This is a genomic window from Cypionkella sp. PAMC25878, assembly GCF_058135695.1.
The window spans coordinates 4553033-4774181 of sequence record NZ_CM176871.1; the positions used below are offsets into that span (position 1 = coordinate 4553033).

A 221149-nucleotide genomic window follows, 5' to 3' on the forward strand; every position below is an offset into this window, starting at 1 on the left:
GCCGATGATCGAAGATGCGGGCCTAAGCGAACGTCTGGGTGAGGTGATTTTGTACCACGCGCTCTCGGCCCTCGCCCGCTGGGATCGCGCCGGGTTAAATGTGCCAACCGTGGCCGTGAACTTCTCATCGCCGGAACTGCGCAACCCGCGTCTGGCCGAAAAATTGAAATGGGAGTTGGATCGCTTTGATCTGGAGCCCAAGCGACTGTCGGTTGAGGTGTTGGAAAACGTCGTCGCTCAAACCGACAATGACATCATCGTCTCAAACATCGCAGCGCTGGCGGCGTTGGGCTGCGGCATTGATCTGGATGATTTCGGCACCGGTCACGCCTCGATCACCTCGATCCGCCGCTTTGCGGTGCGCCGCATCAAGATCGACCGCAGCTTTGTCACCCGGCTGGATGAGGATCGCGAACAGCAAAAGATGGTGGCGGCGATCCTGTCGATGGCCGAGCGGTTGGGGCTGGAAACCTTGGCCGAAGGGGTTGAGACCCCCGGCGAACATGCCATGCTGTCACAATTAGGTTGCGGAGATGTGCAAGGCTTCGGCATTGCCCGCCCGATGCCGGTGGATGAGACGATGGAATGGATCGCCCGTCACCGTGCCAAGGTCGGGGCGATTCCGCGCATCGGCTCACGCGCCCGTTAGGGTCAAATCGGCGCGCACACCGCGAATTGCGCGGCAAACCCGGCGCGAAGCCCTTTGAGTCGGGGAAAACCGCTTGACCTTTGCGCCCCCCTATCGTTGAACCACGCCTGACCCTGAACAGGAATGGTGCTTGTCCCGATGGACGATCAAAACAAGAATCTCATCCTCGCAACCGTGCTTAGCTTTCTGGTGATCCTTGGTTGGTTCGTCGCAGGCCCGATGCTTTTTCCGCAATGGTTTCCCGCTGAGACCCAAGCGCCGCTGACCCCGGTTGCCGCGACACCCGAGGCTCCGGCCACTGCGGCCCCGGCAGGCACCGTGGCCTCGACCGAGCCTTTGCCGGAAGCGCCGCGGCTGACCATCGACACCCCGAAACTGTCGGGCTCGATCTCGATGCTGGGCGGGCGGTTCGACGATCTGTCACTGAAAACCTACCATGAGACGATTGAACCAAACTCGCCTACCGTCAAACTGCTGTCGCCTGTCGGCCAGACCACGCCCTATTACGCGGTGTTTGGCTGGGCGCCGGGTGTTGGTTTGACCGCCGAAGACGTGCCGGGTGCTGCGACCGAGTGGAAAATCGCAGCAGGCGGCACTTTGTCGGTGGGTCAGCCGGTGACGCTGCAATGGGAAAACACCAAAGGCCTGAAATTCCTGCGCACCATCGCGGTGGACGAGGATTTCATGTTCTCTGTGACCGATCAGGTGCAAAACACCGGAACGGCGGCTGCAAACCTGTATTCCTACGGCCAGATCGTCCGCCAAGGCCTGCCGAAACTGCAAAATATCTATGTGGTACACGAAGGTCTGGTGCGCCGCACAGATGGCAGCCTTGAAGAACTGAAATATTCTAAATTCGCCTCGATGACCCCGAATGAACGTGAGGGTTACCCTGCCGAAGTGACCGAGGCCACCAAGGATGGTTGGATCGGCTTCACCGACCACTACTGGATGACCACTCTGGTGCCCGAACAAGGCAAACCCTATACCGCAGTGGCGAAATATCTGCCCGGGTCGGACATCTATCAGGCCGAGGTGCGCCAGCCTTTGATGACGGTTGCCCCCGGTGCAACCATGGAAACCACCACCCGGATGTTTGCGGGCGCGAAAGAATGGGAAACCATTCGCGCCTATCAGGATAAGGCAGGCATCGCCGGTTTCATCGATTCGATCGACTGGGGCTGGTTCTACTTCCTGACCAAACCGATCTTCTTCGTGCTGCATTGGCTGCACGGTCTGATCGGCAACATGGGCCTTGCGATCATCGGGCTGACCTTCTTCCTGAAACTTCTTGTGCTGCCGCTGGCCTATAAATCCTACGTCTCGATGGCGCGGATGAAGGAATTGCAGCCTGAACTCGAGGTGCTGAAAGAGCGTGCAGGCGACGATAAGCAAAAGCTGCAAAAGGACATGATGGCGCTGTATAAAGAGCGTAAAGTGAACCCTGCTGCGGGCTGTTTGCCGATCTTCATCCAGATTCCGATCTTCTTCTCGCTGTATAAGGTGATCTTCGTCACGATTGAATTACGGCAATCGCCGTTCTTCGGCTGGATCCGCGACCTTTCCGCACCCGACACCTCGTCGATCTACAACCTGTTCGGCGCTTTGCCTTGGGGTGCCCCCACGCCGCACACTTTGCTGGCAACCATCTTCATCGGCGTGCTGCCGATCCTGCTGGGTGTGACGATGTGGCTGCAACAGAAACTGAACCCGGCCCCGGCCGATCCGGTGCAGCAACAGCTGTTCGCTTGGATGCCGTTCGTGTTCATGTTCATGCTCGGCGGTTTCGCCAGCGGTCTGGTGATTTACTGGATCACCAACAACACCATTACCTTCACCCAGCAATATCTGATCATGCGCAGCCACGGTCACAAACCGGATATTTTCGGCAATATCAAATCCGGCTTTAGCAAGAAAAAGCCCGTCGAGGTCGCCAAGAAATGACCAAACGGCTGGCGCAAATTTGCCGCCACCCGATCAAGGGACACGGACGCGAAGCCCTCGCGTCCGTTCGTCTTTTGGCGGGGGAGTGTCTGGCTTGGGATCGGCATTGGGCGGTGGCGCATGAGGCGGCGAAACTCGTACCCGGTTGGAATCGCTGCGTGAATTTCGCGCGGGGCGCGAAGGCTCCGGCGCTGATGGCGATCACCTCCAGCTTGGATGAGGCGACCGCGACCGTTACCCTGAACCATCCAGAGCGCGGTGAGATCAGCTTTCGCCCGGATGATCCCGCCGATTTGCCTCGGTTTCTGGACTGGGTGACGCCGCTGAATCCGCCCGATCGTGCGCAGCCAGTAGCGATTGCGACCGCCGGGCGCGGCATGACGGATACCGCCCTGCCCGCGCTGTCGATCCTATCCACCGCCTCACTGGCAAATCTGTCGGCGCGGATGGGGATTGAATTGTCGAGAGACCGCTGGCGTGGTAATCTTTGGCTCGACGGGGCGGGCCCTTGGGCCGAATTGGCTTGGGTTGGCCAGAACATCCGTATCGGCGGCGCGGTGTTGCGGGTTGAAGAACGCATTGAGCGGTGCAGTGCCACCACCGTTGATCCTGAAACTGGCCGCCCGAACGCACCGACGCTGCAAGCGTTGAACCAGCATTTCGGCCATCAGGATTTCGGCGTCTATGCTGTGGTTGTGGAAAGCGGGCCGATTGCGGTCGGCGATGAATGGAGATTGGCATGAGCAGCCTAGAGTTCACCTTGGCCCCCGAGCCGGAATTCCCCTCGCGTGAGGCCGGCCGCTTACTGTTCGCAGGCCCGGTTGATTTCGTCAAAGGCGTGGTCGCAATGTCGGGTCTGCCCGAACCAGATCGGTTGGAGGTCTGCTTTGCGGGCCGCTCGAATGTCGGCAAATCCAGCCTGATCAATGCTTTGACGGGCCGTAAAAACCTGGCTCGCGCCTCGAACACGCCGGGACGGACGCAAGAGATCAACTATTTTGCCTTGGGCGAGATGAACCGTTTTCTGGTCGATTTGCCCGGCTATGGCTATGCCGAGGCGCCGAAGCCGATTGTCGCAAAATGGCAGGCACTGCTGAAGGCCTATCTGGCGGGGCGGCAAACTTTGCGCAGGGCGTTTGTTTTGATCGACACAAGGCATGGCGTGAAGGCTGTGGATGAGGAGATTATGGATCTGCTCGACCGCTCGGCTGTGACGTTTCAAGTCGTGATGACCAAGATGGATAAGGTTTCTGCGGCGGAGCGCGACGCGAATATCGAGCAGGTTAAAGGCGCGCTGGCGAAACATGCTGCGGCTTACCCGGAATTGGTGGTGACCAGTTCGGAAAAGGGCGATGGTATTGAGACTTTGCGGGCGATCATCGCGACGCTGGTATAGGCAGGCGATTTCTGCGCAGAAATCGTGCCGGAATTCGCGCGAATTCCGGTTTCAGACGTGCTGGCCGCCGTTGATCTGGATCTCGGTGCCGGAGATATAGCTCGACTGCTCGGAACACAGAAACCAGATCGCGTCGGCAACCTCTTTCGGTTGACCCAAGCGGCGCATCGGCAGTTGATCTACGATTTTATCGGTCCCGGGGGAGAGGATCGCGGTTTCCACCTCTCCCGGAGCAATCGCGTTGACCCGCACGCCGAGGGGACCGAAATCGTGGGCCATCTCGCGGGTGAGCGCCGCCAGCGCGGCTTTCGACGTGGAATAGGCGGCACCCGCGAAGGGATGCACCCGGCTTCCCGCAATCGAAGTGACGTTCACCACCGAACCTTTTGCGGCGGCGAGTTCGGTTTGCAGGCCGCGGGCGAGGATCACGCTTGCGAAGAAGTTGACGTGGAAGACTTGGCCCCATGTCCGCAGATCGGTCTCTAGGGTGTTCAGCCGTTTGCCACCCTCACCTTTTGGAGAGATTCCGGCATTGTTGACGAGGGCGTGGAGTTTTCCGTTCAGCTTAGCCTTGATCGTCTCCATCGCGGCGATGGTTTTGTTGGGGTCAGCCAGATCAATCTGGATGTGGTTCTCCTCTCCCCCCGGCCACGGGCAGCGCGGATCGAAGGGGTGGCGCGAGCAGGTCAGCACGCGCCAGCCTTCTGCCCCGAAACGTTTGACGGTGGCGTGGCCGATTCCCCGGCTGGCTCCGGTCAGGACGAGGGTTTTCTGCTCGGGCATCATGGCCTCCTTGTCTGGGGCTCAAGCTAGGGCATTGCGGGGCGATTGCAAGCCTGTCCGCGTGTGGACACTGGTCCAGCTTACATCATTTCAATCACTTAGCGGGGGGCCGTTTACGGGAAATTAACCTCTGCCCAGACACAAAAGCTTTGCTTGGCAGGGGGGGCTAAAGGGGCTATCAGGCAAAAAATCCTGGAGTCTTCCCCATGCAAAAGCAGACCCTGACCATGAATGATGCGATCAACACCGCCAAGATGCTGTCCGAGGCCCTGCCCTATCTGCAACGCTTTGAGGGCGCGGTGGTGGTGGTGAAATTTGGCGGCAATGCGATGGGCGATGATGCCGCGATGGCAGAGTTTGCCCGCGATGTGGTGCTGATGCGGCAGGTTGGGGTGAACCCGGTTGTGGTGCATGGCGGCGGGCCGATGATCAACGAAATGCTGGCCAAACTGGGCATCAAATCGGAATTCGTGCGCGGCAAACGGGTGACCGACAAGGCGACGGTGCAGGTCGTTGAGATGGTCCTGTCGGGTCTGGTCAACAAGCGCATCGTACAGGCGATCATGGACGCGGGCGGACGCGCGGTGGGGATTTCCGGCAAGGATGATGACCTGATGGTTTGCGTCGCCGATGATCCTGAACTCGGCTTTGTTGGCCGTCCGGTGGAGATGAACGTGCAGGTTTTGCGCGATTTGTACAATGCGGGGATTATTCCCGTGGTCGCTCCGGTGGCGACCGGGATGGCAGATAATGAGACGTTCAACGTCAATGGCGACACCGCGGCGGGGGCGATTGCCGGGGCGTTGCAGGCCGATCGGTTGCTGTTGTTGACCGATGTGCCGGGGGTGAAAAACGCCGCAGGCGAGGTGATGACCCAGATCACCCCGGAAGAAATCCGGCAAATGACGGCGGATGGGGTGATCTCGGGCGGGATGATCCCGAAAACTGAAACCGCGCTTGCGGCGATTGAGGCGGGGACGCGGGCGGTGACGATTCTCGACGGGCGGATTCCCAATGCCTGCCTGTTGGAACTGTTCACCGATCACGGCGCAGGCTCGCAAATTCGCTCCAGCACGCCGCGCGTCAAGCCGCATGTGAAGCGCTAAGGGCTTTCATACTGGCTGAAATACCCCCGCCGGAGGCTGCTGATGCCAACCCAAAGAGCCTCCGGCGGGAGTATTTCAGCCAATGTGAAAGCGCTTGCCTTCATCTTTAGTCAGCCTAGGCTGCTTAGCGGAGGCTGCGATGAAATATGAAGTTATGCTGCGCTTGTCGGTGTTTTTCAGCCTGTTTGTGGTGTTTGCCGGGCTGGAGGCTTTGGCGCCAAAACGCAAGCGGGTGCTGGAGCGCGGGCGGCGCTGGCTTACCAATCTGTCGATAACGGTGTTGAACACGCTGGCTTTGCGGGCGCTGTCGGTGGCTTTGCCGTTTCTGGCAGTCGGCGCGGCAGTGGATGCGTGGTCGATGGGTTGGGGTGTGCTGAACCGGGTGGCGTGGCCGCTGTGGGTTGAGGTGTTGATCGCTCTGCTCGTGTTGGATTTTGCGATTTGGGCGCAGCATTGGTTGACGCATAAGGTGCCGTTTTTCTGGCGGTTTCACCGGATGCACCATGCCGACCGCGATATGGATGTGACCACGGCTTTGCGGTTTCATCCGGTGGAGATTTTGGCCTCGATGGGGCTAAAAATCGGGTTGATCTATGCTTTGGGGCCGCAAGCGGTGGCAGTGGTGTTGTTTGAGATTTTGCTCAATGGCATGGCGTTGTTCACCCATGCCAATCTGCGGCTGCCTGTGTGGTTGGACGCAGTGGTGCGGTTGGTTTTGGTGACGCCAGACATGCATCGGGTGCATCATTCGGTGGTGCGGGCCGAGCATGACAGCAATTTTGGCTTTGCCTTGTCGGTTTGGGACAGGATCTTTCGCACCTATCGGGCGCAACCTGCGGCGGGGCATCAGGGCATGGTGGTGGGGCTACAATGGCAAGACGAGAAACCGGCACGATTGGGGTGGAGCCTGTGGCTGCCGTTTCGTTAAGCGCGATTGAGGACTTGGCGGCGCGGCATCATCTGGCAGTGTTGGGCGGGTTTTGTTGTGAGGATGAGGCTGGGTTGCCTGCGGGCACACGCTCGGTTCTGCTGCTCGGGCCTTCGGAGCCGGGGTATTGGGCGCATGTGAAGGCACAGCCCGAGTGGGGTAAGCCGGACCCGATTGATCGCTGGTCGCGCCGCGTGATTGGTGGGATGGCGTGTGATCTGGGCGCGAAGGCGCTGTTTCCGTTTGGCGGCGCGCCCTATCATCCGTTTTATCAATGGGCTTTGCGGACCGGGCGGATGTGGGACAGCCCGGTGCGATTGCTGGTGCAGGCGGAACAGGGCCTGATGGTGTCATTTCGTGGGGCGCTGGCTTTGAAGCAGCGGGTGGAAGTTCCGGTTGCGGTGTCGCCCTGCGAGGGCTGTGCGCGGCCATGTCTGGATGCTTGTCCGGTGAAGGCGTTGGATGGGGCGGGCTATGATGTGCCTGCCTGTCGCGCCTATTTGAGCGGGCCAAGTGGCGGGGATTGCATGAATTCCGGCTGCGCTGTGCGACGGGCTTGCCCGGTGTCACAAGGCTATGCAAGACTGGCAGAACACTCGGCTTATCACATGGGAACATTCCACACATGAAACGCCTTATTTTGACGCGCCACGCCAAGTCGGCTTGGGATGATCCACTTACGCCGGACCACGACCGGCCTTTGAATGAACGGGGGAAGGCGGCGGCGGCAGATTTGGGGCAGTGGCTGGCCTCGCGCGGGTATGTGCCGCAGAAGGTTTTGTGCTCGGATGCCGTGCGGACTCGGCAGACTTGGTCGGGGATTGCACCGGCTTTGCCTGCAACTCCGTTGATGGAGTTGAAGCCCGCGCTGTATCACGCCGGGGTGGATGTGATGCTGGCGGTTTTGAAGCACGCGCAGGCGGATGTGGTGATGATGATCGGGCACAATCCGGGGATTGCCGAGTTTGCCGAGAAGTTGGTGGCGAAGGCCCCACTGAATGCGGAGTTTGGCCGCTATCCGACGGGGGCGACACTGGTCGTTGATTTCGCGGTCGATGCTTGGGATCAGATTGAACTGGGCCAAGGCGTGACGGTGGATTTTGTTATCCCGCGCGAGATGGTGGTTTAGGGAGGTCCCGAGTTGGGACCTCCTAGAGATTATTGCTAGATCAATCGGTTAGGTTTTGACGATAAGGAATTGTTAACGAAAAAGGCGCCTAGGGAGGGGCGCCTTTTTGTTTGTGTTGGGTGGTGTCAGTGCCCGAGAATCTGCGACAGGAACAGCTTGGTGCGTTCCGACTGCGGGTTGTTGAAGAACTCGCGTGGCTCGTTTTGCTCGACGATTTGGCCTTGGTCCATAAAGATCACCCGGTTGGCGACAGCTTGCGCAAAACCCATTTCGTGGGTGACGCAGAGCATGGTCATGCCTTCTTCGGCGAGCGAAATCATGGTGTCGAGTACCTCTTTGATCATCTCGGGGTCCAAAGCCGAGGTCGGCTCGTCAAACAGCATGATGCGGGGTTTCATGCAGAGTGAGCGCGCGATGGCGACTCGCTGTTGTTGGCCGCCCGAGAGTTGACCGGGGTATTTATGCGCCTGCTCGGGGATTTTCACCTTATGCAGGAAATACATCGCGGTTTCTTCGGCTTCTTTTTTCGGCACCTTGCGGACCCAGATTGGGGCCAGCGTCAGGTTCTCAAGGATGGTCAGATGCGGGAACAGGTTGAAGTGCTGGAACACCATGCCGACTTCCGAGCGCACCTTGTCGATGTTCTTGAGGTCTGAGGTCAGTTCGGTGCCATCGACGATGATCTGGCCCTGCTGGTGTTCCTCTAGTCGGTTGATGCAGCGGATCAGGGTGGATTTACCCGAGCCGGAGGGGCCGCAGATAACGATACGTTCGCCCTTGTTCACCGTCATGTCGATGTCGCGCAGCACATGGAAGGTGCCATACCACTTGTTCATATTGGTGATTTGAATTGCCACCTCGTCAGAGATTTGCATCTTGCTGCGGTCGATTGCGGGGTCTGCCATGATGTAAGTCCTTGATTTAGCGGTGATCAGTCTTCAGCTTGTTCTCCAGATACATCGAGTACCGGGACATGCCGAAGCAGACGATAAAGAAGATTGCGCCGACGAAGATGTAGGGCTCCCAGTAGATGCCCTTCCACGCGATGTCGGCGCGCACAATGGTGGTGATGCCGCGCAACGGATCGGCGAGGCCGACGAAGGACACCAGCGTTGTGTCTTTGAACAGGCCGATGAAGGTCGACACGATGCCGGGGATCGAGATTTTCAGCGCTTGCGGCATGATGATCAGCCGCTGCGCCTGCCAGTAATCCAGACCCAAAGCGTCGGCAGCTTCATACTGGCCGCGTGGCAGGGCGGCGAGGCCGCCGCGCACCACTTCGGCGTTATACGCGGCCGAGAAGATGGTGACGAGGATGACGACGCGCAGGATCAGGTCGAACTTGGTTTGCGGCGGCAGGAAGTATTGCAGCAGCAACGACGCGGTGAACAGCATGGTGATCAAGGGCACGCCGCGGACGAATTCGATGAAGCCGACCGAGAGGGTTTTGACGAGGAACATGTCAGAGCGGCGACCGAGGGCGAGCAGGATGCCCAAGGGCAGCGAGATCGAGATCGATGAGACGCCGATCACGAAGGCCAACAGGAAGCCACCGAATTTGTCGGAGTTGACGTAGGTGAGCTGGAACGGAAGCAGCGCTTGCCAAGCCTCAGACACATAGGATTGCAGGAACAACCACCACAGGCAGGCGGCAATAAAGCCGATGCTGGCGCCCATCACCGGCCCCAGTTTGGGGGCTACGAGGCCATAGATCACGACCATAACGGTGAAGCCCAAAAGGGCGGTGATCGGGCCCCAGATCGAACCGCCCCAGAGCAGCCAAAGCGCGACGAAGGGGAACAGCAGGGTGACGATCAGCAACAGGCGCGGTTTGATCGCGGCGAGGGCGGCCATTAGGGCGATGGCAAGCACGGTGTGGAACGAGAAGCCATCTGCGCCGATCAGGCAGAGCACGGTGAGGGCTCCGACCACGCCGCAGAGTTTCGACATCGCGCTTTTGTTGTCAGAGTACAGCACCGGGGCGAGGGCGACAAACAGCAGACCGAAGGCGAGGATCGGACGCCACCACAGGCTGGGCGGGTAGAAGCCGAAGATGAACTGCGACCAACGTTCACGGATCATCGCCCAGCAGGCACCCGAAGCATCGGGGCCCGCGCTTGCGGCGACGATTTTGCGGCAATCGGCCATCGAGTTGGCGTCACTCCATACCCCATTGGCGAGCCACGGCCATGACAGGGCGATCAGTTGATAGAGCGTCCAGATCGCAAGCAACGTCAGGATGGTGTTGAATGGGCCCTTGAACAGGTTCTCACGCACCCAGCGGATTACGCCGCTTTGCGAAATGGGTGGGGCCTGCGGGGCAAGCATGTCTTTGCGGATGTAAGAGAGAGACATCTTAACGCTCCTTCAGTTTGACAGAGGCGTTATAGGCGTTCATCACCGCAGAGATGATCAGGCTGATGATCAAATAGATCAACATCATCAGGGTCATACACTCTAGCTCTCGCCCGGTCTGGTTCAGGGTGATGCCGCCCAAAGTGCCGCGCAGATCGAGGTAACTGACGGCAATGCCAAGCGAGGTATCCTTGGTCAGCGAGAGATATTGCGAGATCAGCGGCGGGATGATCACCCGCAGGGCTTGCGGCAGGATCACCAAGCTCATGGTGCGACCGGGGCGGATGCCGAGGGCAGCGGAGGCTTCGGACTGGCCACGGCTGATGGCTTGGATGCCAGCGCGGACGGTTTCGGCGATCACCGAGGCGTAGTAGAGCGTCAGCGCGATGGTCAGAGCGGTGAAGGAATGGGCGATGTTGATGCCGCCCTTGAAGTTGAAGCCTTTGAACACCGGATATTCCCAATGCAGGCCCATGGCGAACAGCAGGGCTACGACCGGGACGAACAGGATCAGCACGGATTTCCACCAGATCGTGGGGCGGATGCCGGTGGCTTCTTGGATGACTTTGGTGCGGCGGCGCAGCAGGATATTGGCGTAGATCGAGGCCGCAACCACCGCGATGACGGCGATCAGTGACAGGCTGATCGGCATGAAGCCCAGATGCACGGTCGGCAGCGGATTGGTCAGCAGCGGCAAGGGCACGTTGGTGCCGCGGTTGGTCACAGCGATGGTGTCGAAGAAATTCATATGCGCGGCAGAGGTTTGGCCTTCGACGAGTTTGAAGGCTTTCGGCTCGGGCCGGGTCTCTGAGAACACCACATAGACGAGGATGATCCAGAGCAGCAGAGGGACGTTGCGGAAGATCTCAATGTAGACGGTCATCAAACGGGCGACGAGCCAGTTTTTCGAGAGCCGCAGCACGCCGATGATCACGCCGAGGATGGTCGACAGGATACAGCCGACCAAGGCGACGACGAGGGTGTTGCACAACCCGACCAGCAGGGCGCGGAAGTGGGTGTCATCGTTGGTGTAGGGGATCAGGTGTTGATCAATGTCGTAGCCTGCGCGGTTCCACAGGAAGCCAAAGTTGATGTCTTTGTCCTTGGCCGCAAGGTTCACGATGGTGTTGTTGGCCAACCACGCCACACCCAGCGCGAACAGGATCAGAACGATCACTTGGATGGTGTAGCTGCGGTAGCGGGTGTCGTAAATCAGCATGCCCAACCGAAAGTTTGCTTTCGGTGGCTCGGTCGCGAGCGTCATATGTATTCCCCCTGCCCTGCCGCTGCCGGGCTTTTGCCGGTCGTTTGGGGTGGTCCCCTGCGGTCAGGTGATGTGCCGGATCAAGGTGAAACGGGCGCGGATTTCCCCGCGCCCGAGTGGTCAGGTCAGATTACCGGAACGGCGGAGCGTATTGCAGACCGCCTTGGGTCCACAATGCGTTCAGGCCGCGTGCCAGACCGATTGGGGTCGAGGTGCCGATGTTGGCTTCAAAGATCTCGCCGTAGTTGCCGGACGCGGCGATGGCGCGCTTGGCCCATTCCTTGTCGAGACCCATCATCGCGCCCATGTCGCCTTCAAGACCAAGCAGACGCTTGACTTCCGGGTCGGTGGTCGATGCGCCAACGGTGTCGATATTGGCTTTGGTGATGCCTTTTTCTTCAGCTTCGAGCAGCGCGTAATAGGTCCAACGGACGATATCGCCCCAGTTGTTGTCGCCATGACGTACGACCGGGCCGAGCGGCTCTTTCGAGATAATTTCTGGCAGGATGATGTGGTCAGCCGGGTTTGCCAGCGAAGCGCGCGACGCAGCGAGGCCCGAGGCGTCAGTGGTGTAGGCGTCGCAAGCACCGGCGTCATACTGGCGCAAAGCTTCCGAGTCGTCGCCGACGGTGACTGGGGTGTAGGAGATGTTGTTGGCTTTGAAGAAGTCAGCCAAGTTCAGCTCGGTCGTGGTGCCGGTCTGGATACAGACGGTGGCGCCATCAAGTTCTTTCGCCGAGGACACGCCCAGCTCTTTTTTCACCATGAAGCCTTGGCCGTCATAGTAGTTCACCGCAACGAAATCGAACTTCAGGTCGGTGTCGCGCGAGAAGGTCCAGGTCGAGTTACGCACCAGAACGTCAACTTCGCCGGAAGCCAGAGCGGTGAAGCGGGTCTCACCGGTGGTGGGGACGTATTTCACTTTGGCAGCGTCGCCCAGAACGGCAGCGGCAATGGCTTTGCACAGATCAACGTCGAAGCCGACGTAAGCGCCGGTTGCATCCGGGGCACCGAAGCCGGTCAGACCGACGTTCGCGCCGCAGATCAGCTCGCCGCGCGCTTTCACGTCATCGAGCGTGCCGGCAAATGCCGCGCCCGCAAGGACCGTGGTGGCCGCAAGTGCGCCGAAGAATACGGATTTTTTCATTCTTACCTCTTCCTGGTTTCCGCCCGTTTTTCGGGCGAAGGTTATATGCCCTGCACAAGTTACAGGTGCCTTCCCGAGTGACGGCAAGCGCCGCCAGTGTCAGTGATACTCGGACATAGCGATGCAATCGGTCAAGCAAAACTGCCAATATAACGGATTTTACCGCTATCATAACGCTTTGGGGCAGTCAGACAGACAGAATGTGCAAAGAAGCAGCAAGATGGGAGAAGATTGTTACCCGCACAATACGAAGAATCGTGCCGCTTCGGCCAGTGCCTGCCGTTTAAGCGATTCTAACGCCGCCGCATCTTCGTCGACGCCCCAGAGTTCGTTCTGCCAAGTCTCGTCGATTCGGCTTAACGACCATGCCTCGTCCAACGACAGGCGACCTCGGGTCACCGCAAGGGCGAGGATCAGCGAGCCTGAAATCGCGATCAGATCATGCACGGCGGCGAGTTGAAATGGGGTGAAGGCATGGACCTGCGCCGTCAGTTTGGCGATGGAAGCTTCCGGCTGCCGTATATGCATCACGCCAGCGGTGGCGATCAGGGGGCTGCGCAGGGCGGCGGCGGACCAAGCCAGCAGTGGGTCCCATGCGTCAGCCTGACGGTCGATCAGTTCTTGCGGGCCAGTGGCGCGGTAGCAGAGCAGATCAGTTTCGCCGTAGCGGGCAAGGTCATGCGCGACGGCGGCGAATTGGATCGCGACATTGTCGATGGCGGAATTGGCGGCGCGGGTGGCGGGCATGGTTTCGGGTTTGACGCGGCCTTGTTGGGCATCCCATTCGGCGGCAATCACTTCGGCCATCGCCATTGTCGGCAGAACCAGCAAGCGTTTGGCCGGGGTTTTGACCGCCCGGCCATCAAGGGTTACGCTGAAACCGCCGTCGCAGGGCCCTGCAATGGCTTGTTTCCAAAAGCGTTTTGCCGTCCAAGCGCTCATTCAGCACCCGAGAACGGATCGGCGGGCACTTGGTTTTCGCCCCAATCAAGGGTCTTCCACGTGCGGGCCATATGCTCGGGCAGTGGTGCTGTGAAGGTCATCATTTTTTTCAGGATCGGGTGTTCGATGGTCAACATGCGGGCGTGCAGGTGCAGCTTGCGGGAGATATCGCCGCCGATGCTGGCCCCCCAACCGTCACCCATATTCTCGGTGCCGGAGACGCCATATTTGCTGTCGCCCAAGATCGGATGGCCGATCTCGGCCATATGGGCGCGCAACTGGTGAGTGCGGCCAGTGACAGGCTCCAGCGCCATCCACGACAGGCGCGAGCCGAGGAACCACAGGGTGAAATAATCGGTCTGGGCGCGTTTGGCATCGGGGTGTTCGGCCATTTTCGCGGGGTGGATACAGATCATCTTTTCGTCGCCGTGACGACCGCCGCCGGATTTTTGCAGCCCGTATTTGATCGAACCTTTGCGCGGGTGCGGCACGCCCGCGACGGCGGCCCAATAAATTTTGCGGGTGAGACGGTGGCGCAGGGCTTCGCTGAGCGCACGCGCCACGCGGTCGGTGCGGGCGAGCATCAACAGGCCCGAGGTGTCTTTATCGAGGCGATGCACCAGTTTGGGGCGCTCTTTGTAGCCGAATTTCAGGGCTTCGGTCAGGCCATCAACATGGCGGTCGCCTTGGCCGGAGCCGCCTTGCGACGGCAGGCCGGGCGGCTTGTTGAGGATGATGATATGCTCATCCTTCCACAGCACGGCGTTCTGGATCATTTTCTCATCGGCGGCGGAATAGCTGCCCGCGCGGCGGGCAACCGGGGCTGCGGCATCGGGCAACGGCGGGATGCGGATGGTCTGGCCGGGGGCGACGTGATCCGACGCCTTGCAACGCGAGCTGTCAACGCGGACTTGCCCGGTACGACACATCTTTTCGACATGGCCTTGGGTGACTTGCGGAAAACGTCGCTTGAACCAGCGGTCGAGGCGCTGTTCGCCTTCGTCTTCGGTGACAGTGATCAGTTGAACGTCGCTCATGCGAGGGCTCCACGGGCTAGGGCTGCGCCAAGGGCGACGGCTATGAGAGAGAGGGTGACGGAGGCCAGCATATAGGCTGCGGCCTGCGGGATTTGGCCGGATTGCCAGAGTTTTAGGGTGTCGAGCGAGAAGGCGGAGAAGGTGGTGAAGCCGCCCAAGACGCCGGTCATCAGCAGGGGGGAGAGGTTGGTGCGGCTAAGGGTGACGAAAAAGATGCCCATGACAAAGCTGCCCGCGATGTTGACGAAGGCGGTGGCCCAAGGCGCGCCGAGGGTCGAGATGCACAGGTGGCGCAAAACCGAGCCAATGGCGCCGCCGAGGGCGACTTGGGAGAGCGTGTAGAACATCAGGTTTCATTGGGCGCAGGCGGGGGATTTGTCAACTGCGCTTGGGTTGGGGGATGGTGTTGAATACCGTTGGCGGTGGGTGATGGTGAGGGCGGAACGCGCCGGGGGATATTTAGGCCAGTACGAAATTGTTAGCCGTCATTTCTTTTGGCGCGGAGTTTGACGAAATAGTCGATGCGTTTTTTCAACTCACGCTCAAAACCGCGCTCGGGTGGGGTGTAGTAGATCGGGCGCTTCATGTCGTCGGGGAAATAGTTTTGGCCGGAGAAGCTGTCTTCGGCGTCGTGATCATAGGCGTAGCCCGCGCCGTATCCGATGTCTTTCATCAGTTTGGTGGGGGCGTTGCGGATGTGCAACGGTGGCGGTTGGCTGCCTGTTTCACGCGCGGCTTGACGGGCGGCTTTGTAGGCTGTGTAGACCGCGTTCGATTTGGGGGCGAGGGCGAGATAGACGAGGGCTTGCGCGAGGGCGAGTTCGCCTTCGGGAGAACCGAGGCGTTCGTAGGTGTTCCAGGATTCGAGGCAGATTTGCTGGGCTTGCGGGTCGGCGAGGCCGATGTCTTCGACGGCCATGCGGGTGATGCGGCGGGCGAGAAAGCGCGGATCTTCGCCGCCTTCCAGCATGCGCGCGAACCAGTAGAGTGCTGCGTCGGGGTCTGAGCCGCGCACCGATTTGTGCAGGGCCGAGATCAGGTTGTAATGTTCTTCGCCGGATTTGTCGTATTTGCTGGCGCGGCGCATCAGGCGGGTGGCGAGTTGGTCGCGAGTGAGCGGTTTGTCGAGTTTCCACGCGGCGATTTGCTCGATCAGGTTCAGCAAAGCGCGGCCATCTCCGTCGGCCATCTCTATCAGCGCTTCGCGGGCGTCTCCGGTGAGCGGGAGTGCGCGGTTCAGGTCTTTCTCGGCGCGTTGGGCGAGCAGCTCAAGGTCAATCAAATTGAGGCGTTCAAGGATGATGACTTGGGCGCGGGAGAGGAGAGCGGCATTGAGCTCGAAACTGGGGTTTTCGGTGGTGGCACCGACCAGAAGAATGGTGCCATCTTCCATATAGGGCAGGAAGCCGTCTTGCTGGGCTTTGTTGAAACGATGGATTTCATCGACAAAAAGCAGGGTGCCTTGGCCGTTTTGGCGGCGAATTTTGGCGGATTCGAACATTTTGCGCAGGTCAGGCACGCCAGTGAAGATCGCGGAGATCTGCACGAAGGCAAGGTCGGATTCATGGGCGAGCAGGCGCGCGATGGTGGTTTTACCGACGCCGGGCGGGCCCCAAAGGATCAACGAGGACAGGCTATGGGCAGCGATCATCGCGCCTAAGGGGCCATCGGGGCCGAGGACATGACCTTGGCCGATCACCTCGGACAGCGTGCGCGGACGCAGACGGTCTGCCAAGGGGCGCGGGGCCTCTGGCACGGGTTTTCCGGGGGTGTCGAAAAGGTCTGACATGCGGGGAGTTTACGCGGCAAAGCGGAGCGGGGGAAGGCGGATTGCGCCCAAGCTGTTGGGGCGGGGGAACTGGCTCAAGCGGGCAGAGGAGATTGCGTTGGGGCAGCTGATTGGAGAAACCTCATTTGAGCCCAAACCAGACCTTCATCAAACCTCCGATTTGATAGCAGCACGCATCGAGTGTCGACTTTGCTCAATCAGCCGCAGCAAAATGCGCCATCTGATCCGCATGCGCCTTTTGGAAGGCTGGTCTTTCCGTGGCCCGCACAACGTAATCTCGACAGGCGGGATAGTCTGCCAAGCCTTCAAACCGGTCGACGAGACGCAGCACATCCGCCATGAGGATGTCAGCCACCGAGAAGCGCCCAGCCAGCCATTCACCCCCTGCAAGCACCGTTTCCATATGCGCTAGCCGGTGGGTCAGAAAATCGTCGAAAAACTTCCACATCTGCGTTTCGCCTGTCTCACCGGAAAACTTGAAAAAAGACCATGGCTGACTTGCTGCCTCAACCGATGCTAGTGCGGCAAAAAGCCATTCTTTGACTTCGCTGCGGCCTCGCGGATGGGTAGGCATTAATATCTCGCTGAGCTCGCCCAGGTGCAGAAGGATCGCACCGCTCTCGAAAATCGTGAGCTCGCCATCAGTCAACCAAGGTATCTGACCGAAGGGCTGATGAACCAAATGTGCAGGCTGCCGGTCCCTGAAGGGTGTGCTTTCGACGCGATAGGGCAAGCCAGCCTCTTCTAACGCCCAACGCACCCTTAAGTCGCGCACAAAGCCGCGCGGCATGTCTGGAACCCAGTCATAGGTCGTTAGGATCAGGTGATTCATTGGAGACTCCAAGGAAATCGGCAGCCTATCGACGAGACCATCCTGCCTCAACCTTCACCTTTTGTTTGGCAGAGTAAAGCACTCCCAATGACAGCTCCGTCCCACATAGCTGACCCACGCCGCCACGAGTCATCATATCCCACCGAATAGGGGCAGTTTCGTCACCACTTCCACCTGCCCCGCTGCGTGATATCGGGGGCTGCGGGCGGCCCTGCTCCCCATAGGCCGCCGCAGGTTTGGTCAGTGCTTGGTCAGGCTGAAATCCATCTCGACCACTTGGTTGTCGATGGCGTCGATTTCCATCACCGGACCCATCGCCTTCATCTTGACACCGACGCGATCGGCCCAACGGGGCCAAGTGGCCGCGAGCAGGGTCAGGCAGTGCGTCGCCCCCAGGCTGCGCACGGTGTCACCGAGTTGGGCGATCAGCTGCGCATGGACGCGGCGGCGGATCGAGGAGGGCACGTCATGGGCGACGAACAGGCGGCTCGATTCCCAGATGTGATCGCCGATGGGGGCCGGATCGGTCAACAGGTTGGCCGGGATCGTGTCCAGCAGTCCGCGTTGTGCGTCGCGGATCATATAGCTGTAGATGCCGCATTTCGCGGTGGTGGGCGTCAAGCGGTTGCCGGCCAGAACCCGACCCTGATCGTCATGCACGACAACCCAGCGGCTGGCGGGGGTGTCGTATTGGTCGTATTCCATCCCCAAAGCTTCGGGCAGATCCCATTTGTTGTGGACGATGAACAATTCACGCCGGGCGCGAAGCATATTCGCGAACAGCTCTCCATGGTTATGGAGGTTGGCAAAAGACAGTGTGGTGGTGAGCATTGTGGTCTCCGTTATGTTCAGATGGCAGTCGGAACATCGCGGAGGGGGTTTTCAGATCAGCCGATAATCCTTTGCGCGTTGAATGGCTTCGGCTGTGGTGCGCGCCATCAAACGCACGCGCGCCGATGTGACACGCGCTTTGATCGCACTTTCTGAAATACCCAGTTTCGCCGCAGCAGCAGTAAACCGGTCCCCCCCAGCGATACAGCGTAGAGCCTCGATCTGAGCTTTGGTCAGCTCTTCAGGTGGCTCTGTCACGTCATGCAGCCGGTGCACAATGGTGGCGATGGCTGCAATTTCATGGTCCTCAAACTCCCGGTCAGGCCGGGCGAATGAGGCGATGGATCGGGATTTGACCGGGCCACAAGCAACTGTGGCGCCATAGTTCAGGCCGTATTTTGCGGCTTCTTTGAACAGGCCAAACGGGTCTGGCAGGGCAGAGTCGCTCCAACGGATGGTGCCTGTGGCACTGAAGCCCCAAGCTACCATTGGATCGCGCAGGACGAAGCCTTTTTCGGTGTAGTAGTCGAGCCAGCGCTGATCATAGGTTTGGTAGGTGACCAGAGGTGCTGTGAAACGGATATGCAACCCGACGAAGTAACCGGCGGGAGACATAAGCGAAAGTTGGTGTAACTCGACATCTATACCTAGCTTTACTGACATGTTTTGACGATCTCTCGATTCATTTACAACTTTAGGCAGTTCGGCGGGTGGCTACTATACTCGTATCGGCAACAGGCTATTTCCAATTCACCATCAATCAGCAGAACGGATGCGAAGGAAAGCAATGTTTGAAAATTGGTCTTCGCTATCATGGTTAACGCAGCGTCAACCGTGGTATGGCGCTTGACAGATATGAAAAAACCCGCCGATTGGGGCGGGTTTTTCTAAAGCGATTTGCGGCGGGCTTACGCCTCGAACGCGTCCTCGGCGGCGGTGCGGGCGTGGTCGGCTGCACCTTTCGCGTTCGGGTCACGGTCGACAAATTCGATGATCGCCATCGGCGCCATGTCGCCATAGCGGAAGCCGGCTTTCAGCACGCGGACGTAACCGCCCTGACGGTCCTGATAACGCGGGCCGAGGATTTCGAACAGGCGCGCGGTGTGGATGTCTTGCTTCAGCTGCGAGTGCGCTTGCCGGCGGGCATGCAGATCGCCGCGCTTGGCAAGGGTGATCAACTTTTCGATGATCGGGCGCAGTTCTTTGGCTTTCGGCAGGGTGGTTTTGATCTGCTCGTGCTCGATCAAGGAACCGGCCATGTTGGCGAACATCGCTTTGCGGTGTTCGTGGGTGCGGTTTAGTTTGCGGTAACCATTGGCGTGACGCATCGGAATCTCCTATTCGCGTGTTTTACTTTGTCCGGCAGGGCCTACGTGCGGTCCCGCTCACCTTGGGGCGTTGTTGCCCATGTTTTCCCCGGCAGTCCGGGCATTTGTAGTTGGGCGAGGTTGCCCTCGCCCATGTTCTTAGAACTGGTCTTCGAAACGCTTGGCCAGATCTTCGATGTTTTCCGGCGGCCAGTCTTCGACTTCCATGCCCAGATGCAGACCCATGCCCGACAGCACTTCCTTGATTTCGTTCAAGGACTTGCGGCCGAAGTTCGGGGTGCGCAGCATTTCTGCTTCGGTTTTCTGGATCAGATCGCCGATATAGACGATGTTGTCGTTCTTCAGGCAGTTTGCCGAACGCACCGACAATTCCAACTCGTCTACCTTCTTCAGCAGCAGCGGGTTGAATTCAAGCCCAGCATCTTCGACGCCTTTGCCCGCAGCTTCCGGCTCGTCGAAGTTGACGAACACGGCGAGCTGGTCTTGCAGAATGCGCGCAGCGTAGGCCACAGCGTCTTCCGGGGTCAGCGAGCCATCGGTTTCGATTTTCATCGTCAGTTTGTCGTAGTCCAGCACCTGACCTTCGCGGGTCGGAGTGACTTCGTAGGACACTTTTTTCACCGGCGAATAGATCGCGTCAATCGGGATCAGGCCGATTGGCGCATCTTCAGGGCGGTTCTTGTCAGCAGCGACATAGCCTTTGCCGGTGTTCACGGTCAGTTCCATGAACACATCAGCGCCGTCATCGAGGTGGCAGATGACATGGTCTTTGTTCAAGACTTCGATGCCGTTGGTTTCCGAGATGTCGCCAGCGGTGACAACGCCCGGACCTTTGGCAGAGATCGACAGCCGTTTCGGGCCTTCGACTTCCATCTTCAGCGAAACGCCTTTCAGGTTCAGCACGATGTCGGTGACATCTTCGCGCACGCCAGCCACGCTGGAGAACTCGTGCAGAACGTTGTCGATCTGCACCGAGGTGATCGCGCCGCCTTGCAGCGACGACATCAGCACGCGGCGCAGCGCGTTGCCAAGGGTCAAGCCGAAGCCGCGCTCCAGCGGTTCAGCGAACACGGTGGCGGTGCGTTGTGCATCGGCCCCCGGCTTCACGACGAGCTGCGTCGGTTTAATCAGTTCAAGCCAATTTTTGTGGATCATGTGACCGCCTCCATACTTGTCTTCTGCTCATGTCCTAAGCAGAGGACGCCCGAGGTTCAGAAATGCAGAAATCGGGCCGTGCAGACATCGCACGACCCGACCAATAGTGATGCCTTAGACGCGACGGCGCTTCGGCGGACGGCAGCCGTTGTGTGCCAGCGGCGTCACGTCACGGATCGAGGTGACGTTCAGGCCAACTGCGGCCAGAGCGCGCAGTGCGGACTCACGGCCCGAACCCGGACCTTGCACTTCGACTTCAACCGTCTTCATGCCATGCTCTTGCGCTTTGCGGCCTGCATCTTCTGCTGCCATTTGCGCCGCGTAAGGCGTTGATTTCCGCGAGCCTTTGAAGCCCATGGTGCCCGAGGACGACCAGGAAATCGCGTTGCCCTGAACGTCAGAGATCAGGATTTTGGTGTTGTTGAACGAAGAGTTCACATGAACCACGCCGGCGGCGATGTTCTTGCGTTCTTTTTTCTTCGTGCGGGATGCTTTGGTATCGCGTGCCATATCTAAACGCCCCTCTTATTTCTTCTTGCCAGCAATGGCCTTAGCGGGGCCTTTGCGGGTGCGAGCGTTGGTGTGGGTGCGCTGACCGCGGACCGGCAGGCCCTTACGATGACGCAGGCCACGATAGCAGCCGAGATCCATCAGACGCTTGATGTTCATCGAGGTTTCGCGGCGCAGATCGCCTTCAACCGTGACGTTTGCGTCGATGTATTCGCGAATCTGCAGCACTTCGGCATCCGAAAGCTGGTTGACGCGACGGGCGCGGTCGATGCCAACAGATGCACAGATTTGCTCTGCGATATGCGGGCCAACGCCGGTGATATAGGTGAGCGCGATCGGAACCCGTTTCGCGGTCGGGATGTTAACGCCAGCAATACGTGCCAAACGTGTATTCCTTCATGGTTGCGGTTCCGTAGTGCCAGAACCTTTTTTCACAACACCGCCTTGGGCCGAAACCGGAGGGCGATTCGAATCCTTATCAAATAAGGAATCCCGCAAGCGATTCCGCTGCGGGACGCCGTGCTTTATGGGCTTTTGACCATATCGTCAAGGGCTGCAGGCAAGTTAGTTACGCTTTGTCAAGAACTTTGGCGATAGCGCCCGCAACCGCGTCCATTTCCGCCAAGCCATCCACCGCCGACAGCTGCCCCTTGGCGTAATAATAGCCGATCAGTGGCGAGGTATCGCGGTAATAGGCCAGCATCCGGGTGCGCAGCGCATCTTCGGTGTCATCGGCGCGGCGCTTCATATCGTGGCTGCCGCAGACGTCACAGATGCCCGCCAGCTTGGTCGGGTGGTTGGTGTCGTGGTAGACAGCACCACAGTTGCCACAGGTGTAGCGGCCGACGATACGGGCCTTCAGCGCCTCATCATCGACCTTAATCTCGATCACCGCATCCAGCGTCTCACCAACGCGTGCCATCAGCTCGCCCAAGGCATCGGCTTGTTTCAGCGTGCGGGGAAAGCCGTCAAAAATATAGCCGCCCGGCGCATGGGTTTGCAGCTTTTCCTCAATCAGTCCGATCACGATATCATCGGTGACAAGGTGGCCCTTGTCCATCACCTCGGCAACCAGACGGCCCATCTCGGTGCCAGAGGTCTTGGCCTCGCGCAGCATATCGCCCGTGGACAGCTGCACCATGGCGCGCTCATCCACCAAGCGCTTGGCTTGGGTGCCTTTACCAGCGCCGGGTGGCCCGAGGAGGATGATATTTGCCATGGGTCGCCTTTCTGTCAAAGAAAAGGCCCGGCGGGGTGCGCCGGGCCTGAAGTCATAGCCCGATCACCGCCGCGCGGGCGGACGGTTGGCCGTGCTGCGCTTTTTGCCGCGCAGTTGCGATTTCTCAATCAGGCCTTCGTATTGATGCGCCAGTAGATGCGACTGGATCTGGTTGATCGTATCCATCGTCACCGACACCACGATCAGCACCGAGGTGCCGCCGAAGTAGAACGGGATCGAGAACTGGCTGATCAAGATTTCCGGCAGCAAGCAGACGAGTGCCAAGTAAGCCGCGCCCAACACCAAGATGCGGTTGACGACGTAATCGAGATATTCCTCGGTTTTCTTGCCGGGGCGGATGCCGGGGATAAAGCCGTTCTGGTTCTTCAGGTTGTCGGCCACTTCATCGGTTTTGAACGCCACGTTCGCGGTGTAGAAATACGCGAAGAACACGATCATCGAAACGAAGAACAGCAGGTAGAGCGGCTGACCATGGCCGAAATACGCCAAGATCGTCGACATGATCGGACCGGTATTGGCACCCGAAAAGGTTGCTATCGTGGTCGGCAGCAGCAGCAAGGACGAGGCAAAGATCGCCGGAATCACGCCTGCCGGGTTGACCTTGATCGGCAAATGGCTTGAGCCGCCATCATAGACCTTCATGCCGACTTGGCGGCGGGGGTATTGGATATGGATCTTGCGCAAGGCGCGTTCCATGAACACCACAAAGGCGATCACGCCGACGACCATCACCAACACACCCAGGATCACTGGGGTCGAGATCACGCCCGCGCGGCCTTGGCTGAAGAACTGTGCCAAAGCGTGCGGAATCTCAGCGACGATGCCGGTGAAGATGATCAGCGAAGTGCCGTTGCCGATGCCGCGGGCGGTGATCTGCTCACCCAGCCACATCAGGAACATCGTGCCCGCGACCAGAGTGATCACGCAGGAGACCACGAAATACATGCCAGGCGTATGGGCGAGCCCACCTGCCTCAATAGACTTAGCGATGCCGAAGCCTTGCAGGATCGCCAGACAGACTGTGCCGTAGCGCGTCCACTGGTTCATCTTCTTGCGGCCCGCGTCGCCTTCTTTCTTCATCTGCTCCAGCGCCGGAATCATCGACGCCAAAAGCTGGATGATGATCGAGGCCGAGATATAGGGCATGATCCCCAAGGCAAAGACACCCATCCGCTTGATGGCTCCACCGGTGAACATCGACAGCATACCGCCGATGCCCTGCCCCGCGTTATCCATGAAATGGCGCAGCTGCGTGCCGTCAATGCCCGGAACCGGCACATAGGTGCCCAAGCGGTAGACCATCAACAGGCCAATGGTGAAGAAAATCCGGCTACGGAGATCCGTCGCCTTGCCAAGCGTACCCCAGCTGAGGTTCGCGGCCATCTGTTCGGCAGCTGAAGCCATGCCCAGTTCTTTCTGCGTAAGCCCGATATGGGAAGCGCCGCCAAACCGTTTCCGGTCGGCGGCGCGGGAAACATAAGCCGATGTAAGCGGTCTAGCAACCGCTCACAAGGCGTTAGTTATGCTTTGCGGACCGCTTTGGTGAAAGCTGCCAAGACAGGTGCCACGGTCAGGGTGCCGCCAGCGGCTGCAACGGCTTCAACAGCGGCTGCAGATGCGCCCGTCACGTTCAGTTTGACCGCCGAAGTGATTGATCCCTTGTTCAGGATACGGATGCCGTCACGCTTGTGACCGGTGAGGCCCGCGTCCACCAGCATATCCTCGGTGATCTCAACTTTCGCGTCGAGTTTGCCCAGACCGATGAATTTCTCGATCAGGCCGAGGTTGATCACGGCAAAGCGATCTTGGTTCGGCTTGTTGAAGCCGCGCTTCGGCAGACGGCGATACAGTGGCATCTGGCCGCCTTCGTAGCCGCCAATAGCGACGCCCGAACGCGATTTCTGACCCTTGATACCACGGCCAGCGGTTTTACCCGAGCCCGAACCCGGACCACGCGCCACGCGCTTTTGCTTTTTGGTTGCACCGGGATTGTCGTGCAGTTCATTCAATTTCATGTCGCATACTCCTATGCCGGAAAGCCCTTGCCTGCGACGGGCAAGAGCAACGCGGCTGTTTGTGATTCTTATGCCGATAGGTGAGGCATCGGGCGCGTATAGAGGGGATGGGGGTGGGGATCAAGTGGTGGCTTACAATCCGAGCCGTAAGCCTACAGACTTAGTGGCAATGCACTTTGCCCGTTGATTTCTGCATATGACAACATTGCCCTGGAGGTGAACTTTTGCGGCAACCACCACCATGTTCGACCTGCTGGTGTCCAGAGGACGCGATCATGAGGGTTTGTGCTGTTGCCGCAACGCCGACAGATGGCAGAAACAAGAATCCCATGATAGAAAGAACTCGCATCGAACACCTACGTTAACAAAGATTAATAGAACGTTAATAATCGTTAACACGGATGCGGTCGCAAAGATAGAACGTCAGGTTTTTGCCTACATGCGAAAGCGATGCCCTCGGACCACCTACCCAACTAGACTCCCCCCACAAATCCTGCGTATCTGCGGGCTGTTTTGCTCGGGGGCTGTCATGGCGGTGGATACCAATTATCGGGCGGGGATTAAGCTGCTGTTCAAGAATGAATGGGGCAGCTTGGTCGCGAGTTTTGCGCGGTTTGAATATGCGCTGAAGCTGGCGGGGTATTTGAAGTATGAAAAGCCCGGCACCTCGGCGGAGGCCGGTTGGGCCGGGTTTGCGGGCGATCTGGGCGATGGGTTTCTGGCGCATTGCCGGGCGTTGCCAGAGGTTCAGGTGCTGTTCAACGCGCCGCCTCGGCTGTTGAAGGTCGATATGGATCGGGCGGTGTCTTGGAAAAAGGCGCGGGCGGTGAATTCGGTTTCGGATTTCTTTTTGGTGGTTCAGGACGTGCGCGGCAGTTTGTTCCACGGCGATGCAAAGGTGCATGGCGAGCGCGACGGTGAGCGGATTGAGGCGGCTCAGGTGGTGTTGGATGAGGCTTGGGGTTGGGCCTTGCAGGACAAGACCAACGCGCGGCTGGTGCAGTTTTGTGAGGCGTTTCGGTTTACGCAGTAGGGCGATTATGCATGGTGCGTAAAATCACGCACCCTACGGATGCAAAATGCAAAACGCCCCGACCTTACGGCGGGGCGTTTCTGGTAGGGTGCGTGATGTCACGCACCGTTTCCTTGACTTAACCGCGCTCTTCGATGATCGTCACAAGATGCGAGATCTTGTTGACCATGCCACGGATGGAAGGCGTGTCTTCCAGCTCGCGGGTGCGGTTCATTTTGTTCAGGCCAAGACCTTTCAGGGTCGCGGTCTGTTTGGCCGGGCGGCGGGCAGCCGAAGCCACCTGCTTAACCACGATGGTCTTTTTCACAGCATCGGTCATGTTCAAGCCTCCACAACTTCAGCGGCGGGCTTGTTCAGGATCTCTGCCACTTTCTTGCCACGGCGTGCCGCGACTTGACGAGGAGAGGTTTCCGACTTCAGCCCGTCGATGGTGGCGCGGATCATGTTGTAGGGGTTCTGCGAGCCGATGGACTTTGCCACCACATCTTGCAGGCCCAACATTTCGAACACAGCGCGCATCGGACCACCGGCGATGATGCCAGTACCGGCAACAGCCGTCCGCATCACCACTTTACCGGCGCCATGACGGCCTTCCATGTCGTGGTGCAGGGTGCGGGCGTCTTTCAGCGGCACGCGAATAAGCTGGCGCTTTGCCTGCTCGGTCGCCTTGCGGATCGCTTCCGGAACTTCCTTAGCCTTGCCCTTGCCGAAGCCGACACGGCCTTTTTGATCGCCTACCACCACCAGCGCTGCAAAGCCAAAGCGTTTGCCGCCCTTAACGGTTTTCGACACCCGGTTGATCGCGACCAAGCGGTCAGCGAATTCCGGGGTTTCTTCCGGCCGGTTATCGCGGCGATCATTGCCACCACGATTGTCCCGACGGTTATCACGTTCTGCCATTTTTCAACTCCTCAGAACTGCAATCCACCTTCACGGGCAGCCTCGGCCAAAGCCTTGATCTTACCGTGAAAGAGGAAACCGCCGCGGTCGAAGTAGCACACTTCAACACCGGCCTTTTTGGCCCGCTCGGCGATTGCCGAACCGATTTTCGTCGCTGCTTCGACGTTGTTCTTGCCGACCACACCGAATTCCTTCTCCAAAGTGGAGGCGGAGGCGATGGTGACGCCCTTCACATCGTCGATCAGCTGCACGCTGATGTTTTTGTTCGAGCGGTGAACGGACAGGCGCAGGCGCCCATGCGAAGTCGCTTTGATTTTGTTCCGAACGCGCTGACGGCGCTTCAGGAACAGGTCTCTCTTGGTGTTTGCCATGATTGTGTCCCTTACTTCTTCTTGCCTTCTTTGCGGAACACGAACTCGCCCTTATAGCGGATGCCTTTGCCCTTGTAGGGCTCGGGCTTGCGCCATTCGCGGATGTTCGCAGCGACCTGACCAACGAGCTGTTGGTCAATGCCTTCCACAATGATTTCAGTGTTCTTCGGCGAGGTCACGGTGACCCCGGCTGGAACGGCGAAGTTGACTTCATGGCTGTAGCCGAGCGACAGTTTCAGGATGTTGCCAGCCATCGCAGCGCGGTAACCCACGCCTTGAATTTCCAGCTCTTTCTTGAAACCAGCGGTGACGCCAGTGACGAGGTTTTCAACCATCGACCGCGCCATGCCCCACTGCTGACGCGCACGCTTCGAAGTGCCACGCGGGGTCACTTTGATGCTGCCTTCGTCGATCGTGAGCGTCACGTCGTCGGTTGCGGTGAAGCTGCGGGTGCCTTTCGGACCTTTCACTTCGATGGTTTGACCTGACACGGACGCCGAAACGCCCTTGATCAGTTCTACGGGTTTTTTGCCGATACGAGACATGCCACCCTCCTCAGAACACGGTGCAAAGCACTTCGCCGCCAACATTGGCTGCGCGCGCATTTGCATCTGACATCACGCCTTTCGGCGTGGACACGATGGAGATCCCGAGACCGTTACGCACGGTCGGAATTTCCTTAACGGACATATATACCCGACGGCCGGGCTTGGACACGCGTTTGACTTCGCGGATCACAGGCACGCCTTCAAAGTATTTCAGGCTGATTACCAGCTCGCCTTGACCGTTATCGGTCTTGGCGCGCTCGAAACCGCGGATGTAACCTTCGCTTACGAGCACGTCCAGAACCCAAGCGCGCAGTTTCGAGGCAGGGGTCGACACGGTCGATTTGCCACGCATTTGCGCGTTACGGATACGGGTAAGCATGTCGCCGATAGGATCGTTCATCATCATTTGGCGACCTCCTTACCAGCTCGACTTGACCATGCCGGGGATCTGGCCGAACGAGGCGAGATCACGCAGCATGATGCGCGAGAGTTTGAGCTTGCGATAATACGCATGCGGACGGCCGGTCAGTTGGCAACGATTGTGCAAACGGACAGCCGACGAGTTGCGGGGCAGCTCGGCCAGTTTGATGGTCGCTTTGAAGCGCTCATCCACCGGTTTCGCTTGGTCGTTGATCACCGCTTTCAGTGCTGCGCGCTTGGAAGCATGTTGCTTCACCAGCTTCTCGCGCTTCACTTCGCGGTTCACCATGGATTTTTTTGCCATTGTCAGGTTCCTCGCGCGATCAAGAAGTGAAGGGCATGTTGAATTGCTTCAACAGTGCCTTCGCTTCCGCATCGGTCTTAGCGGTGGTGCAGATGATGATGTCCATGCCGAGCACTTCATCGACTTTGTCGAATTCGATTTCGGGGAACACCAGTTGCTCTTTGAGGCCCATGGCGTAGTTGCCACGGCCATCGAACGAAGTCGGCTTCACGCCGCGGAAGTCGCGGACGCGCGGCAGAGCAATGGTGATCAGACGGTCGAAGAATTCGTACATCCGGTCGCCGCGCAGGGTCACTTTGCAGCCAAGCGGCATTTCTTCACGCACGCGGAAACCAGCAATGCTGTTCTTCGCGTGGGTGATCACTGCCTTTTGACCGGCGATGAGAGTCATCTCTTCGGCGGCTTTCTTGACCTTTTTGGTGTCCTTGACGGCTTCACCAACGCCCATGTTCAGAACGATCTTGTCCAGACGGGGCAGTTGCATCGCGTTCTTGTAGCCGAATTCTTCCATAAGCGCCGCGCAGATGCGGTTCTTATAGTCAGCCTTCAGACGCGGGGTGTAGGTGGCTTGGTCGAGCATCAGATCGCCTCCCCGGTGGTTTTAGCGAAGCGCACTTTCTTGTCGCCTTCCATACGGAAGCCAACGCGGGTTGCTTTGCCTTTGCTGTCCAGCAATGCGAGGTTCGACAGATCAATCGGCATCGGCTTTGCGATGCGACCGCCTTGCGAGGTCTGGCTTTGCTTGGTGTGACGGATCGCCATGTTGGCGCCCTCAACCAAGGCTTTGTTGGCGGTCGGGTTCACGGACGAAATCTCGCCCTTTGCGCCCTTGTCCTTGCCGGTCAAGATGACGACGGTGTCGCCCTTTTTAAGCTTCGCAGCCATCAGAGCACCTCCGGAGCCAGCGAGATGATTTTCATGAAGTTCTTCGCGCGGAGTTCACGCACCACTGGCCCGAAGATACGCGTGCCGACGGGTTCACCCTGGTTGTTCAGGATGACAGCAGCGTTGCGGTCAAAACGGATTGCGGTGCCGTCTTCACGGCGAACTTCTTTGGCGGTGCGAACAACAACGGCTTTACGCACGTCGCCCTTTTTCACACGGCCTTTCGGAATGGCTTCCTTGACCGACACCACGATGATGTCGCCCACGGATGCATAGCGGCGATGCGAGCCGCCCAGAACCTTGATGCACTGAACCCGGCGAGCGCCGGAGTTATCAGCAACATCCAGATTGGTCTGCATCTGGATCATTTGGTTTCTCCCGACCTTTGGGCATCATTGCCCAGGGTTTCGTATTCAGAAAAAGACGAAAGCCGTTGCTTATGCAGCAACGACCACCGTCCAGCGTTTGGTCTTCGAGATCGGTGCGCATTCTTCAATGCGGACAGAATCCCCGGTCTTGTAGGTGTTGTTCTCGTCGTGCGCGCGATATTTCTTCGACTTACGAATGGTCTTGTGAAACAGCGGGTGCTTGAAGCGGCGTTCCACCAGAACGGTGATGGTTTGCTCGTTCTTGTCCGAGGTGACGACGCCTTGCAGGATACGTTTCGGCATGGTGTCTACTCCTCAGTTCGCAGCCGCTTGCGCGGCTTTCTGGTTCAGCACGGTCATGATGCGTGCCACTTCGCGGCGAACAGCGCGCATACGCGAGGTGTTTTCCAGCTGGTTGGTCGCAGCTTGGAAGCGCAGGTTGAACGCTTCTTTCTTGAGGGCCACAAGGCTTTCACGCAGCTGCTCGGGCGATTTGCCCAATAGTTCCTTGGCGGTCATGCGCCTGTTCCTTTTTCAATCACCAGAGCGCCCCTACCTTGCGGCAAGGTCACGCTGAACCCGGTGGATCAATGTAAAACCACCGATTCCGAGTCGCCTCGGAGCCGTGGATGGCTGCGTATAGGGGATGAGGGGGGATAGGGCAAGGGGTTATCTGTTTGCGACAAACGATCCCCTACCAATCAGACCACGGATAAGGAGAGCAACGGCCACGCCTCCCAAAACAAACCAGATCGTGTTTCTCGCCAGCACCAGCCACCCATAGGGCGTCAAGATACCGTCGACCTCCTGGACGTAAATCCCACCCCCGATTTGCGAAGATATATCGGGATTAACCGACTCCATCCAGCCATACAGTCTACCAATCGCGATTCCGACCAAAGCGATTGAAGCTGCGATTGTGCTGCCCCACCCGATCGCGCCCAGCCAAGATATTGGCCGCAGCATTATTCGCCATAGGATTGGAGCGGCGACACACCAACACGCAAGGAAAGCGATTGGAAGTCCAATAATCGCAGCCGGTAGCAGGATCGTGGGTTCGAACAAGGCCGGCCAAACGACCGAGAACCACCCAAGCACTGCGGACGCATTGACCGCCAACGCCCACTGTCTTCTTGAGTATGCTCTTTGCGCATCCATCTGGCGTTTCAACCTCCCGCAAACTTTGGCTTTGACGTTGAACAAGGGCAGCATCCGAGTCAACCGCCCGTGCCCGTATGTCAGCATCTGATAAGGCCCCTGCCCTGCTGATTGGTTGCCCCAAAATGAAAAACCCCCGCTGTTTCCAGCGGGGGTTTTATTCTGAACCGGGTGACGGCCCGCGCGTTTCCGAGGAAACGCGCTACACCGCACTGGTTTTGCTCAAGGGCAAAACCTCACCGGTTTTTGCGCCTTGGCGCAAAAACCTTACCAGTCTTCGCGTGCCACGACGCGGGTCGTGACCGGAAGTTTCATTGCGCCGAGGCGCAGGGCTTCACGGGCGATGATCTCGGACACGCCGTCGATCTCGAACATGATGCGGCCCGGTTTGACCTTGGCTGCCCAATAGTCGGTCGAGCCTTTGCCTTTACCCATCCGCACTTCGGTGGGCTTGGACGAGACTGGAACATCCGGGAAAATCCGGATCCAGACGCGGCCTTGGCGTTTCATGTGGCGGGTGATCGCGCGGCGGGCCGCTTCGATCTGACGGGCCGTCACACGTTCTGGCTCGGTGGCTTTCAGCGCAAAGGAGCCGAAGTTCAGCAAAAAGCCGCCCTTCGCTTCGCCGTGGATACGGCCTTTGTGCTGCTTGCGGAACTTAGTCCGTTTTGGTTGCAACATCTGTCTTCTCCCTTACGCGCGTTCGCGGTCGCGGCGAGGCGAACGCGGTGCTGCACCTTCTTGCGCTTCGGCAAGACGGCGATCATGGGCTTGCGGATCATGCTCAAGGATTTCGCCTTTGAAGATCCAGACCTTCACCCCGATGATGCCATAGGCAGTCGTGGCTTCGGACAGAGCATAGTCGATGTCAGCGCGCAGGGTGTGCAACGGCACACGGCCTTCACGATACCATTCGGTCCGCGCGATTTCGGCACCGCCAAGACGGCCACCGACGTTCACACGGATGCCGAGGGCACCCATACGCATCGCGTTCTGCACGCCACGCTTCATGGCGCGACGGAAAGACACCCGGCGTTCCATTTGCTGTGCGATCGACTCGGCGACGAGTTGCGCGTCAACTTCTGGCTTGCGCACTTCGACGATGTTCAAGTGAACATCCGACTTGGTGAACGCTGCCAGTTTCTTGCGCAGAGTTTCGATATCGGCGCCTTTTTTGCCGATGATCACGCCCGGACGTGCAGTGTGAATGGTCACACGGCACTTTTTGTGCGGACGCTCGATGATCACGCGGCTGATGCCAGCTTGCTTGCACTCTTCATGCACAAACGCGCGCATTTTGAGATCTTCCAGCAGCAGGTTGCCGTAGTCTTTCGATTCAGCGAACCAGCGGCTGTCCCAGGTGCGGTTGACCTGAAGACGCATGCCGATCGGATTGACCTTCTGACCCATTATGCAGACTCCCCGACTTGACGCACAATGATCGTCAGCTCGCTGAACGGTTTCATGATTTTGCCGAAACGGCCACGCGCACGCGGGCGGCCACGTTTCATCACCAGGTTTTTGCCAACCCAGGATTCAGCCACGATCAGGCTGTCCACGTCGAGGTTGTGGTTGTTTTCCGCGTTGGCAATCGCCGACTGCAGGCACTTCTTCACGTCACCAGCGATGCGGCGCTTCGAGAAGGTCAAATCGGCCAAAGCCTTTTCAACTTTCTTACCGCGGATCAGGCCAGCGACGAGATTCAGTTTTTGCGGCGAGGTACGCAGCATACGGCTGATTGCCATCGCTTCGTTTTCCGCCACGCGACGGGGGTTCTTTTCCGTGCTCATGGCTTATTTCCTCTTGGCTTTTTTGTCGGCCGAGTGGCCGTAATAGGTCCGGGTCGGCGAATATTCACCAAACTTCTGACCAATCATCTCTTCGGTCACATTCACCGGGATGTGCTTTTTGCCGTTATAGACAGCAAAGGTCAGCCCAACGAATTGCGGCAGAATAGTAGAGCGACGCGACCAGATCTTGATCACTTCGTTCTTGCCCGAGGCTTTCGCAGTTTCTGCCTTTTTCAAGACATAACCGTCGACGAACGGGCCCTTCCAAATAGAACGTGCCATTTATCAGCGCCCTTTCTTCGCGTTACGCGACCGGACGATCAATTTGTCCGAAGCCTTGGCCTTACGGGTCTTGTTACCCTTGGTGCCTTTGCCCCATGGCGTCACCGGATGGCGGCCGCCCGAGGTCCGACCTTCACCACCACCATGCGGGTGGTCGATCGGGTTCATTGCAACACCGCGCACGGTCGGGCGAACGCCCTTGTGACGCATACGGCCTGCTTTACCGAAGTTCTGGTTCGAGTTGTCGGGGTTGGACACAGCACCGATGGTGGCCATGCATTCCTGACGCACCAGACGCAGTTCGCCCGAAGACAAACGGATCTGCGCGTAACCACCGTCACGACCCACGAACTGAGCGTAGGTGCCAGCAGCGCGTGCCAACTGGCCGCCTTTGCCCGCTTTAAGCTCGACGTTGTGGATGATCGTACCGATTGGCATCCCCGAGAACGGCATCGCATTGCCCGGCTTCACGTCGGTCTTAGCGCCAGCGATAACGCTGTCCCCAATGGCCAAACGCTGTGGTGCCAGGATGTACGAAAGTTCGCCATCCGCGTAACGGATCAGAGCGATAAAGGCGGTACGGTTCGGATCGTATTCGATCCGCTCAACGACCGCTGCAATATCGAATTTTGTGCGCCTGAAATCGACCACGCGGTAGAGACGCTTGGCGCCCCCGCCCTTGTGCCACATCGTGATACGTCCGGTGTTGTTCCGGCCACCTGTCTTGGTCAAACCCTCAGTAAGGGCTTTGACCGGGCGGCCTTTCCACAATTCCGAACGGTCGATCAGAACCAACCCGCGTTGGCCAGGCGTCGTCGGCTTATACGACTTAAGTGCCATGCTTTCTGTCTTCCGTCAGCTGTTGAGTCTTAGATGTAGACCCAAGGTTATAGGGCTCCGTAGATCCCCGAGATAAGGTGCTTCTTGGTCGGACCAAAACGCACCGATTGTCGTAAAATTCCACGGCCCCGGAGAACCGGGGCCGTGGGATTCGCTGCCAATATCAGAGGCCCGTCGAAACGTCGATAGAGTTTCCGGCTTCCAGCGTGACATAGGCTTTCTTCTTGTCGCTACGCTCACCAGCGCGGCCACGGAACTTCTTGGCCTTGCCTTTGGTGATCGTGGTGTTGACTGCTTTCACCTTCACAGAGAAGATGTTTTCAATCGCTTCTTTGATCTGCGGCTTGGTCGCATCCATCGACACCTGAAAAACAAACGCGTTGTTTTCCTGAGCCATAGTGGCTTTTTCGGTGATCACTGGCTTTTTGATCAGGTCGTAGTGTTGCGGTTTAATGCTCATTTCAGACGAGCCTCCAAAGCTTCGATACCCGCTTTGGTGATCACCAAGGTGTCACGTTTCAGGATATCATAGACGTTTGCGCCCATGGTCGGCAGCACGTCGATGCCTTCGATGTTGCGAGCAGCCAGCGCGAAATTCGCGTCAACGCTTGCGCCGTCGATGATCAGAACGCGCTTCCAACCCAACTCGGACACATGTTTTGCAAGGATCGAGGTTTTGGCTTCGGCCATGGTGGCCACGTCCAAAATCACCAGCTCGCCTGCTTTGGCTTTCGCCGACAAAGCATGACGCAGACCCAGAGCGCGGAATTTCTTCGGCAGATCATGGGCGTGCGAACGCGGGGTCGGGCCTTTGACAACGCCACCGTGACGGAAGATCGGAGCTTTCTTGGAACCGTGGCGTGCGCCGCCGGTGCCCTTTTGCTTGTAGATCTTCTTGGTCGAGTAGGACACTTCGGCGCGGGTCAGCGTCGAGTGGGTGCCTGCTTGCATCCGGGCGCGCTGCCAACGGACGACACGGTGCAGAACGTCTGCGCGCGGGTCGAGGCCGAACAGAGCTTCGTCGAGGTCGATGGTGCCAGCTTTGCCGCCATCAAGTGTGATTACGTCAAGTTTCATGCTTCACCCCCTTCAACTGCCACTTCGACAGCCGGAGCAGTGGTTTGCGCCGCCATACGGATCGCCGCAGGCAAAGGCAGACCAGCCGGAGCCGCTTTCTTCACTGCGTCTTTGATGGTGACCCAGCCGCCCTTGGTGCCGGGGACTGCGCCTTTGATCATCAGCAAGCCACGCTCGGCATCCGTGCGGATGACTTGCAGGTTCTGGGTGGTGCAGCGCACAGCGCCCATGTGACCAGCCATTTTCTTGCCTTTGAAGACTTTACCCGGATCCTGACACTGGCCCGTGGAGCCGTGCGAACGGTGCGAAACCGACACACCGTGGGAAGCCCGCAGACCCCCAAAGTTGTGACGCTTCATAGCACCCTGGAAGCCTTTACCGTTGGTCGTGCCAGCGATGTCAACGAACTGACCTGCAAGGTAGTGGTCAGCGGTGATTTCCGCGCCGACTTCGATCAGGTTGGCAGGCGACACGCGGAACTCGGCGATCTTGCGCTTTGGCTCGACATGAGCTTTGGCGAAGTGGCCGCGCATGGCCGCGGTGGTGCGCTTGGCTTTCGCCAGACCAGCACCAAGCTGAACAGCGGTGTAGCCATCGCGGTCAACGGTGCGTTGCGCCACGACTTGCAGGTTGTCGAGTTGCAGAACGGTCACCGGAACTTGGGTGCCGTTCTCAAGGAACAGCCGGGTCATGCCCAGCTTTTTAGCGATAACGCCAGAACGCATGTTATCTACCTCCCTTAAACTTTGATCTCGACATCCACGCCAGCGGCGAGGTCGAGCTTCATCAGCGCGTCCACGGTCTGGGGGGTCGGATCAACGATGTCGAGAAGACGCTTGTGCGTGCGGATTTCCCACTGGTCGCGCGACTTTTTGTCGATGTGCGGACCACGGAGAACCGTGAATTTCTCAATTTTGTTCGGCAGCGGAATCGGCCCGCGCACAGTGGCGCCGGTGCGTTTCGCGGTGCTTACGATTTCTGCGGTGCTGGCGTCCAGCACGCGGTAATCGAAGGCTTTCAACCGAATACGGATGGTTTGACCTTGCATGTGTTCTTCCTTCTGAACGTAGACGGGGCAACAGGCCCGGCCCATAGGTTCACGTTGTTTTCAGTAGTCTGGTCTTGAAAGTCTGCGGCGCACCCCGAAAGGTGCGCCGCTGGTGGTCCCTTATAGTGCGCGGTCCCCGTTGAAAAGGGGATTCGCGACCTATTTACTTGATGATTTTCGACACCACGCCTGCGCCGACGGTGCGGCCGCCTTCGCGGATGGCGAAGCGCAGTTTTTCTTCCATCGCGATCGGCGCGATCAGGGTCACGTCGAACTTCAAATTGTCGCCCGGCATCACCATTTCGGTGCCTTCTGGCAGCTCAACCGTCCCGGTCACATCCGTGGTGCGGAAGTAGAATTGCGGGCGGTAGTTGGCGAAGAACGGCGTGTGACGACCGCCTTCTTCCTTGGTCAGAATGTAGGCTTCTGCCTCAAACTTGGTGTGCGGGTTGACCGACTTCGGCTTGCACAACACTTGGCCGCGCTCAACGCCTTCACGGTCGATGCCGCGCAGCAGGATGCCGACGTTATCGCCTGCTTCCCCACGGTCCAACAGCTTGCGGAACATCTCGACGCCGGTACAAACCGACTTCTTGGTGTCGCGGATGCCCACGATTTCAACTTCGTCGCCGACGTTGATCACGCCGCGCTCGATACGACCCGTCACAACCGTGCCACGACCCGAGATCGAGAACACGTCCTCGATCGGCATCAGGAACGGCAGATCGACCATCCGGGTCGGGGTCGGGATGTAGCTGTCAACCGCTGCCATCAGGGCGCGGATCGAGCTTTCGCCGATTTCCGGGCGCAGGCCGATCATCGCCTGGTGCGCCGAGCCTTTGATGATCGGAATGTCATCGCCGGGATAGTCGTACGAGCTGAACAGCTCGCGCAATTCCATCTCAACCAGTTCGACCAGTTCTTCGTCGTCCACCAGGTCGATTTTGTTCATGTAGCACACCATGTAGGGAATACCCACCTGGCGACCCAACAGGATGTGTTCACGGGTTTGTGGCATCGGGCCATCCGAGGCAGCACAGACCAGAATAGCGCCGTCCATCTGAGCCGCACCGGTGATCATGTTTTTCACATAGTCAGCGTGGCCGGGGCAGTCGACGTGGGCGTAGTGGCGGGCTTCGGTTTCGTACTCAACGTGAGCGGTCGAAATCGTGATGCCACGCGCACGCTCTTCCGGCGCACCGTCGATTTGGTCGTAGGCACGGAATTCACCAAAATATTTGGTGATCGCTGCCGTCAAAGTGGTCTTGCCGTGGTCAACGTGGCCAATCGTGCCGATGTTGACGTGCGGTTTGTTCCGTTCAAACTTTGCCTTTGCCATGATGGCCTCCTGATTAGATCGGATGCGGTGGGGTCGAACCCCACCCTACGAGTGGTAGGGCGGGGTTAGCCCCCGCCACACCGGTTATGCGTATTTCTTCTGGATCTCGTCCGAGATGTTCTGCGGAACGGCATCATAGTGGTCGAAGGACATCGCGAAGGTTGCACGACCAGAGGTCATGGAACGCAGCGTGTTGATGTAGCCGAACATGTTCGCCAAAGGCACCATAGCGGCGATGACGTTCGCGTTGCCGCGGCTGTCTTGGCCGTTGATCATGCCCCGACGCGAGGTCAAGTCGCCGATGACGCCGCCAGTGTATTCTTCTGGGGTGACGACTTCGACTTTCATGATCGGTTCCAGCAGCTTAGCGCCGGCTTTCTTCAGACCTTCGCGCATCGCAGCGCGTGCCGCGATTTCGAACGCAAGAACGCTACTGTCCACGTCATGGTAAGCCCCGTCGATCAGCGACACTTTGAAGTCGATCACCGGGAAGCCTGCGAGCGGACCGGAATCCATCACCGACTTAATGCCTTTTTCAACGCCGGGGATATATTCCTTCGGCACCGAACCACCAACCACTTTGGCCTCGAACGAATAGCCTTCGCCCGGTTCCGTCGGCGAGATGATCAACTTGACGCGCGCGAACTGGCCAGTACCACCGGTTTGTTTTTTGTGCGTGTAGTCGATCTCATGCTCGCGCGAGATGGTTTCACGATACGCCACCTGCGGCGCGCCGATGTTGGCTTCAACCTTGAATTCGCGACGCATACGGTCAACGAGGATGTCGAGGTGAAGTTCGCCCATGCCCTTCATGATCGTCTGACCCGATTCAATATCGGTTTCGACGCGGAAGGACGGGTCTTCGGCTGCCAGACGGGCCAAAGCGATGCCCATCTTTTCTTGGTCGGCCTTGGTTTTCGGCTCAACCGCGATCTCGATCACCGGGACCGGGAAGGTCATGGTTTCGAGAACGACGGGATGCGCCGGATCACAAAGCGTGTCGCCGGTAGTCGTCTCTTTCAAGCCGCCCAAAGCGATGATGTCGCCCGCAAACGCTTCAGCGATTTCTTCACGGTCAATCGCGTGCATCATCATCATACGACCAACGCGCTCTTTACGCTCTTTGGTCGCGTTCAGCATCGGATCGCCTTTTGCAAGGGTGCCCGAATAGATGCGCGTGAAGGTGAGCGAGCCCACGAAGGGGTCGTTCATGATCTTGAACGCCAGCGCCGAGAACGGCTGCTCGTCAGAGGCCGAACGCGAGATGTTACGGGTTTCCGACTCATCACCGGGTTTGAAGCCCATGTAGGGCGGCACGTCGAGCGGGTTCGGCAGATAGTCGATCACCGCGTTGAGCAGAGGCTGCACGCCTTTGTTCTTAAACGAAGATCCAGCCATCACCGGCACGAAGTCGATTGCCAGCGTGCCCTTACGGATCAGCGCGCGCAGCGTGTCAACATCGGGCTCATTGCCTTCAAGATAGGCTTCCATCGCCGCATCGTCTTGACCCACTGCGTTTTCCAGCAGGTTCAGACGCCATTCGTCGGCAGAAGCTTGCAATTCGGCGCGGATCGGTTGACGGACCCAGGATGCACCAAGGTCTTCACCCTGATAAACCCATTCTTCCATCGTCACGAGGTCGATGATGCCTTCCAGCTTGTCTTCCGCGCCGATCGGAAGAACGATCGGCATCGCATTCGCGCCGGTGCGGTCTTTGATCATCTTCACGCAGTTGAAGAAGTCAGCGCCAGTTTTGTCCATCTTGTTGACGAAGACAATCCGCGGAACCTTGTAGCGGTCGGCTTGACGCCAAACGGTTTCGGTCTGCGGCTCAACGCCTGCGTTGCCGTCCAGCAGAACGACAGCGCCATCAAGCACCGCCAGCGAACGCTCAACTTCAATGGTGAAGTCAACGTGGCCGGGGGTGTCGATGATGTTAAAGCGGTACTTGTCCGAGCGTGCATGCTCGAGGTTCGGATCAATCGTGCGCTCCCAGAACGTAGTGGTCGCAGCCGAGGTGATCGTGATCCCGCGCTCTTGCTCTTGCTCCATCCAGTCCATCGTCGCGGCGCCGTCATGGACTTCGCCGATTTTATGGGACTTGCCGGTGTAGAACAGAATACGCTCGGTCGTCGTGGTTTTACCCGCGTCGATGTGAGCGATGATGCCGAAATTGCGGTAGCGTTCCAGCGGAAATTCGCGTGCCATGATGCCCTCTTACCAGCGGTAGTGGCTGAATGCTTTGTTCGCATCCGCCATCTTATGGGTATCTTCGCGTTTCTTAACAGCCGTACCACGGTTGTTCACAGCATCCGACAATTCTGCAGCCAAACGCTCTTCCATGGTGTTTTCGTTGCGCTTGCGCGCAGCAATGATCAACCAACGGATAGCCAGCGCTTCGCGGCGCTCGGTGCGGACTTCAACCGGAACCTGATAGGTTGCACCACCGACGCGGCGCGAACGCACTTCGACGGAAGGTTTGACGTTTTCCAAAGCTTCATGGAAGCACTCGATCGGCTGACGCTTCAGACGGGTCTGAACCCGCTCAAGTGCGCCATACACGATACCTTCTGCGACCGACTTTTTGCCGTCGAGCATCAGGTTGTTCATGAATTTGGTCAGAACCCGATCGCCATACTTGGCATCAGGCAAAATCTCGCGTTTTTCAGCGGCGTGACGACGTGACATTGTTTATCTCCTCACTTCGGACGCTTAGCGCCGTATTTCGAACGACGCTGGCGACGCTCTTTGACGCCTTGCGTATCGAGAACACCGCGAAGGATGTGGTAGCGCACGCCGGGCAAATCCTTGATACGGCCGCCGCGGATCAGAACCACAGAGTGTTCCTGAAGGTTGTGCTTTTCACCGGGGATATAGCAGATCACTTCGAACGAGTTGGTCAGACGCACTTTGGCGACTTTCCGCATAGCCGAGTTCGGCTTTTTCGGAGTGGTGGTGTAAACGCGCGTACAAACGCCACGTTTCTGCGGGCAAGATTCCAAGTGCTGCGACTTGGACTTGCGGACGTTAGGCTCCCGCGGTTTGCGGATGAGCTGTTGAATAGTCGGCATTCAGCTACCTCGTGTTGCCCCAATCAAGGGACTGTCAATACTCGCCCCGCATAACGGGGCACTGCTTCTCGACGCCCTTTTGTGCGAACCACAAAAAGGTAAAACCGCAGACGACACCCCGAGGGGGCGTTGCGGTGGAATTCCAGAGGATCGGAGTTTGAACCCGGATCATGACCACATCAAGCGTAGAATCCTTGGCTCAAAAGAGAGAGGGAGCCTTGGATAGCGCGGCTGATAGACAGAGTCGGTCGGGATGTCAACAGCCGCAGGGGTTAGCGGCTGGATGTGGCTTGGTTCAGCATCAGGCGGGCGAGCACGGCGGCGATCAGGCTGATCAGCAGGATGGAAAGCAGCACATCCGACAGAAAATGACCACCGGACGCCACGCGTTGCCATGCAACGAAGCCGAGGCTCGCAAGCGAGAGGGCTTGGGCTGTACGGTAAAGTGGTTGGCTTAGGCGGTGGCGGTAACGCAGCAGAATCAGCAAGGCGGCGATGGTCAGGGCGGTGGTGCCTGCCCCCTCGCCCGAGACGAAGGAACAGTTCTTGGCGCATTGATCGCTGATCTGCCACGCTGGGCTGAAATGAGCCGTGCCGCCGAAGTCGATCACGTTGGAGGGACGGGCGCGGCCCCAATAGGCCTTGAACCCAGCGTTTACGATAAGGCCCGGCCCGATCAGGAACAGCGCGAGGATGTAGCCCCACAACCAGCCCGAGGTTTTGCGCCACAGTGCCAAAGCCAGCAGAATCAAAGCCAGCAGTGGCATCAGCAAAGTGCCATCCCAAAGCACATTGCGCAGACCTTCGACCCAAGCGTTCTGCTTGATCGCAAAGCCGCTCGCCCCCGGCAAACTGGCGTCATGGAAATACCCCGTCACCGCAAGGTCGATCCCCGGCCAGATGCCGAAGACCAGCAGGGTCAGACCGATCAGACCGACAAGCACCGCGATGACGCTATTGCTGGGCATTGGCACATTCGGCGGGCACGAGGTAAGCCGCTAGCCCGGATTTGCGATAAGCGCCCCCCGTGGCATCCAGCGGGAAAACTAGGCTGGCGCAAGCGGGGGCGGTTTGGGTGATCCACAGCAGCGGCCCGGTCAGATCCGTGGGCAAAGGATAGCGCTGTTCATAGTGGTTTTGCGCGCGGCCTTTCGGGCGGGGGGCGTAATACGTCAGCCTCTCGGATTGCCCGGTGTAGAACAGATCCGCCAGCACAGAACGGTTGTCGGCAAGGATCGGCGGATTGCCCTGTCCTTGCGCGATGGCGATGATCTGACGGCTCATCGCGGCGCGGCCGAGTTGGCGTTCAATCAGTGGTGCGCCTTGCCACTGGATGCCGGTGAAGATGGTCAGCAGTGGCAGGGTGATGCAGAACACGGCGTTTATGGCGAAAGAGGCCGCCAGCCAGCGCGGTCGGTTTTGCAGCAGGCCGATGGCGAGCGGGATTCCCGCAAAATAGGCGGCGACGGCCCAGTTGGCTTGCGCCGTGCCCAGCAGGGCTTGCACCGTCACCACCAGCAGAGGCGGCAGGATGAAAGCTGCTTGGCTCGGCAGTTTGCGGATTGCGAGCAGCGTTGCCGCAAAGATCACCGGGCCAGCGACGGCGAATTGGCTGAAGATGAACTCCGCCGCACTGGCGAAGTTCAGCGCCGCGAGGGGATTGTCTTGCCGCACCCAGCCGACATTATCGACAGTGTGCGACAGCGTAGTGAACTGGTGCGAAATGTTCCAGATCAGGTTGCCTGAAATCACCACAGCGAAAGCCAGCAACATCAGCGCGGCATTGCGCCAGCCAATCCGGCCCTCGGGGCGCAGGGCGGCGAGGACCACCCCGATCAGGAAGTAAATCGCCGCGTATTTCGCCATGAAAGCCGCACCAATCGCCGCCCCTGCCCATAGCGCGAACTTCGGCGCGCGGGTTTCCAATATGCGGTGATGGGCATACAGGGCGGCGGCAAAGAAGGGCGCCATCACGGTATCGGTGGAGATCAACAGGGAACCAAGCGCTGCAAACGGCACCGTGGCATAGGCCGCAGCCGTCAAGATTGCAGCACGCGGGCCATACAGGCGTGCCGCCCATGCGCCGAGGATCAGCGCGGTTGCGCCATGCAGAAACGCCCCCGGCATCCGCACCCAGAACGTGCTGTCGCTGCCTGCAAGGGTCGTCACAGCGCCGATCAACCAGCCGATCAGCGGCGGTTTTGAGTAATATCCGAAGGCAAATTCCTGCCCCCAAAGCCAATATTGCGACTCATCGACGTAAAGATCGGTGTGATCAAACGCCAGCAAGACCCAGCGCAGCAGAGTGATGGCCGCGACGATCAGCAGCGCCGGGCGGAACCAGTCTGCGGTTTCGCTACGTTTAGAAAACATCTGTCTCAGCACGTTTGTGGATCAGCCACAAGTTCCGGCTGTAGACCACCACCCCCGGCAACTGGCCAAGGATGATCACCAGATCGAGTTTATGGATGCCATACGCCAGCACGATCAGACCGCCGATGATCGAGAAATACCAGAACGCCACCGGCATCACCGACTTGCCCGCTCGCTCGGACGCGATCCATTGCACGATAAATCGCCCGGTGAACATCAACTGACCCAGCAGCCCGACGGTCAGCCAGATAATATCAGTGGCCGAACTCGCGCCCAGCTTGGTCAGCAGATCGTGCATCATTTGGCATCACGCAAAGCCGTATCGGGCACAACCCGCGCCTTCTTGCGGCGACGCAACAACCACGCGACCCCGACCAGATCCACAATCCCCACCAAAGCCCGCTGGATGTTGGAGTAGTTCGACCGCCCTGCCCCGCGTGGGCGGTGGCTGACATCCACATGCGCGACCTGCCAGCCGTCACGGTTAAACAGCGCGGGCAAATAGCGGTGCATGTGATCGAAATACGGCAGATCAAGAAATGCCTGCCGTTGAAACGCCTTCAGCCCGCAGCCAGTATCCCGCGTGCCATCCTGCAATATCCAGCCGCGCAGACCGTTGGCAAATTTTGAGGCCCATTTCTTCGACCAAGTATCCTGCCGCCCGACCCTCTGCCCCGCCACCAGACCAATCCGGTCCGTGGTGTCATTTAGGATCGGGGCCACCAGCTTTGGCAATTCCTCGGGCGGGTTTTGACCGTCACCGTCCAAGGTGCAGATCACCGGCGCAGTTGCGGCTTTCACGCCGGAATGCACCGCAGCGCTTTGACCGCCAGAGCGGTCATGCCGGACAATCCGCAGATGCGGCATGGTGGCGGCGCGGGCCTGCAGAACCGCCACCGAATTGTCGGTGGAGCAATCATCGACCACGATGATTTCAAACGGTTCGTGGCCTGACAGCGCGCGGTCGATGCCTTCAACAAGCGCGACGATATTCTCGGCCTCATTCTTGGCGGGGATCACTACGGAAATACGGGTCATTGGGTTCCTGACCTTAAAGGCCTGCGCTTTGGCCGAGTCTATAGGCCAGCCACTGCGGCCTTGCAAACTGTCACGCGACGCTGCGGGCAAGTTGGCGCAGTTTTCGCTCGCGCAGCAGGGTGTAGATGCCGGTGGCGACCACAATCGCAGCACCAATCAGGGCGTAGCCATCCGGGAAGGTGGCGAAAAACACCCAGCCGAGGATAATCGCCCAGAGCAGCGACATGTAGCGGAACGGGGCGACAAAGCCGATGTCGCCGACCCGCATGGCGCTGACCGAACAGATATAGCCAACGATCACCATGCTGCCTGCGCCCAGCAGTTGCAGGGCTTGCAATGGGGTGATGGACTGCCAGCCTTCAATGGCGGAACCGATGAAGCCCATCACCATCACGGCAAAACCCGCACCCAAGGCGACCACTTGCGAGGGCACGGTGCCGCTGAGGCGGCGCACCGAGAGGTCGCGGAAGACCACGGTGGCGACGGAGCCGAGGCCCAGCACCGACCAGATCGTGAAACCCTCCATCCCCGGTCGGATGATCAGCATCACGCCGAGAAAACCGATGAAGATCGCCAGCATCCGCCGCCAGCCGATGTGGTCTTTGTAATACAGGGCAGCGGCGAGGGTGACGGCGAGCGGGGTGACTTGCATCACGGCGGAAAGCGTGGCGAGCGGCATGTGCTTCAGCGCGGTGAGAAACAGGATGGTGGCGGCGACGTCGGCGAGCGAGCGCAGCGCAATCAGGGCGCGGTCATGCGGGGCTGCGGGCAGGCGCAACCCGCCACTGGCACGAGCGAGGATCAGCAGGCCGAGCACGGCCACAGTGCCGCGCAGGGCGATGGTTTGATAAAGCGGGAGTGCGTGGGTTAGGGACTTCATGATGGCGTCGTTCACCGTGAAGGCAAACATCGACAGGTTCATATAAAGCGCGCCGCGCAGGTTGTCTGAAATGGCCATTGGTCCCCCCGGCGGCAGGGGTATCAGGTGGCGATGGTGGAGGGAAGGGGGAGGGTTGGGGTGAGGCATTGCGGCTGGTCCCAACTCGGGACCTTTTTTATGTGTTTTGATTCAATAGGATGGGTGTGTGGATTTAAGGATTTGTTAACAATTTCACCCAGATTCACGATGCCTCACGGTCGTTGCACCGAACTCGCCCCCGCGCTATGGCAGCCGTGCCATCGCCCGCTTATGGCCGCGAATGGCGGTCGGAGCGAAGCCAAAGCGATCGCGGAACCGCATGGCAAACCGCGAGGCCGAGGCATAGCCCACGTTATACGCGATGTGGCTGATCGGCTGGTTTGTCGATTGCAGCAGTTGCATCGCCATTGCCATGCGGGCATCGACCAGAATGTCGCCAAAGCTGGTGCCCGCCGCCGCCAGATGGCGGCGCAGGGTGGCCTCGCTCATCGCCAGTTCGGCGGCGATCTCGACCGCCTTCCAATCATGGCCGAGCTTGCCATTCAGCAAAAGCCGCACCTTTTGGTCGAGTTTTGGCGGTGGGGCAGCGTCAAACCGGATGTCCGTGTCGGACAGCCAGAGCAGAACCTCGGTCATGCGATGGCGGGCCACATCCGCGCTGAGACGGTGGGTTTCGCCGATGGCTTCCATCGCTCGATCAATCGCCCCGGTGAAGAAACGGTCGGGTTTGACAATCTGCGCGCGGCGCAAGGCGGGGATGCTGGGGTCGACCGGAAAAGCCGCGAGAATATCGGGAGCCCAGACCAGCCAATGCGCCTCATACGCGCCGTGGCTGGTCGTCGTGTTGGTGATATCCAAGCTCTGCCCGGCGGCGAGAGCGACGGCTTGGCCGCCGGTGATCGTCCATTCTGCCGTCTCGGTCTGTAGGATCTTGGTGCCGGATCGCACGAAGATTAGCGTCGGCTGATCACACCTGACCCGTACAAACCGCAGGGTGTTGCGTTGCACGACGCGCGCGGTGATGCCGACGCCGGGACGCTCGACAATCGAACGGCCGCGATCCGCATCTCCCTGTTGCATCAGCGCCCCGCCGTCAGCGTCAGCGTGGCTTTGGCCAAAGCATTTACCGTGGTCATATAGCCCACCAACGCGCCCGAAGCATTCGGCGGCAGCTCTAGCTTTTCGACCCCCAACGCCGTGACAGTGATCACATAATGATGCATCTCACCCACCGGCGGGCAGGGTCCACCATAGGCCGGGATCCCGGCATCCGAATTCATCTGCACGGCCCCCGTCGGCAGGGTTTGCGCGCCCGCGCCGATGCCTGCGGGCAGTTCATTTGCCGTAGCCGGGATGTTGGTGACCACCCAATGCCACCAACCCGAGCCGGTCGGCGCCTCTGGATCATAGATCGTCACCACGAAGCTTTTGGTGGCTACGGGTGCGCCGCTCCACGCGATTTGCGGCGAAAGGTTGCCCCCGGTGCAGCCAAAGGAATCGGCGTAGTTCTTGTCGGTGAACGCGCCGGCGGCGGCATCAGCGCTGGTTACGGTGAAATCTGCCGCCCGTGCGGCGTTGAGGCTTATCAGCACCGCGCCAGTTGCCAGCGAAAGGGTTGCCTTGATCATCGTCATCTCCATCGTCTGCTAGATTTGCACAATATGGGGTGAAATTGGCAATAGTTTTGCGCTGGATTTGACATTTTTAGCGCCGAGGCGATCAATGTGGGATTGGCTTGGTGATTGGCTTGAGTGGAGGGGCGGCGGGTTGTACCCGTGCCGCGGCAGTTCTTTGGGGGCAATTTTGTCGGATATGTTGAACGCTCCGCGGGGGATATTTGGGCCAAGATGAAATTGGAGAGAGTGCATTTGGGTGGTGGGGCGCGGGGTTTGATGCCCCGCGCCCTGCCCGGTTACAGCGTCAGCGATGAGATGAAATCGCCGCCAAGGATGGCGAGGGCGATCAGGGCTGCGATGGTCAGTTTCAGAGTGTTGCTTTTCATTTGGACCTCAGAGGAGTTCGGGGAGCAGGGCACCAGCGGCGGCGAGACCGCCTAGACCAAGGGCGACGATGATCCAGTTGATCAGGATTTGTTTGCCGCTTTCGACCGGATAGTCGGGCGGGGGCGAGCCTTGTTCGGGCGGAGGGGGGACGTTGGTTTTGGGTTGCGCACTCATTGGCTTTCCTTGCGTTACATGCGTCAGCCGCAGGCAGGCAGGCAGGGCCAGCTTACGGCAGGTCAGATCAGGGCTGGGCGTGGCGGCACGGGCGGTGCGCGGGCCTGCCAGCCAAGCTGGATCTGAGTAACGGTTGGAAGTGTGGGCTGTGGCACATCCAGCAGCCGGAAGCCGGGGCGATGGGATGGCAGCGGTGGTGTGGTGCTGCCGAGCAGCGGGATGCTGCGTGCCCGTGTTTCGGGCAGAGCGGGTTTGACGAAGCTGGGTTTCAGGGGCGCAGCGAGGGCCAGCGGGGTCTGCACGCTGACGGCAGCTTGGCCCATGGGGTGCAAGCTGGCCTGTTGGTAGGGCAGCACGGCCAGCAGCAGCGGCAGGGCGACCCAGAGGCCGAACCGATTGAGCAGGGTCAGGAACTGGCGCGCTTGGGGGTGCATGGGCCTCGGGTCGATTGGATTGCCCTTTGTCTCAGCTTTGCGCTGGAGGGTCCAGTCGGCAAACCTTGCAGTGGCGGCGGGTTGCCCGCAGGTTTTTGGGCAAATATGCAAAAGGCCCCTTGGTTTCCCAAGGGGCCTTTGCTTTTCATGTCAGACGATCACTCGTCGCGGCTGTCCGCCGCGAAGGCTGACGGCGCTGCCACCGCAATCGGTGCTGCCAAGGCTGCCGCGATTTCGGCTTCGGACCGGCGCGCGTCGATCACCACGGTATCGCGGTCGGCTGCCACGGCTTTCACCACACGGGTTGCCCCGCCGGTGCCTGCCGGGATCAGACGGCCGACGATGACGTTCTCTTTCAGGCCGACCAGTTTGTCGCGCTTGCCCTGCACCGAAGCCTCGGTGAGAACCCGCGTGGTTTCCTGGAACGACGCCGCCGAGATGAAGCTGCGGGTTTGCAGCGACGCCTTGGTGATCCCCAAAAGGATCGGTTCAGCGGTAGCCAAACGCATACCATGCGAAGCGGCTTTGTCGTTGGCCTCGTCAAGCTCGTGCTTGTCGACGTTTTCGCCTTTGAGCAGCGTGGTCTCCCCGGAGTCGAGGATCTCAAACTTCTGCAGCATCTGGCGAACGATCACCTCAATGTGCTTGTCGTTGATCTTCACACCCTGCAGACGATACACGTCCTGCACTTCGTCGATCATGTAGTTCGCCAGCGCTTCGACACCCAGAATACGCAGGATGTCATGCGGCGCGGGGTTACCGTCCATGATGTAATCGCCCTTCTGGACGAAATCGCCTTCCTGCACCGGAATATGCTTGCCCTTCGGGATCATATATTCCTGCGCTTGCAGCGTCTCGTCTACAGGCTCGACCGTGATGCGGCGCTTGTTCTTGTAGTCTTTGCCAAAGCGCACATAGCCATCGGCTTCCGCGATGATGGCGTGATCTTTCGGGCGACGGGCTTCGAACAATTCGGCCACGCGGGGAAGACCCCCGGTGATGTCCTTGGTCTTGGCACCTTCGCGCGGAATACGCGCCACAACGTCACCCGGCACCAGTTCTTGGCCGTCTTCGACCGAGAGAACTGCATCCACCGACATCGGATAGCTGATCGGATGGCCGCCGTCATTGCGCACTGGTTCGCCCGTAGCCGGGTCCATCACGATGACTTCGGGCTTCAGATCGCCACCTTTCGGGGCCGAGCGCCAGTCAGACACGATCTTCTGTGTCATGCCTGTCGCATCATCGGTATCTTCGCGCACCGAGATGCCCGCGATCAGATCCTTGAACCGGGCAACCCCCGCCTTTTCGGCGATGATCGGCAAGGTATAGGGGTCCCATTCGAACAGTTTGGTGCCACGCTTCACTTGGGTGCCGTCTTTGGCATGCAGTTTCGCGCCATAGGTCAGCTTGTGCACGGCGCGGTCTTGGCCCGCTTCGTCCACGATGGCGATCGACATGTTCCGGCCAATGACAATCTGCTCACCGTTCACATTGGTCAGCAGGTTGGCGTTGCGGAACTCAATCTTACCCTCTTGGCTGGCTTCCAGGAACGACTGTTGGCCACCCTGCGCGATACCGCCGATGTGGAAGGTCCGCATCGTCAGCTGGGTGCCGGGTTCGCCAATCGACTGCGCCGCGATGATGCCGACGGCTTCACCAAGGTTGACCAAAGTGCCGCGTGCAAGGTCACGACCGTAGCACATGGCGCAAACGCCTTCTTCGGCGTCACAGGTCAGCGGGCTGCGGATACGGGCCGAAGCCACGCCCGCATTGTGGATCGCATCGGCACGACGCTCGTCGATCAACTCGCCGCGCGCCACCAGCACTTCGCCGGTCAACGGCACCACGATGTCATCGGCAGCCACCCGGCCCAGCACGCGCTCGGCCAGAGATTGCACGACTTCGCCATCGTTCACCGCCACGTCAGCGGTGATGCCACGGTCGGTGCCGCAATCATGGCTCCGCACGATGCAGTCTTGCGCCACATCGACCAGACGGCGGGTCAGATAGCCGGAGTTTGCCGTCTTCAACGCGGTGTCCGCGAGGCCCTTACGAGCACCGTGGGTCGAGTTGAAGTATTCCAGAACCGTCAGACCCTCTTTAAAGTTCGAGATGATCGGCGTTTCGATGATCTCGCCCGACGGTTTGGCCATCAGACCACGCATACCGCCCAGCTGTTTCATCTGCGCCGGCGAACCCCGTGCCCCAGAGTGCGACATCATATAGACCGAGTTCGGCTCTTTTTCCGCGCCCGCATCATCGTAATGCACAGCAGAAATCGACGACATCATGTCGGCAGCCACTTTGTCGGAACATTTCGACCAAGCATCGACCACTTTGTTATACTTCTCGCCCTGCGTGATCAGGCCGTCCATATACTGCTGTTCGAACTCTTTCACCTGATCGCGGACTTCGTTGACGATCGGCCATTTGGTGTCCGGGATCAGCATGTCGTCTTTACCAAACGAGATGCCAGCCTTGAACGCCTCACGGAAGCCGAGGCCCATGATCTGGTCGCAGAAGATCACCGATTCTTTCTGGCCGCAGTAGCGGTAGACAGTGTCGATGACGGTTTGCACGTCTTTTTTCCGCAGCAGACGGTTAACGAGGTCAAACGGTGCTTTGGCGTTCAGCGGCAGAAGGTTGCCCAGACGCAGACGGCCGGGGGTGGTTTCAAACCGCTTCCAGACGATATTGCCATGCTCATCGACCTGACGCAGACGACCTTGGATTTTGGCGTGCAGATGCACCGAACCAGCGGCCAAAGCGTGTTCGACTTCGTCGATGTCGGTGAAGATCATGCCTTCGCCGACCATGCCTTTACGCTGCATGGTGGTGTAGTAGAGGCCGAGAACCATATCCTGCGACGGAACGATGATTGGCGCGCCGTTGGCGGGCGACAGAACGTTGTTCGTCGACATCATCAACACGCGGGCTTCCAACTGGGCTTCCAGCGAAAGCGGCACGTGCACAGCCATTTGGTCGCCGTCGAAGTCAGCGTTGAAGGCCGAGCAGACCAGCGGGTGCAGCTGGATAGCCTTACCTTCGATCAGGATCGGTTCAAACGCCTGAATGCCCAGACGGTGCAAGGTCGGCGCACGGTTCAGCAGAACCGGGTGTTCGCGGATCACTTCATCGAGGATATCCCAAACTTCGGGACGCTCTTTTTCGACCAGCTTTTTCGCTTGCTTCACGGTCGAGGAAAGCCCTTTGGCCTCCAGACGTGAGTAGATGAACGGCTTGAACAGCTCCAACGCCATCTTCTTCGGCAAGCCGCACTGGTGCAGCTTGAGTTCCGGGCCGGTCACGATAACCGAACGACCCGAGAAGTCGACGCGCTTGCCCAAAAGGTTCTGACGGAAGCGGCCCTGTTTGCCCTTGAGCATATCGGACAGCGATTTCAGCGGGCGCTTGTTGGTGCCGGTGATGACACGGCCACGACGGCCGTTGTCGAACAAAGCATCGACCGCTTCTTGCAACATGCGCTTTTCGTTGCGCACGATGATATCGGGCGCACGCAGTTCGATCAAGCGCTTCAGACGGTTGTTACGGTTGATGACGCGACGATAGAGGTCGTTCAAGTCAGAGGTCGCAAAGCGGCCACCATCCAAGGGAACCAGCGGACGCAGTTCCGGCGGAATGACCGGAAGAACGGTAAGCACCATCCATTCCGGGCGGTTGCCGGATTCGAGGAAGGACTCAACGATCTTCAAACGCTTGATGATCTTTTTCGGCTTCAATTCGCCGGTGGCCTCTTTGAGGTCCGCCCGCAGCTGTTCAGCCGTGGTTTCCAGATCAATCGCGGCCAGCATTTCGCGGATGGCTTCAGCGCCGATATTGGCGGTGAACGCATCTGCGCCGTACTGGTCTTGTGCGTCGAGATATTCTTCTTCGGTCAGCTGTTGCTGATAGGTCAGGTCAGTCAGACCCGGCTCGATCACGACGTAGTTTTCGAAGTAGAGAACGCGTTCCAGATCCCGCAGGGTCATGTCAAGCATCAGACCGATGCGGCTTGGCAGCGATTTCAGGAACCAGATGTGTGCAACCGGCGAGGCCAGTTCGATGTGGCCCATCCGCTCACGGCGGACCTTTTGCAGCGTGACTTCAACACCGCATTTTTCGCAGACAACGCCGCGATATTTCATGCGCTTGTATTTGCCGCAGAGGCATTCGTAATCCTTGATCGGGCCAAAGATACGCGCGCAGAACAGACCGTCACGCTCGGGCTTGAACGTGCGGTAGTTGATGGTTTCGGGCTTTTTGATCTCACCGAAAGACCACGACAGAATACGTTCCGGCGAGGCCAAGCTGATCTTGATCTCATCAAACGTCTTGACGGGCGCAACCGGGTTGAACGGGTTGGTCGAGAGTTCCTGGTTCATTTCAATTCCTAAGAATGTGGGTTGCGGGGGAAAGGCAGTCGATTTTCGCGCGAAAATCGTGAACGAAATTCGCGCGAATTTCGGCTACCTATTCTTCCTCCGCATCCAGGAGTTCCATGTTGAGGCCCAAACCGCGGACCTCTTTGACGAGAACGTTGAACGATTCTGGCACGCCAGCTTCGAAATTGTCCTCGCCCTTGACGATCGACTCGTAGACCTTGGTGCGGCCTGCAACGTCATCCGATTTCACCGTCAGCATTTCCTGCAAGGTGTAAGCGGCGCCGTAAGCCTCCAGTGCCCAGACCTCCATCTCGCCGAGACGCTGGCCACCGAACTGGGCTTTACCACCCAACGGCTGCTGCGTGACCAAGGAGTAAGGCCCGGTCGAGCGTGCGTGCAGCTTGTCATCCACCAAGTGGTGAAGTTTCAGCATATACTTCACGCCGACGGTGACCTTACGGGCGAATTGCTCGCCCGAGCGGCCATCGAACACCACCGACTGGCCCGACGTATCAAAACCAGCGCGGGTCAGCGCGTCATTCACGTCAGCCTCTTTCGCACCATCGAACACCGGCGATGCAATCGGCACACCTTTGGTCACGTTGCCTGCCAGCTCCAGGAAATCAGCCTCAGAGCGATCCGCGAAGGATTCCTCATAGGTTTCATCACCATAAGCATAGCGCACAGCCTCGCGCACGGGGGTCATGTCACCCGAGCGGCGATACTCTTTCAAAGCATCGTCGATGCGGATGCCCAGACCACGCGCAGCCCAGCCCATATGCGTCTCAAGGATTTGGCCGACGTTCATCCGCGATGGAACCCCAAGCGGGTTCAGCACGAGATCAACTGCGGTGCCATCTGCCAAGAACGGCATGTCTTCTACCGGAACAACCTTGGAAACCACGCCTTTGTTGCCGTGACGACCAGCCATCTTATCGCCCGGTTGCAGCTTGCGCTTCACCGCGACGAAGACTTTGACCATCTTCATCACACCCGGAGGCAGATCGTCGCCGCGACGGACCTTTTCAACTTTGTCGTCGAAACGGTTGTCCAAGGCACGCTTTTGCGCCTCAAACTGGTCGTGCAGGGCTTCAACGTCTTTCGCGTCAGCCTCGCCTTCCAGTGCCAACTGCCACCACTGGCCGCGCGACAGCGTGCCCAGCAATTCAGCGTCGATGGTCGAGCCAGCCTTGATACCTTTCGGCCCTTTCACGGCAACTTTGCCAGTGATCAGGGTTTTCAGGCGCGAGTAGATGTTCCGCTCAAGGATCGCGAGTTCGTCGTCGCGGTCACGCGCCAGACGTTCGACTTCTTCACGCTCAATTTGCAAAGCACGTTCGTCTTTATCGACGCCGTGACGGTTGAAAACCCGTACTTCGACGATTGTGCCAAATGCACCCGGCGGCAGTTTCAGCGAGGTGTCGCGCACGTCCGAGGCTTTTTCACCAAAGATCGCCCGCAGCAGTTTTTCTTCCGGAGTCATCGGCGATTCACCTTTGGGGGTGATCTTGCCGACCAGAATATCGCCCGGCAGCACGTCAGCGCCGATGTACACGATGCCCGCTTCGTCAAGGTTGCGCAGGGCTTCCTCACCGACGTTCGGGATATCGCGGGTGATTTCCTCTGGCCCGAGTTTCGTATCGCGGGCTGCGACTTCGTATTCTTCGATATGGATCGAGGTGAACACGTCGTCTTTCAGAATACGCTCCGAAATCAGGATCGAGTCTTCATAGTTGTAGCCATTCCACGGCATGAAGGCCACGATGACGTTCCGACCAAGGGCGAGTTCGCCCAAGTCGGTGCAGGGGCCGTCCGCGATGACTTCCGAACGCAGCACCGTGTCGCCAACCTTCACCAGCGGGCGCTGGTTGATGCAGGACGATTGGTTCGAGCGTTTGAACTTGCGCAGACGGTAGATGTCGACGCCCGGCTCTCCGGGTTCCAGCATTTCGGTCGCGCGCACAACGATACGCGTCGCGTCAACCTGGTCGATCACGCCCGAGCGGCGGGCCATGATGGCCGCCCCAGAGTCGCGCGCAACCACGGCTTCAATGCCGGTGCCCACGAACGGCGCATCAGCTTGCAGCAAAGGCACCGCCTGACGTTGCATGTTCGAGCCCATCAAGGCGCGGTTAGCGTCGTCGTTTTCAAGGAACGGGATCAAGGATGCCGCGACCGAAACCAACTGTTTCGGCGACACGTCGATCAGGTCGATGGCTTCCGGCGGGTTCAGCATGAAGTCACCGGCTTTACGCGACGAAATCAGATCGTCGGTGAAGCGGCCTTCCGCATCCTGTGCCGCGTTTGCCTGCGCCACGGTATGACGCATTTCTTCGGTGGCCGACATGTAGACGACTTCATCCGTCACCTTGTTGTCGATCACCTTGCGGTACGGGGTCTCGATGAAGCCATACTTGTTCACGCGGGCAAACGTAGCCAGCGAGTTGATCAGACCGATGTTCTGACCTTCTGGCGTTTCAATCGGGCACATCCGGCCGTAGTGGGTCGGGTGAACGTCGCGCACTTCAAAGCCTGCACGCTCGCGGGTCAAACCGCCTGGCCCCAGAGCCGAAAGACGGCGCTTGTGGGTGACTTCCGACAGCGGGTTGGTTTGGTCCATGAACTGCGACAGCTGGCTGGAGCCGAAGAATTCGCGCACCGCAGCAGCAGCCGGTTTGGCGTTGATCAGGTCTTGCGGCATGATCGTGTCGATCTCGACGGAAGACATCCGCTCTTTGATCGCGCGTTCCATACGCAAGAGACCAACGCGGTACTGGTTTTCCATCAATTCGCCAACCGAACGCACCCGGCGGTTGCCGAGGTGGTCGATGTCATCGATCTCGCCCTTGCCATCACGCAATTCGGTCAAGGCTTTGATACAAGCAACAATATCGGCACGGTCAAGCGTGCGCTGAGTATCCGGGCGGCCCAGATCCAGACGCATGTTCATTTTCACCCGGCCAACAGCCGACAGATCATAACGCTCGGAATCAAAGAACAACGTGTCGAACAGCTGGCTTGCCGCTTCAACGGTCGGCGGCTCGCCCGGACGCATCACGCGGTAGATGTCCATCAGTGCTGTATCACGGCCCATGTTCTTATCGGCGGCCATGGTGTTGCGCATGTAGGGACCGACGTTGACGTTGTCGATGTCCAGCACCGGAATCTCGGTGATGCCTTGATCGAGCAACAGCTTCAGCGAACCACCCTTAGGCTCGCCGTCGCGGTCGTATTCCATCGTCAATTCGTCGCCAGCTTCGACCCAAATCTCGCCGGTTTCTTCGTTGATGATGTCTTTGCTGACATAGCGGCCAACGATGTGATCGTACGGCACCAGCAGGTCGGTGACCTTGCCGGTTTTCGCCAGATCGCTTGCCATCCGCGGCGTCATTTTCTCGCCGGCCTTGCAGATCACTTCGCCGGAATCGGCATCCACGATATCATAGGTCGGGCGGGTGCCACGGATACGGTCCGGGAAGAACTTGGTAACCCAGCCTTTGTTCTTTTGGAACTTGAACATGACGGTCTGGTAATAGGCATCCATGATGCCTTCCTGGTCCATGCCCAACGCATACAGCAGCGTCGTCACGGGAAGTTTCCGGCGACGGTCGATACGCGCGAACACGATGTCTTTGGCGTCAAACTCAAAGTCCAGCCACGAGCCGCGATACGGGATGATCCGGCAGGCGAACAGCAGCTTGCCGCTTGAGTGCGTCTTGCCCTTGTCGTGGTCAAAAAACACGCCGGGCGAACGGTGCATCTGGCTGACGATCACGCGCTCGGTGCCGTTCACAACAAACGTTCCGTTACCGGTCATCAGGGGCATGTCGCCCATGTAAACGTCTTGCTCTTTGATGTCTTTGACCGACCGAGCCCCGGTGGTTTCGTCAACATCAAACACGATCAAACGCAGGGTAACTTTCAGCGGCGCGGCATAGGTCATATCGCGAGACTGGCACTCGTCCACGTCATACTTGGGCTTTTCCAGCTCATACTTGACGAATTCAAGCACGGCGGTCTCATTGAAGTCCTTGATCGGGAACACCGATTGGAACGTGCCCTGAATGCCTTCGCCATCCAGCGGCTTGTCACTGTCGCCAGAGCGCAGGAACAGATCATAGGAAGATTTTTGAACCTCAATCAGGTTCGGCATTTCCAGAACTTCACGAATTTTACCGAAATAACGGCGGATTCGTTTCTGGCCAACGTAAGCTTGCGCCATGTGCGTCGTAACCTTTCAATTTCGCCGGCAGGCTTTCCGTCGGGCCACGGAAAGCGCGCCGATTGGCGAGAGGGGGTCTAGGTTCTATTCATGCCACCCGTCCCTTAGGGTGGCTCCCGAACCTTAACCGCACCTTGGAATGGGCTTTCGCAAAAGCGCAGTCCAAGACGCGATTAGCTGGGCCGGAGGTTGCCCCCCGACCCAGCCATCAATCAGAACCGAGGCGAACCCCGGCGCAAATTACTTCAGTTCAACTTTGGCGCCAGCGGCTTCCAGAGTTTTCTTGAAGCCTTCAGCGTCAGCTTTGCCAACGCCTTCTTTGACTTTGCCGCCGGCCTCAACGAGGTCTTTAGCTTCTTTCAGGCCCAGACCGGTGATGGTGCGGACTTCTTTGATGACGTTGATTTTGTTCGGACCAGCTTCGGTCAAAACAACGTCAAACTCGGTTTGCTCTTCAACCGGAGCAGCTGCAGCAGCCGGGCCAGCAGCCATCATGACAGCGCCACCAGCAGCTGGCTCGATGCCATAGGTGTCTTTCAGGATGGTTTTCAGTTCTTGCGCTTGCAGCAAGGTCAGGCCAACGATTTGTTCGGCCAATTTGTTCAGATCAGACATTTCATGTTCCGTTCAGTTAAGATGGTTCCAACGAGGTGGGGGATCAACCCCACGCGAGTCCGAAGATTAAGCGGCTGCTTTTTCTTCGATGGTTGACAGAATGCTCGCGATGTTGCTTGCAGGCGCGCCAATTGCACCAGCGATAGCAGCCCCGGGCGCACCGATGCACGAAACGATCTGAGCGATAAGCTCTTCACGCGACGGCATGGAAGCGACGGCTTTGATACCGGCCTGGTCCAGAACCGTGTCACCCATTGCACCACCAATGATGACGAACTTGTCGTTCGTCTTGGCATATGCTTCGCAGACCTTGGCCGCAGCCACGGGATCTTCCGAATAGGACAACATGGTCATGCCCGTCAGCAGCGCGCCCATCTTTTCAGACGGCTTGCCACCAAGGGCGATCTTGGCGAGCGTGTTCTTGGCAACGCGAACGGACCCACCTACGTCACGCATTTTTGCGCGCAGGTCCTGCATCTGTGCAACTGTCATACCCGCGTAGTGGGCGACCACTACAACGCCAGAGCTTGCGAAGATTTGGCCGAGTTCATCGACCACTTTCTCTTTCTGGGCTCTATCCACAGTTTCACTCCAAGGTTGGGGGTTTCCCCCCGGCTCAATTAAGCCCGTCTGATGACGGACATCGGGTCCTTGCTACGGTTCCCGAGCCAAAATCGCATGCTGCGACATCATCTCGTTCCCCATCTCGGGCAGGATATTAAGGCGTTTGCGCGCCACCGGCCGTCTCGGACAGGATGGGGCTTGCGGGTTTGCACCCCTTCGCCCCACCATCCCTTCCCCGAGGGGTTGGGAATTTCGTTTCGCACGGTGGGGTAAAACCCCACCCTACGGCGTGGTAGGGTGGGGTTTTACCCCACCAAACCGATTATTTCGCAGCAGCCGAAGCCAGATCCAAAGCAACGCCCGGGCCCATCGTCGAGGCCAGCGATACCTTTTTCAGGTAGGTGCCTTTAGCGCCAGTCGGACGTGCACGGGTCACGGCCTCGACGAAAGCGCGGATGTTCTCGGCCAGTTTCTCATCCGAGAAGCTGACTTTGCCGATGCCAGCATGGATCACGCCAGCTTTTTCGACTTTGAACTGCACTTCACCGCCCTTGGCAGCTTCAACGGCCGTTTTCACGTCCATCGTCACGGTGCCAACCTTCGGGTTCGGCATCAGGTTGCGCGGCCCAAGGATTTTGCCCAGACGGCCCACCAGCGGCATCATGTCCGGCGTTGCGATGCAACGGTCGAACTCGATTTTGCCGGATTGGATGGTTTCCATCAGGTCTTCTGCGCCAACGATGTCAGCACCAGCGGCTTTGGCTTCATCAGCCTTGGCACCACGGGCGAACACAGCGACGCGCACGGTTTTGCCAGTGCCGTTCGGCAGAGCAACCACGCCGCGGACCATTTGGTCTGCGTGACGCGGGTCAACGCCGAGGTTCATCGCAATTTCCAGCGTCTCATCGAATTTCGCCGAAGCCGCACCCTTGATCAACGCAACAGCGTCTTCCACGGTGATCAGCGATTTGCCTTCAAAAGCCTTCTGCGCAACGGCAGTCCGTTTACCAATCTTGGCCATGACTTACCCTTTCACTTCGATGCCGCAGGATTTCGCCGAACCCATGATCACCTGCATCGCGGCCTCAACAGAGTTCGCGTTCAGGTCTTTCATTTTGGTTTCAGCAATCTTGCGGACCTGTGCCAGCGACACAGCGCCGACAACCGTGTGACCCGGCTTGACCGAGCCTTTGGCGCGGTTGCGCTTGCCAACCGGCGGCAGGCCAGCAGCCTTTTTCAGCAGGAACGAGGCAGGCGCGGTCTTCAGCTCAAGGCTGAACGACTTGTCCTGATAATATGTGATGACGACCGGAGTCGGGGTGCCCAGTTCCAGATCAGCGGTTTTCGCGTTGAATTCTTTCACGAAAGCCATGATGTTCAGGCCGCGCTGACCCAGCGCGGGGCCAACCGGCGGGGATGGGTTGGCTTGGCCCGCTTTCACTTGCAGCTTCAAGCTGCCGATAATCTTCTTGGCCATCTGGCCTCTCCTTTATCACTGCGAACGCTCGGTATTGAGCGATGCGGTTTAGTGGTTCGGGTTGTCACCGGGTTACCCTCGGCGCGCCCCTCCCACGCGATGCACTTAGATGTTTTTCGACACCTGAGTGAATTCCAATTCCACCGGGGTGGCGCGACCAAAGATCGACACCGACACCTTCAAGCGGCTGTGTGCCTCATCAACGTCCTCGACCATGCCGTCAAAGCCTTCGAACGGGCCGTCAGTAACCTTGACCTTCTCGCCGGTTTCAAAGCGGATCAGGTTGCGCGGCGCTTCCAGACCTTCTTCGACACGGTTCATGATCAAGTTCACTTCGGCATCGCGCATCGGCATCGGTTTGCCTTGCGGCCCCAAGAACCCGGTGACGCGGTTGATCGAGCTGATCAGGTGATAGCCTTGGCTCGACATTTCCATCCGCACCAAAACATAACCCGGCATGAAACGACGCTCTGACGTCACTTTCTTGCCGCGGCGCACTTCGATCACTTCTTCGGTCGGCACCAACACTTCGTCGATTTCGTCGCCAAGATTGGCTTCAAGCACGGCCGTTCTGATCTGCTCGGCAACTTTCTTCTCGAAATTCGAGAGAACGCTTACCGAATACCAACGCTTGGCCATGCCACTTCCACCTTGTCTGCCCGGCCGCCTCTGCGCCCGAATGTTCTGTATTTACAAGCGGTTAATCCGCCCTGCCCGTCTTGAGCCCCGAACAAAAAACAGCGCGCAACCCGAATCGCTGCGCGCCTTTGTCCTTTGGATTGGGGCGGAATACCGCCCCAGACCGTCAATTTCAAGGGAATTCGCCCCGCCTCGGCCAGATTTGACCTGACGAGTTTAGTTTAGAACCCGGTGACGATCATCGTCAGGCCCAGCCGGATCACATAATCCACCAAACTGAAGAACGTCGCGGTCAATGCTGCCATGATGAACACCATCACGGTGGTCAGCATCACCTCGCGGCGCGACGGCCAAGCGACCTTGGCCACCTCGGCGCGGACCTGCTGCATGAACTGGACGGGATTGATCGTTGCCATTTTCGGATTCCGCGCTTTCTAAGATGTTCCCGGCGAGATACGCGCATCACGCCGGGATTTCAAGCGGCAAGCCTTACCGCGTCACGATGGGGGGCCGAGTGTTACTCCGCAGCCCTGCGCGGCAAGCGCCAGTTCGGGCGGATGAAGTGGCAGGTATACCCCGTCGGCAAGCGTTCCAGATAATCCTGATGCTCGGGCTCGGCCAGCCAGAACGGCCCCGCAGCGGCAAGTTCCGTCACCACTTTGCCCGGCCAGAGCCCGCTTGCATTCACATCCGCAATCGTATCCAACGCCACTTCTTTCTGCGCCTCGGAGGTATAGTAAATCCCTGAGCGATAAGACGGCCCGCGATCATTTCCTTGCCGATCCGGCGTAGAGGGATCGTGGATCTGGAAGAAAAACTCCAGCAGTTCGCGATAGCTGACCACTGCCGGATCAAAATCAATCGCAATGCCCTCGGCATGAGAGCCATGGTTGCGATAAGTCGCGTTCGCCACATCGCCGCCAGTATAGCCCACGCGCGTGCTGATCACGCCGGGGCGCTTGCGGATCAGATCCTGCATACCCCAGAAACAGCCACCAGCCAGAATTGCGGTCTCTTGCGTCATTTCACATCCTCCACTTGGTCAATGTATTGGCCATAGCCTTCGGCCTCCATGTCGTCGCGATGCACAAACCGCAGGCTGGCCGAGTTGATGCAATAGCGCAAACCACCTCGGTCGCGCGGCCCATCCGGGAACACATGCCCCAAATGGCTGTCGCCATGGGTCGAGCGCACCTCGATCCGCATCATCCCCAAACTGCCATCGCGCAACTCCGCCACATGGGCGGGCTCAATCGGCTTGGTGAAACTGGGCCAACCGCAGCCGCTCTCAAACTTATCCGATGACGCAAACAGCGGCTCGCCGGAAACGATATCAACATAAATCCCCGGCTCGTGGTTATCGAGATACTCCCCCGTCCCCGGCCGCTCGGTGCCATTGCGCTGCGTGACGCGAAACTGCTCAGGAGACAGGGCGGCGATACGGTCGGCGGATTTGGTGTAAGTCGTCATGGCGCACTCCCTTATGATCCGATCTGGAATATGGGGCGATCTAGGCCAAGTTTCCACCACCATCGCAGGCTTGTGTAGCATTGAAACAATGGGAAAACAGGCCTGGCAGGAGTTGGGGGACTCGAACCCACGACCCTCGGTTTTGGAGACCGATGCTCTACCAACTGAGCTAAACTCCTAAGGCCTGCGGTGGGGTTACGGCAGCCTAAGGGGGAAATCAAGGGGGGAATCGGGGTTGGCGCGCAGAAAGCGTGACGCTATGCACAGCGCCAGCCCAAACCACGGATACCCCAGATGATTCCCACCCGCTTTGCCCACATTGTCTTCGGCCTGATCCTGTCAGGGCTGATGTCGTGCTTTGTGTCCGGCCTGTCGACCTTTCGCACCATTGGCCTTGTCGATCATTTCCTGCTGGAGTGGATGGGCAACTGGGTGACCTCTTGGGCGCTGGCGTTTCCGACCGTGCTGGTGATCGCGCCGATCACCCGCCGCATCGTCGGGCGGCTGGTCAAGCAGGCTTAGGCCGCAACCGGGCGATAGCAACGCACCACGCCCGAGACAGAATGGCTGATCGTGGTCACCGTCACCGTGCTGCCCTCGCGCGTGGTCACCGTGCTGGTCGCAGGCGCGCTTAACGCCAGTTGAATGGTCTGCACCGGGCCAGAACGCGGCGGAATGTTCTGCTCGATCACCTCAACCATCCCCGGCGAGATCACGCTGATCACCAAGCCGGAATGATGCGGCAAACCCCGCCCCTCGGTGCGGGAGTTCTCCGAAAAACTGGTGCCATCCAGGCTGGTCACGTCAATCCGCGTGATTTGCGTCCAGGTATAGCCTTGATATTGCACCACATCGCCCGCCTGCAACGCGGCCACATTGATCGCTGTGCCCCAGACATAAGACACGTTCGGGCCGAAATTCGGCGTCTGCGGGGTCGAGGATTTGCCCCCTGCCCCGACAATAGCCGCCTCCACCAACGTCCAACACTCCCCATCGCCATAGCGCCCGGACTGGCGTTGCGCAAAAGCGATGGCAGTGGCGGCGGTATAGGGCATGATCTGCTCCGTGGATTGATGATGAAATGCGCCTGTGTGGGCTGAAAATATGCGGCCCATGCGGAGAGGCTAGCAGGTTTCGCGCGACGTGTCTGCGGCGTTGCGCTAGTGGTGAGGTGGAAGCCTCCGGCGGGGATATTTGAGCGCAGAGGATGACCGAAACACGTCAGGTTCATCCTCTGCGCTCAAATATCTCCGCCGGAGGCATCTTAGGCTTTAACAAGCGTCCACCAAAAAGCAAAAACGCGCGAGGTTGCCCCCGCGCGTTCTTTAACGTCAAGAAAAGCCTAAGCTTACTTGATGATTTTCGACACCACGCCTGCGCCGACGGTGCGGCCGCCTTCGCGGATGGCGAAGCGCAGTTTTTCTTCCATCGCGATCGGCGCGATCAGGGTCACGTCGAACTTCAGGTTGTCGCCCGGCATCACCATTTCGGTGCCTTCTGGCAGCTCAACCGTCCCGGTCACATCCGTGGTGCGGAAGTAGAATTGCGGGCGGTAGTTGGCGAAGAACGGGGTGTGACGGCCGCCTTCTTCCTTGGTCAGAATGTAGGCTTCTGCCTCAAACTTGGTGTGCGGGTTGACCGACTTCGGCTTGCACAGCACTTGGCCGCGCTCAACGCCTTCACGGTCGATGCCGCGCAGCAGGATACCGACGTTGTCGCCTGCTTCACCACGATCCAACAGCTTGCGGAACATCTCGACGCCGGTGCAAACCGACTTCTTGGTGTCACGAATACCCACGATTTCAACTTCGTCGCCAACGTTGATCACGCCGCGCTCGATCCGACCGGTCACAACCGTGCCACGACCCGAGATCGAGAACACGTCCTCGATCGGCATCAGGAACGGCAGATCGACCATACGGGTCGGGGTCGGGATGTAGCTGTCGACAGCCGCCATCAGCGCGCGGATCGACGACTCGCCAATGTCAGCGCGTTCGCCGATCATCGCCTGGTGCGCCGAGCCTTTGATGATCGGAATGTCATCGCCGGGGTAATCGTACGAGCTGAACAGCTCGCGCAGTTCCATTTCCACCAGTTCGATCAGCTCTTCGTCGTCGACCAGATCGACCTTGTTCATGTAGCAAACCATGTACGGAATGCCGACCTGACGGCCGAGCAGAATGTGCTCGCGGGTCTGCGGCATCGGGCCGTCCGAGGCTGCGCAAACCAGGATCGCGCCGTCCATCTGTGCCGCACCGGTGATCATGTTTTTCACATAGTCAGCGTGGCCGGGGCAGTCGACGTGGGCGTAGTGGCGGGCTTCGGTTTCGTACTCAACGTGAGCGGTCGAAATCGTGATGCCACGCGCACGCTCTTCCGGCGCACCGTCGATTTGGTCGTAGGCACGGAATTCACCAAAATATTTGGTGATCGCTGCCGTCAAAGTGGTCTTGCCGTGGTCAACGTGGCCAATCGTGCCGATGTTGACGTGCGGTTTGTTCCGTTCAAACTTTGCCTTTGCCATGGTCGGGGCGCCCTATCTTTGCGGGCCCATCAGCAGGCCCAATCTACACGGGCGGGCACTTAACCGTCTGGCCGGGGAAAATCAAGGGGCCGAGCATGCGGCACGCCCAGATCGGGCCCAGATGGGGCGGTCCTAGCACGTAACCTTAACGTGCGAGTTTGACGCGTCCCGCTTTGATGGCGGGGCTGTCGGCGGCGACGATGGCGTTGTTGCGCGGCGAAAGGAGCACCAGCACGTTCTGCGAAAAGCCCTCAATCGTCTCACGATAGTCGTTCTGGGCTGTGGGGGCCACCGCCGCCCCAATCGGCCCGCCGACGCGGACCCGTTGCGAAGTGGCAAAAACAGCAGTTGGGGCCACGATCTGCCGACCCGTCGTAGCATCAGTCACGGTGAGGGTGCCCTTCACATAGCTCGCCCCGCCCAGCATCATTTCCTGCATCCGCGACATCAAACGCACCTCTGTCACCGTCACCCTCACATCGGCATTGCCCTGCGGGATCGGCAGCAACTTGCGCTGCAGGGCGTGCGTCAGATCGGCATTGATCTGCGCAGGCGGCACATCAAACGCCATCTTGCGCCCGGCAACGCCAGCGATCGCTGCGGTATCGACCCTGACGTTGCGGACGACAAGATTGGCCGCCGCCTGATCCTCTAGTATATGCGGCGCAGTACAGCCCAGCAGGGCCAACACACTCAGCACGGCAACGAGGCGCATGGTTATGGGGTTCCTGTTTTGGGAACCGTTTTGCTTGGCACGGGCAGGATGGGCAGGGGTTTAACCGGGGTCGGTTTGGCTGGGGCCGGCTTGGCAGGCGTAAGTTTAACGGGTTTCGCCGGAGGCGTCACGGCGGTGGGTGTAACCGCCGGAGTCACCACAGCAGGCGCCGTGACCGCAGGCTTTCCCGTAGCCGGGGTTGCCGCCGCCTTGCCCTTCGGGGGCAGGCCGAACCATTCAGGATTGTCCAGCAGCCATTTCTCCACCGATTTCGCGGCGTTATAGGACAGAATCTCCATCTGCTTTTTCTTGTTCTGCGTCACACCCGAGCCGATGACGGTTTCCGGCGACATATGCTCAAAGATGGTCAGCTGCTTGCCCTCTGGGTTCAGCTTTTTGCGCGCCGCGTCGTCCCAGATATTGGCGGTCACCACCAGCACCGATTTTGGCTTCAGCACCAACGGCACGCCCGGAGGCGCCAAAGCGTAGCCGTCGATGGAAATCCCAATGTTGTAAAGCTTGTCGCCCTCATAGCGGCCAAAACGGTCATCCACCGCCTTCTTGATCGCCGCCTCCCAATCTTCCTTGCTGGCATCGCGGGAGATCGGCACCTTTTGCACATTATCCGCGACGGCAATGTTCAGACCAAGGCGGAAATCCCCCAAAGGCACCGGCGGCTCTTTCAGGTCATTGGTCTGGCAGGCCGCCAGAGCACTCAAACCCAGCCCAAAAGCAAGCAAACGAAGCACACGCATAAACGATTCCCTTTGGGGAGTATGGCATTGCTTTTTGGGATAGCGGGGCTTGGCCTGCAAAGCAACCGCAAGCGCAGCGACGGGGAACCGTTGTCTCGCGAAGACGTTACCAAAGCGCAGACGACAAGTCTGCGCAATGCGATGGAGGGTGTGATGTTCCCGTATCTGCGTTTGATCTTGGTACATCTTTGGGTGGCCTGCACGGCCGGGGTCGTCCTGATCGCGGCGCTCTCGCTAGGCTTTGTATCGGTGGCAACTTTCGTATGGGCTGGTGTGATTGGGATCGTGTTGGGCGTGCCCGCAGGATTGCTGAACTGGGCTTACCTTCGCCCGCGTCGCTCGCGGCAAATTGGCTGGAACTGGCGGCTCGCAGACTGGGTGCGTGACACGAAAATTTGATCTGCGTACCTGCAATCATTGCGGAGCAACCGCAAAGATCAACCTATGCGCCTTCGCTCCCGAGATTCAGACCGAATCCCGCGCCAAGGCGCAAGCCCGCTCGGCGACCGCGTCGCCATCGTGACGGATATCACGTGCCGCACCTCCCACTTGCACCCCATCGCCTTTTTTCCCGGTCACGGTGACGTGAAGCAGCGAGGGCGCGCCCATATACTCGCCCTGCCGGATGGTAAAGTTGCCCGGCCCCCGACCGAGATCGACTAGCAAGCCGCCCAAGGCCGCAGCCGCAGCGCCTGTGGCAGGGTCTTCCTCCACGCCGCCCACCGCAAAGGCATTGCGGGCGACGAAAGTGTCGGCATCTTCGCGGTAAAGCAGACTGATCGTGGTCAGGCCTTCGCGCTGCATCAGAGCCAGCATCGGTGCAAAATCATACTGCATGCCGGCAAGGGTCGCGCGATTGTGCAGCGCCAGCACGGCATGAGTTGCCCCGGCATGGGCAAGATGCGGCTTTAAGTCAGGATCGACATCGGCCTCGGACAATCCAAACTGCTGCAGCAGATCGGCCCGCAGTGCCCACGGCATCGGCTTTGACCATGTCGGCGGTGAGGTCAGCACCGCCTGCCAGCCGTCAGGGGTCAATTCAGCCTCAACAGAAATCCGCGCCTGTGACAGTTGCAGATCATAGCGCCCCGCCCCGAACCGCTGCCCCAAGGCACAGCCCAGCGCAATCGTGGCATGGCCGCAGAACGGCACCTCGGCTTGCGGAGCGAAATAGCGCACCTGCCACGCATCGCCATCCCGCGCGGCAAAGGCGGTTTCCGAATAGCCGACCTCGCGCGCAATCCGCTGCATCTCCGCGCGGGCAGGCAGCGCCTCGCCAATCACCACCCCCGCTGGGTTTCCGCCCTGATCGCCCAAAGCAAAAGCTGCAATCCGTTCTATCTGCATCACGTCCCCGCTTGGCCATTCGAAGACCGCAATCTGCCAGACGCCCCCTTCCGCGACAAATTCCGATTTGTGGGCTGAACTATCATGCGCCCGAATGTCCCCTTTGCCGCTGGCCAGCCCCGGCCTATCTTCTGTGCAAAGGAGACCACCATGTCCTATTCCGCCGCCAATCCTGCGCGCGTCCCCCTCGGCAGCACGCCGCTTGGCATCCTGGGTTCCCTCAAAGCCGCCCGGCGCAATGTGCTGGAACTGATCCCCGAAGCCGCCACGCATGCGCCGATCCTGTCGGGCACCACCGGCAAGCGCTGGCATATGGTGATGGACCCGGAAACCCTGCGCCACATCCTGCGCGACCGGGTGAATGATTATCCGAAATCGCTGGTGACCAAGCTGATCCTCGGCCCCGCCATCGGCGACAGCCTGTTCGTGGCTGAAGGCGAGCATTGGATGTGGCAGCGCCGCGCAGCCGCCCCGGTATTCACCCATCGCAATGTGGCGGCCCTCGCCCCGGTAATGAGCCATGCCGCCGAGCGTTCCGCCGCCCGCATTGCCGCCAATTTGGGCCGGGGTGCCGATATGTTCGCCGAGATGGTCACGGCGACCTTCGAGGTGATCTCCGATGTGACCTTCTCGGGCGGTGCCGGGTTCGACCGCGCCTCGGTGCATAAAGCGATTGAGACCTACATCGGCCAAACCGCCAAAATCTCATTGCTGGATATTCTCGGAGCCCCCACTTGGGTGCCCCGCCCCGGTCGCATGGTAGCCAGCCAAGGCATCCGCGAGATGAAACGCGTCGCCGATGCCGCCATCGACCAGCGCCGCAGCGATGGCGCAAAAGCCACGCCTGATCTTCTGGACCTGCTCTTGAAGGCCGAAGACCCCACCAGCAACCGCCAAATGTCCACGGCGGAGTTGCGCGATAACCTGCTGACCTTCATCGTCGCGGGCCATGAGACCACCGCCCTGACCCTGTCTTGGGCGCTTTACCTCTGCGCCTTCGCCCCCGAGATCCAAGCCGAAGCCCGCACCGAGGCGCAAGCCGCCTTGGGTGATCGCGCCGCCACCGTCGCCGATATCGCCAGCCTCCCCCTCACCCGCCGCATCGTCGATGAAGCCCTGCGGATGTATCCCCCCGCCGCCTTCCTGTCGCGCACCGCCCAAACCAATGACACCCTGCTGGGTCGCGCGGTCCGCAAGGGCGACACCGTCATCCTGCCGATCTACGCCCTGCACCGTCACCATGCCTTGTGGAAAGACCCCGACGCCTTCAACCCCGCCCGCTTTACCGACCCAAAGGCCATCGACCGCTTCGCCTACCTGCCGTTCGGTGACGGCCCGCGCATCTGCATCGGCGCATCTTTTGCGCTGCAAGAGGCCGTGATTATCCTCGCCACCCTGCTTGCGCGCTTCAAATTCACCCGCATCCCCGGACGCGACCCCAAGCCGGTGATGATCCTGACCCTGCGCCCGGAAGGCGGCGTCTGGCTCCAGATCGACGCCGCTTGAAATTGGGGCTTGAGGCTTGCCAAACACACACCCCGTCGCAATAGTTTCCGCAACCCCAAACCTTCCCAAGCGAAGCCGGAGTCCTGCGATGAAAGCCCTGATCCTAACTGCCCTGCTGGCCGCCCCGGCCACAGCGCAAGAAACCAATGTTACCCTGCACATCAGCTTCGACGCAGCCTCTGCCACCAAACTGCAAGAAGCGGGCGAGATGGTCATCATCTCCAGCTATTTCTGGGGCGATCCTGCGACAGGCAATGTGCTGCCGGTCAATGAAATGGGCCAGCTTTATCTTGGCGGCGAACAGGCCACCGTCTGGCCGAATGAGCAAACCATCTCCATCGGCCACAGCCTTGCCGGCGCGCCCGTCGGCAATGTCGAAGCGCCGATGGTCAATGTGAACGTCTATTCGGCTCGCATCACTTCCGAGGATAACCTCTTGGATTGCGGCATCGTCGATGGCCCCACCGATGCGCTGTCAAAAACTACCCAAGACATCACCTGCAAACTGATCGGAGACTGAGATGCAACCCGAAGCCATGGCCCTGCACATGGGCCTCGACCTGCCCGACTTTGACAAAATCGGCTATTACGGCGCCGATTATGGCACGATGAAGCCCTATCATCGCGTAGGATCCCTGCTATTTCTGTCGGGCCATGTCGCGCAGATCGGCACCCAGATCACCCACAAAGGCCGCTTGGGCCAGAACCTGACCACCGAACAAGGCTACGCCGCCGCCCGCCAAACCGGGCTGAACGTGCTGGGCGGCATTCGTCAGGCGGTAGGTTCACTCGATAAAGTCAAATCCATCGTCCGCACGCTGAATTTTGTGGTCTGCACGCCCGAATACGAAGACGTCCACAAAGTCTCCTCCGGCATGTCCGACCTGTTCGTCGAGGTGTTCGGCCGCGACATAGGCCTCGGCGGACGCGCCACCATTGGCATCATGGCGCTGGCGAATGGCGTCTGCTTTGAGACTTGGGCGACGGTGGAAATCGCCGACTGATCCCGCTCCCAGCCGCCCCGGCGCAGGCCGGGGCCTCGAGCCGTCAAGCGCAACCCAAGGGGCCCCGGATCAAGTCCGGGGCGGCGAGGAAGGCGGAAAAGTCAGCGCAGCAGGCCTGAACCGCTCAAGCCTTATCCCGCACCTTCATGGCATTGTTCAGCCCCTGAAACACCTCAAACCGTCCGGTCTTGCGCAGCAAATCCGACAGCTTGGCCGAGCCATAGGATCGCGGATCAAAGTCAGGATGCAGTTGCGTGATCACCTGCCCCAACTGCCCCAAGGAATAATCATCCTGATCCGGGTCGATCTTTTTCATCGCATCGCTGATCAACGGAATGGCCTGCGCCGCCGATTGCTTACCTGCCGCCACAGGTTCACTGCGCGCAGCATCCGGCTTGCCGGGCTTGGCCTCCACCACCTCGGCCCCGCTGATGATATTCTCGATAAACACAAACCGATTGCAGACTTTCCGCAGGGAATCCGGCGTCTTAGACTCGCCAATCCCGATCACCTGCAAGCCATCCTCGCGGATGCGGCTGGCCAACCGGGTGAAATCGCTGTCCGATGACACCAGCACAAAGCCGTCGACCTTGCCCGCGTGCAAAATATCCATAGCGTCAATCACCAGCCCAATATCGCTGGCATTCTTGCCCTTGGTATTGGCCGACTGCTGATGCATCACCAGCCCCAAATCCCGCGCGGCTTCCTTCCACTGGGTCAACGCTTGACTAGACCAATCACCATAAACCCGCCGCAAGGATGGGTCGCCAAAGCTGGCAATCTCATCCAAAATCGCCACCGCATGGCGCGCTGGCACATTGTCGGCGTCGATCAAAACCGCCAACCGAGGCGTGCGCCCGGCAATCGTTGTCATATTGGCAGACATAAGGTCCTCGCTTTTCCTCTGGTGATGCCCGAAAAACCCGCAATCCGATAGAGCAAACTGCCAAAGCCAATTCGCTAAAACTTACCTAAAATTGTCATCCTCTCTGCTCAAATATCCCACGGGGGAGTCCGCTTGACTGTTCCAAGCGGACGGGGGTGTGAAACCACCTCCCGGCCTGCAAAACCGCCCCGGTCAGCACACCACCTCAATCAAAAACGGCCCACGCCGCGCCATAGCCCCGGCAAACGCGCTCACAAATTCATCCGCCGTCACCGCCCGCACCGCATCGACCCCATGGCCCTGCGCCAGCGCAACCCAATCCAGCGACGGCTCCACCATATCAAACATCCGGTTCACATTGCGGCCGACATCCGCGACGCCAACATTCACCAACTCGCCATGCAGGATTTTATAAGTGCGGTTGGCAAAGATCACCACACACACATCCAACCCCTCGCGCGCCATCGTCCACAGGCTTTGCAGCGTATACATCGCCGAGCCATCGCCCGACAAAGCCAAAACCTTGCGCTCCGGGCAAGCCACCGCCGCCCCCACCGCCGCAGGCAGGCACTGCCCGATCGCGCCGCCCATCGTCACCAGCACGTCATGGCCACGCGCGCCGACCATCGGCAGGCCCACAGGCTGACCCGAGGTGATCGCCTCATTCACCACAACTGTGTCTTCCGGCATCAGATGCGCAATCGCTTGGCCGACCTTCTCAAGGCTCATCGCCCCCGATGGCAGTACAGGCAGATCGAGCGCCTGAAACGCTTCGTCCGGCAGATCATCCGAAGCCCCCAACTCCCGCGCAATCTCGCGCAAGGTCCAAGCGTAATCCATGTCGATAGAACACAGCTCAATCACCCGACACTCCGGCGATTCCGGCAGGCTCGGCTTGCCCGGATAGGCGAAAAACGCGGTGGGGCGCTGGGTGCCACACAACACCAGCACCGACTTATCCGCCAGAATCCCAACGTTGGTATCCACCTCATAAGCCAGCCGCTGCATCAGCACCGACCCCGCCCCCCGCCTTGAACGGGCCGAGAAAAACGGTGCCATCAACCGACAGCCCGAAGCCCGCGCAATCCGCGCCGCAACCAGCCCAAGATCGGTATACAAAGCCGCCCCATCCACCATCAAAGCCGCACCCGGCAGCATCAAAGCCCGCGCCGCCACCGCCACATCTTCTGTCCGGGGCCGCCGCAACGCAGGTGCCGCCGCCGCCGCCGCCGCACCCTCGGCCGCCTCCCAAGCCGTATTGGCGGGCAGGATCAATGTCGCAATCTGCCCATTGGCCGACCGCGCCGCCTGCACCGCTGCCGCGCCATCGACAGCCACCTGCGCCGCATCGCCAGAAACCCGCGTCCAATGCGAAATCGCCTGCGAAATCCCCACCGTGTCGCCCTTCAACGGGCTTTCGTGCTTCAGATGATAGCTGGCATGATCCCCCATGACGTTGACGATGCCGGACTGCGCCTTGCGGGCATTGTGCAAATTGGCAAAAGCATTGCCGAACCCCGGTGCCAGATGCAGCAAAGTCGCCGCCACCCGCCCCGACATCCGGTAATAGCCATCCGCCGCACCGGAAACCCCGCCCTCAAACAAACACAGAATGCAGCGCATTTCAGGATGCCGATCCAAGGCCGCCACGAAATGCATCTCCGACGTGCCGGGATTGGCAAAGCAAACCTCCACCCCCGAGGCCAGCAGCGTCTTTACCAAACTCTCAGCACCGTTCATCGTGATCTCCCCCTGTTGCCGCCAATCTGCGCGGGGGACGCGGCGAGATCAAGCGATCAACGCCACCGCCTGCGCCCCCAGCACCGCCAAAGCCTGCGCAGGCGCGATACCCAGCAACAGCCCGCGCTGACCCGCATTGATCCAGACCTTTTCCGCCCCGCAAGCCGAGGCTTCAATCGCCACCGGAACCACCCGTTTGGGGCCGAACGGAGAAATCCCGCCCACGCGATACCCGGTCAGCTTCTCGGCCTTCGGCACCGCCATCATCGCCGCCGCCTTGCCACCAAACGCCACGGCCACCTTCTTCATCGACAACTGCCGATCCGAGGGGATCACGCAGCACGCAGGCTTGCCATCCACCTCGACCATCAGGGTTTTTAGGGTCAGGGCAGGATCCAGACCAAGCGCGGCTGCGGCGGCAAGGCCCACCGCCTCTGCATCCGGGTCATAGGTATAGGGATGCAGGGTGAAGGCGATCCCTTTGGTTTCCAGAAATTTCACACCCAGAGTCGCGGCCATTGCGGTGCCTCACTTTACGAATTCGGCATCGTTGTGCAGGATTTCGCGGTCAGGAACACCGCCGCTTTGCGGATCACATGCGGATCGCCGGTCAGAAAAAACCTACCCTTGGAAATCTGGCCCTGCAACCGTGGCTCGGCGACCAGATTGCCACAGATAAAAATCGAGATCACCCGCCCTTGCGGACTTTGCGTAAAGATCGCCAACGCCTCAACCCACTCTGGCGTCACCGTTACGTCCAGCGCATCCTGATTGTTGAAATCCTTGATCACTGTGGCGCTTGCAATCGCCTTGGGCGGCAAATCCAAAGCCTGCGTGTCAAACTCGAAATGCAAAAACCCCTCGTCGCCAGCAAAGGCAACGAAGGGAGTCATAATACAAGCAATGAGGGCAAGGGCGTTTGATTTCAACGCCTTGCCCATTTGATTAATACACCACCACCGCCCGAATGCTTTCGCCGGAATGCATCAGGTCAAACCCCTTGTTGATGTCTTCCAGCGGCAGGATATGGGTGATCAGGCTGTCGATCTCGATCTTGCCATCCATATACCAATCGACGATTTTCGGAACGTCCGTACGGCCGCGTGCGCCTCCGAAGGCGGTGCCTTTCCAGACCCGGCCTGTGACCAGTTGGAACGGCCGGGTCTCAATCACCGCTCCCGCGGGCGCCACGCCGATGATGATCGACTGACCCCAACCGCGATGGGTACATTCCAGCGCATCGCGCATGACTTTGACATTGCCGGTGCAATCAAACGAGTAATCCGCGCCGCCGATCTTATCAAACGCGGTCTTGGTCAGATCGACAATCGCCTGCACCACCGAACCTTCGATTTCTTTCGGGTTGATGAAGTGGGTCATCCCGAACTTCTCGCCCCAAGCCTTCTTGTCGTTGTTCAGATCAACGCCGATGATCATCCGCGCGCCCGCCATTTTCAGACCCTGAATGACGTTCAGACCAATGCCGCCCAGACCAAACACCACGGCGGTCGCGTCATGTTCCACCTTGGCGGTGTTCAGCACAGCGCCAATCCCGGTGGTAACCCCACAGCCGATGTAGCAAATCTTGTCAAACGGCGCATCCTCGCGCACCTTGGCCAAGGCAATTTCGGGCACAACCGTGTGGTTGGCGAAGGTCGAGCAGCCCATGTAGTGATGGATCGGCGTGCCATCCAGCATCGAGAACCGCGAGGTGCCATCCGGCATCAGCCCCTGCCCCTGCGTCGTGCGAATGGCAGTGCAAAGGTTGGTTTTCTGGCTCAGGCACGAAGGACATTCCCGACATTCCGGGGTGTACAGCGGGATGACGTGATCGCCGACTTTCAGCGATTTCACACCGGGGCCAACGGCAATGACCACGCCCGCACCTTCGTGCCCCAAGATCGCCGGGAACAGCCCTTCCGGGTCGGCACCCGACAGGGTGAATTCGTCAGTATGGCAAATACCGGTGGCCTTGATTTCCACCAGAACCTCGCCCTCTTTCGGGTCGGCGAGGTTAACCTCCATGATTTCAAGCGGTTTGCCTGCGGCAATGGCGACGGCTGCACGGGTGCGCATGGGGGGATCCTCCGAGGTGGTTTGGGCCAGATAAAATTTGCGCCAAACTGGGCCAACCCGCGAAAAATTGCAACGCTGGAAACGACCTGTTTCGGGTTGTTGCCGCTTTCGTGGTTGCTGCAGCGGCGCGGGGCGGGCTAAGAATGCGAGATAATTTGTAGGAAGTTCCGCGCGCGCATGGTTGCCTTGTTTTCCCCTTTTCTGCGCCGGAACATGGTGGGTGTTCTGGCTGCGGCTTGCCTCACGGCTTGTGCCATGGGCGGGCAGGTGCGGATGGGGCCGGTGTCGAAAATGCTGAAACCGCAGCCAGATCTGTGCGGCGCGGCGGCCCTGATCGACGTGGTGGGTCAGCCGTTTACCCAGCTCGCCGATCATCCGCTGGCAGGCCCGCTGCGGGTGTTGTGGCCTGAGCAAGAAATCACCGATGAGGTCGTCCCCAATCGGCTCAATGCAGAAGTCACTAACGATCAGCTGATCCTGCGGCTATCTTGTGGGTAGTCAATAAAAAGGTGCCGCCATGCGTTTCTCTGCTCTGCTGCTTACCCTGCCCATCGCCCTGATGGGCTGCCTGCCCGAACCAGAACCATCCGCGACCGAGCCCTCGCCCATCGAAGATGCCTGTGAGGCCAGTGGCTTGCAGGATTTGGTCGGACAAAGCGCGAAAAAGCTGGAAGTGATGCGCTTCGCCCATACGGTGCGGATCATCCGGCCCGGCATGGCGGTGACGATGGATTATTCGCCCGAACGGCTGAACATTGAGGTCAATGCCGCCGAGATCATCACCCGCGTCAGTTGCGGCTGAACCCACTGGCCGCAGGAGCAAGTCCTGCGGCCAGTGCGATTGAATGGTTACTTGCTCGCCACGCGGAAGGTGGTGTGGCAATCCTTGCAGGCGCCGCCAATCGCGCCCATCCCGGCTTTGATGCCCTCCGCCGAGGCCACATCCAACGCGGTCGCGGCAGTGTTCAAGGCGTTGGCCTTGCCGACGAAATCATCCCAATTCGTCCAAATCTCGGGCTTGGCGCCCGAGGCCGGATCGTTGCCCGCTTTCTCAAACTTGACATGAACATCGGCGGAACCCGCGACCAAAGTGGCCTTGGCGGCTTCAGCGGCAGTGGCGTCATAAGCGACCTCACCCGAGGCCATGCCGCCCAAGGCTTTGGCGGCACCGCCGAAGGACTTCATCAGATCCTTCTGGGCAATCACTAAGGGATCGGTGGCCTCAACTTCAGCAAAGGCGATACCTGCGAAAAGGGTCAATGCGGTGGCGAGGGCTTTGGTGGCTAAACGCATGAGAGAACTCCGGGTTGAGACAAGAGGCTCAGTATAGCCAAAGCTTTGCAGACGGGAACAGACTTTGGTCTGATCGGGCGGAAATGAGGGCTGTGGTTCTGACCGGGAAACAGGAGCCGCCTCGGGGCCCATCGAGGGCCCGCTCGGCGGCGCTGCCGGGGAATGGATGGGAAGCCGGGCGCGGGCTGTGGCGTTGCATTTGAGTATTTGTCAAAGAGCAAATCCCGTTAGCGAAGCGTTAACTCAAACCTGCGAATTTATCTCCACGGTACAGGGAGGAGTCCCGATGACCGTAAAGAGCAAGTCGCCCCGGCCCGCCTGCATAGCTTCCAGCGGATCGGATCGGTGCCGCGTGGCCGGGGCGCGATCTTTGCATTGCTCTTTTGCAAATACTCAAACGCAACCTGCCCGCCAGCGCACCGCTGGGCAGCCCTCCCCCGGCAGCGCTGCCGAGCGGGCCCTCGATGGGCCCCGAGGCGGCACCCCGGTTCGGGTCAACGCAGGGCCTGCAGAATCTCCAGGCTCGGGTAGCCATCCGGAACCAGACCGCGCGCGCGCTGAAATGCCTTCACCGCCGCCACGGTCAGCGGGCCGACTTTGCCGTCGGCAGTGCCCGCATAGACGCCTGCAGTCAGCAGCCGCGATTGCATTTCCTTGCGTTCGTCCAGCGTCAGGGCGCGCAGATCGCGCGGCCAGCTGGCTGTGAACGCTGGCCCACCCGCGATGCGGTCGGCAAGATGGCCGACCGCTATCACGTAAGCATCGGCTTTGTTATAGGCTTCAATCGCGGCGAAATTGTCGTAGACCAGAAACGCCGGGCCGCGTGCGCCTGCGGGCAACAGCAGCGAGGCCCAGCCGGAGGCGGGCAGGCGTGTTGCATTGGGTAAGGTCACGCCCATTTCCGCCCAAGTGCTCAATGGTTTTTGCGTGCGGTTCCCGGCCAAGCCATAGTCAAAGCCTGTGGGCAAGCGGACCTCATCGCCCCAGCGTCCGTCCTTCTTCCAGCCTGCGTTGGCGAGGTAGGCGGCGGTGGAGGCCAAGGCATCTGCCGGATCATCGCTCCAGACATCCGGCTTGCCCGACCCGTCAAATTTCACTGCCAGTTTCAGATAGGACGAGGGCATGAATTGGGTATGCCCCATCGCCCCCGCCCAGCTTCCAACCATTGCGGAGGGTTTGACCACACCCGATTGCAGGATTTGCAGGGCCGCGATCAGCTCGGCTTCAAAAAACGCCCCGCGCCTTGTGTCATAGGCCAGCGTCGCCAAAGCGCTGGGCGTGTCGATGTCGCCGCGCACCAAGCCAAAGGCAGATTCCAACCCCCAGATCGCCAGAACCACATGTTTATCAACACCATAGCGCGCTTCGATCTGATCGAGCAGCGGGCCATGCGCTTTCAACGCCTTTTGCCCCGCCACAATGCGATCTTCCGATACCGCTTTGTCGAGGTAATCCCAGATCGTCTTGGTGAATTCATCCTGCTTGCGGTCACGCTCGATCACCGGTGGTAAGAAATGCACCCCGGCCATCGCGGTATCAAACGTGGCCGCAGAAATCCCCGCCGCCAAGGCCCGGCCCCTAAACCCGGCGATCCATGCCTGCAATCCGGCCTCGCTGCCATTCTCGATCACGTCGCTTGCCCCTGCACTTGCCGCCGAATCCACAGATTCCTCCGTCATATCCTGCGCAGTGGCACCTGTTGAGCCGAAAGCAAGCACCAGCACTACAATGCGGAAGTATCGGATCAACGGGGCACCTATTTTGCGTGGCGGCCAGAGTACTGGCGGCCACAGCGGGCGCAAGCACCCTTTCCGCTTAGGCCGCGATACGGCCGTCCGCGCGTAGATCTTGGCGCAGCGCCAGCAGCTCATGCATCAGGCTGGCATTCTGCCGCTCCATCCGGCGCAGGTTGTCCTGCATTTCTTCGATGGTGCGATTGCCGGTGTTTTGCAGCAGGAACACCATCAGAAAGGTGGAGATTGTGGTGCCCGTATTGATGATCAGCTGCCATGTGTCCGAGTAACCGAACAGCGGCCCGGTCACCGCCCAAAGGGCGACAACCAGAAACGCCGCCATGAAGGCGTAGGGGCTGCCAAGCCCAGCGGAAATCCATTCGGACAGGATTTCAAAGCGATTGGTGAGGTAGGTTTTCATAGTGATCTCCTTCAGACAGCCGTTTCCGGCCGTCCGTCAAAGGATCACATGATCCCCGAGGAACGGGCCCGAAACGGCAAATGCGGTCGACTGCGACTTGACATGGGGTTGAGGTTCCTGGGTTTCACAACGCAAAGGGTTGCAGGGCCGCGATAGGCCGAAGCGGCCTGCGGGTCAATTCACAAAAGATTGCACTTTGGCGTTTTATTGAGGCGGCGGGAAGGTTTACCGCCGTTTGCGTACGATCTTACGTTTGGTTGCGGCATCCTTGGCGGCAAACTTTCCCGGTTTGCGCGGCTGATAGCGCCCCGGTTTCGCGCGGCCTGTCGGCAAGGTGGCACCTTCGATGTTCAACAGGTCCAGCACGATGCCGCCGGTCATCGGCGTGGCTTCGGCCAGCCGCACCGTGACGCGCAGACCAATGCCGATTTCGATCCCGCTATCCGACCCGATCAGCATCTGCCGATCTTGGTCGTAGTGGAAATACTCTCGCCCCACCGAGCGGATCGGCACCAGCCCATCGGCCCCGGTCTCATCCAGCTTCACGAACAGGCCAAAGCGCTGCACACCCGAAATCCGGCCCGCAAATTCGTTGCCGACCCGTTCCGACAGAAAGGCCGCAAGGTAGCGGTCATTGGTATCGCGTTCGGCGACCATCGAGCGGCGCTCGGTGTCGGAAATCAGCTTGGCGGTTTCGTCAAGGTTTTCGATATCCCAGACCGACAGCCCGTCATCGCCCCAGCCATGCGCCGAAATCAGCGCCCGATGCACGATCAGATCGGAATAGCGCCGGATCGGTGAGGTGAAATGCGCGTAGTTGCGCAGGGCCAGCCCAAAATGCCCGAAGTTCGCCGCATTATAATAGGCTTGCGTCATCGAGCGCAGGGTGGAGATGTTCATCAACTCGTCAAATTCGGTGTCCTGCGCTTGCGCCAGCAACCGATTGAGATGTGCGGTTTTCAGCACCTGCCCCTTGGCCAACGTAAACCCCGACGCCTCAGCCACTTCGCGCAAAACCTCCAGCTTATCTGGCGAAGGTTCTTCATGCACCCGGAACAGCAAAGGCCGTTTCAGGCGGACCAATTCTTCTGCCGCCGAGACATTGGCGAGGATCATACATTCCTCGATCAGCTTATGCGCATCGAAGCGCGGCTTGAAGGCGACCGACGTGACCTTGCCCTCATCCGACAGTTCGATCTTGCGCTCGGGCAGTTCCAAATCCAGCGGTTGCCGCAACGCGCGGGCCTTTTTCAACGCCGCATAGGCCGCGTAAAGCGTGGTCAGCACCGGCAGCAAAAGCGCCGTCGCCGTATCCGCCCGCCCGTCAATCGCATCCTGCACCTGCCCGTAATGCAACGAGCCTTGCGAGCGCATCAGGCCGCGGGTGAAGCGGTGGCTCAGCTTTTGGCCATGCGCGTCAATCCGCATCTGCACGGCCAAACACGCCCGATCCACATGCTCGTGCAACGAACACAAATCGCCCGACAGCAGATCCGGCAGCATCGGCACCACGCGGTCGGGGAAATAGGTCGAGTTGCCACGCTTGCGGGCCTCCCGGTCCAGCGCCGAATTCGGCCGGACGTAATAGGCCACATCGGCAATCGCCACCCAGATGAAAAAACCGCCCGCGTTCTTCGGATCAGTATCCGCCTCGGCATAAACCGCATCGTCACGGTCGCGGGCATCAATCGGGTCGATGGTCAGCAAAGGCAGGCCGCGCAGGTCTTCGCGTTTGCCCAAAGGCGCAGGCTGCGCCGCATCGGCCTCGGCAATCACCGCATCGGGGAATTGATCGGGGATGCCATGCTGGTGAATGGCGATCAGGCTGACCGCGCGCGGGCCGTTCGGATCGCCCAAGCGGGCGGTGATGCGGGCTTGCGGCAGGCCAAGCCGCTTCGGCCCCACCTGCTCTGCCTCAACCAACTCACCATCGCGGGCATCGAAGGTATGATCGCGCGCGACCTTCCATTCCTTATCAACGCCTTTATCGACCGGAATAATCCGCCCGCCCTCGGCATTGCTACGGAAAACCCCCAGCAGTTTCAAAGGGTTTGATCCCAAAGCCCGGATCAACCGCGCCTGATAGCCGTAATCCTGCCCACCCACAGGCGTCAGCCGCGCGAGGATCTTCATCCCCCCCGCCAAAGCCACATCGCCCTTCTGCGGCATGATCAAAATACGCGGCGGGGTGTCGGTTGCATCGGCTTCCAACGGCTGCGCAAACAGATCGCCGTTGCTATCCGGCGGCAGTACCAGCAACACCGACACCGGCGGCAGAGCGCCGGGTTCGCGGTAGCTGCGGGCCTTCTTCTCGATGCCGCCCTCGGCCTCAAGTTCCTTCAGCATCCGCTTCAGATCAATCCGCGCATCGCCTTTGATGCCAAAGGCCTTGGCAAGGTCGCGCTTTCCGGTCAGGCCGGGGTTCTCGGTGATCCATTGGCGGATCTGGTCTTTTGTGGGCAAGTTGTTCATCCCTTGCCCCTAGCACGAGAAGGCCCGCACCGAAAGACCGCCGTTACGCAACAGCCCGCGCTCCGGCAGCTTTGCCCGCCCAGCGCCCTGTTGCCGCCACGCCGGTCAGCAGATAGCCCCCGGTCGGGGCCTCCCAATCCAGCATCTCGCCACAAACGAACATGCCGGGGATGGCTTTCAGTTCCAGCCCCTCGGTCACAGCCGACTGCTTGACGCCGCCCGCCACCGAAATCGCCTCATCCAACGGCCTCGGGCCTGCCAGCTTCATCGGCAGGGATTTGACGGCCGCAACCGTCTCCAGCCCCCGGCCAAATTCCATCACCAAGCCAACTGCCGCAGGCGACAGCCCCAACTTGCGCAAGCGGTTCGCCAAAGTTTCGCCGGGCTTCATCCGCGAAAGCCGCGCCGCAATCTCATCGCCCGGGACATCCGCCATCAGATCCAGCCGCAAGGCCGCACCCTCACGCAAGGCCCGCGACACCGCATAAACCCCGCCGCCCTCAATGCCCTTGGCGGAAATCACAAACTCCGCCCGCTCGCGCTGATCACCAACGACCAAAGCCGCCCCCTTGATCGCGGTGCCGAAGAACTTCGCCATATGCGGCGTCCAATCGACGGCAAAGCCCATATTCGCCGGCTGCCACGGCGCAATCTCGACACCCTTCGCCGCCAACCACGGCACCCAAGCCGCATCCGACCCCAGCCGCGCCCAAGACGCCCCGCCCAAGGCCAGAACTGTCACCGCAGGCTTCAAAACCTGCGCGCCCTCGGGCGTTTCAAACGCCAAAGCGTCACCGTCAAACCCCGCCCAGCGCCAGCGCGACCGCAGTTCCACGCCCGCGCCCTCCAGCCGCTTCAACCATGCCCGCAGCACGGGCGAGGCTTTCATTGACCGAGGGAAAACCCGCCCGGTTGATCCCGTAAACACCTCTTGCCCCAAAGCCCGCGCCCAGATGATCATCTCACGTGGGCCAAATTCGGCCAGCATCGGGCGCAGCCATTCATTGCGATACTCGGCGATGAACGAACTGCGGTCCTCATCCTTGGTGATGTTCAACCCCGACTTGCCCGCCATCAGAAACTTGCGCGCGGGACTGGGTTTGGCCTCACAGACCACCACCTTGTGCCCTGCCCGCGCGAGTTCCTCTGCCGCCATCAGACCCGCAGGGCCAGCGCCAATCACCAAAGCATCCATCAGATCATTCCTTTGGGCATCGCGCCCTTAATTTCCACGACGCGGTGCGGGTAAGGCATCGCAATCCCCTCGGCTTTCAACGCGTTCCAGATCGCGAACAGTACCACCGAGCCGTATTTGTTCTTACCGTCGTCAATGCCGTTGACCCAGTATTCCACCGCGAAATCGACGCTGCTTTCGCCAAAGGCCCGCAACTCGCAATCTGGCCCATCGGGTTGCTGCAACACAAAGTCCAACGCCGCCACAGCCACCTCAATCACCGAAGGCACCTTATTAATATCGGTGTCATAACCCACCGAGAACAAAGCCTCATAGCGGTTGGCACTTCCCGCATCCGAGTAGTTCACCACCCGCGTGGTGACAAAATGCTCATTCGGCACCACGATCCATTTGCCGTCAAACGTCTCTAGCACGCAAGCACGCGCGGTCATCTTGACGATGGTGCCCTTCTCGCCGCCGTCGAGTTCGACATAATCGCCCACGGTGGTCTGACCTTCGATCAGCAGAATAATCCCACTGACAAAATTCGCAGCGATCTGCTGCAGGCCCAGCCCGATGCCGACACCCAACGCACCACCGAGCAAAGCCACAGCGGTCAGATCAATCCCCATGATGCTCATCAGCAGCAGGAAGGCCGCGCCAAAAATCACCACCTCGGTCGCCTTCACCGCCAACTCACGGGTGGCGGGGCGCAGTTCTTCCTGCTTTTTGATGTAATCGGCGGATTGGCGGTTCGACCAAGACCCCAGCCAGAACAACAACCCACCGGCAATCAGACCCCGGATCAGCGCCATCACCGAAAACCGGATATTGCCCAGCGCGATGATGGTTTCTTCCAAGCGCAGCGAAATGTCATCCAGCAGGCCAACCGCATAAAGCGCGGCCACCGGCACCAGCACATATTTGCCCAACAGCTTCAGGAACGGATCGCGCAAAACCTGTTGCACGAACAACCGCGCGGCCAGAAAGAAAAACACCCGCTTGCCGAGGGCAATCACATCGCCCGAGCCGAAGATTGAGCGCGTGACTTCCTCACCCGCTGCGGTAAAGCCATAGGCCAGCACCGGCATCAGCAGCGGCAGGAACCGCAGGGCAAAGCGCAGGATGGTGGCGATCAGCGTGTCTGTGTCACCGGGATCCAGCATCCGCCGCGCCAAAGGAGCGATGCGGCGCGAGGTATAGACCGCCGCGAACACCGCCAGCGCTAATAGCGCAAACTGCGACCATGCAGCGGGCGACAGCAGCCAGCCTTTGGCGACATCGCTGGCCTGATTAAGCCAGCTCATCAGCTTGGTGACGAATTCCGACTGCTTTTCCATACCGGGGCCCCGCTTTACTCCCCCTCCAGTGTCAAAGAACCTTGGGTAAAACAAGCCTGCGCGAATGTGGTATAGATGTGGGGCCGTTGGGCTGCGACCTGCACCGCAGGCGATTTCTGCGCAGAAATCGTCACGGAATTCGCGCGAATTCCGGCTAACCGATGAGCCGTTTGATCGCACTTGCATGGCCGGGAATGGCCGCCAGCACGTCCGCGCCCAAGGCGCGGGCGGTGGTCAGCAAATCCTCCGGGGCGACAATGCGGTCGATCAGGCCCCAAGCCAGCGCCTCCTCTGCCTCAATCTTCGCCCCTGCCATCAGGATCAGCTTGGCGCGTGCGGGACCAATCAGCGCCACCAGCCGCGCGGGGTCGGCGGGTTGCGGCAGATAGCCCAAGCGCATCACCGGATAGAAAAACTTCGCCCCCAGCACCGCAAGCCGGAGATCGCAGGCCAAAGCCATGCCCATCGCGCCCCCGGCCAGAGTGCCATTCAACGCCGCAATCGTCAGGCTCGGCAGGGTGGCGATGCGGTTGGAGAGCTGATCCCAGACCGGATCGGTGGCAAGCCCCGCCTTCGCCTCCTCCAGATCAGCGCCAGCCGAAAACACGCGGCCCTCCGCCGTCAGGATCAACACCTGCGGCGGATCATCGAGAGCCGCCAGAAGATCCGAGAGCATCGCCTTGCTCAAAGCATTGGCCTTATCCGGGCGCTGCAAGGTCAGCACCAGCAACTCGCCCTCGCGCATAACACCGATCATGCGATCAACCCGACTGCGCGGCGCACCGCATCTTCGCGCAAAGACACATCGCGGCCCAGAAAGCCGTCGGCCTCGGGACCACACATCCACACCAGGCACTTGGCAGGCCAATCCGCCGGGATATGCACCGCGAAATCCAACTGGCTGACCGGATTGACGCCGCTCGCCTTGATCTTCACCTGCATATCGGTCGCCACGGTGCCGGGTGACATCCCCAGCACCCTTATGCCATGCGCGGCCTCCTCCAGATGCGCCACGCGGGTCAACATCAACGCGCCGGCCTTGCTGGCACAATAGCCGCCCCAACCCTCCAGCGCATTCACCGCAGCCCCCGAAGACACCGTGATGATCGTCCCCGAGCCCTGCGCCTTCATCAAAGGCAAAGCCGCGCGCATGCCGTGGAACACGCCTTTCAGATTGATATCAATCGCGGCGGAGAAAGCCTCAACTCCGGCCTCCGCCAGACGCGCAATCGGCTCTATCACGCCTGCGTTGTTGATCAGCACATCCAGCCGCCCGAACCGCGCCACAACCGCCGCCAAAGCCTGCGCCACGTCCTCCGCATCCGCCACATCGCAGCGCCGCGCCATCGCCTGCGCGCCGATCTCGGCGGCCAACGCTGCAATCTCAGCCTCGGACCGCGCCAGCAAAGCCACCGAAGCGCCCGCGCCCGCAAACGCCCGCGCAGCTGCCGCGCCAATGCCCCGGCTCGCCCCCGTGATCACCACAACCTTACCCTGCATCACAGCCTCCATTCACGCCCACATGACAATTCCGTTTACCCAAAGCCACGCCCAACGGAAAGCCTTGACCCTGCCAGCACTTAGACGGATGCTTATCGGCAATATTTCCATCGGAAAGGCTTCATTATGAAACACTGGAAACTTGCGGGCAGCACCGCAGTTATTGCGATTTTGGCAGGAACCGGCGCTTTTGCCGACGTAACCCCTGAAGAAGTCTGGCAAAACTGGCAGGACATGAGCACCTCGGCAGGCCAGACCGTCACCTCGACCAGCGCCGAGCGTGATGGCGATACCTTGGTCGTCTCGGGCGTGACGATCAGCTATGAGAAAGACGGCACCTCGTTCACCAGCACGATTGATCAGATTGATTTCGCCGATAACGGCGATGGCAGCGTCGATGTCACCACGTCCGACAGCTATCAGATGTCGCTGAAAGCCCCGGCGGCGACCGAGATTGACGGCGCGATGCCGACCGATCTGAAGATCACCCTGACCCAACCCGAAATGGTGGTGACCGCCAGCGGCACCGTTGATGCGCTGAGCTATGAATTTGAAGGCCCCAGCGTGACGGCCAAATTCGAGCCCGGCGATACCGCCGCCGCAGCGCAAGGCAGCTTTGAGCTCGCACTGACCGATTTGTCCGGCAAGTATCTGGTCGAAGGCAACGGTGAGGCCAAAAAGGTCACCTCCGACTTCGCCGCGAAAAGTGTCAAGATCAGCGGCGCGGGCAAAGATGCCGCCGCGAAATCGGATGCTACCTTCAGTGCTACCATCGCCGATGTGGCAGGCAATACCAATGGCAACTTCCTGGGTGCCGCCGCGATGGCCGATATGGCCAAGGCGCTGCAAGGCGGCTTTGCGGTCAACGGCAATTTCAGCCATGGCGCGATGTCCTTCGATCTGGCCGTCACCGAAGACGGCAAGCCGACCAAGATCACTGGTGCATCCGAAGGCGGTGATATGTCGTTTGCGATGGATGCCACCCATCTGCAATTCGGCGCGGGCGGCAAAGCGTTGAACTTGACGATTGCCAGCGCTGACATTCCGTTCCCCGAGTTGAAAGTCGGTTATCAGGAAGCCACCTTCAACATGCTGATGCCGGTTGGCAAAACCGACGCCCCGGCCGATTTCGCATTTCTGACCAAGCTCGTCGGCTTCACCGTGTCGGATGAAGTCTGGGGCATGTTCGACCCAGCAGGCAGCCTGCCGCACGATCCGGCCACGGTGATCATCGACACCAAGGGCAAGGTCACCATGACCACCGATCTGTTCGACGAGGCCGCGATGGCAGCTTTGGGCGACGCACCTCCCGGTGATCTGAACGCGCTGGACGTGACCGAGTTGAAAGCCTCGGTGGCGGGCGCCGAGTTGACGGGCGCGGGCGCCTTCACGTTTGACAACACCGACAAAACCACCTTCCCCGGCGTGCCGCTGCCGACCGGAAAGATGGATCTGAAGCTGACGGGGGGGAACACGCTGCTTGATAAACTGGTGGCGATGGGCCTGCTGCCGCAAGATCAGGCGATGGGCTTCAAGATGATGGTGTCAATGTTCGCCAATTCGGCGGCGGACAAGGACGAGATGACCTCGACGCTGGAGTTCAAAGACAAGGGCTTTTACGCCAACGGCCAGAAGCTTCAGTAACGCTCTGCAACGCAATAAAACAGGAAAGGCCGCTCTCACCCGAGCGGCCTTTTTGTTTCAAACCGAAAGAAAACGCTCCAGTGGAGCGTTTTCCGGTTGATTGCTCAAAAGGCGGAACGCCGTTGAGCAAGCGGCAGTATGCAGCAAACCGTCGGCCCGATTTAACGCGTGTCAAATCGAGCAAGGCACAAAACCTGCGCGAAACGAACCAAAGATTAAAGAAGTCTTAATTTCACCACCCCAACCAACTGACATAAAACAACATTTTTTGGTCCCGAGTTGGGACCGCGCCCCTACAGCCGCCGCAAACAGTTCTGCGCCAGATACAACTCATCCGCCGCCGGATCGAAGGGTATCCCCGCGTAATCCAAATTCCCCGTCACCGCAGGCCGCGCTATCGCTTGTGGCGCAGGCGTCGGCACCGTCGCCGCCGTCAGCGCATTGCCAGTGGTATCAATCACCCCGCCCACCACCAGCCGGGTGCTGAAACTCATATTCTCAATCCGCCCGCCGACCGCACTGCCGAGCAGGTTAAACCCCGCCGACACCGCCGCCTGCTGCAACGCCTGCTTCGGCGTCTTGCCCTCGACCAAGGATTGCGCGCCCTGCACCCCGCCTTGCAAACCAGACCCCACAAACATCAGCTGGATCTGCTCAGACCGCATCAGCGCCGGATTACCGCCCGCAATCCCCACCATGCCCACGATAAACGTCCCCGATCCGTTGATCACCGCCGCCCCAACATTGCCAGTATCCTGATAGGTCGCCGTGCCGCGCAGCACCGACCCCGCCCCAAGCACCCCAAACGCCGCCCCGCCCGACAAAAGCCCCGCCCCCACCACCAAAATCGTGGCCGAAGTGTCGCGGGTGAACTGCGCCACCGCCAATGCCGTCTCCCAACCCTCAACATTGTTGGAAATGCTTTCCGACGATTGCCGTGTGGCTCTGCGCCGCATCGCCTCTACCGCATTGAAATCGCTACGCCCGCGCCCGATCATCCCCAACAGGTTCGACCGCATCCCGCCCGGATCGCGCGACAACCGCTCGGCCGCATCCAGATAAAACGTGTTGGTTTCCTGATCGACATCCGCCCGAAGCCCGTTCCAATCGGTTTCAAACAGATAGGTCGTCGGCATCAGAAAGCCATTTTCTACCGAGGTGATCTGCGAGCGCGCCTTGATCTTTTCCGCCCGCAGCGCCCCCCGCAGCATCAGATAGACGCCCTCTTTATTGACGCCCCAACGCTGGCCCTGCGCATCCACCACCACCGTCCACGGCATGGCAAAATCCTTTTTGAAAAAACTTGATGGGTTAAATACGCCCTTACATCTTGAAGTTCGCCCGGAAAGCATGACTTTGAGCCGCAACGAAGTCAAATCCCTTAAGGATGCCGCATGTCCCGCCTTTCCTCGCTGACCGAAGCCCTCCTCCACGCCGCCAAGCAGGCCGGGGCCGAGGCCGCAGATGCTCTGGCCCTTTCCGGCACCTCGCAATCCATCGACATCCGCGCAGGCGCTTTGGAGCAAGCCGAACGCTCCGAGGCCACCGAGATCGGGTTACGCGTGCTGATCGGCGGCCGCCAAGCCTGCGTTTCGACGTCGGATACCTCCCCCGCCACCCTCGCGCGCCTCGCCGAACGCGCCGTCGCCATGGCCCGCGAAGCCCCGAATGACCCCTATGCAGGCCTCGCCGCGCCGGATCAAATCGCCAAACATTGGGACTTGGCCGCCCTGCAACTGGTTGAAGACGCGCCCGAACCCTCTGCCGCGCATTTGGAATCCCTCGCCCGCGAAGCCGAAGCCGCAAGCATGGCCGCTCCCGGCATCACCCAAGTCGAAGCCTCAGCAGGCTATGGCCGTCGCCAAGTCCACCTCGCCGCAAGTAACGGTTTCGCAGGCGGCTACGAACGCTCGTCGCACTCCGTCTCCGCCGTCGCCTTCACCGGGTCCGGCACCGCGATGGAACGGGATTACGCAGGCGAGGGCCGCATCTTCGCTGCCGACATGCCATCGGCCACCGCCATCGGCACCTTGGCCTCCGAACGCGCCCTCGCCCGCGCAGGGGCCACCAAACCTAAAACCGGCACCTTCCCGGTGATCTTCGACGAACGCGTCGCCTCATCGCTGATCGGCCACCTGACCAGCGCCATCAACGGCGCCGCCATCGCGCGCGGATCGTCGTGGTTGCTCAATGGCTTAGGCACTCAAGTCCTCCCCGCCCACCTGTCCCTCATCGAAGACCCACTGCGCCCCCGCATCGGCGGATCACGGCCCTTCGACGGCGAAGGCCTACCCTCGACCCGCCGCATGGTCGTCGAAAACGGCATCCTCATGGGCTGGACTTTAGACCTCGCCACCGCCCGCCAACTTGGGCTTGAAAGCACCGGCAACGCTGCGCGCGGCACCTCCGCGCCCCCCACCCCCTCATCGTCAAACCTAGACCTCACCCAAGGCGCAGCCTCCCGCGCCGACCTGATCCGCGACATGGGCACCGGGCTTTTGATCACCTCAATGATCGGCTCCACCATCAACCCCACCACCGGGGATTATTCGCGCGGGGCCTCCGGCTTCTGGGTCGAGAACGGCGAAATTCTCTACCCGGTGAACGAATGCACCATCGCCGGAAATCTCCGCGACATGCTCAAACGCATCATCCCCGCCAACGACGCCCGCGCGCATCTGTCCACCCGCGTGCCCAGCCTGCTTGTTGAAGGGATGATCCTTGCCGGCGCATGACCTTGCCCTTCTGACCGAAGCTGCCCGTGCCGCAGGCGAAGTGGCCATGCGCTACTGGAAGAACGCGCCCAAAGCTTGGGATAAAGCTGACGCCAGCCCGGTGACAGAGGCGGATCTGGCCTGCAATGACCTGATCCAAGGCATTCTGCGCCGCGCTCGGCCCAGTTACGGTTGGCTGTCCGAAGAAACCCCGGATGATACCGCCCGGCTTGATACCGAATATCAGTTCATAATTGATCCCATCGATGGCACCCGCGCCTTTATCGCCGGAGAGAAACACTTCTCGCACTCCCTCGCCGTCGCCCATAACGGCAGGATCACCGCAGCGGTGGTCTATCTGCCTGCGCTGGATAAACTCTACACCGCCACCAGTGAAGGCCCCGCCCTGCGCGATGGCCAACCGATTCAATGCAGCCAAAAATCATTGGCAGACGGCGCTAACATACTGACCTCAAAACATTCCTTAGACCCAGAGCATTGGCGCAACACGCCCCCAGAGTTTCAACGCAGCTTCCGCGCCTCGCTGGCCTATCGGCTTTGCCTTGTGGCAGACGGCAGTTTTGACGGCATGATCACCTTCATGGATGCGTGGGAATGGGACATTGCCGCAGGCAGTCTGATCTCTGCCCGCGCTGGGGCCAAAGTCAGCGACAAGCAGGGAAAATCGTTATGCTTTAACGCCGCCAGCGCGCAATCGGCGGGCACTTTGGCCTGCGCTCCTGCCCTGCACAGCGACCTGATGCCGCTGATAAAACCATAAGGCCGCCCGAAGGCGGCCTTATGTGAAGTTTCATTCGTAATGATGTGAACTCACGTACATATTACTTCTTTTTCGGCGGCACGAAGCGTTTGGACGTATCCTTGGCATCCAGTTTCGGCCCCGCAGGCTTGGCGAAAGCGGGCTTGCCAAACGATTTGCCTTCCGTGCCATGCGATTTGGACCCAAAGGCTTTACCCGGCTTGCCTTCTGCGGCCCCGTGCGATTTGAACCCAGCCGATTTCGGCGCATAAGCAGGTTTGTCGCCACGCGGCGCATAGGGTTTTGCACCCTCAGCGCGCGGCGCATAAGGCTTGCGATCGCCATCTTCCCGCTTGGCATAAGGCTTGGCACCCTCGGCACGCGGCGCATAGGGCTTACGCTCGCCATCCGCACGCGGGGCATAAGCAGGCTTGTCGCCACGCGGCGCGTAGGGTTTGCGGTCGCCATCTTCGCGCTTGGCGTAGGGCTTGGCACCCTCGGCACGCGGCGCATAAGGCTTGCGCTCACCATCGGCGCGCGGCGCATAAGCGGGTTTATCACCACGCGGGGCGTAAGCAGGCTTATCACCACGCGGGGCGTAAGCAGGCTTATCACCACGCGGGGCGTAGGGCTTGGCTTCGCGCGCCGCATAAGGCTTCGCATCACCATCTTCGCGCTTGGCATAAGGTTTCGGCGCGCGCGGACGCGGCGCTTCAGCAGGTGCAGCCTCAGATCCCTTGATCGGATCATAGCCATCCGCCGCAGCTTCCTCGACCAAACGCGAGGGCTTTGGCACATAAGGCGCTTTCTCGCGCTTCTCATAGGCAGGCTTGTCGTAAGCCGGTTTTTCCGAACGCTCGGCACGCGCCGGGCGTTCTGCCCGATCCCGCGCAGGCGCGCGCGCGCTGCGTTCCGGGCGATCCATCGAAGGCTCGCCTTCCATCCGCTCCATCACCACGCCGTTTTCCAGCTCCAGCGACAGGCCAAACCGGCTGGCCAAAGCCTCGGCGATTTGGACGTAAGTAATGTCTTCCTGCACCCGGATCGCGCCAATGCCATCTTTGGTGATCGAGCCTGCATCGCAGATTTTAGGCAACAGCCAACGCGCTTCGGCACGGCCAGCGCGGCCAACCGACAACGTATACCAAACCGAGGCACCAAATTCGCTGCGTTCGCGCGGCGGCGCTGCTTCGCGGGCTTCGCGCACCGGGCCTGTCTGATCCGACAGAACTTCCGGTGCCGAACGGCCTGAGCGCCACGATTGAACATAAGCCGCCGCAATCTGTTCGGCACCAAAGCGCTCAATCAGCTGCATCGCCATGCCCATCTCATCGGTCAGATTCTGACCAAACACCGGGTTTTCAAAGATCCGCATGTCGTCTTTTGCCTGCACGTCATCCGCCGAAGGAGCCGCACCCCATTCCGCCACAACCTTGGCACCCTGCAACAACCGCTGAGCTTTCTTGAACTCCGACGGCGCCACGATCAGGGCTGAGACGCCCTTCGACCCCGCCCGACCAGTCCGCCCCGAACGGTGCAACAGCGTTTCCGAATTCGACGGAAGGTCAGCGTGGATCACCAACTCCAACCCCGGCAAGTCGATACCGCGCGCAGCCACGTCGGTGGCAATACAAACGTTCGCCCGACCATTGCGCAAAGCCGTCAACGCATTGGTGCGCTCTTGCTGGCTCAACTCGCCCGACAAAGCCACCACTTTGAAGCCGCGATTGCCCATCCGCGCCATCAGATGATTGACGTTCACGCGGGTTTTACAGAACACGATCGCCGTGCGCGCTTCATAGAACCGCAGCATGTTGAAGATCGCATGTTCGCGGTCACGCACGGCCACCGACAAGGCGCGGTATTCGATATCGACGTGCTGCTTGGCCTCGCCCTGCGCCGCAATCCGCAGCGCGTTGACTTGGAAATCTTCTGCCAGCTTGGCGATCTCTTTCGGCACGGTGGCCGAGAACATCAGCGTGCGGCGATCTTCCGGGGCAGCGGCGAGGATATATTCCAGATCCTCGCGGAAGCCCAGATCGAGCATCTCATCGGCTTCATCCAAAACTGCCGCGCGCAGACCCGACAGGTTCAGAGATTTGCGGTCGATATGGTCGCGCAAACGGCCCGGCGTGCCGACCACGATATGCGCACCACGGTCCAGCACGCGCTTTTCGGTGCGGTAATCCATGCCGCCGACGCAGGTGGCAATCACAGCCCCCGCCGAGGCGTAAAGCCATTCCAATTCGCGCGCCACTTGCAGCGCCAATTCGCGGGTCGGTGCGATCACCAAGGCCAGCGGATTATCGGCATACAAAAGCTTGTCCATACCGCCCAGAATCTGATCGGCAATCGCGATGCCGAAGGCGACAGTCTTGCCCGAACCCGTTTGCGCCGAGACCAGCACATCGCGGCCCTGCGCATCCGCTTGCAGCATTGCGGTCTGCACGGCGGTCAGGTTTTCATAGCCCTTAGCCGTCAATGCCGCAGCCAAAGGCGCGGCAATCATTTGATCAATCATGTCTTTTCCTGATGGGGGATGGCCTTGGCCATGCCCGTGAAGTCCCATAAAAACGGCACCTCATTCCCCATCGCAAGCCGGCCTCCCTGCCACTTGCCCCGGAATCCTCGGGCCGAAGCAGGTCGCATACAGCGAATCGCTCGGCTTGTATATAGCGTAGGGTGCGTGTTTCACGCATCTCCCCCGCCCACTCAGATCATCTTGATGGTGTCCTTGCCGACCGCCAGCATATAGCCGCGCCGCGCAATCGTCTTGACCAGCAACTCGGACACCATCTGATTGCCCAACGCATCACGCAGCCGCTTCACCCGCGTCGCCCCCGCCGCCTCGTCGCAATCGGCGGCATTGCGGCCCGAGATCACGCCCTCGATCTGCGCGCCCGTCAGCACATCATCATCCATCCGCGCCTCGGCCAGCACCGACAGGGTTTCAATCGCCGCCTCGGTCAGTGCAAATTCCATATCGTTGATATAAACTGCCCGCGCCTCGCGGCTGATCACCAAAGTACTGACCTGAATCCCCGACCGCTGAATCGCTGAAATCCGCCGGTTCAAAGCAATGATCGTCACCAGAAACACCAGCGCGGCCACCATCAACGCGGTGGCAAACACCAGAAGCACGAAGATCACCGAGCGGTAACTGTTCAACACCTCGGAAAATGATGTCCCAGACTGCGCCAAAATCTCCAGAAGTTTGATCTCGGCCCCGGTGTTGAGGTTGTTGTTCTCCACAAACAACCGCTCTACCCGTGCGTTGAACGCATTGGCATCCGGCAGGTTCAGAAACAGAAACACCGCAGCGCCCAGCAAGATCACCACAATCGCCGCGATCCCGCCCGCAACCACCCGGTTGCCCGCCTTCAGCACATCAGTAGCGGAGGAAGTACTCTCCTGCACTGGCTTTCCTTTCACCCAAACCTTCGGGGCCAAACGTGGACAATACGTTCAGCAAAGTCCAGCCACCCGCCGCCAGCCTCGGCTTAAGTTCGCTTTTTGCAGCGCCCTTGTTTCCACAAGCCCCATCCGAAACCTGCGCCACGCCATAATGCAGCCGCAACGGGCTGTCCTGCTTGGCCTTGTAATCGGCATAACATTCAGCGCTCGCCGGCAGCGCCACGCCAAAAGCCAAAATTGCCGCAAGTAACAGGCGCATCATCTGCACTCCCTAAATCGTTACCTGCACCTTGGGCATAACCGCGCAGCTATTCAATATCGAAGCGGGTTTACGGCGCTGCTATCGCATATCAGCCGACGGATATTGCTTGGCCAGACGTTCAACGACCAATCTCAGGCATCGGCCTCATGCCAGAGGCCCACCCAATGCATCCCATAAGAAGGAGGTCAAAATGTCCAACACATCCTACGCATCCGAGACCCTCGCCGAAACCATCCACGCCCTGCGCGACACCCGGCACACCCCGATGTTCACCATGAAACGTCAGGCCAATATCTTTGTGATCCTGCTGATGGCGATCTCGCTGCTGGCCGCCACCGCGATGCCGTCGCATGCCGACAAGCGCGGCGACAATCTTGCCAAGATCATCGCGGGCGCTTTGGTGATCGGGCTGATCGCCAACAGCATCGACAACAACAAGCACCACGACAAACCGAAGCCGCACAAACCGCAACCTTACCCCGAGCCCGTCTACCAGCCCCGCGTGCCCTCGGTCTGCGCGATTTCCATCGACAGCAATTCCGGCAATGCGGTGACAATGTATTCGCAGAATTGCCTGCGCCGTGAGGGTTTCGATTACCGCCTGCCGAACTGCGCCCGCGATGTGCGGATTTATGGCGAGGCTGACCGGGTCTATTCCGCGCAATGCCTGCGCGACGCGGGCTTCCGCTTGGGGCGTTAGGCCACAGAAACAAGGTACAGAATCCGGGCCGCACCCCGATCCCTTAGCGGCCCGACCCTTGGGGGCGAAGGTTTGAGCAGCTTCGCCCCCCTTTTTTTGCCAAGCATTTCACGCTACGCGAAATGAATGGAAAAACTCTCCGCCCATTTCGACTACGAATCCGCCGCCCACGCGCTAGGCCATGCCCATATCGCGGGCGTCGATGAGGTGGGCCGAGGCCCGCTCGCTGGCCCCGTCACCGCCGCCGCCGTCATCCTAGATCCGGCACATATCCCCCCCGGTCTGGCCGATTCCAAAGCCCTGACCGCCGCCCGTCGCGAAGCACTTTACGAATCGATCCTCGCCACCGCCCAGTGCTGCATCGCCCATGCGTCGGTGGAGGAAATCGACAGCCTTAACATCCTGCGCGCCAGCCATCTCGCGATGGAGCGCGCCGTCGCAGGTCTTGCCATTCCGCCCGACCATATCCTCATCGACGGCAACCTCATTCCTGCGAATCTGAAGGGCCGCGCGCAGGCGATCGTCAAGGGCGATGCCAAATCACTTTCCATCGCCGCCGCTTCGATCATCGCCAAAGTAGCGCGCGATCGCATCATGGTGGATTTGGCGCAACAATACCCCGGCTACGGCTGGGAGGCGAACGCCGGATACCCGACAAAGTTGCATCAGTTGGCACTCCTAAATCTTGGGGTCACGCCTGCGCATAGACGTTCGTTCAAACCTGTCCACAAGATGTTGTATCAAGACAAATCTGTAACCCCTTGATTCAATAAAGAATTTGACGAGTTATCCACAATGACTCATTCTCTGCATCAACAAACGGTGAATAACACCGAGGGCAGAGGCAGAATATGGCGACGAAAAGCAAACCGGCGGTGGATCATGTCCTTCCGCTGAACCAAATCCTTGATGGTGACTGTATCGAGCGGATGAACGCGCTTCCGGCAGGCTCAATAGACCTGATCTTCGCCGACCCCCCCTACAATTTGCAGTTGAAAGGCGATCTGCATCGCCCCGACAACTCCAAGGTCGATGCGGTGGATGATCACTGGGACCAATTCTCCAGCTTTGCCGCCTATGACAAATTCACCCGTGAATGGCTGGCGGCGGCGAAACGCCTGCTGAAGCCAAACGGCGCGATCTGGGTGATCGGTTCCTATCACAACATCTTCCGCGTCGGTTCCGCCCTGCAAGATCAGGGCTACTGGATGCTGAACGATGTGGTCTGGCGCAAATCCAACCCGATGCCGAACTTCCGCGGCAAACGCCTGACCAATGCGCATGAAACCCTAATCTGGGCCTCGCGCGATGAGGATTCTAAATACACCTTCAACTACGAAGCCCTGAAAGAGTTGAATGACGGCGTGCAAATGCGCTCCGACTGGGTGCTGCCAATCTGCACCGGGCATGAGCGCCTGAAGGATGAGCACGGCGACAAAGCCCACCCGACGCAAAAGCCCGAATCTTTGCTGCACCGCGTATTGATCGCCACCACCAATACCGGCGACGTTGTGCTTGACCCGTTCTTCGGCACCGGCACCACCGGCGCTGTCGCCAAAATGCTGGGCCGTGATTTCATCGGCATCGAACGTGAAGAAGCCTACCGCAAAGTCGCTATTGAGCGCATCTCTCGCGTGCGCCGCTTTGACGCTTCGGCTTTGGAAATCACTGGCAGCAAACGCGCGGAACCCCGCGTGCCCTTCGGCCAAGTGGTCGAGCGTGGCATGCTGCGCCCCGGCGAAGAACTCTATTCCGTGGGCAGCCGCTTCAGCGCCAAAGTCCGCGCCGATGGCACCCTTGTGGGCCTTGACGTGAAAGGCTCGATCCACCAAGTCGGTGCCGCCTATGAAGGCGCGCCCTCCTGCAACGGCTGGACCTACTGGCACTTCAAGCGCGACGGCAAGATGATCCCGATCGACATCCTGCGCCAACAAATCCGCGCCGAGATGGAAGCCGACCAAGGCCGCCCGCACTAGCAGTGGTGGGTTAGAACCCACCCCACCCCCAGATTTCGAACGCCTGTGTCATGGTTCCGCCCATGACACCACTGCCTCAGCATGCACGTCATGCTGAGGTTTTTTCCGTTAGGCCGCCCGCCCAACCTGCGCTAGCATCCCCACATTGTCGCCAGATATTTGAGCCAGCCATGCAGCCTGATCTGCCCAGCCTGACCCGCATTTGCCAAACCGAGGAAGCGGCCCTTAGGACGATTTTCGAGGATATTTCTGCGGCTTTCGCCCCGCCCTACGATGCGAAAATCCGCGCCCAGATCACCACCCTGCTCGCCCGTGCCGAGCCGCATCGCCATGCCCTGCAACGCACGCACAGCTTTCATCTGCAAAGCCCCGCCTTGCGCGCCCTGCCGATGCACGCCGCTGAGCGACAATATTTTGATGGTGTTCTGCGCCATCTGCGGCTGTATCCCACCGCCATCATCCGCCTGCAAACCGCGCTGCGCCATCGCCTGCCGCTGTTTCCGCCCACCCCGCCGCCCTATGGCCCCGAGGCGCAGACCATCGCGCTGCATTCTCGCACTTGGGACCGCATGCACGCCCATCTCAGCCCGCATACGCCCAATCTTTACCACGACACCCCCGGCCACCACGGCGATCTGCCCTATCCCAGCACGGATTTCCTACGCTACGCGATGGCCGCGCGGCGGATTTGCTTGGCGATGGACAAACACGCCCCGGCGTTTCTGGATGTCGGCTGCGGCATCGGATTGAAGGTGTTCCAAGCCGCCGAATTATTCACCCAAGCCGACGGTCTGGAATATGAACCTGCCCACGCCGCCATGGGGCAAGCGATGATGCAGCGCGGCGGTTGGCCCGATGTCCGCATCTTCCACGCTGACGCGCTGACATTTGAGCATTACGGCAACTATGACGTACTTTATGTCTACAAACCGATGTATGGCGCGGCGCTGGAGCAGATGGAGGCGCGGCTGATCGGCCAAGCCCGCCCCGGCACCCTGCTGATCGCGCCCTACACCGATTTCACCACCCGGTTTGAAACCCTTGGCTGCGCGCGGATTGAGGAGTTTCTCTACATCATCCGGGCAGATAAATCGCTGCCTGCGATCCTGAAACGCGCCAAGAAAGTAGGCTGCGCCCTACCCGCGCGTCCGAAAAACGGCTATGCGGAGGATGGCTTTCTGGCGCCGCTTCACGTTGTCCTGCGGCGCTGGGGGCATGGCGATTAGTGGGCAGGCACGCCCTTCGGATCAGCGTTCAGGCCTTTGTTATACGCGTGCCAGTCGACAATATCCGGATAATACTGCGCCCGCCATGCCTTGACCCGCCTATTCATCAACCGTTTCCACAAAGGTGGCACCATCGCCGCCATCGTCATCACCGGATAGCCATAGGGCAGTTGCGGGGCTTCATCAGCGCTGTAGGTTTGCAGCAGCGGAAACCGCCGATCCGGTTTGTAATGATGATCGGAATGGCGCTGCAAATTGATCAGCAGCCAGTTTGAGGCCCGGTGCGAGGCGTTCCAGCTGTGGCGCGGCAGCACATGTTCATAGCGCCCCTCGCCCAGATAACGGCGGGTCAGCCCGTAGTGTTCAATATAATTCACCAGTTCCAACTGCCAGACCGCCACCCAAGCCTGCCACAAAAACAGCGCCAGACCGATCCAACCACCCAAGGCCAAAGCCAGCAGCAACATCGCGCCCTGCAGGCCCCAATAGCGCCAATACGGACTGGATTTATCCAACGGTTTCAGCCCCTTGCGCGCCAGCATCGCGGCTTCGGCTTTCCATGCCGAGAGGTGACATTGCAGCAAAACCCGCGGGAAAAACCGATGAAAGCCTTCGTTATAGCGCGCCGTCACCGGATCGCGCGGGGTTGCGACATAAAGATGATGCACCCGCAGATGTTCTGATCGGAAATGGCTGTAGAGCACCGAAGCCAGCAGCAGATCACCCAAAGCCCGCTCCCACGCCGGTTTCTGGTGCATCAGCTCATGCGCGTAATTGATGCCGATGGTTCCCGAGACAACACCCATACCGAAAAACAGCCCGATCTTTTCCGCAGCGCCCAGATCAGCCGCCTGCGGCACATACCACAGCATCCAACACAGCAGGGTAAACTGCGCCGGAAACCAGATCAGCGTGACAAGTCGGTAGTATTTCAGCCCCGCTTCCGGCGTATTCAGATCGGCATTGTCCTCATTCCGTCCCGTCACCGCATCCAGCAGCGAGAACATACCCCAAGCATAAAGCGGCAGCGCCAGCACGAACCAACCGCCCCACAGCGCCGCCAGCACCGCCACCGGGATCATCCCCAAAGACAGCCAGAACGGCAGAGCGTTTTGCAGGCGTTGCACATCAGCGCTAGGAATTGTGGACATTTAGGCCCCCTTTTCGGGCCACTCTAGCGCAAAATCCAACCCACTCAACGCGGCGTTTTGCCTTGGAACGCAAGGTCATAAGCCTTGCGCATCAGGGTTGGCAGATCATCAGGGTTTAGCTGCATAAACTCACCTCGTTGCGGATTGGCATCATAATCGCTGGCCTTCACCTGCAAGATTAGGTGGAAATGTGTGAACGTATGCTTAACTTCGCCCAAGCTTTGCCAATCCGCCGCAAATGGCGCGCCCAAGGCCGTGCCATCCCAGCCGTCGCTCGGAAACCCCAGCATCCCGCCCAGCAATCCGCGCTCGGCCCGCCGTTCCACCAAAACCAGCCCGCCGCGTGTGGCCAGCCAAGCCACCCCCTGCCGCACAGGCTTTTCAGCCTTCTCCAGCTTGCGCGGCAATTCTGGAGCAATGCCAAGGCGTTGTGCCTCACATACCCCCAACAACGGGCAAATCCCACAAGCCGAATTGCGCGGCGTGCAGATCGTGGCACCCAGATCCATCACCGCTTGCGCATAATCTCCGGGGCGCAGGTCGGGCGTCACCAACCCCGCCAATCGCACCAATTCCGGCTTTGACCCCGGAAGCGGATCAAGTACCGCAAACAACCGCGCCATCACCCGTTCGACATTGCCATCGACCACCACCGCAGGCTCGTCATAGCAAATCGCCGCCACCGCCGACGCCGTATAAGGCCCCACCCCCGGCAAAGCCCGCATCCCCAGCGCCGAGGCCGGAAACACCCCGCCGTGATCGCGCACCACCGCCCGCGCGCAGGCGAGCAGATTGCGGGCGCGGGCGTAATAGCCAAGTCCCGCCCATTCCGCCATCACCTCGCCGTCCTGCGCCGCCGCCAAATCCTCAACCCTCGGCCAGCGCGCGACAAACCGTTGAAAATATGCAGTAACCGCCGCCACCGTGGTTTGCTGCAACATCACTTCCGACATCCAGACCCGGTAGGGATCGGGCCGCGCACCACCCGCCCGCGCCGCAGGGCCGATCCGCCACGGCATCACCCGCGCCGACCTGTCATACCAGCCCAGCAAGCGCTGGCTTACTTCTGCGTCACGCAATCTTTATCCCCTTGCCCCCGCCGACCCTTGGCGAACCCGCCGTCCTACCGTTAGAATAGCCCGAACCACGGATAGGACCAGATGGCCCGCACGCCCAGCCCACTTCCCTCTGCCCATCGCCGCATTCGCGGCTTTGAAGCCACATCGGGGCTGCTGAAGGATCAGATCCGCAAGGTTGGCGAATCTCGTGGCTTTGCCGTGGCCCGCCTGCTGACCCATTGGCCCGAGATCGCGGGCGAAGATATGGCGCGCATCACACGGCCTGTCAAAGTCGGCTATGGCCGCGAGGGTATGGGCGCGTCGCTGACGCTGCTCACCACCGGGCCAAACGCCCCGATCATCGAAATGCAAAAAGAAAAGCTGCGCGAAAAGGTCAACGCCGTCTACGGCTATGCCGCCATCTCGCGCATCCTGATCACCCAGACCGCCGCTACAGGTTTCGCCGAAGGTCAGGCCGAATTCATGGCCAAACCGAAAGCCCCCCCTGCACCCGATCCGACAATTTTGGCCGAGGCCGCCCGCACCGCTGCCCCGATCCAGAACGACGACCTGCGCCAAGCCCTTGAACGGCTGGGCCAAAACATCCTAAATCGCCGCAAACTTAAGGAAAGCTGACCCATGGCTAAAACCCTCGCAACCACCGCCGCTCTGGCCCTGATCGCGGGCCTTGGCCTGTCATCATTCAGCGTCGCGCAAACCACCGCGCCCGCAGCCACCACCACCGAAGTGCCCGCCACCCCGGCCACCCCAGTTGTGATCGACCCCGCCACCATCCCCGATTACGGCATCGGCCAGATCGACGCCAAGGTGAAGATCGTCGAATATCTGTCCTTCACCTGCCCGCATTGCGCCGCCTTCCATACCGAGGTTTATCCACAGCTGAAGGCCGACTATATCGACACCGGCAAGGTTCGCCTCGAATATCACGAGGTCTATTTTGACCGCTACGGCCTCTGGGCCGCGATGATGGCCCGCTGCGGCGGCGAGATGCGCTATATCGGCATCACCGACATCCTCTATGACACCCAGAAGGATTGGGCCGCCTCGGATGATCCGAACGCTGTCGTTGAGAACCTGAAGAAAATCGGCCGCACCGCCGGGATGGATGACAAAACCCTCGACGCCTGCATGAAAGATGCCCCGATGGCGGAGGCTTTGGTCAAGCATTTTGAAACCAACATGGCGGCGGACAAGGTTGAAGGCACCCCCACCTTCATCATCAACGGCACCAAACATTCCAACATGGCCTACGCCGATCTGAAAGCGGTGCTCGACGCCGAACTGGCGAAGTAAATGAACACTCCACTGGCGGGCGTCAAAGTCATTGAACTGGCTCGAATCTTGGCTGGCCCTTGGGCTGGCCAGACCTTGGCCGATCTGGGGGCCGATGTGATCAAAGTCGAAGCCCCCGAGGGCGATGACACCCGCCGCTGGGGCCCTCCGTTTATCGAGCGTGATGGCGACAAATCTGCCGCCTATTTCTACGCCACCAACCGCGGCAAACGCTCGATCACCTGCGATTTTCGCACGCCAGAGGGGCAGGAAACCGTCCGCCGTCTGATCGCCGACGCAGATGTGCTGATTGAGAATTTCAAAGTCGGCGGCCTTGCCAAATACGGCCTCGACTATGCCTCTCTCAGCAAAATAAACCCCAAGCTGGTCTATTGCTCGGTCACGGGCTTTGGCCAAACCGGCCCATATGCCCACCGGGCGGGCTATGATTTCATCATCCAAGGCATGGCCGGCCTGATGTCGGTCACGGGTGAGCCCGGCGGTCAACCGCAAAAAGTCGGCGTCGCCGTCACCGATGTGTTCACCGGAGTTTACTCCGCCACCGCCATCCTCGCCGCTCTTCTCCAACGCGGCCGCACTGGCGTCGGCCAGCATATCGACATGTCTCTCTTGGATGTGGCCACCTCAATCATGGCCAACCAATCGATGAACTACCTTGTGTCGGGCACCCCGCCCGGCATGATGGGCAACGCCCACCCCAACCTCGCCCCCTACGCCGTGTTCGATTGCGCCGACGGCTGGATCATCCTCGCCACAGGCAACGATGGCCAATACCGCCGCCTCTGCACGATCCTCGGCCTCGACGACATGGCAACCGCCCCAAATTTCGCCACCAACGCCGACCGCATCGCCAACCGCGAGGCCATGACCGCCCGCATCACCGAGGCCACCAAAACCTGGACCAAAGCCAACCTGCTCGCCGCTTGTGAGTCCGAAGGCGTCCCCGCAGGCCCGATCAACTCCCTCGACGAAGTCTTCGCCGACCCGCAAGTCATCGCGAGAAACCTGCAAATCGCCCCCGAAGGCCTCCCCGGAGTCCGCTCCCCAATGACCTTCTCCGGCGCAGATTTGTCGCTAGACCGCCCGGCACCGAAACTGGGTGAGCATCAAAACGAAGTGTAGGGTGCGTGATTTCACGCACCACCGTTTGCCCCGCCCGCTCCCCACATAGGGCAACGCCTGACCGCCGGGTGGGCGAGCCACAGAATTTCTAGGCGCTTTATGCCTCAACAAACTCCCCAGAAGTTCTAAGCGAGACAGCCCAAAAGCGCCCGCCCGAGGGGGCGGTCAGGCGCTGCCCGGCGGCGCTAAAGCGCCTTGATTCCGGGCTGAGAGGCTTTAATTGGCAGGTTCAGGATGACCATTTTCACGCGTTGTTACGTTTGTGGCACCTGCTGGAAGCCGCCCCAGTCGTTTATGCGGCCTTTCGGGCATCAATATCTTTCCGTTTGAATGCTTGTAGCCGCAGTTTGTGCAAATCTCGTGACCGACGCTTACTCAAATAATACATTGGTATACATCTGCACGATTGAACTTGCCTATCTTGCATAACAAAGCCACTTTGCAGAAATTGATTTGATTGAAGGAGTTACTGATGTTCGGTTTCGGAAAACGCGATAACGCAAACAAAAGCGAACAGATTGAATATGAAAATGTAATTAAAGAGTTAGCTCCTGCGAATTTTGGCGATGTCGAGAGTGTAATCCAAAAAATTGGCCTTGAACGTGCTGTTAGATTCTACGCACATTTGGTTAGGGTCAGGACCTATTGATTTTGCAACGCAGCCGTGATTCAGGCTCCGCAAGGAGACTGAGCAATGAGCAACCTTTACTGGCTGACGGACGAGCAGATGGCTCGACTTAAACCCTTCTTTCCCAAGAGCCACGGGGTGCCGCGTGTCGATGATCGTCGGGTCTTGAGCGGCATTATCTTCATCAATCGCAATGGCTTGCGTTGGTCTGACGCGCCGAAGGAATACGGCCCGGCGAAGACGCTTTACAACCGTTGGAAGCGATGGGGCGACATGGGCGTCTTTGCCCGGATGATGGAAGGGTTGGCCTCCGAGGCGGCGGTCCCGAAGACGGTGATGATCGACGCGACCTATCTCAAGGCGCACCGCACGGCTTCAAGCCTTGGGGTGAAAAAGGGGGGCGCGGTCGTCTGATTGGCCGGACCAAAGGTGGCATGAATACCAAACTGCATGCCGTCACTGACGAAAACGGCCGACCGATCCGCTTCTTCATGACCGCAGGTCAGGTCAGCGATTACACCGGCGCTGCGGCCTTACTGGGCAGCTTACCCAAAGCGACGTGGCTGCTGGCTGACCGGGGTTATGACGCCGACTGGTTCCGAGACGCCCTGAAAAACAAGGGGATCACGCCTTGCATCCCCGGCCGGAAGTCACGCGCGAAGCCTGTCAAATACGATAAACGCCGATACAAACGCCGCAATCGGATTGAGATCATGTTTGGCCGTCTCAAAGACTGGCGGCGGGTGGCAACACGTTACGACAGATGCCCAAAAGTCTTCCTCTCCGCCGTCGCTCTCGCCGCAACCGTCTTGTTCTGGCTTTGACGATCAATGAGTCTGGACCCTAGCAAAAAGATTCCTGACGCACGGGTTCGTTGGCAGTTCATTCTCGAAGAACTTGACGCTGCGGCACAGGGCAACGAGGAAGCTCGGGAATTCGCTAAGCAAAGTGGAGTGTCTAGACGTGAATATGTCGGAGCGCTCAACCGATCCTTTCCCGAAGTAGATGGTAAGGACGGACCTCAGCAACTTCTGTTGGAGATTTGCATTCCGCTAGCAAAACGCATGGACTTATTGGTCAAATTACGAACTTCGATAGTTAAACGCATCATGCAGGATCACGCACTCGCCTCGTAATATTCAATTGTGCACTAGGGGCGAGCCATGAGGATCTGCCAAACCCCTCACCCCCACCCATAATTAAAACTCACACTGATCCGGTCCTCTTCCGCCATATTCATCGGCACCTCATGGCGCAGCCAGCTTTCCCACAGCAGCACCTCGCCCGCCTCGGGTGCGCGGTAGACGAAGGTGCGCAGCTCATCCCGCACCTTCCCTTTGCGCGGCGGGGCGGCCATCATCATCGGAAGGCGCGGGTCTTCAAACTTGATCGCTGAAGTCCCCTTCGGCATCGTCACATAGCAGGTCCCCGAGATCACGCTATGCGGGTGGATATGCGAGCTGTGCACCCCGCCCTGCGGCAAGATATTGATCCACAACGAATCCAGCTTGATCTTCTTACTCCCCAAATCAAACTGCACATCCTTCACAAAGCCCTCAACATGCTTGTCCAGTACCTTGACCAAGGCTTTGAAAATCGGAAACCGCCACGGCAGATCATCGAGTGAGGCATAGCTGGTATAGCCCGGATAGCCGTGCTTTTCGCACCAGTTTTGCCCGGCCTCATCATCCTCGGCGATGGCGAGGCAAGAGTTTTCCAACTCCTCCAGATCAATCGGCTTGCCCTGCTCGGCCAAGGCCGCGCGATACAGCCGCGTGACAAAAAGCGATTCAATGTTCGACATGGCCTGATACTCCGCTATGGTCGAAGGGTTCAAAGGTTAACAAACCCTAAACGACCCCCTCCTAACCCCTTGATTTCACATATCCCAAAACCTGTCCACGCGTGGACAAATCAAATCCCCAACCGATCAAACGCCGCCTCCAACGGCCCCCAATCCTCAATCCGCAACCGCACCGGCAAAGTCAAAACCCGCGCCCGGAACGCCTCGGGCAGCCGGACCGCATCCTTCTCCGTCGTCACCAACTGCGCCCCCTTAGCAAACGCCTCGACTTCCAACCGGGTGAGCAAAGCCTCCGACAGCGGCTGATGATCGTCCAAAGCCTCACCCCGCACCACGACAGCCCCCTCGCCTCGCAGGGTCGCGAAAAACTTCTCCGGCCGCCCGATCCCGGCGAAAGCCAGCACCCGCTCGCCCGCCCAGCCCATTCCCATCGCCAGCACCTCCAACCGCCCGCGCAGCAACGGCACCCCTTCCACAGAAAACCCGGCATCCCCAATCGCCAATACAAAATCCGCCCGCGCCAGCCCCACCGAGACAGGCTCCCGCAACGGCCCGGCAGGAAGACACCGCCCGTTGCCAAACCCTACCACCGCATCGACCACCACGATCGACAGATCCTTCATCACTGACGGATTCTGAAACCCGTCGTCCAGCAACACCACGTCAACCCCCGCCGCCTCCGCCGCCCGAACCCCCGCCGCGCGATCTTTCGAAACCCACACGTCACAAAACGCCGCCAGCAACAGCGGCTCATCCCCGACCTGTTCCGCCCGATGCTTCACCGGATCAACCTGCACTGGCCCCGCCAAAGACCCACCATGGCCCCGGCTGACCACCGCCACCCGCCGCCCGCGCGCCAGCAACCGCTCCACCAAAGCCATCGCCATCGGCGTCTTCCCGGTCCCGCCCGCGTTGATATTACCGATGCAAATCACTGGCACCGCAGCCCTATACCCCGCCCCCCGCAACCGCCGCGCCGTAGCCCAGCCATAGATCCACCCCAACGGAGCCAAAACCCGCGCCCAAACCCCCGGTCTTTCCGGCGCGTTAGACCAAAACCCCGGCGCGCGCATCAGCTTCCCCCATCCAGCACATCACGCGCAAACGCGACCACCCGATCCGTCACCTCAACCCCATCCGAGGCCAAGGCCCAAGCCGCCTGCGCCAGCCGTGCCGCCCGATCTGGGGCCAGCAGATCACTCAAAGCATCGCCCAGATCACCCGCAGACCCCACCGCTCGCGCCGCCTGCGCCGCGCCCAAACGCCCGAAAACCGAGCCATAGCCGCCCGGCCTTGGCCCATAGACAATCGCCGATCCCAAAGCCGCTGGCTCCATTGGGTTGCGCGCGCAGCCCTCGCCCAGCAACGACCCGCCCATATAACTGACCGGAGCCAAGCGATACCACAGCCCATATTCTGCAGCAGAATCAGGGATATAAACCTCGGTTTCCGCATCCGGTTCCTGATCCAGACTGCGCTGCGCCACGGTCCAGCCCTCCGATACCTCCATGAAAACCGCCAGTTCCGCCGCCCGCGACACATCCTGCGGCACCAAGATTAACAGCAACCGATGCGCCAACCTTAACGCCGCGCGATGCGCTGCAATCACCGCCGCTTCCTCTGCCGCAGGCACATCCACTGCCAGCCACACCGGGCGCGTCGCCATCAACCCGGCCAACATCGCGCGCTCGGGTTCATGATAAGACAGCGCCGCCGAAGGCTCCTCCATCCGCCCCGCCACCGCGACCGCTGCCGCCCCGGCGCGCCGAAACGCCCGCGCCGCCGCCTCATCCACCGCCAAAACTTGTGCGAAAGATTGCAGCGCCGACCGCATCAATCCCGGATACCAACCCTCGCGCCCCTTCATCAGATAGGGCGCGCGGGCATCCACCATGATCACCGGCAGGCCACGTTCGGCCGCCTCAAACAGCAGCGCGGGGCGCAATTCACCTTCCGCCATAATCACCAAAGCCGGGGCCCAATGCGACAGAAACGCGCGGGCCTCAGTGGGTGTGTCGAAAGGTGGCTGCTGATGCAGCATATCCGCGGTCAGTGGCACCGCTTCCGGGCAGGTCAACAGCACCGTGACGCCCAATTCCTCGACCAGTCGCAAAGCCAGTTGCCGCAACCCGCGCGAGCAGCCGATCTCTGCCGCATGCAGCCATATCAGATGGCCCGGTGGGCGGGCGGGCCGCGCAATATCGGGGCCAACCGCGCTCCGTCCGGTCAGATTGTAAAGCGTGCGGCCTAGGGATAGTGCCATAAAAACGGTCGCTTACGCGCCCATCTCCTCGGTCAGAGATCCGGGTACGCCTTCTTCGCGCAACCGGTGAATATGCGCGATGAAATAGCGCATATGAGCATTGTCGACCGTGCGTTGCGCTTCCGCCTTCCATGCCGAAAACGCCGTCGCATAATCGGGATACATGCCGACGATGTGAATCTGGCTGACATCCTTGAAGACGTTCTTTTGCGGGCTGACAAGCTCGCCGCCAAACACAAGATGAAGACGCTGCGCCATGCTGGATTTCCTACTGCTGCACCGTTGCACAGGGTAACGGGTGCGCGGGCGCGGTTCAAGGCTTGCCGCACTTGCACAGGCTGCGCTGGCCGATCATTCTGGTCTTGATATGGGGGATATGATGGCAAGGCGGGTCTTGGCGATTGGCGAATGTATGGTGGAACTGTCGTCGGCCGGGGATGGTCTGCTGCGGCAGGGTTTTGCGGGGGATACGTTTAACACCGCTTGGTATCTGCGGCATTGCCTGCCTGCCGACTGGACGGTCGATTACCTGAGCGCCGTGGGGACGGATGCGCTGTCAGATCAGATGCTGGCGTTTATGCAAGCGTCAGGGATTGGCACCGCACATGTGGCGCAGCGGGCAGAGATGACGGTCGGCATCTATCTGATAAGCTTGCAGAATGGCGAACGCAGCTTCAGCTATTGGCGCGACAGTTCTGCCGCGCGGCGGCTGGCAGATGATCCGGGTGCTTTGGCGCACGGCCTTGCGGGAGCGGCGCTGGTGGTGTTTTCCGGGATCACCTTGGCGATCCTGCCCGCCTCTGGCCGCGCGGCGTTGTTGGCGGCTGTGGCGCAAGCGCGGTCAAAGGGCGCGCTGGTGGCCTTCGATCCAAATATGCGCGCACGGCTATGGCCAGAGTTGGCCGAGCTACTGCACTGGATGACGGCTGCCGCGCGGGGTGCCGACATCGTGCTGCCGTCCTTCGACGAAGACGCGCGGGTGTTCGGCGATGCCAGCCCCTCGGTGACGATTGCGCGCTATCGCGCGTTGGGCGTGGGGTGTGTGGTGGTGAAAAACGGCGGGGGCATGGTCGAGGCTTGGGAGGGTTCCGCCTATGAAATGCAGCCCACGCCGCAGAGCGTCGTGGACAGCACCGCAGCAGGCGACAGCTTCAACGCGGGGTTTCTCGCGGCACGCATGCAGGGGGCTTCGATGCCCGAGAGTCTTCAGCAAGGGGCGGCTTTGGCCGCACAAGTGATCGCGGCACCAGGGGCTTTGATTGCACCGAAAAAGTTAACGCCACCCTAACGCAAAAACCTAAGCCTTTGAAATCATTTACTGGGGTGAACGGTCCGCGCGCGGACCGCCCCTTCAGTTGAACCGATTATCGCGTGGAAACCCCCGAGGTGCCATCCGCCCCGCCGAGGCCCGCGCCCCGATCCATTCGGCCAGATCCGTCTCGGTCCGGGTCCGCCCCGCCGGGTCTTTCCAAGCCAAGCCCGCTGCCAAAACAAAAGTGGTGGCATCCGAAAGCCCGCCATCTTTGTATTTCTGCAGCCGCACGCCTTTGCCCTTGGCCATCTCCGGCAGCTCCGCCAGCGGGAACACCAGAACCTTGCGATTGTCCCCCACCACGGCGACATGGTCGCCCTGAATCTTGCGACAAATCGCGGTCTTCACGCCCGTACTAAGGCTGAGAACCTGCTTACCCGCACGGGTCTGCGCCAGCACCTCATCCGAGGTGACAACAAATCCATCCCCTGCCGAGGATGCCACCAACAGCTTTTCACCGGCGCGGAAGATTTGCAGATCGACGATCTCGGAATCGTTTGGCAGATCGACCATCAGGCGGACAGGTTCGCCCATGCCGCGCCCACCCGGCAGGTTGACGCCGATCAGGGTGTAGAAGCGGCCATTCGCGCCGATCAGCAAGATTTTATCGGTGGTCTCGGCGTGGAAGGCAAAGCGGGCGGTATCGCCATCTTTGAACTTCTGCTCGGTTGCCAGATCGACATGGCCCTTCAACGCCCTGATCCAGCCCATTTGCGAGCAGACCACGGTGATCGGTTCGCGTTCAATCATCGCCTCAAAAGATACTTCCTCGACATCGCCCGCCTCGGCGAAGGCGGTGCGGCGGCGGCCCAGAACGGTGTCTTTGCCGAATTTCTTGCGGATATCGTCGAGTTCAACGCCGATCTGGGTCCATTGCAACGCATCGCTTTCCAAAAGGTCAACAAGCCCCGCCCGTTCGGCCATCAAAGCGTCGCGCTCGGCGATCAGTTCCATTTCTTCCAAGCGGCGCAACGAGCGCAGGCGCATGTTCAGGATGGCCTCGGTCTGCACCTCGGTCAGCTCACCCTCGCCGGGTTTCGGCGGAACGTAATCTTTCTCGGACATCGCGCGTTTGTGCGGCTTGCCCCAGTGTTCGGCCATCAACGCGGCCTTGGGGTCATTGTCATAGCGGATGATATCAATGACGCGATCAAGGTTCAGGAAGGTGATGATGAAGCCTTCGAGCACCTCTAACCGGTGGTCGATCTTTTCCATCCGATGCTGACTGCGGCGTTTCAGGACATCGCGGCGGTGGTCGAGGAAGGCGCGCAGGACTTCCTTGAGGCTACAGACTTTCGGCTGCCGCCCGTCGATCAGCACGTTCATGTTTAGGCTGAACCGCGCCTCAAGGTCCGACGATTTGAACAGCGCCGCCATCAGCATATCGGCTTCAACCGTGCGTGAGCGCGGCTCCAGCACGATGCGGATATCATCGGCGGATTCGTCGCGCACATCGGCGAGCAGCGGGATTTTCTTGGTCTGGATCAGTTCGGCCAGCTTTTCGATCAGCCGGGATTTCGGCACCTGATACGGGATCTCGGTGATGATGATCTGCCAGGTGCCACGGCCCAGATCTTCGACATGCCATTTCGCGCGGGTGCGGAAGCTGCCGCGCCCGGTGCGGTAGGCTTCCAACATCGTCGCGCGCGGCTCAATCATAATGCCGCCGGTGGGGAAATCCGGGCCGGGGATGATCTCGACCAAAGCCTCATCGGTGATCGCCGGATCGGCCATCATGGCGTGGCAACCGAGGATCAACTCCTCAAGGTTATGCGGCGGGATGTTGGTGGCCATGCCGACCGCAATACCAGACGAGCCATTCGCCAACAGATTCGGGAAGGCGGCGGGCATCACCACTGGTTCTTCCAGCGTGCCATCATAGTTCGGGCGGAAGTCGACCGCGTTTTCGGTCAGGCCTTCCATCAAGGTCTCGGCAATCGCGGTGAGGCGAGCCTCGGTGTAGCGGCTGGCGGCGGGGTTATCGCCGTCGATATTGCCAAAGTTGCCTTGGCCATCAACCAGCGGGTAACGCACGTTGAAATCTTGCGCCAACCGCGCCATCGCGTCGTAAATCGCGGAATCGCCGTGGGGGTGATAGTTGCCCATCACATCGCCAGATATTTTTGCAGACTTACGGAACGCGGACGTCGCCGAAAGCTTTAACTCTCGCATAGCGAAAAGGATGCGGCGATGAACAGGTTTCAAGCCATCACGCGCATCGGGCAAGGCCCGGTGCATGATGGTCGACAAAGCATAAGTCAGATAGCGTTCACCAATCGCGCGAGCCAAAGGCTCGGCAAGGGTAATAGACTCTATCTTGGGATCATCTTCGGCGTCGGACATGGATGTCGTGTAGTGCGGGCCCGGGGGCTGGTCCAGCCGGAAAACGCAAGGCGCGGTTGGGGGTGGCGCGATTTGGGGGGAAGAATCGCTGTTTTTTCAACCCCAAAACGCGTAAGATGGTGCTATGGCTGCTGCTCTTCAGTGGAGTGCCTGTGCGATGTTTAAACTTACTTTTTTCCTTTGTGCGGGGCTTTTTACAGCAATGTATTTCGGCGGCGCTGATCGCGGTCAGCAGCGCTTTGGTTTGGTTGAAAAGCCACCGGTTGTGGCAGCCCCTGTGGCTGATGCCCCGGTGGTTGGTGCGGATGCACCTGCAGTGGTTGCCGCGCCTGCGGTTATACCTGTGACAGAAGCGGCTTTCGTCCCCGAAGCGCCGCTGATGGTCACTCCGGCTGTGGAGGAAACCCCCTCTGCGCCCGTCGTGGCAGAGCCCATCGCGGCTGAACCGGGCGTGCTGATGGTGGTGAACGCGAAATCCGCCAATGTGCGATCCGGCCCCGGCAAGGATTATGATGTGGTCGGTCGGTTGATGCGCGGCGACTCTGTGCTGGTGGTGGCGCAAGGCGAAGGCGCGGATGGCTGGTCGCTGATTCGAATCGAGGGCGACGGCATTGAGGGCTATATCGCCACGCGTTTGCTGACCGAGTGATTTTGAACGGCACGCCAATTTTGAGCGGAGCGCCAATCTAAAACTGAATGCGTATCTAAAACTGAACGATTGTCGAAACCTGCCGCAGCCCCTACGAAGGGAAAAATCCAAAAAGGGGCAGCAGGCATGGAACGCACGATTCTGATCACGGGATGCTCGTCGGGCATCGGGCTTGACGCCGCGCGCGGCTTGAAAGCGCGGGGCTGGCGGGTGTTCGCCACTTGCAGGCAAGAACCCGATTGCGAGCGGTTGCGGGCGGAAGGCTTGGAAAGTTTCGTGCTGGATTACGCCGATGAAGCCAGTGTTGAGGCTGCGGTGGCCGAAGTGGTGACGCGCACCGAGGGCAAACTGGACGCTTTGTACAACAACGGCGCGTTTGCCTGTCCTGGCGCGGTGGAAGACCTGCCGCGTGGAGCGTTGCGCGCGATTTTTGAGACCAATCTGTTCGGCTATCACGACCTGACGCGGCGGGTGATCCCGTTGATGCGGGCGCAGGGTGGTGGGCGGATTATCAACTGTTCCTCGGTACTTGGTCTTGTTGCGCTGAAATGGCGCGGCGCTTATGTCGCGACGAAATTCGCGATGGAGGGGCTGACCGATGTGTTGCGCATCGAGATGGCCGATACGGGCATCAAGGTGATCCTGATCGAACCGGGGCCGATTGGCACCTCGATCCGCGAAAAGGCTATCCCGCATTTTGAGCGCTGGATTGACTGGCAAAACTCGGCACGCGCTGCGGAATATGCGACGTTGCGGGGGCGGCTTTATCAGGCTGGCCCAAAGGATCGCTGGGAGTTGCCCGCCTCGGCTGTGACCGAAAAGCTGATCCATGCGCTGGAATCCGCCCGCCCCAAAGCGCGGTATTATGTCACAACGCCGACGCATCTGATGGGGTTTGCACGGCGGATTCTGCCCACGCGACTGCTGGATTGGGTGATCGCCAAGGGCTAAGGCATTTTCCGGTTCGCTTTTTGTTGGCAAGCGCCTAAATCAAGGCAAAGCGAAAGGAGCCTCCCATGCTCAGCGACCCGATCTTCATCTTTGGCGTGCTTGCCTGTTTCGTCGTGCTGATCATCCTGATGATTGGTATCGGCGGCTTCGCAAAGGGCGGCGAATTTCACCGCAAACACTCCAACCGTTTGATGCGCTATCGGATTATCGCGCAGGCGGGCGCAGTGATCATCATCGTCGGCTACGCTTATTACCGCAGCAAAGGGGGCAACTGATGGTTGTTCTGTCAAAAATTTATACCAAAACCGGCGACAAGGGTGAAACCGCTTTGGGTAATGGTGCGCGGGTGCCGAAGCACTCGGCGCGGGTCAGCGCTTATGGCACAGTGGATGAGACGAATGCCACAGTGGGGCTGGCGCGGCAACATTCCAGCGGCGATATCGACGCCGCGTTGCAGCGGATTTCCAACGATCTGTTCGATCTGGGCGCTGATCTCTGCACCCCGGATATGGAGAACGACGCCGAAGCGCCCTACCCGCGTTTGCGGATGATCGCGGCACAAGTGGCGCGACTTGAGGCGGAAATTGATGCGATGAACGCCCGCCTGACGCCGTTGCGCAGCTTTATCCTGCCGGGGGGCAGCGCTTTGGCGGCGCAACTGCATTTGTGCCGGACGGTGTGTCGGCGGGCTGAGCGGTTGGTGGTGGAACTGGCGGCCTCCGAGGCGGTCAACCCGGAAGCGGTGAAATACCTCAACCGTCTGTCGGACTGGTTCTTTGTGGCGGGCCGGATCGCCAATAATGACGGCAAAGACGACGTGCTCTGGGTGCCCGGCCTCACGCGCTAGACGCGACGTCTGACCGCGCTATTTCGTCGGTTTTGGTCTGTTACCGACGCGATCAACCATATATGACAGCGGCGAGAGCTTGGGCGGCCTTCGGGCCATTGAACGGAGATATGCGCGATGAAGGTTCTTGTACCTGTCAAACGTGTGATCGACTACAACGTGAAAGTGCGCGTGAAAGCGGACGGTTCCGGGGTTGATCTGGCCAATGTGAAAATGTCGATGAACCCTTTTGACGAGATTGCTGTCGAAGAAGCGATCCGGCTGAAGGAAAAGGGCGTGGCGACCGAGGTTGTCGTGGTTTCCATCGGCGTCAAGCAAAGCCAGGAAACCCTGCGCACTGCTTTGGCGATGGGCGCAGACCGCGCCATTCTGATCGAAGCCACCGATAACGTGCATACCGATATTGAGCCTTTGTCGGTTGCCAAGCTGCTGGCCGCCGTGGTGCGCGAAGAAGCACCGGGGATCGTGCTTTGCGGCAAGCAAGCCATTGATAACGATATGAATGCCACCGGGCAGATGCTGTCGGCACTGCTGGGCTGGAGCCAAGCGACGTTTGTGTCTGAACTGGCGATTGACGGCGACAAAGCCGTGGTCACCCGCGAAGTTGATGGCGGTTTGCAGACGATTTCGGTGAAAATGCCAACCATCGTTTCGGTCGATCTGCGTTTGAACGAGCCGCGCTATGCCTCGCTGCCAAACATCATGAAAGCCAAGGCCAAGCCGCTGGCGATTAAGACTCCGGCGGATTTCGGCGTTGATGTCACCCCGCGTCTGAACATCGTGAAAACGGTTGAACCCGCAGGCCGCAAGGCTGGCGTCAAAGTCGGCTCGGTCGACGAACTGATTGCGAAACTTAAAGACGAAGCGGGGGTGATCTGATGGCCGTACTGCTGATTGCTGATGTAAACGAAGGCGCTTTGGCGACGGATGCCGTGGCCAAAACCTTGGCAGCTGTAGCTTCGCTTGGCGACGTGCATGTGTTGGTTGCTGGCACGGGTGGTGATGCCGCCGCTGCTGAAGCTGCAAAATTGTCCGGTGTTTCCAAAGTGTTGTTCGCCGATGATCACGCCTATTGCCACGGCATGGCGGAATCGACCGCCGCTTTGGTGGTGTCGCTGGCGGGGGGCTATAGCCATATCTGCGGCGCGGCCACCGCATTCAACAAAAACGTGCTGCCGCGTGCGGCGGCTTTGCTTGACGTGATGGTGATCTCGGACGCAACCGCCGTGATTGATGCCGATACGTTTGAGCGCCCGATCTATGCCGGCAACGCGGTGCAGACCGTGAAGTCAGTGGATGCGAAGAAGGTTTTCACCGTCCGTACCGCAACTTTCACTGCTGTTGAGTCGAATGGTTCGGCGGCTGTTGAGAAAATCGGCGGGCCGGGTGAGGCTGGGCTTTCGGCTTGGGTCGAAGACAAAACCGCAACTTCGGATCGCCCAGAACTGACTTCGGCTGGCATCGTGGTGTCAGGTGGCCGTGGCGTTGGCTCGAAAGAAAGCTTCGATCTGATCGAGAAACTGGCCGACAAACTGGGCGCTGCCGTTGGTGCCTCGCGCGCAGCGGTCGACTCTGGCTATGCGCCGAACGATTGGCAAGTCGGTCAGACCGGTAAAGTCGTGGCACCGCAGCTTTATGTGGCTGTCGGGATTTCTGGGGCTATTCAACACCTTGCCGGGATGAAGGACAGCAAAGTCATCGTCGCGATCAACAAGGATGAAGAAGCGCCGATCTTCCAAGTGGCGGATTACGGTCTGGTGGGCGATCTGTTCGCGATCGTGCCGGAACTGATCGAAAAGCTGTAAGATTGCAGAAGTTGAGTTGGAAAGGGCGCCTTGCGGCGCCCTTTTTCACATCAGTTGATGGATGGCGGGCATCAGCAAATCAGCGACTTCGCGGTGCGCGGCAGGCCCCGGAAGCCCAGCTGCGGCGGGGGCCTCCATCGGCGCGAAAGCCATGCCATCAACGCCTTGCGACAGCGCCTCGGGGCTGAACACCGCTTCGACATAGGCGGCGACAGGCGCGCGGATCGCCTGGATCATCTCACTGTCGATCAGCAAGGGACTGCGCGCCAGATCAACCCTGCGGGTGGGCGACGGTGGCGGCTGATCCGACACCCAGAGCAGAATCACCCGCCGCCCCAGCCGCGACAGCAGCAGCTTCATCCGTGTCACCCAAGCCGCGCGCAACTCCTCGGCCAACACCTCAAACTTATCCGCCGAGGCGCTTTGCAGCGACATCAGCATGTGTCGGGTGAAATTGAACTCGGTGAAATCAACGCGCGGGTAAATTGCGCGCAGCAGCGGCGTGGCCCCCAGAAACCGATCATTGCGGCGCGGATGCACGGCGTAGTAGCGGTTCGACAGGTTTTGCGCGCCCAGTATCTGCACCACCGTCACCGAGGCCTGTGCGGCGATCTGTGTCACCGCAACCTCATTCAGAAACACATCCGGCCCCGCATTCATGCAGCCCAGATTGGCCACTGGCAGGCCGAGTTCCCGCTCCATCAGATCCGGGAAGGGCACCGGCACGAACTTGCCATAGGTTTCGGTTCCGCCCAAAACCGCGACATAGGCCCGCTCAATATCTCGCCTTGGCCCGCGGAACAAAACCCGCGAGCTGCCATATCGGCATGGAAAATAATCCAGCGACCCCTCGCCGGGAAACACATACGCCATAGCCCACCCATTCGTCTTAACACCCAAGATCGACTTTGCCCGAATCGCCTTTCCAAATCGCTAACGCGGGCATTTGTGGCGAATTGTTCTGAATCGCCACAGGGTTGCACCTGCCCCCTTAGGCTGCGTATTGTGCCGCGAGCAGGTTAAAGGGGCGTTGGCATGGAAATCCGGTCGGTGGGCATCGTTGGGGCGGGGCAGATGGGCAATGGGATTGCGCATGTGTTCGCGATGGCCGGATATGATGTGCTGCTGAACGATGTGAACCCTGAGATGCTAGACAAGGCTATCGCCACCATCGACAAGAATATGGAGCGGCAGGTCTCGCGTGGCAAGCTGGCGGCCGAGGATAAGGCCGCCGCGATGGCGCGGATCAAGACCACAGCGGTGCTGGCCGATCTGGGGCCGCTGGATCTGGTGATTGAGGCTGCGACGGAAAAGGAAGCCATCAAGAATGCGATCTTTGACGGGCTGTTGCCGCATCTGGGGCCGGATACCATTCTGACCTCAAACACCTCATCTATTTCGATCACCCGACTGGCCAGCCGGACGGATCGGCCAGAAAAGTTCATGGGGTTCCACTTTATGAACCCGGTGCCGGTGATGCAGCTGGTGGAGCTGATCCGGGGCATTGCGACCGATAAGCCGACCTATGATACCCTGCTGGCGGTGGTCGGCAAGCTGGGCAAGACGGCGGCGTCTGCTGAGGATTTCCCGGCCTTCATCGTCAACCGGATTTTGATGCCGATGATCAACGAGGCGGTTTATACGCTCTATGAAGGCGTGGGCTCGGTGAAGTCGATTGATGAGAGCTTGAAACTGGGGGCCAATCATCCGATGGGGCCGCTGGAATTGGCGGATTTTATCGGGCTGGATACCTGCCTTGCGATCATGAATGTGCTGCATGAGGGGCTGGGGGATACGAAATATCGACCCTGCCCGCTGCTGTCGAAATATGTTGAGGCGGGCTGGTTGGGGCGGAAGACTCAGCGCGGGTTTTATGATTATCGCGGCGAGGTTCCGGTTCCGACGCGGTGAGTGTCCTCGCGTGGACAAAATGTCGGCCTAACGAAATCAATGGGTTACAGGGGTGGCATTAAGGAAGTTTTAACACTTCCGCCGCCAAGCCCCCCGATTTAGCCTAAGCCAAACCTTACGGCTTTTTGCCCAAATCCAATGTGTGCTGGCGCAGCCACGCAAGGAAACCGCGCGGGTTGCCTTCCCATTTGTCCAACTCGGTTGCCGGAATAGGTGCCCCAATATAGGGGCGCTGCGGTTTGAACAAAGCCCGCTTGATCTCACACAAAAGCAAGCCCTGTCGCAGCGTATCCGACAGCTTGTTGGCGATCAGGAAGCTGCGCGAATTCTGCCCGGTGAAGTGGATCGGCAGGATCGTTGCCCCCGAGCGTTGGATCATCTTATGGGTGAAAACGTTCCATTCGGCCTCAATCGCCGGGCCAAAGAAGCCTTCCGACATCGCCACTTTACCCGCCGGAAACACGATGATCACGCCGCCGGCCTTCAGATGCGCCATCGTCTCTATGCGCATCTCTAGGCCCAGTTGCCGCGCGTTTTCTTCATGCGGGAACGGCACCGGGATCATAAACTCGGCGACTTCGGGGATACCCGTCAGCAGGCTGCGGGTCAGAATCTTGAAATCCGCGCGCACGCGGTTGACCATTTCGGCCATGATCATGCCATCGACCAAGCCATGCGGATGGTTGGCGACCACAACGAGCGGCCCGGTTGCGGGAATCAGCGCGATTTCCTCGGGCGGGGTATCAATGCGAATCCCCATCTGCTTGATCGCTTTCGGCCAGAACGGCGAGCCGAACGGTGCGCCCGAGCGTTCAAAATCGCGGATCAGCCGCAGCAGCGTGATCTTCGCCGTCAGCCATTCAATCGCGCGAATCGCCCCGGCCTTGAACGGATTGCTGAAGGTGCCGGCATAGGACAGCCGCCGCATGTCATATTCGCGCTTGGCCGTGGGCGGCGTCGCGTTGACGGTCTCTGTCTGTGGCATGTCTGTCACGAAGCCTAAGCCTTCCCCGAACCGCGCTTCAGAACTCTTCCCCGAAGCGATTGGCCACCAGAGCCGCCAGAGCCTCGGCAAGCGCCGCAGCGGCTGGCCCACTGGTAGAGACCTCAATAGAGGTTCCGCGTGAGGCTGCCAACATCAAAAGCCCCATGATGCTGTCGCCGGACACGGTCATTCCGTCTTTGGTGACCTGTGCCGTTGCGTCAAATTCCTCAACCACCTCGACGAATTTGGCAGAAGCGCGGGCGTGCAGGCCCTTTTCGTTGACGATTTGCAGGGTTTCTGCGGCCATATTCTTAGGCCCCCCCGCCCAAATCCAGCGAATTGATGTATTTGCGGCCTGCTTCCAGCGCGGCCGCGACGGCCTCTGTCACCGGAAGTTCGCGGGATTTTGCCAGCTTGATCAGCATCGGCAGGTTTGCGCCGTAGATGATCCGGCGTTCAGAGGCGGCACAGGCCATCAGCGACAGGTTCGACGGCGAGCCGCCAAACATATCGGTCACCATCACCACACCCTGCCCCTGATCGACCGCATCGGCGGCGTCACAAATCTCGCGCTGTTTGGCGGCGCGGTCATGGTCATCCTCAATCGCTATCGCCCGCATGGAGGTCTGCGGACCAACCACGTGTTCGACAGCGGAAAGATATTCCCGCGCCAAGCCGCCATGTGCCACGATCACGATACCGATCACGCGTCTTACCTCAATCCCACGGCAGGTAAAGTTGCTGCCCTGCGTTCCAATTCACGATGCCGTTTTGACACCGGCCAGCCCGCTTCTGCAAGCACCTTGCCCAGTTTTTCTGCAACTGCAACAGAGCGATGTTGCCCGCCAGTGCAGCCAAAGCCAATCGACAGATGCGCTTTACCCTCTGCAAGATGGGCTGGAAGGAGCATCAGAACAAGACCCTGCAACCTTTGGAAGAAATCCGCAAAGCGCGGATCGGTTTCGATATGGGCGGCTACGGCAGAATCGCGGCCATCTTTGTTGCGCAGATCGGCTTGCCAGTAGGGATTTGTCAAAAAGCGACAGTCGAACACCATATCAAGACCGCGCGGCAGTCCACGCTTGTAGCTGAAAGATTGCACCGAAACCGCCATATGTGCCGTTGCGTCACGGTTAAACCATTGACCGATCTCAGCTTTCAGATCGTGCGGCGACATCTCGGTGGTGTCGATCAGATGATCGGCGCGCACCCGCACCGGGGTCAGCAGATCAATCTCACGCGCGATGCCTTCGGTTGGGGTTTCCATCGGGGCGAGGGGATGGCGGCGGCGGGTTTGCGAATAGCGCCGGATCAGTTCATTCGGATCGCAATCGAGATAGATCAGCTCAAGGCCGACGCGGGGGTCGCGGGTGAGGGTGTCGATCAGCTCTATCAACGCTGTGGTATTAAAATCACGGTTGCGCACATCTAGGCCCAGCGCGATGGGGCGGCCAAGGCTGGGGCCGTCGATCAGCCGGGGGACAAGCGAGAGCGGAAGGTTGTCGATCACCTCAAAGCCCAAATCCTCCAGCGCGTGAATCGCCGTGGTTCGCCCCGCGCCCGAGGGGCCGGTGATCAGCACCAGCTGATGCTCTGGTCCGGGTTCGGTATACCCCACCGTTTGGCCAAGTTCGGTATTCACTGTCACGTCTGCCTCACTCCAGCCTTGCCCCCTTCAGATAGCACAAGACCGAAGCTGGAAAATGGTTGCTTTCTGCGCCAAGGACAAGAGGGAGTGACACCCCCAGCAAAGATGTGATGCGTTTGGGCGGCAGACGTTGCGTCTCGGTTTGGTCAAGATCGACGACGAGGCTGATCATGGCGCTGGCGCAAGGGGTGGAGTGCAGCAGGCCCACGCCGCGCGCTTCGATCATGCCAGAGAGTTGCGGTGGGCAGGTTGCGATAAGCTGTTGGTGTTGCGGGGTGATCTGGGTTTGATCATCGGCGATGAGGTCTGCCCCATAGGCGATCAACTGCAGCGCCAGCGCGGATTTGCCTGTGCCCGAGGCACCGATGATCAGCACACCGCGCCCCTCCACCGCCACACAACTGGCGTGCATCAGCAGGCTGCTCACACCGGCAGACCGACCACAAACCGCGCGCCGAGCGGGTCAGAGGTGGGGTCGGCATTGGTGGGGCGGATGTTTTCGGCCCAGATCACGCCGCCATGTGCCTCAACGATCTGCTTGGAGATCGACAGGCCAAGGCCTGAGTTGTTGCCGAAATGCGTGGGTGGACGGTCAGAATAGAAGCGCTTGAACACCTTGGTCAGCGCCTGTTCCGGGATGCCCGGCCCAGTGTCTTCGACCACGATCAGCACACGGTTTTCTCGCCTGCGCGCCCAAACCCGCACCGCATCGCCATCATCGCAGAACGACACCGCATTGGTGATCAGGTTGACGAAGACTTGCGCAAGGCGGCCTTCCAGCCCGTGGATCTTGATGGCTTCTGTGGGGAAATCGGTAATGAATTCAACGTTCTTCTCGCGTGCTTGGTCGCCGAGATATTCGGTGAGATTGGCTAGGGTTTTGACCAGGTTGAACTCCTCCTCCTCCTCTTTCACCAATTCGCTGTCGAGGCGCGAGGCGTTGGAGATGTCCGACACCAGTCGATCCAGACGCCGCACGTCATGTTCTATGACGTTCAGCAGCTTCTCGCGGTGCTCTTCTTTCTTGACCATCCGCATCGAGCCGACAGCCGAGCGCAGGGATGCGAGGGGATTCTTGATCTCATGCGCGACATCCGCTGCGAACTGCTCATTGGCGTCGATCCGGTCATACAGCGCCGCCACCATACCGCGCATCGCCACCGACAGGCGGCCAATTTCGTCTGGGCGGGCGGCGAGATCGGGGATACGCACCCGGCCGGGGGACATTTTGCGCGCATCGCGGTCGCGGCCAAGTTCAGCGGCGGCGGCCAGATCCGACAGCGGGTTGGCGATGGTCGAAGCCAGAACCAGCGACAGGCCGATGGACACCAACAGCGCGATGACGAACATCTGTAGGATCTGCTCGCGCTCATAGCGGACCAGACGGTCAATCTCGCCCTCAGCCGAGGTCAGCACCACGGCCCCAATCACCGCGCCGCCAAACCGCACGGGGCTTGCCACGGAGAACTGCGCGCCACCGTCCACGCCGCGCCCGGTGTTCACCGCCACATCGCCCGTCAACGCGCGGGCATAGAGATCACGCGCCATCGCCTCGCCATTGGCGGCGGAGGGAACGTGGTTTCCGGCGCCCAAAAGGCCGGAGACAGCCTCCCAAATACCATTGAGAAGATCGGTGATGATGGTCTTGCGCTCATCGCGCAACGCATCACCGGGGCGGGCCTGACCGATGCTGTGCGTCACCAGCAGGCCTTTGGGATCAAATACAAAAACCTCAACGCCCGGCGCCACGGCCAAGCCTGCCAAACTCACAGGCAGGCTGCCATTTGCGCTAATCGCGACCGATTCCACCACGTTGGAAATCAACTGCGCTTCGGTCACCAAGGCCTTTTCGCGCTGCAACACCAGACTATCGCGGAACGGGTTCATGAATAGAACGCCTGCGACCAAAATCACCAACGCCATCAGGTTGAACACGATGATCTTACGCGCCAAAGGTGAGCGGTTCAGCGAGACGATGCCACGCCGCCCGCGGCCTTCGGACAAAGCACTATCGGCCACAACCTCGGGTGAGACCCAGTCTTCGCCCAACAGCAACTCTCCCGGCTTTTTCGCCGGGGTCGCGTCTTTCATGGATATGTTTTGCGCCGCTGTCATGGCCTAGCGGTCACTCTTCGTTGTAGCGATAGCCAATGCCATACAGCGTCTCAATCGCCGCGAAGTCATCGTCAACCGAGCGCATTTTCTTGCGCAAGCGCTTAATATGGCTGTCGATGGTGCGGTCGTCGACATAGACCTGATCGTCGTAAGCCACGTCCATCAGCTGATCCCGACTTTTCACGAAACCGGGGCGCTGTGCGAGGGCTTGCAGCAGCATGAACTCGGTCACGGTCAGCGAGACATCGCGGCCTTTCCAAGCCACGGAATGCCGCAGCGGGTCCATCCGCAGGTGACCACGTTCCATAATCTTGGTTTCTTCGGTGACGGCAACTTCGCCCGTTGCAATCGCATCGTTGCGGCGCAGCAAGGCCCGGATACGTTCGACCAACAGCCGCTGGCTGAACGGCTTCTTGACGTAATCGTCAGCCCCCATCCGCAGCCCAAGCACTTCGTCAATCTCATCATCTTTTGAGGTCAGGAAGATCACTGGCATGGTGGATTTCTGCCGCAGACGCTGCAACAAATCCATGCCATCCATCCGCGGCATTTTGATGTCGAGCACCGCCATATCGGGCATCCGGCGGTTGAAGGCATCCAACGCAGACTGGCCATCATTGTAGGTTTCGACCTCAAACCCCTCGGCTTCAAGAGTCATAGAAACCGACGTCAGGATGTTCCTGTCGTCGTCTACAAGGGCGATCCTTGCCATGTTTGGGCTTCCCTATACTGCTCGGCTTGCCTAATTTGCTTGCCTGATTTTTGACACATATTCCGTTTTCCGCGCCTCGTTAGCAACTGCTAACTGCGAATCACCCATGGCTTGAGACTCCATCAGGCGCTAAATTTCCAAATGAATGACTAATATGACGCAGTTTTCCTATCGGCTCCATTTTGGTTGCGCTAACCCGAATTTGGTTGCGCTAACTGTGACCTCGCGTCCTATTCCGTGCAAAATCCGTATGTTATAGCAAAGGCACGAGACCCAAATCTTGGGTTTTCGCAGAAATGCCCAAGATTTGGGCATTACGGGTTGGAAACTATACCGCCCTAGCTTGGCGGGAACGGGAGCTTGCAGGATGACGAATGGACGCGTGAACCCATCGCAACGGTTGGAAAATCAAGGCATCAGCGGGCTGGGGCGCGTCTATTATAACTATATCGAGCCTGCATTGGTCGAAGCTGCCGTGGCGCGCGGTGAGGGGAAGCTGGGCAAGGGTGGGGCGTTTTTGTGCACCACCGGGCAGTTTACCGGGCGTTCGCCGAAGGATAAATTCGTGGTCCGCACCGCCGGGGTCGAGGATTCGATCTGGTGGGAAAACAACGCGGCCATGGCGCCCGAGGCGTTTGATCGGTTGTACGCGGATATGTTGGCGCATATGCAGGGGCGCGAGTATTTTGTGCAGGACCTGTTCGGCGGAGCCGACCCCGTTTACCGTCTGGATGTGCGGATGGTGACGGAACTGGCGTGGCACGGGCTGTTCATCCGCCACATGCTGCGTCGCCCTGAGCGGGCGGAGTTGGACGCTTTCGTGCCGGAATGGACAGTGATCAACTGCCCGTCGTTTGAGGCTGATCCTAAGCTGCATGGCTGCCGGACCTCTACCGTGATCGCGCTGAATTTTGAGCGCAAGATCATCCTGATCGGCGGCACCGCTTATGCGGGCGAGAATAAGAAAGCGGTGTTCACGCTGCTGAACTATCTGCTGCCAGAAAAAGGCGTGATGCCGATGCATTGCTCGGCCAACCATGCGATCGGCAATCCGGTGGATTCGGCGGTGTTCTTCGGGCTGTCTGGCACCGGGAAAACCACCTTGTCGGCGGATCCGTCGCGGATTTTGATTGGCGATGATGAGCACGGCTGGTCGGATCGCGGCACCTTCAACTTTGAGGGCGGCTGCTATGCCAAGACGATCAATCTGTCGGCGGAAGCCGAGCCGGAGATTTACGGCACGACTTCGAAGTTTGGCACCGTGGTCGAGAATATGGTGTTTGATCCGGAAACGCTGGAGTTGGATTTCACCGACAGCAGCCTGACCGAGAACATGCGCTGCGCTTATCCGCTGGAGTACATCTCGAACGCGTCGGAAACCGGGATGGGCGGGCATCCGAAGAATGTGATCATGCTGACCTGCGATGCTTATGGGGTGCTGCCGCCGATCGCGCGATTGACGCCGGCGCAGGCGATGTATCATTTCTTGTCGGGGTTCACCTCGAAAACGCCGGGGACGGAGCGCGGGATTGTCGAGCCGACGCCGACGTTCTCGACCTGCTTTGGCGCGCCGTTCATGCCGCGCCGGCCGGAGGTGTATGGCAAGCTGTTGCAGGCGAAGATCGCGAAGTTTGGCGCATCGTGCTGGCTGGTGAATACCGGCTGGACCGGGGGCAAATTTGGCGAGGGCAAGCGGATGCCGATCAAGGCAACGCGGGCTTTGTTGACGGCGGCGCTGGATGGTTCGCTTTCGGCCGGGGAGTTCCGCCGCGATCCGAACTTTGGCTTTGAGGTTCCCGTTTCGGTGCCGGGAGTCGATGCGACCCTGCTGGACCCGCGCGCGACTTGGAGCGACAAGGCGGCTTATGATGCGCAGGCGCAGAAATTGGTGGGCATGTTCGCCGATAATTTCGCGCAGTATGTGCCGTTCATTGATGCTGACGTGAAAGCAGCGGCGATTGGCTGAAACGGGAGGGTCCCGCGTTGGGACTTTTTCAAATACTTTGAGTTCAAAGACTTACAGGTTGCTGTTCAGGTTCTGTTAAGCTTTGGCTTGCTGCATGGGCGGCTGGGGGTTTCACACCCCCAGACCCCTGTGGGATATTTGAGCCAAGATGAAAGCAAATTTTAGGGAAACTGGGGTTAGAGGCCGACCGCCCGCCGCATCAGGTTGAGGCCAGTCAGCACCAGCAGGATTTGCGTCCATCGGCGGAATTTTGACTGATCGAGGCGGTCTTGGATCGCGACTCCCAGAGATTGGCCGAGCATGGCGGGCAGCACCAACGCCGCGGAGAAGCTCATCGTGCTGGCGGTCATCACGCCGGAGTGCAGATGGGCGGCCAGCAGGACCGCGGCGCCGATCAGGAACACCACACCTTGCACGCGGACGGTCTCCAGTTTGTCGGCTTTGATCGACAGCAGGTAGACCAGCAGCGGCGGCCCCCAGACGCCAGAGACCCCGCCATAGAGCCCACCGATGGCACCCAGAATCCACTCGGCGCGATTGCGATGCTCTAGCCGCAGGGCGAGGCCGACCCCGGCGAGTTGCAGCGCGGCGAAGGCGGTGATCGGCAGGCCGAGCAGCAGCAGGAACAGGTCTTGCGGGATCACGCGAACGAACTGAGCTGAAATCACGATGAAAATCACGGTGGCAATCAGCATCCGGCGATAGCTGATCACGGTTTCCCAAGCCGGGGCAAAGCCTTGGCGGAAGGCTTGGGTGAGGTTGGAGATCAGGGTGGGCAGGATCAGGCCCGCGAGGGCAGTCTCGGGCGGCAGGAAGCTGGAGAAGGCGGAGATCATGATCATCGGCATCGCGAAGCCAACCGCGCCTTTGACGAAGCCCGCGAAACAGGTGATGGCCAGCGCCGCCAGAAAAGCCAGTGGCGTCAGGCCAGCCATAAGATATTCCATGCGGTTTTCTCCTTGCAGGCTTTGTCTAATGCAGGGGGGGACGGACCGCACGTCAAAATTACATGCGACATTTTAAATCAATTTATGGCATCCTATCGAATTAATGTTGCGCTGCGACTGCGAAGGGATTACCCCTTTCGCAGATGCAGCATGTGCGGAGGACGGGGATGGCTTTGGATCAGAACTCTGGTGTTATGATCGACCTTTTGAGGCTGACCGCCGAAGCCGTGCCGGAAGTTGAGGCACTGTTTGAACGCGGGCGTGAAGCTCTGCGCGGGCTGGTGACGGTGGCGGGCAAGGTCTCTGCCACCGCGATGGAAGAGCATCAGTTTGCGGCGCACAGCCTGTCTTGGCTGGCGACCTACACCGAAGCTTTGCGGCAGTTGCGGGCTTGGGCGGGGCGGTTGGCTGAGGACGGTCGCTTTGGCGAGATGGAGGGGCTGATCCTTCAGATCGGCTTTGGCGAGTATCTGAGCCAGATTCATGGCGGGATTCCGATGTCGCAGGGCGAGATGGCGCGGCTGGGGGATTTGGGGATTTCTGCTGTGCCGGGGCTTGCTGCGGCTGTGTTGATGGCCGAGGGGAATAGTCCTGCTGCGCGGATGCGGCTGGTGGCGTTGATGCGCGACAATCACGGTCGGGCGACATTTGGGGTCACTGGGCTGGATGATGAGTTAGAGATGATCCGCGACCAGTTCCGCCGCTTTGCCGATGAAAAGGTGGTGCCGTTTGCGCATGGCTGGCATCTGCGCGATGAATTGATCCCGATGGAGATCATCACGGCTTTGGCCGAGATGGGGGTGTTTGGGCTGACGATCCCGGAGGAATTTGGCGGCTTTGGACTGTCGAAAGCCTCGATGGTGGTGGTGTCTGAGGAGTTGTCGCGGGGCTATATTGGGGTTGGGTCGTTGGGGACGCGCTCTGAGATTGCCGCCGAGTTGATCTTGTGTGGTGGCACCGAGGCGCAGAAGGCGCAGTGGTTGCCGAAGCTGGCCTCTGGGGAGATTTTGCCGACAGCCGTGTTTACCGAGCCGAATACGGGCAGCGATCTGGGGTCGTTGCGCACCCGGGCGGTTGCGGTGGATGGGGCTTGGGAGGTCACGGGGAACAAGACTTGGATCACCCATGCAGCGCGGACTCATGTGATGACATTGCTGGCGCGCACTGACCCGGAGACGACAGATTATCGCGGCTTGTCGATGTTTCTGGCCGAGAAAGTGCCGGGGACGGATGCCGAGCCGTTTCCGACTCCGGGGATGACCGGGGGCGAGATTGAGGTGCTCGGTTATCGCGGCATGAAGGAATACGAGCTGGCGTTTGATGGCTTTAAGGTGAAGACCGAGAACCTGTTGGGCGAAGTGCCGGGGCAAGGCTTCAAGCAGTTGATGCAGACCTTTGAAAGTGCGCGCATCCAGACGGCGGCGCGGGCGATTGGCGTGGCGCAGAATGCTTTGGAAGTGGGCATGGCTTATGCGACGGATCGCAAGCAGTTCGGAAAGGCGCTGATCGAATTTCCGCGGGTGGCGGGGAAGCTGGCGATGATGGCGGTTGAGGTGATGATCACCCGGCAACTGACCTATTTCAGCGCATGGCAGAAGGATCACGGCAAGCGTTGCGATCTGGAGGCTGGGATGGCGAAGCTATTGGGCGCGCGGGTGGCTTGGGCCAGCGCGGACAATGCGTTGCAGATCCATGGCGGCAATGGCTTTGCGCTGGAGTATCAGATTTCGCGGATTCTGTGCGATGCGCGGATTTTGAACATCTTTGAGGGCGCTGCGGAAATTCAGGCGCAGGTGATTGCGCGGCGGTTGTTGGATTAGGGGCGGCCACGCGAGGGGCGTAGGATGCCTAGGCGGGGATGCAGGCTGCTGGCGATGACATAGGCGGCGGCGAAGGCCAGACCCGAGGCGGCGAAGATGAAGTTCAACGGGGCGACCCACAGCACCAGCCACGCCATGCCGGGGGTGGCGATGCCCGAGACATCGCGGAAGCTGGAATAGACGGCGGCCATCTCGGCGCGTTCCGAGGGTTTGACGGACATCATGAACGGCAGACCTCCGGCGACATCGAGCATCACAAGCCCGAATGAGCCGAGGAACAAGCAGGCAATGGTGAGCGTGGGGGCAAAGGCGAAGATGGTGGCGGCGCAAAACAGGATGGCGCAATAGGCCAAGGCGCGGCGCAGGGCGACTCGGACCGAGCGTTTGCGCACCCATGCGGCCATGAACGGCGACAGCAGCAGCGTGGCGTTCGACACCGACAGCATGAAGCCGCCGAGTTTGTCCCCCAAGCCGGATTCGATGCAGAACACTGGGACATAGACGACATAGACCCACCAGCCACAGCTGCGGATCACCGCGAACAGCCAGCCGGCGATCAGCCTCGGTTGACGGAAGAAACGGCCCAAATAGGCTAAGGGATTGACCGCAGGGCCTTTGGCGCGGGTGATTTGTTTGCCCGACCCAAGCCGTAGATACCAGAACACCCCGAACAGGATCACCGCGAAGATGGCGGCGACGATGAACGGCAACGGCGCCCAAAGCGCGCGCATATAGACGCCCGCCATCGGGCCAATCGCCCAAGGCGCTGCGGCATAGACCATTTGCAGGCTTTGGGTGCGGCCGAGATCGGCGCGCGGCACATAATCCAGCACATAGGCGTTGAAGCAGACAAAGCAGGTCACCGTGGCCATCGACATGATCAGGATGCCCAGTTGCACCGACCATTGTGTGCCCAGAACGAACAGCACCATCGCGATCAGATAAAACACGCAGCCCGCCGAATAGACCCAGCGGCGCGGCCAGATCTGGGTCAGGCGCGGCACCATCAGGCCCCAGAACAGGGTGATGATGCCTGCGGTCAAATAGACCGTGGACAGGTTCTGCGCCGAGCCGAACGCGTCATAGATTGCAATCGGAATGGTGGAAATCAGCGTGCCGCGCACCGCAGCCTCAAGCCCCGCAAGCAAAGCGAAATGCTGGAGTTTTGGGCTGGAGGAGTGTTTCAACTCCAAAGACTGATACCGCAGGGCCATGCGGGTATTTGGCTTGGTCTGGCGGCGGAGGTCTGTGCTGCTGGCGACGGCGGTTAGGCTGTCCGCGACTATTGTTGCGCCAAGATGGCTAATAATCGCGCACGCGCTTCGGGCAGTGATTTGCCGTTCAATGTGGGTTCCAAAGCGCGGTTCAGGAAATGCCCGGTCAGCGCAAGGCCTTGGGCAATTTCAACCGGGCTGGCGGGCCCCTGCCCCAGCAAAACCGGCGGCAAAGGCAACAGCCGCCCCGCCCATTCGCCAGCAGCATCGCGGTTCACTGCGCGTCCGGTTTTCGGGCTGACATAGGCCAGATCCTCGCGGCTGCCAGTGATGGCGCATTGGCTGAAATCGAGGGCAAAGCCGAGTTCCTCCAACAGGTTTAGCTCCCATCGCAGATAATCAGGCGGCCAGCCGGGGGTTTGCAGTGCATCCAGCAAGGCGATGGAGCGGGCGTAAAGTGCCGGATGCGATTCGCGGTCGGGCAAAACGATGTGCAGCATGGCGCAGATCGCGTTGAGGCCCGCAAGGTTCAACCGATCCGCCAGCACCCCGGCCCGGCTGCGCAGCGGCTCAACCTTGAAACTGCCGATCTGTTCCGAAAGCCGCGCCTGCCAGACCACATCGACTTGGCTGCCGGGTTGCAACACCGCCGCCATCCGGCGCGAGGCACCGCCGCGCACCACGCCGGCATGACGCCCATGCGCCGCCGTGAACACCTCGATGATCGCCGATGTCTCGCCATGCGGCCGCACCGAGATCACCGCCCCCTGATCGCGCCATTCCATCGCCGCAGTATCGACGCAGCGTCACGGCAGAGCAAGGCTTGCCATCCTTGGGTTTTGCGGCAGATTGCGCAGATGTTTGCCCGATTGACCGCCTTTGCCCTTGCCATAGTTGGCCTCGCTGCGCTGCGCGCGCAGTTTGATGCGCTGACCGGGCTTAGCTTGGCGGTGGACAGAATTTGGGCGATGGCCGCCTATTTCACCATTCTCAGCAATGCCTTGCTGGTGGCGCATCTTTTGGCAATCACCAAGGGCTGGCAGATTTCCGCCTCGCGCGCGGCGGGGCTGATGGTGGCGATTACAACGGTGGGGATTCTGTATCACGCGCTGCTGGCCAGCCAATTTCCGACTGAGGGCCTTGGCTGGTGGGCCGATCTGGGGCTGCACACGGTGATGCCTTTGGGCTTTGCCGCGTGGTGGCTGGCCTTCGCGCCGAAACATGTGCGCTGGTCGGATATGCCGCAGTGGCTGATTTGGCCCACGATATATGCGGCTTATGCGATGATCCGGGGGCAACAGACCGGGGCTTGGGCCTATCCGTTCCTGAACGCGGACGCCTTGGGCTGGCCACATGTTGTGCGCAACATCGGTGCGCTGGTGGTGGCGTTGGTGCTGCTCAGCCTCGCCGTCGCGGCACTGGCGCGTATCCTTCACTCGGCCAAACCCGGCTGATCCAGCAGGGTGCGGCCTTGGCGATCCTCAAGTTCAATCACCCAAAGATCAGGGTCGCGGCTGCGCTGACGGGAGAGCAGGGCATCCACCTCGGGCTCGAGACCATCCGCCAGAACCACCCAGACCCGGGCATCGGCCATCAGATCAAACGAGCGCTGATAGGCGCGGGCTTGGCCGTTCAGCAGGGCGACTTTCACAATCACCGCCCCTGCCGTCGGGTCGCCCTTGGCGGTGACATAGACCGGAATATCCGCCAATCGCAGCCGGGTCAGATAGGCGGAAACCCATAGATCAGAGGTGAGACGCGCACTCATCGTTGCTCTTTCTGAAATACTCCCCCCGGAGGGTTCAACGGATCAACCAACGCCCGCTTTCAAACCACGAAACCGAAATTTGCGACAAATTTCGTGCCGGAATTCGACTGCGAATTCCGCCTACGTCACGCCTCGCCGTCTTTGAAATCCAGACCCATTTCGGAATAACGCTCGGGTTCATCCTGCCAGTTTTCCCGTACTTTCACCTGTAGGAACAGATGCACGGTGCGGCCGAGGAATTCCGAGATATCGGCGCGGGCGGCTTGGCCGATGCTTTTGATCGTCTCACCCTTGTTACCCAGCACGATGCCTTTGTGGCCATCGCGCGAGACATAGATGATCTGGTCAATCCGGGTGCTGCCGTCGGGCTTGTCTTCCCATTTCTCGGTCTCGACGGTCAGCTGATAAGGCAGCTCTTCGTGCAGCCGCAGCGTCAGCTTCTCGCGGGTCATTTCCGAGGCGATCATCCGCATCGGCAGATCGGCGATCTGGTCTTCGGGGTAGAACCACGGGCCATCGGGGATCTGCTCGCCCAACCATTCGCGCAAGTCTTTGACGCCGTAGCCTTTTTCAGCCGAGATCATGAAGGTTTTCGCAAACGGGAAGGCTTCGTTCATTTTCTCGGCCAAAGCCAGCAGCACCTCGGCTTTCACCTTGTCGATCTTGTTGATCGCCAAAGCCACGGCCTGACCTTGCGGGACTTGGTCTTTCATGCGGTCGATGATGGTGGCCACACCTTCGGTGAGGCCCCGGTTGGCTTCGATCAACAGCACGATCAGATCGGCATCAGCGGCACCGCCCCAAGCCGCTTTGACCATGGCGCGATCCAAACGGCGGCGAGGCCGGAACAGGCCCGGTGTGTCGACAAACACGATCTGCGCGACACCCTCCATCGCCACGCCGCGGATCCGGGTGCGGGTGGTTTGCACTTTATGCGTCACGATTGACACTTTCGCCCCAACCATACGGTTCAGCAGGGTCGATTTGCCCGCGTTCGGCTCGCCAATCAGCGCCACAAAGCCCGCGCGGGTGCCGGGGCCATCGGGCATCCGGCCTGTCAGTTTGGTGTCTTCAGTCATCAGAAGTCTCCATCCGGGCCAGAAGGGCGCGGGCTGCGGCTTGTTCGGCCACACGTTTCGATCCGGCGCGGGCAAGTTCAGCCTCGCCACTTTCCAGACGAACTTCAACAGTGAAGATCGGCTGGTGGTCTGGGCCTTCCCGGCCCTGTTCGGTGTAAATCGGTGGCGGCATGGCGCGGGCTTGCGCCCATTCTTGCAGCGAAGTTTTCGGATCGCGTGCGTCCTGCTCAACCGCGCCGATGCGCGCACCCCACAGCCGCAGGATCAGCGCGCGGGCGGCGTCAAAACCGCCATCTTGGTAAACGGCGGCGATGACCGCTTCCATCGCATCGCCGAGCAGAGCTTCTTTGCGGCGACCGCCGGAGAGCATTTCGGAACGGCCAAGTTTGAGCACATCGCCCAAGCCCACTTCGCGGGCGACTTCGGCGCAGGCCTCTTTGCGGACCAGAGCGTTGAATCGGGGGGCGAGTTGGCCTTCGGAGGCGGCCATGTCAGCCCCCAGCAAAGCCTCGGCCATCACAAGACCCAAGACCCGATCGCCAAGGAATTCAAGGCGTTGGTTGTCGGGACGGGTGGTGGAGGAAATCGAGGCATGGGTGACGGCGCGCAGCAGCAGGTCTGGCTGGCGGAAAGTATGCCCGATGCGCGCCTCGAAGGCTTTGAGATCAGCCGCGAGCCTCACTCCACCGCCTTGAAGAAACGGTCGGCGCGCCAGGTCCAGAAGAACAGCATCGAGGTGCCGGCGGAGGAGAAGATCACCCGGTCGGCGCGGCCGATCAGGTTTTCGGCGGGCACGAAGCCGACGCCACCGACGGCTTGGGCAAAGCGGCTGTCCTGGCTGTTGTCGCGGTTGTCGCCCATGAAGAAATACTCGCCCTCGGGCACGGTGAAGACATCGGTGTTGTCGGCGTAGCCATCATTTTCGATGTTCATCACGTCATGCACGACGCCATTTGGCAGGGTTTCGCGGAAGCGCTCTTTTTGACAGATCGCACCGTCGCCCACCGCGCCATTGCTGCAGCGCGGGCGGGATTTCATCGGACCTTGCGGTTCCATCACTTCTTCAAAGGTGCCATCGGGCACCTGCGGCACGACCGCGCCGTTGATGTAGAGCACGCCTTGCTTCATCTGGATCTTGTCACCCGGCAGACCAATCAGGCGTTTGACGAAATCAGAGCCATTGACCGGATGGCGGAACACCACCACGTCGCCGCGCTCGGGCTCGGACGCGAAGATGCGGCCTGAGATTGGGCACAAAGCGAAGGGGCAAGAGTATTTGGAATAGCCATAGGCCATCTTGTTGACGAAAACGAAATCGCCGACCAGCAGGGTGTCTTTCATCGACTCGGACGGAATCCAGAACGGCTGGAACAGCAGGGTGCGGAAAGCGCCTGCGATCAGCAATGCGTAGACGACGGTTTTGATCGTCTCGACAATGCCGCTTTCGTTTTTCGCCATGATGTTCGTCTTCCTTCAGATTTGCCGCTACATGCGCGCCGGGGGGGCCGGAGTCAAGTTGGCGCGGGGCCGGGGCGGGCTTCGATCACCACGAAAGCCTGCGCCCAAGGGTGATCGTCGGTCAAAGTGACGTGAATGATCGCGTGATGATCGGGCGGGGTCATTTGCGCGAGGCGTTCAGCGGCCCATCCGGTGAGGTGCATCACCGGCTGGCCCGAGCGCAGGTTTGAAACCGCCATGTCTTTCCAAGAGATGCCCATGCGCAGTCCGGTGCCGAGCGCCTTGGAGCAGGCCTCTTTCGCGGCCCAGCGTTTGGCATAGGTGGCGGCTATGGCGCGGGGGCGGCTTTCGGCCTTTTTCTGCTCGCGTTCGGTGAAGACGCGGGTTTTGAAACGGTCGCCGTGACGGGCGAGGGCGGCCTCGATCCGGTCGATGTTTGCAAGGTCAGAACCGATGCCAAGGATCATCTTTGCCCCTCGGGCCCGGCGTACAACTGCTTCAACGCGACAGATCCCTGATTAAAATGAACTCTGAAGGTAGAGCCGCAAGCCCGCGCTGTCCAGTCGACAGCACAGGCGCCGGCAGCAATGCAGTAGAGATAGGGGCTGATTCAGATCAATGCGCCGCGCCGGGATCAGGCGGAGAATAAGCGGGGGCCGTTTGACCCTTTGCACAGAAGGATTGAGTGATGAGAGTCTCCAGACGCACTGCTTTTACCCTCGCTGCCGCGCTGTTCGCGGCGTTCAGCGGAACGACCGCTTTCGCCGCCGATAGCACGGTGCATGTCTCGCTGTGGGACAAAGGACCGGACTCGGCAATGATGGACGGTAAAATGATGTTGGGCATGGGAAAAGCCATGTCCGGCGGCGATATGTCGATGGCCATGATGGGGATAAAGATCGACACAGCAACGATTGCTCCCGGAAGGATCACCTTTGAGGTCGTCAATGATTCAAAGGACATCATCCACGAAATGATCGTCTCGCCGATAAAGTCGACCGATGTCGACCTGCCCTATCTTGCCGATGAGAACCGGGTCGATGAAGAAACCGCCGGGCATCTGGGCGAGGTTGCCGAGCTTGATCCAGGCAAAAGCGGTGCGTTGACGGTTGATCTGACACCGGGGCTGTATTTGCTTTATTGCAACATTCCCAACCACTTTGTCGGTGGGATGTGGACGGTTCTGACCGTCACCGAGTGACCGCTGCAGCGCGTCCCGGCCTTCAGGCCGGGATTGCGCGCGCCGCATCCATCAGACGGCGCATTTCTTTGATAGCGGCTTCAAGCCCGACATAGATCGCCTCACCGATCAGGAAATGGCCGATGTTCAGCTCGGCCACTTCGGGGATGGCGGCGATGGGCGTGACGTTGTCGTAGGTCAGGCCGTGGCCCGCGTGAACCTCTAGGCCAAGGCTGTGGGCGTAGGTGGCACCTTTGCGCAGGGCGTCGAGTTCGGCCTCGGCTTCGACCATGCGGCCTTCGGCGTGCAGGTCGGAATAGTGGCCGGTGTGGAGCTCAACCACGGCGGCACCGATGCGGGCGGCGGCTTCGATCTGCGCCGGCGCATGGCCGATGAACATCGACACCCGACAGCCCGCTTCGCGCAGGGGAGTGATGAAATCAGTCAGCCGGTTGGCGTCGGAGGCCACATCAAGGCCGCCTTCGGTGGTGCGTTCCGCGCGGTTTTCGGGCACGAGGCAGACGGCGTGGGGTTTCAGGCGCAGGATGATCGCGGCCATTTCATCGGTGGCGGCACATTCGAAGTTCAGCGGGATGCCGATGCCTGCGGCAAGTGCCTCCATATCTGCGTCGCGGATGTGGCGGCGGTCTTCGCGCAGATGGGCGGTGATGCCATCGGCCCCGGCGGCTTCGGCAAGCAAAGCGGCGCGCAGAGGGTCGGGCCAAGCCGAGCCACGGGCGTTGCGCACGGTGGCGACGTGATCAATGTTGATGCCAAGCCGTTGCCGCGCGAGATGTGCCATCGCCTGCGTCCTTTGTGGTTTTGATCAGATTACTTTGCGCCCGTGCTGCTGTCATCTCCGAGAACGCGGCTTTCACCGTCTTTCTCGGTGCGGTGCAGCAGGCGGTTTTTGGCTTCAGACACCGCGAGTTTCAGACGGTGGCGACGCTCGCGCCGATCGTCGGCCTTGGCCGCACGGGCTTTTTGGTAGGTCATCACGATTGGGATCGTAAGATAATAAGCGATGGCCGATATCACGATGCCGGGCAGCAACGCACCGATGAAATACGGCACATAAATCTCATGCCAAAAGCGGATCAAACCGCCCCAATGCATGGTTTCCGGGGTGAAGATCGCGACCATGTTGCGCCACAGATCGCCACCGGCATGAGCAAAAGCGCCGCCAATGGCCTCGGCGGTGAGTGGCTCTTGCACGCCCATGATCCAATGGCCGAAGGTCATCGCAAAGACCGCGAAGAAGGGCGTGGTCAAGGGGTTGGTGTTGAATGTGCCAAGCAAGGCGGCCAACAGGTTGCCGCGCACAAGGCGGGCAGCGGCCCAAGCGGCGACGAATTGCAGGCCGGGGAGTGGCAGAAAGCCAATCAGAAAGCCCGCAAACACGCCGCGGGCGATGCGGTGGGGGTCATCGGGCAATCGGCTCATCCGGTGGATGACGTAGCGGGTCGCGCGTTTGAAGCCACCCTTCGGGTAGACCATCTCGCGCATCCAAGCGAGCCATCCCAGCGGTTGCCGACGTTTGAAAACCATAGAGCGGCCCGATTCCTTCTTGCCCAGTGACCCTGCGGATAGCCCGTCAGGGTTTGCGTGTCATATCACGATGCCGCGACACTTGTGCGACATCGGTTTCTGCCTCGAGGGCTGTCATCACCATGTGCAAGTGTTCAACATCGCGCAAGTCCACGTCAATGATAAGTCTGTAAAAATCCGGTTTACGTTCTGTGAACCGCAGATCGGATATGTTGGCTTTCTGCTCGCCAATCAAGGTGCAGATCCGACCCAAAACGCCTTGGTCGTTGGAGATGGCGACATCCAGCGCAACGGTGTTGACGGCGGCGTGGCGGCCTGCGTGCCATTGCAGATCAACCCAGCGGTTGGGCTGTTCTTCAAACTCTTCCAGTGCCGGACAATCAATCGCGTGGATCAACACACCTTGGCCGCGATAGGTGATGCCGACGATACGTTCGCCCGGAAGCGGTTGGCAGCACGGTGCGCGGCGGAAGGTCTGATCATCGGGCATACCGATCACGGCGCGGGCGGATTCAACCTCATCCGGGCCATGCTGGATGAGTTCAGGGTAGAGGGTTTCAACGACCTTGCGGGCGGTCAATTCTGCCGAACCGAGGGCTGCGAGAAGCTCCGCCTCATCCGGCATTCCCAGCATTTTTGCAGCCGTGCGGAGGGCTTTATCTGTGGCCTTTTTGCCAACATGTTCAAAGGCAGCGCGGGCAAGTTCTTGACCAAGCCGTACAAAACGGCCGCGATCTTCTTCGCGCAGGGATTTGCGAATCGCCGCCTTGGCGCGGCCTGTGGTGACAATGTCGATCCAAGACGCTTGGGGGCGTTGGCCTTCGGCGGTGATGATTTCCACCGATTGGCCGTTTTTCAGCCGGGTCCACAAAGGCACGCGGATGCCGTCAATCTTGGCCGAGACGCAGGAATTGCCGATGCGGGTGTGGATCGAATAGGCGTAGTCCAAGGGCGTCGCCCCACGCGGCAGTTGCACCACATCACCCTTCGGGGTGAAGCAGAACACCTGATCGGAATACATCTCAAGCTTGACGTTTTCGAGGAATTCGTCGTGATCGCCCTCATCCAGCCGTTCGGTCATCGCGGCGATCCATTTGGCGGGATCGACGGCAAACGGGTTCTTGGCGCGCACACCTTCGCGGTAGGACCAGTGGGCGGCCACACCCGCCTCGTTGACCTCGTGCATCTCACGGGTGCGGATTTGCACTTCGACGCGCTTGCCGTCGCGGCCCGACACCGTGGTGTGGATTGAGCGGTAGCCGTTGGTTTTCGGCTGGCTGAGATAATCTTTGAACCGGCCCGGCACCGCGCGCCAGCGCTGGTGGATCACACCAAGGATGCGGTAGCAGTCAGCGACCGAGGCGCAGATGACGCGAAAGCCGTAGATGTCGGACAGGCGGCTGAACGCCAGATCCTTTTCCTGCATCTTGCGCCAGATCGAATAGGGTTTTTTGGCGCGGCCATAGACATCGGCGTCGATCTGCACCTTTTCCAGCACGGCGCGGATGTCGGCGGTGATCTGATGCACCACATCGCCAGATTCGCGTTGCAGGGTCAGGAAGCGACGGATGATCGAATTGCGGGCCTCGGGGTTCAGCACGCGGAAGCTGAGGTCTTCAAGTTCTTCGCGCATCCACTGCATCCCCATGCGACCAGCGAGCGGTGCATAGATTTCCATGGTTTCGCGGGCCTTTTTGGCCTGCTTTTCCGGGTTCATCGACTTGATGGTGCGCATGTTGTGCAGACGGTCGGCCAGCTTGACCAAAATCACCCGCAAGTCTTTCGACATCGCCATGAACAGCTTGCGGAAGTTTTCCGCCTGCTGCGATTCGGTGTTGGAAAGCTGTAGATTGGTCAGCTTGGTGACGCCATCGACCAATTCCGCCACTTCCTCGCCAAACAGCTTGGCGACCTCGGCATAGGTGGATTTGGTGTCCTCAATCGTGTCGTGCAACAGCGCCGTGATGATGGTGGCATCATCCAACTGCTGTTCGGTGAGGATGGCTGCGACGGCGACCGGATGGGTGAAGTACGGCTCACCCGATTTGCGCATCTGACCTTCGTGCATGGCCGCGCCGTAGGCATAAGCCCGGCGGATCAGCTCGGCATTGCAACGCGGATTGTAGTTTTTAACCAGGGCGATGAGGTCTTCAACGTCAATCATCACCGCCCCGCAATTCGGGAATTCCCGTAATTAAAGCTCGCCTTGCGCTTCCATAAGTGCGCGCAGCAGCTTTTCTTCTGACATATCGTCCTGCATCGGGCGATCAATTTCGCCGGACATCAAGAGAGCCATCTGATCTTCTTCCGGCTCGTCAACTTCGATCTGGGTCTGGTGACCTTCAATCATCCGCTCACGCAGGGCATCAGCCAACTGGGTTTCCTCGGCGATTTCGCGCAAGGCCACCACCGGGTTCTTATCGTTGTCACGATCCACAGTCGCGGCAGAGCCGGCCTGGATTTCGCGGGCCCGATGGGCCGCAAGCAAGACAAGTTCGAACCGGTTCGGAACTTTATCGACGCAATCTTCAACCGTCACGCGGGCCATGAAAGACTCCAGTAGGGGAGGGGCTTTGAAGCGGTCTATTTAGGCGCGATGCTGCGGCTTGACAAGTGGATAATCAAGCGGATGCCCAGATCAGTCTAAAGGCAGGGGGATAACTTCGGCACGATCTTTCGCGGGAAGGGCTGCCAGCATCTGCGCCACGGTCAGGCCGGTGACCGGATGCTGCCAGTCGGCGGCCACATCGGCAAGCGGCACCAGAACGAAAGCGCGCTCGGCCAGACGCGGATGCGGCAGAATCAACTGATCGGGCGCAAGGCTCCGTTGATCGTCGGGAAGAAGATTTTTCCATTTCAGATAGGTTTCGGCATCCGGCAAAACTGATTCGCCCAAGGCCAGTAGATCAATATCAAGGCTGCGCATCCCCCAACGCTGCACGCGCTCGCGGCCGAATTTTGCTTCTACCGTATGCAAACAAGCTAATATGTCGGGCGCTGACATGAAATGACGCAACGTCACGACGGCTGCGGCGTTCACATAGTCCGGCCCTGCCCCGGCGGGGAAACATGGCGTTTGATACAGGGTACTCAGCCGCGTCACGGGCAGCCCCACACGGTCAAGTTCCGCTATAGCGGCAAGAATTGTTGACTTTGGCGACATCTCGCCGAAATTCAGGTTTGCACCAAATGCAACCAGAGCGTGCTTTTCTGTTAACATGGTTGCTGCTATCCTCACAACAGATTGGCTTGCTCGTCGGTTGGCGACCCTGCTATTCAATCTTATTCGCCGCCGACCATCTACATTAGGTAGACCACTCACGATAGCGCGATAGGCGATTTGTTTTCGAGGGGAAGACTTATGTTTTACAAGGACGAACGGCTTGCGCTGTTCATAGATGGATCGAACCTTTATGCGGCCGCCAAGGCGCTTGGGTTTGACATCGACTACAAGCTGCTGCGTCAAGAGTTCATGCGGCGCGGCAAGTTGCTGCGGGCGTTCTATTACACCGCCCTGCTGGAGAATGACGATTACTCGCCGATCCGCCCGCTGGTCGACTGGCTGCACTACAATGGCTTCACCATGGTCACCAAACCGGCCAAGGAATACACCGACAGCCAAGGTCGCCGCAAAGTCAAAGGCAACATGGACATCGAGCTTACCGTCGATGCGATGGAGCTGGCACCACGCGTGGATCATGTGGTGATCTTTTCGGGTGACGGCGATTTCCGGCCCTTGGTGGAAAGTCTGCAGCGTCAAGGCGTGCGGGTTTCGGTGGTGTCGACCATTCGCAGCCAACCGCCGATGATCGCCGATGAATTGCGCCGCCAGGCCGACAATTTCATCGAGCTGGATGAGTTGCGCGACGTGATCGGCCGCCCACCGCGCGAGCCGCGGCTTGAGCGTGACGAAGTGGCGGTTGACGTGAAGTGAAGTGACGGAAGTTCCCCAGACTTCTGGTGTGGTTGATGAAAAGCCGGGGCGGGAAACTGCCTCGGCTTTCGCTATGCGGCCAAGCCGGGATTTCGATGGCGGGCTGTTGGAGCGGTGGACCTACACGCTGAGTGCAGCGGATGCTTTGGCCTATCTGCGGTTAAAGCGGGAATGGTCGGGCCGGGCGAAATGGGCGTTGGGGGCGTGGTTTATCGCGGGTGGGGCGGTGTTTGGCCTGCTGCCGGAAGGAATCAAAGGCGTTGAGGCGTCTTGGCGATCTTGGACGGTATTTCTCGCTGTGATGGCACTGCAATGGGCGCTGGTTTTGCTGGGGATAAACGTGTGGCAGCACAGGCGGGCACGGCGGATGGTGCCTGCGCCAATGCAGGCAGAGTTTGAGGAATGGATAGATTGCGTCGCGGGCACCGATCTTTTGACGCTTGAGTGCTGGTATCTGTCGCCCGAGTTGATCGGGCAGGTGTTGGAAACCCCGACGCATCTGTTCGTGCTGAACTTTGACTCCGCGATTGTGATTCCGGTTCGGGCCTTCGCCGACCGGGCGGAAGCGGCGCGGATGGCGCAACATCTGCGCGATCTTGCCGCTGGGCCGTATTACTTTGAGGCGCAAGACTAGACGAGGCCCGCGTGGCAGCTTAGGTCTAGCCCAAACATGAGTAGCCCGATGACCCTGCCGCCATTAACCCTCTACCTCGCCGCCCCGCGCGGCTTTTGCGCTGGTGTTGACCGCGCCATCAAGATTGTCGAACTCGCGCTGCAAAAATGGGGCGCGCCAGTCTATGTGCGGCATGAAATTGTGCATAACAAATTCGTCGTCGATGCGCTGCGGGCGCAGGGCGCGGTGTTTGTCGAGGAACTGGATGACTGCCCGGTCGACCGCCCGGTGATCTTCTCGGCGCATGGTGTGCCAAAATCGGTGCCAGCGGCAGCAGAAGCCCGTCAGATGATCGCGGTGGATGCCACCTGCCCTCTGGTGACGAAAGTGCATAACGAGGCGCAGCGTCATTCCGAGGCGGGCCTGCAAATGGTGATGATTGGCCATCAAGGCCACCCGGAAACCATTGGCACGATGGGACAACTCCCGGACGGCGAGGTTCTGCTGGTGGAAACCGCCGAGGATGTGGCGGGGCTGATGGTGCGCGATCCGGCGCGGTTGGCCTATATCACCCAGACCACTTTGTCGGTCGATGACACGGCGGGGATTGTCGCGGCCTTGCAGGCGCGGTTTCCGGCAATCGTCGGGCCGCATAAGGAAGACATCTGTTACGCCACCACCAATCGGCAAGCGGCGGTGAAGGCGATTGCGGGCAAAATTGACGCGCTTTTGGTGATTGGCGCGCCGAATTCGTCGAACTCGCGCAGGCTGGTTGAGGTGGGGCGCTCGGCAGGCTGTGGCTATGCGCAACTCGTGCAACGGGCGTCTGAGATCGACTGGCGGGCGTTGGAAGGTGTGACGTCGGTGGGCGTCACAGCGGGGGCATCTGCGCCGGAAGTCTTGGTAAACGAGGTGATCGACGCCTTCCGTTTACGGTTTGACACCACCGTTGAACTGATTGAAACCGCACAAGAAAACATCGAATTCAAAGTGCCGCGCATCTTGCGGGAAAGTGTCTGACATGCCGGATTTGTTTGCCTATACCGATGGGGCCTGTTCGGGCAACCCCGGCCCCGGCGGCTGGGGTGTTTTGATGCTGGCGCGTGAGAATGGCGCGGTGGTGAAGGAACGCACGCTGTCGGGCGGCGAGGCGCATACCACCAACAATCGGATGGAACTGCTGGCGGCGATCTCCGCGCTTGAGGCTTTAACGCGGGTGTCCGAGCTGACAATTGTGACCGATTCCGCCTATGTGAAGAACGGCGTGACCGAATGGATTCACGGCTGGAAGCGCAACGGCTGGAAAACCTCCGGCAAAGATCCGGTGAAAAATGTCGATCTGTGGCAACGGCTTGACGCGGCGCAAGCCAAGCACAAGGTGGTGTGGCGCTGGATCAAGGGCCATGCGGGCCATGCCGAAAATGAGCGCGCGGATGAATTGGCGCGGGCCGGGATGGCACCGTTCAAGCCGGTGAAACTATAGCTCCGGCAGATAGGGAAACCGGGCGCGCACATCTGTATCCTGCCGCCAATCGGGCACGGCACGCCATTTCGCGCTGACCTCGACGCGGGAATCGTTCGCCTCATGCACCGAGCGCACAAACATCGGCGGGCCACCGATCATGCGATGCGGATAGTCCAGCGGTGTCTTGCGGTGGCGGATTGCAAAGATATTGCGGCCCTTACGATCCCCCGCCATCGTCAGGCCCAAATTGATGAACGGATAGCGATGATGGTAAAGCGCATAGGTCTCCGCACGTTTCGATGACAGATCAAGGCCATAGCCTCGGCTGAACGAGACGAAGCGCAGATCGTCGGGATCAATGAGCGGCGGCAATTCGGCCATCCCACGCCGCGCTGTGGCGATCAGATCGGTGGAAAATCCGTCATCATCATCCAGCACGGTTTGCAGCACCGCAACCGGCTGATCCGAACCTGCCGGATAACGCGCCGCGATAAACTGCGCGAGGTGCTTGTGGGCGACACCAAATCGGCGCGGGGTGATGGTATACTGGCCAGCGGGCAGAGTTTCGGCGCAAATCTCGGCCAGACTGCGCTGCGCCCAACGCGGCATTGCGTGGCTTGACAGCACCATCAGATGAAAATTCTGATCCGTCTGCGCCGCAAGCGAGGGCAAGGGCAGACTTTGCATCAGGCCCAGCCGCATGATCAGCCGATCTTGATCGAACAGCAGCGCCTTGTCTTTCGAGAAATCACTTTTCCAGCCAGAGCTGCCGAAATAGGAAAACCGCAGGGCCACCAGCACTTCTTGACGGGCAACGAACTCTTGCCAAGCCGTCTGCATCCTTGCCTAATGCCTTGAAATCATTTCAACATATACCGAGTTCTGAAAGTGCTTTGTCTGGGCCTAAATCCAATCGAGGTTGACCTTCCCAGCCGGATACTTCGCCGCCACCACCTCGCGCAGCGCCTTGTAGCGGTCGCGCAGGTCTTTGAACTTGCGCTCATGCGTCTCGGCGACCAACGCCCGGATGTTTGTGAACAAATCTTCACGATCAAGCGCTTCAAGGATATCGAGTTCGGCGCCCTCAATATCCATCTTGATGAAAGCGATCTCGCCGCGAGCCGAAACGGTGTCGCGCACCAGCGTTGGGAAGTCGAGCAAGGTCACCTCCACCGCGTTTTCCGCAGCAATCCGCCGCCCGCCATTCAGAATGGTGCTTTTGACCGAAGCGCCATCGGGATTGTCGCCGAAATTATCCGCCCGCATCAGGCGAATGGTGCCAGCCCCCACCCCCACGGCGGCATTGACCAGCGTCACGTTCGGCATGTTTCCGAACTTTTGTTCAAGAATGGAGAATGCATAGGGATCAGGCTCATAAGCGATCACATCCGCCCCGGTAGCCGCCAGCACTGCTGTGACCACCCCCATATTGGCACCGCAGTCCATCACCAGATCACCGGGCCGCAACATCGCGGTGATCGCGGTCATATAGCCTTCCGCCCAAGCCTTGCGCTGGTTGCGCTTTTGGCGGCGAATCAGTGCCTCAATCTCATCGGGGGTTGAAGGTAAGGGTTTGACCGTTTTGTCTTTTTTGCCCTTCTTGCCCTGCGACTCTAGCGCTTCATCCGGCTCGGTCATTCCTCCAGCGCCTTGGATGCATCGACGCCAATCTGCGCACACATCCGCGCCGCATAAGAGTTCGGCATCGGCGGATTTTTCCGCCAATAGGGCTTGGTGCCATTGGTATAGAGATGCACCGATAGCGTGTTGTCGGTGAAATGCCCCTCAACCCGACCGTAGGGGTCGTAGAACACGTCGTTCAACTGGAACGGCACCGGGTAAAGGTAATCCGAGGTCAACGCCTTTTCAAAATCGCCGGTCTGTTGCGCGAAATAGGTGAAGGCCTGCGGGCCAAAGGCGGTGCGCTCGGCATTATAAATCCGCACGGCTTGCGGCAGGCTGCTGTCCTGCTTTTCGATCCGCTTGCGTTGCTGTTTGTTGAACCACGCTGGCGCGGCAGGCAGGTTTTCGTAGTAATCCAGCAACTGCTTGATCAGTTCGCCCTGAGGTGGAATATAGACAACACCACAGTTCAAAGCCCCCCTAAAGCCATGCCCCGCATAGATATTTTGCATCTCATCCGGGAAAGGCTTATGGCAAAACGCGTCGCAATCAATCCAGACTGCATCGGTTTTCTCGATCATTTTGTAGCGAAACACGTTGGACAAAAAGCTTTCCGAGGTCTGCCGCACGATATCCATATCAATCGCCATGATGTCGGTGGCAGGTTTGACGATGATCCCATCCGGTACGTTCGAGACCTTGTCGGTGCAATACAGCGTGGTCGGATGGCCTTGTGCCACGTGGCTGAGCAGGCAAAGCTGGTTCAGATAATGCAGCTTTTCGCCAATCCAAAGCGAGGCGACGGGTCTGCGAACGGGGGTGGACATGGGTACTGCCTCGTTTGTTTCGTTTTATGGAACAATGCCGCAGGGTCGCGCCTCTGTCCAGCGGCGGGCGTTGGTTAACTTGGGTCGTCTGGATCGACTGGTGCGCCGAGCCGGAAACCGCGCGCGATATTGGCATCAAATCCGTAGTCCGGCACATAGCCAAGTGCCGCCAGCACGGCCTCTACTTCCAGCAAACGCGCGTGATGTTGCTCCAACAGCCGCCCGTAGAGAAAGATTTGCGCCGGGGCCGGAACCGGCAACATCGGCAGCAATTGTTGCAGCGCTTCTGTGCCGAGTTGCGAGTCTGAAAGCAACAAAGCATCCGGGCGCAACGCCGTGATCAGCGCCAGTGCGCCTACCACCGGATCAGAACCAAGGCCTTGTTCCATCAAGACAAAGCGATTGCTGAAAGTGCGGTTACTCAGCGCGCAAACCACACCCAGCATCTGCCGCAGGCCATCGTTATCCTCTTGCAGATAGAGGCTCAGGTCTGGCCTTATGTTGGCGCAATGCCCGGCCAGAAAGCCCACCGCAGAGCCAATCTCCAACACCTTGGCCTGCTCAGCCAAGACCTGTGGCATCCGGCGCGCAAGACCGCGCTCAAACTTGCCGGACTGGATCAGAGCCAGCGCCGAATCCGTGAAGACCCGCCGATCCGAGGGCAGCTTCATGCTGTGATTAGGGTAAACTTCGGCGCTCGCACCTTGCGAAAGATCAATCCTGCCCGACCGATACGATCCCATCGGCACCGCCTCGACCGGGTTTTTCGGGACGGCCTGCCGTTCGGTTTTCGCCTTAGCACCCCGTCGCTTTTCCACATCCGACATCAGGGCTGCGATCTTTTCCTTATCGCGTGCCTGCGGCGGTTTCGCGACGATCTGGCTGATCGGCACGTCAGAGGCTTTGGCCAGATCGACAACCAGTTGGTGATAGGCCTCGGTCTGGCGCAGCTCGGCCAAACGCCCTTCGGCCCGGGCAATCGCCGCGTGGTGCAAGCGGTTCAGCACCGGATCTTGCAGCAGTTGCGTGATGATATCATTGCGCTGTTCGGTGTAGCGCAGCATCGTGTCATCGCGCACTTCATTGCGATCTTGCAGCGACCAATAGTCGGAATTGTACTTATCCGCCTTATTGTTCACATTGCCGCGCATCTTGCGAATGGCATAGCTGTCCACCGATTTCACCGCGTAATGATTGAGCTGGACCCAGTCATAACCGACAGTCCGGGTGATCGAACGCCAGCCGCGAAATTTGAAGTAATCCTCCATCTCGCGGCCCGAGCCGTTCAGCCATTTCACCTCGTCCGGAAACGCGGTTTCATGCCATTTCGTCTTCATTTTCGGGCGATGGATGCCCAGTTTCCACTTATCTGCGCTGAAAGTGAACAGCGTCTTCACCCCCCAGCCCTTGTTCCATTCCTGCGGTGCTGCCCATAGATATTGTTCCGTCACCGGGGCGCGCGACCAATCCACCACCCCTCCAGAGCCGAATATTCGCCAGGTCACCACGATACCATTGGCCCCCTGAGCTTTGGTGGCCGCCAGCAGGCTGTCGAGGGTGCCATCGCCGTATCTGATCGACAGAAACTCATCGGCGTCAAACACCATCACCCAGTCGGATTGCTGCACAACAGGTTCGTCCTGCGCATAGCTCAGCGCCGAGGGTTGCGGGCGGATGCCTTCGGGAATCACGTTACGGCGATGGTGGCAGAGCCCCAATTCCTCTAGCCGGATCAGCATGTCGTCGGTGCCATCTGAACAATCGTTCGTATAGACCACCAGATCAGAAAACCCGACCGCCCGATGATGCGCAACCCATTCGATCACATAAGCGCCCTCGTCCTTCATCATCGACACGGCGGTCACCTGACCATGCGGGCTGTCATGGCGTTTCAGCGGAAATTCGACACTGCCCCAGCGCTCGCCAGCCCCCTTCGGACGCCCCGCGAGCGACATAATGCCATCTGGCTGTTTAGCTTGTTTCGACGTCACGCCCTGCCCTGCCGCTACGCGGCGAAGCCTCTGGCCCGCCGCTCCTCTCCGATTGCAGATCACCATAGGTCAAGCCGGAATCTGCCAGCAAGGCCAATGCAGAAAACTGCGTCGAACTGTGTCTTAGCAGACAATTGTTTCCATCTTAGCAACGAAACCAGAGGAATTTGTAGCAAAACTCAGCTCAAACGCGTGACTTTGCGATGTGATGCAGCTTAATCTGCCAAAACCGTCGCATTCTCACCCGCAGAGCAGGTATATGACCCCGAAACTGACCGTGTTTTTCATCGTTGAGCCACCCGACTATGAGGTGATGGCATGTTATCTTGCGGCGTCACTGCGCGAACAGTTTGGCGATCAGATCGCGCTGGTCGGCTATTGCCCTGATGTTAAGCTTGATCAAGTCTCGCCGAATGTCAAAGAAGTGCTGCGTCGGATGGGTTGCGAGGTGCGCCCCTTCGTGGTCGAGGGGCGATTTTCCCCGGCCTATCCGCATGGCAACAAAATCCTCGCTACGATGGAACCGCGCGATACCGAGTTTTCGGCGTTCTTCGACAGCGATATTCTTTGCCTGCGCCCGAACCGGGTTGAGAATATCACCCTAGCGGGATCGGTTTCTCTGACGCCCGCAGCTTCGATGAACTGGGGGAAAACCGACGATTGGAACCTGATCTATTCGGTTTGCGGCATGGCAATTCCAGAGGAGCGTATCAAATTGATGCGACAATCCGGGGAGCGTCAGCGCATACCGTATTTTAGTTCTGGCTTGTTCAGCTTCCCCGAACAACATCGCAGTCCAGATGGCCGCAGTTTTCCGCAGGTCTGGATGGACATCGCGCAGACCATCGACGCGCATCCCGATGTGCCGGGAAAGCGGCCCTATCTTGACCAAATCTCGATGCCGCTCGCGATCCAGCAATCGGGGTTGAAATGGAATATTCTGCCAGAAGAACAACACTTTATCCTTGGCGGAAAGCTACGAGGTGACGCCCTTCCGGAGGATCGTGAGATTTTCACGGTGCATTATCGCCAGTTGAAGGTCCTGAAGGAAACCGGATTGACCGCGACAAGCCGGAAGATGTTGAAGCGACAAGCTGGGGTGAAGCGGATCGACAAAGCGGGGGAAGACCCGAACGATGATGAATAGTCATTCGCGTTTCACTTGCAATTCATGATGTCTGAGTCATATTGAGATTATGGCACGCACAAAGCTGATATCGGACCGAGATGTTTTCCAGCAGGTACTGACCCTGTTGCTGCAAAATGGCGAAAAGGCGGTGACGTTTTCGACAGTTTCTGCGGCGACCGGACTTGCGCCAACCACTTTGGTGCAACGTTTTGGCAGTTGCAATGAGATGATCTTAAGCGCGATTGCTCAAGCTTGGCAGGAGTTGGATGGCTTGGTTGAAGCCGCAACTCTGGATGCCGCCGCCTTGAACAAAGGGTTGCCGGGCCTGCTGAAATCGCTTGTCGGTCCGATTGATCCGGGCGCATTGCTGACGCTGAGTTTGCGCGATCCGGCCCTGATTGGGCATGCAAAAGCTTGGCGGCATAAGGTCGAACAGGCGATTGCGGCGCGTCTGGATGTCAGTGCGAAGGCGAAAGAAACGGCGGCGCTGATCTTTGCGGCCTGGCAGGGCCGGATGCTGTGGGATGCGGGCGGTGGCAAGGGTTTTCGACTGGGCGATGCGATCAAGCGACTTGGTTAACTATTTCACGATATAGGTTTTATAAAGCCAGATCAGCACGATAGCCCCAAGGATCGCCCCAACAAACCCTGCCAACCAGCCGGTGATCACCACCAGACTGCGCAACAAAAACACACCGATCAATGCGCCTGCGATGCCAATCACCACCGTCGTTGGCACATCCGCATCAATACGCATCACCCGTGTTGCCAAAAAACCAGCCGCCGTTCCGATGATAAGCAAGAACACCAAGCCCATACCCGCCTCCTTCGTCCACGCCGCCTATATGGGGACGATTGCTGAAAATGGAATGGCCTAGTCCGCCGGAACCATCGCGTGGGCGATCTGCGCAAAATCCGCGCGGCTGCACGCGACCAGACCATAGCGAAACATCATGCCCAAACTCGGCTGGTTGCGCGTCAGTTCCAGATGATCGAGCAGGGGGCGAATGGGCTGTATTTTTGCAGCAGGTTGCCACTGCACACTGCGTCGCCACACCAGAAAGCCGCCCGGCATCTCATACTGATAGGGCATATCAGCCGTCACCCGACCGATGGCTGTGAATGCCATCAAGCTTTGGCCATCCCTAAATTTGGTTCTGGGGGAATAGATCACCACACCATCAGCGGTGGCCATGCGCCGCAGCGGTGCCGATTTACCATGACAGGCCTGAACGATGCCCCAATTAATGCCATTTTCAGCATGATCAGCCGAGGCTGTAACGATCCAGAATTTTTGTTCACTATCTATATCAAACTCCCCAGTATACCCTGCATATGTCAAGGCTCCTGCCAGTTTCTGTCAGGATCAGGTGAGCGTTTCGGGCATTTTCAACCCATTCAGGATATCGCCAGCCGACATCGGCCGTTTGCCCTCGCGCTGCGCCAGAGTGATCTCAACGGCAGCATCACCGCAAGCGATCCGCAGCCCGTCCAGCACTTGGCCAACCGCGCCAGAACCTACGGTGAGGCGTGAGCGCAGCAGCTTGAACCGCTCGCCATTGATCTCACACCAAGCGCCGGGGAACGGCGACAGACCGCGGATTTGGCGATCAACCATTGCGGCGGGCTTAGACCAATCAACCCGTGCTTCGGCCTTGTCGATCTTGGTCGCGTATGTGACTCCTTGTTCGGATTGCGGGATGGCCTGCAGGGGCAGCTGATCAATCGCGGCTTCAATCAGCTTGGCTCCGATCATTGACAGGCGATCATGCAGATCTGCGGTCGTCTCCTCTGCGCCGATTGCGGTGGCTTCGCGCGCGAGAACGGGGCCGGTATCAAGACCAGCTTCCATCTGCATGATGCAAACCCCGGTCTCGGTGTCACCCGCCATAATTGCGCGGTGAATCGGGGCGGCCCCGCGCCATCGTGGCAGCAGTGAGGCGTGGATATTCAGACAACCAAGGCGCGGCTGATCGAGTACAGTTTGCGGCAGGATCAGCCCATAAGCGACGACGACGGCGAGGTCCGCATCTAACGCGGCAAAGGCCTGTTGCTCCTCGGCAGAGCGCAACGATACGGGGTGGAAAACCGGCAGCCCCAAGGCTTCGGCGCATTGCTGCACTGGGCTCGCACGGTCGGCTTTGCCACGTCCAGCAGGTCTGGGTGGCTGGCAATATACCGCAATGATTTGATGGTGTAGGTATAGTGCCTTTAGGATCGGCACGGAGAATTCTGGTGTGCCCATGAAGATGATTTTCATGAGCGTTTCCGCAGCTTTTCGGCCCGCGCGATCAGCATTTTGCGCTTCACTACGGAGAGGTGGTCAAAGAACATTTTGCCCGCCAAATGGTCGATCTGATGCTGCACCGAAGTCGCCCAAAGGTTGACGAAATCACGAACTTCCAGCTGATTTTCCGCGTTGAGAAACCGCACCGTCACGGCGCGCGGGCGGCGCACAACAGCCGATACACCGGGCAGATTTGGCGAGGCTTCTTCATGCTCACGGAATTGTCCTGAGGCGTGTAAAATTTGCGGGTTTGCCATCAGAATGGCCTGGCCACGCTGCTCGGAACAATCAACGACGGCCAAGCTGTGCGGCATGCCAATCTGCACCGCAGCCAGCCCATAACCGGGCATCGCATCCATCGTGTCCACCATATCGGCCCAGATCGCCAGGATCTCATCGGTGACCGCGGCGACCGGATGGGCTGGTGTGCGCAGGCAGGGATGCGGGTATAGCAGGCAGGCTCGAGCCGTCATGTCAGGGCACTTTCAGCTAAGGCGCGGGCGGCTGGATCGAGGTGATCCAGCGTTAAAACACCGTTCAGATGGTCCAGCTCATGCTGAGCACAGATCGCCGCAAAGCCTGAGAACGTTTCTTCACAAACGACATCGGCAAGGTCAAACCAGCGCATCCGCACCGAAGTTGGTCGTGAAATTTGGCTGGTGATGCCCGGCAAAGACAGACAACCTTCAGGCCCAATTGTAGTTTCCGGCGAGGTCCAGAGCCGTTCCGGATTAATGAGAACACGCGGGGCGTAGGTGCCGTCTTTCCATGTGCAATCCATCACGAAAAGCCGCAGCAATACTCCGACTTGCGGTGCCGCCAGCCCACGACCGGGTGCGGCATACATGGTTTCCAACATATCAGCAGCCAAAGCCGATACATCGCTGTTAATTTCTGAACAAACAGTCGTTAACCGTGCATCTGGCCAGCAAATGATTGGCAGCACCGCCATCAGTACTCCGAACCTGACCGCGCGCGTTCTCTTTTCAACTTTTCCATCTTACGGGTGATCATCTGTCGCTTCAGCGGACCAAGATAGTCAATGAACAGTTTGCCATTCAGGTGATCAATTTCGTGCTGCACACAGGTTGCCCATAGGCCGGTAAACAACCGTTCCTGCGGGACGCCATCAAGGTCCATCCAGCCGACTTTCACCGAACTCGGTCGCTTCACCTCGGCATATTGATCGGGGATCGACAGGCAGCCTTCCTCGTAACTGCCAAGGTCTTCCGACGACCATAAAACCTGCGGATTGAGCAGCGCCATCGGCTCGGGCGGGCCATCTTTGATGCAATCCATCACAATCAGACGCTTCATCACGCCAATTTGCGGTGCGGCCAAACCAATTCCCGGCGCCTCATACATGGTTTCAAACATGTCCGACGCCAGCGCAGAAATCTCGGCACTCACCGCTGCGATTGGCTCGCAGGGCTTCTTCAGACGCGGATCGGGATGGATCAGGATATCGCGGATCATCTTTGGGATTTACGGCGCGGGGGCAAATCGTGCAAGAGGGCGGTGGGGATTCATTGAAAATGGCATCCAAGCCTATGCAGTGGTAGTTTTTCCCGATAAATTATGATTTATTGGCATATATTTCCGATTTACACCCACAAGTAGGGATGATTTTCTGATTAGTTTAATTTAACTAGAACGAAATACCGAAACGCAGCAGGATAGCCATGACCTTCGACACCCCAATCAATCGCTTTGGAACACATTCTGTCAAATGGGATTCGATGGAGGCCTTCTACGGCGTGCCGGCCAAGGACGGCATCGCCATGTGGGTGGCGGATATGGATTTCCGTCCGCCGACCTGCGTGCAAACGGCCCTCGAAGGCATGATGGCGCATGGCGTCTACGGATATTACGGTGATGATGCCGCCTATCTTGATGCGATTCGCTGGTGGATGCAGACCCGGCACGGCTGGTCGGTGGAGCGGGATCAGATTTTCACCACGCATGGATTGGTGAATGGCACCGCGATGTGCGTCGATGCCTTTACAAAACCGGGCGACGGCGTGGTGCTGTTCACCCCGATTTATCACGCCTTCGCGCGGGTGATTAAAGGCGCGGGGCGGCAGGTGGTTGAGTGCAAGCTCGCCAATGTGAACGGGCGTTATGAAATGGATTTCGCCGCCTGGGATGCCCAGATGACCGGCAACGAGACCATGCTGATCCTGTGCTCGCCGCATAATCCGGGCGGGCGGGTTTGGACTTTGGCCGAATTGCAAGGCGTGGTGAACTTTTGTATTCGCCACAACTTGTTGTTGGTGTCGGATGAGATCCACCATGATCTTGTGATGCCGGGGCAGAAACACACGGTGATGACAGCAATACCGGGGATAAGTGAACGTTTGGTCATGATGACGGCGACCACTAAGACCTTCAACATCGCGGGCGCACATTCTGGCAACGTGATCATCGCAGACCCGAAACTGCGCGCCCGCTTTGCCGAGCGAATGAACGCGATGGGGATCTCGCCTAACTCGTTCGGGATGTTCATGGCGACGGCCGCCTACTCGCCCGAAGGTGCGGCCTGGGTGGACGAACTTTGTGCTTACCTTGACGGCAATGCCAAGATTTTCAACGAGGGTATTAACCAGATCCCCGGCCTGAATTCGATGCCGCTGGAGGCGACCTATCTGGCTTGGGTGGATTTTGCCGGCACCGGCATGGCGCAATCTGAATTCATTGATCGGGTGCAAAAGCAGGCAAAAATCGCCAGCAATCATGGCACGCCCTTCGGTGCCGGCGGTGAGTCGTTCCTGCGCTTTAACCTCGCCACCCCGCGCACGGTGGTGGTTGAGGCGGTGCAGCGGTTGCAAGCGGCCTTTGCCGATCTGCAATAACGGAATTGTCACGCAAAGGGTGCGGCGTTGCGCCGCACCAGACCTCAGGTCCTTGGCAGCAGGGCCACGGGTGCGTTTTCCTCGCGATAGTAATCCAGTGGGGCGCGATCTGACACCAAGGTCATTCTCTTGAAATCGCAGACTAAATCACCATTCTCGACCAGTGAAGCCACGATCAGGCATTGGAAAATATGCCGCGAGCCATCGTAGACATCGACCAGACCGCGCAGATGCGGGGTGAGGGCTGCATCCAAGGCGAAACCGTCATGCCAGAAGCGCGTAACCGGAAATACCGCCTCGCCGACCTGCACGCGCAGGCGCGATTTCCGGGCAAACTCACGTTTGCGGGCTGCATCCAACCCGTCCCGAATATCCTGCGGCAAGAACTCCAGCATCATCGCCTCCATCACTGCTGTTAAGATTGCCTGCGAACTGCTTAATTTTGTGACACGCTGAGAATACGATCTAGAAATGCCCCGCTTACGTTGCGAAAATGTCGCAAACGGCAGGCCGATAGGACGAAAAGAGCCCTACACGCGGGACTTCGGGGCGCAGAGATATGGAGCATCGCATGACTACTTGGACCGAATTGCAGGATGCTCTGCCGCATGTGCAGGCGGCACCGAAGACCGATGCCCCGATTCGCGGCCTTTGTCTGCGGCCTGCGCTTGGCCAGCGGACTTTTCCGGACCGGATCCGCATGACCAAAGCCCATGGCATTCCGGGCGAACGCTGGATGACGACGCCCTGGATGTGGATGGCGGATGGCAGCCCCGATCCGCGGATTCAGGTCTCGATTCTGCAAAGCCGGGTGATGGATCTGGTCTGGCAGGACCGCAACCAGCCGCATCCGGGCGATCCGATTGTGGCGGATCTGGAGATGTCAGAGGCCAATCTGCCGGTTGGGACGCTTATTCGGGCGGGCACGGCGGTGCTGCGGGTCTCGGATGTGTGGAACGATTCTTGCGCGAAGTGGAAGGTGCGCTACGGCACCGATGCCTATGATTGGGTGCGCGCCAGCCCGACCCTGCGGTTGCGCGGGATTCTGTGTTCGGTTGAGGTCGATGGCGAGGTGACTTTGAGTGATCGTTTGCAGGTGGTGCGTTAACCTTTAGTGCTACATGCCCTCATCGCGTTGGCGGGTGGCGCGCCGCCATGCGACACATTGTGCGACCATGGCGCGGGTCAGATCGGCCCAAAGTGTGAGGTTTTCTGGGGTTGCGCGGAGGGTAATCCGGGTCTCGCCTTGGTAAATATCCATCGGTGCATCGGGGTGCTGGGCGGTCCATTGCGCGATTTGCGCAGGCGTTGCGCGCAGCGGCCACGCCTGCGCAAACAGCCAATCGCGACCGCTCTGCGTGGCGGTAAATTCGGGAAACGTCGGGTCGCTGCGGGCGTAAATCACGCCGTCCACCACCTCTACCCCGGTAAAACCAGCCTCGCGCAGCAGCTGTTCCATCAGGCGACCAATGCCTCGGCACGCTTCAGATCGACCGAAACCAACTGGCTAACACCTTGTTCTGCCATGGTAACGCCAAATAGGCGGTCCATCCGCGCCATCGTCACCGCATGGTGGGTGATGATCAGGAAGCGGGTTTCGGTGCGCCGCGTCATCTCATCCAGCAAATCGCAGAACCGGGTGACGTTGGCGTCGTCCAACGGCGCGTCAACCTCATCGAGCACGCAGATCGGCGCGGGATTGGCGAGGAAGACGCCGAATATCAGGGCCAAAGCGGTCAAGGTTTGCTCGCCCCCCGACAGCAGCGACAGGGTAGCGAGTTTCTTGCCGGGCGGTTGGCACATAATCTCCAGCCCAGCCTCTAGTGGGTCGTCGGATTCAACCAGAACCAGCCGCGCTTCACCGCCATTGAACAGATGGGTGAACAAAGTCGCGAAGTTGGCGTTAACCTGTTCGAACGCGGTCAGCAGGCGTTCGCGGCCTTCACGGTTCAGGCCTGCGATGCCAGAGCGCAGTTTTTTGATCGCTTCTTCGAGGTCAATTTTTTCCTGCGCCAGCGCGTCGTATTCATCGGAAACCGATTTCGCATCTTCCTCGGCGCGCAGGTTGACCGCGCCCAAAGCCTCGCGTTGCCGCTTCAGGCGTTGCACGTCGGTATCCAAAATCTCGGCATCCGGCATCTTGTCGGGGTCGACTTTCAGCGTGTCGAGAAGCTGATCGGGGGTAGCGCCCTGTTCTTCTGCGATACGTTCGGCGGCAAGGTTAACGGTTTCACGCGCGGCTTCGGTGCGCGCCTCGGCGCGGGCGCGGGCTTCGCGGGCGTCGCCTGACAACCGCTCGCCCTCGCGTTCGGTGTCGCGGGCGCTGCGCAGGGCGGCCTCGGCACTGGACAACGCATCGGCGGCCACCGCGCGACGCACCTCTGCCTCGGTGATCGCATCGCTGAGTTCTTCACGCTTGATGGCGATTTCTTCCGGCGCGGCAGAGGCTTCTGACAGCTCCTCTTGCGTCTCGGCTTTGCGTTCGGCCAACTCCGCGATGCGCTTCGCAGCTGTGTCCAGCCGATGTTTCCAGCCTGACAGTTCCTTCACCGCTTCCTGACGCCGACGCACGCGCGCCTCGCCTTCGCGGCGCAACTCATCATGCGCCGAGCGGCGCGACATCATGGTGATGCGGGCGGCCTCCACCGCCAGCTTGGCGGCCTCGACGCTTTCGCGGGCCGAGTCGAGGTCGGGCAGATCTTCCTCAGCAGCCACCGCGGATTCCAACCGTTCGCGCGCCTCAGCGACCTCACCTTCATAGCGATCCACTGACAGGTGGGCGGCGTCTAGCTTACCGCCAGAAATGGATTTGTCGGCTTCGGCGCGGGCGGCCATGCGGTTAGCCTCGGACACCCGGGTATCGGCGGTGCGGCGGGCATCACGGGCGGTCTGGTCGGCACGGGCGAGGTCGGCGAGTCGAGTTTGCAGCAGGGCGTGGGCCTGCGATGCCCCTTCCGCACGCGCAGAAACTTCCTCCAGATCGCGTTTTAAGGCGGTCAGCCGGTTCAGCTGTTGCAGGCGCAAAGCGGCGGCGGAGGGCGCATCTTCGGCCCCGGCGCGAAAGCCATCCCAGCGCCAGAGGTCACCTTCGCGGGAAACGAGGCGCTGGCCCGGTTGCAGATCGGCTTGCAAGCGCGGGCCGTCGGCGCGGTTCACAAGGCCGATTTGCCCCATACGACGGGCGAGAACACCAGGGGCCTGCACATGGTTTGACAGCGGCGCACTGCCCACGGGCAGGCTTTGCGACGTGGCGTAATCGGGCAGAGCAACCCAGCCGGAGCGTTTATCGGCCGCCACTTCCGGTGCGCGCAGATCATCCGCCAAAGCCGCCCCGATGGCCTTTTCCAAACCCGCTTCGACCACCAGCAGATCGAGCAGTTGATGCCCTGCTTGGGCTTCGCGCTGCACCAGGCGAGTGAGGGCCGCAACTTCGGCGCGCAGAGCAGACGCCTCACCCTCGGCCTCGGAGCGCGCCGCACGGGCCTCGGCCTCGCGACCCTGCACCTCACCCCGCGCATCTTCGGCGGTAAGCAGAGCTTCCTCGGCGGCTTCAGCGGCTTCAGCGGCGGAAACCTGCGATTCCTCCGCCGCTTCAAAGGCTTCCGTGGCTGCTTCCAACGCGGCTTCTGCCGCCAGAACCGCCTCTGCCGCCCGCGCGGCCTCGTGTTCGGCCTTCTGCACCGTGGCTTTACTGTCCGCCAACATCCGCTGCACTGACTGGTGACGCGCGGCCAGACGGGCCGCGTCTTCGGTGGCCTGAGACAAAACGCCTTCGCGGTCGGTCAGAATCGCCGAAGCCTCGCGCGCCACCTCAGCGGCTTCGGTCAGCCGATCCTCATGGCCGTCATGCACGCGCAAAAGCTGCTCGATTTCCCAGTCCAGCCGCCCAATCGTCTCGCCTGCATCGCGGTTCAGGCTGGATTCGCGCTCGGCGTCGCGGTCAAGCTCGGCGATGCGGCCCCGCAGCGTTTCGATCATCGCGCGGGCGCGGGCCTCTTGGTCGCCCAACTGGTCGCGCTGCACCATAAGCCGTTGCAGGATGGCGGCGGCGATGGCTTCTTCTTCGCGCAGGGGCGGCAGCGCATCTTCGGCGGCTTCGCGCTGTTTGGCGGCCAGACGCGCGGCGGCCTCGGCTTGGGCAGCTTGGGTCAAGCGCTGGCGCAGCAGGCCATCGGCCTCGGCACGGGCGAGTTCAGCCTCACGCCAGCGACGGTACAACAGCTGGCCCTCGGCCCGGCGAAGTTCCTCGCCGATCTCGCGATAGCGCGCGGCCTGTTTGGCCTGCCGGGTCAGCTGCGACAACTGCTGCGCCATCGATTCCAGTACGTCATCGACGCGCAGAAGATTGGCTTCTGCCCCGGTCAGCTTCAGTTCCGCCTCATGCCTGCGGGCATAAAGGCCCGAGATTCCAGCGGCTTCCTCCAGAATCCGCCGCCGGGCTTTCGGCTTGGCGTTGATCAGTTCAGAAATCTGCCCCTGCCGCACCAAAGCAGGCGAGTGGGACCCAGTCGAGGCATCAGCAAACAACATCTGCACGTCGCGTGCACGCACTTCCTTGGTGTTCAGCTTATAGGCCGAGCCTGCATCGCGGGTGATCCGGCGGGTGATCTCAACCGTGTCGGCATCGTTGAAACCCGAGGGCGCAAGGCGGTCGGAATTATCCAGCACCAGCGCCACCTCGGCGAAATGCCGCGCCCCTCGGGTGGCGGCACCATTGAAGATCACATCCTCCATCCCGCCGCCGCGCATCGCCGAGGGGCGGTTTTCGCCCATCACCCAGCGCATCGCTTCCAAGAGATTGGATTTGCCACAGCCGTTCGGGCCGACCACCCCGGTCAGCCCGTCGTGGATGACCAGATCGGTCGGATCCACAAAACTTTTGAAGCCATTCAGCCGCAGCTTGGTAAAGCGCAAAGGCGTTTGTCCTGATTCCGTTGGAGGGGCAGTTTCGGGCCGGGGATGCTGCGTGTCAACTTGTGGCCGCTGGATATGGCATAGGATGGGCGCTTATCCCCAAGATATTGGTCGACGAGATCAACTCTGCGCCATTGACCCGTGCGCGGTGAGACGGAATAATTCATCGTGAAGGAGCCTGCCCATGACCCCGCCCTATTCCGGCCATTGCCTTTGCGGTGCCACGCGGTTTCGCTGCACCGCCGCGCCGTTGTGGCAAAGCCACTGTCATTGTGAAAGCTGCCGGCGGGCGTGTTCCTCGGCGTTCACCTCGTTCTTTGGTGTGGCGCATGGGGCTTGGGCATGGACGGGGGCCACGCCCGCCACCTATGCCTCATCGCCCGGCGTGTGGCGGGATTTCTGCGCGACTTGTGGCTCGCAAGTGGCCTATCGCTCGGATCGCTATCCGGGCGAGATTCATTTCTATGCCGCTTTGCTGGATGATCCGTCGCTCTATGCTGCGGAAAACCATGTGCATAGCGCCGAGATGCTGCCGTGGCTGCATCTGGCCGATGGGTTGCCGCGCAAATGACCCCCTTCCGCGCGACATCCCCCTTCGATTGGGCCGCCGTCCTGCAGCTGATCCGCGCTGAATTCGCCTATATGGAGTCGCGGATTGACCCGCCTTCGTCCATGCACCGGCTGACCGAGCCCGACATCGCCACAAAGGCCGAAAGCGGTGAGGTATGGGTGATCGGCAGCCCGCCCGCCGCCTGTATGTTCCTGACCTTGCAGGCGGAGTCGCTGTACCTTGGCAAGCTGGCGGTCAGTGCCAGCCAACGTGGCAAGGGCTTGGCGCGGGTGCTGATTGGCGTCGCCGAGGCGAGGGCGCGGGCTTGGGGGCTGGCGGCGGTGGAGTTGGAAACGCGAGTGGAACTTGTGGAGAACCACGCCATCTTTCAGGCCATGGGCTTTCAGGAAATCAACCGCACCGCCCATCCCGACTATGCGCAGCCGACCTCGATCACCTTTCGCAAACCGGTTTAGGCCAGATAGGCGCGGAAGGCCTGCACGACTTCCTGATAAACCTTACGCTTGAACGGCACGATCGATGCCACCATCTCCTCGGCACCGATCCAGCGCCATTTTGAGAATTCGGGATGGTCGGAAGCGATATTGACTTGCGCATCTGTCCCCAAAAACCGGAACAAGAACCACTTCTGCCGCTGGCCGCGAAACTTGCCGCCCCAGACTTTACCCAACAACTCGGGCGGCAGATCATAGGTCACCCAATGGTGGGTTTTGCCGACAAATTCCACCAAATCGGCGGTGACGCCGGTTTCTTCCCACAACTCACGCAACGCCGCAGCACGAGGCTTTTCGCCATCGTCAATGCCACCCTGCGGCATCTGCCAAGCGGGCACCGGGTTGTCCAACCGCTGACCCGCAAAGATCAAGCCCTCGGCGTTGATCAACACAACGCCAACGCAGGGGCGATACGGCAGGCTTTCAGGATCGACGGTCATATGCGCCTCAAATAAAAACTGCCGCGCCACAAAATCGGGGCGCGGCAGTTGGTTAGCTTTGCACTTACGGCTTGGTCGCCACAGCGTTCAATCCGCGCAGAATATCCACCGCATAGGCCAGTTGATAATCCTCATCGCGCAGCTTGGCGGCTTCTTCGGTACGCGCCCGCTCGTCTTCCAACAGTTTTTTCTCATCGTCGGTCATCGAATCATTGGTGATCGCCCCGCGCAAACTGGCTTCGGTGCGCTGTTTGGTTTGATCCTCCGCCGCTTTCGCCTCGGTGCCTTCTGCCGCTGGATCAACGACAGGTTGGTTCACCACGATGTCTGGCATCACGCCCAACGATTGGATCGAGCGCCCCGATGGCGTGTAATACCGCGCCGTGGTCAGCCGCATCGCGCCCTCACCCTTCAGCGGGATCAGGGTTTGCACAGACCCCTTACCAAAGCTTTTCGTCCCCACCACAATCGCGCGGCGGTGATCCTGCAACGCGCCCGCAACGATTTCCGAAGCCGAAGCCGAGCCGCCATTGATCAGCACCACAATCGGTTTGCCATCAGCCAGATCGCCCGGCGTCGCATTCTCGCGTGAGCTGTCTTGCGCATTGCGGCCACGGGTCGAGACGATCTCACCTTCATTCAGGAACGCATCCGAGGTCAGGATCGCTTGTTTCAGCAAGCCGCCGGGGTTGTTGCGCAGATCAATCACGAAGCCTTTCAGCTTGTCCGCGCCGCCCGCTTCTTCGGTCAGCTTCTTGATGCCGTCCTGAATCCCCGGATAGGTTTGATCGTTGAACGACGACACCCGCAGCACGCCGATATTGCCGACCAACCGCGCTTTCACCGCTGCGACTTTGATGGTGTCGCGGATGATGGAGACATCGAACGGCTCTTTCACGCCTTCACGCACCACGGTGATCACGATTTCTGACCCAATCGGGCCGCGCATCTTATCGACCGCCTCATCCAGCGTCAGGCCCTGCACCGCTTCGCCATCGACCGTGGTGATGAAATCACCCGGCTTGATGCCCGCTTTATCGGCAGGCGTGCCATCCATCGGCGACACGACCTTGATATAGCCTTCTTCCATCGTCACTTCGATGCCCAAGCCGCCGAACTCGCCCCGCGTTTGGGTATTCATATCGTCAAACGCCTTGGCATCCATATAGCTGGAATGCGGGTCCAGCGAGGTCAGCATGCCGTTGATCGCCGCCTCGACCAGCTTTTTGCTGTCGACATCCTCAACATATTGCGCGCGGATGCGTTCAAACACATCGCCGAACAGATCAAGCTGTTCGTAGACCGAGGCGTTTTTCGTAGCATCCTGCGCGATCAACGGGCCAGCCACCTGCGTTGTTATAACGCCGCCAGCAATCGAGCCGCACAGTGCCGCGATAATCATCTTCTTCATCGGCTCGTCCTATTCCTCTGCTTTGGCGGTTGCCGCGAACCACTGCATTGGGTCCACTGGTTTCGCACCTTGCCTCAACTCTATGTAAAGCGTTTCCGTCTCACGTCCGCCACTGCCTTCTTTCGCAGGCGCGAGAAGATCACCACTTCCCGCCGCCGCTCCGCCCATCAGGCCCAGCGCAGCACCTTTTGCGATCACTTCGCCCACTTCGCCATACACCTGATCAAGCCCGCCCAATACCATAAGATAGCCGCCGCCGGGTTCAATGATCATCACGTTTCCGTAGTCGAGCAGCGGACCGCGGTAGCGGATGGTCGCCGCCCAAGGGCTGGTGACTAGGGCTGCGGGTCTTGTAGCGAGGGTCATACCGGGGCGGGTCACGCCGCGCACATCGGTTTCATTGGGTTTCAAAAGCAAAGTGCCCAGCGCGGGTAGATCGAGTTTGTCCTGCTGATCGGCAAAGCTGGCATTGCCGGTATCATCCAGCGCCAGCCCCGCCGCGAAAGCCTCCAACGTATCCGCCGATTCCAGCAGGCCCAGCAGCACATTGGGGTCTTCGGTGAAACGCTTGGGCAATTTGGTGCGGTCTGACATGGCTTGGCTCAGGTCTGATCGCGCCACCTGTGCCGCAGCCAGCCCCTGCCCCAAGGTTTCCCCCGCCGCCTTCTGCAAGCGGCGCAGATCGGAGAGTTCTTGTAATTGCCCTTTCAGACCATTGACCTCTGCCTGCAACGCCGGGGTGACATCGGCCAGCATCATGCCAGAGCGCACCGTGCCCAGCGGCCCAGTCGGGTGCAGCAACAGCAGCGGCCCCGGTTCGGCATCAATGCGGGAAAGCACCCCCAAAAGCTGCGCAATCCGGTCGCGTTTGGTCTGAAATTGCAGCGTTAACGCGGTTTCGCGCAGTTCCGCCTGCCGTAAAGCTTCGCGCAGGGCTGCCAGCCCCTCCTCATAAGCCTTGATGGTTTGGGTCAGCGCCGCAACCCGATCCTTCGCGCCTTCTGCCGCTTGCAACGCCGCCACCGCTTGCTGCAGCTCTGCACTCGCCTCAGCCGCATCCTCGGCCACGCCGCCCGCTGCCGCCGAGGCGGTCAGCATCACCAGCAGGGCAGCGATCCGGATCATGCCAGCATAAGGCTCCGCCCGGTCATCTCAGGCGGCTGCGGCAGTTCCATCAGCGCCAGAATCGTCGGGGCCAGATCGCCCAACCGTCCGCCATCACGCAACACCGCCCCCGCAGGGCCGCCAACCAGCACAACCGGCACCGGATTGACGGTGTGCGAGGTGTGCGGGCCGCCCGTCACCGGATCAACCATCATCTCGCAGTTGCCATGATCGGCGGTGACGATCATGGCCCCACCCTTGGCTTCAAGCGCCGCCAAAGCGCGACCCAGCCCAATATCCACCGCCTCGCAAGCCTTGATGGCTGCCGTCAAACTGCCGGTATGCCCGACCATATCCGGGTTGGCGAAGTTGACCACGATCAGATCATAGCCCTTCTCAATCGCCATCACGAGGTTATCGGACACCTCAACCGAGGACATTTCCGGCTGCAAATCATAGGTTGCCACCTTCGGCGATTTCGGCATCGCGCGGTCTTCGCCCTCAAACGGTACCTCGCGACCACCGTTCAAAAAGAACGTGACATGCGGGTATTTCTCGGTCTCAGCCAAGCGGAACTGCGTCAACCCCTGCTTGGCCACCCATTCCCCCAAGGTATTGGAGATGCTGCGCTTCGGATAGGCCGTTGCCATATAAGCGTTATGATCCTCGGAATATTCCACCATCCCCAGCATCGCCGCCCATTCCGGGCGGTCCCCTGTGGCAAAGCCAGCAAACCCCGGAGCCGCCAGCGCGCCCAAAATCTCACGCGAGCGGTCCGAGCGGAAATTGAGGCAAAACACCCCATCGCCATCAATCGCGCCTTCGTAGCCGTCGATCACCGTCGGTGCGATGAATTCGTCCATCTCGCCTTTGGCATAAGACTGCGCCACCGCCTGCGCCGGGGTCTCGGCATGTTCGCCATTGGCCATCACCATCGCATCGTAAGCGCGCTGCACCCGCTCCCAGCGGTTATCGCGGTCCATAGCCCAATAGCGCCCGATCACCGTGGCAACCTTGGCGCCCGCTGGCAGTTGCACCATCAGCATGTCGATGAATTCCGCAGCCGACGAAGGCGACACATCGCGGCCATCGGTGATCGCATGCAGCGCGACAGGCACGCCCAAAGCCGTGATCGTGCGGCAGGCCGCAATCACATGGGTGATGTGGCCATGCACGCCGCCATCCGACACCATCCCGATCAGATGCGCTGTCCCCCCGCTTGCCTTCAGCTTGGCAACAAACTCCAACAGCGAAGGATTGGTGGCAAACGTGCCATCCTCCACCGCCAGATCAATCGCGCCCAGATCCATCGCCACCACCCGCCCCGCGCCGATGTTGGTGTGCCCGACCTCAGAATTGCCCATCTGCCCGGTCGGCAGGCCCACATCCGGGCCATAGGTGATCAGCGTGGAATGCGGGCAGGTCGCCCAAATCCGGTTGAAATTTGGCACATTGGCCTGCGCAGGCGCGCTAGAGGTCGGATCAGCATTGATCCCCCAGCCATCCAGAACGCACAGAACAACGGGTTTGCGGGACATGAAGCGGCCTTTCCAATGCGTCAGATGCTTCTAACGCTGCGCGAGGCGCAGAGCAACGGTCGCGCAGGGTTTGAGGCTATAGCAGATCGCCCACGACGGGAATTGTGGCCCCTTCGGTAAGGCGCCCTGTGATATTGATCGTCTCGTTGCACAGGAAATTGGCATCGGTTTCATAGATATGCCGGACGCCAGCGAGGATCGGGTCGCGGGTTGAAGGCCGCAACGCGCAATAGGCAGATCCCTGGCGTTCCCAGCGAAAAGAAATCCAACACTGCTGGTCGCCTCTTAATAGCACATTTAGTAGCAAGATAGCCGTGCAGCCTTCAAAGCCAGAGGCCGATGGAACATGTGCCGTAAGTTTTACGACTTCTTCGGGAAACCAGACCTGATCTTCCGAGAGTATCCCATCGCGCTTGCCAATCAAATCCATCAGCGCTGCGAAATGCGCAGCCGCATCCTCGCCCCGATCAGCTTGTGCCACGGCCTGCAATTCATCCCGTCGCATAGAGCGCGCTATCCGCAGCAGCGGCTCGGCAATTTCGGCAGGTTGTCGCGTCTGACATTCTGTGTCGGTTGGCGGTGTGTCTAAGGGGATAACTCCCAAATCGACCGCCCGTCGCAGACCATTCGCCACCGCCGCCCGCAAAGTCGCGGGCCAGTCGCGCAGGCGTTTGCAGGCTTCGCCCCAAGCCTCAGTGAGCAAGTCCGACGCCTGCCGCCGCTGCAACACATCCGCCAGCAGAACAACCACGGCCAGATCAAACCCCTCGGCTTGGCTGATCGCAATCGCCTCAAGCCCGTCCAGCAAAGCCAAAGTCTCATCGCGCTGAAACCGGAAGCCATCATCCCGCAGCCGTGCAAATGCCTCACCCGTCTCGCGCAGACCCAAACCCGACGCCTCGGCCACCGCCACCAAATGCTGCGCCAGCAAAGGTTTCACATGATGCACAAGATCGCTGACCGCCTGCATGGTGCGAAAACTGTCGCTCATCCCCGCCCCCTATGCCCGATGATACGGCCCGCCGCCGAGAATCGTTGCAGCCCGATACAACTGCTCTGCCAGCATAACCCGCACCAGCATATGCGGCCAAACCATCCGCCCAAAGCTAAGGGAAAACCCCGCCTTCGCGCGCAGGCTGGGATCAATCCCATCAGCGCCGCCGATCACAAAGGCCACATCCTGCCGCCCGCCATCACGCCAGCCTGCGAGCATTTCGGCAAACTCCGGCGACGACAAAACCCGTCCCCGCTCATCAAGCGTCACAATCAGCGCACCGCTCGGAATAGCGCGCTCCAGCAAAACCGCCTCTGCCGCCATGCCAAGGTTCTTCTTATCCTCAACCTCAAACTCCGCCACCGGGCCAAGCCCCAAGGGCCGCCCGGTGCGGTCCAGCCGCGTGTAATAATCATCCACCAGATCGCGCTCAGGCCCAGCCCTCAGCCGCCCCACAGCACAAACATGCAGCCGCAAGGCTTATGCCCCGCGATGCGCGCTTCCCGGAAGCCACATCTTTTCAAGATCATAGAACTCGCGCACTTCGGGGCGGAAGACATGGACGATCACATCGCCCGCATCAATCAGCACCCAATCGCCGGTTTCCTTGCCTTCCATCTTGGCCGACAGGTGGAACTGCTCTTTCAAGCGATCCGCCAGCTTTTCAGAAATCGACGCCACTTGCCGCGACGAGCGACCCGAGCAGATCACCATGTAATCGGCCACATCCGAGCGGCCGCGCAGATCAATCTGCACGATGTCTTCGGCTTTATCGTCATCGACCGAGGCCAGCACGGATGCCAGCAGATCTTCGGCGGTGTAATCATCAGAGGCGCGGGTGGCGCGCGGGCCAACCGGAAGGCCGGTGGCAGGATCAGAATGCGACAGGACAACGTCCTCCAAATAGCGCGCCGATGCGGCCCCGGCACAGGGCTAATGCCAACCTATCATTGCAGGGCAACAATCTCAACGGCAGGCGAAGGCGCGCGTCTATCCTGCCAAACGACGTTTCGCAAGGGCTTGGCTTGGCCTTAGGGCAGCAGAGCTGACCAAAAAACAAGCAGTAAGCCATGCGCATAACGCATGACGGCAATACTTCTCGCATACCTACACATCCATGCTGCGATGCAGCATATTACCGTCAGGGAGGGAACAACGGAGTAAACACCATGAATAAGTTCCTTAAACTGCTGCCGCGTCGCAAAACCCGCCATGAGGCAGAACTTGAATACCTAAACGACGCTGTCAGCATCTATGATCTGGAATGCCGTGAGCGCGAGATCGAACGCGGCCGTTTCGCGCAGTTCTGATCGCCCCATTCTGACCGACGCTACCGACGATTAGCTAAATCTGCATCGGGGGCGCACCCGCCCCCGGATGCCCGAGCCCGCCGCTCGACCCCGGCGACACTCCTTTACGTGTCTCTGCCTCGACCCTTGCTTGCAAGGCGCGATGGGCGTATATGCCCCACATGATCCGGTTTTTTGACATCGCTGACCATGACCGCCTGCCGTGGCGGTTTTACGGGGCCACCCGCGCCATTCTTGCGCACGTCTGATCGGTTTTGAGGGGCACGCGCCCCCGCCTCACGCATTCCCCCTTTCCAAACCCGAGGATGAGCCAGCCATGACCGCTCGCACGCTCTACGACAAAATCTGGGACGATCACGTCGTCCATCAGGCCGATGACGGCACCTGTCTGCTGTATATCGACCGCCATCTGGTGCATGAAGTCACCTCGCCGCAAGCCTTTGAGGGCCTGCGGATGACGGGCCGCCGCGTGCGCGCGCCGGAAAAAACCATCGCCGTGCCGGACCATAACGTGCCCACCACTTTGGACCGCGCCAATGCCGCGACGATGACCGAAGACAGCCGGATTCAGGTGCAAGCTTTGGACCAGAATGCCAAGGATTTCGGCATTCACTACTACCCGGTGTCAGACGTGCGCCAAGGCATCGTGCATATCGTCGGACCGGAGCAGGGTTGGACGCTGCCCGGCATGACCGTGGTCTGTGGCGATTCGCACACCGCCACCCATGGCGCGTTCGGCTCGTTGGCGCATGGCATCGGCACTTCGGAAGTCGAGCACGTGCTGGCGACGCAAACGCTGATCCAGCGCAAGGCCAAGAACTTCAAGGTCGAAATCACCGGATCCCTGCGCCCCGGCGTCACCGCCAAAGACATCACCATGGCGGTGATCGGGGAAACTGGCACCGCAGGCGGTACCGGCTATGTCATTGAATACTGTGGCCAAGCCATCCGCGAGCTGTCAATGGAAGGCCGCATGACGGTCTGTAACATGGCGATTGAGGGCGGCGCGCGCGCTGGCCTGATCGCGCCGGATGAGAAAACCTACGCCTATTGCATGGGCCGCCCGCACGCACCGAAAGGTGCCGCGTGGGAGGCGGCTTTGGCCTATTGGAAGACGCTTTTCACCGACGAAGGCGCGTTTTTCGACAAGGTGGTGACGATCAAGGCCGAAGATATTGCGCCCTTGGTGACTTGGGGCACCTCGCCCGAAGACGTGCTGCCGATCACCGCCGTTGTGCCCTCGCCCAGCGATTTCACCGGCGGCAAGGTCGAAGCAGTGCAGCGCGCTTTGGACTATATGGGCCTCGTCCCCGGTCAAAAGCTGTCGGACATCAAGATCGACACCGTGTTCATCGGCTCTTGCACCAATGGCCGCATTGAAGACTTGCGGGCCGCGGCCGCCATCCTGAAGGGTAAGAAGAAGAAAGACGGCATCCGCGCGATGGTCGTTCCGGGTTCGGGCCTTGTGCGGGCCCAGGCAGAGGCCGAAGGTCTGGCACAGATTTTCATCGACGCGGGCTTTGAATGGCGTCTGGCGGGCTGCTCAATGTGCCTCGCGATGAACCCCGACCAACTGGCTCCGGGTGAGCGTTGCGCTGCCACCTCGAACCGCAATTTTGAGGGCCGTCAGGGCCGCGGAGGCCGCACCCACCTGCTCTCCCCCGGCATGGCCGCCGCCGCCGCAATCACCGGTCATCTGACCGATGTGCGCGAGCTGATGGCAGAGACGGTTTAAGGAGCTGTAAAGATGGATAAATTCACCACCCTCACCGGGATTGCGGCACCAATGCCCTTGGTCAATATCGACACCGATATGATCATCCCCAAGCAGTTCCTGAAAACCATCAAGCGCTCGGGGCTTGGGGTCAATCTGTTCGACGAGATGCGCTATAATCTCGACGGCAGCGAGATCGCCGATTTCGTGCTGAACCAGCCCGCCTATCGTAAGGCCGAGATCATCGTGGCGGGCGATAACTTCGGTTGCGGCTCGTCGCGCGAACATGCGCCTTGGGCTTTGCTGGATTTCGGCATCCGCTGCGTCATCGCCACCTCTTTCGCCGATATCTTCTACAACAACTGCTTCAAGAACGGCATCCTGCCGATCGTGATGCCGCAAGAGGTTGTCGACATCCTGATGGCCGATGCCAAAAAGGGCGCCAATGCGCGGCAGACCATTGACCTGATCGGTCAGACCGTCACCACCTCAGACGGTCAGGTGTTCCCGTTTGAAGTCGACGGTCACCGCAAGCACTGTCTGATCAATGGATTGGACGATATTGGCCTGACGCTGGAAAAAGCCTCCGCCATTGATTCTTTTGAGAAAAAGAACGCCGCCCTGCATCCTTGGGCCTAAGCAAACCAAAACCACTACATCTAGGGCCACCCTGCAGGGTGGCCTTTTTCTTACCGCCAGTTTGATTCAATCCTGCAACACCTTGAACACGGAATTGCCACAGTGCTTACCGATCATTAACCCAGCTGTTGCCGATCGTGGGGAAAGAAGGCAAGAATTGGGCAATATTGAGGCAACCCGCCTTAAAGTGCGGGAAATCTTCGGGACCCTTGGCTGGCAAAACTCCAGACAAGACCGATTGAAGGGTGGCAGGGCAGTGGTTTCGCGGCTAACAGGCGCGATCGTTCGCATGATTTTGGTGATGGTGCTGGTCGCCACGCCTTCCGTGCTTTTGGTCGACGTGACAGCAGATGCCAAACAGATGGTCGCCCTTGTGGCGCTGTTCATTGGCCTTTTGACCTTTGTTGAATACAACGCCACCTATCCCAGCCTCGTCGAGTTTCGTGACGCACCGCCGTTCAACCGGGTGCGATACCTGATGCTGCTGGCCACCGTCGTGTCGCTGTCGATGATCGCGCGCGGCCGGATCATGCCCTCAACCTTGACCGATTTCACCGATGCGGTCGGCACGTTGATCGGGATTTCGATGGATTTCCCCTATAGCCCGGTGCGGCTGGCCACCTTGATGGTCGCAAATGATGCCACGCTCGAGCAGATCGCCGCCGTGCGGACGGCTGCGGGGATGGCTTACCTGATCTCTTTGATTTCCTTATCGGTTTATGTTGTGATCCTGAAAGCGGGCCGCTGGCCGTCACGCAGCCGTGCGTTCAACGTCTGGGTCAATCTGCCCACCTTTGACCCCACCGCCGGGGCAGATGTGGTCACCCGCCTCACCCGTGACGCGCGCATTAACATTGCGTTAGGGTTTTTACTGCCATTCTTAACGCCAGCCGTGGTGAAGATTGCGTCGACGGGATTCGAGCCCCTGACGCTGACCTCGCCACAAACCTTGATCTGGACGATGACGGCATGGGCCTTTCTACCCGCCAGCCTGTTCATGCGCGGCATTGCGATGGGTCGCATCGCCGACATGATCACCGAAACCCGCGCGGCGAACAGCTTGGGCGGCGATGGCAAGCGCTATGTGCCAGCCTGATTTGGCTTCAGATCTGGCTGTGCGCTTGGCCTGCTTTGGCCGATCTGCGGATCGCCACCTATAACATCGACCTTTGGGCCAAAGGCCCCGGTCTGGCGCTGCAATCCCTGCAACGCGGCGACAGTCCCGCACAACTCGCCGCCATTCAGGTGATCGCAAAGCTTGACGCCGATGTGCTGCTGCTGACCGGCATCGACTATGATCTGCACGGCGACACGCTTGCCGCACTGGAAAAACGTCTGGCCGAAGCAGGCACGCCCTACCCTTATCGCCTTCCCCTACGCCCGAATACCGGAGTGCCAACCGGCCTTGATCTCGATGGCAACGGCATATTGGGAGAGCCGCGCGACGCGATGGCCTATGGCCGCTGGGCGGGCGAAGGCGGTATGGCGATACTGTCACGCCTGCCGATCGACAGAGAAAATATGCGTGATTTCAGTGACTTTCTCTGGGCTGATCTGCCCGGGACCCTGATGCCCCCTGACACGCCGCCCGGCCAACTTCTCTCCACCACCGGTGCCTATGAGGTGCCGGTCACCCTGCCCGATGGCAAAACCCTGCGCCTTTTGGCCTATTACGCCAGCCCGCCGATTTTCGATGGCCCAGAAGACCGCAATGGTCGGCGCAACCATGATGAAACTGCGTTCTGGCTGCGGCTTTTGGCGGGCGATCTGCCGTTCAAACCGCCCGAAGCACCCTTTGTGATCTTGGGTCAAAGCAACCTTGACCCCGCCGATGGCGCGGGCCGCAAGCAGGCGATCACGGCACTGTTGCACCACCCTGCCCTGCAAGACCCTCAGCCGCGCAGCGACTCATCCCGGCATGATCCCGGCCAAACCGGCGATCCGGCCCTCGATACAGCGCTTTATCCAGTAATCGGCGGCCTCCGGGTTGAGATTATTCTGCCCTCAAAAGGCCTGCACGTCCAAACGGCAGGGGTCGAATGGCCCGCCGACAGCGACCCCGCTGCTGCAAGTCTGACAACCGCCTCACGCCATCACCCGCTCTGGGTCGATCTGGCGCCCTAAGCCCGCCCAGCGCAGTTGCGCCGCCGCCACCTCGGCCAATCCGGCGGTCTGAAATTGCGGCAACACGGCTTGCATAGTCGCCCCATCCAAGCGATGCGGCAGCTCATAGAGATAGCGCATCTCGCGCATTTCCCGCGCCAACTCCCAGAATGGTGCTGCCAAACCCAGCAGCCACCACGGAAATTTCGCGATCCGAAACACCCGCCCGCTCTGCTGCTGAAAGCTGTCCGCCAACTCCTGCATGGTAAACGTCAGCCCCGCAAACGGAATATCGGCATAGCGCGGCAAAGTGCTGCGGACCTCAGCCAAAGCCACCGCCGCCCGCGCCATATCCGGCAGATAGGCATAGGCGCGCAGCACATCCGCCCCGCCAAACGCCATGATCTTGCCCTTGGCCAGCCCACGCAACGCCATCCCCATGCCCTGCGTCTTGCCCGCCGCGTCGATAAAATCGCCGCCGCGCAGCAAGATCACTGGCAGACATGAGGCGCGATAGTCAGCCTCCATCTGCACCCGCACCGCCCCCTTGCGGGTGTTGGGCTTTTGCGGTGTCGATGGCCCCCAAGGCCGTGGCTGGCTGCCGTAATTATACACACTCGCGGGCACGATCAGCGTTGCCCCGCTGGCCCGCGCCGCCGCAATCGCCTGCGCGGTAATCGCCGGAACCAAACGCTGCCAGTCGTGATACATCGGCGGGTTCATCGCGTTGACGATCACATCCGCCCCCTGTGCCGCCGCCGTCATATCGGTGCCGCGCTGATAAAGCCGCACCTCCCAGCCCGCCGCCGCAAAAGCCTGCGCCGCATGCGAGCCAAACAGCCCCGACGCCCCTGCCACCAAAACCACTGCCATGATCCGTCTCCTATGTTGCAGGATGAAATTAGCCGCCATGACCCATTCACAACATTGGCACCAAACGCAGATGTGCTATTCATATCTGCATGGATAATCTTGACTGGACCCTGACCCGCTCTTTCCTTGCCGTGGCTGAAAGCGGCTCGCTCTCGGCTGCAGCTAGGCAGCTCAATCTCAGCCAGCCCACACTGGGCCGCCATATCGCCGATCTGGAGGCTGCTTTTGGCCTTCCGCTGTTCACCCGCCAACCGCGCGGCCTTGCCCCAACGGCTGAGGCCGCAGCGCTGATCCCGCACGCCCGCAACATGCGCGACGCGGCGGCCAAGCTGACGCTGGCGGTGGCGGGCCGCGACACCCGCCTGCACGGCCCGGTCCGTATCACCGCCAGCCGTATCGTCTCGCACTACCTTTTACCGCCGATGTTGGCGGCATTGCGCCACGAAGAACCCGGCATCGAGATTGAACTCTCCCCCACCGACTCATCCGATAACCTGCTGTTCCGCGAGGCTGATATCGCGTTGCGGATGTATCGCCCCACCCAACCCGATCTGATCACCGCCCATCTCTGCGATATCCCGATGGCGATCTATGCCGCACACAGCTACCTTGCTCGACGCCCCGATCCGATCACCCCGGACACCATCCTCAGCCATGAGTTCGTCGGCTTCGACCGCTCCGATCTGATGCTGCGAATGATGGCCGCGCAAGGCATTGCAGCCCGTCGCGAAGATTTCCCGACCCGCTGCGATGATCAAATTGTCTATTGGGCACTGGTACGCGCGGGCCTAGGTTTAGGCGGGATGCAAACCGTAATCGGCGATGCCGACCCCTCCGTCACCCGCGCCGCCCCCTTTCTGCGCCTGCAACCTTTACCAATCTGGCTGACCGCCCCTGAAGCTTTGCGCCACACCCCCCGCATTCGGCGGGTGTTTGATGCGTTAGCCGCCCATTTCCGGGCGCTGAAGCTTGACCCTGCCCCCCCCATTGGCTAGGCCATCGTCAACCCTTCAAACGTGGAGCCTATGATGGCAAATCCCTCCCTACTTATCCTCGCCGGCGACGGCATCGGTCCTGAAGTGATGGCCGAGGTGAAAAAACTCATCAGCTGGCTCGACGCCAAAGGCATCGTGACCTTTGACGTGTCCGAAGGCTTGGTAGGCGGCTGCTCTTACGACGCCCACGGCACGCCTTTGACCGATGAAACCATGGCCCGCGCGCAGGAAGCTGACGCGGTTCTGCTGGGTGCCGTCGGCGGCCCGAAGTATGACAAACTCGATTTCTCGGTAAAGCCCGAGCGTGGTCTTTTGCGCCTGCGCAAAGAGATGGACCTGTTCTCCAACCTGCGCCCCGCCCAGTGCTTCGACGCGCTCGCCGATTTCTCCAGCCTGAAACGCGAAGTCGTCGCAGGCCTCGATATCGTCATCGTCCGCGAACTGACCTCGGGCGTCTATTTCGGCGAGCCGCGCGGCATCTTCATGGAAGGCAATGAGCGCGTCGGCATCAACACCCAGCGCTATACCGAATCCGAGATCGCCCGCGTCGCGCGTTCGGCGTTTGAACTGGCCCGCAAGCGCAGCAACAAGCTGTGTTCGATGGAGAAGGCCAATGTGATGGAATCCGGCATCCTGTGGCGCGATGTGGTGCAGGAAATCCACGACAAAGAATATCCCGACGTGGCGCTGACCCATATGTATGCTGACAACGGCGCAATGCAGCTCTGCCGTTGGCCGAAGCAATTCGACGTCATCGTCACCGACAATCTGTTCGGCGATGTGCTGTCGGACATGGCCGCGATGCTGACCGGATCCTTGGGCATGTTGCCCTCGGCGTCTTTGGGTTTGCCGCAAGCCAATGGCCGCCCGAAAGCGTTGTATGAGCCCGTGCACGGCTCTGCCCCCGACATCACCGGGCAGGGCAAAGCCAACCCGATCGCCTGTATCCTGTCGTTCGCGATGGCGCTGCGCTATTCGTTCGACATGGGCGCTGAAGCCACCCGCGTCGAAAAAGCCGTTGAGAAAGTCCTCGCCGATGGCGTCCGCACTGCCGATCTGATGGGCCCCGAAGGCGGCTCACCGGTCAGCACCACCCAAATGGGCGATGCGATCATCGCCGCGATGGAAGCCAGCCTGTAATACCCTATCGTTGCCCTTGAGCCCGTCCCTCAAAGGCAACGACCTTTGACGAAAAATCAGCAAGAAACCCCGCGCGTTGCAGCTTCCCTCTTGATGTTCACCCGCGAAGGCCCGACAGCTAGGCGCATCGCCAAAGCTGCACTCTTTCGCCCCGGATACCCACCATGCCCGTTGCTCAATCGAACCTGCGCGGGGCGCTTTTGGCGCTGGCTGCCTTCGCGATTTACGCCACCCATGACGTGCTGGTGAAGTTCCTCGGGGCCAGCTACAGCCCGTTTCAGCTGATCTTTTTCTCAGGCCTGCTGACCTTCCCGCTGATCACCATCCTGTTGATGAGCGACCGCACCGATGGCAACCTTATCCCGAAACACCCCTACTGGACCGCCCTGCGCACGGCGTCGGCGGTGGTCAACGGCATCACCGGATTCTACGCGTTTTCCGTGCTGCCGCTCGCGCAATGCTACGCGATCTTCTTCGCGATGCCGATTCTGATCACCCTTTTGGCGATCCCGATCCTGGGCGAAAAGGTCGGCCTGCACCGCGGTCTGGCCATCGTCATCGGCCTTGCAGGCGTGATGATCGTGCTGCGACCGGGGCAAGAACCGCTCAGCCTCGGCCATCTTTCAGCGCTGGCGGCAGCCCTGTTGGGCGCGATGACCTCGGTGATCGTGCGCAAGATCGGTCATGATGAACGCTCGGTTGTGCTGATGCTTTATCCGATGGTGGCGAACTTCGTGGTGATGGCCTTGGCACTGCCTTTCGTCTATGTGCCTGTTCCGATTGAACATATGGGCATGATGGGTGCGATGGCCCTGCTCAGCCTGCTGGCAGGGATGTTGACCATTGCCGCCTACCGCCGCGCACCCGCGATCATCGTCGCGCCGATGCAATACAGCCAGATCATCTGGGCGATTCTTTACGGTTTTTTCATCTTCAAAGAAAAGGTGGATTTCTGGACCGCCGTTGGCACCGCCGTCATCATCGCCGCCGGAGTCTATATCGTGCTGCGCGAAGACAAACCCTCAGTCTCCATCAACCGCCCGGTGCTGGAAACCCGCTCACGCTTTGATTTCGGCGCGATCCCCCGCATCGGCCTCTGGCTGCGCCTGTTCGACCGCCGCCGCTTGCGCAACAAAACCGAAGGCCTTTCTGGCACCGATGGCGACGCATAAATCCTGCGCCGCCCTCTTGCAAACCCACGCGCAACGGTTTAACCCCGCGCCACGGTCGGAGCGTAGCGCAGTCTGGTAGCGCACCTGCTTCGGGAGCAGGGGGTCGGAGGTTCGAATCCTCTCGCTCCGACCAATTCAAAAAATCCCGATATATCAATCACTTACAGTTTGGATTCGTTGTTGCCCGGATCACTTTTCCTGCGCACAAGCCCGGACTAGAGCAAAGTATGCGACTCGATTTGGACGTCAAAGAACCGTCAACGTTAAAGATGGCGCTGCTTGATCCAACCGGAGCGACTTACAGCAATCTCGCCAAACAACCATCTCATGCCGCGGCCGTGCAGGCGTTCAGTGTCCAAAGCCACTTTACCGTTGATCGTTGAGCAAGTCGCGGCTGATCAATTGCCGTTGCACATCTCTACAAACTGCTTGTTTATCAATGCCACGCAGCACCCACCCGGCTCCCAAGTATCGCTCGCTATAATCAATGTATGCAGATCAGAACGACTGCGACATTGAAAAGAAAGCGAAAACCGTGAAAAGCAGACCTTACGCCGGAACCCGTTTGGCAAAGTTCATCGAGACCCGTGTTCTTGAGCTTCGCCCGCGAAAATCACAGATCGAAATCGCCACCGAGGCAGGATACGTCAATCCGAACATGCTGGCGATGATCAAGAACGGCTCGAGCAAGCTGCCTCTCGACCGTGTGCCCAGTGTCGCCAAGGCCCTGGAGTGCGACCCGAAGCTGCTGTTCAAGCTCGCCCTTGAACAACTGGGTGGTGCCACCACCGCCGTTGCCGTCGAGGCGATCTTCGGCACCATCGTCACACGCAACGAGGTCGTGTGGCTCGAAGAGATCCGAGATGCTTCTGGTCATTCAGACCCCAACTTGACAGCGCGCAGCCGCGCTGCTCTGCGTGCGGTGTTCGGCAAATGAGCGTTTCAGACATACCTACGATTGCGATGAGTGCAGTTGGTTTCAGGTTGCCTTCGGATCAACCTATCAGCGAGAACGAAAGAGTTTGGATCGATTTTCTGCGGTTGGTGTCGTGTGACAGTGACCCTGCTCCTACGCTACGAAGTGTTCAGGCGATGCGGCAGTTGGTCGGAGAGTGTGTCAATTGCGAAAGTGGCGTGGGCAAGCCTAGCTGCGTGGAAGGTAAGTAAGGTCAATGAGCGAAAGCCATTTTGGCTGGACTATGGACTATGGACTATGCTGCGCTGGCCGCGCCGGCGCTGGCCACGCGCTTCGTTATACGACCTGCAGATTCATAGTTGCGAAAGGAATCGACGTTCAGATCTGGATGACTGGGTGCTTACGCGGCTACTCCTTCGATTATTCCAAACGGAGCCGCGCCGCCGCCCACCAACTGAGGGTGGCCATCACGCCCGCCGTAGCAAGGCACAAAGGTAGACCCCCGAGCTGATAGCTGAGACCTGACAGAAGCGTGCCAATCAGCCGTCCTGCCGCATTTGCCATGTAATAGAACCCGACATCGCGAGTGATCCGCTCGGCATCCCCGAAGGCGAGGATCAGATAAGAATGGACGGAGGAATTTATCGCGAACACGAAGCCGAATGCCAGCAGCCCTATGATCACCGTCGCTGTCAACGCGGGCGAAGGCGCGCCTGCCCAGAAGGCCGCAGCTGCTAGCACAAATGGGATCGGAACCAAAAGTCCGGCCCAGAAGATTGCCTTTGAGACGCTCGCGGCCTCGGATTGTCCTTTGCCGCCTAGGATGCGCGGAGCCAGCGCCTGCACTGCACCATACGCGATGATCCAGAGGGCGAGGAAGGTGCCGATCAGGAAGAAAGCCGAGCGCCTGCCTTCGGACGTGCCGTCCGATAGCACCATCTGAAAGTAAACCGGCACGCCCACCACGAACCAGACGTCGCGCGCGCCGAACAGGAACATCCGCGCGAGGCTCAGCCGGTTCACGCGGGGATCTTGCGACCGCCAGCCACCCCACGCCTCATCTGCTTTCATGCGGCCGGGCAGACCTGCGGGCAGGAACAGCGCGATGGCCACAAGGATGACGGCCAACACCGCTGCCATGCCCCAGACCGCCCCTTGGAACCCAGCAATGCCCAACATCAGCGCGCCCAGAAAGAAGCCCAATCCCTTGACGGCATTCTTGGATCCGGTGAGCAGGGCAACCCAGCGAAACAAACCGCCATCCTCTGTCGGAGCCAGCAGCTTAACGGCAGATTTCGAGGACATTTTGGCCAAATCCTTGGCAACGCCCGAAACCCCCTGAACCGCCATCACGAAGGCGACCGAGGCTATGACACTCCAACCCGGATCAAGTTGCGCTAGCGCCACCAGTGCGGCCACCTGCAAGCCGAGCCCTGCGTAGAGCGTGGCCGCCAACCCGAACCGCGCCGCCAGCCAACCAGCACACAGGTTGGTGACAATTCCGGCAATTTCATACAGCAGGAACAGCCAAGCCAGTTGCACTGGTGTAAAGCCGAGCGTGTTGAAATGCAGCAGCACCAGCATCCGCAGCGCGCCATCCGACAGCATGAAGGCCCAATAGGCCGCTGTGACAGCGGCATAGGCACGCAAACCGTTCGGGGGGACGGCAGTTTCGGTCATAGCGCGCCTGCGACCATGCGGGTGATGTCGGCCAGACGGCAGGCATAGCCCCATTCATTGTCATACCAGGCGTAGATCTTTACCTGCGTGCCGTTGATCACCATGGTCGATTGTGCGTCGATGATCCCTGATCGCGGATCGTTGGTATAGTCGGATGACACCAGCGGCCGCGTCTCATACCCAAGGATGCCGCGCAGAGGCCCGTCGGCAGCGGCTTTGAACAGGGCGTTGACCTCCTCCACGGTCGTCTCGCGCTGCACCTCGAACACGCAATCGGTGATGGAAGCGTTCAGCAGCGGCACCCGGATGGCGTGGCCGTTCAGACGACCTTTCAGTTCGGGATAGATCAAGGTGATCGCGGTGGCGCTGCCCGTCGTCGTTGGGATCAGGTTTAAGAGTGCTGACCGCGCGCGGCGCATGTCCTTTGCAGGACGGTCCACAATGGTTTGCGTATTGGTCACGTCATGGATCGTGGTGATTGATCCGTGCCGGATACCTAGGCTCTCGTGGATAACCTTGACCACCGGTGCCAGGCAGTTGGTCGTGCAGGAAGCCGCCGTGATCAGGGATTGCGACCCGTCATAGAGGTGATGGTTCACACCGTAAACGAGGTTCAGCGCGCCGCCATCCTTGACCGGGGCAGAAACAACGACCTTCTTCACTCCGGCAGCATAGTAAAGTGCCACCTTTTCCGCCGTTTTGAACACTCCGGTGCAGTCAATCACCATATCGACGCCAAGCTCGACCAGCGGCAGCGCCGCAATCGTTTTCTCATGTGTCAGTTGGATGCGCTGGCTGTTCAGTGTCAGGCTGTCGGCATCATGGGTGATCTCGGCCTTCCAGCGTCCGTGAACAGAGTCAAACTCCATCAGCAGCGCGTGCTGTTCGGCATCGCCGACGGGATCGTTGATCAGAACAATCTCGCCTTGCACACCAGTGTCGATCAGGTCGCGCAGGACCAGTTTTCCGATCCGGCCAAGGCCGTTAAGGGCGATACGGGTCATGCCGTTAGCCTTCAACGGAGTCGGTGTGGGTGCCGATCCGGTCCACTTGCAGCTGCAACGCCATGCTGTCCAAAGCCTCGAACGGCAGCTCGACAAAAGCGGCTATCCGACGGCGCAGCGCGCCATAGGTCTGGGCGAAGACCAGCGCCTTTTCCGCATCAGTGCCAGTGGTCTTAACCGGGTCGGGCAGACCCCAGTGACCGGTAATCGGCTGGCCGGGCCAAGGCGGGCATTCCTCGGCAGCCGCAGTGTCGCAGACGGTAAAGACGAAATCCATCACCGGCACGCCGGATTTCTGGAACTCGGACAGGTGCTTGGATCGTAGGCCAGAAACGTCATGACCGTTCCGCTTCAACACCTCAAGCGCGAAGGGGTTCAATTCCGAATTGGGCTGAATCCCGGCCGAAAATGCCTGAAACTTGCCTTTGCCCAGATCGCGCAGCAACGCCTCGGCAAAGATCGAACGGGCAGAGTTGCCTGAACAAATGAACAAAACGTCGAAGTCAGTGTCGCGCATGAGGCGTTCCTTTTGGGCAGCAATGAGGGGGGCAAGAAGATCCGGGCGGGCGCGGCCAACATCAAGGGCGAGAAAGCCGATGAGGCTTTCGGTCACGTCAAGATCGACAGAATAGAACAGAGATCGTCCGCGCCGTTCGACCTGCACAAGGCCCGAGGCGGTCAGATCGGCGAGGTGATGCGACAGCGTGTTTTGCTTCAGCCCAAGCGCGACGGCGATTTCCGTGGGTCGCACACCCTGCGGCACGAAGCGCATGAGCAGCCTGAAAACCGCGAGGCGACCGGGGTGGCCAAGTGTGGCAAAGCCATGTGAGATGCGATTCTGTTCCATATTTCCCGAATATAGGAATATATCTTCTTCGGCCAATGAATTTTTTATGACAGATGGTTTCCCGATGCGAGCACCAGGCCTGACCGCATTGCGTCGTCCCTTCCTGCTTGCGCATCCCACGATTACAAACTACGCATCATCTCAACATTAATGGAGATGTTGAGATGATGCCAGAAGATCGAGCGATGTCGGCCTTTGCGGCGCTGTCGCAAGAGCATCGGTTGCAGATCGTGCGACTGCTGGTCAAAGCAGCGCCCGAGGGGCTGCCAGCCGGAACACTGGGCGAAATGCTGGGGGCCGGATCGTCGAAGATGTCGTTTCATCTTTCGCATCTAGAACAAGCCGGGTTGGTGCATTCGCGGCGCGACGGCCGACAAATTATCTACGCGGTGCAAATTGCAACAGTGTCTGACCTGATTGCCTTTCTGATGCAGGACTGCTGCGGCGGGCGCCTCGAAATCTGCGCGCCTGCCTTTGCTGCAGCAAGCTGTGCCCCCAAGGAGAGTGCAGATGCCTGATTTTCCCGTTCGCATCTACCACAGCCCCGCCTGCGGCACCTCGCGCAATGTCCTCGGCTTGATCCGCAATGCCGGGGTCGAGCCGGATATCATCGAATACCTGACCGCCCCATCGAGCCGGGAGGAAGTCCTTTCGCTGGTCGCCCGCATGGGCATCGCCTTGCGCGACCTGCTGCGCGAGCGCGGCACGCCCTATGCTGAACTGGGGCTGGATGACCCGACGCCGACGAAGGCAGATATCCTTGATGCGATGATGGCCCATCCGATCCTGATCAACCGGCCTATCGTTATCACCCACAAAGGAGTGCGGCTGTGCCGACCTTCGGAAACCGTGATCGACCTTTTGCCGCCACAGCGTGGTGCCTTCACCAAGGACGACGGCCAGCCGGTCGTCGATGCCAGCGGCCAACGCATTACGACAGGAGCCTGATATGAAACGCCTTTCCTTCCTCGACCGATGGCTGACCTTGTGGATCTTTGCAGCCATGGCCGTAGGCGTCATGCTCGGAACTCTGTTCCCGGCGTTGCCGGGCGCGCTTGACGGGCTGTCGATCGGCACGACGAATCTCCCGATTGCCATCGGGTTGATCCTGATGATGTATCCGCCGCTGGCGAAGGTGCGCTACGAGGATCTTCCAAAGGTATTCGAGGATCGACGCATCTTGGCGCTGTCGCTGGTGCAGAACTGGATCATCGGCCCGGTGCTAATGTTCGCACTTGCGGTCATGTTTCTATCCGACAGCCCGGAATACATGACCGGCCTGATCCTGATCGGCCTCGCCCGCTGTATTGCGATGGTGCTGGTCTGGAACGGCCTTGCCTGCGGCGATCAACAGTATGGCGCAGCACTAGTGGCGTTCAACTCGGTGTTCCAGATCCTATTCTTCTCCACCTATGCTTGGGTGTTTCTGACCGTTCTGCCGCCGTTGTTCGGGCTGGAGGGTCAGGTGATCGATGTGGGTTTCTGGATGATCACCCAAGCCGTGTTGATCTACCTAGGGCTGCCCTTCGCCGCCGGATACCTGACCCGCCGCATCCTGGTCGCCCGGCATGGCGAGGGCTGGTATCAGACCCACTTCCTGCCGCGTATCGCCCCGGTTACGCTAGTGGCCCTGCTGTTCACCATCATGGCGATGTTCGTGATGAAGGGCGGCGAGGTTTTGCGCTTGCCGGGTGACGCACTGCGCATCGCGGTGCCGCTGGCGCTGTATTTTGTGATCCAGTTCGGCATCGGGTTTGTCGTCGGCCGCCTGATCGGGGCAGGTTACCCGCGCACCACTGCCGTGGCCTTTACTGCGGCGGGTAACAACTTCGAGCTGGCGATTGCTGTGGCCGTTGCCACCTTTGGCCTCGCCTCGCCGGTGGCCTTTGCCACAATCATCGGTCCGCTGGTCGAGGTGCCAGTGCTGATAGGGCTGGTGTCGGTGGCGCTGTGGCTGGGCCGTCGCTGGTTTGCTTTTACTGCTCCCGAAAAGGTTTGACCAATGCCAGATGATAACAACCCGGCGTTTCCTGCACTCGACGAAGCCAGTTTTGTAGCGATTGATCCTGTGCGTTTGCTCTCCCCACCTGCATCGACCCGTAAACCGCGCATCTTGATACTTTACGGCTCACTGCGCCCTCGCAGTTTCAGTCGCCTCGCCGCCGAGGAGGCCGGGCGCATCCTAACGCGCCTCGGAGCCGAAGTGCGCTACTTCAACCCGTCTGGCCTGCCGCTGCCGGATCAACCGGGAGCTGACATGACAAAGGTGGACGAATTGCGCTCATCGGTGATCTGGTCTGAGGGGATGGTTTGGTCCTCGCCAGAACGCCACGGCGCGATGACTGGAATAATGAAGGCGCAGATCGACTGGATACCTTTGTCGATGGGCGCGGTGCGGCCGACACAGGGCAAAACGCTGGCCTTAATGCAGGTGTCGGGAGGTTCGCAGAGTTTCAACGCCGTCAACCAGATGCGCATACTGGGTCGCTGGATGCGGCTGATCACCATCCCGAACCAATCCTCGATTCCGAAGGCCTTTCAGGAATTCGACGAGGCAGGCCGGATGCGCCCCTCGCCCCTTTACGACCGGATCGTTGATGTCATGGAGGAGCTGATGAAGTTCACCCTGCTGACCCGCGATCGTGCCGATTATCTGGTGGACCGCTACTCTGAACGCCGCGAAACCGCAGAGGCGCTGATGAAGCGGGTCAACCTGTCGGCAGCGACCTGACGCCGGCGGTCAGGTGTGCTGCCAAACCTTGACCGCCGAAATCAGCAGGATCACCGTCAGCAGCGGGACGATTACTCCTTCGGGCACCACACCCAGCAACCTGCTGCCGACAAACGTGCCCAGCACAGAGCCCACTGCCATCACCAGAATAAACCTCAGGTTTCGACCCAGCACGGCAAAGCTGTCATCCCCACTGTAGCGGACGAAGGCCACCAACATGGTTGGCAGGCTCACGGCCAGCGACAGGCTTCCGGCCAGCTTGATGTCTGCACCGAACAGCAGCACCAGCGTCGGGATCAGCAACTCACCGCCCGCCACGCCCAGAAGCGAGGCGACGATCCCTATGCCGAACCCCGCAACCACTCCGGCAATCAGTTGTGAAAGCCCAGTCAGCAACGGCTCAGAGGTGGCCAAGTCATGCCCTAAAAACAGCACAGCCGCGATGATCACCAGCAGAATCGCGATGATGCGATAAAAGGTCGCCGTGCGCAGCCGAAGCGCCCAGCCGGCACCGACCCATGCCCCGGCCAAACTGCCCACAAGCAGGTTCAACAGGATTGGCCCCTGCGCCAGCACCTCTGCGAACGGCACGGTTGCCGTCCGAAACGGCAGGGCCGTCGCTACGACAACCAGACTTGTCGCCTTGTTGATGATCACCGCCTCCAAGGCAGAAAAACGGAACAGGCCAATGAGCAGCGGCAGACGAAACTCGGCACCGCCCAGCCCGATCAGACCGCCGAGTGTTCCGATCAGGGCCCCTGAGGCGAAGCCAGCCAGGTTTTTGTTCATGTGGTAAGTTTGGGTCCGCGCCGGAAAACAGTCAAGCAGATGATGCCTGTCGGGCGCAACGCGGACAAATTGCAGATCGCCTCACGATGAACCTTGTGGTTTCGCCGACTTACGGGAAATCGAGCCGATCAGTTCGACAGATCCTGCCAGTGTGTTGGTGATCGTGCCGTATTTTTGCAGATTGCGCAGCAGCAGGTCCAGCCGCTGATCGCTCTCGTCGGTGTCCACCACGATCTGGTAGTCGATGCGCACCATCTTTGGCGGGGCGTCCTGCCGCTGGCCCTGCAACGCGACGTCAATGCCGCGTAGGGAAAACTCCAGCATCGGGATCATCCGTTCCGCGCCCTTCAGAATGCAGGCGGCCAGACTGGCCAGCAGCAGTTCTGCCGGATTGAAGGCGTCCTGGCGACCCTTCATGTCCGTATCGAGCACGATCAGCGCCTGCTTGGTGGCCGCCTCGGAGCCATGGCCGTCGATCCTGCGCGCGGTTACCTTGTATTCCAGCATGGTGCATGTCCTCTGCGACGTCGTTCGACCTGCTGGAGCAATGACACGCGCGACGACCAGTTTCCCTGATTTGCATCAAGGATGCTGCATTTCGCCAAACAGGCCGGTTGCCGTAGAATTGGTAGAACCATATCTGCGCCCTCCAGATCGGGGTATGGTTTAGGCGTTGCGGTAAGACTGAACAAAGGACTAGCCTTTCAATCGATGGGGAGGCGGAGCGATGACCTGCACACGCCGCATATTTATCGCAGGTGCAGCGGCCTTGGCCGCACCGCGCTTGTATGCGCAATCATCGGCACCTGTCAGGTTTGCCCTGACGCCGGTTTTTCTGGACAACGATGCAGCGGTGATCTCTGGTCTTCAGGCCGCGCTGACCGAAGGCATGGGCCGCACGGTGGAGCTTGTGCAGCGCCGCACCTATCAGGAAATCACTGGCGCGCTGCTCGACGGTTCGGTTGATGCGGCGTGGACATGCGGCTATCCGTTCCTGCAACATCAAGCCGAGCTTTCGCTTCTGGGCGTCCCGGTGTGGAACGGCCAACCGCTTTACCAATCCTACCTGATCGCATCGGCAGATGACCCGGCGCAGCAGCTTGGCGATCTGCGCGGTGGCACGCATGCCTTTTCCGATCCCGACAGTAATTCCGGCTACTTGGTTACCGCGTCAGACCTTGCGGCGCTTGGCGAGACGCCGGAGGGGTTCTTTTCCCGCACCATCTTTACCTTCGGGCACCGCAATGTCGTGCGTGCGGTCGCGGGGGGGCTGACGCGCTCTGGCAGCGTCGACGGCTATGTCTGGGAGGTGCTGCGGATGGTCGAGCCCGCACTGACGGCGCGCACTCGGATTGTTGCACGCTCCGAATGGTTGGGATTTCCGCCTTTCGTGGCCCGCGCTGATCGGACGGGGGATGCGGTGGTAGCGGCATGTCAATCTGCCTTGCTGGGCCTTTCGGCAACGACATCAGGCCGCGCGGCCCTTGCCCTGCTGTTTCTTGACGGCGTCACCCGCGCAGATGCGTCGCTGTATGGCGGGATTGCCACGCGAATGGCGGCACTCGGGACTGCACCATGAAGGCGGCGTGGTTTCAGAACCTTCCCGTGACGCTACGTGTGCCAATGGTCACAGCGACGCTGATGATTGTTCTCGGTCTTGTGGCAAGTCAGGGCGTGCTGACGGCGCTGCGGCGTGTGCAGGACGCCCGTCTGGTCGAAACCGCGCGGCTGCATGTCGAGGGCCTGTCGGTGGCTCTGGGGCCGTTCGTGCTTCGGCAGGATGTCTGGGAGGTATATGACATCCTTGAACGTGCCCAGTCAGCATCAGACGGGCAAAGGTTGCTGCAAACCGTGGTGGCCGACGAACGCGGGCAGGTTCTGGCCGCCAGCGACCCGAAACGTGCCCCTGTCAGCAGTGAGATTACAATCTATGAGGCGGGGGCCGTCGCCCCGGATGCCGTCACAATGACCGGCGATCCGGTTTTGCGGGTGATGTCACCGCTGCGCTATCAGGGACGGGATGTCGGGCGCATTGTCACGGAGCTGGACGTGACCGACCTTTTGGCAGAGCGCCGCCGGGTGACGCTGTGGCTGTTGTTCGGCAATGCCGTCGCGACCGCCTTGCTGACCTTTGCAGGCTGGCTGGCAGTGGCGCGCATCCTCCGCCCGGTCGGCATGCTGGTTCGCGCGATGGATGCCACCGAAGGCGTGCCACGGCCGATTGCAGATGCCGATATTCCACGCAGCGACCCCGGCCTTGCCCGGCTGATCGCCACCTACAACCGGATGACCACTGCGGTCGAGGCGCGGGCCGAGGCCGAGCGGCGGCTGGCCGCGCGCGAGCGGTTCGTGAGTCTCGGCCGTCTGTCCTCGTCGCTGGCACACGAGATCAACAACCCGCTGGGTGGCTTGCTGAATGCCGCCGACACGCTGGTGACCTATGCCGACAGGCCAGAGGTTGTGCGCGAGTCTGGCCACCTGATACTGCGCGGCCTGACCCATCTGCGCGACGTGGCGCGGGCGATTCTTGACCAGAACCGGCTTGACCGGACGGGCCAGCCGCTGAGGGGGGTGGATTTCGAGGATCTGCGGCTGTTGTTCGAGCCGGAGGCGACCAGCCGTGAACAACGCCTCAAATGGCAGATCATGGCAGGCGACGCCACGTTGGCGGCGCTGCCATCGGCACAGGTGCGGCAGGTGACGCTGAACTTGCTGTTGAACGCCTCAGAGGCAGCGGGCTTGGGTGGTCATATCGGGCTGTCCGTCACCAACGGCGCGGACGTGCTGTCGATCGTGGTCGATGATACCGGGCCGGGCCTTAGCCCTGATCACCTTGAGCGACTGTTGTCATCGGGGCCTTTGCCTCAGGGAGGTGGCGTCGGCCTGCGTCTGGCCCATGATATAGTCGTGGGCCTGAATGGCCATATTAACCATAGCCGCATTGACGGCGCGACATTCATCCGGGTTGATCTGCCTGCGGGGATGCCGCCATGATTGCCGGACGCTGCATCGTGCTGGTCGAGGACGATGAGATCATGGGTGCGTCGCTGCTCCAGCGGCTGACTTTGGAAGGGGCCGAGGTCCAGTGGCACCGCCAGATCGCGCGCGCTTTGCCCGCGATCCGCACCCCGCGCAAGGCCATAGACGCTGTAATCTGCGACATCCGGCTCCCCGACGGGACGGGTGAGGATCTGTATGACACTCTGACCCGCTTTGGCACGCCGCCGCCGTTTCTGTTTATCACCGGTCAGGGCGGCATTGACCAGGCAGTCCGACTGATCCGGTCCGGGGCTGCCGACTATATCACCAAGCCGTTCGACATCAGCCGATTTCTTGAACGGCTCGCCATCGTTATGCGTCCCCGGAGCGACATGGGTATGCCCCACGAAACAGGCATATCTTCCTACGCCCGAAGCGTGGACCGCCAAACGGCCGAGGCTGCGAGCCGGCACGCGCATCTGCTGATCCGGGGCGGCCACGGGCTTGGCAAAGTGCGGCTTGCGCGGCGGGTGCATGATCAGTCAGACCGGCGCGTGGCTCCGTTTGTCATTCAGGATGCAATGCACCAACCTGTAGATCATTCCGCTATCCGAACTGCGGTGAACGAGGTCGGCGAGGGCACGCTGCTGATCATCGGCATTGGGCGGCTGCCGCCGTCGGCGCAGGACATGCTGATGCAGGTGCTGCGAGATGCACCGTTCCGTTTGATCGCGACGGCGGGCATGGGAATCGAGAACAAGATCGCATCGGGCGGCTTCCGCTCCGATCTGTTCCACCTGTTGCAATCGCACGAAATCGTCATCCCACCACTTTCCGACCGCCCTGAGGATGCAGTCTGGCTGGCAGCTAGGCTGTTTAAGGGCCTCAACGCCAAGCGCGCAACACCGCTGACGGGATTGGCCGCCTCCACCGAGGATGCCATCCGCGCACATGACTGGCCAGGCAATGGCCGGGAGCTGCGCGCCCGCGTAGTGCGCGCGGTGGAACATGCCGAAGGGGCAACAGTGTTGCCGTCCGACCTGTTCCCCGAACGTGCCGGACAAGACGCGATCCGCCCGCTTGCCGCTGTCCGCGACGCGGCGGAACGGACCCAGATCGTGGCAGCGCTGGAACGCACACGTGGGCAAGTCAGTGAGGCTGCAAAGCTGCTTCGCGTGTCGCGCACGACCCTGTGGGAAAAGATGCAGAAATTAGGACTTTAGCGCGCATACCTGTTCGGAAATCCGAACGCCACGAAATCAGGCATGAAATGAATGGCTTGCCGCGCCGCAGCGTCGCCATCATGCCCATATCTGCCCCCCGCCCGTGATCGTTAAGCTGTGTCCCAAGTCACACCGCCAGGGAGGATCCTAGCCATGAAGTGCAACAAGTTGGTCGACGTCGGCAGGCGTCAATTTCTGCGAGGCGGTGCCATCAGTGCCGTCGGCGCCGCTGCGGCCACGATCCTCGCCTCGGCCCCGGCGCAGGCACAGCCGCTGGCCATGGTCAGCTATCCGGCAAACCGGCTGGCAAATCTTTCTGACCTGAAACCTAACGAGCCGATGGACATCGCCTATCCCGATGCCGACAGCCCCGGTGTGCTGATGAAGCTCGGCAGCAAGGTCGAAGGCGGCGCGGGCCCAGACGGCGACGTGGTCGCCTATTCTGTGATGTGCCCGCACAAGGGCTGGCAGCTTTCCTACAACGCCGCCGACAAGACGCTGAACTGCCCTGGCCATTTCAGCCGCTTCGACTGCGAGGCAGGGGGTCAGCAGACCTGGGGCCATGCCACGCAGAACCTGCCACAATTCACCCTGCGGGTGGACGACAAGGGCGACATCTACGCCGAGGGCGTGGATGAGCTGATCTACGGCCGCCTGTCGAACGTGCTGGCATAGGGGAGGAAAAACCATGGCTTACAAACGTCAGATCGATCGCTTGCCGATTATCCCAGCAGGGGCAAAGGTGCAGAATGTCACCTGCCACTACTGTATCGTCGGATGCGGCTACAAAGCCTACACATGGCCGATGAACACCCAAGGCACCGCCGCGTCGAACTGGTCTGGTGAAGACCTGACCACGCAGCAGCCGATGGAAACCGACGCCTGGTATGCACCGTCCATGTATAACGTGGTCAAGCAGAACGGCCAGAATGTGCATCTGGTGATCAAGCCGGATGTCGATTGCGTGGTCAACTCGGGCCTCGGTTCGGTGCGCGGCGCACGCATGGCCGAAAACCGTCGCAGCGATGTGACCGGCACCCAGCAACAACGCCTGACCGACCCGCTGGTCTGGCGCTATGGCACTTGGCAGCCGACCACCTGGGATGATGCGCTGGATCTGGTGGCCCGCGTGACCGCTCGCGTGATCACCAAGGAGAATGAGGACAATCTGTTCGTGTCGATGTTCGACCATGGCGGCAGCGCAGGCGGCTACGAGAATACTTGGGGCACCGGCAAGCTGTATTTCGAGTCGATGAAGGTCAAGAACTGCCGCATCCACAACCGCCCCGCCTACAACTCTGAGGTTCATTCGACCCGTGACATGGGCGTGGACGAACTGAACTACAGCTACAGCGACTACGAAGTGACGGACACGATCTTCTTGATCGGGGCCAACCCGCTGGAAACCCAGACCAATCTGTTTTTGAACCACATGATGCCCGGAATGCGCAACGGCGCGCGGGTGCTGGTGGTCGATCCGCGCCGCACGGTGACGGTGAATGCCTGCGAGGAGATCGCGGGGGCCGATAACGTCATGCACCTGCAGATCAACTCGGGCACCGACCTTGCGCTATTCAACGGGCTGTTCACCGAGATTGCCGACAAAGGCTGGGTCGATGCCGATTTCATCGCGGCGTCGACCATTCAAGGCGACGTTGCGGTGCCGGAGGACGCGCAGCATCCTGCAGCACTCGGGTCATTCGAGGCGGCACGCGCGGCCTGCAAGCTATCGTTGGCCGACGCGGCCGAGATCTGCGGCGTCAGCGCCGTGGACATCGCCAAGGCCGCCGCCTGGATCGCTGAACCTAAGGAAGACGGGTCGCGCCGCAAATGCGTGACGGCCTACGAGAAAGGCATCATCTGGGGCAATGACAACTATCGCACCGTCGGGGCACTGGTGAACATCGCGCTGGCAACCGGCAACATAGGCCGTGAAGGCGGCGGCGTGTGCCGTCTGGGTGGGCATCAGGAGGGCTACTATCGCCCCGGCGACGGCCATGTCGGCCGCCCGGCCCCTTACGTCGATCAGTTGCTGATCGCAGGAAAGGGCAAGGTGCACCACATCTGGGCCAACGATCACTACAAGACCACACTCAACGCCTCAGAGTTCAAGCGCGTCTACAACAAGCGCACGAACATGGTCAAAGAGGCGATGGACGCCAGCCAGGGAAAGACCCGCGCCGAACAGGTCGATGCCATCGTGGCGGCAATTGACGCAGGCGGCATCTTCTCGGTCAATGTCGACATCATCCACAGCCAGATCGGGCAAGCCGCCCACGTGATCTTGCCGGCGGTTGAGGCGGGCGAGATGAACCTCACCTCGATGAACGGCGAACGCCGCTTGCGGCTGACGGAAAAATACATGGATGGTCCCGGCCAAGCGATGCCCGACTGCCTGATCGCGGCGCGTCTGGCCAACCATCTGGAACGGGTGCTGGCCGAGGACGGTCGCACCGATTATGCCGCACAGTTCAAAGGCTATGACTGGCAGACCGAAGAAGACGCGTTCATGGACGGCTATAACAAGGGCAACCCTGAAGTGACCTACGCCCGCTTGCGCGACATGGGCACCAATGGCGTGCAGGAACCCGTCACAGGCTTTGCTGATGGAAAACTCATAGGCACGACACGGCTTTACGAAGACGGGGCCTTTACCCGGCACGGCCGCGAAGACAAGAAGGCGCTGTTTTGCATGGGCGCATGGCGTGGGCTGCAAGCAGCGGGCAAGGACGCTCAAAAAGCGGCGCATCGGTTCCTGATCAACAACGGCCGGTCCAACCTCAACTGGCAGAACTGGTTCCTTGACCAGGACAACGACTTTGCCATGGATCGCTTTCCGCTGCCCTTCATCCAGATCAACCCCGATGACGCTGCCGAACTTGGCGTGAAGAACGGTGACCTAGTCGAGGTCCACAACGATGTCGGTGCAACGCAGGCGATGGTCTACATCGAACCTACTGCCCGCCGCAATGAGACGTTCATGCTGTTCGGCGCACCCAGCGGCACGCAAGGCAACGTGATCAACGCGGGCGTGAACGAGCTGATCCTGCCGAACTACAAGCAGACCTGGGCCAACATCCGCAAGATCGCGGACGCAGCCCCAGCCACGGCAAAGCTCAGCTTCAAATCCTGGGAAGTCGCGCTTTGAAATGACCCCTGCCGCGCCCGTTTCCACGGGCGCGGGAGTATGGAACTGCAATGCGACACAAAGGGATATCTCGATGAAGCTGGCCTACATCATGTCACAAGGCCGGGGCGATACCGACCCGCGCCTTGCCACAGTCGCCCGGCAACTGATGCAGCGGGGCGTCCGGCTGTGCGGGACCCTGCAGATCAACACCGAACGCAGCGACGGACGGCATTGCGACATGGACCTGATGGTGTTGCCAGACGGCCCGGCACTACGCATCTCGCAAGACCGAGGGAGATGGGCGCGCGGCTGCCGTCTGGATGCAGGATCGCTGGAGATGGCAGTGGCAAAGGTTGCGGGCGCGCTCGACCACGGTGCGGAAATCATGGTCATCAACAAGTTTGGCAAACACGAGGCAGAGGGCCGCGGCTTTCGCGCAGTGATTGCCGCCGCGCTGGAAAAAGGTGTCCCGGTTCTAGTCGGGCTCAATCCCCTCAACCGCGAGGCGTTCGATCATTTCGCATGCGGGTTTGCGACAGAACTATCTGCTGACTTTGACGCTATACTCAAATGGGCTGCGATTCCCCCGACAAAGGACAAGCATTCTATCCTATCGGGGAACACCACCCTCCATCGCCCAGACTTGTCATTGTGACTGTTCAATCGTGTTGTCGATGAGATGGCTCCATTGTGCGCGGAAGCTGATGGCAGCAAATTCATAGCTTGGATTGTCGGGTGTTCCTGACAGTAACGTCCTTGCTACAAGCAGCGGCACAAATTCTGTTACAAAAGCTCCATCTATAATCAGTATAAGTAATTGAAATTTAACAAAAAATCTATCATGATGGCAAATCTTTTAATCTGCGGTTCAGGTCGGAGAACCTAGACGATGGTGTTTACACGCCCCGTGCCATCATTCCAAAGTAAATCATCTGTCCGAGCGCCCGACCAGTCCGACGCCCCGCCGAGGAAAGGCGCAACGTCCGCAGGGGAACTGGTGCCGCCCGATAGGGATTCCATGCGAAGTCCTAGGTTTTATCGTTGAACATGATGGGGATGCGTTCTGGTGCCACCAGCAATCTGGGTCGAGTTCCACCGCTACCGCATATTCCCGATTCAACAGGTGATTTCGGCGATCCTGTGGCCACAAAGCTGACAGTGGGCGACTGATGAATCACCAGAGGCCGTGAGCGGGCCGCCACGCGACCATCAACTTATATTACTCACCATGTCCCGCCAAAACCGATGACGTCACCCAGTGGCTGGCTATCGAGTTCTGCGTTCGGCCTCGCTAGGGTCCAGACTCATTGATCGTCAAAGCCAGAACAAGACGGTTGCGGCGAGAGCGACGGCGGAGAGGAAGACTTTTGGGCATCTGTCGTAACGTGTTGCCACCCGCCGCCAGTCTTTGAGACGGCCAAACATGATCTCAATCCGATTGCGGCGTTTGTATCGGCGTTTATCGTATTTGACAGGCTTCGCGCGTGACTTCCGGCCGGGGATGCAAGGCGTGATCCCCTTGTTTTTCAGGGCGTCTCGGAACCAGTCGGCGTCATAACCCCGGTCAGCCAGCAGCCACGTCGCTTTGGGTAAGCTGCCCAGTAAGGCCGCAGCGCCGGTGTAATCGCTGACCTGACCTGCGGTCATGAAGAAGCGGATCGGTCGGCCGTTTTCGTCAGTGACGGCATGCAGTTTGGTATTCATGCCACCTTTGGTCCGGCCAATCAGACGACCGCGCCCCCCTTTTTCACCCCAAGGCTTGAAGCCGTGCGGTGCGCCTTGAGATAGGTCGCGTCGATCATCACCGTCTTCGGGACCGCCGCCTCGGAGGCCAACCCTTCCATCATCCGGGCAAAGACGCCCATGTCGCCCCATCGCTTCCAACGGTTGTAAAGCGTCTTCGCCGGGCCGTATTCCTTCGGCGCGTCAGACCAACGCAAGCCATTGCGATTGATGAAGATAATGCCGCTCAAGACCCGACGATCATCGACACGCGGCACCCCGTGGCTCTTGGGAAAGAAGGGTTTAAGTCGAGCCATCTGCTCGTCCGTCAGCCAGTAAAGGTTGCTCATTGCTCAGTCTCCTTGCGGAGCCTGAATCACGGCTGCGTTGCAAAATCAATAGGTCCTGACCCTAGATCAAGACGGCGCAGGCGCATCATGATGCTGCATCCGCGTCAGCGCCGCGCATCGCGGCGGTCATCGCAAGGATAGCATCCTGTGCCAACCGGTCCAGCAAGGCGGCTTGTGCCGCAGCATCAGGCGCAAGAGCTGCGCGGCGTGCTTGCGGAAGAAGCGACAGCATTTGCTCCAGCTCTTGCCGTGCGGCGTTGCGAAAGCCGTCTTCGGTCGCGATCTCTGCCATGATCGCCTGCACCTCGTCCACGGCATCGTGCGGGCTGACGGCGGTTGTGGGCGACGTGACAGCAAAGGTCAGCTTTTCGATCCAGATACGACCAGTATCCTCTGCCATCTGACTGAGAATTTCCGCCCACATATCTCGGTCGCGTCGCAACTGCCACGCGCGCGGCGTGGCCCCAGCCAATGTAAGCCGCAGAATCGCGCAGTCGGCGACGCCTACAGCCTCTGCCTGCACATGCGCCCGCAACACGTCGCGAATAGCATCATCATCCGCAAGCCCCGTAAGTGACAAAGAACTTTCACGGAATTCGACTGACGCGGTGGGCAATTCTGCTATCTCAATCCGACCCGCTTCGATGGTGAGCAATGTCGCGGACTTCGCCCCAGCCTCACCAATATCGCGCCCCTGCGGATTGCCGGGCATCACCACCCAAGGTGCTGTCGAATGAACCTGGCGTTTGTGGATATGCCCCAGCGCCCAATAATCAAACCCGGTTTGTGTGAGATCAGCAACCGAGCAGGGCGCATATGGATCATGTCCTGCGGAACCGGTCAGCGATGTGTGCAGCATGGCGATATTCACCGCGCCCGGCTCTGGTGTCCCGAATTTCGACACGAGACTTTCTGGCGCATGCTTGTCGCGAAAGCTGACACCATGCACCCAGACATCGGGTGCGATTTGCACCTTGCCGCCGCGACCGTCGAAGATATGCACATTTGCAGGAAGGTCAATCTCCCCAGTGATCGGGTTTTCAGCGTCATGGTTGCCCTTGATGTAGAAGACCCGCACACCCGCCGCGCGCAGCCGCTCCATCTGGATCGTCAGATAGGCGGCTGTCTTTGCACTGCGCTCAGCGCGGTCATAAAGATCGCCAGCGATTAGCAAAGCGGTTACGCTCTCAGCCACACAGAAATCTACCATCTTTTCCAAAGACTTCCGCGAGGCAATTATGACGCGTGCCTGCAAATCCTCGTTGCGCAAGGCCAGGCTGGAAAGTGGGGAGTCGAGATGCAAATCAGCGGTGTGAAGGATCTTGATGGGCACGTCGCCTCCTGCTGGTGATGGCCAGATCTGCCTGCGGTATGAATTCTCGTTGCAGCATGGCTCGCAGCGCAATCGAAGTTGACAGTTTTTCGGCAGCGAAGTCGAGGAGCATCGCGACGTTGAGGCAATCAACTAAGACATGCACGCTGCACTCACCGGACGGGCGACCTGTGTTCAACTTACTGGGTCGAAGGGGGCGCTCAGGCCGCCGCATAGACTTTTAGTGCGCTGGACTCACACTCTCCGGCCCAAATGACGAGGCACGCTCAGCGACACGCTCCTGCTTTCTGCGGGGGCCCTGGTCAATTCGGCGTTTCGGTCATCTGGTCGTATCTAGTCTGAGTTCCACGCCTGCTGCTTCAGTTCTGGGCGCGCTGCCAGAGCATTGCGATTCCGCTTCCGGTGATCTTGCGATAGACCCCGGAAACAATCTCCCCGTTCTCAATCGCGAGTTTGCCATGAATCTTGTAGACCGTCGCCACAGGACATTGTTTCTGGCGCTTTTCGCTGTTTTCACCATCTTCGGCATGTCGATGACGATCATCGGTGCGGCGCTGCCCAAGATTCTGACCAGCTTTGGATGGAGCTATTTCGTCGCGGGCCTTGTCCTTGCCGCGAACGCCATCGCATATTTCAGCTTCACCTTCGTCGGAGGCTACGCCATCCGGTATTTAGGGCCAAGGCGCACAATTGTCATTGGCCTTGCCATTGCGGCGGTGGGGCTGGCGTTCTTCGGCTCCACCCCAAGTCCGCTAATCAACATCCTGCTCGGCGCGCTGATGGGCGTAGGTCAGGGCTTTGTCGAGATTACCGTCAACTGGACGACCCTGCGGCTTGATACCGCCAAGTCCGGGCGCCCGATGAACCTGATGCATGGTGCATTTGCGGTGGGAGCGATCTTTGGCCCGCTGGTTCTGGCAGCGCTCTTGCATGCAGAGCTTGACTGGGTTGCTGTCTATCACCTGATGGCAGCCATCTTCCTAGCGCTTACCTTGCTGTTTGTGCTGCTGCCGATGCACCTGCCGCCAGATGCAGCCAATGCAGAAACGGGCGAGATCGCCCAACCCCTCAAAACGCATCCGGCCTACTACCTGTCGTTTCTGGCGCTTTTCTTCTATGTCGGCGTCGAACTCGGAGTGTCGAACTGGGTGGCGCAGTATTTCGTCGCAGTTTTCGATTATCCAGCGACCGAAAGCGCGCTTTTGGTCTCGTTGTTCTGGGCGGGGTTGCTGACGGGCCGCTTTGGTGTTCCGCTGCTCGATCACGGGTTGCGACAGGATCAGTTACTGATTGGCTTTTCGCTGCTAGCCACAATCACCATCGCGGTGCTCAGCCTGCTTGGCTTTGTGGCAAGCGGCCCGTTCATTCAATCCACCGCCATGGCGATGGTGTTGTTGTCGGGTCTTGGCTGCTCGATCTTCTATCCGGCGGTCATCACCTTGCTGGGCAACTGCTTTCCGCAGGCGCAAAGTCAGGCGATCGGTTTTGCAGCGACGGGCGGCGGGGTCGGTGCCTTCGTATTTCCTTTCCTGATGTCAGCCCTTGCGGACGGCTGGGGTATCCGCATCGGCTTTGCGACCTATGCCGTCTTCGGCGTCGCCATGACCCTTGCTGCCATCGGGCTCGCGCGTGCTGCGACAGGGAGAAAGCGCTACGCTTTGACCTGCAGGCCCGACCAGAGGCGCTGAGCGGGCCGCCACGTGCCGCCTGGCTCTCATGACTCACTAATAAGATCGACCGATACCCGAAGATGCTCTCAGTGAATCGCTCTTGGCCTTGGCCGCGCCAGATCTTGGGACAACCAAAGCAAAGCATACCTCTGGGACCATCGCCATCAGCCACTTTGGACGAACCCGCAGACTAACCCGACTACACTCGAAGAAAGCACGCGCGCATTACTCAATAAACTTAAGCAGATCAGCCAGTTCTGCGATCACATCGGCCCCAGATGATCGATCTCGAGGCCAGTATAGGCAATTGCATTCACCAGCTCAACGCGCTGTTCCAGCATCCCTTGAGGCATCGAACCATATCGTCCGGTCATAGAGGCTTCAGTGTGACCGAGCAAGAAACCGAACTGATTGTCTAAGAAACCGGCTCTGCGCATCGCGTCTGCTGCGCCGTGGCGGAACGAGTAAAGTGACAAGCCACGACCCTCTTTCAGGCCGATACGGGTGAGATACTTACCGAACTCTCTCGAGAACTCCGGCATCATCTGCCCTCGCTCATTTCGTTTAGCTCCGGGAAAAAACTGTTTGTCGCCAGCGTGAACACGCTCTTCATGGTATTTCAGCAAACCAAGCCGCACGAGTTCCGGGTGAATTGGAATGACGCGCATCGACCCGGCTGTCTTGACTGACTTTCCCTCGCCGTGGGCTTCACCTTCAGTTGTAATGTGCATTATCCATCGGCTGTGCTCTTGACGCACGTCGCTAACGGCGAGTTGCCCGATCTCACCGGGACGGGCACCCGAATACAGCATCACCAATGGCACCCAGAAGCGGTGGTCGCGAATTAGCACGTCTCCTGGCCGTGAGATGTTTCGCCATTCCGATCCACTTTGCGCGCCGCTGAACAGAGGTGACGCGAAGAGCGTGTTCATCTGCTCAACACTAAATGTCAAAGTCTTGCTGCGGCGTTCCTTGGGCAGAGCCATGCCAGTGCAGGGGTTGATCGCGATATACCCGTTGGCCTCAGCCCAAGAGCAAAAGGCGGAAAGGCTCGACAGATAGCGATTCACGGTCCGATCTGAAAGCACCTGGCGTCCAAGTGCCTCGTTCGCAGAAACGACTTGATTGATGTTCATCCCACGGAACGCCACGACCTCAGTCGCGCGGACTGGATACTTGATCAAGAGCGTTTTCCATTCCCGGACATGCTTTTTTGAAATCTTACCCATCGGAAATTTCGGGCCGATTGTTTCGATGAAGATGCCGATGTCCCGGCATGACTCGTCCATGCGGCTTTTCGAAACATTTCTGGGGTTTTCCTTTTTAAACGTCTCTAGCGCCTCCAAGATGCTCTCCCCATGCTCAGCGACTTCAGTCTGGACCCTGCGATGGAGCGTCGGCGTTTTTACGAGAGGGTCGCGGGGCTGACCGGTGAAATCGCCTTCATCTCGCTCTAGGGTTCGCGCCAGCGCGTCGATCTCCGCACGCATCATGTGGCGAGCGAGGCTGATCCAGTCGGGCGTTGAGGGTTCAACAAAAAGGCGATTTTTGCGAAGATAATTATCTACTTCGTGTGCAATCAGTGCAGTTTCACCCTTCGAAAGATGCTTCTTCAATTCTGCCAATTTCACCTTCCGCGCGAAGGCAGAAAGCTCGCCCGCCTTCTGCAAAACTTGCAATTCCAGGGTCGCATCCAAGATGGATAGCTGATCAACGCCCTTAATTTCGTCACGATCAACGCGACCAAGTAGGTCAGCTCTGGCGGCTTCGATTTCCCGTTCGCCGGGTAAATGCGCACGTTCGAATTCGTCACGCTCGAGAATGGCAGTGTGATGGTCCCAAACCGCATGCTCTCTGTCGGACGCCTCAAGTGTGCGCCGTGTCCTCATGTCATCGAACTCGCGTTGCCATTCGGCGATCACGGGCCAGAGTCGGCGCTTCGCCTCTCCCATGTCCTTGGTCTTCAGAGAAAGCCTGCGTGTCTGAGTCTGAGCTATCGACACCAGATCCTCAGGCACATCCAAACGCGCATAATAGACTGATCCGCGCTTGCTGAGATAAGAAATATGCGGCATGAAACATTCCTGAATGCGGGCTCCGGCACACTCGCCCGGAACACCCCTCCGGATCACTAGTTCCATGGTAATGCTTGTATAGTCAATAGGTTGCTATAATTCAGCAGCTTGGAAGAAACCGGGTTATGTTCCTCTCGCTCCGACCAAATTATCCCGAGACTTCTAACCACGCCAAGCGCCCCCAAAAAGGGCGCTTTTTGTTTACAAATCCCTCAACGCTGCCGCCACATCGCCAGAATATAGGCCGAGGTCATAAGATCCAGATGCGCGCCGCCGCCGTTTTTGGCGACGGTGATTTCATCGTCAGAACTCCGCCGATAGCTGCCCTGCGCCATGTCGTAAAAATCCGCCCTGATGTCCGCCTCGCTGATCACGCCGCGCGCAATCGGGTCTTTCAACTCGCCAATGTGATGCACGGTGGTGGCGCGCGAATCGACGAACACTGACGCCCGCCGCATCACCTCATCGTCCGCCTCGCGCATCGCCGGGGTATAGGCCCCGATCAGGTCGATATGCTGCCCCGGTTGCAGCCATTCGCCCTTCAACAGCGGCTCGCGGCTCATCGTCGCCGTGCAAATCACATCGGCCGCGCGCACCGCAGCCTCCAAATCCCCCACCGCCGTCACCCGAGCATCCGCTGCTGCCATCGCTTCAGCCCCGGCAGGCGAGCGGTTCCAGATGCTGAACTTGGCATCGGGAAACAGCGCCGAATAGGCTTGAATCATGGATCGTGCCACCGTGCCCGCGCCGACCAGCAGGATATTCCGGCTGTCGTTGCGCGCCAGTTTGCTGGCCGAAAGCAGGCTGTCGCCGGCAGTTTTCCACTTGGTCACCAGATGGAAATCCACCAAAGCCTCCAGCACCCCGGTCTGATCGTTGAACAGATTGACCGCGCCGTGGATGCTGGGCAACCCCCGCGCAGCATTGCCGGGAACCACCGTCGCGACCTTGACCAAGCTGCCCAAGCCGTCAATCCACGCCGCGCGATCCAACAGCGTATCCGCGCCGCGATACAAAAACAGATCGTTGATCTCGGCGCGCGGCAGCCGGTGGCCGGCCTCAAACGCCTCACACAGCCCTGCCCATGACAACATGGCCTCGGCCTCTGGCCCTACGATTTCAATGCTCATAACCCTGCCTCTTGCTTGCTCAGCAGACCTTCGGCAACCAACCGTTGCGCCCAGCCCTGCCAGCTTTCAAACTGATGTGTACGCCAGCCCCTGCGGGCCGCCGCCGTGATATTCTCGGCCTTATCGTCGGTGAACAACAGCCGATCCGCCGCGATACCGCAATCCTGCTCAACCATCTGATAAATCAGCGGATCAGGCTTGATCACCCCCATCACGCCCGAGACATATCTGCGGTCGAAATCAGCCAGGAAATCCATCTTCGGCAGGGCTTCTTCAAACGAATACCGCCCGAAATTGGTCAGCGCGAACACCGGAACCCCCTTGGCCCTAAGCGCCCGCAGCAAAGCAATGCTGCCCTCAATCCGGGGCGAGACGAGTTCAATCCAGCGGTCATACCACAGCCGCACTTCGGCGCTCCATTCCGGGTGCCGTTCCGCCCAATCATAGATCGTCTCGCGAAACAACGCGCCCTCGTCGACCCGGTCATTCATGCCATGCAGATCAACCGCGTCAAACAGCGCACGGCGGCGGTCCTCGCCAATCACCCGGTCATAAAACGCCTCTGGCTGCCAACGCGTCAGCACATTGCCAATATCAAAGATCACCGCTTGGGGCTGCAACATCCAGATCCTTTACCTTCCGCACCGTCTCGCGCCACAGGGTATAAAGCCCCGCGCCGCAGATCAACGCAATCCCAACCCAAGCCGTGCCATCGGGGAAGGTTCCAAACACCACCGCCCCCCAGAAAATCGCCATCGGCATCCCGATATATTCAAACGGGGCAATCAGCGCGGCCTCGGTGGTGCGATACGCCTGCGACATCATCAAACCACCCACGCCAACGGCCACACCCGTCGCGATAAACGCCCACCAATCCCCCATCGGAGGCGTATGCCAAGGCCGGAACAAAAACTCCCAAGTGCTGCCGGGGGCCTGCGCCAGATGGCCATCGCCCGCCACAAAGCCAAAGCATAGGCTGACCACGATAAACCCGCATTGCACGAAGAAATTCAACGTCATAGCGCTTTCGGTCAGCCGCATCCGCCGCGTCATCATATGGCTGGAGGCATAGCAGAACGCCGAGATCAGCACCAAAATCGCCGCCGGTTGAATAACCCCGGCCCCCGGCCGCGTCATCACCACCACGCCCAGCATCCCCACCGCCACCGCCGCCCAGCGCCGTGGCCCGACCTGTTCGCGCAAGATCACCGCCGACATCAGCGTCACGAACAACGGTGCCACAAACGCCGTCGCCACCGCATCTGCGAGCGGCATCAGCGACAGCCCGACGAAATAGGTCACGTTCGAGCACATCACGATGCAAACCCGGAACAGATGATCCAGCGGCCGCTTGGTCAGCAACTGCCGAAACCCGCCGCCCGAAAACCAGATCACCGCCAGCACGATCGCCATGCCAACAAACGCCCGCAGCAAGATCACCTGATGCAGCGCATAGGTTCCCGACAAAGCCTTGATCGCAAGATCATTGACCGAAAGCACCACCCCGCCGCCCAATGCAAACAGGATACCAGTGGCGGGTTTTTTGGAATTGTCTGACATAATGCAACTCACCGCGTCCCGGCGGGCAAATCTAGCCCAGAGGCGACATCAAAGCTTCGCTTGCCGCACAACCCGCTCTAAAACTTCCAGAAACCGCGAGCGATCCGCCTTGGAAAATGGCCGCCCGCCGCCTTGCCGAAACGGGTCCGCACTGCGCAGATCCTGCATCAGATCCCGCGTCGCCAGCACATTGCCGATATTGGCACCGGTCAATTCCTCGCCATTGTGCTTGACCACCTTCGCACCCGCCGCCACGCATTTCGCCGCCAGCGGAATATCCCCGGTCACCACCACATCGCCCGGCCCACAGGCCTCTGCGATCCACTTATCCGCCTCATCCGGCCCCGCCGCCACAAACACGCTTTCCACCAGCGGGTTCGCCGAAGGCCTGATCCCGCCATTAGACACCAGTATCATCCGCATGCCATGCCGCGTCGCCACCCGCTCCGCCTCGGCCTTCACCGGGCAGGCATCGGCGTCGATAAAAATCCGACCACTCATGGCCGCGCGAAAACCTCAACCCAATAGTATTTCATCGCGTATTTCTGCCCCTTCAGCGGTTTATCCTCCGGCTGATAGACCACCGCGATCCCGGTTTCGGTCAAAGCACAATCGAGGATATTCTTGCGATGCCCCGCACTGCCCAGCCAATCCTTCAAAATCCCCGCAGCCGAGGATTGCCCCGCGCCGATATTCTCGGCCACCTTGCTAAATCGGTAACCCTGCGCCTTGATCCGGCTGGAAAACTTCGCGCCATTCTTGCTGGCATGGCTGAAAAAATTCTGCTCTGCCATAGCCTGAGCATGGCCCTGCGCCGCAGCCACCAGCTTGGCATTCACCGTCAACGCAGAACAGCCCGCCCCGGCGCGCGCTTTATTCACTGCCGCCAACACCTGATCTTCCGCCGCGCCCGCCCAAACCGGCTGCGCCAACAAAGCCAGTAAAGCCGCCGCTTTCAACATGCCAAGTTTAAGCATTCAGTGCCCCCGCATGAAACGCCACATGTTCCTCCATGAAGGTGCTCACGAAGAAATAGCTGTGGTCGTAGCCTTTCTGCATCCGAAAACTGCCGCCCTGCCGCCGCTCGACCATAGCCCCCGCCAAAGCTTCGGGCTTCAGAAGATCAAGAAACTGATCGCTGGTGCCTTGGTCAATCAAAATCGGCCCGTCAAAGCCGCGCTTTTTCATCAACAGTGTGGCGTCATGCGCCGCCCAAGTCGTCTCATCCGGCCCCAGATAGGCGCCAAACTGCTTGCGGCCCCAGTCGCTTTGCGTCGGATTGCAAATCGGCGCAAACGCCGAAACCGAGCGGAACCGCCCCGGAAAGCTCATCGCAATCGTCAACGCGCCATGACCGCCCATCGAATGCCCGGTGATCGACTGCGCCGCTTCAGCAATCGGAAACGCCTTGAACAATTCACGCGGCAGTTCTTCGGTCACATAATCCCACATGCGGAAATTCTTGTCCCACGGGCTTTGCGTCGCGTTCACATAGAACCCCGCGCCCTGCCCCAGATCATAGCTCGCATCGTTCGGCACATCTTCGCCGCGCGGGCTGGTATCCGGGAACACCAAAGCAATGCCCACTTCCGCCGCCCAACGCTGCGCCCCGGCCTTCACCATCGCATTCTCATGCGTGCAGCTCAGACCCGACAGATACCACAGCACCGGCACCAGCCCTTCTTCGGCCTCAACCGGCAGGAACAGCCCGAAGGTCATCTCGGTGCCCGTCACCGCCGAGGCATGGCTGTAAACCCCCTGCACGCCGCCAAACGCCCGGTTTTCAGAAATGGTTTTCATAATGCCCCCTTAAGCCCACATGGTTTTTAGCCAGTTTTTCATTCAGCCAGTTTTTCATTCAGCCCGTCACAAACGCAATCACCGCCGTTACGGTCAGCACCGAAGCGGCGGTCGAGATCAGGATCGCGGTCGACATCCGTTGCGGCGCGACCCCGAAATGCTGCGCCAGAATAAAGACATTCCCCGCCACAGGCAAAGATGCCGCCGCCACCATCACCCCTGCCGCATACCGCTCCACCGGGAAAATCACCAGTGCCGCCAGCGCCACCGCCGCCGGATGCAGCACCAATTTGGCAAAACTCAGCCAAGCCGCAACCTCCAGCCGTTCCGCACTGCGCCCGGCAAGGCTCGCCCCAATCGCAAACAGTGCGCAAGGCGTCGCCGCCGCCCCCAGCATGGTCATGAATTCATTCACCGGCACGGGCAGCGCCCATCCGGTCGCCCCCCAAGCCATCCCCAACACCACCGAGACGATCATTGGGTTTTTCAGCACGCCCAAGCCCAGCACCCGGAAGATGCCCCAAGACATCCGGCCTTCGCGCAGCCCCGTCACCACCAGCGTCAACACCGAGGTAAACACCAGCAGATCGACCGCCAGCACCAGCAAAACCGGCCCCACCGCCGCCGGACCCAGCAGCAGCGTCAGCATCGGAATCCCCAGAAAGCCGACGTTGCCGATAATACCCGTATGCGCCTCAAACACCGCGATTTCGGGCTTTGCCCCGCGCAGCAGCGCCACCCCGGCCACGATGGACCAGACCAAAGTTGAGGCGAGGAAATACGCCCAGACAAACGCCCAAGAGAACACATCGCTCAGGTCCAGATTGGCGGCAAAGCCAAACAGCATCGCCGACAGCGCGAAGTAGAACACGAATTTCGTCAGATACGCCGTGGCCTCAGCGCTGAAAAACCGCACCCGCCCCGCGCCATAGCCAAGACCAATCACCGCAAAGAACGGCAGAGTTTTCAGCAAGATCGCCAGCATGGGGTCAGAGTTTCACGCCGCGCTGGCAGATACAAGGCCAAGGGGTTTCGGGCAAGATTTTTGCAGGGGTCAAGCCCAGCACTCGCCGCGAGAAACCCTAATAATGCGTTAACGACACCAAGCTAACACATTGATATTGCTTAAATGGATAACCTGTCCACGCGTGGACACCCCTCAACCACCACCAATCAACACCCCCGCCGCGAACACCAAAGCCCCCCCCAGCACCACCTGAAGGGCGGCCCTTAGGAACGGAGTCTCCATAAACTTGTTCTGAATCCAAGCAATCGCCCACAATTCCACAAACACCACCACCATCGCGATGCTGGTCGCGGTCCAGAAATCCGGGATCAGATAGGGCAGCGCGTGCCCAAGTCCGCCCAAAGCCGTCATCACCCCCGACGCCAACCCGCGCTTATACGGCGAGCCACGCCCCGACAGCACCCCATCATCATGCGCGGCCTCGGTGAACCCCATCGAGATCCCCGCCCCCACGCTGGCCGCCAACCCCACCAGAAACGTTGTCCAAGTATTCTGGGTCGCAAACGCCGTCGCAAAGATCGGCGCCAAGGTGGACACCGAGCCATCCATCAGCCCCGCCAGCCCCGGCTGCACCCAAGTCAGAATAAACTGCCGCCGCGCCACTTTATCCTCACCGTCGCGCACCTCCGGCCCCAGCAGATCAGCCTCCAACCCCTCAGCGTGCTGCGCGTGCCCCGCCTCTGCCGCCGCGAGATCGCCCAACAATTTCCGCGTCGCCGCATCCTTAGTCCGCGCCGCCGCCCGCTGGTAAAACTCCGCGGCACCATGTTCCATCGCGCGGGCTTCATCGCGGATCCGCTCCAGCCCCAGATTCTCGGTCAGCCAAACCGGACGCCGCGCATAAAACCCCGCCACATGCTCGCGCCGCAGCAGCGGAATAACCGTGCCAAAGCGGCTGACATGCAGGTCTATCAGCATCTGCCGATGCCCGTCTTCCTCGACAGCCATTTCATCAAACACCGCCGCGGAAGCCGGATATTCCGCCCGCAATCCTTGGGCATAGGTCCGATAAATCCGCGCATCATCCTCCTCGGACGAAATTGCCAGCGCCAACACCTCTTGTTCGGTCAGATCGGCAAAACGCCTGCGGTTAGAAATGTTGAAACCCATGGCAGACTCATCTCGGCTTAGTTTGGAATGATTCTAAATAAGCGCGCGCCGTAGAGGTTGACAAGCCCAAATCACAATATGAACCGTCAAGTTCATATTTCACTTGCCAAACTGAACGAATCAGTTCATTTTCACTTCTGAACCGATGAGTTCAGATAAAGGATGCCGTTATGAAACCCTTCGCCACCGCTCTGCTGCTCACCCTGGCCGCCGCCAGCCAAGCTTCGGCCTTCTCAATGAGCGTCAATCTCCCCGACCTGACCTTCCCGCCGACCACCACCACCGTCTCGGCGCAAAATGCTGCGCAGCCCGGCAAGTGACCAACCGCTTGCCCGTCCCCCCGCTGCCGCTATAGACTGTGGTAAGGGGGACAGCATGGGTGCCAAGCCACAACTAATCGTTAAGGGTCGCAAGTTCGATCAGGTGCTGGAAGGCGCGCGCATTGTGTTCATGCGTGACGGCTTTGAACGCGCCTCGGTCGATGACATTGCGCGCGAGGCCGGGGTGTCGAAAGCCACGCTTTACGCCTATTTCCCCGACAAACGCCTGCTTTTCTTGGAAATCGCCAGCACCGAATGTCGCCGTCAGGCCGATGATGCTGAATCTCATATTGATCCGAACGCGCCCGTCGCCGATGTCTTGCGGTTGGCCGCGCAAAAGATCACGGCCTTCATGCTGTCTGATTTCGGCCAGCGCATCTACCGTATCGCCGTGGCGGAATCAGAAAATTTCCCGGCCGTGGCGCATCAATTCTACCACTCTGGCCCGAAACTGGTGCAAGACCGCATCGCCGAAATCCTGCGCTGCGCCACCGAACGTGGCGAGTTGATCATCGAAGACATCCCCTTCGCCGCCGCGCAATTCGCGCAGCTGTGCAAAGTAGATATCCAAGATCGGATGATTTTCACGCCAATGCCCTGCTGCACCGCCGCCGACGCCACCCGCGTGATCGAGGGGGCTGTGTCGATGTTCATGGCGCGCTACGGCGCAAAACCCTAGCCGTTCTCGCGCAAAATCCCGCCCGCCAGATATAAAGACCCGCAGATCAGCACCCGAGCGCCCGGCGACACCGCCGCAATCGCGGCCAAAGCCTCGGCCACCGAGCCCGCCACTCCGGCATCCATCCCGACACTCAAGGCCGCATCCCGCGTCACTTCGGCGGGCAAAGTATTCTTCTCACCCGGAATAGACACCGCATGCAACCGCGTCACATGCGGCACCAGCGGCTGCATATAGCCGCGCACATCCTTGGTGTTCAGCATCCCGCAGATCAAATGTGTTTCCCGCGCGGGCATCCGCGCCAAGGTCGCTGCCACCGCCGCTCCGCCCGCCGGATTATGGCCACCGTCCAGCCACAACTCGACACCCGGAGCACTCTCTACCAAAGGCCCCACCCGCAACCGTTGCATCCGCGCGGGCCAATAGGCTTTCGTCACCGCGGCCTCACAAGCCGCCTGATCCTTGCCCAAAGCCCGCAGCGCCGCAATCGCGGCTCCGGCGTTTTGGATTTGAAACGACCCCGGCAGGTTCGGCAACGGCAGGTCCAACAACCCGTTTTCATCCTGATAGACCAGCCGCCCGCGTTCTTCCCAAACGCTCCATTGCTGTCCAAACGCCAGCACCGGGCACCCCAACCGCGCCGCGCGGGCTTCAATCACCGCCATGCCGGCGTCCTCTTGCGGCCCCACCACACAAGGCACGCCGCGCTTCAAAATCCCGGCCTTTTCCCCGGCAATCTCGGCCAAAGTCTCACCCAGATACTGCTGATGGTCGATCGACACCGGAGTGATCACCGTCAGCACAGGCTTTGCCACCACGTTCGTGGCATCCAGACGCCCGCCCAAGCCGACCTCCAACAAGGTATAATCCGCCCTCACCCGGCTGAACGCCAGAAACGCCGCGCAGGTGGTGATCTCAAAAAATGTGATCTCGTCGGGTCCGTTGGCAACCACACATTCATCCAGCAACGCCGTCAGTGCGTCTTCAGAAATCAACTCGCCAGCCAGCCTGATCCGCTCGTGAAACCGCGCCAGATGTGGCGAGGTATAGGCATGCACCAGTGACCCGCCCGCCTCCAGCCCCGCCCGAATCATCGCTTGGGTCGAGCCCTTGCCATTGGTCCCGGCGATATGGATCACCGGAGGCACCGAGCGTTCGGGATTGCCCAAAGCCGCCAACAACCGCTCCACCCGGTCCATCACAAGGTCGATCACCTTGGGATGCAGCGTCATCATCCGCTCAAGAACGGCGTCAGAACTCACGCTTTAACCTCAGCCGACTCAAGAATATCGCCCGGTGGCGGCAAATCGCCCTTCACCGCAGGGGACTGGTTCATCAGCATCCGCAGGATCGTGACCAATTCCTCGCGCAGCGCTTTGCGGTGCGTCACCCGGTCTAACATCCCGTGATCCAACAGATACTCGGCGCGCTGAAAACCCTCAGGCAGCTTCTCGCGAATGGTTTGCTCAATCACCCTAGGCCCGGCAAAACAGATCAGCGCGTTCGGCTCGGCAATCTGCACATCGCCCAGCATGGCATAAGACGCCGTAACACCGCCGGTGGTTGGATGCGTCAAAACCACCACATAGGGCAGCCCGGCCTCTTTCAGCATCTGCACCGCTACCGTAGTGCGTGGCATCTGCATCAAGGACAAAATCCCTTCCTGCATCCGGGCGCCGCCCGCTGCTGAAAACAGCACCAACGGCCGCTTGGTCGCCACCGCCCGCTGCGCTGCCGCGATGATAGCGTTGCCGACATACATGCCCATCGACCCGGCCATAAAGCTGAAATCCTGCGCCACGGCGATGATCGGCGTGCGGCCAACTTCGCCCTCGGCCACCAGCATCGCCTCACGCTCGCCGGTCACCTTTTGCGCCGCCTTCAACCGATCCGGATATTTCTTCTGATCGCGAAAATGCAGCGGATCGACCACGGGCTCCGGCACCTTAACCTCGACGAACACGCCGATATCAAACAGCCCGATAAACCGATCGCGCGGAGAAATCGCCATATGGTGATCGCAAGAGGTGCAGACGTTCAAATTCGCCGCGAGTTCGCGGTGAAACAGCATCGTCCCGCATTCCGGGCATTTCGTCCAAAGATTCTCGGGCACCTCGCGGCGCGAAAACAACGAGTTGATCTTCGGGCGGACGTAGTTTGAAATCCAGTTCATCGCCTGTCCTGCGGTAACATCGGTCTATCGTCAGATAGTCCGAGGGGGGCGGAAATGCAATCACTGCCACGCCCCGCTGGCATGGCCCCGCCGCCACAACCTGACACTCATCCGCCTTACCGTTTCATCTTGGCGCAAATACTTCCGCCGGAGGCTCCCCGGCCTCAACCCGTGCAGTCCCCTCGTTGTCGCAGCGTAGCGTGGGTGCAACCCACCGCTCGCATCCGCCCCACTCACGCCATATCCAACCAAACCTGCCCATCGCGGTAGCCGCCCGCGATCACATGGCCCGGAACGCTGACCTCTGGATGCGTCTCAGCCCAGTCCCGAAACCGATCATTGCTGACAATCCGCGCGCCCAATTCTCGGGCCGAGGCCAAGATCACCGGATCGGCGGGCGTGCCCTTGGGCACCACCATCACCCGATCCTGCGGCAAGCCCAAAAGTTTTCCGAAGGCATAGTCGTGCTTATACTTGCCCATAAGCTTGTGGCCGGCATTGGCATCAAACACCACGCCCGGCGCATAGCCCGCTGCGGTCAGCTTAGCCACCACCGCCCGCACCGATTCGATCTGCGGCATGTTATCCTTCCAATGCATGACGTTAGAGCCATCGATCACGACATATTTCGGCGGTGACTGCTTGCGCGCAAACACACCGCGCCGGGGTGGGCCAGTAAGCTCAGATACCTGTCGGTTGATCGATTGGGCTTCAAGTCCACGGTCCGCCGCCCCGCGCGCAAGCCCCGCCCGCAGCAACAGCCAAGCACTGGCCAGCAGCATCGGCCCCGCCAGCATCCCCAAATCCTGCCAACCCGGCAGCGCAACTGCTAGGACAAGCCCGATCCCCGAGGCCAAACAAAGCAAAAGCGGCACGAACATCACATACTCCCACAGACCATTTCGGCACAGGCACTTACGGGGATTCATCCCGCCAAACCCCTGTAAACTGCCAAATCCTTAAAGAATCCTTAAATCCAGCATCCTACCCCATTGATTTCAAACATCTAAAAAAGGTCCCGCGTTGGGACCCTTGCCAGCCTCACCCCTTGGGCCGATGATCCAAAATCCGCACCGCCTTGCCCTCGCTGCGCGGCACGGAGCCCGGCTGGCCAGCCGCGATCTCAATATTGATCCCCCACATCTGCCGGATCCGCTTGTGCAGGCCAGCTCCCAGCCGCGCCAATTCCGCCGCATCCGCAGCCACCACGGCCTCGACCAACACCCGCATTGAATCCAGCCGTCCATCCCGGCGCAGCTCGATCTGGAAATGCGGCGCAAGTCCCGGATGCGCCACCACCTGCTCTTCAATCTGGCTGGGAAACACGTTCACCCCGCGCAGGATCATCATGTCATCGCTGCGCCCGCGAATCCGCTCCAACCGCCGCATCGACCGCGCCGTGCCGGGCAGAATCCGGGTCAAATCGCGCGTCCGGTAGCGCACAACCGGCATCGCCTCTTTGGTCAGCGAGGTCAAAACCAGCTCGCCATATTCCCCGTCTGCCAGCAAAGCACCTGTGTCAGGATCAATAATCTCGGCGAGGAAATGATCTTCCCACAGCGTCAACCCATCCTTGGTTTCCACACATTCAGCCGCCACCCCCGGCCCGATCACCTCGGACAGCCCGTAGTTGTCCAGCGCGTGCATATCGAACGCCGTCTCTATCTCGGCCCGCATCGCATTGGTCCACGGCTCGCCGCCAAAAATCCCCACCCGCAGCGGACTTTTGCGCGGATCGCGGCCCTGCGCGCGGTATTCATCCAAGATCGACAACATGTAAGACGGCGTCGAGCAGATCGTGGTCGCGCCAAAATCCTCAATCAGATTGACCTGCCGATGCGTCATGCCACCCGAGACCGGAACCACAGTGCAGCCCATTTTTTCGGCGCCGTAGTGAAAGCCCAAGCCACCGGTAAACAGCCCGTAGCCGAAAGAAATATGCACCACCTCGCCGGGCCGCGTGCCACAAGCCCGCATCGTGCGCCGCATCAGATGCGCCCAAGTGTCGATGTCTTTCGCGGTATAGCCCACCACCGTTGGCTTTCCCGTGGTGCCAGATGAAGCGTGCAGCCGCACCACTTTTTCGCGCGGCACCGCGAACAATCCAAACGGATAATTGGCGCGCAGATCGGCTTTGGTGGTGAAGGGAAACCGCGAAATATCGCTCAGATGACGCAAATCATCGGGATGCGCACCTGCGGCTTTGAAGGCGGCGTTGATATGCGGCACGTTGTGATAGCCATGCGCCAGCGACCATTTCAGACGGCTGAGTTGTAGCGCCTCAATCTCATCGCGCGAGGCGATTTCAATGGGTTCAAGGGTCAGCCGGTCCGGCGATATATCCAGCATGCGGTCTCCTCGCCGGAGCGGCGACTAAGCTTAGAGTTGTGCGATCTTGCGCGCAAATCTGGGCATTGTCATGGCGAGATCAGAATGAAGGGCGGCGATAAGCAGGCAAAAGTTGCGACGGGGGCGACCCGCCGCAGCTTTTGCTCAAGGATTCATCACTTCGCGGTGTTAGGCCGCCAGCAGATCATGCACCATCGGAATCACCTTCTCGCCGTAAAGCTGGATACAGCTGATCAGCTGATCATGCGGCTGCGGCCCGGTCGCATATTTCATGTCAAACCGCTGGATCTTCAGATCGCGGATCGTCGCCGCGATCTTCTTGGCCACGGTTTCCGGTGAGCCGACATAGAGCGAGCCGTGGTGAACTTCCTCCAAGAACCGCTCTTTGGTCGTCGGTGGCCAGCCACGTTCGCGGCCCAGACGGCCAAACATGGTTTGGTAATGCGGCCAAAGCGCCTCTTGCGCGGCCTCATCGGTTTCCGCGACAAACCCCGGCGAATGGATGCCGATCGGGCGCACAGTCTTGCCCAACTGGTCCACCGCGCGATGATAGAGGTCGATATAGGGCAGGAACCGCCGGGGATCGCCGCCGATGATCGCCAGCATCAGTTGTAAATCCTGCCGCACCACCCGCACCACCGATTCCGGGCTGCCACCAACGCCGACCCAAGTGGTCAGTTGCTTCGGGCCAACCGGAGGATAAACGATCTGGTTTTTCAACGCCGTGCGGGTTTCCCCTTGCCACGTCAGGCTAGGCTCTCGCACCAGTTTGGCGAAAATATCCAGCTTTTCCTCGAATAGCAGTTCGTAGTCGTCCATCGCATAGCCGAACAACGGATAGCTTTCTGTGAAGCTGCCACGCCCCAAGATCACCTCGGCGCGACCGTTTGAGATCGCGTTCAGGGTTGAGAACCGCTGGAACACCCGGATCGGATCATCCGACGACAGCACCGTCACGGCGGTGCCCAAGTGGATCTTGCTGGTGCGTCCGGCGATGGCCGCCAAGATCACCTCGGGCGAGGAAATCGCGAAATCCGGGCGGTGATGTTCGCCCAAGCCGATGAAATGCACACCCGCCTGATCCGCCACCACGGCTTCTTCGACCACATCGCGGATCACCTGATCCATCGGTTTCTGCGCGCCGCTGACGTCGATGGTCACGTCGCCAAAGGTATCAAGGCCAAGTTCGATAGTCATATCTGTCTCCCAGAGCGGCGCGGGACGATCCTGCGCGCTCATCTGTTGAGCCAGAAATAGGCGCAGCCGCGCGTATGGGGAAGTCCGCGCGGCTGCACATCAGCTGTTCGATAGGGATCAGCCGATGTAGCTGCGCAATGCCACTTCCGTACCTTCGTCGCGCACGCGGGCGAGTTGGGTGGCAAAGGCCACTTGGAAGATCGGGTTGTCGGCCAGATCGCCATAGATCGTGCGTTGATCCAGCCAAGCCTGCGGGTTGCTTTGGGCGGCTTTGGCGGTGACTTGCAAAGCCTCCCAATTCGGATCGTTCGGCGGGATGTAGGTGCCTTTGTCCGAAGTGCCGGTGCAGTAACGGCACCAAAGCGCTGAGACGAGGGCCAAGCCATCACAAGATTGCCCCGCTGCCAAGCGATCACGCAACGGCGGCACGATAAACTTCGGCTGGCGGTTGGAACCGTCAAGGCAAAGACGGCGCTCGGTATCAGCAACTTCGGGGTTCGAGAACCGCTCGACGATCTTGGCGTAGTAATCCACAAGATTGGTGTTTGGGACCGGGGCGACGGTGGGGATGATCTCGGTGGTTTCCAGTTTATTCAGGAAGCCGAGGATCAGCGGATGCGCCATCGCCTCATGCACATACTCAATATCCAGCAGACCGCCGGGATAGGCAATGGTGGCGTGGCCGCCGTTCAGGATACGGATTTTCATCGCCTCATAGACGTGCACGTTATTGGAAAGCGTGACGCCGACCTTTTCCAAGGGCGGACGACCAGCAGGGAAATTATCCTCCAGCACCCATTGGCGGAAGGGTTCGCAGGTGACGGGAACCGGATCATCGCCAAGGCCAAAAGCGGCGGCCATAGCGCGCTCGCGCGGGCCTGTAGCGGGAGTGATCCGGTCAACCATGCCGTTCGGAAAGGCGACATTGGCCTTGATCCAATCGGCCAAAGCGGGGTCGGACAGACGCGCAAGGCCCACGACGGCGGCTTCGGTAACATGACCGTTACCGGGCAGGTTATCGCAGGACATCACGGTAAATGGCGCAATCCCAGCGGCGCGGCGGGCTTTCAGCGCTGCAATGATCGCGCCAAAAGCAGTACGGTGTGGGTTGGCGGCATCTGCGGCGATTTCCGGCGCTTTCGGGTCAAATTCCCCCGTCGCGGGGTCGATGAAATAGCCACCTTCGGTGACGGTCAGGCTGACAATGCGGATTTCCGGCTTCGCCATCGCGGCAATCAACGCGGCATTATCCGGCTGCACTTCGATAAAGCCGATCATCGCCCCGATCCGGCGGGCGGATTTTCCTTTCGGGTCCAACTCGATGATCGACGACAGACAATCCTGCGCCAACATCGCCTCGCGCATCCGCGCATCGCCCTCGCGCACGCCCGCGCCAAGGATCGCCCAATCATGCGCCAATCCCATCGCGAACAGATCATCCAAGTAAACCGCCATATGCGCGCGGTGGAAGTTGCCCAGACCGATATGCACAATACCGGGGGTCAGCTTACTGCGATCATAGGCAGGCATTTTCGCGGTTTGTGAACTGTCATTCATGTTCATGCCATCCAGTTGCCGCCGTCAACGCCGAAGCATTGCGCGACGATGTATTCGGCCTCGGGCGTGGCGAGAAAAATTGCCATTCCGGTCAGGTCCGCTGCTGTGCCCATCCGCCCGAAGGGCACAGCAGCCCCAACTTCGCGCTTTTTTTGGCCCGGCTGTTTATTTTCATACTTGGCGAAGAAGGCATCGACGCCATCCCAATGCTCACCATCCACCACGCCGGGGGCAATCGCATTGACGTTGATCTTATCCCCGATCAACCCCAAGCCAGCGCTTTGCGTCAGGCTGATCACCGCGGCTTTGGTGGCACAGTAAACAGCCACCAAGCCCTCACCCCGACGCCCTGCCTGCGACGCCATATTGATGATTTTTCCACCTTTTCCGCGCGCAATCATGTGTTTCGCGGCGGCCTGCATACAGAACAAAGTGCCCGAGACATTCACTGCGAACAAACGGTCATAATCGGCGCGGGTGATTTCGGCAATCGGCGAGGCGGTGAACAAAGCGGCGTTGTTCACCAGAATGTCCAACGAGCCCATCTGCTCAATCGCGGTTGCAAACCCCGCGTCAATCGACGTTTGCGAGGTCACATCCATCTGCACCCCAATCGCCTTCGGCCCCAAGGCAGCAGCAGCTTTCGCAACCGCTTCGGCATTGATATCGGCCAAGGCAACCGTGGCGCCCTCGGCGATATAGGCGCGCGCGAACTCCAGCCCAATGCCACGGGCCGACCCGGTGATAAGGGCGGTTTTTCCAGTCAGCCTCATGCGATTGCCTTTCCATCCGCGCCAAAGCGATGCACCTTGCCGTCCTGCGGTGAGAGATAAACCGTGTCACCGTAGCGCAGGGGAACATCGCCGCCCGCCCGCACCGTCATCGAGCCATGGCCTTCGACATTGACGTGCAGGAAGGTGTCAGAGCCCAGCAGTTCGGCCACTGAAACCATGCCCTTCCACTTGCCCGCCGTAGTCGAGATATCAATATGCTCGGGCCGCACCCCAATCGTCGTCGCCCCCATCGCCTGCGCATCCGCGCCGGTCAAAAGGTTCATCCGGGGCGAGCCGATAAAACCCGCGACGAACACATTGGCTGGGTGATTGTACAGATCCAACGGCGAGCCAACCTGCTCGATATTGCCCGCCTGCAGCACCACGATCTTGTCGGCCATGGTCATGGCTTCGACCTGATCATGCGTCACATAGATCATCGTGGTTTTCAGCGTGTGGTGCAGTTCGGTGATCTCCAACCGCATATTGCCACGCAAGGCCGCGTCAAGGTTCGACAACGGCTCGTCAAACAGAAAGGCTGCGGGTTCGCGCACAATCGCCCGGCCAATCGCCACCCGCTGACGCTGACCGCCCGAAAGCTGACCCGGCTTCCGCTCCATATAACTGGTCAGGTTCAGCACCTTGGCGGCGGCGTCGGCCTTTTTGGTCGCCGCTTCAATATCCATCCCGGCCATTTTCAGCGGGAACATGATGTTTTTGCGCACCGTCATATGCGGATACAAGGCATAAGACTGGAACACCATCGCCAAGCCACGCTTGGCAGGGGGCAGCGCCGTGGCATCCTTGCCATCAATCTCTATGGTGCCAGATGAGGTATCCTCCAGCCCCGCGATCAGCCGCAGCAGAGTGGACTTGCCACAACCTGAGGGGCCGACGAACACCACGAACTCGCCATTCTCAATCGTCAGATCGACGGAAGGAATGACATGCACGTCGCCAAAGGATTTGCGCACCGATTTTAGAACAATCTTACCCATGATTTCCTCACTTCACCGCGCCGAAGGTCAGGCCGCGGACCAATTGTTTCTGGCTGAACCAGCCCATGATCAGGATTGGAGCGATGGCCATGGTCGAGGCCGCCGAAAGTTTTGCGTAGAACAGACCCTCTGGGGCCGAAAAGCTGGCGATAAACTGCGTCAGTGGTGCCGCATCCGAAGTGGTCAGTTGCAGCGACCAGAACGCCTCATTCCACGACAGAATGACGTTTAACAGCAGGGTTGAGGCAATGCCGGGCAGCGCCATCGGCGTCAGCACATAGAGGATTTCCGATTTAAGGCTTGCGCCATCCATCCGCGCCGCCTCAAGGATTTCACCGGGGATTTCCTTGAAGTAGGTGTACAGCATCCAGATCACGATCGGCAGGTTGATCAGGGTTCCGATGGCGACCAACCCGGTGCGGGTGTCCAAGAGGCCCGTCACCTTGAAGCCCAGATACATCGGGATCAATACGCCGACAGCGGGCATCATCTTGGTCGACAGCATCCACATTAGCAGGTCTTTGGTCTTTTTGCCGGGAACGAAGGCCATCGACCAAGCCGCAGGGATGCCGATGATCAGCGCCAGAACCGTGGAGCCGACCGAGATCACCACCGAGTTCATAAAGAACTTACCGTAGCTGTTCTGGGTCTGCACCGCCTGATAGGCTTCGGTTGTCCAAGGCGATGCTAGCATCGCGAACGGCGATTTGATCGCGTCGCCCTCGGTGTGGAAACTCATCAGGAAGATCCACAGGATCGGGAAGAAAATCAGAAAGCCAACCAGCCATGCCCCGATGGTAACGATGACTTTGCTATTTGTTGTTGTGCTGCGTGCCATGATTTTTCCTCACGCGTCCAGGTTCTTGCCAATCATTCGCATCGCGAAGAAGGCAACGATATTGGCCAGAATGACCGCGATAATGCCGCCCGCAGAGCCAGCGCCGACGTCGTATTTGACCAGCGACTGGATATATACGAGGTAGGAAATCGTCGTTGTCGCCGTGCCCGGACCGCCGCTTGTGGTGACGAAAATCTCGGCAAATACGGCCAGCAGGAAGATGGTTTGGATCAGGATCACCACGGTCACAGCGCGGGTCAGATGCGGCACGGTGAGGTAGAAAAACCGGCTCAGCACGCTTGCGCCATCCATCTCGGCGGCCTCTTGCTGCTCACCATCCAAGGATTGCAACGAGGTCAGCAGGATCAGCGTCGCAAAGGGCAACCACTGCCACGCGACGATACCTATGATCGAGAGCAGCGGGGCTTGGGACAAGAAATCAAACGGCTGCAGCCCCAACCCCTTGGCGATATGGGCAAACATGCCATTCACCGGGTTCATAAACATGTTCTTCCAGACCAAAGCTGACACCGTGGGCATCACGAAGAACGGGGCTATCACCAGCACTCGGACAATGCCTTGGCCCCAGAACGGCATGTTCATCAGCAGCGCCAGCAGGATGCCGCCCACCACGGTGATGAACAAAACCCCCAACACGATGGCAAGCGTATGCAGGATCGAGGCGAGGAAGGTGCGGTCGGTCAGGAAGTAGTAATAATTGTCAAATCCGGCCCAAGTTGATGGTTTCGGCACCAGCAATTTGTAATCCAGAAAGCTGAAATAGATCGTGGTGACAAGTGGCACGATCATCCAGAGAAACAACAGCACGACCGACGGCGCGACCATGAAGCGTGCGGCAATACGCGAATGCTGGGTGGCCATGTTGAACCTCCTCCGTTGCAAATTTTGGGAAAGGGCGCGGTCGTCTTGAGGCGACTTTTGCGTCAGTCTGCGCAAGAAGCGCGGATAAAGGGCGGGACTACCCTTGGGAGATGCAGCCCCGCCCTCTTCGCTGATTACTTGATGTAACCGGCTTTGGTCATTTCCGTCGTGGTCAACTCTTGAGCCGCAGCCAAGGCGTCAGCCGCCGTGGTGGTGCCTGCAAGCGCTGCCGAGAACTGCTGGCCGACTTCGGTCGCAATGCCCGCAAACTCCGGGATAGCAACGAATTGCACGCCAACATAAGGCACCGGATCGACGGTCGGATGGGTCGGGTCAGCCGAGTTTATGCTGTCCAACGTCATCTTGGCGAACGGCACCTTTTGGTATTCCGCATTCGCATAAAGCGAGGTGCGGGTTCCCGGAGGCACGTTGGCCCAGCCTTCTTTCGAGGCTACCAGTTCGGTGTATTCCTTCGAGGTCGCCCAAGCCACAAAGGCCTTGGCGGCATCGACTTTCGCCGAACCAGCCGGAATGGCCAAAGACCAAGCCCACAGCCAGTTGCCGCGCTTGCCCAGACCATTATCAGGTGCCAAAGCGAAGCCCATTTTGTCAGCAACGGTGCTGTCTTTACCGGTTACAAACGATGCCGCAACGGTGGCGTCGATCCACATGCCGCAATGACCTTGCTGGGTCAGCGCGAGGTTTTCGTTAAAGCCGTTGTTGGATGCACCGGGCGGACCGTAATCGTTCATCAGGTGCAGATAGAAGGCCAAGGTATCAGCCCAAGGTTTTTGGTCGAACTGCGGCTTCCAATCCATATCGAACCACTTGGCGCCGAACGAATTCGACATTGCAGTCAGGAAAGCCATGTTCTCGCCCCAGCCGGCTTTGCCACGCAGACAAATGCCATACTGCTCTTTCGACTTGTCGGTCATCGCCGCGGCCGCTTTGTCGATGTCAGCCCAAGTCGGCGCATCCGGCATGGTCAGGCCAGCGGCTTCCATCAGGTCTTTGCGATACATCACCATCGAGGATTCGCCGTAGAACGGTGCGGCGTAAAGCTCGCCGTCCACCGTCAGACCACCCGAGATTGCGGGCAGCAGGTCGGCTTTGTCCCAAGCTTCCGGCAGATCGTTCAAGCTGACCAGCCAGCCCGATTTGCCCCAGATCGGAACTTCATAGGTGCCGATGGTCAACACGTCGAACTGACCGCCTTTGGTGGCGATGTCGGTGGTGACTTTCTGGCGCAGGACGTTTTCTTCCAGCGTGACCCACTCGACTTTGATGTCGGGGTTCTTGGCGTAGAAATCGTCCATCAGCCCTTGCATACGGATCATGTCGCCGTTGTTCACGGTGGCGACAGTGATCGTGGTTTCGGCCGATGCAAGACCCGCAAGGGTAAGCAGAGCCGTCGCGCCAAGCAGCGCGCGAAGCGTCATGTTCATTGGTATCCTCCCAGATCAGCGATTGAGCATTTCATCGCTTACTGAGTAAATGCTCACAGAAAGGTGTGATCCGTCAAGCCCCATTTTCCGCCGCATCTGCAAAGATTATAGGCGGTTTAGCAACGCCCGCGCGGTCGGCTCATCTGTAACCAAGCCATTGATAATGCGAGATTTCAACGCTCCCGCAATCGCCGGAACCTTCGATGCACCCGCAGCAATTCCGATGGATGGCCTGTCCAACCCAGGCGCGACTCGAACTCCACCTGTGCGTGTATTGGTGCCGACATCAAGGTAAACACCCCTTGAGTCGAACACCCAACCAGCGACTTCCCCCACCGCCCCCGCCGCCTGCATCTCGTCCAACTCGGCGCGCGTGACGAATCCATCCTTGAGCAGCGGCGCATCATTGCTCATCTGACCGACGCCGACAAAAACCACATCCGCCGCTTGCGCCAGATCGACCACCTTTTTCACCGGACCCAAAGCATGAAACGCCGCATTTTCCTGCGGCGTCGGGCTGATAACCGGCACCAGCATTGGGTAGTGCGGCGCGCGCACCTTGTCCGAAATCCGCATCACCACGTCGAAGAACGACGCCGATCCATCCGGCGCGATATTGCCGATCAGCGACACCAGACGGTGCTGGTCGGCATCCATCGGCGAGACCGCATCGACCATGCCACGCATCGCCCGCCCGGTGCCCAGACCGATCACCGAGGGCGCTGCCATCCGCAAAAATCGCTCCAACTCCGCCGCCGCCGCTGGCCCGATCGCCCGCACCCCGTCGGCCCCCGGCCCAAGACTGGGCGCCACCCGGCAGCGCAGCAGACCGAAGCGCCGGGTCAGCTCGGCCTCCAGATCCAAGCATGCCCCAATCGGATGGTTCAGCCGTACATTGATCAAGCCTTCGGCCATCGCCCGGCTGACCAGACGTTGCGCGCGCTGGCGCGAAACCCCCAACTCGGTCGCGATCTGGTCCTGCGTCAACCCGCCGACATAATACAGCCAGCCCGCGCGGGCGGCTTCATCGTTCAGCGTCGGTTCTGGATCGGTCCGGCTCATGTTCGCCCCTTCAACTCAGGCGCAATGTCGTAGAACGCGGCGAAGGATGCAAACCTGTTATGCGGGCGGGCATCTTCGGGTTCATCCAACGCCCGATCTTTCAGATGACTGCCGCCGGTAAACCGCCACACCACCATGCCCGCAGCTAAGCCCGCACGAATGCCCGTCAAGCTGTCCTCAATCACCAGACAGCGCGCCGGATCGGCTCCCATTTTCTGCGCAGCATAGAGGAATAAATCCGGCGCAGGCTTGCCTCGCGCCACTAATGTTGAAGTGAACAGGTTAGTCTCCGCCAAATGCCCCAGACCCACCATGTTCAAAGACCGCGCCGCGCGCATCGGGCTGGACGAGGTCGCAATGCAATAGGGCACGCCGATTTGCGCAATCACCTCCGCCACCCCCGGCATCACTTTCAGATCGCGCTCAAACCGCTCCAACAACCGCGCGCGATATTCTTCCTCAAAATCCGGCGGCAGCGTCAAATTGAACTGTTCGCGGATCGTGTTCATCACAGTCGGATAACTGCGCCCCAGAAAATGCCGCGCCACATAGGCCAGATCAATCTGCACCCCGCGCTCGGCCAGCGCATCAATCAGCATCTGCGCCGAGATGATCTCGCTATCAATCAGCACCCCGTCGCAATCAAAGATCACCAGATCAAACATCAGAACAGCGCGGCCAACCGGGTGGTGTCGATGCCCGGCACAATGTGGCCCTTGGGCTTGAACGTCGCCACATCCTCGCCCGCCACGATGGCATTGACCACCGCCTCCTCCACTGCCTGCACCGCCGCCATATACAGCGGATCAATCGCCTCGCCGTTCACTTCCATCTTGCTCAGCACCGCCCCCGCCCGCTGCGGCATCGGCCCCGGATTGGCCACCGACAAGGCAAGAAAAATATCGCCCGAAGAATTGCCGCCCGGCGTACCACCGCGCCCGATCCCCAAAGCCGCGCGCTTCGCCACTTGCCGCAGCGACAGCCCTGATAGTGGCGCATCGGTGATAAGCACCACGATGATCGAGCCCATTTCCTTCTGCGGCAAGCCCCGGTCAAATACCCCCTCCGGCATCAACTGGCCAACCGGCTTGCCCAACACCTGAAAATCCGACCTGCGGCCATGATTGGCCTGCACCAGACAGCCCATCGTGTAGCCCTGCCCGCCAATCTCAACCACGCGTGAGGCTGTCCCCGTCCCCGCCTTGAACTGATAGGCAATCATGCCATTGCCACCGCCTACCGAGCCTTCGTGCACAGCGCCGCCCTTCGCCGCCCACAGCGCCGCCACCGCATGATCAGGCGTGACATGCAGCGCATTGATATCGTTCAACACCCCGTCATAAGTCTCGGCCACCACGGGCATCGCCCAGCCGTGATCCTGCGCAAAAAACTCCGCATAATGCTCAATCATCCACTTCGTCACCCCATGATGCACCGCCCCCACGCCATGGGTGTTGGTGATACAGACCGGGCCAATCATATACCCCGCATCGTCAATCCAATGCGTGCCAGTCATCTCACCATTGCCATTCAGCGCATAATGCCCGGCCCAAATCGGCACCGGCACGCCCTTGTCGGCGCGGGGACGAATGGCCGTTACCCCCGTCCGCATGTTCAGCGCCGGGTCGGTCAGCGTGGTAAACCCCACCGTCACCCCCGCCACATCGGTGATCGCATTCAGCGGTCCAGTGGTGCCCGCAAACGGCAGGCCAAGAGCGCGGGCGCGGGGTTTTTGCATGGCAACCTCTCAATTCATCGCATCAAGCACGCGGTAAACACATTCGACAAGCACCTTGCGGCGCGGATCAATATCGTCGTCAAAGCCCAGCATGTGGTTGGTGGTGTAACCCATGCCAAACCCCGCCGCCGGATCAGCAAAACCAAAGCAGCCGCCCCAGCCCGAATGGCCAAAACTCCCCGACCGTGCGCCCTGCTGCATCAGCCCAAAGCCCGCGCCATAGGCCACTTCGCCACCATGCGCCGCATCCACACCCTGAAACCGCACCTGTTTTGCCTCCGCCAAACCCTGCGCCGACAGCAACTTGGACGCGCCCGACACCAAATCCCCATAGATCAGCGCCAAAGCCTTCGCCGTCGCCTGCCCATTCGCCCCCGGAATCTCCGCCGCCCGCCAAGCCCGCGTGTTCGGCTCGGTCGGGCGGATCGTCGGATTGATCCATGCGTTCGGATGCGCACTGGCCAGCACCTCCGCGATGCCATCCGTCACCCCCGGCCCTTCGATCACCTCCGCCACCCGAGCCTCCTCCGCCTCGGGCAACCCAACAAACATATCCGCCCCCAATGGCCCCGCAATCTGCGACGCCAAAAACGCCCCAAACCCCTGCCCCGAAACCCGCCGCAAAGGCTCCGCCACCAGCGCCCCCAAAGAAATCGCATGATAGACCGACCGACTGCGCGGCGGCCACAACGGCGCCATCGCGGCCAAAGCCTCGGCATAGGGCGCACCGGCATAAAGCCCCGCCAAATCCATCGGAACCGATAGCCCGTCCAGACCGCCCTGATGCGACAGACACTCGCCCAAGGTAATCCCACCCTTGCCGCGCGCCGCAAACTCCGGCCAATACCGCGCCATCGGCTGATCGTAATCAACCAACCCGAGATCCACCAACATCGCCATCGCCACCGCCGCAATGCCCTTGGTGCAAGACCACACATTCACCAACGTATCCTGCTGCCAATCCCGCGCACCCGCAGCATCCGCAGACCCGCCCCACAGCTCCGCCACCAACACGCCCCGATGCACCACCGCGACCGAACCGCCATGCTGGCCCAGCGCAAAGCAAGCCTCAAACGCTGCCCTGAGCGGCGCAAATTCTGCCGTGGTAAACCCATGAACCGTCATCGTCGTCCCCTCTGCCCGTTTTCCCGCAGCATAGGCAGACCGCAGCCGCCGTCCATCCCGCCCTGCGACCCCAAATGTCGGTTTCTTCCGGCTTTGCGTCGAAGATCGCCGCCGATCCCACAAAACCCCGCCCATTTTCTGCGCTGCAGCATCGCGTGACGCCCACAAATCGGGCATCTGCCCAACTCATCCGCTTTTGTAGGCAGCTTCCCCCGCAAGACCGTTGCCGCATAGGCCCCCCCGGCCTTTGCTGCAAAAGCTTGGGTCTGCTCAAGCAACGGGTTTGCGGCAGCGAAGGGTTTTGGACGGCCTCGCCACCGCATGTTTGCAACAAACGCTGCCCTCTCATCATGGTCGTTCTTCCCTTGAATGGAAGCGCCAGAGCGGGCCCAACAGGGGACACAACATGAAACTGACCAGACGCGCGCTACTGGCTTCCGGCATCGCCTCGCTGGCTTTGCCGCGCATTGCCTTCGCTGCCGGAGAAACCATCAAGATCGGCGTGCTGCACTCGCTGTCGGGCACGATGGCGATTTCGGAAACCACGCTGAAAGACACCATGCTGATGCTGATCGAGGCGCAAAACGCCAAGGGCGGCCTGCTCGGCAAACAGTTGGAAGCCGTGGTGGTTGACCCGGCTTCGGACTGGCCGCTGTTCGCCGAAAAAGCCCGCGAACTGCTGACAGTCTCCAAGGTTGACGTGATGTTCGGCTGCTGGACCTCGGTGTCGCGCAAATCCGTGCTGCCGGTGATCGAAGAACTCAACGGCCTGCTGTTCTACCCGGTGCAGTATGAAGGCGAGGAATCGTCAAAGAACGTGTTCTACACTGGCGCTGCGCCGAACCAACAAGCGATCCCGGCGGTGGATTACTACCTCGAAGAACTCGGCGTGAAGAAATTCGCCCTGCTGGGCACCGATTACGTCTACCCGCGCACCACCAACAATATTCTTGAGGCTTATCTCGTCTCGAAAGGCATCGCAAAAGAAGACATCTTCGTCAACTACACCCCGTTCGGCCATTCCGATTGGTCGAAAATCGTCGGTGACGTAGTGGCCTTGGGCGCCGATGGCAAAAAAGTCGGCGTGATTTCCACCATCAACGGCGACGCCAACATCGGCTTCTACAAAGAACTCGCCGCCGCTGGCGTGACCGCCGATAAACTCCCGGTCTGCGCGTTTTCGGTCGGCGAAGAAGAACTTGCAGGTCTGGACACCTCCAACCTCGTCGGCCATTTGGCGGCCTGGAACTACTTCATGTCCGCCGATACCCCGGAAAACAAAGCCTTTATCGAGCAATGGCACGCCTATATCAAAGACGACAAACGCCCGACCAATGACCCGATGGAAGCGCATTATATCGGCTTCAACATGTGGGTCGCTGCAGTGACCGCCGCAGGCACCACCGATGTGGATGCGGTGTCGGACGCGATGATCGGCCAGAAGTTCCCCAACCTGACCGGCACCGTCGCCGAAATGCTGCCGAACCACCACCTGACCAAACCCGTGCTGATCGGCGAAATCCGCGCCGATGGCCAGTTCGACATCATCTCGCAAACCGAACCAGTTCCGGGCGACGCTTGGACCGATTTCCTGCCGGAATCCGCAGTGCTGGAAGCCGATTGGAAAGACCTGAAATGCGGCATGTATAACAAAGAAACCAAAACCTGCGTGCAGTTGAAGTCGAACTACTGATCCGCCGCTTTTGAAACCTGCGGAGGGGCCAACGGGCCCCTCCCCTCCTCCCCCGACGCCCCTGCTGCCAATAGACGGATTCCCCATGCGCTTCCTGCTGGCCTGCCTTCTGGCACTGCTATTCGCCGCCCCCCTGCGCGCCGAAACTGCCGCCGAAATCCTTTCCACCAACGCCGCTTTGGTCGAGAAAGCCTCACGCCAAACCATCGCTCCGGTGATTGACGCCTTGGGTTCCAGCGGCGACCCGGCAGCCAGCGCAATTCTTGCGGCATGGGGTGAAAAGGGCCTTGGCATCCGCAAATCCGACGGCATCTTTTTCCTGATCACTCCGAACGACGACGGCTACGCGCTGCGCGATCTGACGGGTGCCACCGCAGGACAAGCCGCCAAATCCGACATCACCGAACTCAAACCCAACGCCGGCGTGCGCGGCATGATCGCCACCGCCTTGGTGCAATTCACCCTGTCCGACCCGGATGCCAACAAACGCGCCGCAGCGCTGGATTCCATCGCCAAAGACCCCAAGCCCGAGGCCCTTGCTCCCCTTCGCGCCGCCATCCTGAATGAGTCCGACGCGACGCTGAAAGCCCAGAAACAGCGCCTCGAACGCCTGCTCACCCTGCGCTTCGACCCCGACTCAAGCGCCCGCATCAAAGCCATCAACAGCTTCGGCGCAGACCTCGGCCTTGATTTGCGCGGCGCGCTCAACCCGCTGCTCGCCACCACCAAACTCGCCGCAGCCGAACCACCCACCAGCAACATCGCCCGCGAGTTGAAACCCGGCCGCGACCTGACGGAAACCGAAGCCTACGACCTGCTGGTATCCGCCAACCTCGCCCCCGCCCGCCTGACCATAGAGGCGCAACGCACCGCCCTGATCGCCAACCTTGCAAACGGCGCAGTTGGCTGGATCCCCCTCGCCGATCTGAACACTCAAGCCGCCCGCGACCGTGCCTACACCGCGCTGGAGGCCGCAGGCACCGTCCCGCAAGCCGCCACCGATGACGAAGCCGCCGCCGCCCTGAAAGCCCACCATTTCTACGAAATCTACACCGAACCCGACCCCGCCGTCACAACCGCCGCAGCCGCAGCCCTCAAATCCATCGGCCACAAAGTCGCCGCCATGCAGGCCGCCGACCTTGCCCTTGATGGCCTCTCGCTCGCCTCGATATACTTTCTCGCCGCCATCGGCCTTGCGATCACCTTCGGCGTGATGGGCGTGATCAACATGGCCCACGGCGAGTTCATCACCATGGGCGCCTACACCGGCTATGTCGTGCAACTTTACGTCCCCAATTACACCGCCTCGATCCTGATCGCCCTGCCGCTCGCCTTCGCCGTCACCTTCGCCGCAGGCGTCGCGATGGAGCGCTTAATCATCCGCCACCTCTACAAACGCCCCCTAGAAACCCTTCTGGCAACCTTTGGCATCTCCATCGCCCTGCAACAAATCCTGAAAAACGTCTTCGGCACCCAAGCCCGTCCATTAACCTCGCCCGCATGGCTCGACGGCGCGCTCAGCTTCAACGATGTGGTCTCAATCAGCTACATCCGCATCGCCATCTTCGTCCTCGCCTTGCTGTTTCTCACCTTCTTCCTCTGGCTGATGAAACGCACCCGCCTCGGCCTCGAAGTCCGCGCCGTCACGCAAAACCCCACCATGGCCGCCTCGATGGGCATCAACCCCGACCGCATCAACATGCTGACCTTCGGCCTCGGCTCCGGCATCGCAGGCATCGCAGGCGTCGCCATCGGCCTCTTCGCCAAAGTCACCTCGGAACTCGGCACCGACTACATCGTGCAATCCTTCATGACCGTCGTGGTCGGCGGCGTCGGCAATATCTGGGGCGCCCTCGCGGGGGCCACCATGATCGGCGGTCTGCAAAAACTTATCGAGTTCTTCAACCCCTCGAACACCCTCGCCGCCCAAACCTACATGATCCTGTTCATCATCCTGTTCATCCAGTTCCGCCCCCGAGGCATCATCGCCCTCAAAGGCCGCGCGGCAGGAGATTGATCATGCAACATCCCTTCACCTCATCCTCTGTGCTCAAATATCCCGGGGGTCCGGGGGCTGGCCCCCGGCTTTGTCGGCAAATGCAGCCTGTGACGAAGGAAACGCCATGACCCGCTCTTTCCTCACCCGCACCCCGTCGCTGCTGATCTTCATCACCTGCCTCGCGATGTTCACCATCTTCGTGACC

General features: G+C 59.9%; 239 protein-coding genes and 2 tRNA genes (2 of these 241 cut by a window edge). 76 read left to right on the forward strand and 165 right to left on the reverse strand.

The annotated features are described in order from the left end of the window. From ACS5RD_RS22690 to yihA, 4 genes are all read left to right on the forward strand, one after another. On the forward strand, window positions 1-649 hold the 3' portion of the coding sequence (locus ACS5RD_RS22690) for a putative bifunctional diguanylate cyclase/phosphodiesterase (RefSeq protein WP_489929253.1). Its footprint begins 896 nt before the window's first position; the window shows 649 of its 1545 coding nt (coding positions 897-1545); the start codon falls outside the window, past its left edge; it ends in the stop codon at window positions 647-649. A gap of 138 nt (window positions 650-787) precedes the next feature. Further along, a complete protein-coding gene (gene yidC, locus ACS5RD_RS22695) occupies window positions 788-2593 on the forward strand; it encodes a membrane protein insertase YidC (protein ID WP_489929254.1) in 1806 nt (601 codons plus the stop codon). Next, window positions 2590-3336 (forward strand): MOSC domain-containing protein, encoded by a 747-nt coding sequence (locus ACS5RD_RS22700; protein WP_489929255.1) that lies wholly within the window; start codon window positions 2590-2592, stop codon window positions 3334-3336. The genes yidC and ACS5RD_RS22700 overlap by 4 nt, the downstream gene beginning before the upstream one ends. Further along, a complete protein-coding gene (gene yihA / locus ACS5RD_RS22705; protein WP_054006385.1) occupies window positions 3333-3989 on the forward strand; it encodes a ribosome biogenesis GTP-binding protein YihA/YsxC in 657 nt (218 codons plus the stop codon). The genes ACS5RD_RS22700 and yihA overlap by 4 nt, the downstream gene beginning before the upstream one ends. Before the next feature lie 51 nt (window positions 3990-4040). On the opposite strand, the gene ACS5RD_RS22710 is transcribed toward yihA, so the two are convergent. After that, a complete protein-coding gene (locus ACS5RD_RS22710) occupies window positions 4041-4772 on the reverse strand; it encodes an SDR family NAD(P)-dependent oxidoreductase (RefSeq protein WP_054006384.1) in 732 nt (243 codons plus the stop codon). 206 nt (window positions 4773-4978) lie between these two features. Here ACS5RD_RS22710 and argB point away from each other — a divergent pair, with 206 nt between their 5' ends. The 4 genes from argB (at window position 4979) to ACS5RD_RS22730 (ending at window position 7935) form a co-directional block, all read left to right on the forward strand. Further along, window positions 4979-5878, forward strand: a complete 900-nt coding sequence (gene argB / locus ACS5RD_RS22715; RefSeq protein ID WP_489929256.1) for an acetylglutamate kinase — start codon at window positions 4979-4981, stop codon at window positions 5876-5878. Window positions 5879-6017: 139 nt separating this feature from the next. Continuing rightward, complete coding sequence (locus ACS5RD_RS22720; RefSeq protein WP_489929257.1) at window positions 6018-6806, forward strand: sterol desaturase family protein; 789 nt, start codon at window positions 6018-6020, stop codon at window positions 6804-6806. Continuing rightward, window positions 6749-7435: a ferredoxin gene (locus tag ACS5RD_RS22725; RefSeq protein ID WP_489929258.1), complete on the forward strand. Its 687-nt coding sequence runs from the start codon at window positions 6749-6751 to the stop codon at window positions 7433-7435. Before ACS5RD_RS22720 ends, ACS5RD_RS22725 begins: the two co-directional genes overlap by 58 nt. Beyond that, on the forward strand, window positions 7432-7935 hold the full coding sequence (locus ACS5RD_RS22730) for a SixA phosphatase family protein (protein ID WP_489929259.1): 504 nt from the start codon (window positions 7432-7434) through the stop codon (window positions 7933-7935). The genes ACS5RD_RS22725 and ACS5RD_RS22730 overlap by 4 nt, the downstream gene beginning before the upstream one ends. A gap of 125 nt (window positions 7936-8060) precedes the next feature. Here the strand turns inward: ACS5RD_RS22730 and ACS5RD_RS22735 are convergent, their stop codons facing one another. The 18 genes from ACS5RD_RS22735 to rplO all read right to left on the reverse strand — a co-directional run bounded on the left by ACS5RD_RS22735 (window position 8061) and on the right by rplO (window position 24380). Further along, window positions 8061-8840 (reverse strand): amino acid ABC transporter ATP-binding protein, encoded by a 780-nt coding sequence (locus ACS5RD_RS22735; RefSeq protein ID WP_489929260.1) that lies wholly within the window; start codon window positions 8838-8840, stop codon window positions 8061-8063. A gap of 16 nt (window positions 8841-8856) precedes the next feature. Then, window positions 8857-10290, reverse strand: a complete 1434-nt coding sequence (locus ACS5RD_RS22740; protein WP_489929261.1) for an amino acid ABC transporter permease — start codon at window positions 10288-10290, stop codon at window positions 8857-8859. 1 nt (window position 10291) lies between these two features. Further along, window positions 10292-11554: an amino acid ABC transporter permease gene (locus tag ACS5RD_RS22745; protein WP_489929262.1), complete on the reverse strand. Its 1263-nt coding sequence runs from the start codon at window positions 11552-11554 to the stop codon at window positions 10292-10294. A 130-nt stretch (window positions 11555-11684) separates the two neighbouring features. Continuing rightward, entirely contained in the window at window positions 11685-12701 is a 1017-nt protein-coding gene (locus tag ACS5RD_RS22750; protein ID WP_054006351.1) for an amino acid ABC transporter substrate-binding protein, read from the reverse strand. Window positions 12702-12935: 234 nt separating this feature from the next. Then, complete coding sequence (locus ACS5RD_RS22755) at window positions 12936-13643, reverse strand: ATP12 family chaperone protein (RefSeq protein ID WP_489929263.1); 708 nt, start codon at window positions 13641-13643, stop codon at window positions 12936-12938. Then, window positions 13640-14680 (reverse strand): RluA family pseudouridine synthase, encoded by a 1041-nt coding sequence (locus ACS5RD_RS22760; RefSeq protein ID WP_054006349.1) that lies wholly within the window; start codon window positions 14678-14680, stop codon window positions 13640-13642. Before ACS5RD_RS22760 ends, ACS5RD_RS22755 begins: the two co-directional genes overlap by 4 nt. Continuing rightward, on the reverse strand, window positions 14677-15027 hold the full coding sequence (gene crcB, locus ACS5RD_RS22765) for a fluoride efflux transporter CrcB (RefSeq protein WP_489929264.1): 351 nt from the start codon (window positions 15025-15027) through the stop codon (window positions 14677-14679). The genes ACS5RD_RS22760 and crcB overlap by 4 nt, the downstream gene beginning before the upstream one ends. A gap of 131 nt (window positions 15028-15158) precedes the next feature. Then, complete coding sequence (locus tag ACS5RD_RS22770) at window positions 15159-16469, reverse strand: replication-associated recombination protein A (RefSeq protein WP_489929265.1); 1311 nt, start codon at window positions 16467-16469, stop codon at window positions 15159-15161. A gap of 193 nt (window positions 16470-16662) precedes the next feature. Then, window positions 16663-17301: a glutathione S-transferase family protein gene (locus ACS5RD_RS22775; protein ID WP_489929266.1), complete on the reverse strand. Its 639-nt coding sequence runs from the start codon at window positions 17299-17301 to the stop codon at window positions 16663-16665. A 240-nt stretch (window positions 17302-17541) separates the two neighbouring features. Further along, window positions 17542-18132, reverse strand: a complete 591-nt coding sequence (locus tag ACS5RD_RS22780; protein ID WP_489929267.1) for an acyl-homoserine-lactone synthase — start codon at window positions 18130-18132, stop codon at window positions 17542-17544. Window positions 18133-18183: 51 nt separating this feature from the next. Beyond that, window positions 18184-18795, reverse strand: a complete 612-nt coding sequence (locus ACS5RD_RS22785) for an autoinducer binding domain-containing protein (RefSeq protein WP_489929268.1) — start codon at window positions 18793-18795, stop codon at window positions 18184-18186. A 245-nt stretch (window positions 18796-19040) separates the two neighbouring features. Further along, window positions 19041-19460, reverse strand: a complete 420-nt coding sequence (gene rplQ, locus ACS5RD_RS22790; protein ID WP_054006343.1) for a 50S ribosomal protein L17 — start codon at window positions 19458-19460, stop codon at window positions 19041-19043. A 138-nt stretch (window positions 19461-19598) separates the two neighbouring features. Further along, window positions 19599-20615: a DNA-directed RNA polymerase subunit alpha gene (locus ACS5RD_RS22795; protein WP_426033281.1), complete on the reverse strand. Its 1017-nt coding sequence runs from the start codon at window positions 20613-20615 to the stop codon at window positions 19599-19601. Window positions 20616-20729: 114 nt separating this feature from the next. Continuing rightward, window positions 20730-21125 carry a 30S ribosomal protein S11 gene (rpsK, locus tag ACS5RD_RS22800; protein WP_054006341.1) on the reverse strand — a complete coding sequence of 132 codons (396 nt, stop codon included), beginning with the start codon at window positions 21123-21125 and terminating at the stop codon, window positions 20730-20732. 15 nt (window positions 21126-21140) lie between these two features. Next, window positions 21141-21509: a 30S ribosomal protein S13 gene (gene rpsM, locus ACS5RD_RS22805; RefSeq protein WP_054006340.1), complete on the reverse strand. Its 369-nt coding sequence runs from the start codon at window positions 21507-21509 to the stop codon at window positions 21141-21143. A 184-nt stretch (window positions 21510-21693) separates the two neighbouring features. After that, window positions 21694-22344, reverse strand: coding sequence for an adenylate kinase (locus ACS5RD_RS22810; protein ID WP_489929269.1), 651 nt, complete (start codon window positions 22342-22344; stop codon window positions 21694-21696). 63 nt (window positions 22345-22407) lie between these two features. Beyond that, window positions 22408-23769 carry a preprotein translocase subunit SecY gene (gene secY, locus ACS5RD_RS22815; protein WP_489929270.1) on the reverse strand — a complete coding sequence of 454 codons (1362 nt, stop codon included), beginning with the start codon at window positions 23767-23769 and terminating at the stop codon, window positions 22408-22410. 116 nt (window positions 23770-23885) lie between these two features. Continuing rightward, a complete protein-coding gene (gene rplO / locus ACS5RD_RS22820) occupies window positions 23886-24380 on the reverse strand; it encodes a 50S ribosomal protein L15 (protein ID WP_489929271.1) in 495 nt (164 codons plus the stop codon). A gap of 529 nt (window positions 24381-24909) precedes the next feature. On the opposite strand from rplO, the gene ACS5RD_RS22825 reads away from it, so the two are divergent. Then, complete coding sequence (locus ACS5RD_RS22825) at window positions 24910-25413, forward strand: hypothetical protein (protein WP_489929272.1); 504 nt, start codon at window positions 24910-24912, stop codon at window positions 25411-25413. Between the two features lie 118 nt (window positions 25414-25531). Here ACS5RD_RS22825 and rpmD read toward each other — a convergent pair whose 3' ends face one another. The 44 genes from rpmD to ACS5RD_RS23045 all read right to left on the reverse strand — a co-directional run bounded on the left by rpmD (window position 25532) and on the right by ACS5RD_RS23045 (window position 60306). Further along, a complete protein-coding gene (gene rpmD, locus ACS5RD_RS22830) occupies window positions 25532-25720 on the reverse strand; it encodes a 50S ribosomal protein L30 (RefSeq protein ID WP_299480910.1) in 189 nt (62 codons plus the stop codon). A gap of 14 nt (window positions 25721-25734) precedes the next feature. Beyond that, entirely contained in the window at window positions 25735-26313 is a 579-nt protein-coding gene (rpsE, locus tag ACS5RD_RS22835; RefSeq protein ID WP_054006334.1) for a 30S ribosomal protein S5, read from the reverse strand. Between the two features lie 11 nt (window positions 26314-26324). Beyond that, window positions 26325-26684, reverse strand: a complete 360-nt coding sequence (rplR, locus tag ACS5RD_RS22840; RefSeq protein ID WP_054006333.1) for a 50S ribosomal protein L18 — start codon at window positions 26682-26684, stop codon at window positions 26325-26327. Window positions 26685-26695: 11 nt separating this feature from the next. Then, window positions 26696-27229, reverse strand: a complete 534-nt coding sequence (gene rplF, locus ACS5RD_RS22845) for a 50S ribosomal protein L6 (RefSeq protein ID WP_054006332.1) — start codon at window positions 27227-27229, stop codon at window positions 26696-26698. 10 nt (window positions 27230-27239) lie between these two features. Further along, a complete protein-coding gene (gene rpsH / locus ACS5RD_RS22850) occupies window positions 27240-27638 on the reverse strand; it encodes a 30S ribosomal protein S8 (protein ID WP_304927946.1) in 399 nt (132 codons plus the stop codon). A 12-nt stretch (window positions 27639-27650) separates the two neighbouring features. Then, window positions 27651-27956, reverse strand: coding sequence for a 30S ribosomal protein S14 (gene rpsN, locus ACS5RD_RS22855; protein ID WP_284326654.1), 306 nt, complete (start codon window positions 27954-27956; stop codon window positions 27651-27653). 19 nt (window positions 27957-27975) lie between these two features. Then, a complete protein-coding gene (gene rplE, locus ACS5RD_RS22860) occupies window positions 27976-28536 on the reverse strand; it encodes a 50S ribosomal protein L5 (protein ID WP_054006328.1) in 561 nt (186 codons plus the stop codon). Further along, window positions 28536-28841, reverse strand: a complete 306-nt coding sequence (gene rplX / locus ACS5RD_RS22865) for a 50S ribosomal protein L24 (RefSeq protein WP_489929273.1) — start codon at window positions 28839-28841, stop codon at window positions 28536-28538. Before rplX ends, rplE begins: the two co-directional genes overlap by 1 nt. Further along, on the reverse strand, window positions 28841-29209 hold the full coding sequence (rplN, locus tag ACS5RD_RS22870; RefSeq protein WP_013066055.1) for a 50S ribosomal protein L14: 369 nt from the start codon (window positions 29207-29209) through the stop codon (window positions 28841-28843). The genes rplX and rplN overlap by 1 nt, the downstream gene beginning before the upstream one ends. A gap of 69 nt (window positions 29210-29278) precedes the next feature. Continuing rightward, window positions 29279-29512 carry a 30S ribosomal protein S17 gene (rpsQ, locus tag ACS5RD_RS22875; protein ID WP_054006326.1) on the reverse strand — a complete coding sequence of 78 codons (234 nt, stop codon included), beginning with the start codon at window positions 29510-29512 and terminating at the stop codon, window positions 29279-29281. A gap of 12 nt (window positions 29513-29524) precedes the next feature. Next, entirely contained in the window at window positions 29525-29728 is a 204-nt protein-coding gene (rpmC, locus tag ACS5RD_RS22880; RefSeq protein ID WP_054006325.1) for a 50S ribosomal protein L29, read from the reverse strand. Between the two features lie 906 nt (window positions 29729-30634). Further along, window positions 30635-31048: a 50S ribosomal protein L16 gene (gene rplP, locus ACS5RD_RS22885; RefSeq protein ID WP_054006322.1), complete on the reverse strand. Its 414-nt coding sequence runs from the start codon at window positions 31046-31048 to the stop codon at window positions 30635-30637. Window positions 31049-31060: 12 nt separating this feature from the next. Next, window positions 31061-31777, reverse strand: coding sequence for a 30S ribosomal protein S3 (rpsC, locus tag ACS5RD_RS22890; protein ID WP_054006321.1), 717 nt, complete (start codon window positions 31775-31777; stop codon window positions 31061-31063). Further along, on the reverse strand, window positions 31777-32157 hold the full coding sequence (gene rplV, locus ACS5RD_RS22895) for a 50S ribosomal protein L22 (RefSeq protein WP_054006320.1): 381 nt from the start codon (window positions 32155-32157) through the stop codon (window positions 31777-31779). The genes rpsC and rplV overlap by 1 nt, the downstream gene beginning before the upstream one ends. Window positions 32158-32160: 3 nt before the next feature. Continuing rightward, window positions 32161-32439, reverse strand: a complete 279-nt coding sequence (rpsS, locus tag ACS5RD_RS22900) for a 30S ribosomal protein S19 (RefSeq protein ID WP_054006319.1) — start codon at window positions 32437-32439, stop codon at window positions 32161-32163. A gap of 3 nt (window positions 32440-32442) precedes the next feature. Then, on the reverse strand, window positions 32443-33279 hold the full coding sequence (rplB, locus tag ACS5RD_RS22905; protein WP_054006318.1) for a 50S ribosomal protein L2: 837 nt from the start codon (window positions 33277-33279) through the stop codon (window positions 32443-32445). 163 nt (window positions 33280-33442) lie between these two features. Further along, a complete protein-coding gene (locus ACS5RD_RS22910) occupies window positions 33443-33739 on the reverse strand; it encodes a 50S ribosomal protein L23 (RefSeq protein ID WP_054006317.1) in 297 nt (98 codons plus the stop codon). Further along, window positions 33736-34356, reverse strand: a complete 621-nt coding sequence (gene rplD / locus ACS5RD_RS22915) for a 50S ribosomal protein L4 (RefSeq protein ID WP_054006316.1) — start codon at window positions 34354-34356, stop codon at window positions 33736-33738. Before rplD ends, ACS5RD_RS22910 begins: the two co-directional genes overlap by 4 nt. Next, a complete protein-coding gene (gene rplC / locus ACS5RD_RS22920; protein WP_299509887.1) occupies window positions 34353-35081 on the reverse strand; it encodes a 50S ribosomal protein L3 in 729 nt (242 codons plus the stop codon). The genes rplD and rplC overlap by 4 nt, the downstream gene beginning before the upstream one ends. 14 nt (window positions 35082-35095) lie before the next feature. After that, window positions 35096-35404 (reverse strand): 30S ribosomal protein S10, encoded by a 309-nt coding sequence (rpsJ, locus tag ACS5RD_RS22925; RefSeq protein ID WP_054006329.1) that lies wholly within the window; start codon window positions 35402-35404, stop codon window positions 35096-35098. A 163-nt stretch (window positions 35405-35567) separates the two neighbouring features. Beyond that, window positions 35568-36743 carry an elongation factor Tu gene (gene tuf / locus ACS5RD_RS22930; protein ID WP_305346545.1) on the reverse strand — a complete coding sequence of 392 codons (1176 nt, stop codon included), beginning with the start codon at window positions 36741-36743 and terminating at the stop codon, window positions 35568-35570. Window positions 36744-36827: 84 nt separating this feature from the next. Next, window positions 36828-38951, reverse strand: a complete 2124-nt coding sequence (gene fusA, locus ACS5RD_RS22935; protein WP_489929274.1) for an elongation factor G — start codon at window positions 38949-38951, stop codon at window positions 36828-36830. A gap of 9 nt (window positions 38952-38960) precedes the next feature. Beyond that, complete coding sequence (gene rpsG, locus ACS5RD_RS22940) at window positions 38961-39431, reverse strand: 30S ribosomal protein S7 (RefSeq protein WP_054008057.1); 471 nt, start codon at window positions 39429-39431, stop codon at window positions 38961-38963. An 11-nt stretch (window positions 39432-39442) separates the two neighbouring features. Beyond that, window positions 39443-39814, reverse strand: coding sequence for a 30S ribosomal protein S12 (rpsL, locus tag ACS5RD_RS22945; RefSeq protein WP_054008058.1), 372 nt, complete (start codon window positions 39812-39814; stop codon window positions 39443-39445). Between the two features lie 272 nt (window positions 39815-40086). Next, a complete protein-coding gene (locus ACS5RD_RS22950) occupies window positions 40087-40782 on the reverse strand; it encodes a phosphatase PAP2 family protein (RefSeq protein WP_489929275.1) in 696 nt (231 codons plus the stop codon). Next, a complete protein-coding gene (locus ACS5RD_RS22955; protein WP_489929276.1) occupies window positions 40769-42187 on the reverse strand; it encodes an ArnT family glycosyltransferase in 1419 nt (472 codons plus the stop codon). The genes ACS5RD_RS22950 and ACS5RD_RS22955 overlap by 14 nt, the downstream gene beginning before the upstream one ends. Continuing rightward, window positions 42177-42488, reverse strand: coding sequence for a lipid-A-disaccharide synthase N-terminal domain-containing protein (locus ACS5RD_RS22960; RefSeq protein ID WP_235815714.1), 312 nt, complete (start codon window positions 42486-42488; stop codon window positions 42177-42179). Before ACS5RD_RS22960 ends, ACS5RD_RS22955 begins: the two co-directional genes overlap by 11 nt. Beyond that, on the reverse strand, window positions 42485-43225 hold the full coding sequence (locus ACS5RD_RS22965) for a glycosyltransferase family 2 protein (RefSeq protein ID WP_489929277.1): 741 nt from the start codon (window positions 43223-43225) through the stop codon (window positions 42485-42487). Before ACS5RD_RS22965 ends, ACS5RD_RS22960 begins: the two co-directional genes overlap by 4 nt. A gap of 70 nt (window positions 43226-43295) precedes the next feature. Further along, window positions 43296-44183, reverse strand: coding sequence for a DMT family transporter (locus ACS5RD_RS22970; RefSeq protein ID WP_054008063.1), 888 nt, complete (start codon window positions 44181-44183; stop codon window positions 43296-43298). 204 nt (window positions 44184-44387) lie between these two features. Beyond that, window positions 44388-45224 (reverse strand): helix-turn-helix transcriptional regulator, encoded by an 837-nt coding sequence (locus ACS5RD_RS22975; protein ID WP_489929278.1) that lies wholly within the window; start codon window positions 45222-45224, stop codon window positions 44388-44390. Then, on the reverse strand, window positions 45224-45772 hold the full coding sequence (locus ACS5RD_RS22980; protein ID WP_489929279.1) for a YbhB/YbcL family Raf kinase inhibitor-like protein: 549 nt from the start codon (window positions 45770-45772) through the stop codon (window positions 45224-45226). Before ACS5RD_RS22980 ends, ACS5RD_RS22975 begins: the two co-directional genes overlap by 1 nt. 381 nt (window positions 45773-46153) lie before the next feature. Then, window positions 46154-46321 carry a hypothetical protein gene (locus ACS5RD_RS22985; RefSeq protein ID WP_489929280.1) on the reverse strand — a complete coding sequence of 56 codons (168 nt, stop codon included), beginning with the start codon at window positions 46319-46321 and terminating at the stop codon, window positions 46154-46156. 62 nt (window positions 46322-46383) lie between these two features. Further along, window positions 46384-46755, reverse strand: a complete 372-nt coding sequence (locus tag ACS5RD_RS22990) for a hypothetical protein (protein WP_489929281.1) — start codon at window positions 46753-46755, stop codon at window positions 46384-46386. Between the two features lie 158 nt (window positions 46756-46913). Continuing rightward, the gene (gene rpoC, locus ACS5RD_RS22995; RefSeq protein ID WP_489929282.1) at window positions 46914-51140 is read right to left on the reverse strand and encodes a DNA-directed RNA polymerase subunit beta'; all 4227 of its coding nucleotides are present in this window, start codon (window positions 51138-51140) and stop codon (window positions 46914-46916) included. A gap of 88 nt (window positions 51141-51228) precedes the next feature. Continuing rightward, on the reverse strand, window positions 51229-55362 hold the full coding sequence (rpoB, locus tag ACS5RD_RS23000; protein WP_489929283.1) for a DNA-directed RNA polymerase subunit beta: 4134 nt from the start codon (window positions 55360-55362) through the stop codon (window positions 51229-51231). A 240-nt stretch (window positions 55363-55602) separates the two neighbouring features. Continuing rightward, window positions 55603-55977, reverse strand: a complete 375-nt coding sequence (rplL, locus tag ACS5RD_RS23005) for a 50S ribosomal protein L7/L12 (protein ID WP_054008068.1) — start codon at window positions 55975-55977, stop codon at window positions 55603-55605. 66 nt (window positions 55978-56043) lie between these two features. Further along, entirely contained in the window at window positions 56044-56559 is a 516-nt protein-coding gene (gene rplJ, locus ACS5RD_RS23010; protein ID WP_426033220.1) for a 50S ribosomal protein L10, read from the reverse strand. Window positions 56560-56863: 304 nt separating this feature from the next. After that, on the reverse strand, window positions 56864-57562 hold the full coding sequence (rplA, locus tag ACS5RD_RS23015; protein WP_489929284.1) for a 50S ribosomal protein L1: 699 nt from the start codon (window positions 57560-57562) through the stop codon (window positions 56864-56866). Between the two features lie 3 nt (window positions 57563-57565). After that, window positions 57566-58018 carry a 50S ribosomal protein L11 gene (gene rplK, locus ACS5RD_RS23020; protein WP_489929285.1) on the reverse strand — a complete coding sequence of 151 codons (453 nt, stop codon included), beginning with the start codon at window positions 58016-58018 and terminating at the stop codon, window positions 57566-57568. A gap of 105 nt (window positions 58019-58123) precedes the next feature. Next, window positions 58124-58657: a transcription termination/antitermination protein NusG gene (gene nusG / locus ACS5RD_RS23025; RefSeq protein WP_489929286.1), complete on the reverse strand. Its 534-nt coding sequence runs from the start codon at window positions 58655-58657 to the stop codon at window positions 58124-58126. A 221-nt stretch (window positions 58658-58878) separates the two neighbouring features. Continuing rightward, window positions 58879-59073, reverse strand: coding sequence for a preprotein translocase subunit SecE (secE, locus tag ACS5RD_RS23030; RefSeq protein WP_054008073.1), 195 nt, complete (start codon window positions 59071-59073; stop codon window positions 58879-58881). A 101-nt stretch (window positions 59074-59174) separates the two neighbouring features. Beyond that, window positions 59175-59681: a peptide-methionine (S)-S-oxide reductase MsrA gene (gene msrA / locus ACS5RD_RS23035; protein WP_489929287.1), complete on the reverse strand. Its 507-nt coding sequence runs from the start codon at window positions 59679-59681 to the stop codon at window positions 59175-59177. After that, window positions 59678-60127 (reverse strand): peptide-methionine (R)-S-oxide reductase MsrB, encoded by a 450-nt coding sequence (gene msrB, locus ACS5RD_RS23040; RefSeq protein ID WP_489929288.1) that lies wholly within the window; start codon window positions 60125-60127, stop codon window positions 59678-59680. Before msrB ends, msrA begins: the two co-directional genes overlap by 4 nt. A 103-nt stretch (window positions 60128-60230) precedes the next feature. Beyond that, window positions 60231-60306 (reverse strand) — tRNA-Trp (locus tag ACS5RD_RS23045). A 115-nt stretch (window positions 60307-60421) separates the two neighbouring features. Here ACS5RD_RS23045 and ACS5RD_RS23050 point away from each other — a divergent pair. Beyond that, the gene (locus tag ACS5RD_RS23050; protein ID WP_489929289.1) at window positions 60422-60649 is read left to right on the forward strand and encodes a DUF2798 domain-containing protein; all 228 of its coding nucleotides are present in this window, start codon (window positions 60422-60424) and stop codon (window positions 60647-60649) included. Here the strand turns inward: ACS5RD_RS23050 and ACS5RD_RS23055 are convergent. The 4 genes from ACS5RD_RS23055 to ACS5RD_RS23070 form a co-directional block, all read right to left on the reverse strand. Next, entirely contained in the window at window positions 60646-61182 is a 537-nt protein-coding gene (locus ACS5RD_RS23055; protein ID WP_489929290.1) for a hypothetical protein, read from the reverse strand. The genes ACS5RD_RS23050 and ACS5RD_RS23055 overlap by 4 nt on opposite strands. 293 nt (window positions 61183-61475) lie before the next feature. Further along, a complete protein-coding gene (gene tuf / locus ACS5RD_RS23060; protein WP_489929291.1) occupies window positions 61476-62651 on the reverse strand; it encodes an elongation factor Tu in 1176 nt (391 codons plus the stop codon). Window positions 62652-62796: 145 nt separating this feature from the next. Further along, window positions 62797-63366 (reverse strand): hypothetical protein, encoded by a 570-nt coding sequence (locus ACS5RD_RS23065; RefSeq protein WP_489929292.1) that lies wholly within the window; start codon window positions 63364-63366, stop codon window positions 62797-62799. A gap of 2 nt (window positions 63367-63368) precedes the next feature. Then, window positions 63369-64121 (reverse strand): hypothetical protein, encoded by a 753-nt coding sequence (locus ACS5RD_RS23070; RefSeq protein ID WP_489929293.1) that lies wholly within the window; start codon window positions 64119-64121, stop codon window positions 63369-63371. A 21-nt stretch (window positions 64122-64142) separates the two neighbouring features. Between ACS5RD_RS23070 and ACS5RD_RS23075 the strand changes: the two genes are divergently transcribed. Continuing rightward, window positions 64143-64520 (forward strand): hypothetical protein, encoded by a 378-nt coding sequence (locus ACS5RD_RS23075; protein ID WP_054008079.1) that lies wholly within the window; start codon window positions 64143-64145, stop codon window positions 64518-64520. Between the two features lie 66 nt (window positions 64521-64586). Here the strand turns inward: ACS5RD_RS23075 and ACS5RD_RS23080 are convergent, their stop codons facing one another. Continuing rightward, window positions 64587-65468 carry a PhzF family phenazine biosynthesis protein gene (locus ACS5RD_RS23080; protein WP_489929294.1) on the reverse strand — a complete coding sequence of 294 codons (882 nt, stop codon included), beginning with the start codon at window positions 65466-65468 and terminating at the stop codon, window positions 64587-64589. Between the two features lie 150 nt (window positions 65469-65618). On the opposite strand from ACS5RD_RS23080, the gene ACS5RD_RS23085 reads away from it, so the two are divergent. The 3 genes from ACS5RD_RS23085 (at window position 65619) to ACS5RD_RS23095 (ending at window position 67978) form a co-directional block, all read left to right on the forward strand. Then, window positions 65619-66974: a cytochrome P450 gene (locus tag ACS5RD_RS23085; RefSeq protein ID WP_489929295.1), complete on the forward strand. Its 1356-nt coding sequence runs from the start codon at window positions 65619-65621 to the stop codon at window positions 66972-66974. Between the two features lie 88 nt (window positions 66975-67062). Beyond that, window positions 67063-67494, forward strand: a complete 432-nt coding sequence (locus tag ACS5RD_RS23090; protein WP_489929296.1) for a hypothetical protein — start codon at window positions 67063-67065, stop codon at window positions 67492-67494. A 1-nt stretch (window position 67495) separates the two neighbouring features. Further along, complete coding sequence (locus ACS5RD_RS23095) at window positions 67496-67978, forward strand: RidA family protein (protein ID WP_054008082.1); 483 nt, start codon at window positions 67496-67498, stop codon at window positions 67976-67978. Between the two features lie 124 nt (window positions 67979-68102). Here ACS5RD_RS23095 and ACS5RD_RS23100 read toward each other — a convergent pair whose 3' ends face one another. From ACS5RD_RS23100 to ACS5RD_RS23120, 5 genes are all read right to left on the reverse strand, one after another. Then, window positions 68103-68864 (reverse strand): NYN domain-containing protein, encoded by a 762-nt coding sequence (locus tag ACS5RD_RS23100; protein ID WP_082351756.1) that lies wholly within the window; start codon window positions 68862-68864, stop codon window positions 68103-68105. A gap of 192 nt (window positions 68865-69056) precedes the next feature. Then, the gene (locus tag ACS5RD_RS23105; RefSeq protein ID WP_489929297.1) at window positions 69057-70604 is read right to left on the reverse strand and encodes an acetolactate synthase large subunit; all 1548 of its coding nucleotides are present in this window, start codon (window positions 70602-70604) and stop codon (window positions 69057-69059) included. A gap of 48 nt (window positions 70605-70652) precedes the next feature. Then, window positions 70653-71123 (reverse strand): YbaK/EbsC family protein, encoded by a 471-nt coding sequence (locus ACS5RD_RS23110; RefSeq protein WP_054008084.1) that lies wholly within the window; start codon window positions 71121-71123, stop codon window positions 70653-70655. Window positions 71124-71137: 14 nt separating this feature from the next. Then, window positions 71138-71497 carry a hypothetical protein gene (locus ACS5RD_RS23115; RefSeq protein WP_156317694.1) on the reverse strand — a complete coding sequence of 120 codons (360 nt, stop codon included), beginning with the start codon at window positions 71495-71497 and terminating at the stop codon, window positions 71138-71140. 52 nt (window positions 71498-71549) lie between these two features. Next, window positions 71550-72680: an S-(hydroxymethyl)glutathione dehydrogenase/class III alcohol dehydrogenase gene (locus tag ACS5RD_RS23120; protein WP_054008086.1), complete on the reverse strand. Its 1131-nt coding sequence runs from the start codon at window positions 72678-72680 to the stop codon at window positions 71550-71552. A 213-nt stretch (window positions 72681-72893) separates the two neighbouring features. Between ACS5RD_RS23120 and ACS5RD_RS23125 the strand changes: the two genes are divergently transcribed. Together ACS5RD_RS23125 and ACS5RD_RS23130 are read left to right on the forward strand one after the other, a co-directional pair. Continuing rightward, window positions 72894-73178, forward strand: a complete 285-nt coding sequence (locus ACS5RD_RS23125) for an I78 family peptidase inhibitor (RefSeq protein WP_489929298.1) — start codon at window positions 72894-72896, stop codon at window positions 73176-73178. Window positions 73179-73197: 19 nt separating this feature from the next. Beyond that, window positions 73198-73482: an I78 family peptidase inhibitor gene (locus ACS5RD_RS23130; protein WP_489929299.1), complete on the forward strand. Its 285-nt coding sequence runs from the start codon at window positions 73198-73200 to the stop codon at window positions 73480-73482. A 47-nt stretch (window positions 73483-73529) separates the two neighbouring features. On the opposite strand, the gene ACS5RD_RS23135 is transcribed toward ACS5RD_RS23130, so the two are convergent. The 8 genes from ACS5RD_RS23135 to ACS5RD_RS23170 form a co-directional block, all read right to left on the reverse strand. Next, window positions 73530-73973: a c-type cytochrome gene (locus ACS5RD_RS23135; protein WP_489929300.1), complete on the reverse strand. Its 444-nt coding sequence runs from the start codon at window positions 73971-73973 to the stop codon at window positions 73530-73532. Window positions 73974-74467: 494 nt separating this feature from the next. After that, window positions 74468-75718: a lytic murein transglycosylase gene (locus tag ACS5RD_RS23140; RefSeq protein ID WP_489931422.1), complete on the reverse strand. Its 1251-nt coding sequence runs from the start codon at window positions 75716-75718 to the stop codon at window positions 74468-74470. A gap of 70 nt (window positions 75719-75788) precedes the next feature. Continuing rightward, a complete protein-coding gene (locus ACS5RD_RS23145) occupies window positions 75789-76127 on the reverse strand; it encodes a low affinity iron permease family protein (RefSeq protein WP_054006036.1) in 339 nt (112 codons plus the stop codon). Window positions 76128-76352: 225 nt separating this feature from the next. After that, the gene (gene rnr, locus ACS5RD_RS23150) at window positions 76353-78599 is read right to left on the reverse strand and encodes a ribonuclease R (protein ID WP_489929301.1); all 2247 of its coding nucleotides are present in this window, start codon (window positions 78597-78599) and stop codon (window positions 76353-76355) included. Between the two features lie 43 nt (window positions 78600-78642). Then, window positions 78643-79794, reverse strand: coding sequence for a TIGR03862 family flavoprotein (locus tag ACS5RD_RS23155; RefSeq protein WP_489929302.1), 1152 nt, complete (start codon window positions 79792-79794; stop codon window positions 78643-78645). Continuing rightward, window positions 79794-81113: a mechanosensitive ion channel family protein gene (locus ACS5RD_RS23160; RefSeq protein WP_489929303.1), complete on the reverse strand. Its 1320-nt coding sequence runs from the start codon at window positions 81111-81113 to the stop codon at window positions 79794-79796. Before ACS5RD_RS23160 ends, ACS5RD_RS23155 begins: the two co-directional genes overlap by 1 nt. A gap of 154 nt (window positions 81114-81267) precedes the next feature. Then, entirely contained in the window at window positions 81268-81870 is a 603-nt protein-coding gene (locus ACS5RD_RS23165) for an enoyl-CoA hydratase/isomerase family protein (protein ID WP_489929304.1), read from the reverse strand. Beyond that, a complete protein-coding gene (locus ACS5RD_RS23170) occupies window positions 81867-82613 on the reverse strand; it encodes an SDR family oxidoreductase (RefSeq protein ID WP_489929305.1) in 747 nt (248 codons plus the stop codon). Before ACS5RD_RS23170 ends, ACS5RD_RS23165 begins: the two co-directional genes overlap by 4 nt. A gap of 126 nt (window positions 82614-82739) precedes the next feature. On the opposite strand from ACS5RD_RS23170, the gene ACS5RD_RS23175 reads away from it, so the two are divergent. Then, window positions 82740-84257, forward strand: a complete 1518-nt coding sequence (locus ACS5RD_RS23175; protein ID WP_489929306.1) for a DUF2125 domain-containing protein — start codon at window positions 82740-82742, stop codon at window positions 84255-84257. A 293-nt stretch (window positions 84258-84550) separates the two neighbouring features. Here ACS5RD_RS23175 and ACS5RD_RS23180 read toward each other — a convergent pair whose 3' ends face one another. Further along, window positions 84551-85537 (reverse strand): hypothetical protein, encoded by a 987-nt coding sequence (locus tag ACS5RD_RS23180; RefSeq protein WP_489929307.1) that lies wholly within the window; start codon window positions 85535-85537, stop codon window positions 84551-84553. Window positions 85538-85651: 114 nt separating this feature from the next. Here ACS5RD_RS23180 and ACS5RD_RS23185 point away from each other — a divergent pair, with 114 nt between their 5' ends. Both ACS5RD_RS23185 and ACS5RD_RS23190 read left to right on the forward strand, forming a co-directional pair. Then, complete coding sequence (locus ACS5RD_RS23185) at window positions 85652-86992, forward strand: TldD/PmbA family protein (RefSeq protein ID WP_489929308.1); 1341 nt, start codon at window positions 85652-85654, stop codon at window positions 86990-86992. Beyond that, a complete protein-coding gene (locus ACS5RD_RS23190) occupies window positions 86979-87752 on the forward strand; it encodes a 3'(2'),5'-bisphosphate nucleotidase CysQ (RefSeq protein WP_489929309.1) in 774 nt (257 codons plus the stop codon). The genes ACS5RD_RS23185 and ACS5RD_RS23190 overlap by 14 nt, the downstream gene beginning before the upstream one ends. A gap of 61 nt (window positions 87753-87813) precedes the next feature. On the opposite strand, the gene ACS5RD_RS23195 is transcribed toward ACS5RD_RS23190, so the two are convergent. The 3 genes from ACS5RD_RS23195 to ACS5RD_RS23205 form a co-directional block, all read right to left on the reverse strand. Continuing rightward, the gene (locus ACS5RD_RS23195; RefSeq protein ID WP_489929310.1) at window positions 87814-90252 is read right to left on the reverse strand and encodes a DEAD/DEAH box helicase; all 2439 of its coding nucleotides are present in this window, start codon (window positions 90250-90252) and stop codon (window positions 87814-87816) included. 191 nt (window positions 90253-90443) lie between these two features. Beyond that, window positions 90444-91148 (reverse strand): winged helix-turn-helix domain-containing protein, encoded by a 705-nt coding sequence (locus ACS5RD_RS23200; RefSeq protein ID WP_489929311.1) that lies wholly within the window; start codon window positions 91146-91148, stop codon window positions 90444-90446. Next, window positions 91120-91407 (reverse strand): hypothetical protein, encoded by a 288-nt coding sequence (locus ACS5RD_RS23205; protein WP_054006026.1) that lies wholly within the window; start codon window positions 91405-91407, stop codon window positions 91120-91122. Before ACS5RD_RS23205 ends, ACS5RD_RS23200 begins: the two co-directional genes overlap by 29 nt. A gap of 190 nt (window positions 91408-91597) precedes the next feature. Between ACS5RD_RS23205 and ACS5RD_RS23210 the strand changes: the two genes are divergently transcribed. From ACS5RD_RS23210 to ACS5RD_RS23225, 4 genes are all read left to right on the forward strand, one after another. Further along, window positions 91598-92107 carry a hypothetical protein gene (locus ACS5RD_RS23210; RefSeq protein ID WP_054006025.1) on the forward strand — a complete coding sequence of 170 codons (510 nt, stop codon included), beginning with the start codon at window positions 91598-91600 and terminating at the stop codon, window positions 92105-92107. Window positions 92108-92233: 126 nt separating this feature from the next. Next, window positions 92234-92872 carry a ribonuclease HII gene (gene rnhB, locus ACS5RD_RS23215; RefSeq protein ID WP_489929312.1) on the forward strand — a complete coding sequence of 213 codons (639 nt, stop codon included), beginning with the start codon at window positions 92234-92236 and terminating at the stop codon, window positions 92870-92872. Window positions 92873-92958: 86 nt separating this feature from the next. Then, window positions 92959-94083 (forward strand): site-specific DNA-methyltransferase, encoded by a 1125-nt coding sequence (locus ACS5RD_RS23220; protein WP_489929313.1) that lies wholly within the window; start codon window positions 92959-92961, stop codon window positions 94081-94083. 170 nt (window positions 94084-94253) lie between these two features. After that, window positions 94254-95309 (forward strand): class I SAM-dependent methyltransferase, encoded by a 1056-nt coding sequence (locus ACS5RD_RS23225; protein WP_489929314.1) that lies wholly within the window; start codon window positions 94254-94256, stop codon window positions 95307-95309. Here the strand turns inward: ACS5RD_RS23225 and ACS5RD_RS23230 are convergent. Beyond that, window positions 95306-96460, reverse strand: coding sequence for an alkane 1-monooxygenase (locus tag ACS5RD_RS23230; protein WP_489929315.1), 1155 nt, complete (start codon window positions 96458-96460; stop codon window positions 95306-95308). The genes ACS5RD_RS23225 and ACS5RD_RS23230 overlap by 4 nt on opposite strands. 44 nt (window positions 96461-96504) lie before the next feature. Next, a complete protein-coding gene (locus tag ACS5RD_RS23235) occupies window positions 96505-97539 on the reverse strand; it encodes an A/G-specific adenine glycosylase (RefSeq protein WP_489929316.1) in 1035 nt (344 codons plus the stop codon). Between the two features lie 81 nt (window positions 97540-97620). Here ACS5RD_RS23235 and ACS5RD_RS23240 point away from each other — a divergent pair, with 81 nt between their 5' ends. From ACS5RD_RS23240 to ACS5RD_RS23260, 5 genes are all read left to right on the forward strand, one after another. Continuing rightward, complete coding sequence (locus ACS5RD_RS23240) at window positions 97621-98154, forward strand: DUF721 domain-containing protein (protein WP_054006020.1); 534 nt, start codon at window positions 97621-97623, stop codon at window positions 98152-98154. Between the two features lie 3 nt (window positions 98155-98157). Beyond that, window positions 98158-98832: a DsbA family protein gene (locus ACS5RD_RS23245; RefSeq protein WP_489929317.1), complete on the forward strand. Its 675-nt coding sequence runs from the start codon at window positions 98158-98160 to the stop codon at window positions 98830-98832. Continuing rightward, window positions 98833-99954 carry a CaiB/BaiF CoA transferase family protein gene (locus ACS5RD_RS23250; RefSeq protein WP_489929318.1) on the forward strand — a complete coding sequence of 374 codons (1122 nt, stop codon included), beginning with the start codon at window positions 98833-98835 and terminating at the stop codon, window positions 99952-99954. 472 nt (window positions 99955-100426) lie between these two features. Further along, complete coding sequence (locus ACS5RD_RS23255) at window positions 100427-100603, forward strand: hypothetical protein (protein ID WP_489929319.1); 177 nt, start codon at window positions 100427-100429, stop codon at window positions 100601-100603. Between the two features lie 45 nt (window positions 100604-100648). Continuing rightward, a protein-coding gene (locus tag ACS5RD_RS23260; RefSeq protein ID WP_489927796.1) for an IS5 family transposase occupies window positions 100649-101406 on the forward strand; the annotation gives its coding sequence in 2 pieces (ribosomal slippage) (window positions 100649-100967 and window positions 100967-101406; 759 coding nt in all). 359 nt (window positions 101407-101765) lie between these two features. On the opposite strand, the gene ACS5RD_RS23265 is transcribed toward ACS5RD_RS23260, so the two are convergent. From ACS5RD_RS23265 to ACS5RD_RS23280, 4 genes are all read right to left on the reverse strand, one after another. Next, window positions 101766-102386 (reverse strand): TIGR02466 family protein, encoded by a 621-nt coding sequence (locus ACS5RD_RS23265; RefSeq protein WP_489929320.1) that lies wholly within the window; start codon window positions 102384-102386, stop codon window positions 101766-101768. 110 nt (window positions 102387-102496) lie between these two features. Further along, window positions 102497-103459, reverse strand: a complete 963-nt coding sequence (gene lpxK, locus ACS5RD_RS23270) for a tetraacyldisaccharide 4'-kinase (RefSeq protein ID WP_489929321.1) — start codon at window positions 103457-103459, stop codon at window positions 102497-102499. Continuing rightward, the gene (locus tag ACS5RD_RS23275; protein ID WP_489929322.1) at window positions 103459-104649 is read right to left on the reverse strand and encodes a 3-deoxy-D-manno-octulosonic acid transferase; all 1191 of its coding nucleotides are present in this window, start codon (window positions 104647-104649) and stop codon (window positions 103459-103461) included. Before ACS5RD_RS23275 ends, lpxK begins: the two co-directional genes overlap by 1 nt. Before the next feature lie 12 nt (window positions 104650-104661). Further along, window positions 104662-104907, reverse strand: coding sequence for a DUF4170 domain-containing protein (locus ACS5RD_RS23280; protein WP_054008110.1), 246 nt, complete (start codon window positions 104905-104907; stop codon window positions 104662-104664). 121 nt (window positions 104908-105028) lie between these two features. Here ACS5RD_RS23280 and ACS5RD_RS23285 point away from each other — a divergent pair, with 121 nt between their 5' ends. After that, window positions 105029-105937, forward strand: a complete 909-nt coding sequence (locus ACS5RD_RS23285; RefSeq protein WP_489929323.1) for a sugar kinase — start codon at window positions 105029-105031, stop codon at window positions 105935-105937. A 63-nt stretch (window positions 105938-106000) separates the two neighbouring features. Here ACS5RD_RS23285 and ACS5RD_RS23290 read toward each other — a convergent pair whose 3' ends face one another. Next, a complete protein-coding gene (locus ACS5RD_RS23290) occupies window positions 106001-108304 on the reverse strand; it encodes a DNA topoisomerase IV subunit A (protein ID WP_489929324.1) in 2304 nt (767 codons plus the stop codon). Window positions 108305-108461: 157 nt separating this feature from the next. Between ACS5RD_RS23290 and ACS5RD_RS23295 the strand changes: the two genes are divergently transcribed. From ACS5RD_RS23295 to ACS5RD_RS23320, 6 genes are all read left to right on the forward strand, one after another. Next, complete coding sequence (locus ACS5RD_RS23295; protein ID WP_489929325.1) at window positions 108462-108953, forward strand: SH3 domain-containing protein; 492 nt, start codon at window positions 108462-108464, stop codon at window positions 108951-108953. A gap of 126 nt (window positions 108954-109079) precedes the next feature. Further along, the gene (locus ACS5RD_RS23300) at window positions 109080-109904 is read left to right on the forward strand and encodes an SDR family oxidoreductase (protein ID WP_489929326.1); all 825 of its coding nucleotides are present in this window, start codon (window positions 109080-109082) and stop codon (window positions 109902-109904) included. Between the two features lie 65 nt (window positions 109905-109969). Further along, window positions 109970-110179 carry a twin transmembrane helix small protein gene (locus ACS5RD_RS23305; RefSeq protein ID WP_489929327.1) on the forward strand — a complete coding sequence of 70 codons (210 nt, stop codon included), beginning with the start codon at window positions 109970-109972 and terminating at the stop codon, window positions 110177-110179. Next, the gene (locus ACS5RD_RS23310; RefSeq protein ID WP_489929328.1) at window positions 110179-110751 is read left to right on the forward strand and encodes a cob(I)yrinic acid a,c-diamide adenosyltransferase; all 573 of its coding nucleotides are present in this window, start codon (window positions 110179-110181) and stop codon (window positions 110749-110751) included. The genes ACS5RD_RS23305 and ACS5RD_RS23310 overlap by 1 nt, the downstream gene beginning before the upstream one ends. A 117-nt stretch (window positions 110752-110868) precedes the next feature. Next, window positions 110869-111630, forward strand: coding sequence for an electron transfer flavoprotein subunit beta/FixA family protein (locus tag ACS5RD_RS23315; RefSeq protein ID WP_054008116.1), 762 nt, complete (start codon window positions 110869-110871; stop codon window positions 111628-111630). After that, window positions 111630-112556 (forward strand): electron transfer flavoprotein subunit alpha/FixB family protein, encoded by a 927-nt coding sequence (locus ACS5RD_RS23320; RefSeq protein WP_489929329.1) that lies wholly within the window; start codon window positions 111630-111632, stop codon window positions 112554-112556. The genes ACS5RD_RS23315 and ACS5RD_RS23320 overlap by 1 nt, the downstream gene beginning before the upstream one ends. A gap of 45 nt (window positions 112557-112601) precedes the next feature. Here the strand turns inward: ACS5RD_RS23320 and ACS5RD_RS23325 are convergent, their stop codons facing one another. After that, a complete protein-coding gene (locus ACS5RD_RS23325; RefSeq protein ID WP_489929330.1) occupies window positions 112602-113429 on the reverse strand; it encodes a DUF6473 family protein in 828 nt (275 codons plus the stop codon). Between the two features lie 162 nt (window positions 113430-113591). On the opposite strand from ACS5RD_RS23325, the gene ACS5RD_RS23330 reads away from it, so the two are divergent. After that, the gene (locus ACS5RD_RS23330; protein WP_054008119.1) at window positions 113592-114467 is read left to right on the forward strand and encodes a 3-hydroxybutyryl-CoA dehydrogenase; all 876 of its coding nucleotides are present in this window, start codon (window positions 113592-113594) and stop codon (window positions 114465-114467) included. A 115-nt stretch (window positions 114468-114582) separates the two neighbouring features. On the opposite strand, the gene ACS5RD_RS23335 is transcribed toward ACS5RD_RS23330, so the two are convergent. From ACS5RD_RS23335 to ACS5RD_RS23365, 7 genes are read right to left on the reverse strand one after another with little or no spacing between them, the layout of a single operon-like run. Beyond that, window positions 114583-115452, reverse strand: coding sequence for a lysophospholipid acyltransferase family protein (locus tag ACS5RD_RS23335; RefSeq protein ID WP_489929331.1), 870 nt, complete (start codon window positions 115450-115452; stop codon window positions 114583-114585). A gap of 37 nt (window positions 115453-115489) precedes the next feature. Beyond that, a complete protein-coding gene (locus ACS5RD_RS23340; RefSeq protein WP_054008121.1) occupies window positions 115490-115759 on the reverse strand; it encodes an HPr family phosphocarrier protein in 270 nt (89 codons plus the stop codon). A 4-nt stretch (window positions 115760-115763) separates the two neighbouring features. Then, window positions 115764-116159 carry a PTS sugar transporter subunit IIA gene (locus ACS5RD_RS23345; RefSeq protein WP_054008122.1) on the reverse strand — a complete coding sequence of 132 codons (396 nt, stop codon included), beginning with the start codon at window positions 116157-116159 and terminating at the stop codon, window positions 115764-115766. Window positions 116160-116164: 5 nt separating this feature from the next. After that, window positions 116165-117070: an RNase adapter RapZ gene (rapZ, locus tag ACS5RD_RS23350; RefSeq protein ID WP_489931423.1), complete on the reverse strand. Its 906-nt coding sequence runs from the start codon at window positions 117068-117070 to the stop codon at window positions 116165-116167. Window positions 117071-117107: 37 nt separating this feature from the next. Further along, complete coding sequence (locus ACS5RD_RS23355; RefSeq protein WP_489929332.1) at window positions 117108-117512, reverse strand: HPr kinase/phosphorylase; 405 nt, start codon at window positions 117510-117512, stop codon at window positions 117108-117110. A gap of 11 nt (window positions 117513-117523) precedes the next feature. Then, on the reverse strand, window positions 117524-119215 hold the full coding sequence (locus tag ACS5RD_RS23360; RefSeq protein ID WP_489929333.1) for a sensor N-terminal transmembrane domain-containing protein: 1692 nt from the start codon (window positions 119213-119215) through the stop codon (window positions 117524-117526). Window positions 119216-119225: 10 nt separating this feature from the next. Continuing rightward, window positions 119226-119927, reverse strand: coding sequence for a response regulator transcription factor (locus ACS5RD_RS23365; protein WP_054008125.1), 702 nt, complete (start codon window positions 119925-119927; stop codon window positions 119226-119228). 367 nt (window positions 119928-120294) lie between these two features. Between ACS5RD_RS23365 and ACS5RD_RS23370 the strand changes: the two genes are divergently transcribed. After that, entirely contained in the window at window positions 120295-121893 is a 1599-nt protein-coding gene (locus ACS5RD_RS23370) for a phosphoenolpyruvate carboxykinase (RefSeq protein ID WP_054008126.1), read from the forward strand. A gap of 176 nt (window positions 121894-122069) precedes the next feature. Here the strand turns inward: ACS5RD_RS23370 and ACS5RD_RS23375 are convergent, their stop codons facing one another. Then, window positions 122070-122840, reverse strand: a complete 771-nt coding sequence (locus tag ACS5RD_RS23375) for a sulfite exporter TauE/SafE family protein (RefSeq protein ID WP_054008127.1) — start codon at window positions 122838-122840, stop codon at window positions 122070-122072. A gap of 167 nt (window positions 122841-123007) precedes the next feature. Here ACS5RD_RS23375 and ACS5RD_RS23380 point away from each other — a divergent pair, with 167 nt between their 5' ends. After that, window positions 123008-124660, forward strand: a complete 1653-nt coding sequence (locus ACS5RD_RS23380) for an acyl-CoA dehydrogenase family protein (RefSeq protein WP_489929334.1) — start codon at window positions 123008-123010, stop codon at window positions 124658-124660. Here the strand turns inward: ACS5RD_RS23380 and ACS5RD_RS23385 are convergent. Both ACS5RD_RS23385 and recO read right to left on the reverse strand, forming a co-directional pair. Further along, window positions 124657-125874 carry an MFS transporter gene (locus tag ACS5RD_RS23385; RefSeq protein WP_054008129.1) on the reverse strand — a complete coding sequence of 406 codons (1218 nt, stop codon included), beginning with the start codon at window positions 125872-125874 and terminating at the stop codon, window positions 124657-124659. The two genes, ACS5RD_RS23380 and ACS5RD_RS23385, sit on opposite strands and share 4 nt — an antisense overlap. 68 nt (window positions 125875-125942) lie before the next feature. After that, a complete protein-coding gene (recO, locus tag ACS5RD_RS23390) occupies window positions 125943-126659 on the reverse strand; it encodes a DNA repair protein RecO (RefSeq protein WP_489929335.1) in 717 nt (238 codons plus the stop codon). 72 nt (window positions 126660-126731) lie between these two features. Here recO and ACS5RD_RS23395 point away from each other — a divergent pair, with 72 nt between their 5' ends. After that, window positions 126732-127328: a Pr6Pr family membrane protein gene (locus ACS5RD_RS23395; RefSeq protein ID WP_489929336.1), complete on the forward strand. Its 597-nt coding sequence runs from the start codon at window positions 126732-126734 to the stop codon at window positions 127326-127328. Here the strand turns inward: ACS5RD_RS23395 and ACS5RD_RS23400 are convergent. The 5 genes from ACS5RD_RS23400 to acpS all read right to left on the reverse strand — a co-directional run bounded on the left by ACS5RD_RS23400 (window position 127307) and on the right by acpS (window position 130646). Beyond that, complete coding sequence (locus ACS5RD_RS23400; protein WP_489929337.1) at window positions 127307-127642, reverse strand: DUF1491 family protein; 336 nt, start codon at window positions 127640-127642, stop codon at window positions 127307-127309. The genes ACS5RD_RS23395 and ACS5RD_RS23400 overlap by 22 nt on opposite strands. 125 nt (window positions 127643-127767) lie before the next feature. Further along, window positions 127768-128691 (reverse strand): GTPase Era, encoded by a 924-nt coding sequence (gene era / locus ACS5RD_RS23405; RefSeq protein WP_054008498.1) that lies wholly within the window; start codon window positions 128689-128691, stop codon window positions 127768-127770. A gap of 22 nt (window positions 128692-128713) precedes the next feature. Continuing rightward, window positions 128714-129403 carry a ribonuclease III gene (rnc, locus tag ACS5RD_RS23410; protein WP_489929338.1) on the reverse strand — a complete coding sequence of 230 codons (690 nt, stop codon included), beginning with the start codon at window positions 129401-129403 and terminating at the stop codon, window positions 128714-128716. Beyond that, entirely contained in the window at window positions 129400-130179 is a 780-nt protein-coding gene (gene lepB, locus ACS5RD_RS23415) for a signal peptidase I (RefSeq protein WP_489929339.1), read from the reverse strand. The genes rnc and lepB overlap by 4 nt, the downstream gene beginning before the upstream one ends. Window positions 130180-130232: 53 nt before the next feature. Further along, window positions 130233-130646 (reverse strand): holo-ACP synthase, encoded by a 414-nt coding sequence (gene acpS, locus ACS5RD_RS23420; RefSeq protein WP_054008135.1) that lies wholly within the window; start codon window positions 130644-130646, stop codon window positions 130233-130235. Window positions 130647-130867: 221 nt separating this feature from the next. Here acpS and ACS5RD_RS23425 point away from each other — a divergent pair, with 221 nt between their 5' ends. Beyond that, entirely contained in the window at window positions 130868-131380 is a 513-nt protein-coding gene (locus ACS5RD_RS23425; RefSeq protein WP_489929340.1) for a hypothetical protein, read from the forward strand. A gap of 22 nt (window positions 131381-131402) precedes the next feature. On the opposite strand, the gene ACS5RD_RS23430 is transcribed toward ACS5RD_RS23425, so the two are convergent. The 5 genes from ACS5RD_RS23430 to folK form a co-directional block, all read right to left on the reverse strand. After that, window positions 131403-132161 (reverse strand): pyridoxine 5'-phosphate synthase, encoded by a 759-nt coding sequence (locus tag ACS5RD_RS23430; RefSeq protein ID WP_489929341.1) that lies wholly within the window; start codon window positions 132159-132161, stop codon window positions 131403-131405. A gap of 29 nt (window positions 132162-132190) precedes the next feature. Then, complete coding sequence (locus ACS5RD_RS23435; protein ID WP_082351759.1) at window positions 132191-132907, reverse strand: DUF2062 domain-containing protein; 717 nt, start codon at window positions 132905-132907, stop codon at window positions 132191-132193. A gap of 46 nt (window positions 132908-132953) precedes the next feature. Next, window positions 132954-135071 carry a RelA/SpoT family protein gene (locus tag ACS5RD_RS23440; RefSeq protein ID WP_054008137.1) on the reverse strand — a complete coding sequence of 706 codons (2118 nt, stop codon included), beginning with the start codon at window positions 135069-135071 and terminating at the stop codon, window positions 132954-132956. Window positions 135072-135101: 30 nt separating this feature from the next. Further along, entirely contained in the window at window positions 135102-135455 is a 354-nt protein-coding gene (gene rpoZ, locus ACS5RD_RS23445) for a DNA-directed RNA polymerase subunit omega (protein ID WP_054008138.1), read from the reverse strand. 90 nt (window positions 135456-135545) lie between these two features. Then, window positions 135546-136187 (reverse strand): 2-amino-4-hydroxy-6-hydroxymethyldihydropteridine diphosphokinase, encoded by a 642-nt coding sequence (gene folK, locus ACS5RD_RS23450; RefSeq protein WP_489929342.1) that lies wholly within the window; start codon window positions 136185-136187, stop codon window positions 135546-135548. An 81-nt stretch (window positions 136188-136268) separates the two neighbouring features. Between folK and ACS5RD_RS23455 the strand changes: the two genes are divergently transcribed. From ACS5RD_RS23455 to rnhA, 4 genes are read left to right on the forward strand one after another with little or no spacing between them, the layout of a single operon-like run. Further along, the gene (locus tag ACS5RD_RS23455; protein WP_054008140.1) at window positions 136269-136841 is read left to right on the forward strand and encodes a LabA-like NYN domain-containing protein; all 573 of its coding nucleotides are present in this window, start codon (window positions 136269-136271) and stop codon (window positions 136839-136841) included. 1 nt (window position 136842) lies between these two features. Then, complete coding sequence (locus tag ACS5RD_RS23460) at window positions 136843-137475, forward strand: hypothetical protein (protein ID WP_489929343.1); 633 nt, start codon at window positions 136843-136845, stop codon at window positions 137473-137475. 48 nt (window positions 137476-137523) lie between these two features. Beyond that, window positions 137524-138474 (forward strand): 4-hydroxy-3-methylbut-2-enyl diphosphate reductase, encoded by a 951-nt coding sequence (ispH, locus tag ACS5RD_RS23465; RefSeq protein ID WP_489929344.1) that lies wholly within the window; start codon window positions 137524-137526, stop codon window positions 138472-138474. A gap of 1 nt (window position 138475) precedes the next feature. Continuing rightward, window positions 138476-138937, forward strand: coding sequence for a ribonuclease HI (rnhA, locus tag ACS5RD_RS23470; RefSeq protein WP_489929345.1), 462 nt, complete (start codon window positions 138476-138478; stop codon window positions 138935-138937). Here rnhA and ACS5RD_RS23475 read toward each other — a convergent pair. The 4 genes from ACS5RD_RS23475 to ACS5RD_RS23490 all read right to left on the reverse strand — a co-directional run bounded on the left by ACS5RD_RS23475 (window position 138932) and on the right by ACS5RD_RS23490 (window position 143360). Then, entirely contained in the window at window positions 138932-139759 is an 828-nt protein-coding gene (locus ACS5RD_RS23475; RefSeq protein ID WP_489929346.1) for a glycosyltransferase, read from the reverse strand. The genes rnhA and ACS5RD_RS23475 overlap by 6 nt on opposite strands. A 63-nt stretch (window positions 139760-139822) precedes the next feature. After that, a complete protein-coding gene (locus ACS5RD_RS23480) occupies window positions 139823-140557 on the reverse strand; it encodes an FkbM family methyltransferase (protein ID WP_489929347.1) in 735 nt (244 codons plus the stop codon). Then, complete coding sequence (locus tag ACS5RD_RS23485; RefSeq protein WP_489929348.1) at window positions 140554-141369, reverse strand: hypothetical protein; 816 nt, start codon at window positions 141367-141369, stop codon at window positions 140554-140556. The genes ACS5RD_RS23480 and ACS5RD_RS23485 overlap by 4 nt, the downstream gene beginning before the upstream one ends. 74 nt (window positions 141370-141443) lie before the next feature. Beyond that, window positions 141444-143360 (reverse strand): glycosyltransferase family 2 protein, encoded by a 1917-nt coding sequence (locus tag ACS5RD_RS23490; protein WP_489929349.1) that lies wholly within the window; start codon window positions 143358-143360, stop codon window positions 141444-141446. 259 nt (window positions 143361-143619) lie between these two features. Here ACS5RD_RS23490 and ACS5RD_RS23495 point away from each other — a divergent pair, with 259 nt between their 5' ends. Together ACS5RD_RS23495 and ACS5RD_RS23500 are read left to right on the forward strand one after the other, a co-directional pair. Continuing rightward, on the forward strand, window positions 143620-144507 hold the full coding sequence (locus ACS5RD_RS23495; RefSeq protein ID WP_054008147.1) for a GT-B fold glycosyltransferase domain-containing protein: 888 nt from the start codon (window positions 143620-143622) through the stop codon (window positions 144505-144507). 49 nt (window positions 144508-144556) lie between these two features. Next, window positions 144557-145069 (forward strand): transcriptional regulator, encoded by a 513-nt coding sequence (locus tag ACS5RD_RS23500; RefSeq protein WP_489929350.1) that lies wholly within the window; start codon window positions 144557-144559, stop codon window positions 145067-145069. On the opposite strand, the gene ACS5RD_RS23505 is transcribed toward ACS5RD_RS23500, so the two are convergent. From ACS5RD_RS23505 to def (ACS5RD_RS23530), 6 genes are read right to left on the reverse strand one after another with little or no spacing between them, the layout of a single operon-like run. Further along, the gene (locus ACS5RD_RS23505; protein ID WP_489929351.1) at window positions 145070-145306 is read right to left on the reverse strand and encodes a GlsB/YeaQ/YmgE family stress response membrane protein; all 237 of its coding nucleotides are present in this window, start codon (window positions 145304-145306) and stop codon (window positions 145070-145072) included. It abuts the gene before it with no gap. A 57-nt stretch (window positions 145307-145363) separates the two neighbouring features. After that, complete coding sequence (locus ACS5RD_RS23510) at window positions 145364-145831, reverse strand: EVE domain-containing protein (protein WP_489929352.1); 468 nt, start codon at window positions 145829-145831, stop codon at window positions 145364-145366. Window positions 145832-145855: 24 nt separating this feature from the next. Next, window positions 145856-146749 (reverse strand): methionyl-tRNA formyltransferase, encoded by an 894-nt coding sequence (gene fmt, locus ACS5RD_RS23515; RefSeq protein ID WP_489929353.1) that lies wholly within the window; start codon window positions 146747-146749, stop codon window positions 145856-145858. After that, the gene (gene def, locus ACS5RD_RS23520; protein WP_489929354.1) at window positions 146746-147249 is read right to left on the reverse strand and encodes a peptide deformylase; all 504 of its coding nucleotides are present in this window, start codon (window positions 147247-147249) and stop codon (window positions 146746-146748) included. Before def (ACS5RD_RS23520) ends, fmt begins: the two co-directional genes overlap by 4 nt. After that, a complete protein-coding gene (def, locus tag ACS5RD_RS23525; RefSeq protein ID WP_489929355.1) occupies window positions 147246-147728 on the reverse strand; it encodes a peptide deformylase in 483 nt (160 codons plus the stop codon). The genes def (ACS5RD_RS23520) and def (ACS5RD_RS23525) overlap by 4 nt, the downstream gene beginning before the upstream one ends. Next, window positions 147728-148252, reverse strand: coding sequence for a peptide deformylase (def, locus tag ACS5RD_RS23530; protein WP_054008153.1), 525 nt, complete (start codon window positions 148250-148252; stop codon window positions 147728-147730). The genes def (ACS5RD_RS23525) and def (ACS5RD_RS23530) overlap by 1 nt, the downstream gene beginning before the upstream one ends. 206 nt (window positions 148253-148458) lie before the next feature. On the opposite strand from def (ACS5RD_RS23530), the gene ACS5RD_RS23535 reads away from it, so the two are divergent. Beyond that, complete coding sequence (locus ACS5RD_RS23535) at window positions 148459-149628, forward strand: MalY/PatB family protein (RefSeq protein WP_489929356.1); 1170 nt, start codon at window positions 148459-148461, stop codon at window positions 149626-149628. A gap of 44 nt (window positions 149629-149672) precedes the next feature. Here the strand turns inward: ACS5RD_RS23535 and ACS5RD_RS23540 are convergent, their stop codons facing one another. Beyond that, complete coding sequence (locus ACS5RD_RS23540; RefSeq protein ID WP_489929357.1) at window positions 149673-150023, reverse strand: hypothetical protein; 351 nt, start codon at window positions 150021-150023, stop codon at window positions 149673-149675. A gap of 176 nt (window positions 150024-150199) precedes the next feature. On the opposite strand from ACS5RD_RS23540, the gene ACS5RD_RS23545 reads away from it, so the two are divergent. Then, window positions 150200-150736: a hypothetical protein gene (locus ACS5RD_RS23545; protein WP_489929358.1), complete on the forward strand. Its 537-nt coding sequence runs from the start codon at window positions 150200-150202 to the stop codon at window positions 150734-150736. Between the two features lie 9 nt (window positions 150737-150745). On the opposite strand, the gene ACS5RD_RS23550 is transcribed toward ACS5RD_RS23545, so the two are convergent. Together ACS5RD_RS23550 and smc are read right to left on the reverse strand one after the other, a co-directional pair. Beyond that, the gene (locus tag ACS5RD_RS23550; protein WP_054008155.1) at window positions 150746-151087 is read right to left on the reverse strand and encodes a hypothetical protein; all 342 of its coding nucleotides are present in this window, start codon (window positions 151085-151087) and stop codon (window positions 150746-150748) included. Further along, a complete protein-coding gene (gene smc / locus ACS5RD_RS23555) occupies window positions 151087-154542 on the reverse strand; it encodes a chromosome segregation protein SMC (RefSeq protein WP_489929359.1) in 3456 nt (1151 codons plus the stop codon). The genes ACS5RD_RS23550 and smc overlap by 1 nt, the downstream gene beginning before the upstream one ends. 184 nt (window positions 154543-154726) lie before the next feature. On the opposite strand from smc, the gene ACS5RD_RS23560 reads away from it, so the two are divergent. Together ACS5RD_RS23560 and ACS5RD_RS23565 are read left to right on the forward strand one after the other, a co-directional pair. Then, entirely contained in the window at window positions 154727-155113 is a 387-nt protein-coding gene (locus ACS5RD_RS23560; RefSeq protein ID WP_489929360.1) for a GFA family protein, read from the forward strand. Further along, window positions 155110-155568, forward strand: coding sequence for a GNAT family N-acetyltransferase (locus tag ACS5RD_RS23565; RefSeq protein WP_489929361.1), 459 nt, complete (start codon window positions 155110-155112; stop codon window positions 155566-155568). Before ACS5RD_RS23560 ends, ACS5RD_RS23565 begins: the two co-directional genes overlap by 4 nt. Here ACS5RD_RS23565 and ACS5RD_RS23570 read toward each other — a convergent pair. The 7 genes from ACS5RD_RS23570 to rsfS form a co-directional block, all read right to left on the reverse strand. Continuing rightward, on the reverse strand, window positions 155565-156047 hold the full coding sequence (locus ACS5RD_RS23570; protein WP_054008159.1) for an RNA pyrophosphohydrolase: 483 nt from the start codon (window positions 156045-156047) through the stop codon (window positions 155565-155567). The two genes, ACS5RD_RS23565 and ACS5RD_RS23570, sit on opposite strands and share 4 nt — an antisense overlap. A 64-nt stretch (window positions 156048-156111) precedes the next feature. Further along, window positions 156112-157458 carry a S41 family peptidase gene (locus tag ACS5RD_RS23575; protein ID WP_054008160.1) on the reverse strand — a complete coding sequence of 449 codons (1347 nt, stop codon included), beginning with the start codon at window positions 157456-157458 and terminating at the stop codon, window positions 156112-156114. A gap of 9 nt (window positions 157459-157467) precedes the next feature. Next, complete coding sequence (locus ACS5RD_RS23580; protein WP_489929362.1) at window positions 157468-158583, reverse strand: murein hydrolase activator EnvC family protein; 1116 nt, start codon at window positions 158581-158583, stop codon at window positions 157468-157470. Next, on the reverse strand, window positions 158580-160100 hold the full coding sequence (gpmI, locus tag ACS5RD_RS23585) for a 2,3-bisphosphoglycerate-independent phosphoglycerate mutase (protein ID WP_489929363.1): 1521 nt from the start codon (window positions 160098-160100) through the stop codon (window positions 158580-158582). The genes ACS5RD_RS23580 and gpmI overlap by 4 nt, the downstream gene beginning before the upstream one ends. A 76-nt stretch (window positions 160101-160176) precedes the next feature. Beyond that, window positions 160177-161091: a hypothetical protein gene (locus ACS5RD_RS23590; protein WP_489929364.1), complete on the reverse strand. Its 915-nt coding sequence runs from the start codon at window positions 161089-161091 to the stop codon at window positions 160177-160179. A 9-nt stretch (window positions 161092-161100) separates the two neighbouring features. Next, a complete protein-coding gene (gene rlmH, locus ACS5RD_RS23595) occupies window positions 161101-161571 on the reverse strand; it encodes a 23S rRNA (pseudouridine(1915)-N(3))-methyltransferase RlmH (protein WP_489929365.1) in 471 nt (156 codons plus the stop codon). A gap of 3 nt (window positions 161572-161574) precedes the next feature. Then, window positions 161575-161997, reverse strand: a complete 423-nt coding sequence (gene rsfS, locus ACS5RD_RS23600) for a ribosome silencing factor (RefSeq protein ID WP_082351763.1) — start codon at window positions 161995-161997, stop codon at window positions 161575-161577. 266 nt (window positions 161998-162263) lie between these two features. On the opposite strand from rsfS, the gene ACS5RD_RS23605 reads away from it, so the two are divergent. The 5 genes from ACS5RD_RS23605 (at window position 162264) to ACS5RD_RS23625 (ending at window position 166881) form a co-directional block, all read left to right on the forward strand. Further along, the gene (locus ACS5RD_RS23605; RefSeq protein ID WP_156317704.1) at window positions 162264-162404 is read left to right on the forward strand and encodes a DUF3563 domain-containing protein; all 141 of its coding nucleotides are present in this window, start codon (window positions 162264-162266) and stop codon (window positions 162402-162404) included. A gap of 316 nt (window positions 162405-162720) precedes the next feature. Continuing rightward, complete coding sequence (gene leuC, locus ACS5RD_RS23610) at window positions 162721-164139, forward strand: 3-isopropylmalate dehydratase large subunit (protein ID WP_489929366.1); 1419 nt, start codon at window positions 162721-162723, stop codon at window positions 164137-164139. Between the two features lie 12 nt (window positions 164140-164151). Then, entirely contained in the window at window positions 164152-164757 is a 606-nt protein-coding gene (gene leuD / locus ACS5RD_RS23615) for a 3-isopropylmalate dehydratase small subunit (RefSeq protein WP_489929367.1), read from the forward strand. Window positions 164758-165046: 289 nt separating this feature from the next. After that, the gene (locus tag ACS5RD_RS23620; RefSeq protein ID WP_489929368.1) at window positions 165047-165853 is read left to right on the forward strand and encodes a hypothetical protein; all 807 of its coding nucleotides are present in this window, start codon (window positions 165047-165049) and stop codon (window positions 165851-165853) included. 65 nt (window positions 165854-165918) lie between these two features. Further along, a complete protein-coding gene (locus ACS5RD_RS23625; RefSeq protein ID WP_489931424.1) occupies window positions 165919-166881 on the forward strand; it encodes an endonuclease/exonuclease/phosphatase family protein in 963 nt (320 codons plus the stop codon). Here the strand turns inward: ACS5RD_RS23625 and ACS5RD_RS23630 are convergent. Beyond that, entirely contained in the window at window positions 166843-167733 is an 891-nt protein-coding gene (locus tag ACS5RD_RS23630) for a Rossmann-fold NAD(P)-binding domain-containing protein (RefSeq protein WP_489929369.1), read from the reverse strand. The two genes, ACS5RD_RS23625 and ACS5RD_RS23630, sit on opposite strands and share 39 nt — an antisense overlap. Window positions 167734-167822: 89 nt before the next feature. Between ACS5RD_RS23630 and ACS5RD_RS23635 the strand changes: the two genes are divergently transcribed. The 5 genes from ACS5RD_RS23635 (at window position 167823) to ACS5RD_RS23655 (ending at window position 171977) form a co-directional block, all read left to right on the forward strand. Next, window positions 167823-168728 carry a LysR family transcriptional regulator gene (locus ACS5RD_RS23635; protein ID WP_489929370.1) on the forward strand — a complete coding sequence of 302 codons (906 nt, stop codon included), beginning with the start codon at window positions 167823-167825 and terminating at the stop codon, window positions 168726-168728. A 33-nt stretch (window positions 168729-168761) separates the two neighbouring features. Next, complete coding sequence (gene leuB, locus ACS5RD_RS23640; RefSeq protein ID WP_054008505.1) at window positions 168762-169868, forward strand: 3-isopropylmalate dehydrogenase; 1107 nt, start codon at window positions 168762-168764, stop codon at window positions 169866-169868. 164 nt (window positions 169869-170032) lie between these two features. Further along, entirely contained in the window at window positions 170033-171040 is a 1008-nt protein-coding gene (locus ACS5RD_RS23645; protein WP_489929371.1) for a DMT family transporter, read from the forward strand. Between the two features lie 56 nt (window positions 171041-171096). Further along, a tRNA-Pro gene (locus tag ACS5RD_RS23650) sits at window positions 171097-171173 on the forward strand. Between the two features lie 354 nt (window positions 171174-171527). Next, complete coding sequence (locus tag ACS5RD_RS23655; RefSeq protein ID WP_489929372.1) at window positions 171528-171977, forward strand: XRE family transcriptional regulator; 450 nt, start codon at window positions 171528-171530, stop codon at window positions 171975-171977. 399 nt (window positions 171978-172376) lie between these two features. Here ACS5RD_RS23655 and arsJ read toward each other — a convergent pair whose 3' ends face one another. Genes arsJ through ACS5RD_RS23670 form a run of 3 tightly spaced genes read right to left on the reverse strand, consistent with a single transcriptional unit; the run spans window position 172377 to window position 175487 of the window. Beyond that, window positions 172377-173636 (reverse strand): organoarsenical effux MFS transporter ArsJ, encoded by a 1260-nt coding sequence (arsJ, locus tag ACS5RD_RS23660; RefSeq protein WP_489929373.1) that lies wholly within the window; start codon window positions 173634-173636, stop codon window positions 172377-172379. Beyond that, entirely contained in the window at window positions 173633-174640 is a 1008-nt protein-coding gene (locus ACS5RD_RS23665; RefSeq protein ID WP_489929374.1) for an ArsJ-associated glyceraldehyde-3-phosphate dehydrogenase, read from the reverse strand. Before ACS5RD_RS23665 ends, arsJ begins: the two co-directional genes overlap by 4 nt. A gap of 4 nt (window positions 174641-174644) precedes the next feature. After that, the gene (locus tag ACS5RD_RS23670; RefSeq protein WP_489929375.1) at window positions 174645-175487 is read right to left on the reverse strand and encodes a metalloregulator ArsR/SmtB family transcription factor; all 843 of its coding nucleotides are present in this window, start codon (window positions 175485-175487) and stop codon (window positions 174645-174647) included. Between the two features lie 167 nt (window positions 175488-175654). Between ACS5RD_RS23670 and ACS5RD_RS23675 the strand changes: the two genes are divergently transcribed. Genes ACS5RD_RS23675 through arsH form a run of 4 tightly spaced genes read left to right on the forward strand, consistent with a single transcriptional unit; the run spans window position 175655 to window position 178218 of the window. Then, the gene (locus ACS5RD_RS23675) at window positions 175655-176005 is read left to right on the forward strand and encodes an ArsR/SmtB family transcription factor (RefSeq protein WP_489931425.1); all 351 of its coding nucleotides are present in this window, start codon (window positions 175655-175657) and stop codon (window positions 176003-176005) included. Next, on the forward strand, window positions 175998-176435 hold the full coding sequence (gene arsC, locus ACS5RD_RS23680) for an arsenate reductase (glutaredoxin) (RefSeq protein ID WP_489929376.1): 438 nt from the start codon (window positions 175998-176000) through the stop codon (window positions 176433-176435). The genes ACS5RD_RS23675 and arsC overlap by 8 nt, the downstream gene beginning before the upstream one ends. 1 nt (window position 176436) lies before the next feature. Beyond that, the gene (gene arsB / locus ACS5RD_RS23685; protein ID WP_489929377.1) at window positions 176437-177486 is read left to right on the forward strand and encodes an ACR3 family arsenite efflux transporter; all 1050 of its coding nucleotides are present in this window, start codon (window positions 176437-176439) and stop codon (window positions 177484-177486) included. A 3-nt stretch (window positions 177487-177489) separates the two neighbouring features. Continuing rightward, a complete protein-coding gene (arsH, locus tag ACS5RD_RS23690; protein ID WP_489929378.1) occupies window positions 177490-178218 on the forward strand; it encodes an arsenical resistance protein ArsH in 729 nt (242 codons plus the stop codon). A gap of 9 nt (window positions 178219-178227) precedes the next feature. Here arsH and ACS5RD_RS23695 read toward each other — a convergent pair whose 3' ends face one another. Both ACS5RD_RS23695 and ACS5RD_RS23700 read right to left on the reverse strand, forming a co-directional pair. After that, complete coding sequence (locus ACS5RD_RS23695) at window positions 178228-179007, reverse strand: sulfite exporter TauE/SafE family protein (protein ID WP_489929379.1); 780 nt, start codon at window positions 179005-179007, stop codon at window positions 178228-178230. A gap of 81 nt (window positions 179008-179088) precedes the next feature. Further along, window positions 179089-179514, reverse strand: coding sequence for an OsmC family protein (locus ACS5RD_RS23700; protein WP_489929380.1), 426 nt, complete (start codon window positions 179512-179514; stop codon window positions 179089-179091). A gap of 220 nt (window positions 179515-179734) precedes the next feature. Between ACS5RD_RS23700 and ACS5RD_RS23705 the strand changes: the two genes are divergently transcribed. The 6 genes from ACS5RD_RS23705 to ACS5RD_RS23730 all read left to right on the forward strand — a co-directional run bounded on the left by ACS5RD_RS23705 (window position 179735) and on the right by ACS5RD_RS23730 (window position 186994). After that, window positions 179735-180586: a substrate-binding domain-containing protein gene (locus ACS5RD_RS23705; protein ID WP_489929381.1), complete on the forward strand. Its 852-nt coding sequence runs from the start codon at window positions 179735-179737 to the stop codon at window positions 180584-180586. Continuing rightward, complete coding sequence (locus ACS5RD_RS23710; protein WP_489929382.1) at window positions 180583-182001, forward strand: sensor histidine kinase; 1419 nt, start codon at window positions 180583-180585, stop codon at window positions 181999-182001. The genes ACS5RD_RS23705 and ACS5RD_RS23710 overlap by 4 nt, the downstream gene beginning before the upstream one ends. Continuing rightward, the gene (locus ACS5RD_RS23715; RefSeq protein ID WP_489929383.1) at window positions 181998-183209 is read left to right on the forward strand and encodes a sigma-54-dependent transcriptional regulator; all 1212 of its coding nucleotides are present in this window, start codon (window positions 181998-182000) and stop codon (window positions 183207-183209) included. Before ACS5RD_RS23710 ends, ACS5RD_RS23715 begins: the two co-directional genes overlap by 4 nt. 153 nt (window positions 183210-183362) lie before the next feature. Continuing rightward, a complete protein-coding gene (locus ACS5RD_RS23720; RefSeq protein WP_489929384.1) occupies window positions 183363-183884 on the forward strand; it encodes an arsenate reductase (azurin) small subunit in 522 nt (173 codons plus the stop codon). 13 nt (window positions 183885-183897) lie between these two features. Beyond that, window positions 183898-186357 (forward strand): arsenate reductase (azurin) large subunit, encoded by a 2460-nt coding sequence (locus tag ACS5RD_RS23725; protein ID WP_489929385.1) that lies wholly within the window; start codon window positions 183898-183900, stop codon window positions 186355-186357. A 73-nt stretch (window positions 186358-186430) separates the two neighbouring features. Continuing rightward, the gene (locus ACS5RD_RS23730) at window positions 186431-186994 is read left to right on the forward strand and encodes a DUF2478 domain-containing protein (RefSeq protein ID WP_489929386.1); all 564 of its coding nucleotides are present in this window, start codon (window positions 186431-186433) and stop codon (window positions 186992-186994) included. Window positions 186995-187653: 659 nt separating this feature from the next. On the opposite strand, the gene ACS5RD_RS23735 is transcribed toward ACS5RD_RS23730, so the two are convergent. After that, window positions 187654-188411 (reverse strand): IS5 family transposase gene (locus ACS5RD_RS23735; RefSeq protein ID WP_489927796.1). Its coding sequence is split into 2 segments (ribosomal slippage): window positions 187654-188093 and window positions 188093-188411, totalling 759 coding nucleotides; the frame shifts between segments, so codons are not numbered across the junction. 85 nt (window positions 188412-188496) lie between these two features. Next, complete coding sequence (locus ACS5RD_RS23740; RefSeq protein ID WP_489929387.1) at window positions 188497-189744, reverse strand: metallophosphoesterase family protein; 1248 nt, start codon at window positions 189742-189744, stop codon at window positions 188497-188499. Window positions 189745-190202: 458 nt separating this feature from the next. Between ACS5RD_RS23740 and ACS5RD_RS23745 the strand changes: the two genes are divergently transcribed. After that, window positions 190203-191432, forward strand: a complete 1230-nt coding sequence (locus ACS5RD_RS23745) for an MFS transporter (RefSeq protein ID WP_489929388.1) — start codon at window positions 190203-190205, stop codon at window positions 191430-191432. A gap of 245 nt (window positions 191433-191677) precedes the next feature. Here ACS5RD_RS23745 and ACS5RD_RS23750 read toward each other — a convergent pair whose 3' ends face one another. The 9 genes from ACS5RD_RS23750 to mbfA form a co-directional block, all read right to left on the reverse strand. Then, window positions 191678-193489 carry a DUF6538 domain-containing protein gene (locus ACS5RD_RS23750; protein WP_489929389.1) on the reverse strand — a complete coding sequence of 604 codons (1812 nt, stop codon included), beginning with the start codon at window positions 193487-193489 and terminating at the stop codon, window positions 191678-191680. Window positions 193490-193701: 212 nt separating this feature from the next. Then, window positions 193702-194619, reverse strand: coding sequence for an ornithine cyclodeaminase family protein (locus ACS5RD_RS23755; protein WP_489929390.1), 918 nt, complete (start codon window positions 194617-194619; stop codon window positions 193702-193704). After that, window positions 194616-195242 carry an HAD family hydrolase gene (locus ACS5RD_RS23760; protein WP_489929391.1) on the reverse strand — a complete coding sequence of 209 codons (627 nt, stop codon included), beginning with the start codon at window positions 195240-195242 and terminating at the stop codon, window positions 194616-194618. The genes ACS5RD_RS23755 and ACS5RD_RS23760 overlap by 4 nt, the downstream gene beginning before the upstream one ends. Next, the gene (locus ACS5RD_RS23765; protein WP_489929392.1) at window positions 195214-196179 is read right to left on the reverse strand and encodes a DMT family transporter; all 966 of its coding nucleotides are present in this window, start codon (window positions 196177-196179) and stop codon (window positions 195214-195216) included. Before ACS5RD_RS23765 ends, ACS5RD_RS23760 begins: the two co-directional genes overlap by 29 nt. A 48-nt stretch (window positions 196180-196227) precedes the next feature. Further along, entirely contained in the window at window positions 196228-196680 is a 453-nt protein-coding gene (locus ACS5RD_RS23770) for a YaiI/YqxD family protein (protein WP_054008173.1), read from the reverse strand. Continuing rightward, the gene (locus ACS5RD_RS23775; RefSeq protein WP_489929393.1) at window positions 196677-197156 is read right to left on the reverse strand and encodes a CAP domain-containing protein; all 480 of its coding nucleotides are present in this window, start codon (window positions 197154-197156) and stop codon (window positions 196677-196679) included. The genes ACS5RD_RS23770 and ACS5RD_RS23775 overlap by 4 nt, the downstream gene beginning before the upstream one ends. Next, complete coding sequence (gene fghA, locus ACS5RD_RS23780; protein WP_489929394.1) at window positions 197149-197979, reverse strand: S-formylglutathione hydrolase; 831 nt, start codon at window positions 197977-197979, stop codon at window positions 197149-197151. The genes ACS5RD_RS23775 and fghA overlap by 8 nt, the downstream gene beginning before the upstream one ends. 58 nt (window positions 197980-198037) lie before the next feature. Next, entirely contained in the window at window positions 198038-198964 is a 927-nt protein-coding gene (locus ACS5RD_RS23785; RefSeq protein WP_489929395.1) for an AEC family transporter, read from the reverse strand. Between the two features lie 174 nt (window positions 198965-199138). Then, entirely contained in the window at window positions 199139-200116 is a 978-nt protein-coding gene (mbfA, locus tag ACS5RD_RS23790) for an iron exporter MbfA (protein WP_054008177.1), read from the reverse strand. A 170-nt stretch (window positions 200117-200286) separates the two neighbouring features. Here mbfA and ACS5RD_RS23795 point away from each other — a divergent pair, with 170 nt between their 5' ends. Further along, window positions 200287-200436: a hypothetical protein gene (locus tag ACS5RD_RS23795; RefSeq protein ID WP_156317710.1), complete on the forward strand. Its 150-nt coding sequence runs from the start codon at window positions 200287-200289 to the stop codon at window positions 200434-200436. 55 nt (window positions 200437-200491) lie between these two features. Then, window positions 200492-201115, forward strand: a complete 624-nt coding sequence (locus ACS5RD_RS23800; protein ID WP_054008178.1) for a TetR/AcrR family transcriptional regulator — start codon at window positions 200492-200494, stop codon at window positions 201113-201115. On the opposite strand, the gene ACS5RD_RS23805 is transcribed toward ACS5RD_RS23800, so the two are convergent. The 15 genes from ACS5RD_RS23805 to ACS5RD_RS23875 form a co-directional block, all read right to left on the reverse strand. Then, complete coding sequence (locus tag ACS5RD_RS23805; protein WP_489931426.1) at window positions 201112-202350, reverse strand: bifunctional folylpolyglutamate synthase/dihydrofolate synthase; 1239 nt, start codon at window positions 202348-202350, stop codon at window positions 201112-201114. The genes ACS5RD_RS23800 and ACS5RD_RS23805 overlap by 4 nt on opposite strands. A gap of 23 nt (window positions 202351-202373) precedes the next feature. After that, entirely contained in the window at window positions 202374-203288 is a 915-nt protein-coding gene (gene accD, locus ACS5RD_RS23810) for an acetyl-CoA carboxylase, carboxyltransferase subunit beta (protein ID WP_489929396.1), read from the reverse strand. Between the two features lie 233 nt (window positions 203289-203521). Then, on the reverse strand, window positions 203522-204217 hold the full coding sequence (locus ACS5RD_RS23815; RefSeq protein WP_489929397.1) for an NYN domain-containing protein: 696 nt from the start codon (window positions 204215-204217) through the stop codon (window positions 203522-203524). Between the two features lie 112 nt (window positions 204218-204329). Further along, entirely contained in the window at window positions 204330-205637 is a 1308-nt protein-coding gene (locus ACS5RD_RS23820) for an AMP-binding protein (RefSeq protein WP_489929398.1), read from the reverse strand. Between the two features lie 168 nt (window positions 205638-205805). Beyond that, entirely contained in the window at window positions 205806-206834 is a 1029-nt protein-coding gene (locus ACS5RD_RS23825; protein ID WP_489929399.1) for an LLM class flavin-dependent oxidoreductase, read from the reverse strand. Window positions 206835-206951: 117 nt separating this feature from the next. Then, window positions 206952-208391 (reverse strand): mannitol dehydrogenase family protein, encoded by a 1440-nt coding sequence (locus ACS5RD_RS23830; protein ID WP_489929400.1) that lies wholly within the window; start codon window positions 208389-208391, stop codon window positions 206952-206954. A 2-nt stretch (window positions 208392-208393) separates the two neighbouring features. Then, a complete protein-coding gene (locus ACS5RD_RS23835; protein WP_489929401.1) occupies window positions 208394-209164 on the reverse strand; it encodes an L-iditol 2-dehydrogenase in 771 nt (256 codons plus the stop codon). Continuing rightward, window positions 209161-210162 carry an ABC transporter ATP-binding protein gene (locus tag ACS5RD_RS23840; RefSeq protein WP_489929402.1) on the reverse strand — a complete coding sequence of 334 codons (1002 nt, stop codon included), beginning with the start codon at window positions 210160-210162 and terminating at the stop codon, window positions 209161-209163. Before ACS5RD_RS23840 ends, ACS5RD_RS23835 begins: the two co-directional genes overlap by 4 nt. Window positions 210163-210169: 7 nt before the next feature. Then, window positions 210170-211000, reverse strand: coding sequence for a carbohydrate ABC transporter permease (locus ACS5RD_RS23845; RefSeq protein WP_489929403.1), 831 nt, complete (start codon window positions 210998-211000; stop codon window positions 210170-210172). A gap of 9 nt (window positions 211001-211009) precedes the next feature. Further along, entirely contained in the window at window positions 211010-211882 is an 873-nt protein-coding gene (locus ACS5RD_RS23850) for a carbohydrate ABC transporter permease (protein WP_054008185.1), read from the reverse strand. 134 nt (window positions 211883-212016) lie between these two features. Next, on the reverse strand, window positions 212017-213327 hold the full coding sequence (locus ACS5RD_RS23855; protein ID WP_489929404.1) for an ABC transporter substrate-binding protein: 1311 nt from the start codon (window positions 213325-213327) through the stop codon (window positions 212017-212019). 105 nt (window positions 213328-213432) lie between these two features. Next, on the reverse strand, window positions 213433-214389 hold the full coding sequence (locus ACS5RD_RS23860) for a sugar-binding transcriptional regulator (protein WP_489929405.1): 957 nt from the start codon (window positions 214387-214389) through the stop codon (window positions 213433-213435). Next, window positions 214386-215054, reverse strand: a complete 669-nt coding sequence (locus tag ACS5RD_RS23865) for an HAD family hydrolase (protein WP_489929406.1) — start codon at window positions 215052-215054, stop codon at window positions 214386-214388. The genes ACS5RD_RS23860 and ACS5RD_RS23865 overlap by 4 nt, the downstream gene beginning before the upstream one ends. Continuing rightward, window positions 215054-216127: a DmpA family aminopeptidase gene (locus tag ACS5RD_RS23870; RefSeq protein ID WP_489929407.1), complete on the reverse strand. Its 1074-nt coding sequence runs from the start codon at window positions 216125-216127 to the stop codon at window positions 215054-215056. The genes ACS5RD_RS23865 and ACS5RD_RS23870 overlap by 1 nt, the downstream gene beginning before the upstream one ends. Before the next feature lie 9 nt (window positions 216128-216136). Further along, complete coding sequence (locus ACS5RD_RS23875) at window positions 216137-217429, reverse strand: serine hydrolase domain-containing protein (RefSeq protein WP_489929408.1); 1293 nt, start codon at window positions 217427-217429, stop codon at window positions 216137-216139. A 229-nt stretch (window positions 217430-217658) separates the two neighbouring features. On the opposite strand from ACS5RD_RS23875, the gene urtA reads away from it, so the two are divergent. The 3 genes from urtA to urtC all read left to right on the forward strand — a co-directional run. Continuing rightward, window positions 217659-218945, forward strand: a complete 1287-nt coding sequence (urtA, locus tag ACS5RD_RS23880; RefSeq protein WP_489929409.1) for an urea ABC transporter substrate-binding protein — start codon at window positions 217659-217661, stop codon at window positions 218943-218945. An 85-nt stretch (window positions 218946-219030) separates the two neighbouring features. After that, a complete protein-coding gene (gene urtB, locus ACS5RD_RS23885; RefSeq protein WP_489929410.1) occupies window positions 219031-220962 on the forward strand; it encodes an urea ABC transporter permease subunit UrtB in 1932 nt (643 codons plus the stop codon). Window positions 220963-221068: 106 nt separating this feature from the next. Beyond that, a protein-coding gene (gene urtC, locus ACS5RD_RS23890) for an urea ABC transporter permease subunit UrtC (protein ID WP_489929411.1) crosses the window boundary here: on the forward strand, window positions 221069-221149 show its beginning. Its footprint extends 1143 nt past the window's final position; only the first 81 of its 1224 coding nucleotides appear in the window; it begins with the start codon at window positions 221069-221071; its stop codon lies beyond the right edge, outside the window.

Bases quoted from the DNA above. Each gene is read 5' to 3' on its own strand.
- yidC (WP_489929254.1), top strand. From the start codon at position 788: ATGGACGATCAAAACAAGAATCTCATCCTCGCAACCGTGCTTAGCTTT.
- ACS5RD_RS22700 (WP_489929255.1), top strand. From the start codon at position 2,590: ATGACCAAACGGCTGGCGCAAATTTGCCGCCACCCGATCAAGGGACAC.
- yihA (WP_054006385.1), top strand. From the start codon at position 3,333: ATGAGCAGCCTAGAGTTCACCTTGGCCCCCGAGCCGGAATTCCCCTCG.
- ACS5RD_RS22710 (WP_054006384.1), bottom strand. From the start codon at position 4,772: ATGCCCGAGCAGAAAACCCTCGTCCTGACCGGAGCCAGCCGGGGAATC.
- argB (WP_489929256.1), top strand. From the start codon at position 4,979: ATGCAAAAGCAGACCCTGACCATGAATGATGCGATCAACACCGCCAAG.
- ACS5RD_RS22720 (WP_489929257.1), top strand. From the start codon at position 6,018: ATGAAATATGAAGTTATGCTGCGCTTGTCGGTGTTTTTCAGCCTGTTT.
- ACS5RD_RS22725 (WP_489929258.1), top strand. From the start codon at position 6,749: ATGGCAAGACGAGAAACCGGCACGATTGGGGTGGAGCCTGTGGCTGCC.
- ACS5RD_RS22730 (WP_489929259.1), top strand. From the start codon at position 7,432: ATGAAACGCCTTATTTTGACGCGCCACGCCAAGTCGGCTTGGGATGAT.
- ACS5RD_RS22735 (WP_489929260.1), bottom strand. From the start codon at position 8,840: ATGGCAGACCCCGCAATCGACCGCAGCAAGATGCAAATCTCTGACGAG.
- ACS5RD_RS22740 (WP_489929261.1), bottom strand. From the start codon at position 10,290: ATGTCTCTCTCTTACATCCGCAAAGACATGCTTGCCCCGCAGGCCCCA.
- ACS5RD_RS22745 (WP_489929262.1), bottom strand. From the start codon at position 11,554: ATGACGCTCGCGACCGAGCCACCGAAAGCAAACTTTCGGTTGGGCATG.
- ACS5RD_RS22750 (WP_054006351.1), bottom strand. From the start codon at position 12,701: ATGAAAAAATCCGTATTCTTCGGCGCACTTGCGGCCACCACGGTCCTT.
- ACS5RD_RS22755 (WP_489929263.1), bottom strand. From the start codon at position 13,643: ATGAGCGCTTGGACGGCAAAACGCTTTTGGAAACAAGCCATTGCAGGG.
- ACS5RD_RS22760 (WP_054006349.1), bottom strand. From the start codon at position 14,680: ATGAGCGACGTTCAACTGATCACTGTCACCGAAGACGAAGGCGAACAG.
- crcB (WP_489929264.1), bottom strand. From the start codon at position 15,027: ATGTTCTACACGCTCTCCCAAGTCGCCCTCGGCGGCGCCATTGGCTCG.
- ACS5RD_RS22770 (WP_489929265.1), bottom strand. From the start codon at position 16,469: ATGTCAGACCTTTTCGACACCCCCGGAAAACCCGTGCCAGAGGCCCCG.
- ACS5RD_RS22775 (WP_489929266.1), bottom strand. From the start codon at position 17,301: ATGAATCACCTGATCCTAACGACCTATGACTGGGTTCCAGACATGCCG.
- ACS5RD_RS22780 (WP_489929267.1), bottom strand. From the start codon at position 18,132: ATGCTCACCACCACACTGTCTTTTGCCAACCTCCATAACCATGGAGAG.
- ACS5RD_RS22785 (WP_489929268.1), bottom strand. From the start codon at position 18,795: ATGTCAGTAAAGCTAGGTATAGATGTCGAGTTACACCAACTTTCGCTT.
- rplQ (WP_054006343.1), bottom strand. From the start codon at position 19,460: ATGCGTCACGCCAATGGTTACCGCAAACTAAACCGCACCCACGAACAC.
- ACS5RD_RS22795 (WP_426033281.1), bottom strand. From the start codon at position 20,615: ATGATCCACAAAAATTGGCTTGAACTGATTAAACCGACGCAGCTCGTC.
- rpsK (WP_054006341.1), bottom strand. From the start codon at position 21,125: ATGGCACGCGATACCAAAGCATCCCGCACGAAGAAAAAAGAACGCAAG.
- ACS5RD_RS22810 (WP_489929269.1), bottom strand. From the start codon at position 22,344: ATGGCAAATATCATCCTCCTCGGGCCACCCGGCGCTGGTAAAGGCACC.
- secY (WP_489929270.1), bottom strand. From the start codon at position 23,769: ATGGCTTCAGCTGCCGAACAGATGGCCGCGAACCTCAGCTGGGGTACG.
- rplO (WP_489929271.1), bottom strand. From the start codon at position 24,380: ATGAAATTGAATGAACTGCACGACAATCCCGGTGCAACCAAAAAGCAA.
- ACS5RD_RS22825 (WP_489929272.1), top strand. From the start codon at position 24,910: ATGGCGGTGGATACCAATTATCGGGCGGGGATTAAGCTGCTGTTCAAG.
- rpsE (WP_054006334.1), bottom strand. From the start codon at position 26,313: ATGGCAGAACGTGATAACCGTCGGGACAATCGTGGTGGCAATGATCGC.
- rplR (WP_054006333.1), bottom strand. From the start codon at position 26,684: ATGGCAAACACCAAGAGAGACCTGTTCCTGAAGCGCCGTCAGCGCGTT.
- rplF (WP_054006332.1), bottom strand. From the start codon at position 27,229: ATGTCTCGTATCGGCAAAAAACCCGTAGAACTGATCAAGGGCGTTTCG.
- rpsH (WP_304927946.1), bottom strand. From the start codon at position 27,638: ATGATGATGAACGATCCTATCGGCGACATGCTTACCCGTATCCGTAAC.
- rpsN (WP_284326654.1), bottom strand. From the start codon at position 27,956: ATGGCAAAAAAATCCATGGTGAACCGCGAAGTGAAGCGCGAGAAGCTG.
- rplE (WP_054006328.1), bottom strand. From the start codon at position 28,536: ATGCTCGACCAAGCCACCTACACCCCGCGTCTGAAGGCTGACTATAAG.
- rplX (WP_489929273.1), bottom strand. From the start codon at position 28,841: ATGGCTGCGAAGCTTAAAAAGGGCGACACCGTCGTCATCTTGACCGGC.
- rplN (WP_013066055.1), bottom strand. From the start codon at position 29,209: ATGATCCAGATGCAGACCAATCTGGATGTTGCTGATAACTCCGGCGCT.
- rpsQ (WP_054006326.1), bottom strand. From the start codon at position 29,512: ATGCCGAAACGTATCCTGCAAGGCGTCGTCACCTCGGACAAGAACGAG.
- rpmC (WP_054006325.1), bottom strand. From the start codon at position 29,728: ATGACCGCCAAGGAACTATTGGGCAAATCGCCCGAGCAGCTGCGTGAA.
- rplP (WP_054006322.1), bottom strand. From the start codon at position 31,048: ATGTTGCAACCAAAACGGACTAAGTTCCGCAAGCAGCACAAAGGCCGT.
- rpsC (WP_054006321.1), bottom strand. From the start codon at position 31,777: ATGGGTCAGAAGGTCAATCCGATCGGCATGCGTCTTCAGGTCAACCGC.
- rplV (WP_054006320.1), bottom strand. From the start codon at position 32,157: ATGAGCACGGAAAAGAACCCCCGTCGCGTGGCGGAAAACGAAGCGATG.
- rpsS (WP_054006319.1), bottom strand. From the start codon at position 32,439: ATGGCACGTTCTATTTGGAAGGGCCCGTTCGTCGACGGTTATGTCTTG.
- rplB (WP_054006318.1), bottom strand. From the start codon at position 33,279: ATGGCACTTAAGTCGTATAAGCCGACGACGCCTGGCCAACGCGGGTTG.
- ACS5RD_RS22910 (WP_054006317.1), bottom strand. From the start codon at position 33,739: ATGAGCATTAAACCGCAACACTACGACCTGATCAAAAAGCCAGTGATC.
- rplD (WP_054006316.1), bottom strand. From the start codon at position 34,356: ATGAAACTTGACGTAATCACACTTGATGGCGGCAAAGCTGGCACCATC.
- rplC (WP_299509887.1), bottom strand. From the start codon at position 35,081: ATGCGTTCTGGCGTTATCGCTAAAAAGCTGGGCATGACCCGGCTGTTC.
- rpsJ (WP_054006329.1), bottom strand. From the start codon at position 35,404: ATGCAAGGTCAAACCATCCGTATTCGGTTGAAAGCCTTCGATTACCGC.
- tuf (WP_305346545.1), bottom strand. From the start codon at position 36,743: ATGGCAAAGGCAAAGTTTGAACGGAACAAACCGCACGTCAACATCGGC.
- fusA (WP_489929274.1), bottom strand. From the start codon at position 38,951: ATGGCACGCGAATTTCCGCTGGAACGCTACCGCAATTTCGGCATCATC.
- rpsG (WP_054008057.1), bottom strand. From the start codon at position 39,431: ATGTCACGTCGTCACGCCGCTGAAAAACGCGAGATTTTGCCTGATGCC.
- rpsL (WP_054008058.1), bottom strand. From the start codon at position 39,814: ATGCCGACTATTCAACAGCTCATCCGCAAACCGCGGGAGCCTAACGTC.
- ACS5RD_RS22950 (WP_489929275.1), bottom strand. From the start codon at position 40,782: ATGCCCAGCAATAGCGTCATCGCGGTGCTTGTCGGTCTGATCGGTCTG.
- ACS5RD_RS22955 (WP_489929276.1), bottom strand. From the start codon at position 42,187: ATGTTTTCTAAACGTAGCGAAACCGCAGACTGGTTCCGCCCGGCGCTG.
- ACS5RD_RS22960 (WP_235815714.1), bottom strand. From the start codon at position 42,488: ATGATGCACGATCTGCTGACCAAGCTGGGCGCGAGTTCGGCCACTGAT.
- ACS5RD_RS22965 (WP_489929277.1), bottom strand. From the start codon at position 43,225: ATGACCCGTATTTCCGTAGTGATCCCCGCCAAGAATGAGGCCGAGAAT.
- ACS5RD_RS22970 (WP_054008063.1), bottom strand. From the start codon at position 44,183: ATGGCCATTTCAGACAACCTGCGCGGCGCGCTTTATATGAACCTGTCG.
- ACS5RD_RS22975 (WP_489929278.1), bottom strand. From the start codon at position 45,224: ATGCAACAGGGAGATGCGGATCGCGGCCGTTCGATTGTCGAGCGTCCC.
- ACS5RD_RS22980 (WP_489929279.1), bottom strand. From the start codon at position 45,772: ATGATCAAGGCAACCCTTTCGCTGGCAACTGGCGCGGTGCTGATAAGC.
- ACS5RD_RS22985 (WP_489929280.1), bottom strand. From the start codon at position 46,321: ATGAGTGCGCAACCCAAAACCAACGTCCCCCCTCCGCCCGAACAAGGC.
- ACS5RD_RS22990 (WP_489929281.1), bottom strand. From the start codon at position 46,755: ATGCACCCCCAAGCGCGCCAGTTCCTGACCCTGCTCAATCGGTTCGGC.
- rpoC (WP_489929282.1), bottom strand. From the start codon at position 51,140: ATGAACCAGGAACTCTCGACCAACCCGTTCAACCCGGTTGCGCCCGTC.
- rpoB (WP_489929283.1), bottom strand. From the start codon at position 55,362: ATGGCGCAAGCTTACGTTGGCCAGAAACGAATCCGCCGTTATTTCGGT.
- rplL (WP_054008068.1), bottom strand. From the start codon at position 55,977: ATGTCTGATCTGAACAAATTGGCCGAACAAATCGTTGGCCTGACCTTG.
- rplA (WP_489929284.1), bottom strand. From the start codon at position 57,562: ATGGCCAAGATTGGTAAACGGACTGCCGTTGCGCAGAAGGCTTTTGAA.
- rplK (WP_489929285.1), bottom strand. From the start codon at position 58,018: ATGGCCAAGAAGATTATCGGCAGCTTGAAGCTGCAAGTGAAAGCGGGC.
- nusG (WP_489929286.1), bottom strand. From the start codon at position 58,657: ATGGCCAAGCGTTGGTATTCGGTAAGCGTTCTCTCGAATTTCGAGAAG.
- secE (WP_054008073.1), bottom strand. From the start codon at position 59,073: ATGGCAACGATCAATCCCGTCCAGTTCATGCAGCAGGTCCGCGCCGAG.
- msrA (WP_489929287.1), bottom strand. From the start codon at position 59,681: ATGACGCAAGAGACCGCAATTCTGGCTGGTGGCTGTTTCTGGGGTATG.
- msrB (WP_489929288.1), bottom strand. From the start codon at position 60,127: ATGACGACTTACACCAAATCCGCCGACCGTATCGCCGCCCTGTCTCCT.
- ACS5RD_RS23050 (WP_489929289.1), top strand. From the start codon at position 60,422: ATGATTCCCACCCGCTTTGCCCACATTGTCTTCGGCCTGATCCTGTCA.
- ACS5RD_RS23055 (WP_489929290.1), bottom strand. From the start codon at position 61,182: ATGCCCTATACCGCCGCCACTGCCATCGCTTTTGCGCAACGCCAGTCC.
- tuf (WP_489929291.1), bottom strand. From the start codon at position 62,651: ATGGCAAAGGCAAAGTTTGAACGGAACAAACCGCACGTCAACATCGGC.
- ACS5RD_RS23065 (WP_489929292.1), bottom strand. From the start codon at position 63,366: ATGCGCCTCGTTGCCGTGCTGAGTGTGTTGGCCCTGCTGGGCTGTACT.
- ACS5RD_RS23070 (WP_489929293.1), bottom strand. From the start codon at position 64,121: ATGCGTGTGCTTCGTTTGCTTGCTTTTGGGCTGGGTTTGAGTGCTCTG.
- ACS5RD_RS23075 (WP_054008079.1), top strand. From the start codon at position 64,143: ATGGCATTGCTTTTTGGGATAGCGGGGCTTGGCCTGCAAAGCAACCGC.
- ACS5RD_RS23080 (WP_489929294.1), bottom strand. From the start codon at position 65,468: ATGCAGATAGAACGGATTGCAGCTTTTGCTTTGGGCGATCAGGGCGGA.
- ACS5RD_RS23085 (WP_489929295.1), top strand. From the start codon at position 65,619: ATGTCCTATTCCGCCGCCAATCCTGCGCGCGTCCCCCTCGGCAGCACG.
- ACS5RD_RS23090 (WP_489929296.1), top strand. From the start codon at position 67,063: ATGAAAGCCCTGATCCTAACTGCCCTGCTGGCCGCCCCGGCCACAGCG.
- ACS5RD_RS23095 (WP_054008082.1), top strand. From the start codon at position 67,496: ATGCAACCCGAAGCCATGGCCCTGCACATGGGCCTCGACCTGCCCGAC.
- ACS5RD_RS23100 (WP_082351756.1), bottom strand. From the start codon at position 68,864: ATGTCTGCCAATATGACAACGATTGCCGGGCGCACGCCTCGGTTGGCG.
- ACS5RD_RS23105 (WP_489929297.1), bottom strand. From the start codon at position 70,604: ATGAACGGTGCTGAGAGTTTGGTAAAGACGCTGCTGGCCTCGGGGGTG.
- ACS5RD_RS23110 (WP_054008084.1), bottom strand. From the start codon at position 71,123: ATGGCCGCGACTCTGGGTGTGAAATTTCTGGAAACCAAAGGGATCGCC.
- ACS5RD_RS23115 (WP_156317694.1), bottom strand. From the start codon at position 71,497: ATGACTCCCTTCGTTGCCTTTGCTGGCGACGAGGGGTTTTTGCATTTC.
- ACS5RD_RS23120 (WP_054008086.1), bottom strand. From the start codon at position 72,680: ATGCGCACCCGTGCAGCCGTCGCCATTGCCGCAGGCAAACCGCTTGAA.
- ACS5RD_RS23125 (WP_489929298.1), top strand. From the start codon at position 72,894: ATGGTGGGTGTTCTGGCTGCGGCTTGCCTCACGGCTTGTGCCATGGGC.
- ACS5RD_RS23130 (WP_489929299.1), top strand. From the start codon at position 73,198: ATGCGTTTCTCTGCTCTGCTGCTTACCCTGCCCATCGCCCTGATGGGC.
- ACS5RD_RS23135 (WP_489929300.1), bottom strand. From the start codon at position 73,973: ATGCGTTTAGCCACCAAAGCCCTCGCCACCGCATTGACCCTTTTCGCA.
- ACS5RD_RS23145 (WP_054006036.1), bottom strand. From the start codon at position 76,127: ATGAAAACCTACCTCACCAATCGCTTTGAAATCCTGTCCGAATGGATT.
- rnr (WP_489929301.1), bottom strand. From the start codon at position 78,599: ATGAACAACTTGCCCACAAAAGACCAGATCCGCCAATGGATCACCGAG.
- ACS5RD_RS23155 (WP_489929302.1), bottom strand. From the start codon at position 79,794: ATGGATGCTTTGGTGATTGGCGCTGGCCCTGCGGGTCTGATGGCGGCA.
- ACS5RD_RS23160 (WP_489929303.1), bottom strand. From the start codon at position 81,113: ATGGAAAAGCAGTCGGAATTCGTCACCAAGCTGATGAGCTGGCTTAAT.
- ACS5RD_RS23165 (WP_489929304.1), bottom strand. From the start codon at position 81,870: ATGATCGGTGTTATGCGCGAGGGCGAGTTGCTGGTGCTGACCTTGCAG.
- ACS5RD_RS23170 (WP_489929305.1), bottom strand. From the start codon at position 82,613: ATGCAGGGTAAGGTTGTGGTGATCACGGGGGCGAGCCGGGGCATTGGC.
- ACS5RD_RS23175 (WP_489929306.1), top strand. From the start codon at position 82,740: ATGAAACACTGGAAACTTGCGGGCAGCACCGCAGTTATTGCGATTTTG.
- ACS5RD_RS23180 (WP_489929307.1), bottom strand. From the start codon at position 85,537: ATGCCGTGGACGGTGGTGGTGGATGCGCAGGGCCAGCGTTGGGGCGTC.
- ACS5RD_RS23185 (WP_489929308.1), top strand. From the start codon at position 85,652: ATGTCCCGCCTTTCCTCGCTGACCGAAGCCCTCCTCCACGCCGCCAAG.
- ACS5RD_RS23195 (WP_489929310.1), bottom strand. From the start codon at position 90,252: ATGATTGATCAAATGATTGCCGCGCCTTTGGCTGCGGCATTGACGGCT.
- ACS5RD_RS23205 (WP_054006026.1), bottom strand. From the start codon at position 91,407: ATGATGCGCCTGTTACTTGCGGCAATTTTGGCTTTTGGCGTGGCGCTG.
- ACS5RD_RS23210 (WP_054006025.1), top strand. From the start codon at position 91,598: ATGTCCAACACATCCTACGCATCCGAGACCCTCGCCGAAACCATCCAC.
- rnhB (WP_489929312.1), top strand. From the start codon at position 92,234: ATGGAAAAACTCTCCGCCCATTTCGACTACGAATCCGCCGCCCACGCG.
- ACS5RD_RS23220 (WP_489929313.1), top strand. From the start codon at position 92,959: ATGGCGACGAAAAGCAAACCGGCGGTGGATCATGTCCTTCCGCTGAAC.
- ACS5RD_RS23225 (WP_489929314.1), top strand. From the start codon at position 94,254: ATGCAGCCTGATCTGCCCAGCCTGACCCGCATTTGCCAAACCGAGGAA.
- ACS5RD_RS23230 (WP_489929315.1), bottom strand. From the start codon at position 96,460: ATGTCCACAATTCCTAGCGCTGATGTGCAACGCCTGCAAAACGCTCTG.
- ACS5RD_RS23240 (WP_054006020.1), top strand. From the start codon at position 97,621: ATGGCCCGCACGCCCAGCCCACTTCCCTCTGCCCATCGCCGCATTCGC.
- ACS5RD_RS23245 (WP_489929317.1), top strand. From the start codon at position 98,158: ATGGCTAAAACCCTCGCAACCACCGCCGCTCTGGCCCTGATCGCGGGC.
- ACS5RD_RS23250 (WP_489929318.1), top strand. From the start codon at position 98,833: ATGAACACTCCACTGGCGGGCGTCAAAGTCATTGAACTGGCTCGAATC.
- ACS5RD_RS23255 (WP_489929319.1), top strand. From the start codon at position 100,427: ATGTTCGGTTTCGGAAAACGCGATAACGCAAACAAAAGCGAACAGATT.
- ACS5RD_RS23265 (WP_489929320.1), bottom strand. From the start codon at position 102,386: ATGTCGAACATTGAATCGCTTTTTGTCACGCGGCTGTATCGCGCGGCC.
- lpxK (WP_489929321.1), bottom strand. From the start codon at position 103,459: ATGCGCGCGCCGGGGTTTTGGTCTAACGCGCCGGAAAGACCGGGGGTT.
- ACS5RD_RS23275 (WP_489929322.1), bottom strand. From the start codon at position 104,649: ATGGCACTATCCCTAGGCCGCACGCTTTACAATCTGACCGGACGGAGC.
- ACS5RD_RS23280 (WP_054008110.1), bottom strand. From the start codon at position 104,907: ATGGCGCAGCGTCTTCATCTTGTGTTTGGCGGCGAGCTTGTCAGCCCG.
- ACS5RD_RS23285 (WP_489929323.1), top strand. From the start codon at position 105,029: ATGGCAAGGCGGGTCTTGGCGATTGGCGAATGTATGGTGGAACTGTCG.
- ACS5RD_RS23290 (WP_489929324.1), bottom strand. From the start codon at position 108,304: ATGTCCGACGCCGAAGATGATCCCAAGATAGAGTCTATTACCCTTGCC.
- ACS5RD_RS23295 (WP_489929325.1), top strand. From the start codon at position 108,462: ATGTTTAAACTTACTTTTTTCCTTTGTGCGGGGCTTTTTACAGCAATG.
- ACS5RD_RS23300 (WP_489929326.1), top strand. From the start codon at position 109,080: ATGGAACGCACGATTCTGATCACGGGATGCTCGTCGGGCATCGGGCTT.
- ACS5RD_RS23305 (WP_489929327.1), top strand. From the start codon at position 109,970: ATGCTCAGCGACCCGATCTTCATCTTTGGCGTGCTTGCCTGTTTCGTC.
- ACS5RD_RS23310 (WP_489929328.1), top strand. From the start codon at position 110,179: ATGGTTGTTCTGTCAAAAATTTATACCAAAACCGGCGACAAGGGTGAA.
- ACS5RD_RS23315 (WP_054008116.1), top strand. From the start codon at position 110,869: ATGAAGGTTCTTGTACCTGTCAAACGTGTGATCGACTACAACGTGAAA.
- ACS5RD_RS23320 (WP_489929329.1), top strand. From the start codon at position 111,630: ATGGCCGTACTGCTGATTGCTGATGTAAACGAAGGCGCTTTGGCGACG.
- ACS5RD_RS23325 (WP_489929330.1), bottom strand. From the start codon at position 113,429: ATGGCGTATGTGTTTCCCGGCGAGGGGTCGCTGGATTATTTTCCATGC.
- ACS5RD_RS23330 (WP_054008119.1), top strand. From the start codon at position 113,592: ATGGAAATCCGGTCGGTGGGCATCGTTGGGGCGGGGCAGATGGGCAAT.
- ACS5RD_RS23335 (WP_489929331.1), bottom strand. From the start codon at position 115,452: ATGCCACAGACAGAGACCGTCAACGCGACGCCGCCCACGGCCAAGCGC.
- ACS5RD_RS23340 (WP_054008121.1), bottom strand. From the start codon at position 115,759: ATGGCCGCAGAAACCCTGCAAATCGTCAACGAAAAGGGCCTGCACGCC.
- ACS5RD_RS23355 (WP_489929332.1), bottom strand. From the start codon at position 117,512: ATGCACGCCAGTTGTGTGGCGGTGGAGGGGCGCGGTGTGCTGATCATC.
- ACS5RD_RS23360 (WP_489929333.1), bottom strand. From the start codon at position 119,215: ATGACAGCGGCGCAAAACATATCCATGAAAGACGCGACCCCGGCGAAA.
- ACS5RD_RS23365 (WP_054008125.1), bottom strand. From the start codon at position 119,927: ATGGCAAGGATCGCCCTTGTAGACGACGACAGGAACATCCTGACGTCG.
- ACS5RD_RS23370 (WP_054008126.1), top strand. From the start codon at position 120,295: ATGACGAATGGACGCGTGAACCCATCGCAACGGTTGGAAAATCAAGGC.
- ACS5RD_RS23375 (WP_054008127.1), bottom strand. From the start codon at position 122,840: ATGGAATATCTTATGGCTGGCCTGACGCCACTGGCTTTTCTGGCGGCG.
- ACS5RD_RS23380 (WP_489929334.1), top strand. From the start codon at position 123,008: ATGGCTTTGGATCAGAACTCTGGTGTTATGATCGACCTTTTGAGGCTG.
- ACS5RD_RS23385 (WP_054008129.1), bottom strand. From the start codon at position 125,874: ATGGCCCTGCGGTATCAGTCTTTGGAGTTGAAACACTCCTCCAGCCCA.
- recO (WP_489929335.1), bottom strand. From the start codon at position 126,659: ATGGAATGGCGCGATCAGGGGGCGGTGATCTCGGTGCGGCCGCATGGC.
- ACS5RD_RS23395 (WP_489929336.1), top strand. From the start codon at position 126,732: ATGTTTGCCCGATTGACCGCCTTTGCCCTTGCCATAGTTGGCCTCGCT.
- ACS5RD_RS23400 (WP_489929337.1), bottom strand. From the start codon at position 127,642: ATGAGTGCGCGTCTCACCTCTGATCTATGGGTTTCCGCCTATCTGACC.
- era (WP_054008498.1), bottom strand. From the start codon at position 128,691: ATGCCCGATGGCCCCGGCACCCGCGCGGGCTTTGTGGCGCTGATTGGC.
- lepB (WP_489929339.1), bottom strand. From the start codon at position 130,179: ATGGCGAAAAACGAAAGCGGCATTGTCGAGACGATCAAAACCGTCGTC.
- acpS (WP_054008135.1), bottom strand. From the start codon at position 130,646: ATGATCCTTGGCATCGGTTCTGACCTTGCAAACATCGACCGGATCGAG.
- ACS5RD_RS23425 (WP_489929340.1), top strand. From the start codon at position 130,868: ATGAGAGTCTCCAGACGCACTGCTTTTACCCTCGCTGCCGCGCTGTTC.
- ACS5RD_RS23430 (WP_489929341.1), bottom strand. From the start codon at position 132,161: ATGGCACATCTCGCGCGGCAACGGCTTGGCATCAACATTGATCACGTC.
- ACS5RD_RS23435 (WP_082351759.1), bottom strand. From the start codon at position 132,907: ATGGTTTTCAAACGTCGGCAACCGCTGGGATGGCTCGCTTGGATGCGC.
- ACS5RD_RS23440 (WP_054008137.1), bottom strand. From the start codon at position 135,071: ATGATTGACGTTGAAGACCTCATCGCCCTGGTTAAAAACTACAATCCG.
- rpoZ (WP_054008138.1), bottom strand. From the start codon at position 135,455: ATGGCCCGCGTGACGGTTGAAGATTGCGTCGATAAAGTTCCGAACCGG.
- ACS5RD_RS23455 (WP_054008140.1), top strand. From the start codon at position 136,269: ATGTTTTACAAGGACGAACGGCTTGCGCTGTTCATAGATGGATCGAAC.
- ispH (WP_489929344.1), top strand. From the start codon at position 137,524: ATGACCCTGCCGCCATTAACCCTCTACCTCGCCGCCCCGCGCGGCTTT.
- rnhA (WP_489929345.1), top strand. From the start codon at position 138,476: ATGCCGGATTTGTTTGCCTATACCGATGGGGCCTGTTCGGGCAACCCC.
- ACS5RD_RS23475 (WP_489929346.1), bottom strand. From the start codon at position 139,759: ATGCAGACGGCTTGGCAAGAGTTCGTTGCCCGTCAAGAAGTGCTGGTG.
- ACS5RD_RS23480 (WP_489929347.1), bottom strand. From the start codon at position 140,557: ATGACCGAGCCGGATGAAGCGCTAGAGTCGCAGGGCAAGAAGGGCAAA.
- ACS5RD_RS23485 (WP_489929348.1), bottom strand. From the start codon at position 141,369: ATGTCCACCCCCGTTCGCAGACCCGTCGCCTCGCTTTGGATTGGCGAA.
- ACS5RD_RS23495 (WP_054008147.1), top strand. From the start codon at position 143,620: ATGACCCCGAAACTGACCGTGTTTTTCATCGTTGAGCCACCCGACTAT.
- ACS5RD_RS23500 (WP_489929350.1), top strand. From the start codon at position 144,557: ATGGCACGCACAAAGCTGATATCGGACCGAGATGTTTTCCAGCAGGTA.
- ACS5RD_RS23505 (WP_489929351.1), bottom strand. From the start codon at position 145,306: ATGGGCTTGGTGTTCTTGCTTATCATCGGAACGGCGGCTGGTTTTTTG.
- fmt (WP_489929353.1), bottom strand. From the start codon at position 146,749: ATGAAAATCATCTTCATGGGCACACCAGAATTCTCCGTGCCGATCCTA.
- def (WP_489929354.1), bottom strand. From the start codon at position 147,249: ATGACGGCTCGAGCCTGCCTGCTATACCCGCATCCCTGCCTGCGCACA.
- def (WP_489929355.1), bottom strand. From the start codon at position 147,728: ATGGCGGTGCTGCCAATCATTTGCTGGCCAGATGCACGGTTAACGACT.
- def (WP_054008153.1), bottom strand. From the start codon at position 148,252: ATGATCCGCGATATCCTGATCCATCCCGATCCGCGTCTGAAGAAGCCC.
- ACS5RD_RS23535 (WP_489929356.1), top strand. From the start codon at position 148,459: ATGACCTTCGACACCCCAATCAATCGCTTTGGAACACATTCTGTCAAA.
- ACS5RD_RS23540 (WP_489929357.1), bottom strand. From the start codon at position 150,023: ATGCTGGAGTTCTTGCCGCAGGATATTCGGGACGGGTTGGATGCAGCC.
- ACS5RD_RS23545 (WP_489929358.1), top strand. From the start codon at position 150,200: ATGACTACTTGGACCGAATTGCAGGATGCTCTGCCGCATGTGCAGGCG.
- ACS5RD_RS23550 (WP_054008155.1), bottom strand. From the start codon at position 151,087: ATGGAACAGCTGCTGCGCGAGGCTGGTTTTACCGGGGTAGAGGTGGTG.
- ACS5RD_RS23560 (WP_489929360.1), top strand. From the start codon at position 154,727: ATGACCCCGCCCTATTCCGGCCATTGCCTTTGCGGTGCCACGCGGTTT.
- ACS5RD_RS23565 (WP_489929361.1), top strand. From the start codon at position 155,110: ATGACCCCCTTCCGCGCGACATCCCCCTTCGATTGGGCCGCCGTCCTG.
- ACS5RD_RS23570 (WP_054008159.1), bottom strand. From the start codon at position 156,047: ATGACCGTCGATCCTGAAAGCCTGCCGTATCGCCCCTGCGTTGGCGTT.
- ACS5RD_RS23575 (WP_054008160.1), bottom strand. From the start codon at position 157,458: ATGAAGAAGATGATTATCGCGGCACTGTGCGGCTCGATTGCTGGCGGC.
- ACS5RD_RS23580 (WP_489929362.1), bottom strand. From the start codon at position 158,583: ATGATCCGGATCGCTGCCCTGCTGGTGATGCTGACCGCCTCGGCGGCA.
- gpmI (WP_489929363.1), bottom strand. From the start codon at position 160,100: ATGTCCCGCAAACCCGTTGTTCTGTGCGTTCTGGATGGCTGGGGGATC.
- ACS5RD_RS23590 (WP_489929364.1), bottom strand. From the start codon at position 161,091: ATGAGCGACAGTTTTCGCACCATGCAGGCGGTCAGCGATCTTGTGCAT.
- ACS5RD_RS23605 (WP_156317704.1), top strand. From the start codon at position 162,264: ATGAATAAGTTCCTTAAACTGCTGCCGCGTCGCAAAACCCGCCATGAG.
- leuC (WP_489929366.1), top strand. From the start codon at position 162,721: ATGACCGCTCGCACGCTCTACGACAAAATCTGGGACGATCACGTCGTC.
- leuD (WP_489929367.1), top strand. From the start codon at position 164,152: ATGGATAAATTCACCACCCTCACCGGGATTGCGGCACCAATGCCCTTG.
- ACS5RD_RS23620 (WP_489929368.1), top strand. From the start codon at position 165,047: ATGATTTTGGTGATGGTGCTGGTCGCCACGCCTTCCGTGCTTTTGGTC.
- ACS5RD_RS23630 (WP_489929369.1), bottom strand. From the start codon at position 167,733: ATGGCAGTGGTTTTGGTGGCAGGGGCGTCGGGGCTGTTTGGCTCGCAT.
- ACS5RD_RS23635 (WP_489929370.1), top strand. From the start codon at position 167,823: ATGGATAATCTTGACTGGACCCTGACCCGCTCTTTCCTTGCCGTGGCT.
- leuB (WP_054008505.1), top strand. From the start codon at position 168,762: ATGGCAAATCCCTCCCTACTTATCCTCGCCGGCGACGGCATCGGTCCT.
- ACS5RD_RS23645 (WP_489929371.1), top strand. From the start codon at position 170,033: ATGCCCGTTGCTCAATCGAACCTGCGCGGGGCGCTTTTGGCGCTGGCT.
- ACS5RD_RS23655 (WP_489929372.1), top strand. From the start codon at position 171,528: ATGTATGCAGATCAGAACGACTGCGACATTGAAAAGAAAGCGAAAACC.
- arsJ (WP_489929373.1), bottom strand. From the start codon at position 173,636: ATGACCGAAACTGCCGTCCCCCCGAACGGTTTGCGTGCCTATGCCGCT.
- ACS5RD_RS23665 (WP_489929374.1), bottom strand. From the start codon at position 174,640: ATGACCCGTATCGCCCTTAACGGCCTTGGCCGGATCGGAAAACTGGTC.
- ACS5RD_RS23670 (WP_489929375.1), bottom strand. From the start codon at position 175,487: ATGGAACAGAATCGCATCTCACATGGCTTTGCCACACTTGGCCACCCC.
- ACS5RD_RS23675 (WP_489931425.1), top strand. From the start codon at position 175,655: ATGCCAGAAGATCGAGCGATGTCGGCCTTTGCGGCGCTGTCGCAAGAG.
- arsC (WP_489929376.1), top strand. From the start codon at position 175,998: ATGCCTGATTTTCCCGTTCGCATCTACCACAGCCCCGCCTGCGGCACC.
- arsB (WP_489929377.1), top strand. From the start codon at position 176,437: ATGAAACGCCTTTCCTTCCTCGACCGATGGCTGACCTTGTGGATCTTT.
- arsH (WP_489929378.1), top strand. From the start codon at position 177,490: ATGCCAGATGATAACAACCCGGCGTTTCCTGCACTCGACGAAGCCAGT.
- ACS5RD_RS23695 (WP_489929379.1), bottom strand. From the start codon at position 179,007: ATGAACAAAAACCTGGCTGGCTTCGCCTCAGGGGCCCTGATCGGAACA.
- ACS5RD_RS23700 (WP_489929380.1), bottom strand. From the start codon at position 179,514: ATGCTGGAATACAAGGTAACCGCGCGCAGGATCGACGGCCATGGCTCC.
- ACS5RD_RS23705 (WP_489929381.1), top strand. From the start codon at position 179,735: ATGACCTGCACACGCCGCATATTTATCGCAGGTGCAGCGGCCTTGGCC.
- ACS5RD_RS23710 (WP_489929382.1), top strand. From the start codon at position 180,583: ATGAAGGCGGCGTGGTTTCAGAACCTTCCCGTGACGCTACGTGTGCCA.
- ACS5RD_RS23715 (WP_489929383.1), top strand. From the start codon at position 181,998: ATGATTGCCGGACGCTGCATCGTGCTGGTCGAGGACGATGAGATCATG.
- ACS5RD_RS23720 (WP_489929384.1), top strand. From the start codon at position 183,363: ATGAAGTGCAACAAGTTGGTCGACGTCGGCAGGCGTCAATTTCTGCGA.
- ACS5RD_RS23725 (WP_489929385.1), top strand. From the start codon at position 183,898: ATGGCTTACAAACGTCAGATCGATCGCTTGCCGATTATCCCAGCAGGG.
- ACS5RD_RS23730 (WP_489929386.1), top strand. From the start codon at position 186,431: ATGAAGCTGGCCTACATCATGTCACAAGGCCGGGGCGATACCGACCCG.
- ACS5RD_RS23745 (WP_489929388.1), top strand. From the start codon at position 190,203: ATGAATCTTGTAGACCGTCGCCACAGGACATTGTTTCTGGCGCTTTTC.
- ACS5RD_RS23750 (WP_489929389.1), bottom strand. From the start codon at position 193,489: ATGCCGCATATTTCTTATCTCAGCAAGCGCGGATCAGTCTATTATGCG.
- ACS5RD_RS23755 (WP_489929390.1), bottom strand. From the start codon at position 194,619: ATGAGCATTGAAATCGTAGGGCCAGAGGCCGAGGCCATGTTGTCATGG.
- ACS5RD_RS23760 (WP_489929391.1), bottom strand. From the start codon at position 195,242: ATGTTGCAGCCCCAAGCGGTGATCTTTGATATTGGCAATGTGCTGACG.
- ACS5RD_RS23765 (WP_489929392.1), bottom strand. From the start codon at position 196,179: ATGTCAGACAATTCCAAAAAACCCGCCACTGGTATCCTGTTTGCATTG.
- ACS5RD_RS23770 (WP_054008173.1), bottom strand. From the start codon at position 196,680: ATGAGTGGTCGGATTTTTATCGACGCCGATGCCTGCCCGGTGAAGGCC.
- ACS5RD_RS23775 (WP_489929393.1), bottom strand. From the start codon at position 197,156: ATGCTTAAACTTGGCATGTTGAAAGCGGCGGCTTTACTGGCTTTGTTG.
- fghA (WP_489929394.1), bottom strand. From the start codon at position 197,979: ATGAAAACCATTTCTGAAAACCGGGCGTTTGGCGGCGTGCAGGGGGTT.
- ACS5RD_RS23785 (WP_489929395.1), bottom strand. From the start codon at position 198,964: ATGCTGGCGATCTTGCTGAAAACTCTGCCGTTCTTTGCGGTGATTGGT.
- mbfA (WP_054008177.1), bottom strand. From the start codon at position 200,116: ATGGGTTTCAACATTTCTAACCGCAGGCGTTTTGCCGATCTGACCGAA.
- ACS5RD_RS23795 (WP_156317710.1), top strand. From the start codon at position 200,287: ATGAAACCCTTCGCCACCGCTCTGCTGCTCACCCTGGCCGCCGCCAGC.
- ACS5RD_RS23800 (WP_054008178.1), top strand. From the start codon at position 200,492: ATGGGTGCCAAGCCACAACTAATCGTTAAGGGTCGCAAGTTCGATCAG.
- ACS5RD_RS23805 (WP_489931426.1), bottom strand. From the start codon at position 202,350: ATGATGACGCTGCATCCCAAGGTGATCGACCTTGTGATGGACCGGGTG.
- accD (WP_489929396.1), bottom strand. From the start codon at position 203,288: ATGAACTGGATTTCAAACTACGTCCGCCCGAAGATCAACTCGTTGTTT.
- ACS5RD_RS23815 (WP_489929397.1), bottom strand. From the start codon at position 204,217: ATGAATCCCCGTAAGTGCCTGTGCCGAAATGGTCTGTGGGAGTATGTG.
- ACS5RD_RS23820 (WP_489929398.1), bottom strand. From the start codon at position 205,637: ATGCTGGATATATCGCCGGACCGGCTGACCCTTGAACCCATTGAAATC.
- ACS5RD_RS23825 (WP_489929399.1), bottom strand. From the start codon at position 206,834: ATGACTATCGAACTTGGCCTTGATACCTTTGGCGACGTGACCATCGAC.
- ACS5RD_RS23830 (WP_489929400.1), bottom strand. From the start codon at position 208,391: ATGAATGACAGTTCACAAACCGCGAAAATGCCTGCCTATGATCGCAGT.
- ACS5RD_RS23835 (WP_489929401.1), bottom strand. From the start codon at position 209,164: ATGAGGCTGACTGGAAAAACCGCCCTTATCACCGGGTCGGCCCGTGGC.
- ACS5RD_RS23840 (WP_489929402.1), bottom strand. From the start codon at position 210,162: ATGGGTAAGATTGTTCTAAAATCGGTGCGCAAATCCTTTGGCGACGTG.
- ACS5RD_RS23845 (WP_489929403.1), bottom strand. From the start codon at position 211,000: ATGGCACGCAGCACAACAACAAATAGCAAAGTCATCGTTACCATCGGG.
- ACS5RD_RS23850 (WP_054008185.1), bottom strand. From the start codon at position 211,882: ATGGCCACCCAGCATTCGCGTATTGCCGCACGCTTCATGGTCGCGCCG.
- ACS5RD_RS23855 (WP_489929404.1), bottom strand. From the start codon at position 213,327: ATGAACATGACGCTTCGCGCGCTGCTTGGCGCGACGGCTCTGCTTACC.
- ACS5RD_RS23860 (WP_489929405.1), bottom strand. From the start codon at position 214,389: ATGAGCCGGACCGATCCAGAACCGACGCTGAACGATGAAGCCGCCCGC.
- ACS5RD_RS23865 (WP_489929406.1), bottom strand. From the start codon at position 215,054: ATGTTTGATCTGGTGATCTTTGATTGCGACGGGGTGCTGATTGATAGC.
- ACS5RD_RS23870 (WP_489929407.1), bottom strand. From the start codon at position 216,127: ATGCAAAAACCCCGCGCCCGCGCTCTTGGCCTGCCGTTTGCGGGCACC.
- ACS5RD_RS23875 (WP_489929408.1), bottom strand. From the start codon at position 217,429: ATGCCCGATTTGTGGGCGTCACGCGATGCTGCAGCGCAGAAAATGGGC.
- urtA (WP_489929409.1), top strand. From the start codon at position 217,659: ATGAAACTGACCAGACGCGCGCTACTGGCTTCCGGCATCGCCTCGCTG.
- urtB (WP_489929410.1), top strand. From the start codon at position 219,031: ATGCGCTTCCTGCTGGCCTGCCTTCTGGCACTGCTATTCGCCGCCCCC.